Source organism: Pseudomonas sp. 3HC3 (genome assembly GCF_044904505.1).
Lineage (GTDB): Bacteria > Pseudomonadota > Gammaproteobacteria > Pseudomonadales > Pseudomonadaceae > Aquipseudomonas > Aquipseudomonas putida_Y.
Genome location: NZ_JADDRH010000010.1, coordinates 1 through 169,618 on the forward strand (window position 1 = coordinate 1; position 169,618 = coordinate 169,618).

Here is a 169,618-nt window from a genome sequence, read left to right on the forward strand (position 1 = left end):
TGTTGGCCAGAAGCAAAAAGCTTCCTCGAACAGGCCTGATACATAGATGCAACCGGGTTCCTATGTTCAAAAAAGCAGCTAGACAGTGTGGGCGAGTCCATACATAGGAGCGGGTTTACCCGCGAAAACGGGCGCGCCGGCAACGGTGAACGGCGGGTGGAGATTGGCCAGCAGGCCTGGCCCATTCGCGGGTAAACCCGCGCCTACGACGGCCTGTGCATGTGTGTAGGAGCGGGTTTACCCGCGAAAACGGGCGCGCCGGCAACGGTGAACGGCGGGTGGAGATTGGCCAGCAGGCCTGCCCATTCGCGGGTAAACCCGCGCCTACGACGGCCTGTGCATGTGTGTAGGAGCGGGTTTACCCGCGAAAACGGGCGCGCCGGCAACGGTGAACGGCGGGTGGAGATTGGCCAGCAGGCCTGCCCATTCGCGGGTAAACCCGCGCCTACGACGGCCTGTGCATGTGTGTAGGAGCGGGTTTACCCGCGAATACGGGCGCGCCGGCAACGGTGAACGGCGGGTGGAGATTGGCCAGCAGGCCTGGCCCATTCGCGGGTAAACCCGCGCCTACAGCGGCCTGTGCATGTCCAGTCAGGCCGTAGCGCTGACCATGCCACCCGCACTGCTGCCGCCCTCTTGCTGCAACAACTCCAGCAACTGCGCCGTGGCCGCCATGATCTGCCCGTTGAGGGTGGCAATGCTCGCCTGCTTGGCACCTATCGCTGCCGCCTTGGCAGACTCGTCCATCTTGCTGTTCTGCAAGGCAGCCAACTGTTTCTGCTCTTCTGCCAGTTGCTTCTGCAGGTCCTTGATCAGTTGACGCAGCTCGCTCACAGCCCCCGACTCGCCACTGCTTTCAGTGTCGGTGGATTGCGCCTGGCTACCCGCCGACACCTTCATGCTGTCACTGCTGATGCTCAGCGGCCCCACCGCCTCACCGGCCTGTTTCGCCTGTTCGCGCTCGGTGGCTGCGTTCGCGCTCAGCGTCTGCGCTGAAACGCCATTGATCATCAGGTTGCTTGCCGTGATGCCGCTCATGTCGATTCCCTGCCTGAAAGATTGGTCCTTGCCGTAACCATCACATCGGCCGCCTCGCGCTGTTCTTTAGCCCGCTTAAATTCCCCCCCGGTTGGCTCGTTCCAACTCATGTACTTGCGCAGGGGCCGGAGCCCCGGCGGGCGTCATATTCGACCATTCAGGGAATTGCAGCCATGAGCCAGTCCTCACAGCAGGAAACCATCAAAGACATGATCGGCGTGGGCTTCGGCCCTTCCAACCTGGCCTTGGCCATCGCCCTGGAAGAACTCGCCGAATCCCGGGGCCATGCGCTCGACGCACTGTTCATCGACAAGCAGCAAGACTACCGCTGGCACGGCGAAACCTTGGCTACCCAGAGCGAGTTGCAGATCTCGTTCCTCAAGGACCTGGTGTCGCTGCGCACCCCCACCAGCCCTTACAGCTTCGTCAACTACCTGCACCAGAAGCAGCGCCTGGCTGACTTCATCAACCTCGGCACCTTCTACCCCTGCCGCCTGGAGTACAACGACTACCTGCGCTGGGCCGCCGAGCATTTCGCCTCCCAGGCGGTGTATGGGCAGGAGGTGTTGCGCATCGAACCGCACGTGCATGCAGGCCGGGTCGAACACCTGCGCGTGGTCACGCGTGACACACAAGGCCGCGAATACAACCGCCGCACCCGCTCGGTGGTGGTGAGCAGCGGTGGCACACCGAAAATCCCGGAAAACTTCGGTGCCTTCAAGGACGACCCGCGGATCTTCCACCACTCGCAGTACCTGAGCAGCCTGACCAAACTGCCGTGCACGGCTGGCAAACCCATGCGCATTGCCGTGATCGGCTCAGGCCAGAGCGCCGCCGAGGCGTTCATCGACCTCAACGACAGCTACCCGTCAGTCAAGGTGGACATGATTCTGCGTGGCTCGGCACTCAAGCCCGCCGACGACAGCCCTTTCGTCAACGAGATCTTCTCGCCGGACTACACCGACCTGGTCTACAACGAACCGGCGGACCAGCGCAGCAAACTGCTGGGCGAATACCACAACACCAACTATTCGGTGGTCGACCTCAACCTGATCGAGCGCATCTACGGCATCCTCTACCGACAGAAGGTTGCTCATCAGCACCGCCACAACGTGCTGTGCCGGCGCCAGGTGGAAGCGGTGGTGGCCACCCGCGAGGGCCTGGAACTGACCCTGCGCGACCTTGCCACCGGCCAGCAGCAAACCCACCGCTACGATGCCGTTATCCTCGCCACCGGTTACGAGCGCCGCTCGCACCGTGAATTGTTGGCGCCGCTAGCCGATTACCTGGAGGACTTCAACGTCGACCGCAACTACCGCGTACTGGCCAGCCCGGACCTGCAAGCCTCGGTGTACCTGCAGGGCTTCTGCGAGAACAGCCACGGCCTGAGTGACACCCTGCTTTCAGTCCTGCCAACCCGCGCTGCGGAAATTGGCCGGGCGCTGTACAAGGACCTGGAGCAGTTGCACGAAACGCCCCAAGCAGCGGTGGCACTGACCCGCGCCTGACCCATCTGCAACCAGCCATCAAGGCCGGACTGATGCCTCGTGAGCAGTCCGGCGTTTGCGCCTTGAAACATTTGCTTTCATTTAAACCTGCAGGTTTTCAATTCTCATTCGTCCTTATCAGTACAGCACTCTTTGGTTGGCACACGCCCGCCCCCATAGCAGAAGACCGTCTGATGGCCAAATCACCGAAAAAATCCAAATCCAGGCTGTGGTTCCTGGTCCACAGCTGGCTCGCCTTGCCGATCTGGTTCTTTGTCCTGATCGTCTGCTTTACCGGCATGCTTGCCGTGGTCAGCCAGGAAATCGTCTGGCTCGCCGATCCGGCCGTGCGCGCCAACAAGCCAGACGCGGACACCGAGCGCATGAGCTTTCAGCAGGTACTGGAGGCCTTGAACAAGGCCGAGCCGGACATGGTGGTGGAGCGCCTGAGCCAGCCGGATGGTTCGCACTTTGCGGTAAAGGCCAATGTCACCCTGCCTGACGGGACCAGCCCGACGCTGTATGTAAACCCCTACACCGGGGCCATCCAGGGCAAGACCCCAGACTTCAACTTCGAAGCCTTCACCCGCGCCTTGCACGGCTGGTGGCTGGTGCCGTTCACCAATGGTTTCAGCTGGGGCTGGTACCTGGTATCGCTGCTCGGCCTGCCGATGCTGGCCTCGCTGGTCACCGGCCTGGTGGTTTACAAGAAGTTCTGGAAAGGCTTTTTCAAACCCGTGCGCACCGGCCATGGTTCGCGAATTTTCTGGGGTGACCTGCACCGTCTGTCCGGGGTGTGGTCAATCTGGTTCATTGCGGTCATTTCCATCACCGGCACCTGGTTCCTGATCCAGGCGATCCTGTCTGACAACCACATCACCCTTTCCAGCCGATCCATCGTGCCGGTGATCGCCCGTGAGGAGGTGCCGCAAACGCCAGATGGCAGCCCCGCCTCGCGCATCGACCTGGATGAAGCGGCGCGCCTTGCCGGCCTGGCGATCCCGGGGCTGGAAGTGACCTCCATCTCGCTCCCCGCCACTGCCTACAGCCACGTCACGCTGTCTGGCCCGGGCTGGTACCCGTTGATGTTCCAGAGTGCTTCGGTGAATCCGTACACACGCAATGTCGACAGCCAGTTCCTGATCAGCGACCGTTCGGCCCTGGAGTTCGTCACCGAGTCCATGCGCCCGCTGCACACTGGCGACTTCGGCGGTTTGCCGATCAAGCTGGTGTGGTTCTTCTTCGGCCTGATCCTCACCCTGATGGTGCTCAGCGGCCTGCTGATCTGGACCAAACGCACCGCCCAGGCCACCGCCGCAGCCCTCAAGCGTAGCGAGCGCGCACCGCGTGCGGCACGCAGTGAAACCACCGTGGAGGTCCACTCATGAGCCAGGCCCAGGCCCTGCCCGCCAGCCCGCTGAAGCAGCTTTGGCTGAAGTGGCGTTTTCACCTGAACATCCTGCTGATCCTGATCCCGCTGGGCTTCATGCCCAAGTACTTCGCCGACGCCAGGCTGTTCCGCGGCGACGCCGGCCTTGGCGCCAACGTGATCAGTGACATCCAGGTCGGCCCCTACAGCCTCGACCTTGCCGAACTGCGTGACGAGGCGCCACGCGCCGACGGCCCGGCCGGCTACTTCAAATCGTTCAATGCATCGTTGTGCAAGGCCTGCATAAAGGACGTCAAGGCAGCCTACCTGCGCATCGGCAAGCCGCGCAGCCTGCGCGCCGCCGGCACCATTTTCTTCGGTGCACCGTACAACATGGGCACCTCGTTGCCGATCCCGCCGCGCACCAAGCCCGACGCGCAGATCTGGATCACCCTGGAAGGCTGGGACGGCAGCATGCACCAGGCGTCGATCCCTCTGGCCAAGGCATCGCCAGCCACCGTGGCATGGCTCGAGAAACAAGGAGACAACAAATGAAACACCTGATGCGCACCCTGGCCTTGCCCGTCCTGGTACTGGCCGCCGGCCCTGCGCTGGCGCACAACCCGATGTGCGAATGCGAAGAACTGGCCAGCGGCCAGGTCAAGTGTACCGGCGGTTTTTCGGACGGCAGCGGTGCCCCCGGGGTGACCCTGGATGTGATCGGTTATGACGAAGAGGTGCTGGTCGGCGGCAAGCTTGGCGACGACTCGACGCTGACCTTCAAGCGCCCGGACGGCGAATTCTACGTACTGTTCGATGCCGGCCCCGGGCACGTGGTGGAAGTGGACTATGCCGATATCGCCCAGCCATGAGCCGCGCCCAAATCATTCGCCCGGCCGGTGCCGGGCACGAAACCCTGTATGTGCTGCTGGCAAGCCTGCTTATCGTGGTGCTCGCCGCCAGCGTGGTACTGCTGCGCGGTGAGCGCGAGGACGAACAGGCCATCGCCAGCCACCAGATCGACGCTCGCCGCGACCTCACCGCCGCCGAGCAAGGCCTGTACACCGACCTGTGGGTGGCCTTCGACGAGATCCAGCTACTGCGCGAAGAAAACGGCGCCGCCCCCGGCGTGCAGGCCCTGGCCGAAGAAGGCCTGCCGCCGTTCGTGGTCGACGCCGGCAGCCAGAGCCGTGGCGGCCACCAATGGTCATGGCTGGAGCCCGGCGCCTACCTGGGCCGCAGCCAGGCCCCGGAAATTGCCGGCAGCCTGCTGCTGATCCTGCCACCCGACAGCTCAGCCCAAGCCGATGTCTGGCTACGCCGCGACAGCGCCGCCGTGATCCCGGACGACCTCGGCCAAGCCGCCCTGATCGCCGCTGGCTGGCAGCAAGTGGTCAGCCACTACGACGCCGGGGTCACCCGCGAACACCGTCATTGAACCCAAGGACTCGCCCATGTTTCGCTCCGCCTTCGCCCTGCTCCTGGCCTTTGCCTTGCCGGCACTGGCCCTGGCCGATAACAGCAAGCCACTGCGTATCGGCATCACCCTGCACCCCTACTACAGCTACGTGAGCAATATTGTCGGCGACAAAGCCGAGGTGGTTCCCCTGATTCCGGCGGGCTTCAACCCGCACGCCTACGAGCCGCGGGCCGAGGACATCAAGCGCATCGGCACCCTGGACGTGGTGGTGCTCAACGGTGTTGGCCATGACGATTTCGCAGACCGCATGATCGCCACCAGCGAAAAGCCCGACATCGCCACTATCGAAGCCAATCAGAACGTGCCGTTGCTGGCGGCCACCGGCATTGCCGCGCGCGGTGCCGGCAAGGTGGTCAACCCGCACACCTTCCTGTCGATCAGCACCACCATCGCCCAGGTGAACAACATCGCCCGTGAACTGGGCAAACTCGACCCGGACAACGCCAGGTTCTACACGCAAAACGCCCGTGCCTACGCCAAGCGCCTGCGCGCCCTGCGTGCCGACGCCCTGGCCAAGGTCACCGAAGCCCCTGGCGCAACGTTCCGGGTCGCCACCATCCATGCTGCCTATGACTACCTGGTGCGCGACTTCGGTCTGGAGGTGACGGCCGTCGTCGAGCCTGCCCATGGCATCGAGCCCAGCCCGGCACAGCTGAAAAAGACCATCGACCAGCTCAAGGCGCTGGACGTGCGGGTGATCTTCTCGGAAATGGACTTCCCGTCGGCCTATGTCGAAACCATCCAGCGTGAGTCCGGCGTGCGCCTGTATCCGTTGACGCATATCTCCTACGGCGATTACACCAAGGACAAGTACGAGGTGGAAATGAAGCGCAACCTGGACACGGTGGTCCGCGCCATTCAGGAGAACCGCGCATGACCGCTGCCGCCAAGCTGGTGACAGCCTGCGGGCCGCGAATCGAATTCGCCGGCATCGACCTGACCTTGGGCCGCACACGCATCCTCGAACAGGTCAGTTTCAGCGTGGCAGCAGGCAGCGTGCACGCCATCGTCGGCCCCAACGGCGGCGGCAAGAGCTCATTGATCAAGACCCTGCTCGGACAGATGCCACACCAGGGCAAGCTGACCCTGCATTGGCCAGGTGTGCGCGAAGTGATTGGCTACGTGCCGCAAGCACTGGAGTTCGACCGCGGCCTGCCAATGACCGTGGACGACTTCATGGCCGCCATGTGCCAGCGCCGCCCGGCCTTCCTCGGCCTGTCGCGGCGCGTGAAGCCAGCCATTGATGCAGCCTTGGTTCAGGTTGGCATGCTCGACAAGCGCACGCGGCGCATGGGTGCTCTGTCCGGCGGTGAACGCCAGCGCGTAATGCTGGCCCAGGGCCTGATCCCCGAGCCGCAGTTGCTGGTGCTGGACGAACCGATGTCGGCCCTCGATGAAGCCGGTATCCAGGTGTTTGAACAGTTATTGCAGGGCTGGCGCCAGGCCGGCACTACCGTTCTGTGGATCGAGCATGACCTGGAAGCCGTGTTGCGCCTGGCTGACCGGGTAACGGGCCTGAGCCGTCAGGTGCTGTTCGACGCCTCGCCTGCCCAGGCCCTGACTCCAGAGCGCCTGCTCAGCCTGTTCTCCGTTCACCCGCGTAGCGAGAGCCTTGCCTGATGAGTTTTGAAATCTTTCGCCAAACGGTCCAGGACTGGGCTGCTGCCGGCTATCTGCCCGAGGCGCTGGCCTACGGTTTCGTGGTCAACGCCTTGCTGGCCGGCCTGATGATCGGCCCGGTGCTGGGCGGCCTGGGCACCTTGGTGGTGGTCAAGCGGTTTGCCTTCTTCTCCGAAGCGGTCGGCCATGCGGCGCTAACCGGCGTGGCCATCGGTATCCTGCTGGGAGAGCCCTATACCGGCCCTTACGGCAGCCTGTTCGGCTACTGCCTGCTGTTCGGCATCCTGCTCAACTTCCTGCGCAACCGCACCGGGTTGTCGCCGGACACGCTGATTGGCGTGTTCCTTTCGGTGTCGCTGGCGCTGGGCGCCAGCCTGCTGTTGATGCTGGCGGGCAAGATCAACGTGCACATTCTCGAAAACGTACTGTTCGGCTCGGTGCTGACCGTTAGCGCCCAGGATCTGGTCGTGCTGGGCATCGTCGCGGTGCTGGTGCTGGCCTTGGCCCTGCCGCTGTACAACCGCATCATGCTGGCCAGTTTCAACCCGCAGCTGGCGGCTGTGCGCGGGGTAGCAGTGAAGACCCTGGACTATCTGTTCGTGGTGCTGGTCACGTTGGTGACCGTGGCTGCGGTGAAGGTGATCGGGGCCATCCTGGTCGGTGCGCTGCTGGTCATCCCGGCCGCCGCCGCTCGCCTGGTCAGCCAGTCGCTCAAGGGCTTTTTCTTCCTGTCGGTGCTGATTGCCACCATCAGTACCCTGTTCGGCATCCTGCTGCCGATCGTTTTTGACCTGCCAGTGCCCTCAGGGGCCGCGATCATCCTGGTCGCCGGCATCTGCTTTGCCTTGGCAGCCCTGGCCCGCGCCCTCGTTCCCCGCTTGCAAGGAAACCCGGCATGAACTTCAAACACCTGACCCTGGCGCTGGCACTGGCCGGCCTGCCGTCACTGTCTTTCGCCACGCAAGTGCTGACGACCCTGCCCGTCACCCACAGCCTGGCCAGCGCCTTGCTCGACGGCACTGCGGTGCAGCTACAGCGGGCAGCACCGGCCAACCTGCCTGCCAGCCGCCAACCGTCGTATTTCAGCGGGCGCGGTGGCGCTGGCCTGCACAAGGCCGCCCAGCAGGCCGATGCGGTGATCGGCGTGCGCTCTATCTGGCGTGACGACCCGCTGTACCCGATGGCCCGACGCAGCAATATCCGCATTGTCGAGATCGATGCCGCGCGACCGGTGGATGGCGCACTGCCGGGTATCGCGGTAAGCGGTGACGATGCCTATGGCGCTTACCCCTGGCTCAACCCGAACAACCTGGGGCGTATGGCCGATGTGGTGGCCAACGATCTGGAGCGCCTGGCCCCAAGTGACAAAGCGAAGATCCAGGGCAACCTGGCGGGCCTCAAACGCCAGTTGCTGGAGCTTTCGGCCAGCAGCCAGACACGCCTGGCCAAGGTCGACAACCTGACTGTGGTGAGCCTGTCCGACCGGCTGGGTTACCTCGCCAGCGGGTTGAATCTGGACGTGGTGGAACAGCCGCTGCCGGCCGAGTGGGATGCTGCCGCGCTCAAGGCGTTGGAGGAAAATCTTAAAGCGCAGGATGTCGCGTTGGTGCTGGACCACCGCCAGCCGGACGCGGCGGTGGCCGAAGTGATCAAGGCAGCCGGAGCCAAGCTGGTGGTGGTGGAGAGTGACCCTGACGATGCGTTTGCAGGGTTGAAGGCCAGTGTCGACCAGGTGGTGGGGGCATTGGGCGAAAGCTGATGGTGCCTGCGCCGGCCTCTTCGCGGGTAAACCCGCTCCCACAGGGACCTCACTGCCTTCCGAGCCAATGGTATCCCTGCAAAGGCCTTGAGGTACTGCACTGACCTCATGGTCAGTGCTAACCCTGTGGGAGCGGGTTTACCCGCGAAGAGGCCGGCAGAGGCAACACATGACTAACGCTTCATGCACCGCTGATAACGCTCATCCACCCGCCCGGCAAACCATGCCGTGGTCAGCTTGCGGGTAATCTTCGGGCTCTTCAGCTCGATGCCCGGTAGCACCGCGCGGGGCAACGGTTTGCCGGCTTTGGCATCCGCCAGGGCAAACACCCCGCTGTACAGCTTGCTGTCTTCGAACGCCAGGCTGTCACCCTCCTCCAACTGGCTTCGGATCTGCGGGTTACGCAGCCCCAGCTTCACCCCCAGCTTGCGCGTGGCCAGTTCGGTGCTCCCCGGCATGATAGCCCCCGGCGCCACTAGGTCGCCGTCCAGTGCCAACTTCACCCCCGTGACCTTGCTCAATGCCGCCTGGAATGCCGCATTGCGGCTGGCGTACCAGCCCGCGTTGAAATCGGCAAACCGGTAAAGCTGGCGCTCGTAGTTGGCCGGGTAGCCCAACAGGTGGGCAATACCGAAATACATGCCGCCACGCCGGCTGAACACTTCCTGGCGAATCGTGCCTTCATGGCTGTAGGGGTAATCCCTTGCATGCTTTTCGGCGAAGTCGATGCTGACCTGCATCGGCCCGCCGGTGTGCACCGGATTCAGCCCACCCAGCAAGGTCTTGCCCAGCGGCACGCGAGCAACGACTTCGTCGTACAGTTCGCTCAACTGCTTTTCGCTGCGCACCGCCTGCAAACGTTGCTGATAGCTCTGGCCGTTGCCCGACGGCGTCTTCAGCGCCCCGTCGACCAGCAGCTTGGGAATATGCAAGCGCGCAGCGCGGCGGTCGATCTCCTGGCGGGCGATACGCCCAAGATTAGGCACCTGCGGGTCGGCAGTGAAGGTCGACTCCTGTTCGGTCACCGCCAGCACGGCGCACAGGTTGCTTTTACTGGGCGTTATGCGCTGGGCTACGAAGGCTGCCTGGATATCGTTGGCCCAACCCTCGCGGTCCTTGGCTTGGGCGGGCAACAGCCGCAGCAGCTGCGCGCGGATTTTGGCCGGGTCCGCTTCGGGCGCTTCTTCGCGGCGCCCGGCACAGCCTTGCAACAGCGCCAGGGCCATCACCGAAATGGCCAGTAACCGGCCGTTCAGGGCTGTTCACCGATCAGGTAGGTTTTGCTGATGTGGCGGAACTGCGGGTGCCCGGCACTGCCCATCAATTCGAACAACACCATCTCGCGGGTCACCACCTGCGCGCCGGCAGCACGCATGCGCGCCAGGCCTGCGGCCTTGCTGGCCGGGGTGCGGCTGTCGCAGGCATCCTCGACCACGAACACTTGCTTGCCCAGCGCCAGCAGGCCGAGCACGGTCTGCAGCACGCAAACATGGGTTTCCATGCCACAGACGATCACCTGCTCGCGCGCCATCAAACTGGCTGGCAAGCACTCGGCGGCCACGCAGGAAAAGTGGCTTTTCTCCACCACGTCGGCTGCCGGGGCTGCGGCCAGCAGTTCGGCCAGGGTATGGCCCAGGCCTTTGGGGTACTGCTCGGAAATCACTGTCGGCAGCGCCAGCTCGGCAGTCGCCGCCAGCAACCAGCGGGCCCGTGCCCGAGTGCCTTCGGGATCGCTCATGGCACCGATGAGTTTTTCCTGGATGTCGACGACCAGCAGCGTGGCCTTGAGTGGATCGATCAGCATTGCCTGCCTCTTGCCTGGGAAAACCCTAGCCTCCCCCAGGCAAGCGGTGACGTCAATCAGGCGGACAGCCGAAGCGCTTGCAGCGACGCGGTCAGCGCAGCGAGCACACGGTCTTCCTGCTCATGGATGAAGAAATGACCACCCGGAAACATCTGCAGCGAGAACGCGCCGTGGGTTTCATTGCGCCATGCCTGCAGTTGCTCATCGCTGGCCCGGTCATCCACGCCACCCAGCACATGCAGGGGGCACTGCAACGCCGGTCGCTGGCGGTATGCATAAGTGCCGCACAACAGAAAATCGGCGCGCAAGGTCGGCAAGGTCAGGCTCATCAGCTCAGCGTTGGCCAACACTTCCTCAGGCGTGCCCTGCAGCTCGCGCAACTCGCTGATCAGCTCGGCGTCGCTCTTGGGCTCGCGCCAGTTGTTGCCGTCGTAGTCTTCACGCCGGGTAGGTGCAGCGGTGCCGCAGGCGAACAAGGCCAGCGGCGCCGGGCAGCCCAACGCCTGCAGCTCATGGGCCAGCTCGAAGGCCAGCAGTGCACCCAGGCTGTGGCCGAGCAGCGCATAAGGAGCACTTGCCGCCAGCCGCTGTTCGCTGGCCAATTGCCGAGCCAGACCTTGCATGTCGGTGTGTAGCGACTCACCCATGCGCGCACCCCGCCCGGGCAACTCTACCGGGCGCACCTGCAACCAGGTCGGCAGCTTGCGCCGCCAGCGGCTGTAGACCATGGCGCTGGCCCCGGAATACGGCAGGCACAGCAGGTTCAGCACGGTCACTGGGCGGCAGCTTCGGCCATTTTCTGGCGCAGGCTCAGCGGGCGCATGTCGGTCCAGACTTCATCGATGTAGGCCAGGCAGTCCTTCTTCAGGCCGCTTTTGCCCACGGCACGCCAGCCGTTGGGGATGGCTTTGTAGTCGGGCCAGATCGAGTATTGCTCTTCGTGGTTGACCACTACCTGGAACTGGATATCGTCGCGGTCGAAAACGGAAGTCATTGCCTGTCTCCTTAAGTGATGATGCCGCTGCGCGCCTGGCGCAGGGTGGCTTTCAAGTAGACGTAGCAAGCGGTGTAAAAATTAACGGAATTGCCACGCTCCCATGCGGGCGCGGCCGGTGCCGGTATCAACGCTCAGGTATCACGCAACAGGTCGTGCGTATCGAGCAACCGGAACGCAACCTGCGGATTACGCTCCAGCCCCCGCCGGATTGCCGCCGGAATAGATTGCCGGGTCTTGCGGCACAGCCCGGGCTGGTTGTCCAGTTCGATGACGATGCCGCGCATGGTCCGTACCTCGTTGTAACCGGGGGTGATGTGCACGCGGATGCCGAGGTTTTCGTACAGGCGCTGCTGCAGACGTTGGAGGTCTTCCAGGTCCTTCAGGTTTTCCAGCCGTTCGAGCAGGCGTTTTTCCTCCTGCCGGGTCAGCAGGAGGATGCGCTGGGCGGCCTGCGGTTGGTCGGCCAGCTGTTCGCGGCCGCAGTCGCAGGCGCCAGGGGGGCAAGGTTGGCGTAAAGGAACGGGCGTACTCATAGGGCAAGCATAGCCTGTAGCGACGGTCAGAGCTGCGCCAACCGCGCGCGCAGGAAGCTGACAAAACCCTGCACCGGCCGCGCCACCTGCCGGTGCTGCGGATACACCGCCGACAGCTGCAGCGCGGGCGGGCGCCACTCATCCAGAACCGTCACCAGTTGCCCCTCCGCCAACGCCTGCCCAACGATAAAGGTCGGCAGGTAAGTGACCCCCATCCCGGCAATCGCAGCGCCCCGCAGCAACTCGCCATTGTTCGCCCGCATGCGCCCGGTCACCTGGATTGCCTGGGGTTTACCACCTTTGTGGAACTGCCACTGCACCTGCCGCGAATGCCCATAGGGCAGGCAGTCATGCGCGGCGAGCTCATCCGGTTTTCCCGGCACTCCCCGTGCTTGCAAATACGCCGGGCTCGCACAGTAGACCCGCTCGACACTGGCGATACGCCGGGCGATCAGGCTGGAGTCCTCCAGTGCACCAATCCGCAGCGCCAGGTCATAGCCTTCACCAATCAGGTCCACGGCACGGTCGCTCAGGTCTACCTCCACATCAACCTGGGGATGCAACTGCAGAAACTCGGTCAGCAGGCAGCCCAGGTGCGCCATGGCAAAGGACAGCGGCGCGCTGAGGCGCAAGGTGCCGCGCAAGATCTGGGCCTGGCCGCTGATGTCATGTTCGACCTGCTGCACTTCACCCAACAAGCGCAGGGCCGACTGGTAGTAGTGCTGCCCCAGTGGCGTGGCATCGAGGCGCCGGGTGGAGCGGTTGAGCAGGCGCACGCCCAGGCGCTCTTCAAGCTGCATCAGGCGGCGACTGACCGATTGCTTGGACATGCCCAGACGGTCGGCGGCAGCGGTGAAACTGCCAGCCTCCATCACCTGGGCAAAGATCCGCATGTCTTCGTAAGGGTTCATTGTCTCGCTCTTGGTGACAGTCAAACACTTTATAGCGGCTTTTTCCCACAAGTTCATCTGCCTAATCTACGCACAAGTCGCAGCGATGGCCCAACAGGCCAGGCAAGACGCCCACTACCAATACTTGCACAGAAAAGGATTCGCTCATGAACATTGTCCACAAAGCCCTCACCACCTCCCTCTTGGCCCTGTCTGTTTCCAGTGCCTTCGCCGCAGGCAGCCCAGGTGTCGAACAACACACCCAGGCCTTCCTCGAAGCCTTGGAGAAAGGGGGTGGCAAGCCGCTGGAACAGCTCACCCCGAACGACGCCCGCGCAGTACTGACCGGTGCTCAGGCTTCGGTCAAGGTCGACCTCTCAGGCATCGAAGTGAAGGAACGTACCGTTCAGGCCAACGGCCAGTCGATCAAGCTGCAAGTGGTACGCCCGACCAATGTCAAAGGTGATCTGCCGGTGTTCATGTTCTTCCACGGCGGCGGTTGGGTGCTGGGCGACTTCCCGACCCACCAGCGGCTGATCCGCGACCTGGTGGTCGGCTCGGGTGCAGTGGCGGTCTATGTGGACTACACCCCGTCACCGGAAGCGCACTACCCAACGGCGATCAACCAGGCCTACGCCGCGACCCGCTGGGTGGCCGAGCATGGCAAGGAGATCGGCGTGGATGGCAAGCGCCTGGCTGTAGCCGGCAACAGCGTTGGTGGCAACATGGCGGCGGTGGTTGCACTCAAGGCCAAAGAGGCCGGCACCCCTGCCCTGCGCTTCCAGTTGCTGCTGTGGCCGGTGACCGATGCCAGCTTCGAGACGGCATCGTACAAGCAGTTTGCCGAAGGACACTTCCTGACCACCGGGATGATGAAGTGGTTCTGGGACAATTACACCGTTGATGCAAAGGCACGGGCGCAGATCTACGCCTCGCCGCTGCGGGCGTCCGCCGAACAGCTGAAGGGCTTGCCACCGGCCCTGGTGCAAACGGCTGAGTTCGATGTGCTTCGGGATGAAGGTGAGGCGTATGCCCGCAAGTTGAATGCGGCAGGCGTGACAGTAACCTCGGTGCGCTACAACGGAATGATTCATGACTATGGGCTGCTCAACCCGTTGAGCCAAGTGCCGGCAGTAAAGGCGGCGCTGCGGCAGGCGGGCAACGAACTTAAAGTGCATCTGCAGTGAGGCGATGAGCAAAAGACCCGCCTGGGCGGGTCTTTTGCTTCTATTTGCGGAAACGGCCCGCAGGCTTCAATGAATCTGCCATCGGTGCGGCAGATCCGGCCCTTTCGCGGGTAAACCCGCTCCTACACAGGCCACCACAATCGTCAAATTCTGTGGTGGCCTGTGTAGGAGCGGGTTTACCCGCGAAAGGGCCGGCAAATCCTGCTCAGGGCTCAAACCCTTCCACAATGATCACCTCAGCCTTCGCCACCCCTTGGCGATGGCTGCATGCCTCTTGGTACAGCGCGGAGCGGTAACAGGCGACGGCCTGCTCGTAAGAATCGAACTCGATCACCACGCTACGCTGAGGGGTAGCCCTCCCTTCCATCGCCTCGCTGCGCCCGCCACGGGCCAGGAAGCGACCGCCGAATGCCTTGAAGGCTGCCGGGGCGCGCTGGGTGTACTGCTGGTATTGCTCGGGGTCGGTCACGTCCACATGGGCGATCCAGTAGGCCTTCATGTGCTGCTCTCCTGTTACGGCGATATTTGTGTATTATGGTATACCATAAAATTCACCCCACCACAGTGAGCGTGCACCATGGCTTTCAACACCATCGAAGAACTTCTCGAGGACTACCGGCAAGGCAAGATGGTCCTGCTGGTGGATGACGAGGACCGGGAAAACGAAGGCGACCTGCTGATCGCCGCCGAGCGTTGCGACGCCCAGGCTATCAACTTCATGGCCCGCGAGGCGCGCGGGCTGATCTGCCTGACCTTGACCGACGATCACTGCCAACGCCTGGGCCTGGAGCAGATGGTTCCGGCCAACGGTAGCGTGTTCAGCACCGCGTTCACCGTGTCGATCGAGTCGGCCACCGGGGTCACCACCGGCATTTCTGCCGCTGACCGGGCACGCACCGTGGCAGCGGCCATGGCCCCCAACGCCCGCCCGGAAGACCTGGTACAACCTGGCCACATCTTCCCCCTGCGCGCCCGCGAAGGCGGCGTCCTGACGCGTGCCGGCCACACCGAAGCCGGCTGCGACCTGGCGCGCCTTGCCGGCTTCAGCCCGGCCTCGGTCATCGTTGAAGTGCTGAACGACGACGGCACCATGGCCCGCCGCCCCGACCTGGAAGTATTCGCCGCCCGGCATGGCATCAAGATCGGCACGATTGCCGACCTGATCCACTACCGTCTGAGCACCGAGCAGACCATCAAACGCATCGGCGAGCGCGAACTGCCGACCGTGCATGGCACCTTCCGCCTGGTCACCTATGAAGACCGCATCGAAGGTGGCGTGCACATGGCCATGGTCATGGGCGACATTCGCCGCGAACAGCCGACCCTGGTGCGGGTGCATGTGATTGACCCGCTGCGCGACCTGGTGGGTGCCGAATACGCAGGCCCCGCCAACTGGACGTTATGGGCGGCGCTGCAGAAGGTGGCCGGTGAAGGTGCTGGCGTGGTGGTGATCCTGGCCAACCACGAATCCTCCCAGGCCCTGCTGGAGCGCGTACCACAACTGACCCACCCTGTGCGGCCCTATCAACGTGGCCAGTCCAAGGTGTATTCCGAAGTGGGCACCGGGGCGCAGATTCTGCAGGACCTTGGCGTGGGCAAGCTGCGTCACCTGGGGCCACCGCTGAAATACGCGGGCCTGGCGGGCTATGAGCTGGAGGTGGTGCAGAGCATCCCGTTCGACCCGGGGATGGATGGCTGAGAACACACAAGCAATTGATTTAGCGGGGCCCTGTAGGAGCGGGTTTACCCGCGAATGCGAGGGTGACACCACCGACGCATTCGCGGGTAAACCCGCTCCTACGGGGCCCTTGGTGCTTTTGACAGGGCGGAGTGATGGCCGGTCGCCCCATACCTCTTGCCAAAATCTTGGAATACCATAATATGATATCCCGTAGACCTTGAGTCTACAGGCCGGTACCTACAATTAAAAACGGCCACCAGAACACTTTGTTTTAGCTGCTCCCCGAACACTATTGGCGGGCGCACCAAAAGCCCCGCCTCGAATAACAAAAGCAACGAGGGCGTAACCATGCTGTTAAGCAAACGTGTAACCGCAGTGCTGTCTGCCAGCCTGCTGACCCTGGCATGTCAGGCCGCCCAGGCCGCCGACAGCCTCAATTTCGTCAGCTGGGGTGGTACAACCCAGGACGCCCAGAAAGAAGCGTGGGCCGTACCGTTCACCAAGACCACGAACATCAAGGTCGTGCAGGACGGCCCCACCGACTATGGCAAGCTCAAGGCCATGGTCGAGAGTGGCAACGTGCAGTGGGACGTAGTCGACGTCGAAGCCGACTTTGCCCTGCGTGCTGCCAGTGAAGGCCTGCTCGAACCCCTCGACTTCACCCAGATCAAGCGCGACAAGATCGACCCACGCTTCGTCTCCGATCATGGCGTCGGCTCATTCTTCTTCTCCTTCGTGCTCGGCTACAACGAAGGCAAGCTCGGCGCCAACAAGCCGGTGGACTGGACCGCGCTGTTCGACACCAAGACCTACCCCGGCAAGCGAGCCCTGTACAAATGGCCCAGCCCAGGCGTGCTGGAACTGGCCCTGCTGGCCGACGGCGTAGCCCCCGACAAGCTGTACCCGCTGGACCTGGACCGCGCCTTCAAGAAGCTCGACACCATCAAGAAAGACATCGTCTGGTGGGGCGGTGGCGCCCAGTCGCAGCAGTTGCTGGCCTCGGGTGAAGCTTCGCTCGGGCAGTTCTGGAATGGCCGCGTCTACGCCCTGCAGCAAGACGGTGCACCGGTGGGCGTGAGCTGGAAGCAGAACCTGGTCATGGCCGACTTCCTGGTCATCCCCAAAGGCGCCAAGAACAAGGACGCGGCCATGAAATTCCTGGCCAACGCCAGCAGCGCCGAAGGCCAGGCCGAATTCGCCAACAAGACCGCCTACGCGCCGGTCAACGTCGACAGCGTGGCCAAACTGGACAAAGACCTCGCGCCAAACCTGCCAACTGCCTACGCCCAGGACCAGGTCACCCTCGACTTCGCCTACTGGGCCAAGAACGGTCAAGCCATCGCGGCACGCTGGAATGAGTGGTTGGTCAAATGAAAGTCGCCATCAACGCCCTGCACAATGCGCAAGGTGCCCCCACGGGTGCCGGCGCCCCGGGCACCGCCCCGCGCCGCGCAAGCCTGAGCCAGCGCTGGAAAGGCAGCCGCAACCTGCTGCCCGCCCTGCTGTTCCTCGGCGTGTTCTTCTTCGCGCCGCTGATCGGCCTGTTGCTGCGCGGGGTGCTGGAACCCACCCCGGGGCTGGGTAATTACGAGCAGCTGTTTGCCAACTCGGCCTACGCGCGTGTGCTGTTCAACACCTTTTCGGTGGCCGGCGTGGTTACCCTGATCAGCGTGCTGCTGGGCTTCCCGCTGGCCTGGGCGATCACCCTGGTGCCCAAGGGCTGGGGCCGCTGGCTGCTGAACATCGTGCTGCTGTCGATGTGGACCAGCCTGCTGGCGCGCACCTACTCGTGGCTGGTGCTGCTGCAAGGCTCGGGGGTGATCAACAAGGCGTTGATGGCCATGGGCATCATCGATGCCCCGCTGGAAATGGTGCACAACCTCACCGGCGTGGTGATCGGCATGAGCTACATCATGATTCCGTTCATCGTGCTGCCACTGCAGGCGACCATGCACGCCATAGACCCGATGGTGCTACAGGCAGGTTCGATCTGTGGCGCCAGCCCGTGGACCAACTTCTGGAAGGTGTTTCTGCCGCTGTGCCGGTCGGGGCTGTTCTCCGGTGCACTGATGGTGTTCGTGATGTCGCTCGGTTACTACGTCACCCCGGCGCTGCTGGGGGGGGCGCAGAACATGATGCTGCCCGAATTCATCATCCAGCAGGTGCAGTCGTTCCTCAACTGGGGCCTGGCCAGCGCCGCCGCCGCACTCCTGGTAGCGATCACCCTGGTGCTCTTCTACCTGTACCTGAAGCTGCAGCCGGAATCCCCGGTTGGCAACGCGAGGTAAACCGCCATGCTCCTGTCTCCCAATGCCATGGGCCGCCCGCTGCGTACGGGCCTGTACCTGACCACCGGGGTCATCGCCGCCTTCCTGCTGCTGCCGGTGGTGTTCATCGTGTTGCTGTCATTCGGCTCGTCACAGTGGCTGGTGTTCCCGCCACCGGGCTGGACCTTCAAGTGGTACGGCCAGTTCTTTTCCAACCCGGAGTGGATGGAGGCCGCGCTGGCCAGCCTGAAGGTGGCCATGCTGACCACGGTCGCCGCCGTGCTGCTGGGCCTGCCCACCGCGTTCGCCCTCGTGCGTGGCCGCTTCCCGGGCCGCGAGCTGCTATACGGGCTCTTCACCATGCCGATGATCGTACCGCTGGTGATCATTGCCGTGGCGGTGTACGCGCTGTTCCTCAAGCTTGGCTATACCGGCACGCTGTTTGCGTTCGTGGTCAGCCACGTGATCGTCGCCCTGCCGTTCACCATCATCTCGATCATCAACTCGCTGAAACTGTTCGACCAGTCGATAGAGGATGCCGCGGTGATCTGCGGCGCCTCGCGCCTGCAGGCCATCTTCAAGGTGACCTTCCCGGCCATTCGCCCCGGCATGATCGCCGGTGGCCTGTTCGCCTTCCTGGTGTCGTGGGATGAAGTGGTGCTGAGCGTGATGATGGCCAGCCCCGACCTGCAGACCTTGCCAGTGAAGATGTGGACCACCCTGCGCCAGGACCTCAGCCCGGTGATCGCCGTGGCCTCGACCCTGCTGATCGGCCTGTCGCTGCTTGTCATGTTCATTGCCGCCGCCTTGCGCCGGCGCACCGAAACCAACGCCTGAGCGCGCGGAGATAACAACAATGAGTGCAGTGATCAAAGACAACGCGCACGGCAAAGCCCTGGTCAGCCTGCGCGGCCTGAACAAGCACTACGGCGACTTCACCGCCGTGGACAACCTCGACCTGGAGATCCAGGACGGCGAGTTCCTGACCTTCCTCGGTTCCAGCGGGTCGGGCAAGTCCACCACCCTGTCGATGCTGGCCGGCTTCGAAACACCGAGCAGCGGCGAGATCCTGGTCGACGGCCAGTCGCTGGTCAACGTGCCACCGCACAAGCGTGACATCGGCATGGTGTTCCAACGGTACTCGCTGTTCCCGCACCTGAATGTGCGTGACAACATCGCCTTCCCACTGGCCATTCGCAAACTCGGCGCTGCCGAAACCGCCAAGCGCGTCGACGCCATGCTCAAGCTGGTGCAACTGGAACAGTTCGCCCACCGCAAACCCTCGCAGATGTCGGGCGGCCAGCAGCAGCGCGTGGCGATTGCACGAGCGCTGGTGTACGAGCCGCGCATCCTGCTGATGGACGAGCCGCTCGGCGCGCTGGACAAGAAGCTGCGTGAAGACCTGCAGGACGAACTGCGCCAGTTGCATCGCCGCCTGGGCATCACCATCGTCTATGTCACCCACGACCAGGAAGAAGCCATGCGCCTGTCCCAGCGCATCGCCATTTTCAGCCACGGCAAGATCGTCGGCCTGGGCACCGGTTACGACCTGTACCAGAACCCACCGAATGCCTTTGTCGCATCATTCCTGGGCAACTCCAACTTCCTGCGGATCAAGGCCAGCAGCAACGGCGCGGGCAGCTTCGAGGGCCAGCCAGTGGCCATTCGCTTGACCCCGGGGCTGGCCGCCTCGCAGGACGCACTGATCATGGTGCGCCCGGAAAAGGCTGTGGCCCTGACCACCGAACAGGCCACGCGTGAACCGCTGCCGGCGGGTTGGAACGAGGTCAGTGCCAAGGTTGGCGAAGTGCTGTTCCTGGGTGAAAGCCAGACCTGCCATGTGATGACTGCCGGGGGTACCGAGCTGACCGTGAAGGCACTGTCGGCGGCGGGCATGCCGATGCAGCCGGGCGACAACGTGAAGGTGCGCTGGGCAGTGGCGGACGCTTGCATTTATACCGAATGGGCCGAGAGTGACCTGAGCAAGTCAGCCGGGGCGCATTAACGCTCTTGTGCGTTGCAGCGCCTGCCAGATCGAGCACCGTCCGCGCGGCGCACGACCTGGCAGGCGCTGCACGATTGGAGGCGTACACCCCGTCACATTATCATCACGCCATTGTCGTAATCTGCCGGCCAACTCTATGCCACAGGCCACCCGGCATGCTCCGCCTGCTTGTCTTGCTGCTCACCCTGCTACCACTCGCGACCTTGGCTGAGCCCCTGCACCTGCGCGTGCAAGGCTCCAACACCATCGGCGCGGCCTTGCTGCCGGCGCTGGTACAGGGGCAATTGCGCGCGCAGCAGGCCACAGCCATCGAACAACAGCCGGGCAAGGTTGCCAACGAGCGGGTGATTACCGCCCGCGACGTGCACGGCCAGCGCTTGCGCATCGACATTGCCGCCCACGGCTCGAGCACCGGCTTTGTCGCGCTGGGCCGTGGCGAAGCGGACCTGGCCGCTGCCTCGCGGCCGATCAACGACAGTGAAGTCCGCCAGTTGCAGGCGCTGGGTGACCTGCGCGCAGCTGGCGCCGAACACGTGATCGGCCTCGACGGCGTCGCAGTCTTCGTCCACCCCGACAACCCAATACCCCAACTGAACACCCGGCAACTGGCGCAAATTTTCTCCGGGCAGATCCAGCGCTGGGAACAACTGGGCATACCTGGCGGGGCCATTCACCTGTATGCCCGAGACGACCGTTCCGGGACTTTCGAGACCTTCAAGGCACTGGTGCTGGAACCTCAGCACGCCGAAATTTCGGCCAAGGCCAGGCGCTTCGAGTCCAGCGACAAACTGGCGGAACGCGTGGGTACCGACCGCCAGGCCATCGGTTTCAGCAGCCTGGCCGCCGTACACGGGGCCAAGGTGCTGGCGGTGGCCGAGGGCGACGCACCGGCTATGCTGCCGGAGCGCGCGCGGGTGGCCAGTGAGGACTACCCGCTCTCGCGGCGTCTGTATTTTTACCTGCCAGCCAACCCCAAGCCTCAGGCCAAGGCCCTGGCCGATTTCGCTCAGAGCCCGGCCGGCCAAGCGATCATCGCCCGGCAGGGTTTCGTTTCGCAGCAGATCAAGGCCCTGTCTGTCGCCCCCCAACGCGACATGCCACCGCGTTATCGCACCCTGGCCCAGCAGGCGCAGCGCCTGAGTGTGAACTTCCGTTTCCAGGAAGGAAGCGCCAGCCTGGACAACAAGGCCCTGCGCGACGTGCAGCGGGTGGCAGAGTACCTGCGCCTGGCCGGAAAGCTGCAGGGCAAGGCAGTGCTGGTGGGGTTCAGCGACCCCAAGGAAACCCCCGGGCGCGCAGCCCTGCTCTCCCGCCTGCGCGCGCAAGCGGTGCGCCGCGAACTGGCACGCGGTGGAGTGGAGGTGCTTCAGGTGATCGGGATGGGCGATGAGTTGCCAGTGGCCGGGAATGAACTGGAGCAAGGCCGGCTGCGCAACCGGCGGGTCGAGGTGTGGGTGTATTGATCCGACCCCGTACACATCCCTGTAACAGCCTTTTTGCTGCAAAGAGGCCCGAACAAGGGCCCCATCGCAGCACAAGGCTGCTTCTACAGGCTGTACAGCAGGCTCCGCGTTATCAGCGGGTGACTGTGCGCATGGTCACGAACTCTTCAGCCGCCGTCGGGTGCACGCCGATGGTTTCGTCGAACTGCTGCTTGGTCGCACCGGCTTTAAGCGCAATGCCCAGGCCCTGAATGATCTCGCCAGCGTCAGGACCGACCATGTGGCAGCCCAGCACCTTGTCGGTCTCGGCATCGACCACCAACTTCATCAGGGTCTTTTCCTGAATGTCGGTCAGGGTCAGCTTCATGGCTCGGAAGCGGCTTTCGAATACCTGCACCTTGTGCCCGGCCTCCAGCGCCTGCTCTTCGGTCAGGCCCACGGTACCGATTGGCGGCTGGCTGAACACCGCAGTGGGGATGTTCTGGTAATCCACCGGGCGATATTGCTCGGGTTTGAACAGGCGCCGCGCCACGGCCATGCCTTCAGCCAAGGCCACTGGGGTCAACTGCACACGGCCGATCACATCGCCAATGGCAAGTATCGAGGGCGCGGTGGTTTGGTACTGCTCATCAACCCGGATGTAGCCGCGCGCATCCAGCTCGACGCCGGTGTTTTCCAGGCCCAGATTGTCCAGCATCGGGCGCCGGCCAGTGGCATAGAACACACAGTCGGCTACCAGCTCGCGACCGTCCTTGAGCGTGGCCTTGAGGCGACCATCTTCAAGCTTGTCGATGCGCTGGATGTCGGCGTTGAACTGCAAGTCGAGGCCGCGCTTTTCCAGCTCTTCCTTCAGGTGGGTGCGCACCGAGCCATCGAAGCCGCGCAGGAACAGGTCGCCACGGTACAGCAGTGAGGTGTCGGCACCCAGGCCCTGGAAGATGCCGGCAAACTCGACGGCGATATAACCCCCACCCACCACCAGCACGCGGCGCGGTAGGCCCTTGAGGTAGAAGGCTTCGTTGGAGGTGATGGCCAGCTCCTTGCCGGGGATGTCCGGTACCTGCGGCCAGCCACCGGTAGCGATGAGGATGTGCTCGGCGGTGTAGCGCTGACCGTCCACTTCCACTTCATTGGCACCCGTCAGACGCGCGTGGCCCTGCAACAGGGTCACCCCGCTGTTGACCAGCAGGTTACGGTAGATACCGTTAAGGCGCTCGATTTCCCGATTCTTGTTGGCAATCAGGGTGCCCCAGTCGAAATGCCCCTCTTCCAACGTCCAGCCGTAACCTGCGGCCTGCTCCAGTTCATCGGCAACGTGCGCGCCGTACACCAGCAGCTTTTTCGGCACACAACCGACGTTGACGCAGGTCCCCCCCAGGTAGCGGCTTTCAGCCACTGCCACTTTTGCGCCAAAACCGGCAGCAAAACGCGCTGCGCGCACACCACCGGACCCGGCACCAATCACGAACAGATCAAAATCGAAGGCCATGTATTCACTCTCCTAGGCAGGCGTCCAGCATACCGCCGTTGGCCGCAGCAAACAAAAAAGCCACCCCGAAGGATGGCTTTGATGCCAGCAGGGCTTGTCAGTAAGCCTTGCCAGTCTTGTAGTAGTTCTCGAAGCAGAAGTTGGTCGCGTCGATGTAGCCTTCGGCACCACCGCAGTCGAAACGCTTGCCTTTGAACTTATAGGCAATCACGCAGCCATCTTTGGCCTGCTGCAGCAGGGCATCGGTGATCTGGATTTCACCGCCTTTGCCTGGCTTGGTATTGGCGATGATGTCGAAGATATCCGGGGTCAGGATGTAACGGCCGATGATCGCCAGGTTCGAAGGCGCGTCTTCCGGAGCCGGTTTTTCGACCATGTTGGTCACACGGAAAATGTCGTCGCGGATCATCTCACCGGCGATCACACCATACTTGTTGGTTTCCTGCGGGTCGACTTCCTGGATGGCGACGATCGAGCAGCGGTACTGTTTGTACAGCTTGACCATCTGCGTCAGCACGCCGTCACCTTCAGGGTTGACACACAGGTCGTCCGCCAGCACCACCGCGAACGGCTCGTCGCCGATCAGTGGGCGGCCAGTGAGGATGGCGTGGCCGAGGCCTTTCATTTCGGTTTGGCGCGTGTACGAGAACGAGCACTCGTCGAGCAGACGACGAATACCGACCAGGTATTTTTCCTTGTCGGTGCCCTTGATCTGGTTCTCCAGCTCGTAGCTGATGTCGAAGTGGTCTTCCAGGGCCCGCTTGCCGCGCCCGGTAACGATGGAGATCTCGTTCAGACCAGCATCCAATGCTTCTTCAACGCCGTACTGGATCAGTGGCTTGTTGACCACCGGCAGCATTTCCTTGGGCATGGCTTTGGTAGCAGGCAGGAAGCGAGTGCCGTAGCCGGCTGCCGGGAACAAGCATTTCTTGATCATATACGTCCTTACAAAAGGCTAGGCCTGTGGAATTCGGCGCAGTCTAATCAGGCGGCAGTCACCTTACAATGCCCCCGATAACGACCGATGCCATCATAGAGATATCCCAGTGTAGATAGTTCCGGGGGATCGTAAATATTGCTGTCATACATGACCGTTGGATGACAGGCAAATCAGCGTGCCTGAGGCGGCCTCGTCGAAGGGTTCATCCCCAAAGAGGCCGCCTAAGACTTACTTCAACTCCCCGTCCCTTGTCCGATCAGCACTCCATCGACCTGCTGACCATACAGGTTCACCCCATCATTGGCATGAAACTTCACCCGCGTTTTCTCGATGGATCCTTCCACCAGCCGCGGGTCCTGTGGCCGCTCGTGGCGGTTGATCCACGCCGCCACGTCCCAGGCCTGCTGGTCGCTGAGGCTGCCTGGCTTGCCCAGCGGCATGTTGTACTTGATGAACGACGCAGCGGTGTTGATGCGGTGCATGCCAGCCCCCCAGTTGTAGGAGTCCTTGCCCCATAGCGGTGGCATGACGTACTCGCCTGCGACCTTTTGCCCTTCACCGTTATCGCCATGGCAAATCGCGCATTGCTCACGGTAAACCTGCTGGCCGCGCTTGAAGTCATAACCGCCCTTGGGTTGTGCCACCTCCGGATAACCACGTCCGGCAATCTCCACACCGGTCGGAGCCTTGGTCGACAGCCAGTATGAATACACTGCCAACGCGGTCATCTGCGGGCTGTCAGCGGCCGGCGGCTTGCCGTTCATGCTGAACTGAAAACACCCCTGGATACGCTCGGCGAAGGTGTTGACCTTGTCATTTTTCTTGCGGTAAGCCGGGTACATCGGGTAGGCCCCCCACAGCGGCGCCGAATGCGCCAATCGCCCCTGATCGAGGTGGCAGTTACTGCAGTTCATGCCGTTGCCCACAGCCTCGGGCATCAATCGGCGGGTGTCGACGAACAAGGCATGGCCTTCACGCACCATCTTGCCAAAGGCATTATCGGGCAACTCACGCTCAGCGGGCGGCACGAACTGCGGTGCCGCCTGCACACCGGGAACCTTCAACTGCGACTGGTCTTCCATGGCGATCGGCGTGGCCTGGGCGCTGCCCACGGTCAGCAGCAACAAGGCTGGAATCATGGTTTTCATGGCGTGACCTCCTGGCTGGCGGGGCGAGCGAAGAACTCGGCAACGGCCTTGACCTCCTCATCGGTCATGGCCTTGGCCACGCCGACCATCAGATGATTGGGGTCATTGCTGCGGCTGCCGTCGCGCCAGGCATTGAGCTGTGCCACCAGGTAACTGGCGGGCTGGCCGGCCAAGGGCGGGAAGTGTTCGCCCACCCCGCCGCCACCCGGCCCGTGGCATTGCACGCAGCCAGGAATCTGCCGGCTCCAGTCGCCGTACAGGGCCATGCGGGTGGTAGGGTCATTGGCAATCTGCTGCCGGCGCAGGTCGCCAGCGGGCGCTGCCGGCAGGCTGGCCAGGTAGGTACTGACGGCCTTGATTTCATCGTCGCTCAAGGCGTTGGCCAAGGGCTCCATCACTGGCTGCTTGCGGCTGCCGTTGCGCCAGTCGTGCAACTGCTTGGAAAGGTAACCGGCCGGAAGCCCGGCCAAACGTGGAAAGCCGGCAGCGGCAATGCCCTTGCCGTCCGGGCCATGGCAACCTAGGCAGGCCATGGCAGCAGGGTTGGCCCCCCCTTGGGTGAACACCTTCTGACCGTCAGCGGCATGTGCCGTGGGCCAGGCCAGGACCAGCAGGCTGCCGATCATCACGCGTCTCAACGGTGTCATCACGAATCTCCTTTTCTTTTGTTATATGTTTAGGCTTAAAACATATAAGCAGAGAAAGGACGACCCGTTGCTTCAGATCAACTTCCTGAGATGCATTCGGTGGCGGCAGTGCGCACATCCCCCAGGCGCAGCGGGAAGTTATTCAGCCGCTCGTGCAGTTTGATGCTGCTGCCGCTGCCACGCTTGTCGATATCCACCAGCGCTGCCGGGCCAGCACCTGAGGTGATTTTCTGCGGTACGATCAGCCGCAGGCCGTCGCCACGCGGCTCTTCGGTCAGCGGGTCGCGCGTATCGGCCAGCTTCTCCTTTACGCAATCGGCATAGGCGCGCGGGCTCTTGCCAGAGATCACATCCAGCGTTTCGCGCGATTGCTCCAGCTCCGCGACGCTCACGCAGCCACCGAGCGCCAGCGACAACGCCGCCACCATCCACTTCATTTGCAGCACCTCTGCCTTCAAGAATTTGCTTCGACCACATTCAGGCGGATTTGCTCCCTGCTTTGGCAGAATTATCTACGCCTGGCGATCAGCGCGGCAGTGTAACGGCACATCGTGGTATCTTTTGCTTTTGCAGATCCAAACCTTGCGGAGCATCACATGAAATTCGTACACCAGCGCGAGCACCTCAACGAGGACGATATCGTCGTCATCGAGTGCTCCCAGCGCTGCAATATCCGCCTGATGAACGACGCCAACTTCCGCAGCTTCAAGAACGGCGGCCGTCATACTTACCATGGCGGCCATTTCGAGAAGTTTCCGGCGAAGATCACCGTACCCAGCACCGGCTTCTGGAACATCACCATCGATACCGTGACCACTCGCCCGATCTCGGTCACCCGCAAGCCATCCCTGACCCACAAGATCAAGATCATCCGTCGCTCGTCGTCGAAACTCAGATAAGGCCACCATGACCCAGACCATCAAGTACGTCATCAAATACAAGCTCGACGGCCAGCGTCGCTGGGATTTCGCGTTGATGCCCGATGCCTCGCAAGAGCAAGCCCTCGAGGCCCTGCGCAAGATCCACGGCGAAGACGCCGACAAAATCAGCGACATCCAGGTCAGCAAGGCCCTGTAAGACTCGCCGCACCGCTCGCCCCACGCAAGGAGAATCGCATGAGCCATTGGCCCGACCGCCGTATCCTCGACCTGCTGGGCATCGAGCTGCCCATTCTGCAGGCCCCCATGGCGGGGGCCACCGGCTCGGCCATGGCCATTGCGGTGGGCCGGGCAGGTGGCTTGGGCGCCCTGCCCTGCGCAATGCTCAGCGGCGAACAGGTGCGCGCCGAGATCGCCGCATTCCGCGCCGGCTGCCCGGGGCGCCCGCTGAACCTGAACTTCTTCTGCCACCAGCCACCAGCGCCCGATGCCGAACGCGATGCGCGCTGGAAGCAGGCACTTGAGCCCTATTACAGCGAAGTGGGCGCCGATTTCGCAGCGCCAACGCCAGTGTCCAACCGCGCGCCTTTCGACGAGCAGAGCTGCCAGTTGGTCGAAGCCTTGCGCCCTGAGGTGGTGAGCTTCCACTTCGGTCTGCCCAAGCCCGAGCTGCTGCAGCGGGTAAAAGCCAGCGGTGCCAAGGTACTGTCCAGCGCCACGACCGTGGAAGAAGCGGTCTGGCTGGAGCGCAATGGCTGCGACGCGATCATCGCCATGGGTTATGAAGCCGGTGGCCATCGTGGCATGTTCCTCAGCGATGACATCACCAGCCAGATAGGCACCTTCGCTCTGGTACCGCAGGTGGCCGATGCCGTCAGCGTGCCGGTGATTGCCGCCGGTGGTATCGGCGACCACCGCGGGCTGTTGGCGGCACTGGCCCTGGGCGCCTCGGCAGTGCAGATCGGCACGGCTTACCTGTTCTGCCCCGAGGCCAAGGTGTCGCCAGCGCATCGCCGGGCGCTGGACAGCGCGCCTGCCAGCGACACCGCGCTGACCAACCTTTTTACCGGCCTCCCGGCACGTGGCATCAACAACCGCATCATGCGCGAGCTAGGGCCGATGAGCGAACTTGCACCGCGCTTTCCGCTGGCGGGTGGGGCATTGATGCCTTTACGGGCGATCACCGATCCGCAGGGTAATAGTGACTTCAGTAATCTTTGGTCGGGGCAGGCATTGCGGCTGGGGCGGCACATGCCAGCAGGTGAGCTGACCCGGGAGATCGCCGGGAAGGCACTGGCAGTGATCGGTCACCAGGCATTCTGACAGGCAGGCCAGGCCTCTTCACGGCAACTGGTTTATCGCTATATAGTTATGGCTATAACGATAACCTCAAGGATCTGTCTTCATGCGCTTGCCCTCGCCCCAGGTGACCTTCACAGCCCTGCTCAGCCTGCTGGCCCTCAACACGGCCTGGGCCGACGAAGTCCAGGTCGCGGTCGCAGCCAACTTCACAGCCCCTGTCCAGGCCATCGCCAAGGCCTTCGAAAAAGACACTGGCCACAAACTGGTCGCGGCCTATGGCGCCACCGGGCAGTTCTATGCGCAGATCAAGAACGGTGCTCCGTTCGACATGTTCCTCGCCGCTGACGACACCACCCCCAAGAAGCTTGAAGCAGAAAAGGAAACCGTACCCGGTTCGCGCTTTACCTACGCCATCGGCACCCTGGCCCTGTGGTCTGCGAAGGAAGGCTACGTAGACTCCAAGGGTGAAGTGCTGAAGAAGAACGCATATAAACACCTGTCCATCGCCAACCCGAAAGCTGCACCTTACGGCCTGGCCGCCACCCAGGTACTGGACAGGCTGAAGCTCACCGAGGCCACCAAAGGCAAGATCGTCGAAGGCCAGAACATCACCCAGGCCTTCCAGTTCGTCTCCACCGGCAACGCCGAGCTGGGCTTCGTCGCCCTGTCGCAGATCTACAGGGATGGCAAGGTGGCCAATGGGTCGGCCTGGATCGTGCCGTCCAATCTGCACGACCCGATCCGCCAGGACGCTGTCATCCTCAACAAAGGCAAGGACAATGCGGCCGCCAAGGCTCTGGTCGAATACCTCAAAGGCCCGAAAGCCGAAGCGGTGATCAAATCCTATGGTTATGAACGCTGATGCCACTGGATGCCAGTGACCTGGGAGCCATCTGGCTGACCGTGAAACTGGCCAGCCTGACCACGCTGATCCTGCTGGTTATCGGCACACCCGTCGCCTGGTGGCTCGCGCGCACGCGCTCATGGCTGCGCGGGCCGGTGGGGGCGGTGGTGGCACTGCCGCTGGTACTGCCACCGACGGTGATCGGCTTTTATCTGTTGATCGCCCTTGGCCCGCACGGCTGGCTCGGCCAGGCCACCCAGGCGCTGGGCCTGGGCACTGTGGTGTTCAGCTTCACAGGCCTGGTGATTGGCTCGACGGTGTACTCCCTGCCGTTCGTGGTACAACCCCTGCAGAATGCCTTTGGCGCAATCGGCCAGCGACCCCTGGAAGTCGCCGCCACCCTGCGCGCCAGCCCATGGGACACCTTCGTTCATGTGGTGCTGCCGCTGGCCCGCCCTGGCTTCGTCACTGCCAGCATCCTCGGCTTTGCCCACACGGTAGGCGAGTTTGGCGTCGTACTGATGATCGGTGGCAACATCCCCGACAAGACCCGCGTGGTTTCGGTGCAAATTTTCGATCACGTCGAAGCCATGGAGTACTCGCAAGCCCACTGGCTGGCCGGTGCCATGCTGGTGTTCTCTTTCCTGGTGCTGCTTCTGCTGTACGCTGGACGCCGCGGCAAAGCTGGCTGGAGCTGAAATGACCGCATCGATTGTGGCGCGCCTGAAACTGGCGCGCGACGACTTTACCCTGGACGTCGACCTGCACTTGCCCGGGCGCGGCATCAGCGCGCTGTTCGGCCACTCCGGCTCTGGTAAAACCAGCTGCCTGCGCTGCCTGGCCGGGCTGGAACGGGCAGCCAGCGCCTATATCGAAGTCAACGGCGAAGTCTGGGAAGACAGCACCCGTGGCCACTTCCAGGCACCGCACCTGCGCCCGGTGGGCTATGTGTTCCAGGAAGCCAGCCTGTTCCCGCACCTGTCGGTGCGCGGCAACCTTGCGTTCGGCTGGCGCCGGGTAGCGCCCGCAGAACGCAAGGTCAGCCTCGACCAGGCTTGCCAACTGCTGGGTATCGGCCACTTGCTGGACCGCCGCCCGGCAACCCTGTCTGGTGGCGAGGCGCAGCGGGTGGGTATTGCCCGCGCCCTGCTCAGCAGCCCACGGCTGTTGTTGATGGACGAGCCGCTGGCAGCCCTCGACGGCCCGCGCAAGCGCGAGATACTGCCCTTTCTGGAGCGCCTGCACGACGAACTGGACATCCCGCTGATATATGTCAGCCACGCCCAGGATGAAGTCGCGCGACTGGCCGACCACCTGGTGTTGATGGAACAAGGCCGGGCAATCGCCAGCGGCCCGATCGGCGAGACCCTGGCTCGCCTCGACCTGTCGCTGGCCCAGGGCGACGATGCCGGCGTGGTGCTCGAGGGTACGGTGGCAGGGCACGACCCGCACTACGGCCTGCTTGACCTGCGCCTGCCCGGCAGCAGCGGGCCGCTGCTGCGCATCACCCACGCGGCGCAGGTGATGGGCAGTACCCTGCGCGTCAAGGTGCAGGCCCGGGACGTCAGCCTGGCACTGGCGGCGGACAGCGCATCGAGCATCCTCAACCGCCTGCCGGTGCGTGTGCGCGAGAGCCGCCCGGCGGCCAACCCGGCGCATGTACTGGTCAGCCTGGATGCCGGGGGCAATGCCCTGCTTGCACGCATCACCCGCTTCTCGGCAGACCAGCTCGGCTTGCACACAGGGCAGGTACTGTTCGCCCAGATCAAGTCGGTGGCCCTTTTGGGTTGAGCATCCTTCGCGCGCGTATTGTCCATTGAGCTGTGACCCGATCGAGGCCTGCAGCCCATGCTCGACTGCCCCCTGCCGCGCACCCTGCACTACGTTGACGACAGTCAGCCGGGCCTGACCCGTCGGCGCTGGCGCGACCGTTTCATCTATCTGGATGCCGATGGCCAACGGGTACGCGACAGCGACACCCTCTCGCGCATCGCCGCACTGGTGATTCCCCCGGCCTACACCGATGTGTGGATCTGCGCCGATCCGCAAGGCCATTTGCAAGCCACTGGCCGCGATGCCCGTGGCCGCAAGCAGTACCGCTACCACGCGCAGTGGCGCGAACTGCGCGACCAGCACAAATACGGGCGCATGCTAGCGTTCGCTCAGGCCCTGCCAACGCTGCGCACACAGTTGGAAGCCCACCTGGCGCGGCCAGGGCTGGACCGGGAAAAGGTAATGGCGCTGGTAGTGAGCCTGCTGGACCACACCCTGATTCGCATTGGCAACCAGCGCTACCTGCGCGACAACAAGTCGTATGGACTGACCACCCTGCGCAATCGCCATGTACAGGTCAAAGGCAGCAACATTCGCTTCCAGTTCCGCGGCAAGCGCGGCGTCGAACACAGCGTCACCCTCAACGACCGGCGCCTGGCCAACTTGCTCAAGCGCTGCATGGAACTGCCTGGACAGGCGCTGTTTCAGTACCTGGATGAAAACGGCCAGCGCCATAGTGTCGGCTCCAGCGAGGTCAATCAGTTTTTGCAGCAGTTGACCGGCGCCGATTTCACCGCCAAGGACTATCGCACCTGGGCCGGCAGCAGCCTGGCATTGAACCTGCTGAGGCCCTTGGCCTGGGAGCCGGAGAGTGAAGCCAAACGCCAGGTCGCCGCGATAGTCCGCCAGGTAGCCACGCGCCTGGGCAATACGCCGGCCGTGTGCAGGCGCTGCTACATCCACCCGGCAGTCCTGGAGCACTATGCCTTGGGGCGCCTGGCCAATTTGCCGAAAAAACGTGCGCGCAAAGGCCTGGACCCGGAGGAAGTGGCCTTGCTGTTGTTTCTTCAGGCTCTCGAGGAACAGGAGGACCATTAAGCTTGTCTATTCAGCCCATGATGCGAAGAAATTTCCCATTAGGCGCCAACCCCCCTATTCTTGGCAGCGAGCGCCTTGGCCGACAAACCGTTGACGGTTTGCTTTGGCACCTGCAACTGAAGACACGCAACAGAATTTGTCTGTCGGGGAATTCCTATCCGCCGAAAGCGTCTTTAATGAGAAGGAAGAGGGACAAGCTCCCGCCGCCAGGGCAACTAGCCCTACGGATTTTTATATCACCAAGGAGAACTACATGCTGATACTCACCCGTAAGGTTGGCGAAAGCATCGTCATCAACGATGACATCAAAGTCACCATTCTGGGCGTCAAAGGGATGCAGGTGAGGATTGGTATCGATGCACCGAAAGATGTTCAGGTCCATCGAGAAGAGATCTTCAAACGCATCCAGGCCGGCAGCCCGGCTCCGGAGAAGCACGAAGACTCGCACTGAGCCTCCCCTAAGGGGCATGGATGCGCTCGACCGCCAGCCTCAGGTGCCAATTAACTGATGCACCGTGGCGATCATCTCATCCATGTCGAAAGGCTTGTCGAATATTGCGGCAAACAGGGCCGGACATCCTTGGCTGGCCTGCGCGCCGCTCATGAGGATGACTGGCAACTCGCTTAACGCCGGGTCCTCACGTATGGCACGCGCCAGCTCCTCGCCGTTGAGTAGCGGCATCATGTAGTCGGTAATCACCAGTTGCACGCGTTTTTCCTTTAACGCCTCCAGTGCTTTGCAGCCATTGCTCGCCTTTTCCACCAGGAAACCTTCGTCCTCAAGGGCAAACCCGAGGATATCGGCGATCAGGTATTCGTCATCGACAATCAGGATGGTGTTCATCGGCTCGTCCGTCACCCGCTCCCCTGCGGCGTCGGCGTTCCCGAAAGCACACCGCAGGCACCTTCGAACGCCTTGCGCAAGGTAATGCCTTGCGGCCCGATCAGCAGCTCGTGCAAGGCCGGGTCATGGTGGCTGTCACGTACTTTGAGGACCGACAGCATGCGCCGTAGTTGCGAGTCCAGCTCAACAAAGCGCATCAGCATAAGGTTGTCGACGATACTCGACAGGTCCGGCGCGGGGGCGCTGATTTCCGCGCCGAAGATGTCGCGCATCTCCCAGGTCAGGATCACACTGACATCGCGCGCGCGCAACTCACCCGCCAGCGCGCGGAAAAACGCATTGAGCCGCGTCGAGTCAATTGCCAGCCGGCTGAATGCGCCAAGGCTGTCGATCACCACGCGCTTGCTGCCCTGCGCCGCCACACGCTCCAGCAGCCGCGCGCCAACCTGATCCAGCAAGCCTTCGGTGGTGGGCTGCCAGCACAGTTGCAAGCTACCGCCCTGCTCCATCGCGGCAAAATCGTAACCGAGCGAAGCGGCCTTGCTGCGCAGGCGTTCGGGCGTTTCGTAAAAACCGAAATGCAACCCCGGCGCCTGCGGGGTGCTGGCACCGAGAAAGGCCAGGCCCAATGACGTCTTGCCACTTCCCGAAGGCCCCATCAACAGGCTGACTGACCCAGTGGCCAAGCCACCGCCAAGCATTTCATCGAAGGTTGGCACACCGCTGCTGACGCGCGCCAAGGTGCCGCTGCCCAACTGGCTGGGGTGGCTGAACAGGGCTTCCAGGCGAGGATAGACCTGCATGCCGGTTTCATCGATAAGGCATTCGTGACGCCCCGACAACGCGCCACTGCCACGGGTCTTGCGCAACTGAACATGGCGCACGGCGCGGCTGCCCACCAGTTGCTCACCCAGTTCGATCACGCCATCGACCATGGTGTGTTCCGGGCTGCCTTCGTCCAGCCGGGCACTGGTCAACAGCAGAACGGTGCAGCCGGCGAAGGCTGCATGCCCTTGCAGCTCAGAGACGAACTTTTTGGTGTCCAGCGCGGTTTCCGCACGCACCCGGGCATTGAGCACACCGTCGACGATCAGCAGGCTGGCCTGTTGCCGGGCGATTTCCTGACGCAACAACCGCACCACCGCATCCAGCCCGTCCTGCTCAAGGGTGTCAAAGGCGCTGACGAACTGGATTTGGTCGCCGACCAGCGCCGGGTCGAAGAAGTCCAGCGTGGACAGGTACTGGAACAAGCGTTCATGCGACTCGCTCAGCAAGGTGGCCACCAGCACCCGACCACCACCCCGCACATGGCCGCAGGCCAACTGATTGGCGAGGATGGTCTTACCGGCCCCCGGTGGCCCCTGGATAATGTAGGAGGCGCCAGCTACCAGGCCACCCTTGAGCAACGCGTCGAGCCCGTCGATCCCCGTTACCAGCCGCTTCAGTGCCTGTGCCATGTTGTCTACCTGTCGAGTGGGCTATCCGTCTGGTCCTGATACATTGGCAAGTACAGTTGCATGCAAGTTCCCCGGCCAGGCTCACTATCGACACAAATGGCGCCGCCGCTTTGCCGGGCGAAACCATAGGCCTGGCTAAGCCCCAGGCCGGTGCCCTTGCCGAAAGGCTTGGTGGTGAAAAACGGCTCAAAGATACGCGGCAGTATCTCTGTGGGTATACCTTCGCCGCTGTCTTCCACCTTGAAGCGTACGAAGCTGCCCTTGAGCCCTTCAACTTCGCCGAGCAGCTCGACCACATCGACAGTCAGGCTGATCCGGCCATGCCCCTCGATGGCGTCACGGGCATTGAACAACAGGTTGAGCAACACCATCTGCAGTTGCCCGGCATCCACCTCGATCAGCGGCAGGTCCGGTTGCAGCAATACCTCCAAGTCAATTGAGCCTGGCAAAGCATGCTCAAGCAGGCCACGCGTAGCGGTAACCAAATCTGCAGGGGCAACGCTGGCCACATCGAGCTTGCGGTGCCGGGCAAAGCTGAGCAATTGCTGGGTCAGCTCGGTACCACGCTGGCTGGCATCGAGAATGTGCTGCAACATGCGCTGGGCGCGTGCCGGGTCCTGGGTGGCCAGCGCCAGGCGCGCCGAGCTGATGATGATGGTCAACATGTTGTTGAAGTCGTGCGCCAGACCACCGGTCAACTGGCCGAGGGCTTCAAGCTTCTGCGCCTGGAACAGCTGGGCGCGCACTGCGTCCAGCTGCAGCGCCGACTCGCGACGGTCAGTGATATCGCGTGTCACCTTGGCCAGGCCAATGATCTGGCCATTTTCATCACGGATCACATCCAGTGCAGCCAGGGCCCAGAACTGCGTGCCGTCCTTGCGCACCCGCCAGCCTTCGTCCTGCGCCACACCCTGCTCCAGCGCCTGGCGCAGCAACTGCTCGGGGCGGCCATCCGCACAATCCTGCGGGGTGAAGAACAACGAAAAGTGCTTGCCGATCACTTCATCTCCACGGTAACCCTTGATCCGTTGCGCGCCGGCGTTCCACGACACCACATGGCCGGAGGGGTCAAGCATGTAGATGGCATAATCCACCACCGACTGAACCAGCTGTTCATAACGATGGGCAGGCATGACGGGAGAGTCGAGACAGTCAGCTGGAACCATGCAAACTCCACTGGCACAGCAGGAGGGAGGAAATGAACGTAGCCCGGAGTGTCTGCCAGTAGACAGCTGAACCACTACAGGCTGTCAGCGTTCCGGCTCGGACAGCGCCGGGCTGATGCGCCGTGGCATGGCCACTTTCAGCAGCCACAGGCTAAGCAGCACGATCATACCACCGCCGGCCAGGGCCAACATACGCTGCTGCTGTGAGTGCTCTGCATCGAAGCCCAGCAACAGCAGATACCCGCCCAGGCTGATCAGGCTGATGTAAAGAAAAGCACCCAGCACGAGCACCTGCGCGAACAACAGCCGCCAGAATAATCGTGGACGCACCATGTCTTCGCCAACTCCACCCTGCGTCATTGCGGAACACCCACGGGGCCATTTACCGGGCAACAGTTGCGTGATGATGGCAAGGTGTCAATTGCCCTTTTGATCGACCCCTCTATCTGTTGATCATAGGTGCTGCAGTTGACTCAAATATAACAATGGGTTATAAAGCGCGCTTGATTGCGAAGCCCTTCTGCTTAGAAGCGAGCTGGTCGTTGCGACCCCTTCAAGCGTGCGAGTGTGGTGGAATTGGTATACACAGCAGACTTAAAATCTGTCGGCGTGAGCCTTGCGGGTTCGAGTCCCGCCACTCGCACCAAACTTCGTTGAAAAGGCGCCCTTGCGGCGCCTTTTTGCTGCCTGACGGCAATGTCTTGCGCAACTGCTAAAGTGGAGCTTGTACCCGTCCACTGGAACGCCGCCATGCGCTACTCCCTGTTCGATGGTCAACGCGACATCATTATCCTGATCGCCCGCATACTGCTGATGATCCTGTTCGTCTTGTCCGGCTGGGCCAAGCTGACCGGCTTCGATGACACGGTAGGCTATATGACCTCACTCGGCGCCCCTGCACCGATGCTGGCGGCAGGGATTGCCGTCATCATGGAGTTCGTCGTCGCAATCCTGTTGATCCTCGGTTTCTACACACGACCGCTGGCGTTCCTGTTCGCGCTGTTCGTGCTGGGCACGGCGCTGCTTGGCCACCCGTTCTGGAACATGGTCGACCCCGAGCGCAGCGCCAACATGACCCAGTTTCTGAAAAACCTCAGCATCATGGGCGGCCTGCTGTTGCTGGCGGTAAGCGGGCCCGGCCGGTTCTCGGTGGATGGTCGCTGAGTCAGTCGTCGCAATCGTCGAACCAGGCTGGGTGATCGCGCTCTTCGTCATCGAGGTCGTCCAGCGTTTCTTCGTCTTCCTCCACTTCATCCTCGGCGCCCTGGGCATCTGCCTCGGGCTCCACGTCGTCGTAGAGAAATTCGTGGTCGAGCAGGTGATCGTGCTCGGGTTCGTGCAGGTCGTCTTCGTCGCGCATGCTGGCTCCTGGGATAATGGCAGGCCTATATAGGCTGATCAGGGTGCCGGGTCAATGCGTTGTCGCTTAATCCTGGGTTAACCGGCACGGCGCAGCCTGCAGGCTCTCCCTTCAAACGTCTTTTGCCCGCCTTTCATGGCGGGCTTTTTTATGGTTCTTCACGAAATGCCGACATCCGGATGGGCACACTGACCCTGCTCCGTACGTTCTTGCAGCCCGCCGCATCATTGCCGCGGGCTTTTCTTTTTTCCGCACATGCCAGTCAGGCATACGCAGGCATTTTATGGGCGCGTCCACCACGACCATGACCTGAAGCAGTTTTGCCTGGGCAGGCAAGGTCTATGCTGTCCCGGCGATACCCCAAGCTCACATCGGATAGACACGGAGGCTCTTATGAAAGCTGCTGTCGTTGCACCAGGCCGTCGCGTGGACGTGGTAGAGAAAACCCTGCGCCCTCTCGAACACGGCGAAGCGCTGCTGAAGATGCAGTGCTGCGGTGTGTGCCACACCGACCTGCACGTGAAAAATGGCGATTTTGGTGACAAGACCGGTGTAGTACTGGGCCACGAAGGTATTGGCGTGGTCCAGGAAGTTGGCCCGGGCGTCACCTCGCTCAAGCCAGGCGACCGAGCCAGCGTTGCCTGGTTCTACCAGGGTTGCGGACATTGCGAATATTGCAACAGCGGCAACGAAACCCTGTGCCGCGACGTGAAGAATTCCGGCTACACCGTGGACGGCGGCATGGCCGAGGCCTGCATCGTCAAGGCTGACTACTCGGTTAAAGTACCCGACGGCCTCGACTCCGCTGCCGCCAGCAGCATCACCTGCGCTGGCGTCACGACCTACAAGGCAGTGAAGATCTCCAATGTCCGCCCCGGCCAATGGATCGCCATCTACGGCCTCGGCGGCCTGGGCAACCTGGCCCTGCAATATGCCAAGCATGTGTTCAACGCCAAAGTGATCGCCATCGACATCAACGAAGAGCAACTGCGCTTCGCCAGCGAGATGGGCGCGGATCTGGTCGTCAACCCGCTCAACGAAGACGCCGCGAAGGTCATCCAGGCCAAGACCGGTGGCGCACATGCTGCCGTCGTGACTGCTGTGGCCAAAGGCGCGTTCAACTCGGCCGTCGATGCCTTGCGCGCCGGCGGGCGACTGGTGGCCGTCGGGCTTCCGTCGGAGTCCATGGACCTGAATATTCCCCGCCTGGTGCTTGATGGGATCGAAGTAGTGGGCTCGCTGGTAGGTACACGCCAGGACCTGCAGGAAGCCTTCCAGTTCGCCGCTGAAGGCAAAGTGGTGCCCAAGGTGACGCTGCGACCGATCGAGGATATCAACCAGATCTTTGACGAGATGCTCGAGGGCAAGATCAAAGGCCGGATGGTGATACAGTTCGAAGGCTGACAGGCCGACCCAGATTATTTGAAACCACCGCAAAGCCCGTAGATGACCACCTACGGGCTTTTGCCTTCTCAATAGTCAAAGGAACAGACCATGACCGTCGACTGGCACGCTGGGCCGATTACCCGTACGACTCCACTGGACAAGCACTACCGTAACACGCAGAAGGTTCGTCAGTTTCTGCTCAGCGAGTGCGGGGCGGCATTTAAGTTCGACCGTGGATTCATGCTTTGGATCAAAAGTGGCACCCCATCAACCATGGGTGACGTCGCGGATGAATGGCTACGGAGGTATGGGTGACACTTTGCCTCTGACGGCTGGAGGCAGCCTTTGGCTGCAGCCGTTGCTTTCAACATCTTGTCCAACGATTCAACCATGCTGGAATAATCCATTTCCTCACTCCCTCGCTGGTGAAATTGGCTTGCGTTCAACCATAGACTACGAACATTTCAATATTTGATCAGCAAACCTGGAAATATCACTCATCCTTCATGCTAAAGACCGACGCCCGCGAGGTGAGGTTCAAGAAAAGTGCTCAGCCTGCAATGGCGAGCCTGCGCATATTGAGGAGCTAGGTATGTCCATTCGAAGCTTGGCGAAGAACCTGCCGCCGGACCCTTCGCGGGAAGGCTGGGTAATCGGATGGGGGGTCCTGAGAGACCGACATCCATGGCATTTCGTCGACGTTTATGCTGACCAGAAAACGGCCATGGCAGAGGCGGAGCGCAGAGGAGATGGCTACGTGGTGGAATTCGGCTCGCACCGCTTGGGGACGCATGAGTTTATCTGCGGTGTAACCTTACCTGAAGGCTGATGCTCGATCGAAAAGGGTCATGGACAGGACGTCAAGGAATCATCTGCCCATTGGCAATTGCACTGGCTTCAAGCTTCGCACGCTCCGCGTCCAGAAAAACATAAGCGGCTTGTAGCGTGGTGATCTTCGTTTGAATCTCGCCCATCTTGGCGGCGACCAAGGCGGCGCCTTGCGCGCAGTCGATCGTGTTACCCCGCCTGGCCGCAAGGATGCCCCCGATCTCAGCAAGTGAAAAGCCCCCGCTCTGGGCGCTCTGTATGAAGGCCAAGTCAACAACGGTCTGTTCACTGTAACTGCGGTAGTTGTTGGCTTGTCGGTGTGGCTCGATAAGCCCGAGCTGTTCGTAATAGCGCAATGCATGGCGGCTGAGCCCACTCCGGCGCTCCAACTCTCCAATATTCACGTTAAAAATCCTTGACTGTAGAGCAGGCTCTACACCTTAGCCTGCGCCCATCATCCAAACAAGGGTTCAAACATGAGTGCGGAATGCTTTGTCACCGGCGGCAGCGGCTTTGTGGGGCAACACTTGCTGGCCGGTCTTACTGCGCAAGGGCACAAGACCTGGGTGCTGATGCGCAGCCCCGGCAACATCGAGCGCCTCAAGGAGCAGGTAGGCCAACTGGGGGGTAACCCTGAGTATATCCATGCCGTTGAAGGCGATATCAGCCAGGAGGGGCTTGGCCTCAGCAAATCAGACAAAGAACGCGTCACTTCGGCCGCTGTATTTTTCCATCTCGCGGCGGAATTTTCCTGGGGGCTGACACCGGAACGCGCCCGCACAGTCAATGTCCAAGGTGCTTTGAGAGTGGCCAGGCTTGCGGCCGACCAGCGCATCCGATTGCTCATGGTAGGCGGCTTCATGCTGCAAAACCTCAACCACCTTGCTAGTATCGGGGTTGATATTCAGTGCCCTGAAAACACAAACTGGCCCGCGGTCTACGCCCGTGTAGGCGGCTACGAAGGCAGCAAACTCGAGTCCCATTTTGCAGTCATCCGCTATATGCAAGACGCGGATGCGGATTACACGATTGTTCACCCTGCTACGGTGTGCGGCCACAGCGAGAACGGGCATATCCTGGACGGACAACCGCTTGCCGAACTCATTCGCAATCTGGCACAAGGCCGGTTCAAAGCTGTTCCCGGTTCCGCCAGTCACTGGTTGCCATTGGTCAGCGTCGATTATCTGGTGAACATGATAACTTGCGTGGCGTTCGACCCCTCCATGGCCAACCGGCAAGTTCTGGCGCTGTATGAGCGAACACCGAACTTGCAGGGAATGCTTTTGCAGATCGCAGACACGCTAAAGGTCAAGGCCCCCCGCCGCCATGTACCCATAGGGTTGCTCAGGTCGATATTGACGATTCCAGGACTGGCGACCCGCTTGGCGATCAGCGCCGAGTCCTTGAACTTTATTCAGACGCAGCGCTTCGACATGGGAAACAGCAGGCAATTGGAGCGCAAGTACGCGTTTACCCATCCCGACATGACGCAGGCCTTGGAAAACACGGTGCGCTATGTCAGCGACTACTTGATGAAAAAGTCCAAAAGAGAAGGCGCTGGCCAGCGAGGATAACGGGCCAGGCCGATGAAGCCTTCCCTGCCGGCTTGCTGGAAGTCTGGAGACGCAGGGATTTCATGCACTGCGTCTTCGCTGATGACGGTAAGTCGCCGCTCGACCTCCGGCGCTGCGCGCCTGGCCGCTATTTCGAGGCCGCCAGAAAGCCTGCGGCAGGCGCACCTTCAGCGGCGACACGTCGGGCCCGGCCAACGCCCCACGCCAGCGCCCTGGTCATCGACTCGCCAGGGCGAGAATCGAAGGCCTCTTCAAGGATAGCCATGCCACCAGGGGCATACACCCCGATGAACATCTGCGTTTTGCCTGTCCGCGACAGTCGCGTCTGAACATCAATGTATGTCCCATCGTCGAGTGTCTCGTCGTGAGTTCGGTGATGAAGCGTCGGGTCAGCCCAGGCCCAGAAAACATCACCGCGTATTCTCATGAGGCGCTCCTACGACTTTAGTTGTAGTCAGGTGGTTTATTGCCACCATAGCGAACGTGCAGTTTTACGCAAATTCGTCTGACTCATCTGTGAGCGGAATCGGACAATCGGCTATTCAGCAGCCCCGCCAGAGACTCAGCGCTTGTCGTGAAGCTCCGGCGGCCATGCGCTCAAGAACCACATGATCCCTGGCGTCAATACATAGATCCAGTGCTGGCCAGGGTAGATGAAGATGCCGACAGCCCAGATGGCGAGTAAGATTCCGCCCGCTCGCCTACGCCGCCTCGGCGTGAACCATTCCTGAAACGCCTTGTGCCCCTCCCGCAGTTTCATTACCACCCTCCCTGTTTGGTAAGCGACGAAGCATATCACCGCTAATTCAACGATAACGCGTCCCCGGCAAAGGCGGCGCCTGCACGCAAGAACCACGAAGTGACCGAACAACAACACGACGAGCGCAAGCCGGACCGGGTCATCCGCCAACATCTACGGGTTCAAGCAGCTGCGCTCAGTGTTTGACTAGACATAATGGCCCCCAGCACGCCGGCCCTGATCACGCAGTACTGCGACTCAAGGTTGGCTAAGAGGTTTCGGAACTCCATGCCAAAAGTTACCGAGCTCTTGGTTTTTTCGACCCATAAAGAAAAACCCCGCAGACGTTAATCTGCGGGGCTTTCGAATGGTGGAGGCCGAGGTCGGAATCGAACCGGCGTAGACGGATTTGCAATCCGGAGCATAACCACTTTGCTACTCGGCCTCAAAGGTCGGATCTAGCTGCTTGCGCTTTGCTATCTCCTTGAAACGCTGAACCTTTTTCAAAGTTTGCTGCGTTTCGATGGGCGCCATTATGTCTTCATTCTTTTAACCTTGCAACCCCCTGAACGAAAAAAAATTTCAACGGGTTCAAGGTGTTAGCGCAGGCGGCTGAGTTTACTCCACAAGCCCACCACCGTGTTCTCCACGGTACCGCTGGCGGCCATGCCAATACGCTCCTGCAGGCTCTTGCGTTCGGCATAGTGCAGGTGGAACAGGTTGGCGTTGCGTGCGCGGTCGCTCAGGTACTCGTCACTGGTCTGCAACTCGTCAACCAGCTTGCGATTCAAGGCGGCCACGCCCAGCCAGACTTCGCCAGTGGCCACTTCGTCGATGTGCAACTGCGGCCGATAGCGGGAGACGAAATCCTTGAACAACTGGTGAGTGATGTCCAGGTCCTCCTGGAACTTCTCCCGGCCCTTCTCGGTGTTTTCGCCAAAGACGGTCAGGGTGCGCTTGTATTCACCAGCAGTCAGCACTTCGAAGTCGATGTCGTGCTTTTTCAGCAGGCGGTTGACGTTGGGCAACTGCGCCACCACGCCAATAGACCCCAGTACGGCGAATGGGGCACTGACGATCTTCTCGCCGATGCAGGCCATCATGTAGCCACCGCTGGCAGCCACCTTGTCGATGCACACGGTCAACGGGATGCCCGCCTGACGAATACGCGCCAGTTGCGATGCAGCCAAGCCGTAACTGTGCACCAGGCCACCGCCGCTTTCCAGGCGCAGTACCACTTCGTCACGCGCGGTGGCGAGCGTCAGCAGTGCGGTGATTTCGTTGCGCAGGCTTTCGGTGGCCGAGGCTTTGATGTCGCCATCGAAATCCAGCACGAATACCCGGCTCTTGTCCTCGGACTCGGCCTTGCCCTTCTTCTGCTGCTTTTCTGCCTTCGCCTGCCGCTTGCGCAGTGCTTTGAGCTGGGCCTTGTCGAGCAGGCCAGACTCCAGGCGCTCACGCAGGTCCTTGTAAAAATCGTTCAGGCGGGTGACCTGTAATTGCCCGCCCGATTTGCGCCGACCTTTGCCACGCAGCCCGGCGATGGCAGACAGCACCACCAGGATGGCGATGACCAGGGTGGCGGTTTTGGCGAGAAAGCTTGCGTATTCGGCAAGAAACTCCACGTTGACTCCTTAAATGCCTGCGCCACTACGGCGCGTCACTGTTGCAAGCATACCGTTGCGCCTGTAGAGCTGCCAGCCGGTGTAAACGCTGGCAACATCTTTCAAACAACCTTTTCAAACGCTTGTATGTTTTTTCGTTGACAGCCCGTGTGCCGCATCCTAACCTCGCAGCAACCTCCAACAGGCCGGAACCTTCCGTGGGCAATCTCTACCTGATTCGACATGGCCAAGCCTCCTTCGGTGCCGATGACTACGACGTCCTCTCGCCCGTGGGCGTGCGCCAGAGCCAGGCCTTGGGTGAACACCTGGCCCAGTTGGGCGTGCGGCTGGACCGCTGCGTGGCTGGCGACCTGCGCCGCCAGCAGGATACCGCACGGCTGGCGCTGCAGACGCTGCACGCCAACGGCTGCCCGGTGCCGGCGGTTGAGACCGACGCCGCATTCAATGAGTTCGATGCCGACGGTGTGATCCGCGCCCTGTTGCCCGACCTGCTGCCGGAAGAGCCCGATGCCCTGCATGTGCTGCGCAATGCTGCGCAGCATCGCAGTGAGTTTCAGCGTCTGTTCGCGTTGATGGTGCAGCGCTGGCACGATGGCGAGCATGCCGATAATGGCCTGGAAACCTGGCATTCGTTTACGTCACGCGTACAAGGGGGCCTGCAACGCGTGCTGGACAGCGCCGGCAGCGGCGATCATGTTGCTATCTTCACCTCGGGTGGCACCATTGCCGCCCTGCTCCACCTGGTTACCGGTATTACCCCCAGCCAGGCGTTCGCGCTGAACTGGCAGATCATCAACACGTCGCTCAGCCAGCTGAAGTTTCGCGGCCGCGACGTGGCACTAGCCTCCTTCAACAGCCAGGCCCATGTGCAGCTGTTGAGGGCGCCGGAGCTTGTCACCTACCGATAAGCCCGGCTTGTTGTGTCCCTGCGGGGACGTGTAAATCACTCTATAAGGAATGCGCCATGACCTCCGTAGCTGATGCCGTCAAAAAGATGCAAGAGAAATTCAACCCATCCGCTGCCGCCGGCCTGGACCTGGTGTTCGGCTTCAACATCACCGACGAAGACAAGCACTACGCGCTGATCGTCAAGGACGGCACCTGCGACCTGCAGGAAGGCGAAAACCCGGATGCCAACTGCACCCTGGTGATGGACGCCGAAACCCTGAAGGGTATCGTAAGCGGCGAAACCGACGGCATGCAGGCCTTCATGGGTGGCAAGCTGCGGGTTGAAGGCGACATGATGCTGTCGATGAAACTCAGCGAGCTGTTCCCGTCCTGAGGGCTGGGAATACCGGATGATCGAAAAACCGAAGCCTGACTGCTTCGGTTTTTTTTGCCCTGCATTCGGTGCAGTGATCCACCAGCAACACCCTCACCTATTTGGCACATGGCACGATTGTTCCAACCTCGGCGGACCATTAGATTACCCAATAGTACTTGCTATCGAGAATAAGGAAGACGCATGACGCTCACCGACCAGTCCACCCAGGTACGCCCCGGCGAAGAACTCGACGCGGCCGTCATCGACCCTTACTTCAAAGCCAATATCCCCGGCCTGCACGGCCTGCCGAGCATCAGCCAGTTCCCTGGCGGCGCTTCCAACCTCACTTATCTGGTCAGCTACCCGGACCGCGACTTCGTGCTGCGCCGCCCCCCCTTCGGTCAAAAGGCCAAGTCGGCCCACGACATGGGGCGCGAGTTCCGCATCCTCAACCAGCTCAACAGCGGCTTCCCCTATTGCCCCAAGGCCTACGCTCACTGCACTGACACCCGCCTGATCGGCGGCGAATTCTATGTGATGGAAAGGGTCAAGGGCATCATCCTGCGCTCGGACATCCCGGCCGAACTGAACCTGGACGCCAGCCGGACCGAAGCCCTGTGCAAAAGCTTCATCGACCGCCTGGTCGAGTTGCACCAAGTGGACTACACCGCCTGCGGCCTGGCCGACCTGGGCAAGCCGGAGGGCTACGTGCAGCGCCAGATCGAGGGCTGGACCAGCCGTTATGAAAAAGCCCTGACACCGGATGCACCACGCTGGGAAAAAGTAACCGCCTGGCTGCACGACAAAATGCCCGCCGACCACCCGCGCCCAGGCATCGTGCACAACGACTACCGTTTCGACAACGTGATCCTGGATGCTGACAACCCCATGCGCATCATCGGTGTGCTGGACTGGGAGATGGCCACCCTGGGCGACCCACTCATGGACCTGGGCAACTGCCTGGCCTACTGGATCGAAGCCGGCGACCCAGCGCCAGTGCAACTGATGCGCCGCCAGCCAAGCAACGCGCCGGGCATGCTCAGCCGCCGCCAGTTCGTCGATTACTACGCCGAGCGCGCCGGCATCCGTCTGGACAACTTCGATTACTACTATTGCTATGGCCTGTTCCGCCTGGCAGGGATCGTTCAGCAAATCTACTACCGCTACTACCACGGCCAGACCCAGGACAAGCGTTTCGCCCAGTTCATTCACATGAACCGTTTGCTGGAACAAATGACCTTGCAGGTCATCGCCAAGTCCAGCTTCTGAGCACTGCCCACGACGACGGATAACAAGGAAAACAGCATGTCCAAGACCCACCTGTTCGACCTCGACGGCAAGATTGCCTTTGTTTCCGGCGCCAGCCGAGGCATCGGCGAGGCCATCGCCCACTTGCTCGCGCAGCAAGGGGCCCATGTGATTGTTTCCAGCCGCAAGCTTGAAGGGTGCCAGCAGGTGGCCGACGCCATCATTGCCGCCGGCGGCAAGGCCACGGCTGTGGCCTGCCACATTGGTGAGCTGGAACAGATTCAGCAGGTGTTCGCCGGCATTCGCGAACAGTTCGGGCGACTGGATGTGCTGGTCAACAACGCAGCCACCAACCCGCAATTCTGTAATGTGCTGGACACTGACCCAGGGGCGTTCCAGAAGACCGTGGACGTGAACATCCGTGGTTACTTCTTCATGTCGGTGGAGGCTGGCAAGCTGATGCGCGAGAACGGCGGCGGCAGCATCATCAACGTGGCGTCGATCAACGGAGTTTCGCCCGGGCTGTTCCAAGGCATCTATTCGGTGACCAAGGCGGCGGTCATCAACATGACCAAGGTGTTCGCCAAGGAGTGTGCGCCGTTCGGTATTCGCTGCAACGCGCTACTGCCGGGGCTGACCGACACCAAGTTCGCTTCGGCACTGGTGAAGAACGAAGCCATCCTCAATGCCGCCTTGCAGCAGATCCCGCTCAAGCGCGTGGCCGACCCCAAGGAAATGGCGGGCGCGGTGCTGTACCTGGCCAGCGATGCCTCCAGTTACACCACCGGCACCACGCTCAATGTCGACGGTGGCTTCCTGTCCTGATCAGGCTTTGACGGCGACCAAGGTGTAACTCAGGGGCAGGCGCGCCGGTTGCTCGCGCAGGCGATATTCACCGTCTTCGCCCTTGACCATCTGCCCCGGCAGCGCCTCCCAAGGGATGCTCTGGTGCTCGACCAGCGCTGTCAGCTGCAGCCCGTGGGCCAGCAAGGCAGTGATCACTTCGCCCAGGCCGTGGTTCCATTCGTGGGTTTCGGTGTGGGCCAGGCGCTGCTCGGTTTCGACGTAGGTCTGGTCGGTGTGCCACACCGTCGGCGTTTCGTGCTCGAAGTACGGATATTCGAGCTGCAGGCGGTCTTGATGATCTTCGTTGACAGCCATCAGCATCGGATGCCCGTCGCGCAGGAACAGCCGCCCGCCCGGTTTCAGCAGTGCTGCGACGGTGCGTGCCCATGGCTCGATGCGAGGCAGCCAGCAGAGCGCGCCAATACCGGTGTAGACCAGGTCGAAAGTACCCGCCGGCAGCACCTTGTCTGCGGCATAGACGTCAGACTCGACATACTGGATGGGCAGCGCGCAACGCTCGGCCAATGCCCGTGCCTCGGCCAGCGAAGCCTTGGAATAGTCCAGGCCGCAAACCTTGGCGCCAAGGCGCGCCAGCGAGAGGGTGTCGGTGCCGATGTGGCACTGCAAATGGACCGTCTCAAGCCCGTCGATTTCGCCAAGCAGTGGCAGGTCGAAGCGTACGGTTTCGGACAAATGCCCGTGTTGCTGGACCAGGCGTTCGACTTCGTAGTCCTTCGAAGCAGCGTGCAACGGGGCACGTTCATCCCAGCTGATGCGGTTGAGTTGCAGTGAGCGGTCCATGGAGTCGTCCTTGTGTGGAAGCGCGTTATGCTAGCCGTCACCGCGCCCCCTGCAACACAACTGTCTTGATAAAAAGTGTAAAGCCCGCGCGCCCTCTGCTGTGGCAACAACTGCCTTGCTCATTACCCTGAATAGGCGGGCCCTTGCAGGAGTGGTGATAAAGCCAGCACAGGCGCCAGCCGTTACAGGCAGGTTGCAGCAGCCGCCCGGCGTTGCAGGGCCACGCCGTCGTTCTGCTTCGCGTAGTAATCCACACGCGTCCCGCCCGACTGCGGGTAAACGTCCACGAACGCTTCGGCCTCACGGGTATACACGGTGAACCCGCCCTGCTTGCGCTGTTCCAGGTAGCCGCTGGCGTCATCACCGAACACCTTCTCTTCCTGCCAACTGAACTGGATGCACTGGGCAACCAGCGCTGGTGCCTTGTGCGAGTCGAGCTGCGCAGTCGGCTTGCCGCCACGCGCGGTTTCCATGGTCGCAGAAGCGCAACCGGCCAGCATCAGCACCGCAGCCAACGGCAGAATCGCACGCATGTTCCATCCTCGGGGTCGCGAAAAAGAAGGCGACTCTAGCACTGGCAGGCATCCCGAGTGAATTGCCACGCACTTGCCGCTGTCGCAGATAAGACATGCCGTCAAAAGGAGCGCATCATGAAACTGCACTATCTGCTATTCGCCGTCCTGCCTTGCCTGCCTCTGAGCGTCAGCGCCGCCCCCTCCAGCGAAGAAAGCATCACCGCCCCCGAAACCCACAACCGCGAACTGAACGTCGGCGACAAGGCCCCGGACCAGTACAAACGCGATGACCAGGCCATCAAGGACTGGAAAGCCAAAGGCCTGCCCGAGCCGGAAAAGGAAAGCCACTGGGTGCGCATGGACAAGCACTACGTGCTGGTACAGATCACCAATGGCGTGGTGCTGGCGATTCAACCGGCATCCTGACTCAACACGCCTTGGTCAAGGCAAGCCATTGCAGAGCAACTTGCCGCCGGCCAGGTACGCTTGGAAAGCGTTGATACGCCAGGACTGATCGATGCCGGTCAGCGCCATAGCCCGTTTTTCAGGCGGACGCCTTGGCGCTGATCGCGTGAAGCACATTTTTTTGCCCGCCCGGGAAACCAAATCGATCGGCCCCAGTCTTAAAAGGTGCCCTGTAAACCTATGCGGATCAAGGACCTATATCGTGCTCACGCGTCTTGCAAGCCTTTCCCTGGTTGCTGTTGTCCTGCTGACCGCAGGCTGCCATAGCCATCGTTACCATGATGACGACGGCTGGCGTGACCGCGACCGTGACCATCGCCACCACCATCGCCATGACCGCGACGACGATGACGATCGGCAATACCGCGGTGACCGCTACTACCGCTGAAGCGTCCTTTCAGCCCTGACCTGCCGCCCGTTGCGCGGCGACTTATCCTGATGATTCCTTTGAGGTTCGTATCATGCGTCTGACTCTGCCTTCCCTTGCCCTCGGCCTGCTGCTGTGCCAGGGCGCTTTCGCCGGTGACGGTACTGCCGCCATTGGCGGCGGCCTGGGGGGTGTCCTGGGCAACGTTGTTGGTCAACAGCTCGGCGGCAAGACCGGCGCAGCCATCGGTGCCGGCGTTGGCGGCGCAGCCGGTAGCGCGGTCGGTGCGCGCAAGGGCAACCGTACCGAAGCCGCCATCGGCGGTGGCCTGGGCTCGGCCGGCGGCTCGCTGCTGGGCGGCGCAGTAGGCGGCAGGACCGGTTCGACCGTGGGTGCCGGCCTGGGCGGCGCGGCCGGTGGTGCCCTCGGCAACCATCTGGGCGACGACAACCGCGGCAGCAAGAAGCACCGCCGCCACCGTCACTGACCCCGTGACCAGAGGGCCGCATAGCGGCCCTTTTTGTTGCAGCACATCAACACCCCCTTCACTACAAGCCGGCACACTGACTGCTACTGTCTATCGTGTCCCCGTGTGAAGGAACACCCCCTCCCCATGAACCATGAGTTGCTCTGGGTCCTCGGCCTGCTGGCCATCGTGATTACCCTGTTCGTCATCAACCGCCCACGCATGGACGTGGTCGCGCTGCTGGTGATTCTCGCCCTGCCACTGCTCGGCATCCTTACCGTGGAACAGGCCCTGGCCGGGTTCAGCGACCCCAACGTGGTGCTGATCGCCGCCCTGTTCGTGATTGGCGAAGGCTTGGTGCGCACCGGCATTGCCTATCGCATCGGCGAATGGATGAGCGAGCGGGCCGGCAATAGCGAGGCACGCCTGCTGGTACTGCTGATGGTGGCGGTGGCCGGGTTGGGATCAATCATGAGCTCCACCGGTGTGGTGGCCATTTTCATCCCGGTGGTGCTGAGCATCGCTGCGCGCCTGCAGCTCTCACCCAGCCGCCTGATGATGCCACTGGCTTTTGCCGGCCTCATCAGTGGCATGCTCAGCCTGGTCGCCACACCGCCCAACGTGGTGGTGCACAGCGAGCTGGTCCGCCATGGCGAAGCGGGGTTCAGTTTTTTCAGCTTTACCCCGTTCGGCCTGGTGGTGCTGGTGCTGGGCATTGGCTACATGCTGCTGACCCGGCACTGGCTCAACGGTGAAGTGCGCAAGGATGGCCGGGTGGAAAGCCGCCGCACCTTGCTGGACCTGGTACTGGACTACAAGCTCAGCGGCCGTGAACGACGCCTGCGCATTCGCCCTCACTCGCCGCTGATCGGCCACAACCTCGGCGAACTGGAACTGCGCACCAGACACGGCGCCAACGTGATCGGCATCGAGCGCCAGCACAAGTTCACCACCCGCGTGATCGCTGCCGACTCGGGCACGGTGTTGCATCAGGGCGACGTGCTGCTGCTCGACCTGTTCGCCAAACATGACGACCTGCGCAGCCTGTGCCAAACCATGCAACTGGAGCCGTTGCACTTCAAGGCCGCCTACTTCATCGACCAGTCCCAGGATTTGGGAATGGCGGAGGTCTCGCTGCCGCCCGGCTCGCAGTTGATCGGCAAGAGCATCCTCGAACTGGCGTTTCGCACCCGCTATGGCCTCAACGTGGTCGGCCTGCGCCGCGATCAGGCCGCTATAGAAGAGCAACTGCTGGAAGAAAAGCTGCGCCTGGGCGACACCCTGCTGGTGGTCGGCCCGTGGAAGGCGGTACGCCAGTTGCAAAGCAAGCCCAAAGACTTCCTGGTATTGAGCCTGCCCGCCGAGATCGACCTGGTCGCACCAGCCCGCACCCGCGCGCCGCAAGCAGTACTCAGCCTGGCAGTGATGGTCGGGCTAATGGTCAGCGGCGCCGTACCCAATGTCATTGCTGCGCTGATCGGCTGCCTGCTGATGGGCGCAGGCCGCTGCATCGACATGAACAGTGCCTACCGCGCCATCCACTGGCAAAGCTTGGTGCTGATCGTCGGCATGCTGCCGTTCGCCCAGGCGCTGCAGAAAACCGGCGGCATTGACCTGGCGGTGGGTGGGCTGGTGAACGTGCTGGGTGGTGCCGGCCCCAGCGCCATTCTTGCCTGCCTGTTCGCCGTTACCGCAGTGATCGGGCTGTTCATTTCCAACACCGCCACCGCAGTACTGATGGCACCGGTGGCTGTCAGCACTGCAGCGCAGCTGGGCATGTCGCCCTACCCGTTCGCCATGACCGTAGCGCTGGCCGCGTCGGCGGCATTCATGACGCCGGTGTCATCGCCGGTCAACACGCTGGTGCTTGGGCCCGGGCAATACCGCTTCGCTGACTTCGTCAAAATTGGTGTGCCGTTCACCGTGCTGGTGATGCTGGTTACCGTCGTGATGGTGCCGTGGTTCTTTGGACTGTGAGGAAAGCGGCCAGAAATAGAGGCAATTTGACATTATCACAACCAATCGCGGCAGATTGACATCAACCACCCTGACCCAACACACTGCGGGTAATTGCCCCAGGTGCTCCATCGCGTTGTCCTGGATTTCGTTTCCGCTTGCCGGTCGAGTTCATGGTTTTTCCAGCCCAATCGCGCGTGTTGCCTTATGTCGTTGTACTTGGCGTGACCTTCGCCCTTACCCTGGGCGGTATTTTGGCACGCCCGATCGAATCGCTGTCGCTGTTCTGGCCAGTGAATGCGGTGCTGGCCGGCGTACTCCTGCGCTACCCCCGTCAAGCCACGTTTACGGGCTTCAGCCTGGTGTGGCTGGCCATGGTTGGGGCCGACCTGCTGTGCGGCAGCGCTTGGGTGCCGGCGCTGTGGCTCAACCTGTGCAATCTTGCCGTGGTGGTCACCCTCTGGCTGCTGCTGTCGCGCTTGCCACGCATGCACCGGCGCATGCGCAGCCCGCACGGCGTACTCAGTGTGTTCGCCGCCTGCGCCGCCGCCGCCATGGTCGCGGCCAGCATGGCAGCGATAATGGCCGCACCGTGGTTCGAACAATCGTTGCGCACCACCTGGCTGGCCTGGTTCAGTGAACAGTTCTCGACTGGTGTGCTGGTGCTGCCGGTGCTGCTAACAGCGCCCTCGGTGCGGGCCTTGATGCGCGGCGGCGCGCAGCCCATCCGCCTGGCGCCATTGCTGGTGCTGCTGGCCTCGCTGGCATTCAGCATCGCCTTTGGTGGCCCTGGGGCCATTGCCTTCCCGATTGCCGCGTTGCTGTGGTGTGCCTGGACCTACTCACCGTTCCTGGTTTCATTGCTGACGCTCACGGCCGGCAGTACGCTCATCGTGGCGGTGGCGCAAAACCTCATGCACTTCAGCGTGCCGCAGAGCGAGCCTGGGGTTACCACGCTGATGTCGGCGCGCCTGGGCATCGCCATGCTGGTGCTCGGGCCGCTGGTGGTGGCCTGCGTCAGCCAGGCCAACCGTAGCCTCATGGCCCGCCTGGCGCACCAGGCCACCGTCGATCACCTCACCGGCGTGCTCACCCGCAGCGCCTTCACACGCCGCGCCAACGCGCTGCTGGAGAGCCGCCAGCAGCACGCCCAGGCGCTGCCGCTGACCCTGATGATGCTGGACATCGACCACTTCAAGTCGATCAACGATGCCCACGGCCATGCCGTCGGCGACCAGGTGCTGCGCCAATTCGCCAGCACCCTGCAGGACCAACTGCACAACGATGAATTGATCGCACGCCTGGGTGGCGAAGAATTCGTTGTCATCCTGCCCGGACTTGCGCCAGATCGGGCCAACTTCACCGCGGAACGCCTGCGCCGCGCCATACAGGACCTGCACGTGACACAGGCCGACCAGCGCCTGCAGATTACCGTGAGTATCGGTGTGGCAGGCTGCGACGCAGACATGCCGGCCCCCAGCCTCGACGAACTGCTGGCCAGTGCCGACCAGGCGCTGTACCGGGCCAAGGCCCGGGGCCGCAACCGCGTCGAACAGGCCGAAGCACAGCGCCTGGTGATCTGAACTAGCCGGTCAGCAGGTCCCACGACAGCTTGGCGATCAGCACACACAACAGCACCAGGAACAGCCCGCGGACAAACCCGGCCCCCTTGCGTACCGCCAGCCAGGTACCGGTCAGCGCACCGAGAATGTTACACACCGCCATGGGCAAGGCGATGGCGTACAGCACGTTGCCGGTCGGCACGAAGAACACCAGCGCCGCCAGGTTGGTGGCAATGTTCACCACCTTGGCCGAAGCCGAAGCGTGCAGAAAGTCCAGGGCAAAGAAGCGGATGAACAGGAAGATCAGAAAGCTACCGGTGCCGGGGCCGAACAGGCCATCGTAGAAGCCGATAGCGCCGCCGATCAGCACTGCCAGGCATTGCTCCTTGCGGCCGATCTGCGCAGGTTTGTGCAAGGTGCCGAAGTCCTTCTTGCAGAAGGTGTAAATAGCCATCAGCACGATCAGCACCAGCACTGCCGGGCGCATGACACTGGGAGGTACCAGCGACACCGTGGCGGCCCCCGCGAACGACATGACAAAGGCACTGAGTGCCGCCGGTACGATCAACCCCCAATCCAGCGTCACTTTACGGATGAACGAGCGGGCCGCGAAAGCCGTGCCGAACACGGACGCCAGCTTGTTGCTGCCGAGCAATGCCGCCGGTTGCGCGGTGGGCAACACGTTGAACAAGGCAGGGATCTGGATCAGCCCGCCGCCACCCACCGCGGCGTCGATCAACCCAGCGGCGAAGGCGAACACAGAAAGCACAGCAATATCCATCATGACGCGGTTCCAGGCAGTGAAGACGCCTGCAAGGCTAATCAAAGTGGCGCACTTGTGTTGAAATGCCATATTGCGATAACTGCAACAAGGAGCAGGCAATGGCATTGGACATGCTGCGGGAAATCCAGGCGTTCGTCAGCGTCGCACACAAGCGCAGCTTCGTTGCTGCCGCCCGCGCGCTGGGGCGTTCACCCAGTGCAGTTACACGCGCGGTACAAACCCTGGAAGACAATGCGGGAAGCAAATTGCTCAACCGCAACGCCAACGCCGTAACCCTGACCGAGGCCGGCGAGCGCTTGCTACCGCATGCAGAACGCTTGCTGGATGTGCAACGCGATGCTGCCGATGAACTGGCCGCGCTCAGTGGCAGCGCCCAAGGCTGGATTCGCTTTGCCGCGCCGCAACTGCTGGGAGAGCTTGTGCTACCACAGGTGCTTGCGGAGTTTTCCCGCTGCCACCCCCAAGTGACTCTGGACGTCCAGTACAGCGACGAAGCCCTCGATCCGCTGCAAGGTAGATTCGATTTCGTGGTGCGCGGTGCCTTCCCGCAATCGAGCGAGCTGATTGGCTACCCGCTTTGGCCCTACCAGCGCCACCTGTATGCAAGCCCGGCATATCTGGCCCTGGCTGGCACACCGCAACACCCGGAAGACCTGGATGGACACACCTTGATCCTGCATACCGCGCCACGCATTCTCAAGGCCTGGCACTTCTGCCACGATGGCCAGATCACCAGCCTGCGCCCCAGGCCCAGGCTTCGCCTGGGCTCAGGAGGCGCGGTATACCACAGCACACTGGCCGGCGCCGGCATCGCCCGCCTTGCCGCCTGGGTCGGCGAAACACAGGTCAAGGCCGGCCGCCTGGTGCGGGTGTGTCCACAGTACCGCCTGACATCCAGCAGCGGCCAGGACCCACAGATGCACGCGGTATACCCTGCCGGCGAGTTGCCGGCGCGGGTACGTGACTTGCTGGCAGCCCTGCGACGAGCTGGCTCGCCTAGCTGAAACAGGCCATGAAACGACTGTTCAATTTCTGCTCAATTTAACAGAGCCCGCCGCGGGTCTGGCTTGCAGCACTTTATCCACAGACCTACCCACGTTTTTTGTGGACAGAATTCCCAGCGTAAAGAACGACTTATCGCACAAGCAGAAATGCCGAATCGGCCAACTTGAGCCACTCGATCCGCTCCTGCCTTGAGAATGACGTGCACCTACCGCTGATTCAGCAGTGCAATGAAAATGGATTACCGGCCATTTGCCAATAGATTGGGCCCGTCGCTTGAAGTGGACGGGCCGCGCAGGGGAAAACGCAGTTGAACTCAGCTTGGCGGAATGGTGCCAAGAATACCAATCAGAATGGTCAGCAGCAGAAAACCACCCAGGAACAGCGCCAGCTTGCCCATTGGAACCTCTACAGTTGTGATGCGGGAATGGGCATATTGTCGAGCTTGGGCTGATACGGTTACAGATTCAGGTTTATGGAAAAAAAGCGGATCAGATGCGATGCGCGGATGCCGCCGGGCTGGATTCAGCCGCAGTGGTTGACGCTGACCACGTGTCGCTCGCGGGCCGGCAATTGATACACGAAGTTTCTAAACACGCCTCCAGGCTTGCGCAGTACCTGCGCCGGGTACGCTGCCCCTCGAAAGCTCTTGAACCCAGCCAATACGGTAGGCTGAGCTTGCCTGGGAGGACACGATCTGAAACACGGTTTGTAGGATTGTTTACCGCAATGTGTAGGAAATGGCGTGGCAATGAGTCTTGCCTGTATGAAACATCAGTTTCTCAGGCAAATTCGAGCTGCTACGGTCCATTTTTCCTACAACGGCACGGAAGCCTACAGCGTGAGAAAAGCATGGACTCGTTCAAAACCTCTGCACTAAAGCTGCAGAAGAATCTGCTAGACCTGCGCGTTGAGTGTGATCGTCTGAGAGGTGAAGGCAAGGACAAGGAGGCGGATCAACTCGCTGGGCCGATCGCGCGGCTTGAGGCGGCTATTCGGCAATTGCCGGATAGCCTGAAGCCCGACACCTTGCAGTGACCTGAGCACGCAACTGTCCTGCTCCACGGGCTGGCTTGCCCATCACCTTGCAGAAGCAGTCTTGCGCAGCGAAGAGGCCAGTAAGGCAATCGACTGTATTAGGCAGTTATCGCTTCTTCGCAGCGCAAGATAGCTTCTTGAACCGGGCTGGCGCCGGGTCATCTACCCCCGTCAGAACAACTTGATCGTGTAACCCATGATCAAGCGGTCCTCATCTATATCTGCCCGGCAGTTGGAACGCGCCATCTGCTCGGCCAGGTGCTCCCACCACTCGGGTGCACATAGCCTCCAGAACTGCTCGCAGATCGCACAACAGTTCGATAATCGCACAAATTCAGCCAAACCCTCTCTACTGTTGCCCTATCTTGCGGCACGCTATAGCGAAAGTCAGCAAGCCAAATCACGTGCTGACAGGCCCATCGCTTCACGCGCTCCGGCCAGCCCGACAACCACAACTCCAGGAACAACCAGGAGCTCGCCTTGATCAATAAAACGTACGAGTCCATCGCCAGCGCGGTGGAAGGGATTACCGACGGTTCGACCATCATGGTCGGTGGCTTCGGCACGGCTGGCATGCCGTCCGAGCTGATCGATGGCCTCATTGCCACCGGTGCCCGCGACCTGACCATCATCAGCAACAACGCCGGCAATGGCGAGATCGGCCTGGCCGCCCTGCTCATGGCAGGTAGCGTGCGCAAAGTGGTCTGCTCGTTCCCGCGCCAGTCCGACTCCTACGTGTTCGACGAGCTGTACCGCGCCGGCAAGATCGAGCTGGAAGTGGTCCCGCAGGGCAACCTGGCCGAGCGTATCCGCGCCGCAGGCTCCGGCATTGGTGCGTTCTTCTCACCGACCGGCTACGGCACCCTGCTGGCCGAGGGCAAGGAAACCCGTGAGATCGACGGCCGCATGTACGTGCTGGAAATGCCGCTGCACGCCGACTTCGCACTGATCAAGGCGCACAAGGGTGACCGTTGGGGCAACCTGACCTACCGCAAGGCCGCCCGCAACTTCGGCCCGATCATGGCCATGGCCGCCAAGACCGCCATTGCCCAGGTCGACCAAGTCGTCGAACTTGGTGAACTGGACCCGGAACACATCATCACCCCGGGTATCTTCGTCCAGCGTGTGGTCGCCGTCACCGGTGCTGCCGTTTCTTCGATTGCCAAAGCTGTCTGAGGCCTGCCATGACCATCACCAAAAAGCTCTCCCGCACCGAGATGGCCCAACGCGTGGCCGCAGACATCCAGGAAGGCGCTTATGTAAACCTGGGCATCGGCGCACCGACCCTGGTGGCCAACTACCTGGGCGACAAGGAAGTGTTCCTGCACAGCGAGAACGGCCTGCTGGGCATGGGCCCAAGCCCTGCGCCGGGCGAGGAAGACGATGACCTGATCAACGCTGGCAAGCAGCACGTCACCCTGCTGACCGGTGGGGCCTTCTTCCACCATGCCGACTCGTTCTCGATGATGCGTGGCGGCCACCTGGACATCGCTGTACTGGGCGCCTTCCAGGTGTCGGTCAAGGGCGACCTGGCCAACTGGCACACCGGCGCCGAAGGTTCGATCCCGGCCGTAGGCGGCGCAATGGACCTGGCCACCGGCGCCCGCCAGGTGTTCGTGATGATGGACCACCTGACCAAGACCGGCGAAAGCAAGCTGGTGCCCGAGTGCACCTACCCGCTGACCGGTATCGCTTGCGTCAGCCGCATCTACACCGACCTGGCCGTACTGGAAGTGACACCTGAAGGGCTGAAAGTGATCGAGATCTGCGCGGACATCGATTTTGACGAGCTACAGAAACTCAGTGGCGTGCCGCTGATCAAGTGATCCGGGCAGCCTGCTGGCGCTGCATGTCCAGCGTGGCAATATAAATACGCAGCCTGCACTGGCTTTTGTGGGGCGGCCTTGCACGGCGCTTGGGCCGCTCCCACAGAGCCCTTGCCAGGCTCAAGGCCTGCGACTTCTGCAGGCCATCCCAAGGCAAGTCAGCCCCTGAGAATAAAACGCTCAAGACTCAGCGAGTCAGGCGGCGCTGGTGCTCAACTGAGAAATTGGCTTCTCTCTTACAGCCCAGTTAACTGCTGCAGCAATAAAGCTCAGGACAACCGCGGCCTTCCAAACCAAGTCATAGCTTCCAGTGAAATCGTAAGCCGCCCCCCCCACCCAGCCGCCCAGGAATGCGCCAACCTGATGGAAGAGGTAAACGAGCCCACCAAGCATCGAAAGATTGCGGACACCAAATACCGAGGCTACCACGCCGTTGGTCAAAGGAACGGTTGAAAGCCAAAGGAAGCCCATTGCAATGCCAAACAAGTAAGCCGTTACGTTGCTCACTGGCAAAGAGACAAAGGCGACAATGACTGCTGCGCGCATCAGGTAGAGAGCCGTCAGCAGCTTCGGCTTGGACAAGCGCCCACCGAGCCAGCCGGCTGTGTAAGTCCCAAATATGTTGAATAGCCCAATAAGTGCGAGAACAGTGGTTCCCGTTTGTGCGGTAAGCCCCTTGTCCATCAGGTAAGCAGGTAAATGGACGCCAATGAAAACGACCTGGAATCCACAAACGAAGAAGCCAAACGTCAGGAGCCAAAAGTCAGGATGGGTACTTGCCGCTCTCAACGCTTGCGCCATGGTCTGATCACTGGCCTGCCGCTCGGTTGGCGCATCTTTCAACATGGCGACCAGTGGGATGATGAGAGAGGCGAAAAGCGCCAGAACCAAAAGCGCCTTCTCCCAGCCGAGCCCTTGAATGAGGCTCAGAGAGCCTGGAAGCATCGCGAACTGGCCAAAGGATCCTGCTGCGCTCGCAAGCCCCATCCCCGCACTACGTTTTTCAGCGGGTAGTGCCCGTGCCACTACGCCCAGGATCACGGAGAAAGAGGTGCCGGAAAGACCAATGCCAATGAGTACGCCCGCACTCATCATCAATGTCGATGGTGAGTCGGAGAAACTCATGCAGACCAAACCGGTGAAGTAGAACACACCGCCTACGCCGACGACTTTACTCGCACCATATCGGTCGGCCAGAGCCCCTGCGAAAGGCTGCGCAAGCCCCCACACCAGATTCTGAATTGCAATTGCAAACGAGAAGACCTCCCGCCCCCACCCGAACTGAATGCTCATAGGCGACAGAAAAAGTCCGAAACCGTGCCGTATTCCTAGCGACAATGACAATATCACTGCGCTGCCCAACAAAACCCATCTGCTATCTCGCCAGATATGCGGCATATAAACATTTTCCCATTGAGTTTAATCTACCTGGAAACATTGCTGCACCCAAGCCACTTCTAACCGCCAACTCATCAAAAACGATGACAAACTCGCTATCAAAAACGCAAAGTAACGGTTCAAGGGAACATAGCGCACAACGCAAACAGGACAGTTGACCAGCCGCGACACAATTAATAACTTTGCGACACAAATAATATTCGAGCCGCCGGGCAAACCGAATATTATAATCAATATAAACATTACCTTGACGCAATAAAAAACACCCCAAAGGGTGTATTTTATTTATGGCTGCACAACGTTACCCGCTGCACGCACCTGCTCCTGCCAGGAAAGCAAAAGCCCAGGAAGCCTGGGCTTTTGTAAGGAAATTGCAAACAAGAATCTTAACACCTAGGCTCTGGATGAGTCGTGACCAAAGCCATTTCCCCAGTCTGCGGCGCATTGACCTCAGGCGCACTGGCAAGCGTGGCCGCATCATCTAGAACAATTTCTGTAGACCCAAGTTCACGACCCAGGTCTGCACGAATCATGCGAATCAGTGACCAGGTCAGTACGCCCAGCACAGGTATCAAAGGCAGCGCAACGACAATCGTAGAAGTTTGTACAGCTTTCAGGCCGCCTACTTTGAGAAGGCCAATGCCGATGACCGCCAGCAGCAATGCCCATACAATGCGCAGCCAGCGCTGAGGCTCTTCATAACCGCTAAGCTCGTTCGATGTAACTGATGCAAGTACATAAGCTGCCGAATCAAGCGTTGTGGCCAGAAACACAAAGCATAGGAGTACAAAAGCGCCAATGACAAAGTTTGAGAAGGGCATCGTTTTCAGGATGGCTAGCACGGCAGCCGGAATCCCGTGTTCCGTCAAGATGGCACTGACGTCCAGCTCACCTGTAAGCTGAAGATTAAGTGAGTAGCCGCCCCAGACCGCAAAGAAAACCCAGCACCCCAGGCTCCCCCACACAAGCTCTGCCAAAATGAGCTCTTTAATTGTCCGCCCTCGAGAAATACGAGCAACAAACAACCCCATCATGGGCGCATAGGCAATCCACCATGCCCAATAAAAAATCGTCCAGTCCTGAGGGAACGTACCTTTCGCAACAGGGTCAGTCCACAAACTCATGTGGATGAAATTATTGAACATTAGCCCCAGGCTGTTTGCCCAGCCGTTGATGAGCAACAAGGTTGGGCCGACAACCGCAGCGAACACCAGCAGCAGCAATGCCAGATAGACATTGATATCACTGAGAATTTTTATCCCCTTGCTCAGACCAAACCACACACTCATGCCGAACATCAGCGTCCAGAGCCCCAAGACGCACATATCAAATGCGAAGGACTGCTTGATTCCAAAAATGTCGCTCGCCAAGGTTGAAACCAGTGGCACAGCCAGGCCAAGGGAAGTCCCCACACCGCCAACAATACCGAAAACAACCACGGTATCAAGCGTAATACCCAGCCAACCATTCGACTTATTGCCCAAGACACCGCGCGCAGCCACCGACAATCTCACCCCAGGCTGTCGACGCACATACATGGAGTACGCAATTGGCAAAGCCGGCAAGCAGTAAATTGCCCACGGGGTCAGCCCCCAGTGGAACTGCCCATACGTCAACGCCCACTCCGCCGCCTCCCGGCTGTGAGCGGCTACATTCAATGGTGGTCCGTTAAAATAATAAATCGGCTCAACCCAGGCCCAATTAACAATGGCTATACCAATACCACCACAGAAAATCATTGCGACCCAGCTGAAATAGGAAAACTCTGGGGCATCACTCTTCCGGCCTAGACGAATATTACCGTAAGGTCCGAACGCCATCCACAGGAGAAATAGTACAGTCATCAAGCCGGCAATCAGATAAAGCCATCCAAACTTCCCGGTCGCAAACGAAAACATCTGGTTTATCACCGCATTCCCTGCCTCGGGAAATGCGATGAGGGGGATCGTGACACCGAGTATCACTGCAATCGACGGCCAAAACACGCGACCATCCAGCGAGACACCATCTTTGAACTTATTCATTTGGCATATCTCCTCAGAACTGTCGACTCAACATTAGAAGCCCGTTGAATACGAATAGATCAAGCGCGCATTGCCGCCACTGCTTGAACCGATCGAGTCCCTTGGATAAATGAAAGGCCGCCGGCCCCTCCCGAACATATATTGTGCTTATTATTCATATTCGCCTCACATTTTATATAATTATTATTTCAGCGGCACAGCCACACAAACTCCAAACCGCACTTGGCAAACTTGACTATCATCACCGCTACCAGCACACCTCGAAATAACAAAAGGTGCGTGCCTGTCGGCAGTCAGGCACGCACCTTGGGTCGTCGTTACTTCATAGTCGGCATGGAGAACTCGACGCCCTCACGAACGCCCGAGGACGGCCAGCGTTGGGTGATTGTCTTACGTCGGGTATAGAACCGAACGCCATCCGGTCCGTACGCATGCAGATCACCGAACAGCGAGCGCTTCCAACCGCCGAAGCTGTGATAAGCGACGGGCACTGGCAGAGGAACGTTGATGCCCACCATGCCCACTTTGATGTTGTCAGAGAAGTAACGAGCCGCTTCGCCATCACGGGTGAAGATGCATGTCCCATTGCCGTACTCGTGCTTGTCGATCAGCACCATGGCTTCCTGCATGCTTTTGACACGCACGACCTGCAGAACCGGGCCGAAGATCTCTTCTTTGTAGCTCTGCATTTCCGGGCTAACGTGATCGATCAGGGTACCACCGACGAAGAACCCTTCCTCGTAGCCAGCAACCTTTGGCTCCCGCCCGTCGACAACAACGCTAGCGCCCTGCTCTTCAGCACTGTTGATATAACCAACAACTTTTTGCTGATGCTGCCGGGTAATCACCGGGCCGAAGTCGTTCTTGCTGTCGGTATAAGCACCCACCTTCAGGTTTTTCATGGCTTCTTTCATTTTGGCGATCAGGGCATCGGCTGCCGCATCCCCCACCGCAACAGCGACCGACAGCGCCATGCAGCGCTCACCGGAAGAGCCAAATGCAGCGCCCAGAAGTTGGTTAACCGCATTGTCGATATCGGCGTCTGGCATGACGATCGCGTGGTTTTTGGCACCTCCCAGTGCCTGGCAGCGTTTGCCGTGGGCCGTGGCGGTGGCGTAGATATATTCAGCAACCGGCGTCGACCCCACAAAGCTGACAGCCTGAACGCGCGAGTCACGCAGCAGGATATCGACCGCTTCCTTGTCCCCGTTCACCACGTTCAGCACACCGTTAGGCAGGCCTGCTTCCTGCAACAGTTGGGCGATGAACAAGGTGGAACTTGGGTCACGCTCAGACGGCTTGAGAATGAAGCAGTTCCCCGCCGCGATGGCCACAGGGATCATCCACAGCGGCACCATCACAGGGAAATTGAACGGCGTGATGCCTACAACCACACCCAGCGGCTGGAACTCGCTCCAGGCATCGATGTTCGGGCCGACATTCTTACTGTGCTCACCCTTCAGAAGCTCAGCGATCCCGCAGGCGTACTCAACGTTCTCAATGCCACGTTGCAGTTCGCCTGCAGCATCATGGGAAATTTTCCCGTGCTCTTCACCAATCAGTTTGCAAATCGCATCTGCGTTCTGCTCCAGGAGCTCTTTGAAACGGAACATGATGCGGGCCCGCTTGATAGGCGGTGTATCACGCCAGGCCGGGAAAGCAGCTTCAGCGCTAGCAATGGCGTGCTCTACTGTCTGGCTGGAGGCCAGCGCAACCTGGCGAACCACTTGGCCGGTGGCCGGGTTGAAAACATCTTGGGTGCGCTTGGACTCGAGGACAACTTCGCCGTTAATCAGATGACCGACAGTATTCATGTGAAACTCCACTTTTTGTTATTCAAATATTGCGTTGGTGTTGCCTTACCAAAGGCTGCGATAAATCTCGACCATCTCGGCCTCAGTGGGCACGCGCGGATTATTGCCAGGCGAACCGGAAGCCAGCGCCTGCGCGGCCATGGTTGGCATCAGTTCAAAGAATTTTTCGCGATCAATCCCGAACTGCGCTGGCGTGGGAACATTCAACTCATCGTTGATAGCCACCAACTCTTCCAGCAGTTTTTCAACTGCAGATTGATCCGTGTCGCTCTCAGTCGCGACGCCCATTGCCCGAGCACAATCTGCGTACCGGTCACGTGCAGCCGGGATGGAAAATGCAGTCACTTCGGGCAGCAGCATGGCGTTTGACAGGCCATGGGGGACGTGGAATGCCGCCCCAATGGGACGGCTCATGCCATGCACCAGGGCAACCGACGCGGCTGAGAAAGCCAGACCTGCCAGGGTCGATCCCAACATGACGGCCTCCCGCGCGACACGGTCGGTGCCATCGTGATAAACCTTGCGAAGGTTTGGGCCGATCAGGCGCATGGCGGCCAGTGCCTGAGCATCACTGAACAGGTTTGCTTTTTTGCTGACGTAAGCCTCGATAGCATGCGTCAGCGCATCGATACCGGTATCTGCTGTCACCCGAGCTGGCAACGAGAGTGTCAGTTCATAGTCCACCAGTGCAGCAACAGGCATGAAGCCTGCGCCGACGCAGAGCATTTTCTCGTCGGTCGACTCATCGGTAATGATGGTGAACCGGGTCACTTCGGAGCCAGTGCCGGCAGTAGTTGGAATGGCAATGATCGGCAAGCCCATTTCGGTAACGTTGCGCGGGAACTTGTAATCGCGCATTACACCGCCGAACTTGGCCAGGATGCCGATCGCTTTTGCGCTGTCGATCGGGCTTCCACCGCCCAGCGCGATGATGCTGTCATAGCCGCCTTCCCTGGTGGCCGACACGCCCGCTTGAATCGAAGCGACCGTGGGCTCGGGCACGGTATCGGAGAAAACGTCAACGTCTATGCCGTGCTCTGTCAGCACCGCGCTGATACGACCTGCATAACCCAACTCGACCATCATTCGGTCAGTGATGATGAGGGGCTTGTGGCAGCCGAGGCTGGCCAATATCTGATGAATTTGCTGGCTAGCACCAGCGCCGGTTTGCAGGATGCGCGGCAGAATACTGTTGTAATTCATGGTTCTATCTCATTTTCTGGGCATGAACGCGCCCGCGAGCAGCGTTGGGCTCGTGTTCGCTTGATCGGTAAACAGAGGTGCAAGGGTGGTACTGGAAAGGCTACCCCCCTCGACATACCCTCAGCAGCTAGCTCGGCAGGTATTCCTCACTCCAGGATTCACCGATTGCACCGGCGTCCAGAAGCGACTGAATCTGCACGTTGTTATAGCCATAGCGACCCAGCACCTTGCGCGTCGAAGCACCAAACTTCTCAGCAGGTGGCAGAGCTCGAATACGCGCCACCTGCGGACGAATTGCGTAAGGATCCAGTTGGGTAACCCGGTGACCACTTGGATGGTCGCTGTAGATGCTGAAGGAGTAGCTTCCATTCGCAGTCCCAGACAGGCCATCGGCGGGTCGGCTGTATTGGGCGCGCAGGTGATCGATGTTGTCCGGCACCGCTGCAGCGATATTGACGGCCTGAAGACACGCTTGAAGGAAGGCGCTGCTCATACGGCGAATAGCGGCCTCCAGATAGGCAGCTCTATCGTGTGCAGACGCCAACCCCGTGAATTCAGGGATAGCCGCGAACTTGTGCAACTCTGGCTCGGATGCATCCAGGTAGATCCAGCCATCCGCCGTCTTGTAGAAGCGGGAAAGGTCGCTGTAGCCGACCGCGTCGCGCCCGGAAGGCTCATTGAATGGCGCTCGGCCTGCGTAGTCATAGCAGAACGGAATCTGCACCAGGTTCCCGAGTGACGCCAAAGAAGTGCGTGCTCGGTAAACTTCGCCGGAGCGGTGTTTGCGATACAGCGCTGTTGCGATGCCCAACGCGGCAGCAAATCCGCACATCACGTCGATGGTGCCGACGTGAGCATGTTCTTCCGGCGTTTCCATCCCACCACCAAAACGCAGCATGATCCCGGTTGTGGCCTGGATGAGATCGTCATACCCCAGATAATCAGTGCGAGGGCCACGGCGTGGGCCGCCGAAACAATCAAGCTGACAGAAAATCACGCCAGGATTGACCGCCTGAAGGCTTGCCTCGTCGAGGCCCAGCGGTGCCAATTGGCGATCGGGAGCGTTCATGACGATTACGTCGACCTCCCGCACAAGACGATTGAAGACATCCCGCCCTTCGGGCTTGTGCAGATCGACCAAGACACTTTCCTTGCCACGCGCCGAAGACATGCCGAAAACGACGGTATTCCAAGGATCATAGTTGGGCATGACAGGGTCGAGCTTGATGACGTCAGCCCCAAAACGACCCAGGAAGGACGTCGAGTGCGGCCCGGCAATCACGTTGGTCAGGTCGAGAATCTTGACGCCTTCCAGCCAGCCGGCGGGCTTGTCGAGCTTGGCAGGCGGCAATGCACATGCCGAACGCTCAGACAGTGTTGCCAGCGCTTCCTCGTAGCTCACATCGCGACGCGAAAGAGGCTTCAGCATTGGCTCGGAGCACCCCTCCAACCACGCGATCGGGCCAGGCTGTTTCATTACGCCGAATTCGCGATCATTTACCTCAATGATCAACCCAGCAGTATTTGAGTGCTCATCATGGAGCCACTCTTGGGTCGACCTGTGAGGGGCGCCAGGGAAACGCCCCTCACCGAAGATGACTTCCCATTCTGCCGCTGTTTTAGTCAGGAATACTTCTTTCATCCTGGTGGAGATACGCGCGGCCCAATCAGCAGGCAACGGATAAACACCCAGCGATGCATTACCTTCCCATTGCTCAATCGGCAGATAAGGGTCATCAACCTTTGGCAAGCCGGCGGCAAGCATTTCTTCGTAGATGCCCATAGCCTGAAGGCAGCGCTTGGCATGCTCACGATGCGATGGACAAACAGCGTAGAATTTACGGCCATCCGCACACTCGTAGGTCCGGTAGAACGGATCGAGAAACTCCTGCAGATCCTGGTAGCTCAGATTCATCGGCAGGTTTTCAGCGCGACGACGCTCGCTCTCTTTTTCACGCAATGTTTTATAGCGCAGTGGGTACCCATCGATCTTGATCGAGTTGTACGAGAGCCCTTCCATCACCGCTGAAGCCAATGGCACTTCGATCTGATCGCCAACGCCATTCTTTTCACGCGCCTGCAGTGCGAGCACCACAGAAGACACAGAAAGCATGGTTCCATACGCTGACGCCAAAGGAAGCGGCGAGAAACTAGGATTGATGCCCATCAATACACGGTTTTGGCCCATATCAGTGAATACACCCGAGGCCGAGGCGATCACTGCCTCTGTAGCACGCCATTGCGCGCGCAACTCGTCATCACTGGCAAATCCTGGAATCGACAACGTGATCAGCTCAGGACGCGCACGCCGAAGCTCTCCGAAATCAAGACCCAACCTGGACATGACACCCGGCCGGAAATTCTCGATCACGATATCGGCACGCGAGATCAGTTCACGCGCTTGATGCAGTCCTTCCGGCGTTTTCAGATCCAGACGCATGCACAATTTGTTGCGGTTAAGCGTGGCATTCGCCGGGCTATCCCAGAGGGGCCCACCCAGCGGGTCGACATGAACAACTGTCGCTCCCAGATCAGCGAGGATCATCGCTACTGCAGGGCCTGCGATGTATTGTCCAAAATCGATGACATTGACGCCTTGCAAAGGCAATTGGTTGGAGTGTTCCATGACGATAACCCTACGTAGCCCCGCGCCAGCGAGAATTGCCAGCGCGGTTATTGTTGTTATTGAGACCTCGTACTAACCGGTCACCTGGACAGCTGCACCATCCAGGGGCTTACGATGTGCTCGCTACTTTCAGAAATTCGAAGGCTTCGCGAAAGCAATAAAAAATGGCCCTAAGGGGCCATTTTTCTTATTGCTTGGACAATTTCCTTATTGCTAAGGGTGCTCGCCTTCTCCCGCGCCGGGCTCGACCTTGAAAGCCTGTGCCTCTTCGCACAGCCACTGGGCAAAGGCCGCTGCATCGGGGTTGACCATGCTGTGGGCTGAATAAGCCAGGTAGAAAGCTTCCTTCGTCGGAACATTACACCCCAGCGGGGCGACGAGCCGGCCCTCCTCCAAGAGATGCCTGACCAGTGAAGAGCGTGCCAACGCGACGCCCTGGCCCAACTCAGCGATCGTCAATGCCGAGATCAGGGTGTCGAACTGCATCCCTTGAGACGAATCAACGTTCTCTGCATTGTTCTTCTTGAGCCAATAGCCCCATCCCTCCTCATAGCCCAGCACGTGCAATAACGGGTGCTTCGCCAGATCCTGAGGGTATTGCAACGGACGCTCACCGGTTATCAATGCCGGTGAACACACAGGCACCAGCGTGTCCCACGTCAGGCGCTCGACCTTCATGCCAGGCCAGCGCCCTTGCCCATATCTGATTTCGAGATCAGCGTCGTACTCTGTTTCATCTACCCAGATGTTGCTTGCGACCCGAATGCTCACCTCTGGATGCCTTGCTCGAAATCGGGGTAACCGGGGAGCTATCCAATGAGTGAAGAACACCAGGCTGCTGCGGATGATGAGAGCACTCCGATGACCTTGCCCAAAGATCTCATCCGTCGAAGCAGCAAGGCGCTCCACCGACTCTCTCACCACGGGAAAATACGATTTACCCACCTCCGTAAGCTCAAGCCCTCGCGGTAGGCGCTTGAAAAGAGCCACGCCCAACTGGGACTCCAAGGCCTTTACCTGCTGACTGATCGCCGCTTGCGTGAGATTGAGCTCTTCAGCGGCATGCGTGAAATTCAGTAGCCGGGCAGAAACCTCGAAAGCTCTAAGCCAGTTCAGGGGAGGTAAACGCTTTTTCATAACGCATCCAACGCTAGGCTCATCGGGTATCGAATCGCTCAGTGATTGACATTAGAGACGAACAGTCTAAATTACAACGCATGAATAGCCCTAAACCCATGCCTCGAAGAGGCCGCCCCCCCAAAGTCGCACGTGAGCACGGCGATACGCTTGAGCTCTTGCTGCGCTGCGGCATGGAAATCCTCACCGAACAGGGCTTTGCCGCTACCGGTATCGACACTGTACTCAAACGCGTGCAGGTGCCAAAGGGCTCGTTCTACCACTACTTCGACAGCAAAGAGGCATTCGGCCAGGCTGTACTGAAGCGCTATGCAGACTACTTTGCTCGAAAGCTGGATCGCTGCTTCAGCGACCTGACCGTGCCGCCACTACGAAGGGTGTACAACTTTGTTGAAGAAGCAAAATTCGGGATGGCCAAGTACCAATTCCGGCGAGGCTGTCTTGTAGGCAACCTCGGCCAGGAGGTATTGGTGCTGCCAGACAGTTTCCGTGAACAACTGGAACTGACCCTGCTGGACTGGGAGCAGCGCTTGTCTACCTGCCTGGAAGAAGCCGTCAAGCTGGGAGAGGTGTCTGCCGAGCATGATTGCAGAGCCCTTGCGGCCTACTTCTGGGTTGGGTGGGAGGGTGCCGTTCTTCGCGCACGACTAACGCAGCATGTCCGCCCGTTGGACATTTTTTTTCAAGGTTTTCTGACTGGAATCACCAAGTGATTCCTCTCTACCAATTTAAAGACAACCGGTCTAAATGAGGATAACCAATGTTCAAAGCCATTCTGATTGAGAAGCCGGAAGACAAGTACTCGGCCAGACTCACCGAACTGGAGGACGACCAGCTACCATCCGGGACCGTGACAGTGAGGGTTGCCTACAGCACCCTGAACTACAAAGATGCGCTCGCAATCACCGGCAAGGGTCCGGTTGTTCGTAACTTCCCTATGGTGCCCGGTATCGACTTGGCGGGTACTGTCGAATCAAGTGACGATCCACGCTACAAGCCTGGTGATCGTGTACTTCTGAATGGTTGGGGCGTGGGTGAAAGCCATTGGGGCGGGCTTGCGCAAAAGGCGAGGCTGAACGGCGACTGGCTTATTCCTCACCCCGCGCGCCTGAACGAACGCCAAACCATGGCCGTTGGCACCGCGGGATACACCGCCATGCTCTGCTTGATGGCACTGGAGCGCCATGGATTGAAACCCTCCAATGGGCCGGTGTTGGTGACCGGCGCCACAGGCGGCGTCGGCAGCTTTGCTATCAGCCTTCTGGCCAGTGCCGGGTATACAGTCACTGCAGCAACAGGAAAAGCCAGCGAAGCTGCCTATCTGCAGAGCCTGGGTGCGACGACGATCATCGATCGGGCCACGCTTTCAGCGCCAGGGCGTCCATTGGCAAAAGAACAATGGGCGGCAGTCATCGACTCCGTCGGTAGCCATACACTGGCCAATGCATGCGCAAGCACGATGTCTGAAGGCTTGGTGGCTGCTTGTGGATTGGCCCAGGGGATGGACTTTCCGGCTACCGTGGCCCCCTTCATTCTCCGAGGGGTGACCCTGATTGGCATCAACAGTGTCAATCAGCCATTTGAGCGACGCGTCGAAGCCTGGGAGAGACTGGCAGATCAGCTCAATCTAGACGCCTTATCGTTGATGACCAAAGACATTAGCCTTGAGGCTGCCCTTCCCGCCGCTGCGGAGCTGATAGACGGGAAGATACGTGGCCGATTGATTGTCGACGTGAACCGCTGAGCCGGCCTTCCGGAATTTGCTTAGCTGCCCTCCTCCAGGTTGATTGTGGGCAGCTGGGCTGAAAAGCCGACGGCGAGGACTTCAAAGAAGACGCCAAGGTCCCGCTACAGATCAGCCCGATGAGCCATTGAGCAGGGGCCAGATAGCGGCGTAAAAAAATCCCTCCCACGACTTTACGCCTTTTTTACTCGACATTACCGTAAAGCAGGCAATACTGCCGGCACTGTCCCAACGAGCTCCCTCAATGCCGCTTCCTGCATTGCGTTTCATCGCCTTCATTATTGGTGTATTCCTGATCACGTTGGCCGTCAGCATGGTGATTCCGATGCTGACGCTGCTGGTGTACGACCGCAGCGACGACCTCGGTGCATTCGTCTGGTCGAGCCTGATCGTTCTGTGCGCCGGCCTGCTCATGGTAGCCCGCGGCGTCCCTGACACACCGCAACTGCGGACCAGGGATATGTATCTGCTCACGACGGCAAGCTGGGTCATCGTGTGCGCGTTTGCGGCGCTGCCGATGGTGTTCATTCGACACATCAGTTACACGGACGCGTTCTTCGAGACCATGTCGGGAATCACTACCACCGGTTCAACGGTACTGACTGGCCTGGACAGTGCATCACCGGGGCTGCTGATATGGCGTTCCCTGCTGCACTGGCTGGGAGGCATTGGATTTATCGGCATGGCCGTGGCGATCCTGCCACTGCTGCGCGTGGGCGGCATGCGCCTGTTCCAGACCGAGTCTTCGGATTGGTCTGACAAAGTGACGCCGCGCTCGCATGTGGCAGCCAAGATGATCCTGCTGGTCTACCTGGGCCTGACTGCATTGGGAACAGGGGCATTGTGGGCTGCCGGCATGACCCCGTTCGAAGCCATCAATCATTCGATGTCGCTGATTTCAACCGGCGGTTTCTCTACCTCGGATGCCTCGCTGGGCCATTGGGAGCAGCCTGCGGTGCATTGGGTAGCGGTGGTCATCATGATACTCGGCAGCCTGCCCTTCACGCTGTATGTCGCCACGCTGCGTGGCCATCGACGCATCCTGCTCAAGGACCATCAGGTTCGCGGTTTCATTGGCTTTCTCGCCTTCGTCTGGCTCACGGTCGGAACCTGGCTCTGCTGGCACAGCGATCTGGCCTGGTGGGATGCGTTTCGTATCGTTGCGGTCAACGTGACCTCGGTGGTGACCACCACGGGCGTTGCCGTGGGGGATTACACGCTCTGGGGCAGCTTCGCAATCATGCTGTTCTTTTACCTGACGTTCATCGGCGGGTGCTCGGGCTCTACCGCTGGCGGTTTGAAAATATTCCGTTTCCAGGTGGCCGCTGCCTTGCTTGTCAGCAGCCTGAAACAGTTGATCCATCCACGGGCAACGATCTCGAAGAAATACAATGGGCACCCCATCGATGAAGAGATCGTTCGCTCACTGCTGACGTTCTCGTTCTTCTTCTCCGTCACCATCGCAATCATCGCCCTTGGCCTCTCCCTGATAGGGCTCGACTGGATGACGGCACTGAGTGGGGCTGCCACTGCCGTGTGCAACGTCGGTCCAGGCCTGGGCACCCTTATCGGCCCTGCAGGGAATTTCGCCTCCTTGCCGGACGCAGCGAAATGGTTGCTGACGGTTGGCATGCTGCTTGGACGGCTCGAGATCCTCACCGTACTGGTACTGGTCTCGCCAGTCTTCTGGCGATTCTAGAGCAGAGGCCATCCAGCCAATCAGCCATAAAATTGGGCAGGGACTGCATATTCGTTCTAGGTTTACTGGCGCAGGAATAACAACAACAAGCGGAGAACGACGCCATGAACCGAGCCCTTCGCCTGGCATTGGCCAGCACCTTGTTTACTGTCTGTGCGGCTGCCCAGGCTGCACCGACCTTCATCAACATCCTCACAGGCGGTACCAGTGGTGTCTATTACCCGGTAGGCGTAGGCATTTCACAGATCTACAGCCACGGCATCGAGGGCAGCAAGACCACGGTGCAAGCCACCAAGGCCTCGGTAGAGAACCTCAACCTGTTGCAAGCCGGTCGAGGGGAGTTGGCATTCGCGCTGGGGGATTCGGTGGCAGATGCCTGGAAGGGCGATGCAGAGGCTGGATTCAAAACGCCCTTGAAGAAACTCCGCGCCATCGCCGGCACCTACCCGAACTACATCCAGATCGTCGCGAGCAAGGAGTCAGGGATCACCTCCCTGTCAGACCTCAAAGGCAAGCGTATCTCGGTTGGGGCACCCAAGTCCGGCACCGAACTGAATGCCCGCGCCATCTTCAAAGCCGCAGGGCTTACCTACCAGGACATGGGAAAAGTTGAATACCTGCCCTATGCGGAGTCCGTCGAACTGATCAAGAACCGTCAGCTTGACGCCACGCTGCAATCCTCAGGGCTCGGTCAAGCAGCTATCCGGGACCTGGCCGCGACCTTGCCGGTGGTGTTCGTGCCTATCCCTGCCGACGTGGTGACCCGCATTGGCAACAACGCCTACCAACCCGCCACCATTCCTGCCAACACCTATGATGGTCAGAATGCGGACGTATCAACGGCGGCCATCAACAATATCCTCGTCACCCGCGCCGATATCAGCGATGAACTGGCCTACCAGATGACCAAGCTGATATTCGAGAACCTTCCACGCCTGGTCACGGCCCATGCTGCAGCGAAGGATATCCAGCCGGAAAATGCCGCCAAGAACCTGCCCATTCCGCTGCATCCAGGAGCAGAGAGGTATTTCAAGGAGAAAAACCTGCTCCCCTGATGACATTCCCAAGCAATGGAGCAGCCTATGAGTGATACCGCGCAAGGTCTTCACGCCAGCACCGATCGCTGGCCTGCAGCGCTTTTTGCCGTGGCGCTGGTCTTTTCGGTTTTCCAGATCGCCACAGCGGCCTTCCCCCTGATTTCCACCCAAGTACTGCGTGCAGTACACGTGGGGTTCCTGTTGCTGGTGGTGTACCTGAGCTATTCATTCGTTGGCCACCGTCGGCCGTGGCAACCCCTTGCCTGGCTGCTGGGCCTTGCGGGAATGGCGACGGCTGCATACCAGTGGTACTTCGAAGGGGACCTGATTCAACGCTCCGGTGAGCTGACCACCAGTGACCTGATCGTGGGGCTGTTGCTTATTGGTTTGGTCTTTGAAGCCGCGCGGCGCGTGATGGGCATAGCGTTGCCCATCATTTGCGCGCTGTTTCTGGCCTATGGGTTGCTTGGCCAATACTTGCCAGGCGAACTCGCGCATCGAGGCTACGGCCTCGATCAGATCGTCAATCAGTTGGCATTCGGCACCGAAGGGCTGTATGGCACACCGACCTATGTCTCAGCCACCTACATCTACCTGTTCATCCTGTTCGGCGCATTTCTTGAGCAAGCGGGCATGATTCGTCTGTTCACCGATTTCGCCATGGGGCTGTTCGGCCATCGCAGCGGGGGGCCGGCCAAAGTGTCGGTGTTCTCCTCGGCACTGATGGGTACCATTACCGGCTCGGGGGTGGCCAACGTCGTCACCACCGGACAGTTCACCATTCCGCTGATGAAGCGCTTCGGCTACAAACCTGCATTTGCCGGTGGCGTCGAGGCGACCTCCAGCATGGGCAGCCAGCTGATGCCGCCGGTGATGGGCGCTGTGGCGTTCATCATGGCCGAGACGATCAACGTGCCCTACGCCGAGGTGGCGAAAGCCGCGCTCATCCCAGCGTTGCTGTACTTCGGCTCGGTCTACTGGATGGTCCACCTGGAGGCTCGGCGCAGCCATCTGCATGGTTTGCCGCGCGAACAGTGCCCGAGTGCCTGGGATGCGTTGCGACAACGCTGGTTCCTGCTCGTACCGCTGATGGTCTTGGTCGCGCTGTTGTTTTCCGGGCGAACACCTTTGTACTCGGGAATGGTCGGCCTGGCCCTGACCGCCATCGTCATCCTTGGCTCGGCCATCATCCTGCGCGCTCAAAAAACCTGGCTGCGCGCGGCTTTCTGGGTTGCACTCGGGATACTGTGTTCAGGTTTTTTCCGCATGGGGATCGGGGTGATCCTGATGGTCATTGCCGGCCTGGCCATTGCGTGCTGCTTCGTCCAGGGCGGCCGCGCCACCCTGCACGCATGCGTCATGGCCCTCGCGGAGGGTGCCCGTCATGCGGTACCGGTGGGTATTGCCTGTGCGCTGGTCGGTGTCATTATCGGCGTCATCTCGCTGACCGGCCTGGCCACCACCTTTGCCGGATACATTCTTGACCTGGGACGCGACAACCTGTTCCTTTCGCTGGTGTTGACCATGCTCACCTGCCTGGTACTGGGTATGGGCATTCCGACCATCCCCAACTACATCATCACCAGTTCCATTGCTGCCCCGGCCCTGTTGGAACTCGGGGTCCCGCTGATCGTCTCGCACATGTTCGTGTTCTATTTCGGCATCCTGGCCGACCTGACGCCGCCCGTGGCATTGGCGTGCTTTGCAGCGGCCCCGATTGCCAAGGAAAAAGGCCTGTTGATCAGTTTCTGGGCGGTGCGCATTGCCTTGGCCGGTTTCGTTGTGCCCTTCATGGCAGTCTATGACCCGGCGTTGATGATGCAAGGTGAAGGCATGGGCAGCACGCTGTACATGGTGATCAAGGCGGCGTTCGCGGTTGCCCTTTGGGGGTGTGCGTCGATCGGGCATTTGCGTGCCCCCATGCCTTGGTGGGAGCGCCTGCTGGCGTTCACTGCTGGCGTGTCATTGATACTCGCCCTGCCCATCAGCGATGAGGTCGGTTTTGTTTTGGGTGCGGCAGTGCTGGGTTGGCACTACTGGCGAAGCCGACCGGCTTCTGGACACCCCGCATGATCAGCCTTTGCGTTGGGCTGGCCGGTGTGGTCTGGGTCAGCCTGCCACTGAACGAGTTTACCCTCGCGTGGCAGCACAGTATCGAAAAGGTCCGCTGGGAAGAGGATTATCAAGTGACCTCGGCTGGCCTGGTACTGGTAGAGGCCCGGGTAAAAGGCAGCGGGGCCGGCATGGAGATTCCGGACGACGCTCAACTGCGCGACGGCACTTGGCACTATCGTCGTCATCTACCACCGCTGCAGCCCTTGCATGCCGGGCGAACGCCCGAGGCTGGCGACTATCAGGTCTGCACGACAACCGGGTGCCAGCCGCTGTCCCATTGGTTAGGACCGCCGAGCGAACGCATTGCTGCAGTAGACTTCTGGGCCTGCGAAAATCCGCCTTTGGACAGCAGGCGAACCGCCCTGCCCTGACTGCGCCAGGGCAGGACCGAATCCAGTTCAGCCCACCACGTGCAAGTATTGCAGGTGGCGTTCGTACTGATCCAGGATGTCACCAATCACATCGTCGCGGCTCCACCCCATGATGTCGTAGTCCTGGCCCCCTTCTCGCAGATGCACTTCCGCACGGAAATACTTGCGCGCATCGCCACCGTCTTCGGTGTCCTGCATGACGAAGCTTGGCGTATTGAAGGCCCGTGGCCGCACCTCGTAGAGGAAACGCCCTTCACCGGCATGGGAGAGCTCCAGGGATACCCGTCCATCATCGCGCTCATTCACGCTCACCTCGTAGCCTTGCTTACGCAACTCCTGGGCGACCTCTTCGCAGGCAGGCCTCACCACCTCGGCGATAAAGCGGGTGACATGAACCCGGCGCGGCATCAATGCGATGTTGCGCAGCCTCCGCTGCCAGCCGCCGTGTGGGTGGCGGGTATGGCGTGGGCCTGGCAACGCTTGATTGCGCAACCCGCGGCGAGTCGCATCAAGACTCAGCGCCTTGAACAAGCCCCAAATCGCAACCAGCAAGATGACCGCGAACGGCAGAGCGCTCGCAATGGTCGCGGTCTGCAGCGCCTTGAGGCCGTTCGCCAGCAGCAACGCGATCGCGACCGCGCCGATGCAGATTGACCAGAAGATACGTTGCCACAGGGGTGAATGACCTTTTCCGGAGGAGGCGAGCATATCCACGACCAGCGCACCAGAGTCCGCCGAGGTCACAAAGAACACGACCACCATAAGCACCGCGACCAACGAAATGATGCTGGAGAACGGGAAATGCTCCAGGAAAGCGAACAAGGCGAGGGAACTGTCTTCACTGACCACAGTAGCCAGATCCTTTACACCATCGTTGAGGATCATATGGATTGCCGAGTCACCGAACACCGTCATCCACAGCAAGGTGAAGCCCGCCGGTACGAACAGTACGCCGCAGACGAATTCCCGGATGGTCCGCCCTCGCGAAATACGTGCGATGAACAAACCCACGAAGGGCGACCAGGACAACCACCAGCCCCAGTACAGCAAGGTCCAGCCACCGATCCAGTCGGTGGGCTCGTAAGCGTAGAGGTTGAAGGTTTTATTGACGATGTCCGAAAGGTAGGCGCCGGTATTCTGTACATAGGTCTGCAGCAGGAACACCGTAGGCCCAAGCAGCAGCACGAACAGCATCAGAATCACCGCCAGGCTCAGGTTGAGCTCGGACAGGATGCGAATACCTTTGTCCAGGCCGCTGGCCACTGAAAGCGTCGCCAATGCACAGGTGGCGGTGATGAGGATGACTTGCACGGTGGTGTTTACCGGCAAACCGAACACATGATGAAACCCGCTGTTGATCTGCAATACCCCATAACCCAGCGAGGTCGCCACACCAAACACCGTACCGAGGATGGCAAACACATCCACGGCATGCCCTATAGGGCCATAGATTCGCTCACCAATCAGCGGATAGAGTGCCGAACGCAAGGTCAACGGCAGGCCGTTGCGGAAACTGAAGTAGGCAAGGATCAGCGCGACGATGGCATAGATCGCCCAGGCATGCAGGCCCCAGTGGAAAAAGGTGATTTTCATGGCTTCGCGCGCCGCGGCGACGGTGCCAGGATCGCCCACGGGCGGTGTGGAGAAATGCATGACCGGTTCGGCCACGCCGAAGAACATGAGGCCAATCCCCATACCTGCCGAGAACAGCATGGCAAACCAACTGCTCTTGCGGTAATCCGGCTCACTGTGGTCAGGGCCTAGCTTGATGTCGCCATAGCGGCTGACGGCCAGAAACACCACACTGATCAACACCAGCGCTACAACAAGAATGTAGAACCAGCTGGCATTGGTGATGATCCATCGCTGGACTTGCTCGAACAGCGTCTGGGCGTGCTCCTGAAATGCCGTGGCGTACAAGACCAGCAGAAAGATAAGTATCGCACTGGTGTAGAAAACGGGTGGATTGAGGGTGCTCCTGGGTTTGGGGGCTGCAGTCATAGCGGCAGTTCTCCTTGCAAGGCGATGAGCACAGCGTGCCTGAGCACGACGACATTTACCAAGGCTAGCAGTTGGATAAATTCCCGTTTGCCAAGCCTCGTATGCTCGGAAATAACCACAAACCCTAACGTCTGCAGGAAAAAATCTCAAACCGACATGCCTTTGGAGTGAATGGTTTGGCGCTTTTTGTTCATCTGAGAGTGGTTATTCGGTAGACTAGCGGACGGGTGCCAGCTGCACGGTGCAGTGAGGCAGGTTAAAGAACAGCGCAGGTCGGGCCGCCATGCGGGAGCACCTGCGCCTATGCATAAAAAAGAATTACCTCGCGCCCAAGACCTGGCCGAGCGAGCCTTCGCCAACCTTGAACGCTTTTTGCACATTGAAGCGGTCAGCGGCATCGTTCTGTTGATTGCCGCAGTCGCTGCATTGATCTGGGCGAATTCCCCGGCTGCCGACAGTTATGAAGCCCTTTGGCATACGCCGTTGACGTTCGGCGTGGGCTCGCATGTCTATTCGCAGTCCCTGCACTTCTGGATCAATGATGGCTTGATGACCATCTTTTTCCTGGTCGTGGGCATGGAGATCCGCCGCGAGATCCACGAGGGCGCGCTGTCCAGCCTGCGCCAAGCCACGCTCCCCATGGCAGCCGCTGTCGGCGGCGTAGCCGTGCCTGCACTCCTCTACCTGAGTTTTGGTCACGCGCCAGCAGACCAACAAGGTTGGGCAGTGCCAACGGCGACGGATATCGCCTTTGCGGTGGGCGTACTGGCACTGCTCGGCAAGTCGATCCCGTCCAACGTACGTGTGTTCCTCCTCGCCCTGGCAATCATCGATGACATCATCGCAGTCCTGATCATCGCGTTTTTCTATTCAGGCGGCCTTGATTACACCGGTTTCGGCGTTGCACTGATCGGCCTGCTCATGGTGATCGGGCTTCAGAAGATCGGTGTGGGTTCAGCCTTCGCCTATGTCATTCCTGGCGCGATCGTCTGGCTGGGCATCTTGTTGACCGGCGCCCACCCGACTCTCGCAGGTGTTGTGCTAGGCCTGATGACACCTGTCACCGCAATGCCGATGCGTGAGCGCCCGCTGGATGCCATTACCCGCTTCACCGGCGAATTGCTGGGGCGCGCCAAGGCGCCTGAGCAAGATGCCAGCGACCTCATTGATCCTTTGAAACGGCTGCGCCTGGCCCAGCGCGAACTGCTGCCGCCGGTGGTGCGTATGCAAGGCACCCTGCACCCTTGGGTAGCCTACGGCATCATGCCCGTGTTTGCCTTGGCCAATGCCGGGGTAAGCCTTTCGGGTGTCGACCTGTCCGCTGAAGGCCCCCAGTGGGTCATGATCGCCGTCGCTGTCGCCCTGGTCGCAGGAAAGCCCTTGGGCATCGTCAGCGTAAGCTGGCTGATGGTCCGCCTGGGCTGGTGCGAGCTTCCCTCCGAGGTCAACTGGCGTAGCATCATGCTGGTCGGGCTGCTGGCCGGCATCGGTTTCACCATGTCGATCTTCATCGCCAACCTCGCTTTCGTCGACCCTGGCTCACTCGGGGCTGCGAAACTCGGTGTGCTATCCGCGTCATTGATCGCGGCCGTGTTGGGTTTGACCTGGGGGATATGGAGCATGCGTAAGGCAGCGCCTGCTACCAAAGCAAGTTCGGCCACCTAGCCACATTCTGGCACTGGCGATCCGTTGCATGTGAGCAAACGGATCGCCACGCCTGGCACGACTACAACCTGTGTCGGGTAGGCCTGCCTGGGAAAACACGCCATACTCACGGCTTTCCAAGTCAGCCATGTGTGGACCATGCCCGAACCTACCCGTCCTGCACCTTCACTCTCCCGCCGTTCACGCTGGCGAGAATGGCGTCAGCGACTGGCGTTCTGGATCGGGGCGTTGCTGGTGGGGCTGGTTGCGCTGGCATTCGCCTGGCTTGCCGACGCGGCGTTCGCTTCGTTCAAGCGCTTGCTGGAATGGGCACCCTGGTCACCTCTTCTCATCACTCCGCTTGGTTTCGCGCTCCTGGCTTATCTGACGCAACGGTGGTTTGAAAATGCCAAGGGTAGCGGCATTCCCCAAGTCATAGCCGCCCTGGAAATGCCCTCTCGCCGCCTGCGCGCCCGATTACTCTCTCTCCCTGTGGCTGCAGCACGCATGAGCCTGACGTTGGGCGCCCTGCTGGTCGGCGGTTCGGTTGGCCGGGAAGGCCCGACCGTCCACATCGGCGCCGCTGTGCTCTATTCCTTTGGCCGACGTTTAGGCCTGCACGGCCGACGCACCATCGCTGGCCTGGTGCTCGCCGGAGGCGCCGCGGGTATTGCGGCAGCCTTCAATACACCCTTAGCGGGGGTAGTCTTTGCCATTGAGGAGTTGAGCCGCACGTTCGAGCAACGTTTCAGCGGCTTGGTGCTCACTGCGGTGCTGATCGGTGGGGTCGTCACGCTGGGGCTGATGGGCCATTACGCCTATTTCGGAGAAATCAGCGGTCGAATGCCGGTGGGCTGGGGCTGGAGCGTCGTGCCTGCCTGTGCTGTGCTGGGCGGGCTGCTGGGTGGTTTTTACGCCAAGCTTGTGCTGCCCACCGACAAGGGCCTGCTCGGCCGGGTCTGTACGTTACGCGGACGCTATCCGGTGCGCTTTGCTGCCATCTGTGGCTTGCTGCTGGCCACGTTGGGGCTCGTCTCTGGCAATCATGTATTCGGCACCGGGTACGAAGAAACGCGTGCGTTGCTGGAGGGGCAGCCAATCACGGACACAAGCTTTCTGCTGTGGAAGTTTCTGGCCAACGTCGCGTCCTATCTCTCCGGGATTCCTGGCGGGCTCTTTTCGCCTTCGCTGAGCATCGGCGCCGCCTTTGCGCCCCTGTTGAGCTTGCTGCCCGATGTTGATCCCCAGGCAGGCGCGCTACTCGGCATGGGCGCATACCTGGCCGGTGTGACACGCTCGCCACTGACCGCCTCGGTCATCGTGCTTGAACTGACACACAGCCCGGACCTGGCCATTCCCATGTTGGCATCGACACTGATGGCGGCGGCCATCTCTGGATGGGTGTCTCCGGTCTCGCTTTACCATGCCTTGGCCAAGCAGATTACCGACAAGCTTCATGCTGCTGCGTCTTCTTCCACAGAACCCGCCCCTAGCCAAGCGAGCGTTACTGAAAAACCTTGAGCGGCACCAAGCCTGCCCTGCCAGACGTTAACGGGTAGTCAGGTAGCGGAACTGTCCGGGGGAGATGGGGCTCCCGATGGCGTTCCCATGGTCGGCTTTTCTGTACCCCAGAAACGCAAAAAGCCCTGAATAATCAGGGCTTTGAATATGGCGGAAGCGTAGAGATTCGAACTCTAGGATAGTTGCCCATCGACGGTTTTCAAGACCGTTGCCTTAAACCACTCGGCCACGCTTCCAGCTCGTTTTGCGGCCGCCATAATACCTTAATGAAACACGCTGTCAAACTCTCTGTGTCGCGGGTTGCAGGAGCAATGGTAGACTCCTAGCATCTGAACGTCCGAAACCACAGGTTTACCAAGGAGTGTCGCCATGCGCGAACAGGATTACGCCGTCCACCACGGCCAGCAGGTCGAGCAGCAGGAGATCAGCAAGGTCCTGCGCAACACGTATAGCCTGCTGGCGCTTACCCTCGCCTTCAGCGGTGTCATGGCTTTCGTTGCCCAGCAGATGCGCGTCGGCTACCCGAACGTGTTCGTGGTGCTGATCGGCTTCTACGGGCTGTTCTTCCTTACCAACAAGCTACGTGATTCGGCCTGGGGCCTGGTGTCCACCTTCGCGCTTACCGGTTTCATGGGCTTCATCCTTGGCCCGATCCTCAACCGTTACCTCGGCATGGCCGGTGGCGCCGAGGTGGTCAGCTCCGCCTTTGCCATGACCGCGCTGGTATTTGGTGGTCTGTCGGCCTACGTGTTGATCACCCGCAAGGACATGAGCTTCCTGAGCGGCTTCATCACTGCTGGCTTCTTCGTCCTGCTGGGTGCTGTCGTTGCCAGCTTCTTCTTCCAGATCAGCGGCCTGCAACTGGCAATCAGCGCTGGCTTCGTGCTGTTCTCGTCGGTCTGCATCCTGTTCCAGACCAGCGCGATCATTCATGGTGGCGAGCGCAACTACATCATGGCGACCATCAGCCTGTATGTGTCGATCTACAACCTGTTTGTCAGCCTGCTGCAGTTGTTTGGCATCATGGGTCGTGATGACTGATTGATTGCCGTGCCGCAAGAAGCCCGCTTCGGCGGGCTTTTTTGTAGGCGTTGGAAATGGGTTGAGTTGCGGGATGTTCGCCGGAAGAGGTTCAGCGCCTGATAGATCGAGCGCCGCCCGCGCGGCGCATCGCGAGCAAGCTCGCTCCTACATTTGTTTCGGGCCAGTATCGCCTGTGCCTGCGCGCGCGACCGCCCTGTTTGTCCCGCACGATATCGAGGTGAGCGCCAAGGGGACGCGCGCGTCTGCCCCAGAAATAATTGGCCCGAAACAAATGTAGGAGCGAGCTTGCTCGCGATGCGCCGCGCGGGCGGCGCTCGATCTACGCAACACCACAAAAACCAAGGCAGGCGCCTTGCCGCCCTGACACAAACGAGCGTAGAACACCTCAGAAAAGCTTGACCGCCAACAGAGAACCTACATCAGTTTCAAGCCAATTATGCCTGCAACCGCAATAACTGACCAAAAAGTCAGATAATCAGGCAAATGGTCGCCGATCATGCCGACATCCTGCTTTTCTCTACCGCTATCCATCATCACCCCGTAGAATGCGCTCCTTTTTTCTTCCGGGGCAGCTTTCAGCAATGAGCTCACACGAACACAGCCCAGGCGCAGCGGCGCCTGCCAACGAACTGGTGCTTGGTCTGGAGGACAAGCCACGGCTGTTGATCGGCCTGTTGGCAGCCCTGCAGCACCTGCTGGCGATCATCGTACCTATCGTCACCCCTGGCCTGCTGATCTGCCAGGCGTTGGGTGTATCTGCACGTGATACCAATTTGATCGTTTCGATGTCGCTGGTGATCTCGGGTATCGCCACCTTCGTCCAGTGCAAACGCTTCGGCCCATTTGGCGCGGGGCTGCTGATCGTTCAGGGCACCAGCTTCAACTTCGTCGGCCCGCTGATTGCCGGCGGTGCGCTGATGGTCAAGCAAGGCACGCCGGTCGAGGGCGTAATGGCAGCCATTTTTGGCGTAGTAATCGCAGGCTCGTTCGTCGAGATGGGCGTGTCGCGCATCCTGCCCTTCGTCAAACGCCTGATCACCCCGCTGGTGACTGGCATCGTGGTGTTGATGATCGGCCTGACGCTGATCAAGGTTGGCCTGATCAGCATGGGCGGTGGCTTTGGGGCCATGGCCAATGGCACCTTTGCCAATGGCGAGAACCTGCTGATGTCGGGCGTGGTACTGGCGATCATCGTCGTTCTCAACCGTATCCCGGTGGTGTGGATGCGCAGCTGCGCCATCGTCATCGCCCTCGCGGTCGGCTATGCGCTGGCCGGTTTCCTGGGCCGTCTGGACTTTACCGGCATGCACGAGGCCGCGCTGTTCCAGGTGCCGACACCACTGCACTTTGGCCTGGGCTTCTCGTGGGCGCTGTTCATTCCGATGCTGGTGATCTACCTGGTCACTTCGCTGGAAGCCATCGGTGACGTTACCGCCACCAGCAAGGTGTCGCGCCAGCCGGTCGAAGGGCCGGTGTGGATGCAGCGGATCAAGGGGGGCGTGCTGGTCAACGGCGCCAACTCGCTGCTGGCCGGTCTGTTCAACACCTTCCCTAGCTCGATTTTTGCCCAGAACAATGGGGTGATTCAGCTGACCGGTATCGCCAGCCGTCATATCGGTATGTGGATTGCCGTAATGCTGGTGCTGCTGGGGTTGTTCCCGAGCGTTGCCGGGGTGATTCAGGCTGTGCCGGAGCCGGTGCTGGGTGGCGCGGCGATGGTCATGTTTGGCGCGGTTGCGGCGTCGGGGATCAATATTCTGGCCAGCACCCGGCTGGACCGTCGGGCGCTGCTGATTATTGCGGTGTCGTTGGCGCTGGGGCTGGGTGTGGCGCAGGTGCCGGAATTCCTGGCGCACATGCCGGCGGCAATTCGCAATGTGCTGGAGTCGGGTGTGGCTACCGGGGGGATTTGTGCGCTGGTGCTGAACTGGTTCTTGCCGGAGGGCAAGGAGCAGGCTTGAACCTTGAGACTGAATGAGTAGCCCGCGCCCGCTTGCACAAGCGAGCGCGGGCTTTTTTGCTTTATCATGGCACCATTCCTTTGCATGAGTTAGCCATGAAATTCGCTATCGCGGTGTTCTCCCCGGCCCACGCGCCCTCTTCGCGGCGCGCCCTGCGTTTCGCCGAGGCAGTGCTGGCCGGCGGGCATGAGATTGCCCGGCTGTTCTTCTATCAGGACGGGGTACACAGTGCCTCGGCCAACGTGGTCGCCCCCCAGGACGAACTGGACGTGGCTGGCCAGTGGCGCACGTTCATACAGGCCCACCAGCTGGACGCCGTGGTGTGTATCGCCGCTGCCCTGCGCCGTGGCGTGCTTGACGAAGCCGAGGCCAACCGCTACCAGCGCCCGGCCGTGAACCTGCCCAAGCCCTGGGAACTGTCGGGGCTGGGCCAACTGCACGAGGCCGCGCAAGTGGCCGATCGCCTTGTCTGCTTCGGAGGCGACTGATATGGCCAAGTCCCTGTTGATCATCAGCCGTCAGGCACCGTGGAATGGCCCATCTGCCCGCGAGGCGCTGGACATCGCCCTGGCCGGCGGCGCGTTCGACCTGCCGTTGGGCATGCTGTTCCTCGACGATGGTGTGTTCCAGCTCGCGCCGGACCAGCAACCCGCCGCCGTGCAACAGAAGAACCTGGCCGCCAACCTGCAGGCGCTGCCGATGTTCGGTGTCGAAGAGCTGTTCGCCTGCAACCACAGCCTGGCCCGCCGGGGCTTGGCAGCCGAGACCCTGGCGCTGCCGGTGCAAGTGCTCGATGACGCAGCGTTGGCCGCGCTGATAGCCCGCTTTGACCAGGTGGTAACGCTCTGATGAAGACCCTGCATGTAATTGCCCATTCCCCGTTTGGCGACGAGCGCCTGACCAGTTGCCTACGCCTGCTCGGTGCCGAAGATGCCCTGCTGCTGTGCGGCGATGCCGTGTATGCCCTGCGCAGCGGCAGCGAGCCGCACGGCCATCTGCAAGCCGCCGGCCTGGCCCAGCGCCTGTTCGCCCTGGACGAGGATTTACAGGCCCGCGCGGTCGGCAACGACCTGGCAAAGGCCGTGGACTACGCCGGGTTCGTCGAACTGTCGCTGCAATACGACAAGGTCAACAGCTGGCTATGAATACGCTCACCGTTGGCGATCAGGCGATCGCCCTGGACAAGGATGGCTTCCTGGTCGACCTGCAAGACTGGTCCCACGACGCCGCCGAGGCGCTGGCCATGCGCGAAGGTATCCCGTTGACGGCAGACCACTGGGAAATCCTCGAACTGCTCCGTCAGTTCTACCAGGAATACCAGCTGTCTCCGGCCACCCGCCCGCTGATCAAGTACACGGCCCTCAAGCTGGGCCCTGAAAAGGGCAACAGCCCGCACCTGAACCGCCTGTTCAACGGCACCCCCGCCAAACTTGCCGCCAAGCTGGCGGGCCTGCCCAAGCCGACCAACTGCATATGACCGAACCTCGTCCGCTCACTCTGGAAACCCCCGCCGAACACCCGTTCGCCGAATTCGTGCGCATTCTCGGCAAAGGCAAGCGCGGCGCGCGTGGACTGACCCGCGAAGAGGCCCGCGCAGCCATGACCCTGCTGCTGGAAGGCAAGGTCGAAGACACCCAGCTTGGTGCCTTCCTCATGCTGCTGCGGCACAAGGAAGAAAGCGCCGAAGAGCTGGCAGGCTTCACCGAGGCCCTGCGCGCCCACCTGCAGGCGCCGCGCATTGCCGTTGACCTGGACTGGCCTACTTACGCCGGCAAGAAGCGTCACCTGCCCTGGTACCTGCTGGCGGCCAAGTGCCTGGCCAACAATGGCGTGCGCATCCTGATGCACGGCGGCGGCGCACACACTGCCGGGCGTATGTACACAGAGCAACTGCTCGGCCTGCTGCAGATTCCGCTGTGCCGTGACTGGGCCGCCGTCGGCAAGGCGCTGGACCAGCATCAACTGGCATTCTTTCCGCTGCACGACTGGGCGCCGCAGTTGCAACGCATGATCGACCTGCGCAACACCCTGGGCCTGCGCTCGCCCATCCATTCGCTGGCGCGAGTGCTTAACCCGCTGGGCGCTCGCTGTGGATTGCAGAGTATCTTTCACCCTGGTTACCAGGCAGTGCACCGCGAGGCCAGCCGCCTGCTGGGCGACCATGCCGTGGTGATCAAGGGGGATGGCGGCGAAATCGAGGTCAACCCCGATGTCATCAGCCATCTCTACGGCACCACGGCAGGTGAAGCGTGGGATGAAGAGTGGCCAGCGCTGAGCGAACGCCGCCATGTCAAGCCGCCCAGCTTGCAGGCCCAGCACTTGCTGGCTTTCTGGCGTGGCGAAGTGGAAGACAGTTATGGCGAGAAGGCCCTGATCGCGACCATGGCCCTGGCCCTGCGCGGCTTGGGACAGCACCGCGAGCAGGCGTTCGTAACAGCGCAAGGCTACTGGGACACTCGAGATAGATCAATTTAACCGATAATAGAACCCCGATCTTTGCGCTATTTTTTCGAACGATTTTCCCTAGACTGGGCTCCAACGACAAACAACTTGTTTCAGGAGCTCACCATGGGCCTATTGATCGATGGCCGCTGGCACGACCAGTGGTATGAAAACGGCAAAGACGGCACGTTCAAGCGAGAGAACGCCCAGCGCCGCAATCAGCTGCCCGCCCCCGAGGCAGGCCGCTACCACCTGTACGTGTCGCTGGCCTGCCCATGGGCCCACCGCACCCTGATCGTTCGCGCGCTGAAAGGCCTGGAGCCATTGATCGACGTGTCGGTAGTCAGCTGGCTGATGCAGGACCATGGCTGGACCTTCGATCAGCAGCAAGGCTCCAGCGGGGACCACCTAGACGCGCTGCACTACCTGCACCAGCGCTACACCCAAGATGACCCGCACTACACGGGGCGCGTGACGGTGCCTGTGCTGTGGGACAAGAAAGAGAAGCGCATCGTCAACAATGAGTCGGCGGAAATCATCCGCATATTCAACAGCGCATTCAACGAGCTGACTGGCAATACCCTGGACCTTTACCCCGAATCGCTGCGCCCGAGCATCGAAGCATTGAACGAGCGCATCTACCCGGCGGTGAACAATGGTGTGTACCGCGCAGGCTTTGCCACCACGCAAGACGCCTACGAGGCTGCCTTTGACGATGTGTTCAACGAGCTGGATTACCTGGAAGCCTTGCTAGGCCGCAATCGCTACCTGGCGGGTGAGTACCTGACCGAGGCTGATGTACGCCTGTTCACTACACTGGTGCGCTTCGACGCGGTGTACCACGGGCACTTCAAGTGCAACCTGCGCCGCCTGAGCGACTACCATAACCTGTCGAACTGGCTGCGTGAGCTGTACCAATGGCCAGGGGTGGCAGGTACGGTGAACATGGAGCATATCCAGAAGCACTATTACATGAGCCACAAGACCATCAACCCGAACGGGATTGTGCCCAAAGGGCCTTTGCAGGACTTTGGCTTGCCGCATGATCGAGAACGGTTGGTGGGCAAAGGGATTTGGCAGGCTTGAGAAAGCCGGGGCTGCTTTGCAGCCCCAACGATTTCAGCTGTTCTGCGAACCTTCGAACCAGGCCAGCTTGTCACGCAACTGCACCACTTCCCCCACAATCACCAGGGTCGGCGCATGAACCTCATGCTGGGCCACCAGGTCTGGCAAGTCCGCCAAGGTACCGGTGAATACTCGCTGATTACGCGTGGTCCCCTGCTGCACCAACGCCGCCGGGGTACTCGCGGCACGCCCATGGCGAATCAGCTCGGCACAGATGGTCGGCAAGCCCACCAACCCCATGTAGAACACCAAGGTCTGCGCCGGCGCCACCAGGTCATTCCAAGGCAGGTTGCTGGTGCCATCCTTGAGGTGCCCGGTGACGAAGCGCACCGACTGGGCATAGTCGCGGTGAGTCAGCGGAATGCCGCCATACGCGGAGCAGCCGCTGGCCGCCGTAATGCCCGGCACCACCTGGAACGGAATGCCATGCTCGGCCAGCTCTTCGATCTCTTCGCCGCCCCGGCCGAAGATGAACGGGTCGCCACCCTTCAGGCGCAGCACCCGCTTGCCCTGCCGGGCCAGGTCGACCAACAGGCGGTTGATCTGGTCCTGCGGCACTGAATGGTCAGCGCGGCGCTTGCCTACATAGATGCGCTCGGCATCACGACGACACATATCGATGATGGCGGGCGCAACCAGGCGGTCGTATAGCACCACGTCGGCCTGCTGCATCAGGCGCAAGGCACGGAAGGTCAGCAAGTCCGGATCACCCGGGCCTGCACCAACCAAATACACCTCACCGCCCTGCTGCACCGGTGCGCCGTCTACCATCGCCTGCAACAGACGTTCGGCTTCAGCACCCTGCCCGGCCAGCTGACGCTCGGCGATCGGCCCCTGGAATACGGTCTCCCAGAAGCCTCGACGCTGGTTGACGTCCGGGTACAGGGATTTGACCTTGTGCCGGAAGCGTGCCGCCAGCCCGGCCAACTCACCATAGGCCGAAGGGATCCACGCCTCGAGCTTGGCTCGAATCAAGCGCGCCAGTACCGGGGCGTCACCGCCGCTGGAAACAGCAATAACCAGCGGCGAGCGGTCTACGATCGCCGGGAAGATCACCGTACACAGGGCCGGCGCATCCACCACGTTGACCGGCAGGCTAAGCGCCTGCGCATCAGCCGACACCTGGGCATTCAGCCCTGGGTCGTCGGTGGCCGCGATCACCAGCCGGCAACCGACCAGGTCGGCTGCCTGATAGCCACGCACCAGCACCTCACCGCTACCTTCCCGGGCCAACGCGGCCAACTGGCCGTCGACGTCCGGCGCCACCACGCGCAGCACGCCGCCGGCATCGGCCAGCAGGCGCGCCTTGCGCAAGGCAATCTCACCGCCACCGACGACCAGCACACGGCCGCCCTGCAGCTTGTGGAACAGCGGCAGGTAATCCATTTAGCGGATGACCTCGACGCCGCCCATGTACGGTTTCAGCACTTCCGGCACCAGGATCGAACCGTCGGCCTGCTGGTAGTTTTCCAGCACAGCAACCAGGGTACGGCCTACGGCCAGGCCGGAGCCGTTGAGCGTGTGTACCAGCTCTGGCTTGCCGGTTTCCGGGTTGCGCCAGCGAGCCTGCATGCGGCGCGCCTGGAAGTCACCACAGTTGGAGCACGAGCTGATTTCGCGGTACTTGTCCTGGCTTGGCACCCACACTTCCAGGTCGTAGGTTTTCACCGCACCAAAGCCCATGTCGCCAGTGCACAGGGCCAGCACGCGGTATGGCAGCTCAAGCAACTGCAGCACACGCTCGGCGTTGGCGGTCAGGCCTTCCAAGGCTTCCATCGACTTGGCCGGCTCTACCACCTGCACCATCTCGACTTTGTCGAACTGGTGCTGGCGGATCATGCCGCGGGTGTCACGGCCGGAAGCGCCGGCTTCGCTGCGGAAGCAGGGGGTGTGGGCAACCAGTTTCAGTGGCAGCTGCTTGGCATCGAGGATTTCACCCGCCACCAGGTTGGTCAGCGACACTTCAGCGGTCGGGATCAGGTAGAAGTCAGCCTCACCTTCGCGGGTGATCTTGAACAGGTCTTCCTCGAACTTCGGCAACTGGCCAGTGCCCTGCAGCGCCGGGGCCTGCACCATGTACGGGGTGTAGTGTTCCTCGTAACCATGTTCGCCGGTGTGCAGGTTGATCATGAACTGCGCCAGGGCGCGGTGCAGACGGGCAACCGGACCACGCAGCACAGCAAAACGGGCGCCGGACAGCTTGGCAGCCGCTTCGAAGTCAAGGCCACCGCTGATTTCACCAAGGGCAACATGGTCCTTGATTTCGAAGTCGAACGCCTTCGGCGTGCCCCAGCGGCGCACTTCGACGTTGTCGTCCTCGCTGGCACCGACCGGTACGCTGGCGTCCGGCAGGTTGGGAATGGTCAGCAGGATGCCATCCAGCTCGGCCTGAATGGCGTCCAGCTCGGCCTTGCCGGCAGTCAGTTCGTTGGCCATGCGCTCGACATCAGCCATCAGCGGGGCGATGTCTTCGCCCTTGGCCTTGGCCTGGCCGATGGACTTGGAACGGGCGTTACGCTCAGCCTGCAGTTGTTCGGTGCGGGTCTGCACCGCCTTGCGGCGCTCTTCCAGTGATTCGATGCGCGCGACATCCAGGCTGAAGCCACGGGAGGCCAGGCGGTCCGCCACTTCCTGAAGTTGGCCGCGTAACAGTTTGGAATCGAGCATATCGTTCTCTCGTTATATGTAGGTGTTGGTTCAGAATCGGGTCAGGGACAGGCCAGCCCAGGTTGCGAGCAGCCCGCCCACCACGCTGATACTGGTATAGCCCAAGGCAAGGGGCACTTGCCCGCTTTCCATCAGGCGCACGGTATCGAGCGAGAAGGAGGAAAAGGTCGTCAGGCCACCGAGAAAGCCGACAATGAGGCCGGCGCGCAATTCGACCGGCGCCAACGGCTTGTGCAAGAACAAACCATAGAGCAAGCCGATCAGCAGGCAGCCAACCAGGTTGACCGCCAGCGTACCGACATAGAAGTGCCGTGGCCAGTGTGCCGCTACCCAGTTGGTGGTAGCAAAGCGCAACAAGGTGCCGGCGATACCTCCCGCGCTGACCGCGGCGATGAGTGCAATCACGGTTTTCTCCGCTGACGAGGGCTGTTGCGGTCAAGGTCGGCCAGGTGGCGCAGCTTCTCGCCAATTTTCAGTTCCAGGCCTCGGGGCACCGGCTGATAGTACTGGCGTGGCTCCAGTTCGTCGGGGAAGTAATCCTCACCAGCAGCGTAGGCGTCGGGCTCATCGTGGGCATAGCGGTACTCGTCGCCATAGCCCAACTGCTTCATCAGCTTGGTCGGGGCATTGCGCAGGTGCAACGGCACCTCCAGCGAACCGTGCTCGGCCGCTTCGCGCAGGGCAGTCTTGAAGCCCACGTAAACCGCGTTGCTCTTGGGCGCACAGGCCAGGTAGGTGATGGCCTGGGCCACCGCCAACTCGCCCTCGGGGCTGCCAAGGCGCTCCTGCACATCCCAGGCTGCCAGGCACAGGCTAAGCGCACGGGGGTCGGCATTGCCGATGTCCTCGCTGGCCATGCGCACCACACGGCGGGCGATGTACAGCGGATCACAGCCGCCGTCGAGCATGCGGGCAAACCAGTACAGGGCGCCATCGGGGTTGGAGCCGCGCACCGACTTGTGCAGCGCGGATATCTGGTCGTAGAACGCCTCGCCGCCCTTGTCGAACCGGCGGCGACTGTCACCCAGCAGGCTCTGCAGCATCTCGACGTCGATCTCGCTGCCGTCTTCAGCCAGGTCCGAGGCGTTCTCGAGGAAGTTGAGCATGCGCCGGCCATCGCCGTCGGCGGCGGCCATCAGCATCTTGAAGGCGTCGTCGCCCACCCGCAGGTTACGCTTGCCCAGGCCACGCTCTTCTGTCAGCGCACGGTTGACCAGCTTACGCAGGGCCGCTTCGTCCAGGCTCTTGAGCACATACACCCGCGCCCGCGACAGCAGCGCATTGTTCAGCTCGAACGACGGGTTCTCGGTGGTGGCGCCGATGAACAGCAGGGTGCCGTCTTCCACATAGGGCAAAAAGGCGTCCTGCTGCGACTTGTTGAAGCGGTGCACTTCGTCAACGAACAGGATGGTACGACGGCCATACTGGCCAGCCTGCTGTTTGGCCACCTCCACCGCCTGGCGGATCTCTTTCACCCCAGCCAGCACTGCCGACACCGTTTCGAAGTGCGCATCACAGAACTGCGCCAGCAACCGCGCCAGCGTGGTCTTGCCGACCCCGGGCGGCCCCCAGAAGATCATCGAGTGCAGCGCGCCTTGTTCCAGGGCCTCGCGCAGCGGTTTGCCGCGCGCCAGCAGGTGCTCCTGGCCGACGTACTCATCCAGGCTGGACGGGCGCAGGCGGGCGGCCAGAGGCTGGGCGACGGGTTCGCTTCGAAACAGGTCCATGGCGAGCTCTGGTTACTCCTTGATCACGTCCGCGCCCTTGGGGATGTCGAACTTGAACTTGCTGTCCGGCACCGCCTGGTTGGCCTTGACGCCATTGAACAGGATGTTGGTGCGCTGGCCGACGCTGTCGATCAGTTGCATGTCATTGATCAGGCCTTTGCGGAACGACACGCGCAGCGAGTCGAACAGGGTGTCCTTGGTCTTTGGCTTGAGGGTGAAGTCCATCACTTCGCCCTGCTCCTTGGACGCGATGTCAAAGCTCTGGCTGATCTTCGACACGTCACCGGACAACAGCAGGGCTGGGGTCTGGTTCAGGCGCACGTCGAGCTTCTTGATGGTGGCCTGCTCCAGGTCCGGGTCCCACAGGGTGACGTTCTTGCCATCCGACACCACCACTTGCTCCTGCGGCGCATCGGTATGCCAGTAGAACAGGCCTGGGCGCTTGACTGTCATCTTGCCCGAGGTTTCCTGCAGGCTGACGCCATCGGCGCCCAGGGTCAGTTGGGAGAAGTTGGCCTCGATGGTCTGCGACTTTTCCAGCAACTGGGTCAGGCGTTGTACGTCTTGCTCACCGGCATAAGCAGTAACCGAGCCCAGGGTCAGGGCAGAAACCAACAGCATGCGAATCGCGCGCATGGGAATCCTCATTGAGCGTTGAAAAGGCCGGGCGCCACCGTTGGCGCCCGGCAGGGTGTTCATCAGTCGCGCGGGCCGCCCGGGGCTATCACTTCCCGCGAGCCGTTGCTGTTCATCGGGGTGACAACACCGGCCATCTCCATCGACTCGATCATGCGCGCGGCACGGTTGTAGCCGATTTTCAGCTTGCGTTGCACGGCAGAAATGGAGGCACGACGGCTCTCAAGCACGAATTGCACCGCTTCATCATACAGGGCATCGGTTTCGGCATCGTCACCGTCGCCACCACCGCCGCCGCCATCAAAGCCGCTACCGGCTTCTTCGACGCCGTTGAGAATGTCGTCGTTGTAGTCCGGGGCACCACGCAGCTTCCACGCCTCGACCGTGCGGTGCACTTCGTCGTCGGACACGAATGCGCCGTGTACCCGGATTGGCAGGCTGGTGCCCGGCGGCATGTACAGCATGTCGCCATGGCCCAGCAGCTGTTCGGCACCGCCCTGATCGATGATGGTACGCGAGTCGATCTTGCTCGACACCTGGAACGCCATACGGGTCGGGATGTTGGCCTTGATCAGGCCGGTGATCACGTCCACCGACGGGCGCTGGGTGGCGAGGATCAGGTGGATACCCGCCGCTCGCGCCTTCTGCGCGATACGGGCGATCAGCTCTTCGACCTTCTTGCCGACGATCATCATCATGTCGGCGAATTCGTCCACCACCACCACGATGGTCGGCAGGGTTTTCAACGCAGGCGGCTCATCATCCATGCTCTCACGGCGATACAGCGGGTCGTGGATGATCTCGCCTGCTTCCTGGGCGTCCTTGATCTTGCGGTTGAAACCGGCCAGGTTACGCACGCCCATGGCCGCCATCAGTTTGTAGCGCCGCTCCATCTCCGCCACGCTCCAGCGCAGGGCGTTGGCGGCGTCCTTCATGTCGGTGACCACCGGGCACAGCAGGTGCGGGATGCCTTCGTAGATCGACAGCTCAAGCATTTTCGGGTCGATCATGATCAGCCGCGCGTCTTCCGGGCTGGACTTGAACAGGATCGACAAAATCATCGCGTTCACACCCACCGACTTACCGGAGCCGGTAGTACCGGCCACCAACAGGTGAGGCATCTTGGCCAGGTCGGTGATCACCGGCTTGCCGCCAATGTCGTGGCCCAGCGCCAGCGTGACGGGCGATTTCTGCTCGTCGTACTGCGACGTGGCCAGCACTTCGGAGAAGCGCACCATCTGGCGGTTTTCGTTGGGTATCTCGATACCCACCGTGGTCTTGCCAGGGATGACCTCGACCACTCGCACACTGGTCACGGCCAGCGAGCGCGCCAGGTCCTTGGCCAGGTTGGCGATGCGGCTGACCTTCACGCCGGCGGCCGGCTGAATTTCGTAACGGGTAATCACCGGGCCGGGGTGGATCGAATCCACCGTTACTTCAACACCGAACTCCTTGAGCTTGATTTCCAGCAACTGGCCGACGCCGGCCAGGGATTCTGGCGAATACTCGATCTTCTTCTGCTCGGCCGGGTCGAGAATGGAAATCGAAGGCAAGGTGCCCTCCACGGCGCTGTCGACGAACAGCGGCGCCTGCTTTTCCTTCATCGCCCGCTTGCTCGGCTCCGGCGCCCTGGCGGCTGACGGCGGCACAATGGTGGGCGCCGGATGCTGCTGGCGGGGCACCACGGTTTCACGCGGCGTCAATGCCTCAGGCGCCGTTTCACGCGGCGGTACAATCGGTTCGCGTGCAAGGGTCGGCTCAACCGGCTGGGCGGGTTTTTCTTCACGCTTGAGGATGCGCTCGCGCAGCGACGGCTTGGCCGGCTCGCGCGTCTCGGCAGCCATTGGCGCAGCCTTGAACACCGGCTCGTCCTCGCGCAGCTGTGCCTCAAGGCGCTTGCGCTCGTTGCGCGCATCCCACCAGCGGGTGGCCGCGCCCTGCACCAGCTCAAGCAGGTCGAGGGTGATCTTGCCTGTCAGGTCCATCACCTTGAACCACGACAGGTCGGTGAAGACGGTCAGGCCGAACAGGAACAGGGCAATGAACATCAGCGTGCTGCCCTGCACGTTCAGCAGGTTGCGCGCCAGGTCACCCAGGCTTTCGCCCAACGCACCACCGGCGGAGAACGGCAGGCCGGCTGACGGGTGGAAGTGGATATGCGCCAGCGCCGCCCCCGACAGCACCAGGAACACCAGGCCAATCAGCCGCCAGGAGAACAGCCAGCCGCTCCAGTCCCACGGTTGGTGGCGTTCGCGGAAAATCTGCCAGGTCTTGACCGCCAGCAGCAGCGGGAAAATATAGGCGAAGTAACCCAGCACCATGAACAGGATGTCGGCAAAGTAGGCACCGGCACGCCCGGCAGCATTCTGCACCTGGTCGACGTTGCTGGTGTGGCTGAAGCCCGGGTCCGAGGTGTCGTAGGTCAGCAGCGCCATCCACAGGTACAGGCACAGGGCGCCGACAGCGATCAACGCACCTTCCTTGAGGCGATAATGCAGCTGCTGCCGCCACAGTGGCACAGGCAATGGAGCTGGAGTTGCGGTGGATTTCTTCAAAACGCGTCTATTCCTGCGCGTGGTGCGCGTCCAATAGTGATCGGCCGCTGCGCGACCAACGAACCACTACTTTTAACATTACTGCCCGCCAGCCGCCATGGCGGCACGCCGCATGGGGGTTTGGCCGGAGGCGAATTCGTATAGCTGCAATTTGAGCACGCATTTTCTTTTGTGACAAAGGCTTATGCTGTGTTTTTGCACAGGTGTGACAGCAAATGTAGCGGATGGTGCCTGCGGTTTGATGAATGTGTAGGAAATTGCCTAAATTGCTGTGCCCCTCTGTAGGGGTAGCCTTGTGCAGGGTACCGCGCCGGCGTTGAGACCCCCAAAGAGATTGACCCCGCTTTTGACCCAAGCCATGCTGCCCTCTCCCCTCCCCCACCGCACGATAGACCATGCTCACCTGGCTGACCCGCGACTCGCTGACCTTCCCCCCCCTGGAAAAGGCGCTGCACGACCCCAACGGCCTACTGGCCGCCGGCGGAGACCTGAGCCCCGAGCGCCTGGTGCAGGCGTATCGCCACGGCTGCTTCCCGTGGTACCAGGACGGCCAACCGATCCTGTGGTGGTCACCTGACCCGCGCACGGTGTTGTTGCCTGACCAGTTGCATGTGTCGCGCTCGCTGGCCAAGCTGATGCGCCAAGGCCGCTACCAGGTCAGCTTCGACACCGACTTCCCGGGCGTGATCGCCGCCTGCGCCGCACCACGCGACTACGCTGACGGCACCTGGATCACCGACACCATGCGCAACGCCTACTGCGAACTGCACCGCCGTGGCATCGCTCATTCGGTTGAAGTTCGCCAGGACGGCGAACTGGTCGGAGGCCTGTACGGCCTGGCAATGGGCCAGCTGTTCTTTGGCGAATCGATGTTCAGCCGCGCCGACAACGCCTCCAAAGTCGGTTTCGTGACCTTGGTCAACCACCTGCGAGACGCCGGCTTCGTGCTTATCGACTGCCAGATGCCCACCAACCACCTGCACAGCCTGGGCGCCCACGCCATCAGCCGTGCCGAGTTCGCCAACTACCTGGCACGCCACCTTGACCAGCCCAACAGCGCTTCATGGGTTGCCTAGGCGAGTTCCCGTAGCTGGCTTACACTTAAAACAAAGTCTCACCGAAGGGGTTGATCATGACAGAGTTGGCGCGGTTGAAGTTCTATGCCACTCAGCCCCACTCCTGCAGCTATCTGCCGGAAGAGCAGGCAACCACACTGTTCCTCGACCCCAGCCAGCCGATGGACGTGCATGTGTACGCCGACTTGTCGGAAATGGGCTTTCGTCGCAGTGGCGACCACCTGTACCGCCCGCACTGCCAGAACTGCAACGCCTGCGTGCCGGCGCGCATTCCGGCGGCGCGCTTCATCCCCAACCGCCAGCAGCGGCGCATTCTCAAGCGTAACGCCGACCTGACCGTAACCGCGGCACGCCCGGCGTTCAGGGAAGAGTATTTCGAGCTGTACCGGCGCTATATCGAAACGCGCCACGCCGATGGCGACATGTACCCGCCCAGCCGCGATCAGTTCTCCACCTTCCTGGTGCGCGACCTGCCGTTCTGCTGGTTCTACGAGTTTCGCCTGGAAGGCCGGTTGATGGCGGTGGCAGTGTGCGACCTGCTGCCCAATGGCCTGTCGGCGGTGTACACCTTCTACGAGCCGGACGAGGAGCGCCGCAGCCTTGGCCGTTTCGCCATTCTCTGGCAGATCACCGAAGCGCTGCGACAGGACCTGGAGGCGGTTTACCTGGGCTACTGGATCAAGAACTGCAAGAAGATGAACTACAAGACGCAGTACCGCCCCATCGAGTTGCTGATAAACCAGCGCTGGGTCACCCTCAACTGAAAGCATTGGCTTGACACGCAGTTTTCCGGCATAATCCACGCCACTTTTTTGCCCGGTGCGGATATGCGTCGGGCTAACACTGGATCCGAGGGCTCAACTGCATGTCGAAAGAAGACAGCTTCGAAATGGAAGGTACTGTCGTCGACACCCTGCCCAACACCATGTTCCGCGTGGAGTTGGAAAACGGGCACGTCGTAACCGCGCACATCTCCGGAAAGATGCGCAAGAACTACATCCGTATTCTCACTGGCGACAAGGTCCGCGTCGAGCTGACGCCGTACGACCTGAGCAAGGGCCGCATCACCTACCGTGCGCGCTAAGCTCAAGCCATGAAAAAGCCCGGCCAGGTGCCGGGCTTTTTTGTGCCTCAAGAAATTGCAGGGGCTGCAAGGCAGCCCCTGCACATCACGCGACCTCAGCCGTGGTCTCGAAGTCGAACACCAGTTCGCCATCGCGCAGGTCGACGTGCACCACGCCACCGTGCTCGGCCAGCTCGCCAAACAGGATCTCCTCGGCCAAAGGCCGCTTGATCTTGTCCTGGATCAGCCGCGCCATTGGCCGCGCACCCATCTGCACGTCATAGCCCGACACTGCCAGCCAACCGCGCGCTTCATCGCTGACTTCCAGCAGCACACGCTTGTCTTCCAGCTGCGCCTGCAGTTCGATAAGGAACTTGTCGACGATGCTTTTGATCGTCTCCGTGCTCAGGCGGCCAAACTGGATGATGGTATCCAGACGGTTGCGGAACTCTGGCGTGAAGCTTTTGCGGATCACTTCCATGGCATCGGACGCGTGGTCCTGATGAGTGAAGCCGATCGACGCCCGCGCCGCGGTTTCTGCACCGGCGTTGGTGGTCATGATCAGGATCACGTTACGGAAGTCGGCCTTGCGCCCGTTGTTGTCGGTCAGGGTCCCGTGATCCATCACCTGCAGCAGCAGATTGAAGACTTCCGGGTGGGCCTTCTCGATTTCGTCGAGCAACAATACGCAGTGCGGCTGTTTGGTGATTGCCTCGGTCAACAAGCCACCCTGGTCAAAACCGACATAACCCGGCGGCGCACCAATCAAACGCGACACGGTGTGGCGCTCCATGTACTCAGACATGTCGAAACGCACCAATTCCACACCCAGCGCCTTGGCCAGCTGCCGCGCCGCTTCGGTCTTGCCGACGCCGGTAGGGCCGGCGAACAGGAACGAACCCACCGGCTTGTCTGGCGACTTGAGGCCGGCACGGGACAGCTTGATCGCGGTGGCCAGCGAGTCGATTGCCTGGTCCTGGCCAAACACGGTCAGTTTCAGGTCGCGCTCAAGGTTACGCAGCAATTCCTTGTCGGAACTGGTGACATGCTTCGGCGGTATACGCGCAATCTTGGCGACGATGTCCTCCACTTGCGGCACATCGATGCGCTTGACGCGATTGGCCTCCGGCTGCAGGCGCTGGTAAGCACCAGCCTCGTCGATCACATCAATGGCCTTGTCAGGCATGTGCCGGTCATTGATGTAGCGCGAGGCCAGTTCGGCGGCTGCGCGCAGGGCTTCGTCGCTGTACTCGATGTTGTGGTGGCTTTCGAAACGGCCTTTCAGGCCGCGCAGAATGCCCACAGTGTCTTCGACCGATGGCTCGCTGACATCCACCTTCTGGAAGCGACGCGCCAGGGCACGATCCTTCTCGAAGATGCCGCGAAACTCCTGGAACGTGGTCGAACCGATGCAGCGGATTTCACCCGACGACAGCAGCGGCTTGAGCAGATTGGAGGCGTCCATCACCCCGCCCGACGCCGCACCGGCACCGATGATGGTGTGAATTTCGTCGATGAACAGGATGGCCTGCGGACGCTTGCGCAGCTCACCGAGCAGCGCCTTGAAGCGCTTCTCGAAGTCACCACGGTATTTGGTACCGGCCAGCAAGGCGCCCAGATCGAGGGAGTACACCACGCTCTGCGCCAGCAGGTCGGGCACCTGACCATCGACGATGCGCTTGGCCAGGCCTTCGGCGATGGCCGTCTTGCCCACGCCTGCCTCACCCACCAGCAGCGGGTTGTTCTTGCGCCGGCGGGCCAGGATTTGCGCCACGCGCTCCACTTCCTGCTCGCGACCTACCAGCGGGTCGATGCGGCCGGCACGGGCCAGCTCGTTCAGGTTGCTGGCGTAGGCGTCCAGCGGGTTGCTCGAAGAGGAGGTTTCACCGCCCTCTTCGTCCTGCATGTCCTGGTCGCTTTCAGATTGCGCACCATGCCCTGGCACCTTGGAGATGCCATGGGCGATGTAGTTGACCACGTCGATACGGGCCACGCTCTGCTGCTTGAGCAGGAACACGGCCTGGCTTTCCTGTTCGCTGAAGATCGCCACCAGCACGTTGGCGCCGGTCACTTCGCGCTTGCCAGAGCTTTGCACGTGGAACACGGCACGCTGCAGCACGCGCTGGAAGCCCAGGGTCGGCTGGGTTTCACGGTCTTCGTCGTTCACAGGGATCAACGGCGTGGTGGAATCGATGAACTCTTGCAGGTCGTGCTTGAGCTTGTCGAGATTGGCGCCACAGGCGCGCAGAACGGTCGCGGCAGCCTCATTGTCAAGGAGTGCCAGCAGCAGATGTTCGACGGTCATGAACTCATGACGCTTCGAACGGGCCTCCTTGAAGGCAAGATTGAGGGTGACTTCGAGCTCGCGGTTTAACATAGCTTCACCTCATACCCAAGTGGTCGGCGATTAACCGTCCTTCTCGATTTCACAGAGTAGCGGATGCTGGCTTTCCCTGGCGTATTGGTTGACCTGCATAGCCTTTGTTTCGGCGATGTCACGGGTAAACAATCCGCACACTGCCCGCCCTTCGGTATGGACGGTCAGCATGATCTTGGTCGCCAGCTCGCGGTTCAGACTGAAGAACGTCTCGAGCACTTCGACGACGAAATCCATTGGCGTGTAGTCATCGTTGAACAAAACCACCTTGTACATCGGTGGCGCCTGCAGGATCGGCTTGGCTTCCTGGACTGCAAGACCTGAGCCGTCGTCCTCATTCGATTGCGGGCGATCCTGATTGAATGTTAGTCGAATCTCACTAGGTGCATGCATGGAAAGAATTTCATCATGAGCGTCAGGTTAAGGTTGCGGGTTGACTGCACAGGCCACCGCCAGCGCAGGCGCCGCGTGACCTTGACTATCGGCAAAACGGTGTTACAACCAATAAGAACCCACCGTGGGCGATAAAGATCCGCGCAGTCAACCAGATTTTTCGCAAGGTTCGTATGCGGATGAAGTGGATGATACTCCAGTGATGGAGTCCTTTGCAGAGGGACATAGGGATGGCAAGCGGTAAAGTCAAGTGGTTCAACAATGCCAAGGGCTATGGATTCATCAATGAGGAAGGTAAATCCGATGACCTGTTCGCCCATTATTCCGCCATCCGAATGGACGGATACAAGACCCTGAAGGCTGGCCAGGCCGTGGTATTTGACATCGTCCAGGGCCCCAAAGGCTTGCACGCCGTCGAAATCAAGGATGCCGCGGCCGCCGCAGCAGAGGCTGCCAGACCCTTGGGCGAGCCGCAAAGCGAAACCGCAAAAGCCTGACTGCCTGCGCTGTGCCGGTATACGAAACAACCGGCCGCTTCTTTACAGGAGGCGGCCGGTTTTCTGTTGTTTTACATGTGTTTGATCATTTCGTCGCCAAAGCCTGAGCTGCTTACCAGCTTGGCGCCGTCCATCAGCCGCTCGAAATCGTAGGTCACGGTCTTGGCCGCAATGGCGCCATTGGTGCCCTTGATGATCAGGTCCGCAGCCTCGATCCACCCCATGTGGCGCAGCATCATCTCTGCCGAGAGGATCACCGAGCCCGGGTTGACCTTGTCCTGCCCGGCATACTTGGGCGCAGTGCCGTGAGTGGCCTCGAACATTGCCACGGTGTCGGACAGGTTAGCGCCCGGCGCAATGCCTATACCGCCCACTTCCGCCGCCAGGGCATCGGACAGGTAGTCACCGTTGAGGTTGAGGGTGGCGATCACGTCGTACTCGGCCGGGCGTAGCAGGATCTGCTGCAGCATGGCGTCGGCAATGGCGTCCTTGACGATGACCTCGCGGCCGGTCTTGGGGTTCTTGAACTTCATCCACGGGCCGCCATCGAGCAGTTCAGCGCCGAACTCGTCACGCGCCACCTCGTACCCCCAGTCCTTGAAGGCACCCTCGGTGAACTTCATGATGTTGCCCTTGTGCACCAGGGTCAGCGATTCGCGGTCGTTATCCACCACGTATTGCAGAGCCTTGCGCACCAGTCGTTTGGTGCCCTCCTTCGACACCGGTTTGACACCAATGCCGCAGTCCTGGTCGAAGCGGATCTTGGTGACACCCATTTCCTCTTTAAGAAACTTGATCACCTTGTCCGCCTCGGGCGATCCGGCCTTCCACTCGATGCCGGCATAGATGTCTTCGGAGTTCTCGCGGAAAATCACCATGTCGACGTCGCCAGGCTTTTTCACCGGGCTCGGTACACCCTGGAACCACAACACCGGCCGCAGGCACACATACAGGTCCAGTTGCTGGCGCAGGGCCACGTTGAGTGAGCGGATGCCGCCACCGACCGGGGTGGTCAGCGGGCCCTTGATCGATACCACGTAATCACGCACGGCATCGAGGGTTTCCTGTGGCAGCCAGGTGTCCTGGTCATACACCTGGGTGGCTTTCTCGCCAGCGTACACCTCCATCCAGGCAATCTTGCGCTTGCCACCGTAGGCCTTCTCAACGGCGGCATCGACCACCTTGATCATTACCGGCGAGACATCGACGCCGATCCCGTCGCCTTCAATGTAAGGAATGATCGGATGATCAGGCACGTTAAGCGAATGATCTGCATTGACGGTGATCTTGGTGCCGTCGGTCGGAACCTTGATTTTCTGGTATCCCATGCTTGCACTACTCCGCTGTCGGGTGTGGTTTGGACATCGTGCGATCCACTGAGCCTAAACCACATCTGCCGACCTGCAAGGCATGCGACAACCCGCCACATTGCCGCTTAGTCTTTGGTCTTATAAATGGGCCGATATCACTTGGCCTTGCTGATTAGCCCAAATGGTTTGGTATACTCCGCCGCGACCGAAGGGTCATCGGGGCGAATCCCAGGAAAATGCGGACCGCCCTAGGCCATGAATGGCCACTAAGCCTGGGTTGTTACCGCACCCCAGCACTTGACGCTCGACTGATGCATCCACCATCACCGCTCGCAGCCTCTCGACTTTCCGCTCATGGCGCTGCCAGGGCGATGCGCCTACCCTGCGCACCACGAGACTCGAGCACGCTCAGCACACAGAGAGTTAACCCGCATGCCCACCCGTTCCAAGATCATCTATACCTTCACCGACGAAGCCCCCGCCCTCGCCACTTACTCGCTGCTGCCGATCATCGAAGCGTTCACCGCTTCGGCTGACATCGCTGTCGAAACTCGCGACATTTCCCTGGCTGGCCGTATCCTTGCCGCCTTCCCGGAGCAACTGGGCGCAGAGAAGCAAGTAGGCGATCACCTGGCGGAACTGGGCCAGCTGGCTACCACCCCTGAAGCCAACATCATCAAGCTGCCGAACATCAGCGCCTCGGTACCGCAGCTCAAAGCCGCGATCAAGGAACTGCAAGGCAAGGGCTTCAACATCCCTGACTACGCCGACGAGCCGGCCACCGCGGAAGAAAAAGAATCCCGTGCCCGCTACGACCGCATCAAGGGTTCCGCCGTGAACCCGGTGCTGCGCGAAGGCAACTCCGACCGCCGCGCGCCGCTGTCGGTCAAGAACTACGCCCGCAAGCACCCGCACAAGATGGGCGCCTGGGCCGCCGACTCCAAGTCGCACGTTGCCCACATGACCCAGGGCGACTTCTACGGCAGCGAAAAAGCCGCACTGATCGAAGCTGACGACAGCCTGCGCATCGAGCTGGTCGGCAAAGACGGCAGCACCACCGTGCTGAAAGAAAAGACCGCCGTCAAAGCCGCCGAAGTCATCGACTGCGCCACCATGAGCCGCAAGGCCCTGAAAGCCTTCATCGCCGAGCAGATCGCCGATGCCAAGGCCGCCGGCGTGCTGCTGTCCGTGCACCTGAAAGCCACCATGATGAAGGTCTCCGACCCGATCATGTTCGGCGTCATCGTCGAAGAATTCTACAACGACGTGCTGACCAAGCACGCTGCTGCCCTGGCCGAAGTAGGCTTCAACGCCAACAACGGTATCGGCGACCTGTACGCCCGTATCAAGGACCTGCCAGCCGACAAGCAGGCCGAGATCGAAGCCGACATCCAGGCCCTGTACGCCGAGCGCCCGGCCCTGGCCATGGTCAACTCCGACAAAGGCATCACCAACCTGCACGTGCCGAGCGACGTGATCGTCGACGCCTCGATGCCGGCCATGATCCGTGACTCGGGCAAGATGTGGAACACCGCAGGCGAACTGCAAGACGCCAAGGCCGTGATCCCGGACCGCTGCTATGCCGGCATCTACCAGGCCACCATCGAAGACTGCAAGGCCAACGGCGCCTTCGACCCGACCACCATGGGCAGCGTGCCGAACGTTGGCCTGATGGCGCAAAAGGCCGAAGAGTACGGTTCTCACGACAAGACCTTCCAGATCAACACCGACGGCGTCGTGCGCGTGGTCGATGGCAAGGGCAACGTGGTACTGGAGCAGAGCGTTGAAGCCGGTGACATCTTCCGCATGTGCCAGACCAAGGACGCACCGATCCAGGACTGGGTCAAGCTGGCCGTCAACCGTGCCCGCCTGAGCAACACCCCGGCGGTGTTCTGGCTGGACCCGGCCCGCGCCCACGACGGCGTCATGATCGAGAAGGTGCAGCAGTACCTGAAAGATCACGACACCACCGGCCTGGACATCCGCATCCTGGCACCGGTCGATGCCATCAAGTTCTCCCTGGCCCGCATCCGCGAAGGCAAGGACACCATCTCGGTGACCGGCAACGTGCTGCGCGACTACCTGACCGACCTGTTCCCGATCATGGAACTGGGCACCAGCGCCAAGATGCTGTCGATCGTGCCGCTGATGAGCGGCGGCGGCCTGTTCGAAACCGGCGCCGGCGGTTCGGCTCCGAAGCACGTACAGCAGCTGGTTGAAGAGAACTTCCTGCGTTGGGACTCGCTGGGTGAATTCCTGGCCCTGGCCGCTTCCCTGGAGCACCTGGGCAACACCTACGACAACCCGCGCGCCAAGGTTCTGGCCAACACCCTGGACCAGGCTACCGGCAAGTTCCTCGACACCAACAAGTCGCCGTCGCGCAAAGTCGGTGGCATCGACAACCGCGGCAGCCACTTCTACCTGACCCTGTACTGGGCCGAGGCCTTGGCTGCTCAGTCGGACGACGCTGCCCTGCAGGCACGCTTCGCACCGCTGGCCAAAACCCTGGCCGAGAACGAAGCGACCATCGTCGCCGAGCTCAACGCCGTTCAGGGCAAGCCAGCCGACATCGGCGGCTACTACGCCCCGGATGCCGAGCTGACCGCCAAGGTGATGCGTCCGAGCCAGACCCTGAACAGCGCCATTGCTGCCCTGTAAGGTTCGTTTGAAGTAACAGCACAAACCCCGGCCACGCACCGGGGTTTGTGCTTTCTGGGAAATGGGGCCGCTCTGCGGCCCTTCGCGGGCAAGCCCGCTCCCACAGGAGAGGTGCAGTTTGTGAGACCTGCGCCGCACCTTGTGGGAGCGGGCTTGCCCGCGAAGGGCTGCAAAGCAGCCCCAGCCATCCAAAAGGACAGCGCAAATGACTTGGCAACCCCACATCACCGTCGCCACCCTCGTCGAACACGAAGGCAGGTTCCTCTTCGTCGAAGAACTCAAAGCCGGCCAGCACGTTTTCAACCAGCCCGCCGGGCACCTCGAGCCCAATGAAACCCTGCCCCAGGCCGCCCTGCGCGAAACCCTGGAAGAAACCGCCTGGGAAGTCGAGCTGACCGGTGTGGTCGGCATCTACCTGTACACCGCCCCCAGCAACGGCGTGACCTACCAGCGCGTCTGCTTCGCCGCCCGCCCCGTGCGCCATCATGCCGACCTGGCACTGGACAGCGACATCGTCCGCGCCGTTTGGCTGACCCGCGACGAACTGCTGGCCGACCCAACCCGCTGGCGCAGCGAACTGGTGCCACGCTGCCTGGATGACTACCTCAACGGCCCGCTGCACAGCCTCGACCTGCTACGCGACTGACGCGGCGCCACGGGTTTGATAGAATCGGCGTTTTTCCCCCTTGATACACACCGGTACCCATGACCAGCCCAGCACTTAAAGACCCCGCCAAGACCCGCGTCATCGTCGGCATGTCCGGCGGCGTGGACTCTTCCGTCTCAGCCCTTCTGCTCATCGAGCAGGGCTACCAGGTGGAAGGGCTGTTCATGAAGAACTGGGAAGAGGACGACGGCACCGAATACTGCACCGCCCGTGAAGACCTGGCCGACGCCCAGGCCGTGTGCGACCGTATCGGCATCAAGCTGCACACCGCCAACTTCGCCGCCGAATACTGGGACAACGTGTTCGAGCACTTCCTTGAGGAATACAAGGCTGGCCGCACACCCAACCCCGACATCCTCTGCAACCGCGAAATCAAGTTCAAGGCGTTTCTCGACTACGCCCTGTCGCTGGGTGCCGACCTGATCGCCACCGGCCACTACGTGCGCCGCCGCGATACTGGCGCGCTCACCGAACTACTCAAGGGCCTGGACCCGAACAAGGACCAGAGCTACTTCCTGCACGCCGTCGGCGGCCAGGAAATTGCCCGCACCCTGTTCCCGGTCGGCGAACTGGAAAAACCCGAAGTACGCGCCATTGCCGAAAAACACGGCCTGGCCACCGCCAAGAAGAAAGACTCCACCGGCATCTGCTTCATTGGCGAGCGCCGCTTCAGCGACTTCCTCAAGCAGTACCTGCCGGCCCAGCCGGGCGACATTGAAACCACCGAAGGTGAAGTGATCGGCCGCCACCATGGCCTGATGTACCACACCATCGGCCAGCGTCAGGGCCTGGGCATTGGCGGCCTGAAGGATGCCAGTGACGAGCCGTGGTACGTGCTGCACAAGGACCTGGCTCGCAACGTGCTGGTGGTCGGCCAGGGTAACGAGCACCCATGGCTGTTCTCCCGCGCCCTGCTGGCTTCGGAAATTTTCTGGGTCAACCCGGTTGACCTCGGCAGCCCGCGCCAGCTGACTGCCAAGGTGCGCTACCGCCAGAGCGACCAGCGATGCACCCTGGAACGTACCACCAGCGGCTACCGCGCCGTGTTCGACGAGCCTCAGCGCGCCGTTACGCCTGGCCAGTCCGTGGTGTTCTACGATGGCGAAGTGTGCCTGGGCGGCGGCGTGATCGAGGCTGCCGAGCCGTGGAGCCCGCGCGCATGAGCAACCTGCAGGAGCAGCTGATTGCGTTGGGTGGCGTGTTCCAGGCCGCCGTGCTGGTCGACCGCATCGCCCGCACCGGCCAGGCCAGTGAAGCCAATATCGGCTGCATGCTGGGCAGCCTGCTGGTGCGCGACCCCAAGGACACCCTGGAGGTGTTCGGCGGTGACGACCTGAACCTGCGCGACGGCTATCGAGCGCTGATTGGCGCCCTTGAGCGCGACCCCAACAGCCTGCAACGTGAGCCGCTGCGCTACGCCCTGTCAATGCTCGGCCTGGAGCGCCAGCTGAACAAGCGTGGCGACCTGCTGGACACCATCGGCAACCGCCTGCCGCAAATCCAGTCGCAGGCCGATCATTTCGGCCTGGTTCACGAAAACGTCATCGCTTCCAGTGGAGCTTTGTACCAGGACACCCTGAGCACCTTGCGCCAGCGCATCCAGGTGCACGGCGACATGCGCTTCCTGCAGCAGCCCAACAACGCCTCGAAGATCCGCGCCCTGCTGCTGGCCGGCATCCGCGCCGCGCGACTGTGGCGGCAGCTGGGCGGGCACCGTTGGCAGCTGGTGTTCAGCCGGCGCAAGTTGCTGAACGAACTGTACGACATGATGCGCAGCCCCAGCTGACGGGCTGAATTGCCCGTTGTGGGAGCGGGCTTGCCCGCGAAGCAGGCGACGCGGTGTATGGCACCGGCTACGCCGGTGTTCGCGGGCATGTCCGCTCCCACAGGGTCTGCCACCCGATCCAAATTTGGGCCGACCTTTGGTCAGCCACCCGACCTGGGCGCATTTTTCATGTATGATATGCGCCCTTCCAAAAGCCTGACTGTCCGAGAACACCCCATGCAGCTTTCTTCGCTCACTGCGGTTTCCCCTGTAGACGGCCGTTATGCCGGCAAAACCCAGGCCTTGCGCCCCATTTTCAGCGAATTCGGCCTGATCCGTTTCCGCGCCCTGGTCGAAGTGCGCTGGCTGCAGCGCCTGGCCGCCCACCCGCAAATCGGCGAAGTGCCGGCGTTCTCCGCCGAAGCCAACGCCCTGCTGGACAGCCTGGCCAACGATTTCAAGCTGGAGCACGCCGAGCGCGTCAAGGAAATCGAGCGCACCACCAACCACGACGTCAAGGCCATTGAATACCTCCTCAAGGAGCAGGCCGCCAAGCTGCCTGAGCTGGCCAAGGTCAGCGAGTTCATCCACTTCGCCTGCACCAGCGAGGACATCAACAACCTGTCCCACGCCCTGATGCTGCGCGCCGGCCGTGACGAAGTGCTGCTGCCGCTGATGCGCCAGGTCGCCGACGCCATCCGCGCCCTGGCCCACGCCCACGCCGAAGTGCCAATGCTGTCGCGCACCCACGGCCAGCCGGCTTCGCCGACCACCCTGGGTAAAGAACTGGCCAACGTCGTGTATCGCCTGGAGCGCCAGATCGCCCAGGTTGCCGCCGTACCGCTGCTGGGCAAGATCAACGGCGCCGTGGGCAACTACAACGCCCACCTGTCGGCCTACTCGCAGATCGACTGGGAAGAAAACGCCCGCGCCTTCATCGAAGACGAACTGGGCCTGCAGTTCAACCCATACACCACCCAGATCGAGCCGCACGACTATATCGCCGAGCTGTTCGACGCCATCGCCCGCTTCAACACCATCCTGATCGACTTCGACCGTGATGTGTGGGGCTACATTTCGCTGGGTTACTTCAAGCAGAAGACCGTCGCCGGCGAAATCGGCTCGTCGACCATGCCGCACAAGGTCAACCCGATCGACTTCGAAAACTCCGAAGGCAACCTGGGTATCGCCAACGCGCTGTTCCAGCACCTGGCCAGCAAGCTGCCGATCTCGCGCTGGCAGCGTGACCTGACCGACTCCACCGTGCTGCGCAACCTGGGCGTGGGCTTTGCCCACAGCGTGATCGCCTTCGAGGCCAGCCTGAAAGGCATCGGCAAGCTGGAAGTCAACGAAGCTCGCATCGCCGCCGACCTGGACGCCTGCTGGGAAGTGCTGGCCGAGCCGATCCAGACCGTGATGCGCCGCTTCAACATCGAAAACCCCTACGAGAAGCTCAAAGAGCTGACCCGTGGCAAGGGCATCACCCCAGAAGCGCTGCTGACCTTCATCGACGGCCTGGACATGCCAGCCGAAGCCAAGGCCGAGCTCAAGCAGCTGACCCCCGCTACCTACATCGGTAACGCGGCAGCCCAGGCCAAACGCATCTAAGCTGAGCGTCGCGTACAACGCCCGGCCTGGCCGGGCGTTTTTATTCCCGTACGAAAATTACGTTTTTTCAATAGGTTGAACATGAATCCTGATACTCCACTGCAGCTGCTCGGCGGCATCTCGGCCCGCGAATTCATGCGCGACTACTGGCAGAAGAAGCCGCTGCTGGTGCGCCAGGCCTTCCCGGACTTCATCAGCCCGATCGACCCCGATGAACTCGCCGGCCTGGCCCTGGAAGACGAAGTCGAGTCGCGTATCGTGCTGGAACACGGCGCGCACCCGTGGGAGCTGCGCCGCGGCCCGTTCAGCGAAGACACCTTCGCCGAACTGCCGGAAAAAGACTGGACACTGCTGGTACAGGCCGTTGACCAGTTCGTTCCGGAAGTGGCCGAACTGCTGGAAAACTTCCGCTTCCTGCCCAGCTGGCGTATCGATGACGTGATGATCAGCTTCGCCACCCCGGGTGGCAGCGTCGGCCCGCACTTCGACAACTACGATGTGTTCCTGCTGCAAGGCCACGGCCAGCGCAACTGGAAGATCGGCCAGATGTGCAGCAGTGACAGCCCGCTGCTGGAGCACGCCGACCTGCGTATCCTGGCCGAGTTCGAGCAGAGTGAAGAGTGGACCCTGGAGCCCGGCGACATGCTCTACCTGCCACCGCGCCTGGCCCACTACGGCGTAGCCGTGGATGACTGCCTGACCTACTCGGTCGGCTTCCGCGCACCGAGCGCTGCCGAAGTGCTGACCCACTTCACCGACTTCCTCGGCCAGTTCCTGCCCGACGAAGAGCGCTACAGCGACGCTGACGCCCAGCCGGTCAGCGACCCGCACCAGATCCAGCACGATGCCCTCGACCGCCTCAAGGCGCTGCTCGACAAGCACATGGGCGACAAGGACCTGCTGCTGACCTGGTTCGGCCAGTTCATGACCGAGCCGCGCTACCCCGAGCAGATCGTTGGCGAAGAGCTGAGCGAGGAAGAACTGATCGACGCTCTTGAGCAGGGCGCCATCCTGATCCGCAACCCCAGCGCACGCCTGGCCTGGTCCGAATTCGAAAATGACCTGCTGCTGTTCGCCAGCGGCCGTAGTTGCCCACTGCCCGGCAAACTGCGCGAGCTGCTGAAACTGGTATGCGCGGCCGACGCCTTGCACATCGACAACCTGGCCGAGTGGCTGCAGGACGAAGATGGCCTTATGCTGGTACAGCAGCTGGTCAAACAAGGGAGCCTGGGATTCGCCAATGAATAAGATCAGCGTTCGCCTCGCCGATTGGCACAAAGACAACGCCGACATCCGCCGTATCCGTGAAGCCGTGTTCGTCGCCGAGCAGCACATTCCGCCAGAGCTGGAGTTCGATTCGGAAGATCAGGACGCCCTGCACTTCCTGGCCCTGGAAGGCGACTACCCGATCGGTACTGCGCGCCTGCTGGCCGACGGCACCATCGGGCGCATCTCGGTGCTCAAGGACTGGCGTGGCCTGAAGGTGGGCGATGCGTTGGTCAATGCGGTCATCGTCGAAGCGCAGAACCGCGACCTGAAACAACAGATGCTCAGCGCCCAGGTACACGCCACGCCGTTCTATGAGCGGCTGGGCTTTCGCGTAGTCAGCGAGGAATTCCTCGAAGCTGGCATCCCGCATGTGGACATGGTGCGCGACTCGCGCGCCTGATCCATCACCTGCACTGGCCGCTTCGCGGGTAAACCCGCTCCTACAAGCACCGCGCTTTCCTGTAGGAGCGGGTTTACCCGCGAAGAGGCCGGCACAGGCGATATACATCCCCGCTGACAAAAAACCTGTACATCCATCCAGATAAAACTTGCCTCTGCGCCCCCGCTTGCGCATCCTATGGCCCACCACCCCGATGAAGCGTCCCGGCCATGCGCCTGTTCCTCTGTGAAAAACCCTCCCAGGCAAAAGACATCGCCAAAGTGCTCGGCGCCAACCGCAAAGGCGACGGCTGCTGGCAAGGCACCGACATCTGCGTCACCTGGTGCATTGGCCACCTGCTGGAAACCGCCCCGCCCGACAGCTACGACGAACGTTACAAGCGCTGGAACCTGGCCGACCTGCCGATCATTCCAGACAAATGGAAGATGCTGGTAAAGCCCAAGACCGCCAGCCAGTTCAAGGCGGTCAAGCGCCTGCTCGGTGAAGCGCGGGAGCTGATAATTGCCACCGACGCGGACCGCGAAGGCGAAATGATTGCCCGCGAGCTGGTCGAGCATTGCCGCTACCGAGGCCCGGTGCAGCGCCTGTGGCTGTCGGCGCTGGACGACGCCTCCATCCGCAAGGCCCTGGCACGCCTGCTGCCAGGCCACGAGACGTTCAACCTGTACCACTCGGCGCTGGGCCGCTCCCGCGCCGACTGGCTGATCGGCATGAACATGAGCCGGCTGTTCACCCTGCTGGGCCGCCAATCCGGCTACCAGGGTGTGCTGCCGGTAGGCCGCGTGCAAACGCCCACCTTACGCCTGGTGGTCGACCGCGACCGCAGCATCGCCGACTTCGTGCCGGTGCCGTTCTGGGTCATCGATGTACAGCTGGAACACGCCGGCCAACGCTTCAATGCCCAATGGCGCGCGCCCGAAGACGCCTGCGATGACCAGGGCCGCTGCCTGAAGCAAGGCCTGGCACAGCAGGCCGCCACCGACATCGGCCATGCCGGCACTGCCCGAGCGGTAAAGGTAGCGACCGAGCGTATGCGCGAAGTTGCACCACTGCCCTTCGACCTTGGCACCCTGCAGGAGCTGTGCTCGAAAAAGTTCGGCCTCGGCGCCCAGGAAACCCTCGACATTGCCCAGGCACTGTACGAAACACACAAGCTGATCACCTACCCGCGCAGCGATTGCGGCTATTTGCCACAAAGCCAGCACGCCGAGGCATCTGCCATCCTCGCTGCCCTGCAACGGGCCGATGCCAGCCTGGCGCCGCTGCAGCCCTACCTGGAGCCGCAACGCCGCTCGCGGGCGTGGAACGACGCCAAAGTCAGCGCTCACCATGGCATCATCCCCACCGCCGCTGCCAGCGACCCCTCGCGCCTGCCGGCCAAGCACAAGGCCGTGTATACCCTGATCCGCGCCCGCTATCTTGCGCAGTTCCTGCCCAACCATGAGTACGACCGCACCCAGGCCGACTTCGACTGCGCCGGTCATGCGCTGCGTGCTGTGGGCAAACAGATCGTCGAGCTAGGCTGGCGCCGCGCCTTGCCCGAGGCGCTGACCCCAGCCAAAGGCCGCGAGGCACCCCCGGCCCAGGTGTTGCCAGCGCTGCGCGAAGGCCAGGACTGCAACGTACACGGCCTGCAGCTGAAAGACCTGTGGACCCAGCCGCCCAAGCCGTTTACCGAAGGCGACCTGATCAAGGCGATGAAAAACGTGGCCAAGCTGGTGGATGACCCTCGGCTGAAGCAGAAGCTCAAGGAAACCACCGGCATCGGCACCGAAGCCACCCGCGCCAGCATTATCCAGGGTCTGCTCGACCGCGGTTACCTGGTAAAGAACGGCAAGGCGCTGTCGGCCACCCCTGCGGCCTTCAGCCTGATCGACGCCGTTCCCCGGGCCATTGCCGACCCCGGCACCACGGCAATCTGGGAGCAGGCGCTGGACATGGTGCAGAGCGGCGAGATGACCCTGGAAGAGTTCGTCGCCCGGCAGTCGGCGTGGATGGGCAAGCTGGTAGAGCGTTGCAGCGGCATGCGCATGACCATCAGCGGGCCAGCGGCCGGGGCGGCGCCGCCCTGGAAGAAGAAACGTCGCGGTGGAGGTGGCAAAAGCAAAGCGGCCGGAAACAAGGCAACTCCGAGCAAGCCACGGCAGCCGCGGAAAAAGGCAACGTCCTGAAATTTCCGCCTTCTCACGTCCGGTCTCTCTGCGCGTGCCCCCTGTAGGAGCGGGTTCACCCGCGAAGAGGCCAGCCCAGGCAACACATTAACCACAGGCAAACCACAAAACCCGACCAACACATTGGCAGCGTGAAATTTAACTGCTAACTTTTCATGAAAATAAACACAATAATTTTCACGGAAACCCGGCATGTTCAAACAATCCGCCCAGCACGTCGCCAGTTACTACGCCCAGACCTACCCCGCCAACATCCCATTACGCCCTACCCTGCAAGGCCCCCAGGACACCGACGTGCTGATCATCGGCGCCGGTTTCAGCGGCCTGCACACTGCCCTGCGCCTGACCCTGGCCGGCAAACGCGTAACGCTGCTGGAAGCCAGCCGGGTTGCCTGGGCGGCCTCCGGTCGCAACGGTGGCCAGGCGCTGTTGGGCTGGTCGTGCGACATGCCGCCGCTGGAGCAGGCCCTTGGCCTCGAACGTACCCAACGGCTATGGGCCAGCATGTGCTGGGCCGCCGACGAGATGCGCGAACTGCCCCAACGCCACGGCTTCGACATCGACTACCGGCAGGGCAGCCTGTGGACTGCGGTATTGCCGCGCCGGGTGAAAATGCTCGAAGAGGCCCTGCATGATGCCGAGCATAAATGGGGTTACGACGCCCTGCGCCTGATCGGCCGTGACGAGTTGCCGCAATGGATCGACAGCCCGCGCTACCAGGCCGCGCTGTACGACGCCAAAGGTGCCCACCTCAACCCGCTGAAACTGGCGCAGGGCCTGGCCAGTACCATCGAGGCTGCTGGCGGGCGAATCTACGAACAGAGCCAGGTGCTCAGCTACCAGCAGGCTCGCGACGGCTATGTCGCCCGCACCGACCGTGGCGAAGTTCGCTGCCAGGTGTTGGTGCTGGCCTGCAACGCCTACATCGACCGCCTTGACCGGGGCCTGTCGCGCCGCCTGTTGCCCGTCGGTTCCTACCAGGTAGCCACTGCGCCTCTGGATGCCGACTTTGCCCATTCGCTATTACCTCGCAACAGTTGCGTGATCGACAACCAGTTCGTACCCGACTACTTCCGCCTCACTCCGGACCACCGCCTGCTGTTCGGCGGTGGCTGCACCTACCTGGGCGGCATTCCCAAGGACGTCGCCAGTGCCACCCGCCCGTACCTGGAGCGGGTGTTCCCGCAACTGGCCGGGGTGGCCATCGACTATGCCTGGGGCGGCCACATCGATTGCAGCATCAAGCGCACCCCGGACGTCGGTCGCGAGGGCCAGCGCTACTGGCTGCAGGGCTTCTCCGGTCATGGCGTACTGCCGACCCTGGCGGCGGCGCGTGCGGCCAGCGATGCCATTCTCGGCGATGAAGACCTGTTGGCGCTGTACCAAGGCATCGACAACGGCCGCTTCCCCGGCGGCGACCTGCTGGCTGCGCCTTTGGAAGCTGCGGCAAAAGCCTGGTACCGCATGCGCGACCGTGTCTGAAGGGCATCAGGATTGCCTGTGCGGGCCTCTTCGCGGGTGAAAGGGACCTCACAGTGTAGGAGCGGGCTCACCCGCGAAGAGGCCCACACAGGCAACACAACTTCCTGATACCCGCCAAAATCCCTCCTATTCTCAATAGCTCCCTTCGCTTCCTGCACCCAGGAGACACGACCATGAGCTATGTAACCACGAAGGACGGCGTACAGATCTTCTACAAGGACTGGGGCCCGCGCGATGCGCCGGTGATCCACTTCCACCACGGCTGGCCGCTCAGTGCCGATGACTGGGACGCGCAGATGCTGTTCTTCCTCGCCCAGGGTTACCGCGTGGTCGCCCACGACCGGCGGGGCCATGGCCGCTCCAGCCAGGTATGGGACGGCCACGACATGGACCACTATGCCGACGACGTAGCCGCCGTGGTCGCCCACCTGGGCACCCAGGGCGCCGTGCATGTCGGCCACTCGACCGGCGGCGGCGAAGTGGTGCGCTACATGGCACGGCACCCTGAAGACAAGGTGGCCAAGGCCGTGCTGATCGCGGCCGTACCCCCTTTGATGGTGCAAACCCCCGGCAACCCCGGTGGCCTGCCCAAGTCGGTATTCGACGGTTTCCAGGCCCAGGTTGCCAGCAACCGGGCGCAATTCTACCGGGACGTGCCAGCAGGGCCGTTCTACGGCTACAACCGCCCTGGGGCCGAAGCCAGCGAAGGCATCATTGGCAACTGGTGGCGCCAAGGCATGATCGGCAGTGCAAAGGCCCATTACGATGGCATCGTGGCGTTTTCCCAGACCGATTTCACCGAGGACCTCAAGGGCATCAAGCAGCCCGTGCTGGTGATGCACGGCGACGACGACCAGATCGTGCCGTATGAGAATTCCGGGGTGCTGTCGGCCAAGCTGCTGCCCAATGGCACGCTGAAAACCTACAAAGGCTACCCACATGGCATGCCGACCACCCATGCCGATGTGATCAATGCGGATTTGCTGGCGTTTATTCGTAGTTGATGTTTTCGCCAGTACCGGCCCTTTCGCGGGTGACCCCGCTCCTACGGGAATATGCGGGTTTACCCGCGAAAGGGCCGGTACTGGCAACACACCTTCCCCAGGATTACCATGCTTCCCTTCTAGTGCGGCACTTTGCCGCCTCCTTGCCTCCCTGCCTGCCAGAACCCCATGCCCTTCGAACTTACCGTAGAACCCCTCACCCTGCTGATCCTGGCCCTGGTCGCCTTCGTCGCCGGTTTCATCGATGCCATCGCCGGTGGTGGCGGTTTGCTCACCACCCCGGCCCTGCTCACTGCTGGCATGCCGCCGCACCTGGTGCTGGGCACCAACAAGCTTAGTTCCACCTTCGGCTCGGCCACCGCAAGTTTCACTTACTACAAACGCAAACTGTTCCATCCGGCGCAGTGGCGCCCGGCATTGTTCGCCACCCTGACCGGGGCGTTGCTCGGCGCCGTCATCGCCCACTACATGCCAGCCGAATGGCTGAACAAGATGCTGCCGGTGATCGTCTTCGCCTGTGGCATCTACCTGTTGTTCGGCGGCACGCCCAAGGCACCGCTGGATGCCGATGCACCGATCAGGAAAAAGTGGCAAGTGCCGCAAGGCTTCACCCTGGGCTTCTACGACGGCGTGGCCGGCCCGGGTACCGGGGCGTTCTGGACCGTCAGTACCCTGCTGCTCTACCCCATCGACCTGGTACGCGCCAGCGGCGTGGCGCGCAGCATGAACTTCGTCAGCAACATCGCGGCGCTGACGGTGTTCATCATTTCCGGGCAGGTGGACTACATCGTTGGCCTGTGCATGGGCCTGTCGGTGATGGTCGGCGCCTTTTTCGGCGCGCGCACGGCAATCAGCGGCGGCAGCAAGTTCATCCGCCCGGTGTTCATCACCGTGGTGCTGGCGTTGACCGTGCGCTTAGCGTGGCAACACTGGTTCGGGCAGGCCTGATGGGCGCTGATACCCCTGCTTCTCCGCCCTGGCTGCGCGAGAAATATCCTCCGCCGTCGTTGCAGGACTTGGCACATGGAATGAGCATTGCCTGCGCCTAGTCGGAGAACATTTCTCACTGCAGCTAGGATGGGAAAGCAGGGATATCAAGGCCCAGGCGCCGCGCAACATACAGATCGATCAGGTACCGGGCAATCGACCGCCCAGCCGGCAGCGGCGGCAGGTCGTGGACGCTGAACCACTTGGCGTCCTCGATCTCGTCCGGCTGCATGACAATCTCGCCACCGGCGTACTCGGCATGGAAACCGAGCATCATCGAATGCGGAAACGGCCAGCACTGGCTGCCGATGTACTGGATGTTCTGCACCTCCACCGCCACTTCTTCGCGCACTTCGCGCACCAGGCAGTCTTCGGCCGATTCACCCGGTTCGGCAAAACCTGCCAAGGTGCTGTAAACCCCGGTGACGAAGCGCGGCGAACGCGCCAGCAGGATTTCATCACCGCGGGTCACCAGCACGATCATGCTGGGTGAAATGCGCGGATAGCTGCGCAGGTCGCAGGGCTGGCAGTACATCGCCCGCTCCCAGCGAATTTGCGTCATCGCCTGGCCGCAACTGCCGCAGAAGCGATGCTCGCGGGCCCAGGTGCCGATCTGTGCGGCATAGCCCAGCACCTTGTAGGTGTCGAAGTCGCCTTCGAGCATGAACGCACGCAGGCCGCGCCAGCTGCAGCCGGGCACATCTGTGGCGCCGCGCAGTTCCAGCAGAAATACCGGCTGGCCGTCAAAGTGGCCGATGCCGTGTTCGCACAACACGTCGAGGTCCTGGCGCTTGAGCCAGTCGCGGGGGAACAGCGCGCCGTTGGCGTCCACCAGAAACCCTTCAGGGCTGCGGGCCACGGCCAGCCCCCCGATCATCTGTGGGTCGAGTACTGCGGTAGTCCAGCGTGCTGACATGTCGGGGGTTCCTTTACTGCGCGTCCCCCGGCCCGATCAGTCGGCGAACGTCGGTTTCTGTTTGCTCATGTGCGCCGCCACAGCCACGCGCAGGTCTTCGGACTGCAGCATTGCGGCGTTCCAGGTGGCAATGTAGTCCAGGCCATCGTCGATGCGATGGTCACGCATGTAGCTGAGCATTTCCTTGGTGCCGGCCACAGCGATCGGCGATTTTGCGGCAATTTCGCGGGCGATGGCAAAGACGCCGTCCATCAGTGCGGCCTGATCATCATAGACTCGGTTGACCAGGCCGATACGCAGCGCCTCGTCAGCTTCGACATTACGCCCGGTAAACGCCAGCTCACGCATGATGCCGTCGCCGATGATGCGTGGCAAACGTTGCAATGTGCCGACATCGGCAGCCATGCCCATGTCGATTTCCTTGATCGAGAATTGCGCATCAACGCTGCAGTAGCGCATGTCGCAGGCGGCGATCAGGTCAATGGCCCCGCCAATGCAATAACCCTGAACCGCCGCCAGCACCGGCTTGCGGCACGTGTCCACGGCGGTGAACGAGGCCTGCAGCCGCTGGATGGTCTTGCGCAGGAAGCGTGCATTGCGGCCCACGTCCTTGCCCATCTGCCCGGCCAGCGAAGCCAGCATCATCAGGTCGATACCAGCGGAGAAATGCTTGCCGGCACCGCTGATCACCACAGCACGCACGGCATCGGTGTCATCGATCCACTGGAAGATCTCGAGGATCTCTTCCCAGAAAGCCGCGTTCATCGCGTTGACCTTCTCCGGGCGGTTGATCTGAACGTGGGCGATGCTATCGGTCAGTTCGACCTTGAATGCACTGTACTCGGTCACGGGCGGCACTCCTGTGGGTAAAAGGTTCATGCCACCGATGGTAACCCAGCCCAATGGCCGTACTTGTGCCAAAAACGGGACTGCACACCTTGCCTAAGACGCGCAGATCCGGCACCGTGCGCCATCGCTGAATTATAAGGATACATATTTATGTCACGCCCCCTGACCGGCGCTCTCGCCCACGGTTTTCTGGGCAAGTCGCCAATTTGGTACAAGGTGGTCATCTGCCTGTTTCTGGTGCTCAACCCGCTGTTGTTGGTAACCATTGGCCCGGTTGCGACCGGCTGGGCGCTGGTGCTCGAGTTCATCTTCACCCTGGCCATGGCCCTGAAATGCTACCCGTTGATGCCCGGTGGCTTGTTGCTGATCGAAGCCATGCTGCTGCAAATGACCACGCCGCAGGCGCTGTACGAGGAACTGCAGCACAACTTCCCGGTACTCCTGCTGCTGATGTTCATGGTCGCCGGCATCCACTTCATGAAGGAACTGCTGCTGTTCCTGTTCTCACGCATTTTGCTTGGGGTGCGCTCAAAGGCCATTCTGTCGTTGCTGTTTTGCGTGCTGTCGGCGTTTCTTTCCGCGTTTCTCGATGCACTGACAGTCACTGCGGTGATCATCAGCGCCGCAGTCGGCTTCTACGCGGTGTACCACCGCGTCGCGTCCGGGGCCAACCCGCGCGAGGAGAGCGCACTGGACAGCGACCACCACGTTGCGCAACTGCACCGTGAAGACCTCGACCAGTTTCGCGCCTTCCTGCGCAGCCTGCTGATGCATGGCGCTGTAGGCACCGCCCTGGGCGGCGTCTGCACGTTGGTGGGCGAGCCGCAGAACCTGCTGATCGGCCACGAGATGAGTTGGCACTTCGTCGACTTCTTCTTCAAGGTGGCGCCCGTATCGCTACCAGTGCTGGGTGCTGGCCTGGTGACCTGCGTACTGCTGGAAAAGGTGCGCCTGTTCGGCTACGGCACGCTGATGCCCGAACCGGTGCGCCAGGTGCTGACCGCCTATGCGGCCGAAGATGATGCCGCACGTACCCAGGCCCAGCGCATCGCGCTGTGGGTACAAGGGCTCGCTGCACTGGTCCTGATCATCTGCCTGGGGCTGCATGTGGCCGAGGTCGGCCTGATCGGCCTGATGGTGATCGTGCTGATCACGGCCTTCACCGGCATCACCGACGAGCACCGCCTGGGCCGTGCCTTCCAGGACGCCATGCCGTTCACGTCGCTGTTGGTGGTGTTCTTCGCTGTGGTCGCGGTGATTCATCAGCAGCAGCTGTTCAGCCCTTTGATCAGCTGGGTGCTGACGCTGCCGGCCGAACAGCAACCGGGCATGCTGTATCTGGCCAACGGCTTGCTGTCGGCGATCAGCGACAATGTGTTCGTTGCCACCATCTACATCACCGAAGTGAAGCAGGCATTTCTCGATGGCAGCATGAGCCGCGAGCATTTCGAAACACTGGCAGTGGCGATCAACACCGGCACCAACCTGCCAAGCGTGGCGACGCCGAACGGCCAGGCGGCGTTCCTGTTCCTGCTGACCTCGGCCATTGCGCCGCTGATCCGGCTGTCGTACGGGCGGATGGTTTGGATGGCGCTGCCCTATACCGTGGTGATGGGCGGGTTGGGGTGGTGGGCGGTGACGTACTGGCTGTGAGGTGCTCTGTTTGGCGCGAGGGTGCATGCCTTTAGGGGGATGTTGTTTGTGAGATCGAGCGCCGCCCGCGCGGCGCATCGCGAGCTGCGCTCGCTCCTACGTTTGTTTCGGGCCAGTATTGCCTGCACCAGCGCGCGCGACCGCCTTGTTTGTTCCACACAATATCGAGGCGGACACCAAGGCGGGCGCGCGCCTCTGCCCCAGGAATAATTGGCCCGAAACGAACGTAGGAGCGAGCGCAGCTCGCGATGCGCCGCGCGGGCGGCGCTCGATCTCACGGTCGAAATGACTCTTGAGACATGCCCCCGCAGCCACAATGCAATTTAATGACATGCCCCACTCCCATACAACTTTTGCCCCGCGAACGCATCAAACCCCAAGTAAGCCCCATCCACTCCAAGGAGGTCACCCATGGCGCTGCGCACGACACTGCTGCTTTCCTGCATGACCCTGGCCCTGCTCGGCTGCGCCGGCAACGATCACCCGGCACCGCCGCGTACGCAGCAGGTGGACCTGCAGCGCTATCAGGGTACCTGGTACGAACTGGCGCGGCTGCCGATGTTCTTCCAACGCAACTGCGTGAAGTCCGAGGCGCGCTACGGCTTGCGCGAGGACGGCCGTATCGACGTCACCAACCGCTGCCAGGAAAAGGACGGCCAGTGGAATGAAGCCAAGGGTATTGCCGAGCTCCAGCAGCCAGGCAGCACCGACAAGCTGTGGGTGCGCTTCGACAACTGGTTCAGCCGCCTGGCGCCAGGCCTGACCAAGGGCGAGTACTGGGTGCTGTACCACGATAAGGACTACCGCGTGGCACTGGTCGGCCACCCCAACCGCGAGTACCTGTGGCTGCTTTCGCGCACGCCAGCAGTCACCGACCAGCAGCGCGAGCAACTGCTGACGATCGCCCGGGAGCAAGGTTATGACACCAGCAAGCTCATCTGGCGACAGGGTAACTAGCAGGCCGTCGACGGCGGGCGGTAATCCGGCTAAGGTGTGCGCCCCGTATCACCTTGGCCGCTTCTGGCCTGAAACAGGAGCCTGAGCATGGACCTGCTGTTCCTCGGCACCTCCGCCGGGGTGCCCACCAAGGCACGCAATGTCAGCGCCACAGCCGTGATCGAAGCCAGTGGCAGCCACTGGTATCTGGTCGATTGTGGCGAAGGCACCCAGCACCGGCTGCTACACACCCCGCTTTCGATCCGTGACCTGCGCGCGATCTTCATCACCCACGTGCATGGTGACCACTGCTTCGGCCTGCCCGGCCTGTTGGCCAGCGCGGGCATGAGCGGGCGCACCCAGCCGCTGGAAGTGATCCTGCCCACCGCACTGCACGACTGGGTACGCCAGGGCCTGCTTGCCAGCGACACCTTCCTGCCGTTCGAGCTGCGCCTGTTGCCCGTGGAAGCGTTGAGCGAATGGCGCAGCGAGAACCTGCAGGTGACCACCGTGCAACTGTCGCACCGGGTGCCCAGCGTGGGTTTCGTATTCACCGAAACCAACCCTGAGCCACGCCTGGACATCCAGCGCCTGGACGCCGAGGGCATACCGCGTGGTCCGCTGTGGGGTGAGCTGGCCAAGGGGTTGACCGTGACGTGCAACGGGCAATTGCTGAACGGCAACGACTACCTGCGGCCTTCGCGCCCGCCACGGCGGGTGATCGTGTGCGGGGACAACGACAAACCAGAACTGCTGGCAGCCGTTGCCAAGGGTGCGGATGTACTGGTGCACGAAGCCACCTTCACCCAGGCGGTGGCCGAACGCACCGGGGGCACGTTCGGCCACAGCACCGCCGCTGAAGTGGCACGCCTTGCCGAGGCCGCTGGCGTGCGCAACCTGGTACTGACGCATTTCAGCGCCCGCTACCAGAACGACCCACGGCGCAGCCCGCACATCGACAACGTGCGCGACGAGGCCCTCGCCCATTACAGCGGGCAGTTGACCTTGGCGCAGGACCTGCAGCGCTATCACCTTGGCCGTAACGGCTGTCTTGAGGCCAGTGGTTAGGCCGCCAGCCGCCCGCTGGCAATTGCCTCCGACGCCGCCAGCATCGCCCGTAACAACACCGCGCAGCCTGCCGCCAGGTCATCAGGCGTGGCGTTCTCGATTTCGTTATGGCTGATGCCGTTTTCGCACGGCACGAAAATCATCCCCGCCGGCCCCAGTTCGGCCAGGAAGATGGCGTCATGCCCCGCTCCACTGACGATGTCCATGTGCGGCAGGCCCAACGCCTTGGCCGATTCGCGCACGGCGTCGACACAGCCTTTGTCGAAGTAAAGTGCCGGGAAGTCGGCCGTGGGCACCAGCTCATGGCTCAGGCCATGCTTGGTACAGATCGCCTCGATCACCTCGCGCACATCGGCAATCATCGCATTCAACTGCTCGCCCTCGAGGTGGCGGAAGTCCAGGGTCATGCGCACTTCGCCCGGGATCACGTTACGCGAGCCCGGGTACGCCTGAAGGCAACCCACCGTGCCGCAGGCGTGGGGCTGGTGGGCAAGCGCCGTGCGGTTGACCGCCTCCACCACAGCGGCTGCGCCCACCAGGGCGTCCTTGCGCAGGTGCATGGGCGTAGGGCCGGCATGGGCTTCAACACCGCGCAGGGTCAGGTCGAACCACTTCTGGCCCAGGGCGCCGAGAACCACGCCGATGGTCTTGGCCTGGTCCTCAAGGATAGGCCCCTGCTCGATATGCGCTTCGAAATACGCCCCCACCGGGTGCCCCGACACCGCGCGCGAACCGGCGTAACCAATGGTGTTCAACGCTTCGCCAACGCTGACTCCCTGGGCATCGCGCTTGGCCAGGGTTTCTTCCAGGGTGAACTTGCTGGCGAACACCCCTGAACCCATCATGCACGGCGCAAAACGTGAACCTTCTTCGTTGGTCCACACCACCACTTCGAGCGGCGCTTCGGTTTCCACGCCCAGGTCGTTGAGGGTGCGGATCACCTCCAACCCGGCCATCACCCCGAAGCAGCCATCAAACTTGCCGCCGGTGGGCTGGGTGTCGATATGGCTGCCGGTCATCACCGGCGGCAGCTTGGGGTTACGGCCCGGGCGGCGGGCGAATATGTTGCCGACGGCGTCGATGCTGACCGAGCAACCGGCCGCCTCGCACCACTGCACGAACAGATCGCGGGCCTGGCGGTCGAGGTCGGTCAAGGCCAGGCGGCAGACACCGCCCTTGGCGGTGGCGCCGAGCCGGGCCAGGTCCATCAGCGATTGCCACAGGCGGGTACTGTCGACGTGATGGGCGTTGGTCTTCAGGATCTCTTTGACGGGGGTCACGGGTTTCTCCTTCAGGCTTTTTTTGTTGTCTGTTCAGGGCGCTTGGCGGGCACGCCCGCTACCACAGGACTGCGTACCGCCATACCGCCAAGCACGTAGTACAGTGCACCGCCCAGCAACGAGCCGGTGAACCAGCCGTAGTCGTAGAACCAGCTGAAACTGCTGTTGCCAATCGCCATTACCGTCAGCCCTACTGGCAAGGCGAACGCGGCAAAACCGGCCCAGTTCCACGCGGGATACACGTCGTCGCGGTACAGCCCGGCCAGGTCCAGCTTCTGCCGGCGGATCAGGAAGTAGTCCACCGCCATGATGCCGGCAATGGGCCCCAACAAGCTGGAATAGCCCAGCAGCCAGTTGGAGTACACACTCTCCAGGCTAAGGTCGGAGACAATCAGGCCCAGCTTCTTCAGCAGCTCATGACCCATCAGCGCCAGGCCGATAAAGCCGGTCAGCCATATCGCGCGGCTTCGCCCGATCAGGCGTGGGGCAATGTTCTGGAAGTCATTGGTCGGCGACACGATGTTCGCTGCAGTGTTGGTCGACAGCGTGGCGATCACGATCAGCGCCATGGCCAGGGCCACCCAGAACGGGCTTTGAATCTTGCCGATCAAGCTGACCGGGTCGGACACCGTCTCGCCCACCAGTGATGCCGACGCGGCGGTCAGTACCACTCCCAGCGCAGCGAACAGGAACATGGTCAGCGGCAGGCCGAAGATCTGCCCGAGAATCTGGTCCTTCTGGCTGCGGGCGTAGCGGCTGAAGTCGGGAATGTTCAGTGACAATGTGGCCCAGAAGCCGACCATGGCCGTGAGCCCTGCGCAGAAGTAACTGACCACGCTCGCCCCTTCCGGGCGCTTGGGCGGCTGGGCCAGCAGTTCGGTCATCGACATGTGTGGCAAGGCCCAGAACAGCAGACCGATGCCCACCGCCACCAGCAGCGGTGCCGACAGCGTTTCCAGCCACTTGATCGACTCGGCGCCGCGCAGTACCACCCACAGGTTCAGGCACCAGAAGATCATGAAGCCAATCACCTCGCCCGTCCCGCCCAGCGCCTTCCAGCCGTCGAACACCGAACCCAGGAACAGGTGAATGGCCAGCCCGCCAAACATGGTCTGGATACCGAACCAACCACAGGCCACCACCGCGCGGATCAGGCACGGTACGTTGGAGCCGAGAATGCCGAACGACGAACGCAGCAGCACCGGAAACGGGATGCCGTACTTGGTACCGGGAAAGGCATTGAGGGTAAGCGGTATCAGCACGATAACGTTGGCCAGCAGAATCGCCAGCAGCGCTTCGCCAACGCTGAGGCCGAAGTAGGCGGTGAGCACGCCGCCGAGAGTGTAGGTGGGTACGCAGATGGACATGCCCACCCACAGGGCGGTGATGTGCCATTTGTTCCAGGTGCGCTGGTGCACCTTGGTCGGTGCTATGTCGGGGTTGTAGCGCGGGCTGTCAAGGACATCGCTGCCCTCGGACAGCTCGAACAGGCCATCTTGCTCGACCACTTCCGATCTGCTCTGTTGCATAGGCCCTTCTCCAGTTTTTTCTTCTATTTTTCGCTCATCAGGCTGATTCGATGACCGGAGTTCGCACGCTGAATGTGCATAGAAATCTCGACCAGATTTTCATCTTGTCAAGCCAGTCAAATACCCTGAAACCCCCTGCCTCCGCATGCACACTTAATTTAACCCTTTAATATCAATTAGTTAAAAACCACAAAATTAATGGGAAAATTTTCTTGCTGAATCCAGAATCAGCATCTAGCCTCGAATCTTGTCAGGCCTGACAGGATTGACCGCCCTGCCCGCCCTGGCATCCATGACAATGCAAAGAACCGGCCAAGACCGGTCAGCCTGCGAGGAAAACGGCATGTCCCTGTTGATCCGTGGCGCCACCGTGGTTACCCACGAAGAGAGTTACCCCGCCGATGTCCTGTGTGCCGATGGCCTGATCCGTGCCATCGGGCAAAACCTCGAACCACCCACCGACTGCGAGATCCTCGACGGCAGCGGCCAGTACCTGATGCCCGGCGGCATCGACCCGCACACCCACATGCAGTTGCCGTTCATGGGCACTGTAGCCAGCGAGGACTTCTTCAGCGGCACCGCTGCGGGTCTGGCAGGCGGCACCACTTCGATCATCGACTTCGTCATACCCAACCCGCAGCAGTCGTTGCTGGAGGCCTTCCACACCTGGCGTGGCTGGGCGCAGAAAAGCGCCAGCGACTATGGCTTCCACGTCGCCATCACCTGGTGGAGCGAGCAGGTGGCCGAAGAGATGGGCGAGCTGGTGGCCAAGCACGGGGTGAACAGCTTCAAGCATTTCATGGCCTACAAGAATGCGATCATGGCCGCCGACGATACCTTGGTGGCCAGCTTCGAGCGTTGCCTGCAACTGGGCGCGGTGCCCACCGTGCATGCCGAGAACGGCGAACTGGTGTACCACCTGCAGAAAAAACTGCTCGCCCAGGGCATGACCGGGCCGGAAGCCCACCCGCTGTCACGCCCCTCGCAGGTTGAAGGCGAAGCAGCCAGCCGCGCCATCCGCATTGCCGAAACCCTCGGCACGCCGTTGTACCTGGTGCACATTTCCAGCCGCGAGGCACTGGATGAAATCGCCTATGCCCGAGGCAAGGGCCAGCCGGTGTATGGCGAGGTGCTGCCTGGCCACCTGCTGCTGGATGATAGCGTCTACCGTGACCCGGACTGGGCCACCGCAGCCGGTTATGTAATGAGCCCGCCGTTCCGCCCACGCGAGCACCAGGAAGCGCTGTGGCGCGGCTTGCAGTCGGGCAACCTGCACACCACCGCCACCGACCACTGCTGCTTCTGCGCCGAGCAGAAAGCCATGGGCCGCGACGACTTCAGCCGCATCCCCAACGGCACCGCCGGCATCGAAGACCGCATGGCGGTACTGTGGGATGCCGGGGTCAACAGCGGGCGCCTGTCGATGCACGAATTCGTCGCGCTGACCTCTACCAATACGGCGAAAATCTTCAACCTGTTCCCGCGCAAGGGCGCTATCCGCGTGGGTGCCGATGCCGACCTGGTGCTGTGGGACCCGCAGGGCACCCGCACCATCTCCGCCCAAACCCACCACCAGCAGGTGGACTTCAACATTTTCGAAGGCCGCACCGTGCGCGGCATCCCAAGCCACACCATCAGCCAGGGCAAGGTGCTCTGGGCCGATGGCGACCTGCGTGCCGAACCGGGCGCGGGGCGCTATGTGAAACGGCCGGCGTACCCGTCAGTGTATGAGGTGCTGGGGCGCCGGGCCGAGCATCAGCGGCCGATGCCAGTTCAGCGCTGAAGCCATTGGGGCTGCTGTGCAGCCCATCGCGACGCAAGGCCGCTCCCACAAGGACGCGGTCGCCTGTGGGAGGCCTTGCGTCGCGATGGGCCGCGCAGCGCCCCCAGAATCCACCGCAATACCTGTCGCCTGCACCATAAAAATAGAGAGGCTACAACCGTGATCGACGCCCTGAACCATTTGCCGCGCCCCCGGGCCGGCGCCGACCAGTTGGCCGAGCGCTTCAGCGATCTGGCCCCACCCCTCACCGCGCGCCAGGCCGCCCTGGAAAGTGCACGCTGCCTGTACTGCTACGACGCCCCTTGCGTCAACGCTTGCCCTAGCGAGATTGACATCCCCTCGTTCATACACCGCATCAGTGACGAAAACCTGCAAGGCGCCGCCGAGCGCATTCTTTCGGCCAACATCCTTGGCGGTAGTTGCGCCCGCGTGTGCCCCACCGAAATCCTCTGCCAGCAAGCCTGCGTGCGCAACAACGCCCAGGAATGCGCACCGGTGCTGATCGGCCAACTGCAGCGTTACGCCCTGGACAACGCCCAGTTCAGCGCACACCCGTTCAAGCGCTCGGCAGCCACCGGCAAGCGTATCGCCGTGGTCGGCGCCGGCCCGGCAGGGCTGTCCTGCGCCCACCGCCTGGCCATGCACGGGCATGACGTGGTGGTGTTCGAGGCCTGCGACAAAGCCGGCGGCCTCAACGAGTACGGCATCGCCCGCTACAAGCTGGTAGACGACTATGCCCAGCGTGAAGTGGATTTCTTGTTGGGCATTGGCGGTATCGAAGTCCGCCATGGCCAGCGCCTGGGTAGCAACCTCAGCCTGGGCGAACTGCGCGATCAGTACGACGCGGTGTTCCTGGGCCTCGGCCTGAATGCCGTGCGCCAGCTAGGCCTGCCCGACGAGGAAGCCCCCGGCGTGCTCGCCGCCACCGAATACATCCGTGAGCTACGCCAGGCCGATGACCTGAGCCAGCTACCGCTGGCCGACCGCTGCCTGGTGATCGGTGCTGGCAACACGGCCATCGACATGGCCGTGCAGATGAGCCGTCTGGGTGCCCGTGACGTCAACCTGGTTTACCGCCGTGGTCAGGCAGACATGGGCGCTACCGGCCACGAGCAGGACATCGCCAAGGCCAACCAGGTACGCCTGTACACCTGGGCCCGCCCAGATGCCGTGCTGCTGGATGACGCCGGTAAGGTCCGCGGCATGCGTTTTGCCCGCACCGAACTGGCGGAAGGCCGCCTGTGCGATACCGGCGAAACCTTTGAGCTGGCTGCGGATGCCATCTTCAAGGCCATTGGCCAGCGCTTCGACGACGCCAGCCTCCACGACCCTGTGGCTGCGCAACTGGCCCGCGAGGGTGAGCGCATCCGCGTTGACGAAAACCTGCAGACCAGCCTGCCGGGCGTATACGCAGGCGGCGACTGCACCGCGCTGGGCCAGGACCTTACCGTGCAGGCCGTGCAACACGGCAAGCTGGCCGCCGAAGCCATCCATGCCCAACTCATGCTCAACGTGGAGGCAGCGTAAATGGCCGACTTGTCTATCGTATTTGCCGGCATCAAGGCACCCAACCCCTTCTGGCTGGCCTCCGCACCGCCAACCGACAAGGCCTACAACGTTGTCCGCGCCTTCGAGGCCGGCTGGGGCGGCGTGGTCTGGAAGACACTGGGCGAAGACCCTGCGGCAGTCAACGTATCGTCGCGCTACTCGGCGCACTATGGTGCCAACCGTCAGGTACAGGGGATCAACAATATCGAGTTGATCACCGACCGCTCCCTGGACATCAACCTGCGCGAAATCACCCAGGTGAAGAAGGACTGGCCCGACCGCGCATTGATCGTTTCGCTGATGGTGCCGTGCATAGAGGAATCGTGGAAGTTCATCCTGCCGCTGGTGGAAGCCACCGGGGCCGATGGCATCGAGCTGAACTTCGGTTGCCCGCACGGTATGCCGGAACGCGGCATGGGGGCGGCCGTCGGCCAGGTGCCGGAATATGTGGAAATGGTCACCCGCTGGTGCAAGACGTACTGCGCGCTGCCGGTGATCGTGAAGCTTACGCCAAACATCACCGATATCCGCCAGTCGGCCCGCGCCGCGCACCGGGGCGGGGCCGATGCCGTGTCGTTGATCAATACCATCAACTCCATCACCAGCGTCGACCTGGACCGCATGGTGGCCCACCCGATTGTCGGAGACCAGAGCACCCATGGCGGTTACTGCGGTTCGGCAGTGAAGCCGATTGCCTTGAACATGGTAGCGGAAATCGCCCGCGACCCGGAAACGCGTGGCTTGCCGATTTGTGGCATTGGCGGCATCGGCAACTGGCGTGACGCAGCCGAGTTCATGGCCTTGGGCAGTGGCGCCGTGCAGGTGTGCACGGCGGCGATGCTGCATGGCTTCCGTATTGTCGAGGACATGCAGGACGGCCTGGCGCGCTGGATGGACCAGCATGGGCACCCCAACATCGAGGCGTTCCGCGGGCAGGCGGTGGGGCATACCACCGACTGGAAATACCTGGACATCAACTACAAGTCGGTGGCGCACATTGACCAGGAGGCGTGCATCGGCTGCGGGCGCTGCCACATTGCGTGTGAGGACACCTCGCACCAGGCGATTGCCAGCACGCTGAAGGCTGACGGCACGCATGCCTACAGTGTGATCGAGGAGGAATGCGTGGGCTGCAACCTGTGCCAGATCACCTGCCCGGTGGAAAACTGCATCGAAATGGAGGCACAGGATACCGGCAAGCCGTACCTGAACTGGACGCAGGATCCGCGTAACCCCTACCGTGAGGCCAGTTGAAGCAATAGGGGCTGCCATGCAGCCCTTCGCGGGCTTGCCCGCTCCCACAGGACTGCGCCGTTTCTGAGGACAGCGCAGAACCTGTGGGAGCGGGCAAGCCCGCGAAGGCCGTGCAGCGGCCTCCATCGCCGGTTCACGGCTCCAGCCCGATCCCCCGCAAGATCACGCTGGTCACCGTCTGCACCGCACTCTCGAACGCCATGTCCGACAGCATCTCGCCGCCGTTCAGCAACTGCACCTGGTAGCCGAAGTCAGCGTAATGCTGGGTCGAGGCCCAGATCATGTACAGCAGCGCCGACGGCTCCACCGGCAGGATGCGCCCCTCTTCCACCCAGCAGCGGATCTTGGCTTCTTTCATCTTCGCCCAGGGCACCAGGCTTTCGTCGAGGTTAACCCCCAGCACCGGCGCCCCATGCAGCATCTCTTCGGCCCAGATTTTCGAGCCCAGCGGCCGCGAGCGCGAATGGCCCATCTTCGCCCGGATGTAGCTGGTCAGCACCACACGCGGGTCGTCGAAGTTCTCGAAGCACAGGGCGTCCTGCTTCCACACATCCAGCAGGTCCTGCAGTACCGCGCGGAACAGCTCGTCCTTGGTGCTGAAGTAATAATGCAGGTTGGAGCGTGGCAACTCAGCCTGCTCGGCGATATCCCCCATGGAGGTGGCGCCATAGCCCTTCTCGGCAAACACCTTTTCCGCCGCTTGCAGGATTTTTTCGATATTGCGTCGGCGGATTTCGATCTTGTGATTGGCCATCAGGCCTGGGCCGTCCACACCGCCAGCTCATAACCGTCCGGGTCGATGAAATGAAAGCGCCGCCCGCCGGGAAAGGCAAAGATCGCCCGGCTGATTTTCGCCCCGGCGGCTTCGATCCGCTGCTGCGTGGCCTCCAGGTCGTCAGCGTACAAGATGACCAGCGGCCCACCCGGACGCACCGGCTCACCCGTGGTGAAGCCACCCGTCAACCGGCCATCACTGAACTCGGTGTAGGTAGGCCCGTAGTCGGTGAAGGCCCAACCAAACACGCTGCCATAGAAGGTCTTGCTCCGTGAAATGTCGCTGACATTGAACTCGATGTTGTCGATTTGCCGGTCAGTACCGCGAATGCCCATATGTGCTCCGTGCCGAAAGGGTGTTTGGCCTAGTCTACTCCGGTCGTTTCACAGTTTCACAGCTTCATATCAGGCGGCCTGAATCAACCGGCTTTGCCGGCGTTCGCGGGGAGTCCACACGTTTCAAGAATGTGAGCAAGGCACTGGTTGCACTCATTCGCTACCCACAACGCGCCCGGTCGCGTGCCGGGCACTGTGCGCGGTGCAGATTCAGCGCGGTGTTGATGATGCCTATCTGGCTGAAGGCCTGGGGGAAGTTGCCGAGCATGCGGCGGCCGGCCGGGTCGTACTGTTCGGCCAGCAGGCCGAGGTCGTTGCACAGCCCGGTCAGGTGTTGGTACAGCGCTTCGGCTTTGGCCTGGCGCCCCAGCAATACATAGACGTCAGCCAGCCAGAACGAACACACCAGGAACGTACCCTCGCCCGGCGTCAGGCCGTCGCTGCAGCTGTCACTGTCATAGCGCAGCAGCAGGCCGTTCTTCAGCAGGCGCTGTTCGATCTGCTCGAGCGTGCGCATGAAGCGTGGGTCATCCGCCGGCAGGAAGCCGGTCAGGGCGATCTGCAACAGGCTGGCGTCCATTTCGGTCGAACCATAGGCCTGGACAAAGAACCGGCCGCTGGCGTCCAGGCCGTGCTCGCACACGTCGCGGTGAATCTCGTCAGCCACCTGGCGATAATGCTGCCCGCGCTCGCGGCCTTCTTCCGTGGTGTCGGCCAGCCCTGCGGCGCGGTCGAAGGCGACCCAGGCCATCACCTTGGAGTGCACGAACTGCTGCCGGCCGCCACGCACTTCCCAGATGCCTTCGTCCGGCTCGCGCCAGATACCCTCGACATAAGGCAAGATCAAGCGCGAAATGGCGGCGCTGCGCGGGTGGCGGGGCAACCCGCCCTTGATCGCCTGGGTCATCGCATCGGCCAGTTCGCCATAGATGTCCAGCTGCGTCTGCGCCGAGGCCGCGTTGCCCACCCGCACCGGCTGTGAATGCTCATAACCGGCCAGCCACGGCAAGGTGTACTCCTGCAGGTCACGCTCGCCGGCCAGGCCATACATGATCTGCATCTGCTCGGGGTTGCCGGCCACCGAGCGCAGCAGCCACTCGCGCCAGGCCTGAGCCTCGTCGAAGTAGCCAAGGTTCATGAAGGCCAGCAGGGTCATGGTCGCGTCGCGCAGCCAACAGAAGCGGTAGTCCCAGTTGCGCTCGCCACCCACACGCTCGGGCAGCGAAGTGGTGACGGCAGCGACCATACCGCCGGTGGGGACGTAAGTCATGGCCTTGAGGGTGAGCAGCGAGCGGCGCACCAGGGCGGAATATGGCCCGACCTGCGGACAGCGGTCGGCGAAGGCCTGCCATTGCTCGCAGGTGTTTGCCAGGGCTTGGTCGATGTCACAGTCTGGCTGCACCGGCAAGTGCGAGGGCTGGTGACGCAGGCTGAAGACCTGGCGCTGGCCCGTGCTGACGCGAAAGCGGCAGCCGGTATGGTGGTCGCGGGCTTGCGGAGGCACGGTGCTGCACAGGATCAGCCGGTCAGGGCCGGCGACGGCGCTGAGGGTCAGTGGGTCGAGTCGTTCCACCCAGGGCACGCTGCGGCCGTAATCGAAGCGCATGACCAGGTCCATTTCGAAATGGGTTTCGCCAGACAAGCCTTCGACGATGCGCACCACCGAGTTGACCTCGCCCAAGGGCATGAAATCGAGCACCCGGGCACGACCGCTTGCGGTCACCCAGGTGGTTTCCAGCACCAGGGTGTCGCCCAGGTATTGGCGGCTGCTGTGCGCTACCGGGTCGCAAGGGGCAAGGCGCCAGCGGCCGTTTTCTTCGTTGCCCAGCAGGGCCGCGAACACGGCGGGGGCGTCGAAGCGTGGCAGGCACAGCCAGTCCAGCGAGCCATCGCGGCTGACCAGCGCCGCACTGCGGCAGTTGCCCAGCAGGGCGTAGTCTTCGATGTGGGCAGGCATTGGGTCTCCTTTGTGTGGTTGCCTGTGCTGGCCCGCGACAGGGCCGGCACAGGCTTGCAAACCTCTCACCCCAACCGGTGCCACTCCCGCTTGTCGCGGGACAGCAATTCATTGCCAGCCTCCGGCCCGTCTTCGCCAGCCGAATACTCATGCACTTCGCCGCCCTGGGCCCAGGCATCGAGAAACGGCTGCACCGCCCGCCAGCCGTTCTCGATGTTGTCTGCCCGCTGGAACAGGGTCTGGTCACCGGTCAGGCAGTCATAGATCAGCGTCTCGTAGCCAGTGGCCGGGGTCATCTTGAAGAAGTCCTTGTAGGCAAAGCCCAACTCGACATTCTCCATCACCAGTTCCGGCCCGGGCCGTTTGGCTTGCAGGTCGAACCACATGCCTTCATTGGGCTGGATCTGGATTTTCAGGTAATTGGGCTTGGGCCGCTCCAGCTCCGACTCGCGGAACTGCGCATACGGTGCGGGCTTGAAGCAGATGGCAATCTCGGTGTCACGCACACTCATGCGCTTGCCGGTGCGCAGGTAGAACGGCACGCCGGCCCAGCGCCAGTTGTCAATCATCACCTTCAGCGCCACGTAAGTCTCGGTCTGGCTGTCCGGCGCGACGTTGGGCTCCTGGCGGTAGCCTGGCAACGACTTGCGCCCCTGCTTGCCGGCGCTGTACTGGCCTCGCACGGAGTTTTTCAGGGCCATTTTTGTCGACCATGGGCGGATAGCGCCGACCACCTTGGCCTTTTCACCGCGCACCGCATCGGCGCCGAACGCGGCCGGCGGCTCCATCGCCACCATCGCCAGCAACTGGAACAGGTGGTTGGGCACCATGTCGCGCAGAGCGCCGGTGCTGTCATAGAACGCACCCCGAGTCTCGACACCGACAGTTTCCGCTGCGGTGATCTGCACGTGATCGATGTAGTGATTGTTCCAGAACGATTCGAACAGGCCGTTGGAAAAGCGGCTGACCAGAATGTTCTGCACCGTTTCCTTGCCCAGGTAATGGTCGATGCGATAGATCTGCCGCTCGCCCATCACCTTCAGCAGGCAGGCGTTGAGTGCCTCGGCGCTAGCCAGGTCGGTGCCGAACGGTTTTTCAACCACCACCCGACGAAAGCCGCCGGCCGACTCGTCCAACAGGCCTGCCTGCCCCAGGCGCTGCGCCACCTCGGGGAAGAAGCGCGGCGACGTGGCAAGATAGAAAATGGCATTTCCGTGGCTGGTCTTGTCGATGCGCCTGGCCAGGGCCTGGTAGGTGGCCGGATCGAGAAAGTCGCCCGTCTGGTAATCCAGACGCTTGGCCAAGCGGGCCCATAGCTTCTCGTCCAGGCACTTGGAGCTGCCCTCGCCGCCTTTGTCACGCTCGACCATGAAAGCGTGCAGCCGCGCGGCGAACGCTTCGGCGCTGGCCGGGTTATGGTCGACGCCGACGATGCGCAGGTTACGGTCCAATAAACCGTCGCGGCTAAGGTTGTACAGCGCTGGCATCAGCAGGCGCTTGACCAGGTCGCCATTGGCGCCGAACAGGAACAGGGTACAAGGGGGGGCGGCCGCAATGGTCTGTTTAGTCATTCGCCTTTCTTCTCGATGTGGCCACCGAAGCCCAGGCGCATGGCCGAGAGGATCTTGTCACCATAGGTGCCCTGTTGCTGGCGCGAACGGAAGCGCGCGAACAGGGCGCTGGACAACACTGGCACCGGCACCGCCTGCTCGACGGCGGCGTCGATGGTCCAACGGCCTTCGCCACTGTCGGACACCGAGCCACTGAATTGCGACAGCTGCGGGTCAGCCACCAGCGCATCGGCGGTGAGGTCGAGCAACCACGAGGTCACCACGCTGCCGCGTCGCCACACTTCGGCAATTTCGGCCACGTTCAGGTCGAAGCGCTGGTCTTCCGGCAGCTCGTTGCCGCCTTTGCTGCGCAGCAGGTCGAAGCCTTCGGCATAGGCCTGCATCAGGCCGTACTCGATGCCGTTATGCACCATTTTCACGTAGTGCCCGGCGCCGGGTGGGCCGGCGTGGATGTAGCCGTGCTCAGAGCGCTGGTGCTCGCCGTTGCGGCCATGGGTACGCGGGATGTCGCCCACGCCCGGCGCCAGCGCCTTGAACAGCGGTTCCAGGCGCTCGAACACGTCCTTTTCGCCGCCGATCATCATGCAGTAGCCGCGGTCAAGGCCCCACACGCCGCCGGAAGTCCCGACGTCCAGATAATGCAGGCCGCGCTTGGCCAGCTCTGCAGCGCGGCGCATGTCGTCCTTGTAGAAGGTGTTGCCGCCGTCGATGATCGCATCGCCCGGCTCCAGCAATTCGGCCAGCTGGGCGATGGTCTGCTCGGTGGGGTCGCCAGCCGGCAGCATCACCCATACCGCGCGCGGCGCTTTCAGCTTTTGCACCAGTGCTCCGAGGTCGTGCGCGCCCTGGGCGCCTTCGCCCTCAAGGACAGTGATGGCTTCACGGTTGCGGTCGTGCACCACGGTGCGGTGACCGGCGCGCATCAGGCGCCTTGCGATATTGCCGCCCATACGGCCCAGCCCGATGATTCCCAGTTGCATGAGCCAATGCTCCCTTTTCGAAATGGATGACGACAGTCCAGCTTTTCAGATTAGTCCAGCATGCCGCCCGAGGGTTCAGCGACGAACGGCAAGACCACGATAAACAAAAAAGTTCCCAAGGCCTGCGAAAGAATTCAAAATGCGCCCCGCGTGAAGCGTCTACGCTTTGACTTGTCACCAGCCAAAACCGCGAGGTGTGCTCATGGGTACTTTGATGCCAGCAACCCCACCCCAGACCCTCTATGTCTCCGTGCGCCGTGATGAGCTGCGTAAACTTAAAGACGAACGTGACCAGCTGCGTCAGCAGGTCGCCCAGTTGAACCTGCTGTTGGCGCAAGCGCGCACCGATGGCAAGGCCGTCAGCCTCTGATCTTGCCCATTCCCTGTGGGGGCTGAACCGCTCCCACTTCGCTTAATCGAGCAACCAACTTTTATCGCCATTTTCCAGGACGCCGCCATGACTGGTAGCATCGCCTACCCTAGCAAGCGGCTGTCCTTCATCCATCATCAGCGCCGAGCCGCTGGTGATCGCCGCCCCACAGCCGAGCCTGTCGCCAACCCTGGCGGCCGCTCTGCCGTTGACGAAGAACAGGCTGGAGCCGCTGCTGACGCTGGTGGGGCCGCACAATGGGCAATGGTGAGGGTGACCAAGCAGAACGATGGCAGGCATTGTCGCCACTCCTGAATCATGTAAAGCGCCACGCACTCATGCCGGCAGCGCCAATCAGAATGTCCTCGACAGCCGCCAGTGAACCACCTGGCCATCGATCTTGGGGAAGGGTGTCTGGTGCATGAACACCTGTTCACCCACACTGCGCTCGACGCAGGTGTAATGACCGGGCCATGGGCAAGGGGTGCCAGAAGGCCAGCCAGGAGCGTCCTCGCGCCTGGCGGTTTCCGGGTCGCGGAACTGTTTGCCCAGTCGTCGGTAATGCGCCCTTGCGATGAGTGCCTTTGGAAAAAAATGTGGGGCGCTCTCCAGAGCATCCCCTGGCACAGACCATAAAAACGCTACCAGCGCCGCTTCGAATGCCCAGTAGCCCAGGTGGTCACCCCGTGCCCGGGCATGGCGATCGTGCCAATAGCAGCCATGCGCCTTGGCATACCACTGTTCGAGATAGCGCAAGAGCGCTTCATGCTGCGCTTGGCCACGCAGGTCGAGGCTCTCCAGCAAGGCGGCGTAGGTCTCGGGGTGAAGCAGCGAGGTCCCCGGGTATGCCTTGCCCAGCCGCAGGAACAGGCGATGCAGCAGCAGGTCGGGGCTGCGCTCGTCGTCCTGGTTCAGCCAGCCCAGCACCTGGCCGACACGATCGGGGTAACCGCACAGCACGGCCAACGACAGCAGCCACAAAGCAACCCGGTATTCGTCCGCCACCCAGGGGCGCAGTTGCTCGCAGGTTGTCGGGTACGCCGTAAAATGCCGGGTGAACTGGGCGAACGCGTAATCAACATAGGCCTCCACCAGTTCCATCGGCTCGCCACCCGAGTAGCGCTGGATGACCAGCTCCAGTGCCATGTGCGCCCAGTCGCGACTGAGGCCACGGTAATGATGCTTGCGCTCGGCGGACTCGGCCAGCAATGCCTGGGTATCAGGGTCGGCAAACTCCTGCTCTTTTTCACGGGTCGAGGCGTGGTAATGCTGCTCGACCATCCACGGGTCGCGCTTGATGCTGTCGAACGGGTCCATAGGCCCTCCCGCACGCTATAAGCCTTTCACCAAGCGCCAAACCACGGAGCGCCCATTTTCGCTCGGCATTTCTACGCCTTGCATGAATGTCTGAGGCCCTACAGCCCATTCATCACACACCCACACTCCCGTGCGCGGGCAAATTTCACCCGACTTGGCAAGTGCATCCGAATACGGCGCACTTTGCAGGTGTTCTGGGAAGCTTTTGATCACTTGACGCTTGCGAGCATCGTCTACCAAATCCTTCGGGTAAAAAGGAAGGTCTCTGTAGGGTGCATCGTCGACGCCCCACAGCACAGTGACCAATCCTGCCTCAAATGCCCAGTAGCCAAAGAAACCCGCATCGCTTCGTGCTTTGTGCCGATCATGCCAATAACAGTTGCGCATGCCTCGATACCACTGCTTCAGGTAACTACGCATTGACTGTTGCTGCTCATCCTTCTCAGTATTTAAAGCATTGAGCAATTCATGATAAGGGCGCTCATGAATCAATGTGCTCCCAGGGATAGTCACCCCAACACGAGAAAACAGTTGTCGCAACAAGATGTCTTCACCGTCATCAGGATCTTTACTTAAATAGCCTAAAATTTGCGTGATGCGCCCGGGCATATTCAACAGCACTGCCAAAGACAAAAGCCAAAGAGCAAACTGGTATGCGTCGGGCTCCCATAGTTTCAGCGAGAAGCTCGGATAGGCCTGTTTATGACGCTGAAACTGAGAAAACACGTGCTCAGCATAGGGCCGGAGGGTCTCTAATGGCTCGCCTCCTGAATACAACTCAATCAATAGCTCAAGTGATTGATAGCACCACCCCCAACTTAATCCCTCCACATTAACATAATCTGGCCAAGACTTAGCCCAAAACTCTTCAGCGCTCCGCTCAAAATATTTCTCCTTCAGATAAGACACATCATCCACATAAAACTTCTCTTGCAGGAGCGGCTCTCTTTTAACCCGATCAAAATGCACCTGACACCTCCTATCGAACAGTATCAACAATGGCTCTAGCATTACCGTCGAGCTTAGTCACACTCGATACGACCCCGTTTTCGTTTACAACTATTAGCCACCGCTCGTACCCCGCCTCTCGAATCGCATCTCCCTCCTTACGCCCCAACGCGCTTTGTAATCTGGGGCCAATCCACGCATCACTCATCTGCCTGGCACTCGGATACCCCTCACTCCCCTTCGTAACCGGCAAACTACCCGGCGAAAACACGCCCCCCGTTCGATACTTGGTCTCGGTAATAATGAACGGCGGTGGCGGATGGGCATTACGATAGACGCCATCCAGCCCACGCCCGGTGGGTTTCATTTCCAGGCTGCGAGGCCCACGCGCGGCGGACAACAGGTTTTCATGACCCTTGCCGAGCATGTACTGATCACTAACCACCTCCCCATAAATACCCTTCTGCGCCCGGGTCGCCGTCGCGTGATCGAACACGTGCACATTGGCACCCTGCGCAGCGACTGTCGGCGACGTGGGCACGGGCGGGCCGAGCACATCTTCGGGGCGCTCAAGGTAACGCGGGCGCATGCCGATGCCAGAGGTCACCCGCCCACCACTCATGGCCATGGGCACCGGCTTTTGCGCATGCACCCCGGCTTGCGCAACCTGCGCGGGCAGGTCGCTGGCCTGCTCCAGCACCTTGGCCAGCCTGGCATCGAGCTGCATCAGCGCATGCGGGATTTCCCGCAAGGCATGCACCTGCACGGCGTAGAACTGCGCTTCCATGGCCTGCAACCGCACCAACAGGTGCGAGGCCGCCTGGTTGAACGGCCAGTTGCCCAGGTAGCTGCGAAGCTTTGCCGTTGCCGCGAGAACCTTGGTCAAAAACAGGTTCAGGTAGGCCAGCAAGTCCTTTTCATAGCTCGCGAACCTGACCTGGTGCAGCCAGAACTCCACGCTGCCGCGGGTGAACTTGCCGAGAAACGCAACCACTGTCTGCAGGATGACCTGATTTTCACGTATCAACAGCAAGCACAAACCACGCAAGAACGCTGCTGCTTCCTGCCCAACCAGTGCTCCTGCCACCGAGCCCACGGGCGTGCCCACAGCCCCCGCCACAGCACCGATGATCGGCGCGATCAAGGTCATCAGGCAGGCCACCAGCAACACCCACTCTTGCCATTCTGGCGGCTGCGGCGTTGCCTGGCTGCCGTCCGCCGCGTAGCGCTTGCCCAGGCGCAGGCACACCGCAGCCAGGTCGCGGGCACTGAGCACGATCACGACCCCAGGCACCAACGACAGCAGCATGTCGGCGATGACCACGCTCAGTGGCCGCTCCTCGGCAAACTCGCCAAGCACCAGGTCACGCAGCCAGCCAAAGCCGTCGGCCACTTTTTCCACTGCTTCATCCAGCCAGTCAGCTGTCGAACTCATGGCTGGCCACCTGCCGAGGTGCAGCCGGCAAGCAATGCCTGCAAGGCAGTATCCAGCTCGGTTGCGGTCGTCAGCTGCAGCGGGCCTGGGCCAACTTCGTAGCGCACCTGGGCGCTGCAACCGGGGGTAACGCCAGCCAGGCGGGCATAGCCGTTCTGGTCGACCACACCCTGGCGCTGGGTGCCATCGGACAACGTTGCCACGTAGGCCGTGCCCGCAATCGGCGTACCGTCGGCATGCACCAGGCGAAACTCGATTTCGTCCTGCTCAGGTGCAGGCGGTACTCCGTAACGTGCAGGCGCCTTGACCTGGGCGATGGCGTGTAACAGCAGTGGTTCGGGGCAACCGATTTCGATGCGGCCATCGCTCAGCTTGATAAAGGCCCCGCCGCAGCTCAGGGTCAGCGACGTTCGGCTGTCGATATGCACGTGGCCGTGATGACTGGTGATCGACACATCCTCATCGGCGTCGACCCGCAGTTGCCCGCCGACCTGCACGCGCTTGTCCAGCGCGACCTGCTCGGTGGCCTCAAGGCCGACCATTACACTTAGCCCCCCGCCAACGGCCAGCGACTTGCCCAGGCCAATGCTTTCGACTTTGCCAAGGGCGACCGTTTCGCGCTTGCTGGCGCCAACCGTGACGCTGCGGTTGCCACCTATGTCCACCACTTCGTCATGCTCGACGCGTTCGCTACGGTCATTGCCAATGAGCGTGGTTTCGTTGTGTTTCACAACATTGTTCTGGTCGCGCTCGGCATGAATGAACACTTCCTGCCGCCCGAGCTCGTCTTCGAAGCGCAACTCGTTGAAGCCATCGCCTTTATGGGTCTGGCTCTTGATGGTCATGCGGGTCTTGTGATCCGGAAGGTCGTACGGCGGCAGCTGGTCACCGCAATAGGTGCGCCCGGTGATCATCGGCTGGTCGGGGTCGCCATTGACGTACTGGACAATCACATCCTGGCCGATACGCGGGATGGCCATCGAACCCCAGCTGCCACCGGCCCAGCCTTGCGACACCCGTACCCAGCAGGAACTGAACTCGTTGCTCTTGCTCTCCCGGTCCCACGGGAAGCTGACCTTGACCCGCCCCCATTCGTCGCAATAGATCTCCTCACCAGGCGGGCCGACCACGGTAGCCATGTGTGGGCCATCAATGCGCGGCTTGGCCATGGGGGCCGGGCGCCACTCGGCCATGCCCTGCACCAGCAGCGCATCGTTCACGTAGCGGGTGCTTTGTTCAGCGCCAGCAGCTTCTTCCTGCAGGCTGGTGAGCTGGGTACCTTCGTGACTCAGGCTGATCACGCGCCAGTGAACATTGAGGTCTTCCCGCGGGTGTCCGATGAGGGTGAAGCTCAGACCTGTCTGCAGGCGCACGTCGTCGCCCTGCACTTCGGCCAGGCATGCGTCGTGGCGCAGCGCCGTCAGCCGTGTTTCAGTGAAGGGCTTGCCCACCGCATCGCGCTTGTAGCGCCCCGGGTAATCAAAGCGCTCGTAGTCCAGTGACTGGTGCGTGACGCCACTGGTCTGGGCCTTGTGCTCCTGCCGGTAGGCCGGGTTGGTGAAGGTGTAGTCGCGCTGCACTTGCCGCGCAGTACGTACCTGCTCGCAATAGCGCAAGCGCCGCAGGCAGGCGCGGGCCTGGTCGCCACCACTGCTGGCGTGGTACAGCACCTTGTCGGGGCCGACATCATCCTCATCCAGCCAAAGCGCCTCGTCTTCCCCTACCTTGAGCGCGCCCCGGCTGAGCAGCCCAAACGACAGCAAACGGTCGGTAACGATCAGCGTGTGCTGCCGGGCGCAGTGTTCGAAGCGGTAGACGAACCCCTCTTCAGCGGCAAGGCGATGGATGAAGTCGAGGTCGGTTTCACCCGCCTGGACACAGAACTCCCGCACCTGGTGCTGCGCGCTGCTTTCAGCTCAAAGCGGGTGATGCCCTGACGCTTGAACATGAGTTCAAGAATCTGCGGCACGGTTTTGTGCTGAAAGATCCGCCAGTTCGAACGCAACCGCGCGCGGGCCAGCTGCGGCTCGACCACGGCGTGGTAGCGCGTGCGACAAAAGCCGGTTTCGCCCTGGCTGAAGGCACTGACCAAGCCATGCACATGACGCAGTGGCCGGTCTGCGCAATAAAGGGTGAATAGCGCAGGCTTGTCGAGGACGTGACCGAAGTCGATATCACTTTCGTAGCTGACAAGTTCCAGGTTCAGCACAAATGGCTGGTTGAGGGCTTCATTTAGCTTGAATGAAACCACTTCGAATTCCGTGCGCCCGGCGAGTGCCTGAAAACTGAAGCGAAAGTCAGACTGTTTCATGAGTTGCTCTACCCGCCATCATGTTTATCGGCGAAAAAACAACCACACCCTGGTTTTCTTCAAGATGAGAATGTCGAACGAAATTGGCCTGCCACCAAGGTGCAAGCCCGCTAAATGCTTGGCATTGCGGGCTTCACTCCATGATGGCGATCAGGATGAGGCAGTGGATTGAGGAGCAACCTAAACCGTATCACCACGATAAGACAGGAACGGTGGGTTTAATATAAATGGAGATTCCGCAGGCAATTTCCTACAGCATAAACTTACAACTTTTTATCATGCGGTCCGTTTGCCTGACTGCCGACCCTGTAACTCAGATAATTATTCGAGCCAAACTTTTTTAACCGCTTGGATACTCGCCCCTGTGCAGGGCGTCGCACCGATATAGGACTGGGCACATCCGAACATGCACCCGCAGCCCCATTTGGCGGTACAAGCACGCACCAAAATAGTGCGCAACCGTCATGAATGGGGCATACCGTTCGCCCCTCACTCTCTTCGCCAGCCATGCGTTCACATCCGCTTCCATACGCCAACGTTTGCGTCTATTCCGCAGCATCTCAATGGTGACCAGTGGGTCACCTTTTTATCTATTTCTCTCCTACACTCAGGTTTCGGCCCGCCATTTGCTCAATGGAAGAGTGACGAAAAAAGTCGAACTTTACGGAAAGCGGGCAGGTCAGGAACTAAGTGGGCCAAACGCAAAGGGACTTCCCAGCCACGGCCACCAACCCAACAGCCCAATCGCTTTCGGCCGGAACGCCGATCGCGCCGTGCGTGCGCGCACGACACTGGGGCATGGAACGCACTACGCAGCATTCAGCAAGCAGAGAGAACCAGCACGAAACATCGCCACGGGTGCCAGCACCCGACCAAGCATAGGGACGGAGAGAAGTATGATCAGTGCCGCTGTCGAGCCTCACGTAGACGCTTTCAAACCGGATAACCGCGAGCCGCTCACCCCGGATTTCGCCACGACAGGCAAGGCACCGGGCGCCCAGCGCCAGCACAACCCGAACATGCGCAAGATTCTGTTCGTGACTTCGGAAATCGCCGACCTGGTGAAAACCGGCGGCCTGGGTGACGTGTCCGCTGCCCTGCCCCGTGCCCTGGCGCACCTGCACGATGTGCGGGTACTTATCCCCGGCTACCGCCAGGTAATGGAAAGCGACAACCCGATACATATCGTGGGTGAGCTGGGCGGCCATGCGGCCCTGCCGCCATGCAAGATCGGCCGCATGGACATGGCCGACGGCCTGGTCATCTATGTGTTGATCTGCCCCGAACTGTACCAGCGCGACGGCACACCCTATGGTGCCAACAATGGCCGCGACTGGCCCGACAACCACATCCGCTTTGCCCGCCTGGGCCTGGCTGCTGCCGAAATCGCTGCTGGCGAAGGCAAGATCCACTGGACGCCGGAAGTGGTGCACGCGCATGACTGGCCCGCCGGCCTGGCCCCGGCCTACATGCACTGGCGCGGCCTGAATACGCCCACGTTGTTCACCATCCACAACCTGGCGTACCAAGGTGTGTACAGCCGCGGCTGCAGCCCGGAGCTGGCGATACCCGAACATGCCATGCAGCAGGAAGGCATGGAGTTCTACGGCAAGCTGTCGTTCCTCAAGGCCGGGCTGGCCTACTCCAGCCACATCACCACAGTCAGCGCCACCTACGCCCGGGAAATCACCACCCCGGAATTCGGTTGCGGCCTGGACGGCTTCCTCGCCAGCAAGGCCCAGCAAGGCCTGCTCGGTGGCATCCCCAACGGCATCGACGAAAGCTGGGACTCGGCCACCGACAAGCACCTGCAGCACAACTTCAGCATCAACGACTGGGAGGGCAAAGCGCGCAACACCCAGGAGGTACGTGAGCTGTTCGGCCTGGAGGATTCCGAAGGCCCGTTATTCGCCGTGGTGTCGCGGCTGGTCTATCAAAAGGGCCTGGACCTGACCCTGGGCGTGGCCGACTACATCGTCGAGCAGGGCGGGCAGATTGCGATCATCGGCCGCGGCGAACCGGAAGAGGAACAGGCCATGCGCGAGCTGGCGCTGCGTCACCCGGGCCGCATCGGTGTGCGTATCGGCTTCAATGAAACCGATGCCCGGCGCATGTTCGCCGGCAGCGATTTCCTGCTGATGCCGTCGCGCTACGAGCCGTGCGGCCTCAGCCAGATGTACGCGCAACGCTTCGGCTCGCTGCCGGTGGCACGCAATACCGGCGGCCTGGCCGACACCATCGAGTGCGGCGTAACAGGCTTCCTGTTCAACGAGTCTACCGTCGAGAGCTACCGCCAGGCACTCAGCCGCGCCTTTTATGTATATGGCAAGAAGGACCTGCTGAACGCCATGCGCTGCCTGTCGATGACCCAGCCGTTCAACTGGTGCCAGGCGGTTGAACCCTACGCCCGCCTGTACGAGGACCTGGTCAAGCAGGCACAGCTGAGCCACTACTGAGCGGGGGTCAGAAGATGCACAGACATGGCGCACACTTGCTGGACGCCACGTCGGCGCGCTTCGCCCTCTGGGCGCCGGATGCGCGCAGCGTGAGCGTGGAACTGGAGCGGCAGCCGGCCATCGAATTGCTGCCGGATGATGAGGGCTGGTACAGCGGCGTGGCGCCATGCCAGGCCGGTGACCGTTACCACTACCGTATCGACGGTGAGCTGCAGGTGGCCGACCCGGCCTCGCGCTACCAACCCGACGGCGTACACGGGCCGAGCCAGGTCGTGGATGTGGCCGGTTATGCCTGGCAGCACCCGTGGCAAGGCCGGCCTTGGCATGAGGCCGTGATCCAGGAGGTGCATGTTGGCCTGCTCGGGGGTTACGCCGGGGTTGCCAGGCAATTGCCGCGCCTGGCCGAACTGGGCATCAGCGCGATCGAATTGATGCCGCTGGGGCAGTTCCCTGGCGAACGCAACTGGGGCTACGACGGCGTACTGCCTTACGCCCCACAGAACACCTACGGCAGCCCCGAGCAACTGTGCGCACTGGTCGACCAGGCCCACAGCCACGGGCTGATGGTGCTGGTCGATGTGGTGTACAACCACTTCGGCCCCGACGGCAATTACCTGCACCAGTACGCTAGCCCGTTCTTCCGTGAAGACCGGCAGACACCCTGGGGCGCGGCCATCGACTTTCGCCGCCCGCAGGTGCGCGAGTACTTTATCCAGAACGCCCTGATGTGGCTGTGCGACTACCGCTGCGACGGCCTGCGCCTGGATGCCGTGCATGCCATCGACCAGCCCGATTTTTTGATCGAGCTGGCCCAACGGGTGCGCGCCGCCATAGAACCGGGCCGGCACGTGTGGCTGGTGCTGGAGAACGAGCACAACCAGGCGGAGCTGCTGGAACAGGGTTACGACGCCCAGTGGAACGATGACGGCCACAATGCCCTGCACGTGCTGCTGACTGGTGAAACCGAAGGCTACTATGCCGACTACCGGCATCGCCCCATCGACCAACTGGCACGGTGCCTTGGCGAAGGTTTCGTGTTCCAGGGCCAGGCCAACCGGCATGGCAAACCACGCGGTGAACCCAGCGGGCATTTACCGCCCAGCGCCTTCGTGTTGTTCCTGCAGAACCACGACCAGATCGGCAACCGCGCCCTGGGTGAGCGCCTGACCCGCCTGTGCCCCGCGCCAGCCTTGCGTGCAGCCACCGGCCTGTTGCTGCTGGCACCGATGATCCCGCTGTTGTTCATGGGCGACGAAGCCGGCAGTTGCCAGCCGTTCCTGTTTTTTACCGACTTCCATGACGCGCTGGCCGACGCGGTACGCGAAGGCCGTCGTGGCGAATTCGCCCACTTCAGCGCGTTCGCCGACCCCAAGCAGCGTGAGCACATTCCCGACCCCAACGCCGAACAGACGTTCGCCTCTTCACGCCCGCAGAACAAGGCGGTGATCGCCGGCTGGCATGGCCTTTACCAGCAACTGCTCGACCTGCGCCGCCGCCATGTCATCCCGCACTTGCCCGGCAGCCGTGCCCTCGGCGCCGAGGTGCACGCTGACAAAGCGCTGACCGCGCGCTGGCGGCTGGGCAATGGCAACACGCTGCGCATCGACCTGAACCTGGCCGGCACCCCGCAGGCGGTCGAACTGCCCGCGCCATCCACTCGGCTGTTCGACAGCAGCGACACCCGCCATCCGGATACCCACCTGGCTGCGTACAGCTGCGTGGTCAGCCTGCTTCCCCCTGCCCAGGAGCGCCCATGAGCGAAACTGCCCTGCATCGTCTGGCAACCAGCGTCGGGCTGAACCGCGACTGGATTGACGCCAATGCCAGGCCCCAGCGTGTCAGCGACGACGTGCTGCGCAACATCCTTGAAGGCCTTGGCCATCCGGCCGGCGATGACGCGGCCGTTGCCGCCAGCCTGCGTGCGGTGGAAACCGCCGAAGACAGCGAACACCTGCCGCCCTTGCTGACCGCCGACCTAGGCCAGCCGCTAGCGCTGTCGCGCTACTTCAGTGCCGCCAGCGTGGCCCACTGCACCCTGGAAGATCACACCTCGGTCACCCTCAGCCTCGATGACCAGGCGCGCCTGCCCGGCGAGCTGCCCATCGGCTATCACCAGGTGGAAATCGACAGCCGCCGCTTCACCGTAGCGGTGGCGCCAACACGCTGCCACAGCCTGGAAGACAAGGTGCAACAGCCGCCACCACGCTGCTGGGGCCTGGCAGTGCAGCTGTACAGCCTGCGCCGCCCCGGCGACGGTGGCTTCGGCGACTGCCTGGCGCTGGAGCAGTTGGCCCGCTCGGCCGCCGAGCGCGGCGCCGATGCCTTGGCTATCAGCCCGATTCACGCCCTGTCGGCCATCGACCAGGAACACTACAGCCCCTACTCACCTTCCAGTCGCCTGCTGCTCAACACCCTGTACACCAGCCCTGCGGCCCTGCTGGGTGAACGGGAGGTGCGCATGGCGATCGAAGCGTGCGGGCTGGAGCAACAGCTCGAAGAGCTCGAGCAACGCCCTCTGGTCGACTGGCCACGCGCCGCCAGCGCCCGGCTGCGTTTGCTTGAAGCGCTTTACCAGGGTTTCAGCCAAGGCGACCACCCGCTACGCACAGACTTTGACAGCTTCCGCGAAGCCGGCGGCCAGACGCTGGAGCACCACTGCCGCTTCGAGGTGCTGCAGGCCCAGGCGGTGGAGCACGGCCTCGGTGCCGACTGGCGCAACTGGCCCAAAGCCTGGCACGACCCCTACCACCCGGAAGTGGAGGCTTTAGCCAACGCCTACCCGGCCAAGGTCGAGTTCCACGCCTTCTGCCAGTGGCTGACCGAACGTGGCCTGCAACGTGCCCAGGAAGCGGCCCGCAGCAATGGCATGGTCGTGGGCCTGATCGCCGACCTGGCGGTGGGTGCCGACGGTGCCGGCAGCCAGGCCTGGAGCCGCCAGGACGAACTGCTGGCCGGCCTGAGCGTGGGTGCGCCGCCCGACATCCTCAACCACATCGGCCAGGATTGGGGTATTTGCGCCTTCTCGCCCGAGGGCCTCAAGCGCAATGGCTATCGCGCCTTCATCGAAATGCTGCGGGCCAACCTCGCCCACGCTGGCGGCCTGCGCATCGACCATGTGATGGGCCTGCGCCGGCTATGGCTGATCCCGCAAGGGGCCAAACCCAGCGAAGGCGCCTACCTCGACTACCCGCTAGACGACCTGCTGCGCCTGCTGGCGCTGGAGTCGGTGCGTCACCAGGCGATCATCCTTGGCGAAGACCTGGGCACCGTGCCCGACAGCCTGCGCGAAAAGCTGGCCGAAAAGGCCGTGCTGGGCATGCGCGTGCTGCCGTTCGAGCAAACCCAGCCGGGCCAGTTCAAGCCGATTCTCGACTGGCCCGACAATGCCTTGGCCACAACCGGCACCCACGACCTGGCGCCACTGGCCGGCTGGCTGGCAAACCGCGACATCGACTGGAGACACCGTTTGCAACTGATCGACGCCGCTACCGAGTTGCACTGGCGACACGAGCGTCAGAAAGAACGCGACGGCCTGCGCCGCATCCTGGAAGCCAACTACGGCGAACTGAAGGACAATGACGCGCTGATCGATGCGGCCATCCGCTTCGTTGGCCATACCCGTGCGCCGCTGGTGCTGGTGCCGTTGGAAGACCTGCTGGGCTGCGACGAGCAACCCAATTTGCCGGGCACCACCAACGGCCATCCCAACTGGCGGCGGCGGTTTGCCCGTCCGGTTCGCGAACTGCTCGACGACGAGGACGCCGCACGGCGCCTGGAGCTGCTGGCCCAGGCCCGCGAACAGGCGTGGGAGCGTGACCGATGAAGCCACTGACCGCTACCCTGCGCCTGCAATTTCACAGCGACTTCACCCTCGACCACGCTGTGCCGCTGGTGCCGTATTTCGCCCAGCTGGGCATCAGCCACCTGTATGCCTCGCCCATCCTCAAGGCCCGCGCAGGCTCGCGCCATGGCTACGACGTGGTCGATCCTACCTGCGTCAACCCGGAGCTGGGCGGCGAGGCCGCGCTGGAGCGCCTGGTCGCCGCCCTGCGCCAGCATGGCATGGGGCTGATCCTCGACACGGTGTCCAACCACATGGCCGTGGGCGGTGCCGACAACCCCTGGTGGCAAAGCCTGCTGGCCTGGGGACGGCGCAGCCCGTATGCAGAGTTCTTCGACATCCAGTGGCACTCCAGCGACCCACTGCTGGCCGGGCAACTGCTGTTGCCGTTCCTCGGCAGCGACTACGGCGTGGCGCTCAGGAATGGCGAGATACCGCTGCAGTTCGACAATCAGCAGGGGCAGCTGCAAGTGGCCCATTACGCGCATCGTTTCCCGATCTGTCCGGTCGATTACGGCTGGATTCTCGCGCTCAGCCCGGAGCCTGCGCTAAAGGTTCTGGCCGAACGCTTCACCGCATTGGGCGACTCAGCCACCCCGCTGGCCGACAGCCTGCCGCTGCAAGCCGAACTGGCACGCCTGGTGCGCGAAGGTGCCGACCTCGAATCGGCCCTGGTGGCCTTCGACAGCCGCAGCGAGGCCGGTTTCAAGCGCCTGCACCTGTTGCTGGAGCGCCAGACCTACCGCCTGGCCAGCTGGCGCACCGCCGCCGACGACATCAACTGGCGGCGCTTCTTCGACATCAACGAGCTGGGCGGCCTGCGGGTGGAGCGCGCCGCGGTGTTCGAAGCCACCCATGCCAAACTGTTCGAACTGATCGAACGCGGTTTGGTGGACGGCCTGCGCATCGACCATATCGACGGCCTTGCCGACCCGCGTGGCTACTGCCGCAAACTGCGCCGGCGGGTTGATGGCCTGCTGGCGCGGCGGCCGCTGAATGCAGGGCTGGAGCACTTCCCCCTGTACGTGGAAAAGATCCTGGGTGCCGACGAGCACCTGCACCGCGACTGGCTTACCGACGGCACCACCGGCTACGAGTTCATGAACCAGGTGTCGCTGCTGCAGCATGATCCGGCCGGCGAAGCGCCGCTGAGCGAACTGTGGAGCAACGTCAGCGAGCGCCCGGACTTCCCCGAAGAAGTGCGCCAGGCCCGCCACCTGGTGCTTAACGCCAGCCTGGCCGGTGACTGCGAATCGGTGGCCCAGGCACTGTTGCAGGTGGCGCGCAACGACCTGATGACCCGTGACCTGACCTTGGGCGCGATTCGCCGGGCCTTGCAGGCATTGGTAGCGCATTACCCGGTGTACCGCACCTACTTCAATGCCTGCGGGCGCCCGGCGCAGGACGAAGGGTTCTTCCAGCGGGCGCTGACCAACGCCCGCCAAGACCTTGCCGAAGCTGACTGGCCGCTACTGGACCAACTTGAGCGGTGGCTGGGCGGGCAAGCCTGGCGGCACCTGCCACCGGGGCGTGCCCGCAAGCAACTGCGCCACGCCTGCGTGCGCTTCCAGCAGTTGACTGCGCCCAGCGCCGCCAAAGCCGTGGAAGACACCGCCTTCTACCGCAGCGCCAGGCTGCTGTCGCGTAACGACGTGGGCTTCGAGGCCGAGCGCTTCAGTGCACCGCCCATGCATTTCCACAACGAGGCCCAGCGGCGCCTGCGCGATTTCCCCGACAACCTGCTGACCACCGCCACCCACGACCACAAACGCGGCGAAGACACACGTGCACGCCTGGCCGTACTCAGCGAGCGCGGCACGTGGCTGGCCAGCCGGGTGGAGCATTGGCGGGAGTTGGCCGCCCCCCTGCGCGCGCAGTTGGACGACGGGCCCGCGCCCAGCCCCGGCGACGAGTTGATGCTGCTACAAACCCTGCTCGGCAGTTGGCCCTTGGACCTCGACCTGCACGACGACAACGCCCTGCGTCACTACGCCGAGCGCATTCGCCAGTGGCAGCAGAAGGCCCTGCGCGAGGCCAAGTTGCGCAGTAGCTGGAGCGTGCCGAACGAGGCCTACGAGGGCGCCTGTGCCCGTTACCTCGACGGCCTGCTGCTGGACAGCGAAAACCAGCAACTGCGCAAGTCACTGGCCGACGCGGCGCAGCTGCTGGCCTGCCCCGGCGCACTCAATGGTCTGGTCCAGGCCTTGTTGCGCATGACCACACCCGGTGTGCCCGACCTGTACCAGGGTAACGAATACTGGGACTTCAGCCTGGTCGACCCGGACAACCGCCGCGCCGTGGACTACGCTTTGAGGCGTCGCACGCTGGACGACGCCACGCCGGCCGCCGAGCTGTTGGCCCACTGGCAAGACGGCCGCGTCAAACAGGCCTTGATCGCGCGGCTGCTGGACTGCCGCCAGGCCCATGCCGAGCTGTTCCGCCGCGGTGCCTACCTGCCACTGACCGTACAGGGCCGCCATGCTGACAAGGTCATTGCCTTTGCTCGCCAGGGGGAAGGCGAGCACGCCATCGTCGTCGCCCCGCGCCTGGCCAGCAGCCTGCTCGGAGGAGCCACTACACCGTTGATCCCGGCACAGAACTGGGACGACACCCGGCTGGTATTGCCGTTTGCCTTGTCACCTGCCAACTCGACGGGACTTTTCTCCAGTGCGGCGGTCAGCTCTTCAAAGGAGTTGCTGTTGAGCGCCGTGCTGGCGGAGTTTCCGGTCAACGTGTTGATACAACAATCTTGAGCATCAGGAGCGTCATGATGAGTGTCGATGAGAAGCGTATTCGCGAATTTGCCTACCAGATCTGGGAATCCGAAGGTAAGCCCGTAGGGGAGGAAGAACGCCACTGGGAAATGGCCCGCAAGCTGGCCGAGGCCGAAGCGCTGGCGCCCAAGGCAGCTCCGCGCAAGAAAGCAGCAGCCAAGCCGAAGGCGCCTGCAGAACCCAAAGCGGCGGCCCTGCCGGGGGTCAAACCTGCTGCGGCGAAAAAGCCCCGGGCGGCGAAAAAGCCTACTGCCGGTTGAGCCTGTCCCGGCCTCTTCGCGGGTAAACCCGCTCCTACATGCACCTGTGATGGACCTGTAGGAGCGGGTTTACCCGCGAAGAGGCCAATGCAGAACAGCACAATTCCCCTTCCATCACGGCCACTCGAGGATCGTCATGAGCCCCCGCACCACAAAGAAAACCCGCTCGGTCGCACCATCTCGCATCCGCGAAGGCCTACCCTTCCCCCTCGGCGCCACCTGGGATGGCCTAGGGGTCAACTTCGCCCTGTTCTCGGCGAACGCCACCAAGGTCGAGCTGTGCCTGTTCGACTCCACAGGCGAGCAGGAAATCGAGCGCATCGAACTCCCCGAGTACACTGATGAGATCTACCACGGCTACCTCCCCGACGCTCACCCCGGCCTGGTCTATGGCTACCGGGTGTACGGCCCCTACGAGCCGGAAAACGGCCACCGCTTCAACCCCAACAAACTGCTGATCGACCCGTATGCCAAGCAACTGGTCGGTAGCCTGAAATGGTCCGAGGCCCTGTTCGGCTACACCATCGGCCACCCCGACGACGATCTGTCGTTCGACGAGCGCGACAGCGCGCCTTTCGTGCCCAAATGCAAGGTCATCGACCCTGCGTTCACCTGGGGCCGCGACCAGCGTGTGCAGATCCCGTGGGAGCGCACGATCATCTATGAAGCGCATGCCCGCGGCATCAGCATGCGCCACCCGGGTGTGCCTGAAGAACTGCGTGGCACCTTCGCCGGCCTGGCCAACGACGAGCTGCTCAAGCACATCAAGGACCTTGGCGTGTCGAGCATCGAGCTGCTGCCGATTCACGCCTTTGTCAACGACCAGCACCTGCTGGACAAGGGCCTGAACAACTACTGGGGCTACAACAGCATCGCCTTTTTCGCCCCGCACCCGCGCTACCTGGCCAGCGGCAAGATCGCCGAGTTCAAGGAGATGGTTGCGCACCTGCACGACGCCGGGCTGGAGGTGATCCTGGACGTGGTCTACAACCACACCGCCGAAGGCAACGAGCGCGGCCCGACCCTGTCGATGCGCGGTATCGACAATGCCTCGTACTACCGCCTGATGCCGGACGACAAGCGCTACTACATCAACGACTCGGGCACCGGCAACACCCTGGACCTGAGCCATCCCTGCGTGCTGCAGTTGGTCACCGATTCGCTTCGCTACTGGGCCGGCGAAATGCACGTGGACGGTTTTCGCTTCGACCTGGCGACCATCCTTGGCCGTTACCACGATGGCTACAGCGAGCGTCATGGCTTCCTTGTCGCCTGCCGTCAGGACCCGATGCTGAGCCAGGTCAAGCTGATTGCCGAACCGTGGGACTGCGGCCCCGGCGGCTACCAGGTGGGCAACTTCGCCCCGGGCTGGGCGGAATGGAACGACCGCTTTCGCGATACCGCACGCGCCTTCTGGAAAGGCGACGAAGGCCAGTTGGCCGATTTTGCCGCGCGCTTGACCGCCTCGGGCGACATGTTCAACAACCGCGGGCGCCGGCCCTATTCCTCGGTCAACTTCATCACCGCCCACGATGGTTTCACCCTGCGCGACCTGGTGTCCTACAACCACAAGCACAACGAAGACAACGACGAAAACAACCAGGACGGCACCGACAACAACCTGTCGTGGAACTGCGGCGTCGAAGGGCCGACCGACGACCCGGCGATCAATGCCCTGCGCATGCGCCAGATGCGCAACTACTTCGCCACCCTGCTGCTGGCCCAGGGCACGCCAATGATCGTTGCCGGCGACGAGTTCAGCCGCACCCAGCACGGCAACAACAACGCCTACTGCCAAGACAGCGAGATCGGTTGGGTGAACTGGGACCTGGACCAGGAAGGCGAAGAGCTGCTGGCCTTCGTCAAGCGTCTGACGCGTCTGCGCCTGGCCTACCCGGTGCTGCGCCGCTCACGCTTTCTGGTGGGGGACTACAATGAAGCAATTGGGGTCAAGGACGTGACCTGGCTGGCACCCGATGGCAGCGAGATGAGCGTTGAGCAATGGGAAGACCCGCACGGGCGCTGCCTGGGCATGCTGATAGATGGCCGCGCGCAGGTCAGCGGTATCGCCCGGCCAGGTGCCGAAGCCACCGTGCTGCTGATCGTCAATGCCCACCATGACATCGTGCCATTCAAGCTGCCGGCCGTGCCTGAAGGCGATTACTGGAGCTGCCTGGTCGATACCGACCGGCCGGAGTTGCGCAAGGGGCAGCACCTGCAGTTCGACAGTACCTTCGAGGTGAAGGGTCGGTCGATGCTGCTGATGGTGTTGCAGTACGACGAGGAGTGAACAGTGATAGCCCAGGAAGGTCCTACGTTGTAATCGCCACGCCAAACCCGGTGGGAACGGTGTACCGGCCCCCACAAGGTCTGGCGGCGACAGTGAGGCAGGGTTAACTTCAGGAGGAATTGTGAGCCTCGAAGCCGGCAGTAATGGTTTCGCCAGTGTCAGCCAGGCCCCGGCCGTGAAACGCCTGCGGGTACTGACGGTGAACACCCACAAGGGCTTCACCGCCTTCAACCGGCGCTTTATCTTGCCAGAGCTGCGCGAGGCCGTGCGCAGCACACAGGCCGACATTGTCTTCCTTCAGGAAGTGCTGGGTAGCCACGACCGCCACGCTGCGCGCTACCCCGGCTGGCCGCAGACCTCGCAGTACGAATTCCTCGCCGACAGCATGTGGAGCGACTTCGCCTATGGTCGCAACGCGGTCTACCCTGACGGCCACCACGGCAATGCGTTGCTGTCCAAATACCCGATCATCGAGCACCGCAACCTTGACGTGTCGATCACCGGCCCCGAACGCCGCGGCCTGCTGCACTGTGTGCTGGAGGTGCCGGGGCAAGGCCAGGTGCATGCGGTCTGCGTGCACCTGTCGTTGCTGGAAAGCCACCGGCAGAAGCAGCTGCAGTTGCTGCGTAAACTGCTGGACTCCCTGCCGGGCAACGCCCCGGTGATCATCGCCGGCGACTTCAACGACTGGAAAAGCCACGGCAACCGCACCCTTGGCCTGCAACGTGACTTGCACGAAGCCTTCGAGCGCCACCATGGCCACCTCGCCCGCACCTACCCTGCCCGCCTGCCACTGTTGCGCCTGGACCGCATCTACCTGCGTAACGCCGAAAGCCATGGGCCGAGGATTCTGGGGCACAAACCTTGGTCGCACCTGTCAGACCACCTGCCACTGGCCGTTGAAGTGCGGCTTTAGCAATCATTCTTCATAGCCACGGCACGGCAAATAGCGAACCCCGCTATACCCTGCATCTTAGTTCGAAAAAACAATGAGTTAATCGTTAAGACGCGCCTTGAACACTTCGTTCACGTTTTCTTGACGCAAGCGGTGACCTCTCCTTAGCTGAACAATACCAAGCTGTAAAAATCTTGCGCCGGGCCTCTAGCTCGCGCCTTCGTGCGCGTTTGCGCTAACTGGCGCGCTGGTTTGGGTCGCCCACTGTTTTTGCCGTACAGCTCGTGACAACAGGCCAGGTTCTCGGGCTGCACCACAAAAAAAGGAGATCCGCCATGAAAAGCACCTCGAACCCCTTGCGCTTCGACAGCATTTTCTACGCGGTTTCCACGTCGCTGCTTCTGGCAACCCCGGTGGAAACGATCGCGTACGAACTGCAGGGTGACCCCACCTCCCCCGGCTTTCTGCAGCAACCCGTGGCGATGCAACTGTCGCTCGACCCGGTCAGTGCCAGTGGGTTGAGTCTCGGCACCCTCAATACGTTTTCGCAGCAGATGAGCGAACGACACCGGCAGGCGGCACCCGACCTGATCGCCAGTCAGTGGGCGCAATTCTTCCCCACCAGTGCCCGCAGCCGCGCGCTGCCCCCGGCACAGTTGGAGGCGCCCAGCCAGCAACTGATGATCGGCCCGGACCTGTTCGTGCGTGAAACGGCCGCGGGCAATGTGCACCGGGCGGGGATATTCGTGGGGCACAACAACCTGCAAAGCAGCTTCAAGGGCACGCGCCCTCTGCTGGGCGACAAGCAGCGCAAAGCGGTGAACCTGAGCGGGGAAAGCCTGGGGGTGTACTGGAGCATGACCCATGAACAGGGCTGGCACCTGAATGCCGTGGCCATGGGTTCGCGGATCGACGTAATGGGCCGTGGCGAAAACGGCCAGCGCCTGGACGACAGTGGCCACGCAATGACCTTCTCGGTAGAGGGCGGGTACCCGATCCGCCTGAGTGGCAACTGGGTGATCGAGCCCCAGGCACAGTTGATCAACCAGCAGTTCTTCCCTGGCAACCAGGTACAGGAGGAGACCTTGCGGGCGTTCGACAGCCAGCCGAGCTGGAGCGGCCGGGTTGGCGCCAAGCTGTCCGGACGCTACGAAGTGCGCGGCATGCCGATCGAGCCCTATGTGCGGACCAACGTGTGGTATGACTTCAGCAATGCCGATGAGGTGAAGCTGGACCAGGTCGACAAGATTTCCAGCTCGCGCTATTCGACCACGGTGGAGTTGGGCTTGGGGCTGGTTGCGCGGGTGACGCCTTCGGTGGCTTTGTTCGTCAGCGCCGATTACAGCAATGATGTGGACGACAATGACCTGAACGGGCTGATCGGCAGCCTTGGGGTGCGGATGCGGTGGTAGGCAGGGCCGGCCCCTTCGCGGGTAAACCCGCTCCTACACACTGATCGGGGCCACACGCATCGGTGGCTCGGCACAGGCCGTTGTAGGAGCGGGTTCACCCGCGAAAGGGCCGGGCCTGCCGGCCAATTTCCAAAGGCCATTCACGGTTGCCGCCGCTACCGGATTCGCGGGTAAACCCGCTCCTACAGGCGAAAAGGCCAGTGCGGTCAACCGGTCAGGCGGGCTTCATGATCAACACCCCCAGCGGCGGCAGGTTCAGGGCCAGCGATAATGGCTGCCCGTGGCTGGCCACTGCTTCACTGGCCACCGCCCCCAGATTACCCACGTTCGACCCGGCATACAGCTCGGCATCACTGTTCAGCAGCTCCTGCCAACGCTCGCCGAACGGCACGCCAATGCGATAGCCCTCACGGGGTACCGGGGTGAAGTTGGCCACCACCAGCACCGGCTCGCCGCTGCTGCTCCAGCGCAGCCAGGCGTACACGCTGTTCTGCGCGTCGTCACCGATCAGCCACTGGAAGCCCTGCGGCTGGCAATCCTGCTCGTGCACCGCCGGCTCTTCGCGGTACAGGCGGTTGAGGTCGCCCACCAACCGCTGCACACCCTGGTGCTCGGGGTATTGCAGCAGGTACCAGTCCAGTTCGCTGTCGTGGTTCCACTCACGCCACTGGCCGAACTCGCAGCCCATGAACAGCAGCTTCTTGCCCGGGTGTGCCCACATGAAGGTGAGGTAGGCACGCAGGTTGGCGAACTTCTGCCAGCGGTCGCCGGGCATCTTGTCGATCAGCGAGTGCTTGCCGTGCACCACTTCATCATGGGAGATGGGCAGGATGAAGTGCTCGGAATAGGCATAGATCAGCCCGAAGCTCATCTCGTTGTGGTGGTAGGTGCGGTGCACCGGGTCGTTCTGGATGTAGTGCAGGGTGTCGTGCATCCAGCCCATGTTCCACTTGTAGGCAAAACCCAGGCCGCCCTGTTGGGTAGGCTGGCTGACCCCGGGCCAGGCGGTGGACTCTTCGGCGATGATCAACGCACCCGGGGCCTCATGGGCAGCCACGCCGTTAAGGTGGCGGATGAAGTCGATGGCTTCCAGGTTCTCGCGCCCGCCGTGGCGGTTGGGGACCCATTCGCCGGCCTTGCGCGAGTAGTCGCGGTACAGCATCGAGGCCACCGCATCGACGCGCAGGCCGTCGATGTGGAAGTGCTTAAGCCAGTGCAGCGCCGAGGCCATCATGAAGCCGCGTACTTCATTGCGGCCGAGGTTGTAGATCAGCGTGTTCCAGTCCTGGTGGTAACCTTCCAGTGGGTTGTCGTATTCATACAGCGCGGTGCCGTCAAAGCGAGCCAGACCGTGTTCATCGGTGGGGAAATGCGCCGGCACCCAGTCCAGCAGCACACCAATGCCTCCCTGGTGGCAGGCGTCGATGAACGCGGCGAAATCCTCAGCACTGCCGTAGCGCGAGGTGGGCGCGAACATCGACAGTGGTTGATAGCCCCAGGAGCCGCCGAACGGGTGCTCCATGATCGGCAGCAGCTCGATGTGGGTAAAGCCCAGTTCCTGCACATAGGGCACCAGCCGCTCGGCCAGTTCGCGCCAATTGTAGAAACGCCCGACTTCGCCCGCTTCGTCCAGCTCGCAGCGCCATGACCCTGGGTGCAGTTCGTAGATCGACAACGGCGCGTTGTAGGCATGGCGCTGGGCGCGTTGCGCCATCCAGTCATGGTCCTGCCAGGCGTGGCTGAGTTCACCGGCAACCTTGGACGCCGTGCTCGGCGGCAGCTCGGTGGCACGGGCCAGCGGGTCGGCCTTCAGCGGCAGTATGCCGTCCTTGCCGAGCACTTCGAACTTGTAGGTTTCGCCCACGCCCAGACGCGGAATGAACAGCTCCCACACCCCGGCGCTGTGGCGCAGGCGCATGGGGTGACGGCGGCCATCCCAGTTGTTGAAATCACCCACCACCGACACCCGCCGGGCATTCGGCGCCCAGACCGAGAAACACACGCCGTCGATGCCATCGACCTGAGTCGGCTGGGCACCGAAGCGCCCGGACAAATCGCGGTGATTGCCTTCAGCGAACAGGTGAAGGTCCATGTCACCCAGTTGCGGGCCGAAGCTGTAGGGGTCTTCGGTAACCTGTTCGCCACCGGCCCAGACGATATGAAGCTGGTAGGGCTGTGCCTCATCGAGGTGCGCGCTGAACAACCCGGGCAGGCTGCCCTGCTCCATTTCGGCAAGTACCCGCCCGTCATCCCGGGCCTGGACGCGCACTTTCAGGGCATTGGGCAAAAAGGCGCGGACCACCTGCCCACCTGCACCATCGCCGTGGGGGCCGAGTACCGCAAAGGGATCGGCGTGCTCGGCGCGGGCCAGGGCGTCGAGGTCCCGTTGCCGAAGGCCACCGTTTTCACGCGTTGTAACGTTCATTCTGACTCTCCCCAGGTACTGATCAGTCCATGCAGACCATGCAAAGGCACGGCCAGCCAGCTCGGACGGTTTTCGGCTTCGTATGTGATCTCGTAGGCGGCTTTTTCCAGGCAGAACAGCTCCAGTGCCGCGCGCTCGCCCTCGGCGTACTGCCAGGCGTGAGGCATGGCGGCGGTGGCCAGGCCATAGGCTTCGACAAAGGCATGCCGGGACTGGTGCAGGTACTGCCGGGCAACCCGCTGTCGGGCTTGCCGCGCCGGCTCGGAAAGGTCCACCGCAGACGCGCTGCGCAAGATCATCGCAGCAGCATAGTCGAAGGATCGCAGCACGCCGCTGACATCCTTGTAGGGGCTGTGTTTTGCCCGGCGCTCTTCAAGTGGCCGGGCAGGCTCGCCTTCAAAATCGATGAGGTAGGCATCACCCTGCACCACCAGCACCTGGCCCAGGTGCAGGTCGCCGTGCACACGCATCAGCAGGCCACCCTGGGCCTGCGCGGTCAGCTTGTCGATATGCTGGGCCAGGCCCTCGCGCTGTTGCTGCAGGTCGTCGACCAAGGCCTGGCTGTCGCTGTCCAGCGTGTCACGGTGCTGGGCCAGCAGGTCGAGGGCGTGGATCAGTTCGGTACTGATCTGTGCACGCCAGCGCTCGCTGTCCTGTGCATCGCTGGGGCGCGGCTGGAAGGCCGGGTCTTCGGTGGGTGCAGCCAGCAGCAGGTGCATCTCGCCCAGGCGCTGGCCAAGCAAGGCCGCAAAGCCGCTGAGCTCGGCCAATGCATCAGTGTGCGCTTCGCCGTCGTTGCGGGTAGGCTCCATCTGGTCGCGGATGGCCCGTTCAAGGGTGTTCTGGGTCCAGCCCCAGGCATCGCCCTGGTTACTCAGGTAACCCTGGGCAATCATCAGCAGGTGCGGCGCGTGTTGCTCGTCCACCCGGCTGACCCAGGCCAGCAGCGGCGAGATATTGGCAAAGCCGGCGGCGGTCAGGTAGGCGCTCATTTCCAGCTCTGGATGGATACCCGGGTTGACCCGGCGGATCAGTTTAAGCACCACGCGATCGCCGATGACCACCGAACTGTTGGACTGCTCGGCGCTGAGGTAGCGCACTTCGCTCTCCTCGTCGAGCGCCAGGCCGGCCAGCGGCTCTGTGCATTCGAAGCGCAATTCACCCTCAGCGTCGCCACACGGCAAGCGCAGCCCATCCTGGCAGGCTTGCATCACGGCGTGAATGAACGGCTCCAGGACGAAGGCGTCGGTGATCAAGCCAACCTGGTGGGTACGGCGCACCCGCGACAACGCCAGTTGCTGCGGCAGCGCGGTATGGATCTGTTCCTCACGCAGCAGGCCGAACGGCAGCTGGTAGCGGGTGGCGGTGCCGTCGCTGAGTACTTCGATTTCGCTGAGCAGCACCGGCGTGGTGGCGGTGCCGAACCGCACGCCGTAACACAGGCGCACGGCGTCGATCGGCCCTTCCTTGCCAGCGAACCAGCGGCGTTTGGGCAGGTACTGCGGCAGAATGGTGCTTTGCAGCGTATCGCTTGCGGGGGCTTGCAGCAGTTCTTCCATGCGCTTGCGCAGTACCAATGTGGTCAATTCGGGTAACCCCTCGGTGGCCTGAATGTGCCAGCTGGGCATCCGATCGCGGCTGGCCAGCAGGAACCAGTAGAAGGCATAAGGTGGCAATGTCAGCAGAAACGGCAGTTGGCCGATTGGCGGAAACGCGCTGCCGCCAAGCATCTCCACCGGTACTTTGTCGGCGTATTGTGACAATTCGAGTTCGGCAGCCTGGGCGGCGCGGGACACGTTCGCCACACAGAGAATGACTTCGGTATTGCCGTCGGCATCGGTGTATTCGCGGATATAGGCAAGGATGCGCCGGTTGCTGGGCGTGAGGGTGCGCAGGCTGCCGCGGCCAAAGGCCTTCTGCTGCTTGCGCACCGCCAGCATGCGCCGGGTCCAGTTCAGCAGCGAATGCGGATCGTGGCTTTGTGCCTCGACGTTGACGGTCTGGTAACCGTAGAGCGGGTCCATGATCGGCGGCAGCACCAGGCGCTGCGGGTCGGCGCGGGAAAAACCGCCGTTGCGGTCTGGCGACCACTGCATGGGTGTGCGAACGCCATCGCGGTCACCCAGATAGATATTGTCGCCCATGCCCAGTTCGTCGCCGTAATACAGGGTTGGCGTGCCGGGCATCGACAATAGCAGGCTGGTCAACAGCTCTATGCGCCGCCGGTCACGCTGCAGCAGGGGCGCCAGGCGCCGGCGAATGCCCAGGTTGATGCGCGCGCGGCGGTCTTCGGCATAGTAGTTCCACAGGTAGTCGCGCTCGCGGTCGGTGACCATTTCCAGGGTCAGTTCATCATGGTTGCGCAAAAAGATTGCCCACTGGCAGTTGGCCGGAATTTCCGGGGTCTGGCGCAGGATGTCGGTGATCGGGAAGCGGTCTTCCATGGCCAGGGCCATGTACATGCGCGGCATCAACGGAAAGTGGAAAGCCATATGGCATTCGTCGCCGTCGCCTTCACCGAAGTACGGGCGCGTGTCTTCCGGCCACTGGTTGGCTTCGGCCAGCAGCATGCGATCGGGGTAGTTGGCGTCGATCTCGGCGCGGATCGCCTTGAGCACGTCGTGGGTTTCGGCGAGGTTTTCGTTGTTGGTGCCGTCGCGTTCGATCAGGTAAGGGATCGCGTCCAGCCGCAGGCCATCTACACCCAGGTCGAGCCAGAAGCGCATGACGCCGATCACCGCCTTGAGCACCTGCGGGTTGTCGAAATTGAGGTCCGGCTGGTGGGAATAGAACCGGTGCCAGAAGTACTGGCCGGCGACCGGGTCCCAGGTCCAGTTGGACTTCTCGGTGTCGAGGAAGATGATGCGCGTGCCGTCGTACTTCTGGTCGTCGTCCGACCACACGTAGAACTCGCGCGCCTTGCTGCCGCGCTTGGCGTGGCGGGCACGCTGGAACCACGGGTGCTGGTCGCTGGTGTGGTTGATGACCAGCTCAGTGATCACCCGCAGGCCGCGCTTGTGGGCCTCGGCGATGAAACGGCGGGCGTCGGCCATGCTGCCGTAGTCGGGGTGCACGCCCTTGTATTCGGCGATGTCGTAGCCGTCGTCACGGCGTGGCGAGGGATAGAACGGCAGCAGCCACAGGGTGTTGACGCCCAGTTCGGCGATGTAGTCGAGCTTGCTGATCAGGCCGGCGAAGTCGCCGATGCCGTCATTGTTCGAGTCGAAGAACGACTTGATGTGCAGCTGGTAGATGACGGCGTCCTTGTACCACAGCGGGTCGTCGATGAAGGCTGCCGGGCGGGAACGCTTGGCCATGTGCGACTCCTTTCAATTGCATGCACAGACATCCGAGCTTGCTCGATCCCCCGTAGGAGCGGGTTTACCCGCGAAGATGACACCGCGGTGCCGAGGTGCATGGCACCGCCTTCGCCGGTGTTCGCGGGTAAACCCGCTCCTACGGGGGGCACAGTCTGAGCCTTGTTAACGGGCTTTCTCGATGCGCCAGATGCCGAACGGCAGGTGCCAGGGCTCTATGCGCATCCATTGGGTCTTGCCGTACCACGACCAGCGGTGGCCGTTCATCAGGTCTTCACCCTGGGTTTCGGCATTGTCGTCCAGCCCCAACTCCCACAGTGGCAACTCAAAGTGCGCCTCCTGGGCGTTGTGAGGGTCGAGGCTGATGGCCACCAGGATGTAGTTGTCACGCTCAGGCGTACGCTTGGCGAAATACAGAATGTTGTCGTTCCAGCAATTGAAGAAGGCCACGCCCAGGTGGGTTTGCAAGGCGCGGTTCTGCCGGCGGATGCGGTTGAGCTGGGCGATCTCGGCAACGATGTTGCCGGGCTGGGTAAAATCGCGTGGGCGGATTTCGTACTTCTCCGAATCCAGGTACTCCTCCTTGCCCGGCAACGGCGTGCCCTCGCACAGCTCGAAGCCCGAATACATGCCCCACAAGCCTGAGCCCATGGTCGCGAGCGCCGCACGGATAAGGAACCCTGCGCGGCCTGAGGTGTGCAGGAAAAACGGGTTGATATCCGGTGTATTGACGAAGAAGTTGGGCCGGTAGCACTGGCTCCACGGCGGCTGGTTGAGCTGCTCGAAATATTCGCGCAGCTCCTGCTTGTGGTTGCGCCAGGTGAAATAGGTATAGCTCTGTGCGTAACCGACCTTGCCCAGGCGCGCCATCATCGCCGGCTTGGTAAAGGCTTCGGCGAGGAAGATGACGTCGGGGTGCTGGCTACGCACATTGCCGATCAGCCATTGCCAGAACGGCAACGGCTTGGTGTGCGGGTTGTCGACGCGGAAGGTCTTCACGCCCTCCTCGACCCAGCCGACCACCACGTCGCGCAGGGCCAGCCACAGCGAGGGCACGGCCTCTGGCGCATAGAAATCGACGTTGACGATGTCCTGGTACTTTTTCGGCGGGTTTTCGGCGTAGCGGATAGTGCCGTCCGGGCGCCAGCTGAACCAGCCCGGGTGCTCTTTGAGCCAAGGGTGGTCCTGGGAGCACTGGATGGCGAAATCGAGGGCGATTTCCAGGCCGTGTTCCGCCGCCGCCGCCACCAGACGGCGGAAGTCGTCGCGGCTGCCCAGTTGCGGGTGAATGGCCTCGTGGCCGCCTTCCGGGCTACCGATGGCATAAGGGCTGCCCGGGTCGCCCGGCTCGGCCTTGAGGGCGTTGTTGCGGCCCTTGCGATGCTGCATGCCGATGGGGTGGATGGGCGGGAAGTACAGTACGTCGAAGCCCATGTCGCGGATCATCGGCAGCCGTTCGTGCACGTCGTTGAAGGTGCCGTGACGCTGCGGGTCGTCGGTAATCGAGCGCGGGAACAGCTCGTACCAGCTGGCGAACAGTGCGGCCGGGCGGTCGACATCAAGGGGGAAATCAGGGCTGCGGGTCAGGTAGCTGCGGTGTTCGGCCTCGCCCATCAGGCGGGCGGTGGTCGGGTCGAGAAACAAGGCCACCTGGTCATCGGTGCTGAGCGTGGGCAGGCGCTGCTGCAAGGCCTCTAGCGCCTCGCGCAGGGCACCGCTGCACAGCTCGATGCCTGTGCCCAACATCAAACGGCCTTCCTCCAATTCCAGTTTTACCTCGACGCCGGCGTGGTACTTCTTCTCCAGGTCATGGCAATAGGTGGCAAACGGGTCGATCCAGGCCTCGATACTGAACCGGTGCGGGCCCAGCTCGGTGGGGGTGAATTCGGCCTGCCACAGGTCGTTGCCCGCCGACTGCATCGGCACGCAATGCCAGCGCCGGCTGTGCGCCTGGCGCCAGTTGAGCATCACCGCCAGGCGGTCGTGGCCGTCGCTGTAGGCCTTGGTGCTGACTGCCACTGGCTGGCCGCTGACGGCCTTGGCGGCGAAGCTGCCGGCGTCGAGCACGGGTTGGGTGTCTTCGATCACGATACGCGGCGCCAGCAGCGCCTGGGACAGGCTGATGGCCTGGTCCGGGTGATCGTTCGCCATGGGCACGCTTTCAAAGGGCTCGTTTCGTGACATCGACCTTGCTCCCTCAGGCTGGTGGCGGTAAGGGTTCAGAGCCGGGCACAGGCGGGGGGTTCAAAATAATTGAGCGAACGGCAGCTGCCAGCGGTCAGAGCCTACAGCACCTCTTCACCCACCCACGCGAGGTCAGGCCATGAACATTCCCATTCCACCGGAGACACCCGATCCCAATATCGACGACCCGAGCTTGCCGCCACCCGTACCGGAAGAAGAGCCGGACGAGCTGCCGATCAAGCCGACCGTGCCGCCGACAGTGGGCGACCCGCCGAGCCAGGAGCCACCGGTGAAGGCTTAAGGGTAGACCACGGCACCGGCATGAACAGCTGATCTCCGCTGCTCCATTGAAAGGTTGAGGATGACCGGGTGCTTGGCAAGGTGAAGATCTTGCATTGATCGGGCCGGCCTCTTCGCGGGTAAACCCGCTCCTACCGGCGACCGTGCCGGCCTTGAATGCGGCGCTGTCCCTGGTAGGAGCGGGTTTACCCGCGAAGAGGCCGGCCGCGCCCGCACATCAACCCGCAGATGCAGCCGCAATCTCCGCCACACTGATCTCGCGCATGCGGAACTTCTGCACCTTGCCGGTCACGGTCATCGGGTACTCGTCGACAAAGCGGATATACCGCGGCACCTTGAAGTGTGCGATGCGTGCCTTGCACCAGCCCTGCAGCTCCTCGACCGTGGCGCTATGCCCCGGGTGTAGCTTGATCCAGGCGACGATCTCTTCGCCATAGCGGCTACACGGAATGCCGATCACCTGCGCATCGGCCACCGCCGGGTGGGTGTAGAAAAACTCTTCCAGCTCACGCGGGTAAATGTTCTCGCCGCCGCGAATGATCATGTCCTTGTTGCGCCCGACGATGCGCACATAGCCCTGCTCGTCCATCACCGCCAGGTCACCCGAATGCATCCACCCGGCCGGGTCGATGGCATCCGCCGTGGCCTGGGGGTTGTCCCAGTAGCCAAGCATCACGCTGTAGCCACGGGTGCACAGTTCGCCAATCTCGCCGCGCGCGACGATGCAGCCGTCCGCGTCCACCAGTTTGTTTTCCAACTGCGGCTGGGTGCGGCCGACAGTGGTCACGCGCAGCTCCAGGTCGTCGTCCGGGCCGGTCTGCAGCGACACCGGGCTGGTTTCGGTCATGCCGTAGGCGATCTGCACTTGTGCCATGTGCATCTGGTCGATGACCCGGCGCATCACCTCGATCGGGCAGGTGGCACCGGCCATGATGCCGCTGCGCAGGGTCGACAGGTCCATGTGGGCGCGCGATGGGTGATCGAGCATGGCGATGAACATGGTCGGCACGCCATAGAGGATGCTGGCGCGCTCTTCGGCCACGGCGCGCAAGGTAAGTTCGGCGTCGAAAGCATCGTTGGGGTAGATCATGGTGCTGCCGTGGGTGATGCAGCCAAGGTTGGCCATGACCATGCCGAAGCAATGATACAGCGGCACCGGAATCACCATACGGTCGCAGGCCGTCAGGCCCAGGCTTTCACCCACCATGAAACCGTTGTTGAGGATGTTGTAGTGACTGAGCGTGGCACCTTTGGGCGCACCGGTGGTGCCGGAGGTGTACTGGATGTTCACCGGCTGGTCGAATTGCAGGCTTTGCTGACGGGCTGTGCAGGCCTCGACAGACGTCTGCCCTGCCCGCTCGGCCAAGGCGTGCCAGGGCAGGAAGCCGGCAGGCGGGTTGGCGGCCAGACTGATGACACCACGCAACTCGGGCAGGCATTCACTGGCCAGCTCACCAGGCCGGGCGCTGGCCAGTTCAGGCACCAGCTCCTGCAGCATGGCGTGGTAATCAGACGTCTTGAAGGCTTCAGCGCAGACCAGCCAGCGGCAGCCTGACTGGCGCAACACGTATTCCAGTTCACCCACACGGTAGGCCGGGTTGATGTTGACCAGGATGGCGCCGACCTTGGCACTGGCCAGCTGCAAGATGCACCACTGGGCGCAGTTGGGCGACCAAATGCCAACACGGTCGCCGGTGTTCACGCCCAGTGCGATCAGCGCGCGGGCGTGTATTTCGACCTGTTCGGCCAACTGCCGCCAGCTGTAACGCAGGCCCTGGTGGCGGGACACCAAGGCCTCGCTGTCGGAACAGCGGGCTACGGTGGCATCGAAGGCCTGGCCGATGGTCTGGGTCAGCAAGGGTCGGTCCTGGCGGCCGCGGGTATAGCTCGGTTGACTCATGGGTGTCCCTTCTTGTGGTTGTTCTGGGCACGACTGAAGCAAGCGGGAATACTCTGGCGCAGATTTACGTTTACGTAAAGGTGACGATCGGATTGACAGTGCCTGCTTGCAGGTTTACGTTAACGTAAAGGTGATGAACGATACCGGGATCTCCGGCATGACGCAGACCCTTGTAGGAGCGGGCTTGCCCGCGAATGCGATCACCCAGGCAATGACGGTGGTCCTGCTGACGCATTCGCGGGCAAGCCCGCTCCTACAGGGGTCAGCGGTTAGCCTTTGAGCTACGGTTTACCCAATTTTCAAGAACAAGAAGGTGCCCCAGCATGCATTACCCCTCCCTGAACTTCGCCCTGGGCGAAACCATCGACATGCTCCGTGACCAGGTGCGCACCTTCGTCGCCGCCGAACTGGCCCCGCGCGCCGCGCAGATCGACCACGACAACCTGTTCCCCGCCGACATGTGGCGCAAGTTTGGTGACATGGGCCTGCTGGGCATCACCGTACCGGAAGAGTACGGCGGCGCTGGCCTGGGCTACCTGGCCCATGTGGTGTCGATGGAAGAAATCAGCCGTGGCTCCGCCTCGGTGGCGCTGTCCTACGGCGCCCATTCCAACCTGTGCGTCAACCAGATCAACCGCAACGGCACACACGAGCAGAAGCTCAAGTACCTGCCCAAACTGATCAGCGGCGAACACATCGGCGCCTTGGCCATGAGCGAGCCCAATGCCGGCTCCGACGTGGTGTCGATGAAGCTGCGCGCAGAAAAACGCGGCGATCACTACGTGCTCAACGGCAGCAAGACCTGGATCACCAACGGTCCCGACGCCAACACCTACGTGATTTACGCCAAGACCGACCTGGACAAGGGTGCGCACGGCATCACCGCGTTCATCGTCGAGCGTGACTGGAAGGGCTTCAGCCGCAGCAACAAGTTCGACAAGCTGGGCATGCGCGGGTCCAACACCTGCGAGTTGTTCTTCGATGGCGTGGAAGTACCGGCAGAGAACATTCTGGGCCAGCTCAACGGCGGCGTGCGCGTCCTTATGAGCGGCCTGGACTACGAACGTGTGGTGCTGTCCGGCGGCCCGACCGGCATCATGCAAAGCTGCATGGACCTGGTGGTGCCGTATATCCATGACCGCAAGCAATTCGGCCAGAGCATCGGCGAGTTCCAACTGATCCAGGGCAAGATTGCCGACATGTACACCCAGCTCAATGCCAGCCGCGCCTACCTGTACGCCGTGGCCCAGGCCTGCGACCGTGGCGAGACCACCCGCAAGGACGCTGCCGGCGTGATCCTGTACACCGCCGAGCGTGCTACGCAAATGGCCCTGGAGGCGATCCAGATTCTTGGTGGCAACGGCTATATCAACGAATTCCCGGCTGGCCGCCTGTTGCGCGACGCCAAGCTGTACGAGATCGGTGCCGGCACCAGCGAAATCCGCCGGATGCTGATTGGCCGCGAACTGTTCAACGAAACCCGCTGAACATAAGGGACGGGCGCACATGGCTACCTTGCACACCCAGATCAACCCGCGTTCGGCAGAATTTGCCGTCAACAGCGCGGCCATGCTCGAACAGGTCCAGGCCCTGCGCGGCCTGCTCGCCCAGGTTGCCCTGGGCGGCGGGCCCAAGGCTCAGGAACGTCATACCTCACGTGGCAAGCTGCTGCCGCGCGAGCGTATCGACCGCCTGCTGGACCCAGGCTCGCCGTTCCTCGAGATCGGCCAGTTGGCCGCCCATGAGGTATACGGCGAGGACGTGCCGGCTGCGGGCGTGATTGCCGGCATCGGCCGTGTCGAGGGCGTCGAATGCATGATCGTGGCCAACGACGCCACGGTAAAAGGCGGCTCGTACTACCCGCTGACGGTCAAGAAGCACCTGCGTGCGCAAACCATCGCCCAGCAGAACCGCTTGCCATGCATTTACCTGGTGGATTCGGGCGGCGCCAACCTGCCGCGCCAGGACGAAGTGTTCCCCGACCGCGAGCACTTCGGGCGCATTTTCTTCAACCAGGCCAACATGAGCGCGCAAGGCATCCCGCAGATCGCCGTGGTGATGGGCTCGTGCACCGCTGGCGGCGCGTACGTGCCGGCCATGGCCGACGAAGCGATCATGGTCCGCCAGCAGGCGACCATCTTCCTCGCCGGGCCGCCGCTGGTAAAAGCCGCCACCGGTGAAGTGGTCAGCGCCGAAGACCTCGGCGGCGCCGATGTGCACTGCCGCACCAGTGGCGTCGCCGACCATTATGCCGACAACGACGAACACGCCCTGGCCATCGCGCGACGCAGTGTGGCCAACCTCAATTGGCACAAGCTCGGCAAGCTGCAGCGGCTGGTCCCAGTGGCGCCGCTGTATGCCGCCGACGAGCTGTACGGCGTGGTGCCGGCCGATGCCAAGCAACCATTCGACGTGCGCGAAGTGATCGCCCGCCTGGTCGATGGCTCGGTGTTCGATGAATTCAAGGCGCTGTTCGGTACCACCCTGGTGTGCGGCTTCGCCCATCTGCACGGCTACCCGGTGGCGATCTTGGCCAACAACGGCATCCTGTTCGCCGAGGCCGCGCAAAAAGGTGCGCATTTCATCGAACTGGCCTGCCAGCGCGGCATCCCGCTGCTGTTCCTGCAGAACATCACCGGCTTCATGGTGGGCAAGAAGTACGAAGAAGGCGGCATCGCCAAGCACGGCGCCAAACTGGTCACCGCTGTGGCCTGCGCCCAGGTGCCGAAGTTCACGGTGATCATCGGCGGCAGCTTTGGTGCCGGCAACTACGGCATGTGCGGCCGCGCCTACGACCCGCGCTTCCTGTGGATGTGGCCCAACGCGCGGATTGGCGTAATGGGCGCCGAACAGGCCGCCGGCGTGCTGGCCCAGGTCAAGCGTGAGCAAAGCGAACGCAGCGGCCAGCCATTCAGTGCCGAGGATGAGGCCAGGCTCAAGCAACCGATCCTCGACCAGTACGAGCATCAGGGCCACCCCTATTATTCCAGCGCCCGCCTGTGGGACGACGGTGTCATCGACCCGGCACAGACCCGCGACGTCCTCGGCCTGGCGTTGTCTGCCGCGCTGAACGCGCCGATCGAACAGAGCCGCTTCGGCATTTTCCGGATGTGACCCATGAGCGATTTCAGCACCCTCGAAGTGATCCGCGACCCGCGCGGCTTCGCCACCCTGTGGCTAAGCCGCGAGGACAAGAACAACGCCTTCAACGCGCAGATGATCCGCGAGCTGATCGTGGCCATCGACCAGTTGGCCGAAGACACCACCCTGCGCTTCGTGCTGCTGCGCGGCCGTGGCCGGCACTTCAGCGCCGGTGCCGACCTGGCCTGGATGCAGCAGTCGGCGCAACTGGACTTCAACACCAACCTGGATGATGCCCACGAACTGGGCGAGCTGATGTACGCCCTGCACCGCCTCAAGGCCCCGACCCTGGCCGTGGTTCAAGGCGCAGCCTTCGGTGGCGCGCTGGGCCTGATCAGCTGCTGCGACATGGCTATCGGCGCCGAAGACGCCCAGCTGTGCCTGTCGGAAGTACGCATCGGCCTGGCCCCGGCGGTCATCAGCCCGTTCGTGGTCAAGGCCATTGGCGAGCGAGCCGCGCGCCGCTACGCCCTCACCGCCGAGCGCTTCAGCGGCGTACGGGGCCGCGAACTGGGCCTGCTGGCCGAGGTATACCCGGCCAGCGAACTGGACGACCACGTCGAAGCCTGGGTAGGCAACCTGCTGCAGAACAGCCCACAAGCATTGCGCGCCACCAAGGACTTGCTGCGCGAAGTGGACGACGGCGAACTCAGCCCGGCCCTGCGCCGTTACTGCGAAAACACCATCGCCCGCATCCGCGTCAGCGCCGAAGGCCAGGAGGGGTTGCGTGCTTTCCTGGAAAAACGCCGCCCTGCCTGGCAAACCGTTGAAAAGAAGGAGCCGCGCCCATGAGCCGCCCCGCTTTGACCACCCTGCTGGTCGCCAACCGCGGCGAAATCGCCTGCCGGGTAATGCGCACCGCCAAGGCCATGGGCCTGACCACTGTTGCCGTGCACAGCGCCACCGACCGTGACGCCCGTCATAGCCGCGAAGCCGACATCCGCGTCGACCTGGGCGGCAGCAAGGCTGCCGAAAGCTACCTGCAGGTCGACAAGCTGCTGGCCGCCGCCAAGGCCAGCGGCGCCCAGGCTATCCATCCAGGTTATGGCTTTCTGTCCGAGAACGCAGGTTTCGCCCGCGCCATCGAGCAGGCCGGGCTGATATTCCTTGGCCCACCGGCCAGCGCCATCGACGCCATGGGCAGCAAATCGGCAGCCAAGGCACTGATGGAAGCGGCCGGCGTGCCGTTGGTGCCGGGCTACCACGGCGAGGCTCAGGACCTGGACACCTTCCGCGCCGCGGCCGAACGCATCGGCTACCCGGTGCTGCTCAAGGCCAGCGCTGGCGGCGGTGGCAAGGGCATGAAAGTGGTCGAGGAAGAAAGCCAACTGGCCGACGCCCTGGCCTCGGCCCAGCGTGAGGCACAGTCGTCGTTCGGCGATGCGCGCATGCTGGTGGAAAAGTACGTGCTCAAGCCGCGTCATGTCGAAATCCAGGTGTTTGCCGACCAGCACGGCAACTGCCTGTACCTTAATGAACGCGACTGTTCCATTCAGCGCCGCCATCAGAAGGTGGTGGAAGAGGCCCCTGCCCCCGGCCTGTCGCCCGAACTGCGCCAGGCCATGGGCGAAGCGGCGGTGCGTGCCGCCCAGGCTATCGGTTACGTGGGTGCTGGCACCGTGGAGTTTCTGCTTGATGCACGTGGCGAGTTCTTCTTCATGGAGATGAACACCCGCCTGCAGGTGGAACACCCGGTCACCGAGGCCATTACCGGCCTGGACCTTGTTGCCTGGCAAATTCGCGTGGCCTGTGGCGAAGCCCTGCCGATCACACAGGAACAGGTGCCGCTGATCGGCCATGCCATCGAAGTGCGCCTGTATGCCGAAGACCCGGCCAACGATTTTTTACCCGCGACCGGCAAATTGGCGCTGTACCGTGAATCGGCGCCTGGCGAAGGCCGCCGGGTGGACAGCGGGGTTAGCGAAGGCGATGTGGTGTCGCCGTTCTACGACCCGATGCTGGGCAAGCTGATTGCCTGGGGTGAAAACCGCGAACAGGCACGCCTGCGCTTGCTGACCATGCTCGACGAGTTTGCCATTGGTGGGCTGAAGACCAACATTGCCTTCCTGCGCCGCATTCTCGCGCACCCTGCGTTCGCGGCGGCAGAGCTGGACACCGGCTTCATTCCCCGCCACCAGGATGTGCTGCTACCGGCGCCACGTGCGCTGCCTGCTGGCTTTTGGGAGGCGGCAGCCGAAGCCTGGCTGCAGGGCCAGGCGGGGCATCAGCGCGATGACGACCGCCATTCGCCTTGGAGCGGGCGTAACGGCCTGCGCTTGGGCCTGCCGGCACGCAGCAGCTTGCATCTGGTAAGCGCCGGACAAGATCAGGCAGTGGCCCTGGAACGCAGCGCTGCTTCTACCTGGCAGCTGCAAGGTGAGCAGTTGGTGCATGACCAGAACGGCGTGCGTCGCCAGCATCTGGCAACCCGTCGGGGTGGCACGCTGTACCTGCACTGGGATGGCGAAATGCATGCTATCGAAGCCTTCGACCCAATTGCCGAGGCCGAAGCCAGCCACAGCCATCAGGGTGGGCTGGGTGCGCCCATGAACGGCAGTATCGTGCGGGTGCTGGTCGAACCTGGGCAGGTGGTGGAAGCCGGTACTGCGCTGGTGGTACTGGAGGCCATGAAGATGGAGCACAGCATTCGTGCGCCGCATGCCGGCACGGTGAAGGCGCTGTTCTGCCTGGAGGGGGACATGGTCAGCGAAGGGACTGTGCTGGTCGAACTGGTGGAATAACGGTGCCGGAGGGCCGCTTTGCGGCCCTAACGCAACACAAGGCCACCCCTGCAAAAGCCCGTAGGAGCGTGTTTACCCGCGAAAGGGCCGGCCCTGCTGGCCAATTTCCACCAACCGTTCACCGTTGCCGCCGCTACCGTATTCGCGGGTAAACCCGCTCCTACACCTATCGGGGGTGGACACACATTGGTGATTGGGCGTAGGCCGCGTGTAGGAGCGGGTTCACCCGCGAAAGGGCCGGCCCTGCTGGCCAACTTCCACCCGCCGTTCACCGTTGCCGCCGCTACCGTATTCGCGGGTAAACCCGCTCCTACACAGATTGGTGGTGGACACACACCGGAGGTCGGACACAGGCCGTCGTAGGAGCGGGTTTACCCGCGAAAGGGCCGGCCCTGCTGGCCAATTTCCACCAACCGTTCACCGCTGCCGCCGCTACCGTATTCGCGGGTAAACCCGCTCCTACACCTATCGGGGGTGGACACACATCGGTGATTGGGCACAGGCCGTCGTAGGAGCGGGTTTACCCGCGAAAGGGCCGGGCCTGCTGGCCAATCTGCACCCGCCGTTCACCGCTGCCGCCGCTACCGTATTCGCGGGTAAACCCGCTCCTACACAGATTGGTGGTGGACACACACCGGAGGTCGGACACAGGCCGTCGTAGGAGCGGGTTTACCCGCGAAGGGGCCGGCCCTGCTGGCCAATTTCCACCAACCGTTCACCGCTGCCGCCGCTACCGTATTCGCGGGTAAACCCGCTCCTATGTATGGACTCGCCCACACTGTCTAGCTGCTTTTTTGAACATAGGAACCCGGTTGCATCTATGTATCAGGCCTGTTCGAGGAAGCTTTTTGC

Annotated in this window: 152 protein-coding genes, 3 tRNA genes and 1 pseudogene; 94 read left to right on the plus strand and 62 right to left on the minus strand. The window is 62.0% G+C overall.

Annotated elements, in window-relative coordinates:
• Window positions 1-591: 591 nt before the first annotated feature.
• On the minus strand, window positions 592-1,038 hold the full coding sequence (locus INQ47_RS15140; RefSeq protein WP_404702010.1) for a hypothetical protein: 447 nt from the start codon (window positions 1,036-1,038) through the stop codon (window positions 592-594).
• A gap of 173 nt (window positions 1,039-1,211) precedes the next feature.
• Here INQ47_RS15140 and INQ47_RS15145 point away from each other — a divergent pair, with 173 nt between their 5' ends.
• From INQ47_RS15145 to INQ47_RS15185, 9 genes are all read left to right on the plus strand, one after another.
• Complete coding sequence (locus INQ47_RS15145; protein ID WP_404702011.1) at window positions 1,212-2,546, plus strand: lysine N(6)-hydroxylase/L-ornithine N(5)-oxygenase family protein; 1,335 nt, start codon at window positions 1,212-1,214, stop codon at window positions 2,544-2,546.
• A 173-nt stretch (window positions 2,547-2,719) separates the two neighbouring features.
• Window positions 2,720-3,913: a PepSY domain-containing protein gene (locus INQ47_RS15150; RefSeq protein WP_209966930.1), complete on the plus strand. Its 1,194-nt coding sequence runs from the start codon at window positions 2,720-2,722 to the stop codon at window positions 3,911-3,913.
• Window positions 3,910-4,449, plus strand: a complete 540-nt coding sequence (locus INQ47_RS15155) for a thiamine pyrophosphate-binding protein (protein ID WP_404702012.1) — start codon at window positions 3,910-3,912, stop codon at window positions 4,447-4,449. The genes INQ47_RS15150 and INQ47_RS15155 overlap by 4 nt, the downstream gene beginning before the upstream one ends.
• On the plus strand, window positions 4,446-4,766 hold the full coding sequence (locus INQ47_RS15160; protein ID WP_252458557.1) for a hypothetical protein: 321 nt from the start codon (window positions 4,446-4,448) through the stop codon (window positions 4,764-4,766). The genes INQ47_RS15155 and INQ47_RS15160 overlap by 4 nt, the downstream gene beginning before the upstream one ends.
• Window positions 4,763-5,332 (plus strand): DUF6162 family protein, encoded by a 570-nt coding sequence (locus tag INQ47_RS15165; RefSeq protein ID WP_404702013.1) that lies wholly within the window; start codon window positions 4,763-4,765, stop codon window positions 5,330-5,332. The genes INQ47_RS15160 and INQ47_RS15165 overlap by 4 nt, the downstream gene beginning before the upstream one ends.
• 16 nt (window positions 5,333-5,348) lie before the next feature.
• Window positions 5,349-6,251 (plus strand): metal ABC transporter substrate-binding protein, encoded by a 903-nt coding sequence (locus INQ47_RS15170; RefSeq protein WP_404702014.1) that lies wholly within the window; start codon window positions 5,349-5,351, stop codon window positions 6,249-6,251.
• Complete coding sequence (locus INQ47_RS15175) at window positions 6,248-6,994, plus strand: metal ABC transporter ATP-binding protein (RefSeq protein ID WP_404702015.1); 747 nt, start codon at window positions 6,248-6,250, stop codon at window positions 6,992-6,994. The genes INQ47_RS15170 and INQ47_RS15175 overlap by 4 nt, the downstream gene beginning before the upstream one ends.
• Entirely contained in the window at window positions 6,994-7,893 is a 900-nt protein-coding gene (locus INQ47_RS15180; protein ID WP_404702016.1) for a metal ABC transporter permease, read from the plus strand. Before INQ47_RS15175 ends, INQ47_RS15180 begins: the two co-directional genes overlap by 1 nt.
• Window positions 7,890-8,753 carry a metal ABC transporter substrate-binding protein gene (locus INQ47_RS15185; protein WP_404702017.1) on the plus strand — a complete coding sequence of 288 codons (864 nt, stop codon included), beginning with the start codon at window positions 7,890-7,892 and terminating at the stop codon, window positions 8,751-8,753. The genes INQ47_RS15180 and INQ47_RS15185 overlap by 4 nt, the downstream gene beginning before the upstream one ends.
• A 173-nt stretch (window positions 8,754-8,926) precedes the next feature.
• Here INQ47_RS15185 and INQ47_RS15190 read toward each other — a convergent pair whose 3' ends face one another.
• From INQ47_RS15190 to INQ47_RS15215, 6 genes are all read right to left on the minus strand, one after another.
• Window positions 8,927-9,979, minus strand: coding sequence for a DUF1615 domain-containing protein (locus INQ47_RS15190; RefSeq protein WP_404702018.1), 1,053 nt, complete (start codon window positions 9,977-9,979; stop codon window positions 8,927-8,929).
• 26 nt (window positions 9,980-10,005) lie between these two features.
• Window positions 10,006-10,557, minus strand: a complete 552-nt coding sequence (locus INQ47_RS15195) for a hydrolase (RefSeq protein WP_404702019.1) — start codon at window positions 10,555-10,557, stop codon at window positions 10,006-10,008.
• 56 nt (window positions 10,558-10,613) lie between these two features.
• On the minus strand, window positions 10,614-11,333 hold the full coding sequence (locus INQ47_RS15200) for a thioesterase II family protein (protein ID WP_404702020.1): 720 nt from the start codon (window positions 11,331-11,333) through the stop codon (window positions 10,614-10,616).
• Window positions 11,330-11,551, minus strand: a complete 222-nt coding sequence (locus INQ47_RS15205) for an MbtH family protein (RefSeq protein WP_003256222.1) — start codon at window positions 11,549-11,551, stop codon at window positions 11,330-11,332. Before INQ47_RS15205 ends, INQ47_RS15200 begins: the two co-directional genes overlap by 4 nt.
• Window positions 11,552-11,685: 134 nt before the next feature.
• Window positions 11,686-12,087 (minus strand): hypothetical protein, encoded by a 402-nt coding sequence (locus INQ47_RS15210; protein WP_404702021.1) that lies wholly within the window; start codon window positions 12,085-12,087, stop codon window positions 11,686-11,688.
• Window positions 12,088-12,113: 26 nt separating this feature from the next.
• Window positions 12,114-12,998, minus strand: a complete 885-nt coding sequence (locus INQ47_RS15215) for a LysR family transcriptional regulator (protein ID WP_404702022.1) — start codon at window positions 12,996-12,998, stop codon at window positions 12,114-12,116.
• A 146-nt stretch (window positions 12,999-13,144) separates the two neighbouring features.
• Between INQ47_RS15215 and INQ47_RS15220 the strand changes: the two genes are divergently transcribed.
• Window positions 13,145-14,164, plus strand: a complete 1,020-nt coding sequence (locus INQ47_RS15220) for an alpha/beta hydrolase (protein ID WP_404702023.1) — start codon at window positions 13,145-13,147, stop codon at window positions 14,162-14,164.
• A 205-nt stretch (window positions 14,165-14,369) separates the two neighbouring features.
• Here the strand turns inward: INQ47_RS15220 and INQ47_RS15225 are convergent, their stop codons facing one another.
• On the minus strand, window positions 14,370-14,663 hold the full coding sequence (locus tag INQ47_RS15225; RefSeq protein WP_104886215.1) for a DUF1330 domain-containing protein: 294 nt from the start codon (window positions 14,661-14,663) through the stop codon (window positions 14,370-14,372).
• A 78-nt stretch (window positions 14,664-14,741) separates the two neighbouring features.
• Between INQ47_RS15225 and ribBA the strand changes: the two genes are divergently transcribed.
• The 6 genes from ribBA to INQ47_RS15255 all read left to right on the plus strand — a co-directional run bounded on the left by ribBA (window position 14,742) and on the right by INQ47_RS15255 (window position 21,580).
• Window positions 14,742-15,863 (plus strand): bifunctional 3,4-dihydroxy-2-butanone-4-phosphate synthase/GTP cyclohydrolase II, encoded by a 1,122-nt coding sequence (gene ribBA / locus INQ47_RS15230; protein WP_404702024.1) that lies wholly within the window; start codon window positions 14,742-14,744, stop codon window positions 15,861-15,863.
• A gap of 330 nt (window positions 15,864-16,193) precedes the next feature.
• Window positions 16,194-17,219 carry an ABC transporter substrate-binding protein gene (locus INQ47_RS15235; RefSeq protein WP_209966956.1) on the plus strand — a complete coding sequence of 342 codons (1,026 nt, stop codon included), beginning with the start codon at window positions 16,194-16,196 and terminating at the stop codon, window positions 17,217-17,219.
• Window positions 17,216-18,133 carry an ABC transporter permease gene (locus INQ47_RS15240; protein ID WP_404702025.1) on the plus strand — a complete coding sequence of 306 codons (918 nt, stop codon included), beginning with the start codon at window positions 17,216-17,218 and terminating at the stop codon, window positions 18,131-18,133. Before INQ47_RS15235 ends, INQ47_RS15240 begins: the two co-directional genes overlap by 4 nt.
• Window positions 18,134-18,139: 6 nt before the next feature.
• Window positions 18,140-18,949, plus strand: a complete 810-nt coding sequence (locus tag INQ47_RS15245; protein ID WP_021784244.1) for an ABC transporter permease — start codon at window positions 18,140-18,142, stop codon at window positions 18,947-18,949.
• Between the two features lie 19 nt (window positions 18,950-18,968).
• Window positions 18,969-20,117 (plus strand): ABC transporter ATP-binding protein, encoded by a 1,149-nt coding sequence (locus INQ47_RS15250; protein WP_404702026.1) that lies wholly within the window; start codon window positions 18,969-18,971, stop codon window positions 20,115-20,117.
• Between the two features lie 155 nt (window positions 20,118-20,272).
• On the plus strand, window positions 20,273-21,580 hold the full coding sequence (locus tag INQ47_RS15255) for a substrate-binding domain-containing protein (RefSeq protein ID WP_404702027.1): 1,308 nt from the start codon (window positions 20,273-20,275) through the stop codon (window positions 21,578-21,580).
• Window positions 21,581-21,692: 112 nt separating this feature from the next.
• Here the strand turns inward: INQ47_RS15255 and gorA are convergent, their stop codons facing one another.
• The 5 genes from gorA to INQ47_RS15280 all read right to left on the minus strand — a co-directional run bounded on the left by gorA (window position 21,693) and on the right by INQ47_RS15280 (window position 26,220).
• Window positions 21,693-23,048: a glutathione-disulfide reductase gene (gene gorA, locus INQ47_RS15260; RefSeq protein WP_252458388.1), complete on the minus strand. Its 1,356-nt coding sequence runs from the start codon at window positions 23,046-23,048 to the stop codon at window positions 21,693-21,695.
• A 97-nt stretch (window positions 23,049-23,145) separates the two neighbouring features.
• Window positions 23,146-23,985 (minus strand): UTP--glucose-1-phosphate uridylyltransferase GalU, encoded by an 840-nt coding sequence (gene galU / locus INQ47_RS15265; protein ID WP_014590484.1) that lies wholly within the window; start codon window positions 23,983-23,985, stop codon window positions 23,146-23,148.
• Window positions 23,986-24,221: 236 nt separating this feature from the next.
• Window positions 24,222-25,136, minus strand: a complete 915-nt coding sequence (locus INQ47_RS15270) for a c-type cytochrome (RefSeq protein WP_252458389.1) — start codon at window positions 25,134-25,136, stop codon at window positions 24,222-24,224.
• Window positions 25,133-25,783: a c-type cytochrome gene (locus INQ47_RS15275; RefSeq protein ID WP_404702028.1), complete on the minus strand. Its 651-nt coding sequence runs from the start codon at window positions 25,781-25,783 to the stop codon at window positions 25,133-25,135. The genes INQ47_RS15270 and INQ47_RS15275 overlap by 4 nt, the downstream gene beginning before the upstream one ends.
• 77 nt (window positions 25,784-25,860) lie before the next feature.
• Window positions 25,861-26,220, minus strand: coding sequence for a hypothetical protein (locus INQ47_RS15280; protein WP_252458391.1), 360 nt, complete (start codon window positions 26,218-26,220; stop codon window positions 25,861-25,863).
• 159 nt (window positions 26,221-26,379) lie between these two features.
• Here INQ47_RS15280 and INQ47_RS15285 point away from each other — a divergent pair, with 159 nt between their 5' ends.
• The 8 genes from INQ47_RS15285 to csrA all read left to right on the plus strand — a co-directional run bounded on the left by INQ47_RS15285 (window position 26,380) and on the right by csrA (window position 32,129).
• Window positions 26,380-26,682, plus strand: coding sequence for a DUF1883 domain-containing protein (locus INQ47_RS15285; protein WP_201207347.1), 303 nt, complete (start codon window positions 26,380-26,382; stop codon window positions 26,680-26,682).
• Window positions 26,683-26,689: 7 nt separating this feature from the next.
• Window positions 26,690-26,860 (plus strand): hypothetical protein, encoded by a 171-nt coding sequence (locus INQ47_RS15290; protein WP_021784251.1) that lies wholly within the window; start codon window positions 26,690-26,692, stop codon window positions 26,858-26,860.
• A gap of 38 nt (window positions 26,861-26,898) precedes the next feature.
• Window positions 26,899-27,984, plus strand: a complete 1,086-nt coding sequence (locus INQ47_RS15295) for an NAD(P)H-dependent flavin oxidoreductase (RefSeq protein ID WP_404702029.1) — start codon at window positions 26,899-26,901, stop codon at window positions 27,982-27,984.
• Window positions 27,985-28,066: 82 nt separating this feature from the next.
• Window positions 28,067-28,825, plus strand: a complete 759-nt coding sequence (gene modA, locus INQ47_RS15300) for a molybdate ABC transporter substrate-binding protein (RefSeq protein WP_404702030.1) — start codon at window positions 28,067-28,069, stop codon at window positions 28,823-28,825.
• Window positions 28,825-29,505, plus strand: coding sequence for a molybdate ABC transporter permease subunit (gene modB / locus INQ47_RS15305; RefSeq protein WP_103462322.1), 681 nt, complete (start codon window positions 28,825-28,827; stop codon window positions 29,503-29,505). The genes modA and modB overlap by 1 nt, the downstream gene beginning before the upstream one ends.
• A gap of 1 nt (window position 29,506) precedes the next feature.
• Complete coding sequence (gene modC, locus INQ47_RS15310; protein WP_404702031.1) at window positions 29,507-30,598, plus strand: molybdenum ABC transporter ATP-binding protein; 1,092 nt, start codon at window positions 29,507-29,509, stop codon at window positions 30,596-30,598.
• A 57-nt stretch (window positions 30,599-30,655) separates the two neighbouring features.
• Complete coding sequence (locus tag INQ47_RS15315; protein WP_176682376.1) at window positions 30,656-31,678, plus strand: DNA topoisomerase IB; 1,023 nt, start codon at window positions 30,656-30,658, stop codon at window positions 31,676-31,678.
• Window positions 31,679-31,931: 253 nt separating this feature from the next.
• A complete protein-coding gene (gene csrA / locus INQ47_RS15320) occupies window positions 31,932-32,129 on the plus strand; it encodes a carbon storage regulator CsrA (RefSeq protein WP_012051904.1) in 198 nt (65 codons plus the stop codon).
• A 39-nt stretch (window positions 32,130-32,168) separates the two neighbouring features.
• On the opposite strand, the gene INQ47_RS15325 is transcribed toward csrA, so the two are convergent.
• The 4 genes from INQ47_RS15325 to INQ47_RS15340 form a co-directional block, all read right to left on the minus strand.
• Entirely contained in the window at window positions 32,169-32,522 is a 354-nt protein-coding gene (locus tag INQ47_RS15325; RefSeq protein WP_010954660.1) for a response regulator, read from the minus strand.
• 11 nt (window positions 32,523-32,533) lie between these two features.
• A complete protein-coding gene (locus INQ47_RS15330; RefSeq protein ID WP_404702032.1) occupies window positions 32,534-33,979 on the minus strand; it encodes an ATPase domain-containing protein in 1,446 nt (481 codons plus the stop codon).
• 5 nt (window positions 33,980-33,984) lie between these two features.
• A complete protein-coding gene (locus tag INQ47_RS15335; RefSeq protein ID WP_404702033.1) occupies window positions 33,985-35,145 on the minus strand; it encodes a nitrogen regulation protein NR(II) in 1,161 nt (386 codons plus the stop codon).
• 84 nt (window positions 35,146-35,229) lie between these two features.
• Entirely contained in the window at window positions 35,230-35,505 is a 276-nt protein-coding gene (locus INQ47_RS15340; protein ID WP_404702034.1) for a hypothetical protein, read from the minus strand.
• A gap of 201 nt (window positions 35,506-35,706) precedes the next feature.
• On the opposite strand from INQ47_RS15340, the gene INQ47_RS15345 reads away from it, so the two are divergent.
• Together INQ47_RS15345 and INQ47_RS15350 are read left to right on the plus strand one after the other, a co-directional pair.
• A tRNA-Leu gene (locus tag INQ47_RS15345) sits at window positions 35,707-35,791 on the plus strand.
• Window positions 35,792-35,895: 104 nt separating this feature from the next.
• Window positions 35,896-36,309, plus strand: a complete 414-nt coding sequence (locus INQ47_RS15350; RefSeq protein ID WP_404702035.1) for a DoxX family protein — start codon at window positions 35,896-35,898, stop codon at window positions 36,307-36,309.
• A gap of 1 nt (window position 36,310) precedes the next feature.
• Here the strand turns inward: INQ47_RS15350 and INQ47_RS15355 are convergent, their stop codons facing one another.
• A complete protein-coding gene (locus INQ47_RS15355) occupies window positions 36,311-36,505 on the minus strand; it encodes a hypothetical protein (RefSeq protein WP_003250932.1) in 195 nt (64 codons plus the stop codon).
• A gap of 393 nt (window positions 36,506-36,898) precedes the next feature.
• On the opposite strand from INQ47_RS15355, the gene adhP reads away from it, so the two are divergent.
• From adhP to INQ47_RS15370, 3 genes are all read left to right on the plus strand, one after another.
• Entirely contained in the window at window positions 36,899-37,909 is a 1,011-nt protein-coding gene (gene adhP, locus INQ47_RS15360; protein WP_404702036.1) for an alcohol dehydrogenase AdhP, read from the plus strand.
• Between the two features lie 90 nt (window positions 37,910-37,999).
• Window positions 38,000-38,206 carry a DUF6434 domain-containing protein gene (locus INQ47_RS15365; RefSeq protein ID WP_019438758.1) on the plus strand — a complete coding sequence of 69 codons (207 nt, stop codon included), beginning with the start codon at window positions 38,000-38,002 and terminating at the stop codon, window positions 38,204-38,206.
• Between the two features lie 277 nt (window positions 38,207-38,483).
• Entirely contained in the window at window positions 38,484-38,720 is a 237-nt protein-coding gene (locus INQ47_RS15370; RefSeq protein WP_404702037.1) for a hypothetical protein, read from the plus strand.
• Between the two features lie 31 nt (window positions 38,721-38,751).
• Here INQ47_RS15370 and INQ47_RS15375 read toward each other — a convergent pair whose 3' ends face one another.
• On the minus strand, window positions 38,752-39,123 hold the full coding sequence (locus INQ47_RS15375) for a MerR family transcriptional regulator (protein ID WP_404702038.1): 372 nt from the start codon (window positions 39,121-39,123) through the stop codon (window positions 38,752-38,754).
• A 72-nt stretch (window positions 39,124-39,195) separates the two neighbouring features.
• Here INQ47_RS15375 and INQ47_RS15380 point away from each other — a divergent pair, with 72 nt between their 5' ends.
• Window positions 39,196-40,293, plus strand: coding sequence for an SDR family oxidoreductase (locus INQ47_RS15380; RefSeq protein WP_404702039.1), 1,098 nt, complete (start codon window positions 39,196-39,198; stop codon window positions 40,291-40,293).
• 127 nt (window positions 40,294-40,420) lie between these two features.
• On the opposite strand, the gene INQ47_RS15385 is transcribed toward INQ47_RS15380, so the two are convergent.
• The 4 genes from INQ47_RS15385 to sohB all read right to left on the minus strand — a co-directional run bounded on the left by INQ47_RS15385 (window position 40,421) and on the right by sohB (window position 42,657).
• Window positions 40,421-40,720 carry a hypothetical protein gene (locus INQ47_RS15385; RefSeq protein ID WP_010954670.1) on the minus strand — a complete coding sequence of 100 codons (300 nt, stop codon included), beginning with the start codon at window positions 40,718-40,720 and terminating at the stop codon, window positions 40,421-40,423.
• A 135-nt stretch (window positions 40,721-40,855) separates the two neighbouring features.
• A complete protein-coding gene (locus INQ47_RS15390) occupies window positions 40,856-41,053 on the minus strand; it encodes a hypothetical protein (RefSeq protein ID WP_176682367.1) in 198 nt (65 codons plus the stop codon).
• Between the two features lie 350 nt (window positions 41,054-41,403).
• Window positions 41,404-41,477, minus strand: a tRNA-Cys gene (locus INQ47_RS15395).
• Window positions 41,478-41,631: 154 nt separating this feature from the next.
• Window positions 41,632-42,657, minus strand: a complete 1,026-nt coding sequence (gene sohB, locus INQ47_RS15400; protein ID WP_404702040.1) for a protease SohB — start codon at window positions 42,655-42,657, stop codon at window positions 41,632-41,634.
• 197 nt (window positions 42,658-42,854) lie between these two features.
• Here sohB and INQ47_RS15405 point away from each other — a divergent pair, with 197 nt between their 5' ends.
• The 4 genes from INQ47_RS15405 (at window position 42,855) to INQ47_RS15420 (ending at window position 45,994) form a co-directional block, all read left to right on the plus strand.
• Complete coding sequence (locus INQ47_RS15405) at window positions 42,855-43,565, plus strand: histidine phosphatase family protein (protein WP_404702041.1); 711 nt, start codon at window positions 42,855-42,857, stop codon at window positions 43,563-43,565.
• A 56-nt stretch (window positions 43,566-43,621) separates the two neighbouring features.
• Complete coding sequence (locus tag INQ47_RS15410) at window positions 43,622-43,939, plus strand: SCP2 sterol-binding domain-containing protein (RefSeq protein ID WP_003251077.1); 318 nt, start codon at window positions 43,622-43,624, stop codon at window positions 43,937-43,939.
• 183 nt (window positions 43,940-44,122) lie between these two features.
• Window positions 44,123-45,190 carry a phosphotransferase family protein gene (locus INQ47_RS15415; protein ID WP_404702042.1) on the plus strand — a complete coding sequence of 356 codons (1,068 nt, stop codon included), beginning with the start codon at window positions 44,123-44,125 and terminating at the stop codon, window positions 45,188-45,190.
• 36 nt (window positions 45,191-45,226) lie between these two features.
• Window positions 45,227-45,994 (plus strand): SDR family oxidoreductase, encoded by a 768-nt coding sequence (locus INQ47_RS15420; protein WP_021782185.1) that lies wholly within the window; start codon window positions 45,227-45,229, stop codon window positions 45,992-45,994.
• Here INQ47_RS15420 and INQ47_RS15425 read toward each other — a convergent pair whose 3' ends face one another.
• The gene (locus INQ47_RS15425) at window positions 45,995-46,816 is read right to left on the minus strand and encodes a class I SAM-dependent methyltransferase (RefSeq protein ID WP_404702043.1); all 822 of its coding nucleotides are present in this window, start codon (window positions 46,814-46,816) and stop codon (window positions 45,995-45,997) included. It abuts the gene before it with no gap.
• Between the two features lie 182 nt (window positions 46,817-46,998).
• Window positions 46,999-47,349, minus strand: coding sequence for a hypothetical protein (locus INQ47_RS15430; protein WP_021782183.1), 351 nt, complete (start codon window positions 47,347-47,349; stop codon window positions 46,999-47,001).
• A 117-nt stretch (window positions 47,350-47,466) separates the two neighbouring features.
• Here INQ47_RS15430 and INQ47_RS15435 point away from each other — a divergent pair, with 117 nt between their 5' ends.
• The 5 genes from INQ47_RS15435 to INQ47_RS15455 all read left to right on the plus strand — a co-directional run bounded on the left by INQ47_RS15435 (window position 47,467) and on the right by INQ47_RS15455 (window position 52,168).
• The gene (locus tag INQ47_RS15435; protein ID WP_252458731.1) at window positions 47,467-47,757 is read left to right on the plus strand and encodes an RcnB family protein; all 291 of its coding nucleotides are present in this window, start codon (window positions 47,467-47,469) and stop codon (window positions 47,755-47,757) included.
• A gap of 241 nt (window positions 47,758-47,998) precedes the next feature.
• Complete coding sequence (locus INQ47_RS15440) at window positions 47,999-48,184, plus strand: hypothetical protein (RefSeq protein ID WP_004577263.1); 186 nt, start codon at window positions 47,999-48,001, stop codon at window positions 48,182-48,184.
• 73 nt (window positions 48,185-48,257) lie between these two features.
• Entirely contained in the window at window positions 48,258-48,650 is a 393-nt protein-coding gene (locus INQ47_RS15445) for a glycine zipper domain-containing protein (RefSeq protein WP_103462316.1), read from the plus strand.
• A 126-nt stretch (window positions 48,651-48,776) separates the two neighbouring features.
• Window positions 48,777-50,606: an SLC13 family permease gene (locus INQ47_RS15450; protein ID WP_404702044.1), complete on the plus strand. Its 1,830-nt coding sequence runs from the start codon at window positions 48,777-48,779 to the stop codon at window positions 50,604-50,606.
• Window positions 50,607-50,743: 137 nt separating this feature from the next.
• Complete coding sequence (locus INQ47_RS15455) at window positions 50,744-52,168, plus strand: diguanylate cyclase (RefSeq protein WP_404702045.1); 1,425 nt, start codon at window positions 50,744-50,746, stop codon at window positions 52,166-52,168.
• 1 nt (window position 52,169) lies between these two features.
• Here INQ47_RS15455 and INQ47_RS15460 read toward each other — a convergent pair whose 3' ends face one another.
• Complete coding sequence (locus INQ47_RS15460; RefSeq protein ID WP_404702046.1) at window positions 52,170-52,931, minus strand: sulfite exporter TauE/SafE family protein; 762 nt, start codon at window positions 52,929-52,931, stop codon at window positions 52,170-52,172.
• Between the two features lie 98 nt (window positions 52,932-53,029).
• Between INQ47_RS15460 and INQ47_RS15465 the strand changes: the two genes are divergently transcribed.
• From INQ47_RS15465 to INQ47_RS15480, 4 genes are all read left to right on the plus strand, one after another.
• Entirely contained in the window at window positions 53,030-53,935 is a 906-nt protein-coding gene (locus INQ47_RS15465; protein WP_367250774.1) for a LysR substrate-binding domain-containing protein, read from the plus strand.
• A gap of 850 nt (window positions 53,936-54,785) precedes the next feature.
• Entirely contained in the window at window positions 54,786-54,971 is a 186-nt protein-coding gene (locus tag INQ47_RS15470) for a hypothetical protein (RefSeq protein ID WP_103469814.1), read from the plus strand.
• 480 nt (window positions 54,972-55,451) lie between these two features.
• Window positions 55,452-56,147, plus strand: a complete 696-nt coding sequence (locus tag INQ47_RS15475) for a 3-oxoacid CoA-transferase subunit A (protein ID WP_103469815.1) — start codon at window positions 55,452-55,454, stop codon at window positions 56,145-56,147.
• A gap of 8 nt (window positions 56,148-56,155) precedes the next feature.
• Complete coding sequence (locus tag INQ47_RS15480; protein ID WP_252458713.1) at window positions 56,156-56,797, plus strand: 3-oxoacid CoA-transferase subunit B; 642 nt, start codon at window positions 56,156-56,158, stop codon at window positions 56,795-56,797.
• A gap of 195 nt (window positions 56,798-56,992) precedes the next feature.
• Here INQ47_RS15480 and INQ47_RS15485 read toward each other — a convergent pair whose 3' ends face one another.
• From INQ47_RS15485 to gcvA, 6 genes are all read right to left on the minus strand, one after another.
• Window positions 56,993-58,195, minus strand: coding sequence for an MFS transporter (locus INQ47_RS15485; RefSeq protein WP_404702047.1), 1,203 nt, complete (start codon window positions 58,193-58,195; stop codon window positions 56,993-56,995).
• A 386-nt stretch (window positions 58,196-58,581) separates the two neighbouring features.
• Window positions 58,582-60,219 (minus strand): BCCT family transporter, encoded by a 1,638-nt coding sequence (locus INQ47_RS15490; protein WP_404702048.1) that lies wholly within the window; start codon window positions 60,217-60,219, stop codon window positions 58,582-58,584.
• 317 nt (window positions 60,220-60,536) lie between these two features.
• Entirely contained in the window at window positions 60,537-62,033 is a 1,497-nt protein-coding gene (locus tag INQ47_RS15495; RefSeq protein WP_252458716.1) for a CoA-acylating methylmalonate-semialdehyde dehydrogenase, read from the minus strand.
• A gap of 45 nt (window positions 62,034-62,078) precedes the next feature.
• Window positions 62,079-63,236 (minus strand): iron-containing alcohol dehydrogenase, encoded by a 1,158-nt coding sequence (locus INQ47_RS15500; RefSeq protein WP_252458717.1) that lies wholly within the window; start codon window positions 63,234-63,236, stop codon window positions 62,079-62,081.
• A 127-nt stretch (window positions 63,237-63,363) separates the two neighbouring features.
• Window positions 63,364-65,862: a CoA transferase gene (locus INQ47_RS15505; RefSeq protein WP_404702049.1), complete on the minus strand. Its 2,499-nt coding sequence runs from the start codon at window positions 65,860-65,862 to the stop codon at window positions 63,364-63,366.
• Window positions 65,863-66,075: 213 nt separating this feature from the next.
• Window positions 66,076-66,999, minus strand: coding sequence for a transcriptional regulator GcvA (gcvA, locus tag INQ47_RS15510; RefSeq protein ID WP_252458719.1), 924 nt, complete (start codon window positions 66,997-66,999; stop codon window positions 66,076-66,078).
• A gap of 80 nt (window positions 67,000-67,079) precedes the next feature.
• On the opposite strand from gcvA, the gene INQ47_RS15515 reads away from it, so the two are divergent.
• From INQ47_RS15515 to INQ47_RS15540, 6 genes are all read left to right on the plus strand, one after another.
• On the plus strand, window positions 67,080-67,712 hold the full coding sequence (locus INQ47_RS15515; protein ID WP_252458729.1) for a TetR/AcrR family transcriptional regulator: 633 nt from the start codon (window positions 67,080-67,082) through the stop codon (window positions 67,710-67,712).
• A 47-nt stretch (window positions 67,713-67,759) separates the two neighbouring features.
• Complete coding sequence (locus tag INQ47_RS15520) at window positions 67,760-68,743, plus strand: MDR family oxidoreductase (RefSeq protein ID WP_252458720.1); 984 nt, start codon at window positions 67,760-67,762, stop codon at window positions 68,741-68,743.
• Between the two features lie 244 nt (window positions 68,744-68,987).
• On the plus strand, window positions 68,988-70,442 hold the full coding sequence (locus tag INQ47_RS15525) for a TrkH family potassium uptake protein (protein WP_404702050.1): 1,455 nt from the start codon (window positions 68,988-68,990) through the stop codon (window positions 70,440-70,442).
• Window positions 70,443-70,546: 104 nt separating this feature from the next.
• On the plus strand, window positions 70,547-71,497 hold the full coding sequence (locus tag INQ47_RS15530) for a TAXI family TRAP transporter solute-binding subunit (protein WP_325950703.1): 951 nt from the start codon (window positions 70,547-70,549) through the stop codon (window positions 71,495-71,497).
• A gap of 27 nt (window positions 71,498-71,524) precedes the next feature.
• Entirely contained in the window at window positions 71,525-73,552 is a 2,028-nt protein-coding gene (locus tag INQ47_RS15535) for a TRAP transporter permease (protein WP_274101810.1), read from the plus strand.
• Window positions 73,549-73,965: a DUF1850 domain-containing protein gene (locus tag INQ47_RS15540; RefSeq protein ID WP_252458724.1), complete on the plus strand. Its 417-nt coding sequence runs from the start codon at window positions 73,549-73,551 to the stop codon at window positions 73,963-73,965. The genes INQ47_RS15535 and INQ47_RS15540 overlap by 4 nt, the downstream gene beginning before the upstream one ends.
• Before the next feature lie 27 nt (window positions 73,966-73,992).
• Here INQ47_RS15540 and INQ47_RS15545 read toward each other — a convergent pair whose 3' ends face one another.
• On the minus strand, window positions 73,993-75,966 hold the full coding sequence (locus INQ47_RS15545; protein WP_021782170.1) for a choline BCCT transporter BetT: 1,974 nt from the start codon (window positions 75,964-75,966) through the stop codon (window positions 73,993-73,995).
• Window positions 75,967-76,269: 303 nt separating this feature from the next.
• Here INQ47_RS15545 and nhaA point away from each other — a divergent pair, with 303 nt between their 5' ends.
• Complete coding sequence (nhaA, locus tag INQ47_RS15550) at window positions 76,270-77,631, plus strand: Na+/H+ antiporter NhaA (RefSeq protein WP_404702051.1); 1,362 nt, start codon at window positions 76,270-76,272, stop codon at window positions 77,629-77,631.
• A gap of 138 nt (window positions 77,632-77,769) precedes the next feature.
• Entirely contained in the window at window positions 77,770-79,131 is a 1,362-nt protein-coding gene (locus INQ47_RS15555) for a chloride channel protein (RefSeq protein WP_404702052.1), read from the plus strand.
• 148 nt (window positions 79,132-79,279) lie between these two features.
• Here INQ47_RS15555 and INQ47_RS15560 read toward each other — a convergent pair.
• Window positions 79,280-79,367, minus strand: a tRNA-Ser gene (locus INQ47_RS15560).
• 133 nt (window positions 79,368-79,500) lie between these two features.
• Between INQ47_RS15560 and INQ47_RS15565 the strand changes: the two genes are divergently transcribed.
• A complete protein-coding gene (locus INQ47_RS15565) occupies window positions 79,501-80,172 on the plus strand; it encodes a Bax inhibitor-1/YccA family protein (RefSeq protein ID WP_003251184.1) in 672 nt (223 codons plus the stop codon).
• Between the two features lie 417 nt (window positions 80,173-80,589).
• Here INQ47_RS15565 and INQ47_RS15570 read toward each other — a convergent pair whose 3' ends face one another.
• Window positions 80,590-80,766: a hypothetical protein gene (locus INQ47_RS15570; RefSeq protein ID WP_252458286.1), complete on the minus strand. Its 177-nt coding sequence runs from the start codon at window positions 80,764-80,766 to the stop codon at window positions 80,590-80,592.
• Between INQ47_RS15570 and INQ47_RS15575 the strand changes: the two genes are divergently transcribed.
• From INQ47_RS15575 to INQ47_RS15605, 7 genes are all read left to right on the plus strand, one after another.
• A complete protein-coding gene (locus INQ47_RS15575; protein ID WP_003251186.1) occupies window positions 80,757-82,136 on the plus strand; it encodes a nucleobase:cation symporter-2 family protein in 1,380 nt (459 codons plus the stop codon). The genes INQ47_RS15570 and INQ47_RS15575 overlap by 10 nt on opposite strands.
• Window positions 82,137-82,231: 95 nt before the next feature.
• Complete coding sequence (gene tusD, locus INQ47_RS15580; protein WP_021782165.1) at window positions 82,232-82,624, plus strand: sulfurtransferase complex subunit TusD; 393 nt, start codon at window positions 82,232-82,234, stop codon at window positions 82,622-82,624.
• Window position 82,625: 1 nt separating this feature from the next.
• A complete protein-coding gene (tusC, locus tag INQ47_RS15585) occupies window positions 82,626-82,985 on the plus strand; it encodes a sulfurtransferase complex subunit TusC (RefSeq protein WP_021782164.1) in 360 nt (119 codons plus the stop codon).
• The gene (gene tusB, locus INQ47_RS15590) at window positions 82,985-83,281 is read left to right on the plus strand and encodes a sulfurtransferase complex subunit TusB (RefSeq protein WP_404702053.1); all 297 of its coding nucleotides are present in this window, start codon (window positions 82,985-82,987) and stop codon (window positions 83,279-83,281) included. Before tusC ends, tusB begins: the two co-directional genes overlap by 1 nt.
• Window positions 83,278-83,613, plus strand: coding sequence for a TusE/DsrC/DsvC family sulfur relay protein (locus tag INQ47_RS15595; protein ID WP_252458283.1), 336 nt, complete (start codon window positions 83,278-83,280; stop codon window positions 83,611-83,613). The genes tusB and INQ47_RS15595 overlap by 4 nt, the downstream gene beginning before the upstream one ends.
• Complete coding sequence (locus INQ47_RS15600; RefSeq protein WP_252458282.1) at window positions 83,610-84,611, plus strand: glycosyl transferase family protein; 1,002 nt, start codon at window positions 83,610-83,612, stop codon at window positions 84,609-84,611. Before INQ47_RS15595 ends, INQ47_RS15600 begins: the two co-directional genes overlap by 4 nt.
• A gap of 93 nt (window positions 84,612-84,704) precedes the next feature.
• On the plus strand, window positions 84,705-85,664 hold the full coding sequence (locus INQ47_RS15605) for a glutathione S-transferase family protein (RefSeq protein WP_404702054.1): 960 nt from the start codon (window positions 84,705-84,707) through the stop codon (window positions 85,662-85,664).
• A 33-nt stretch (window positions 85,665-85,697) separates the two neighbouring features.
• Here INQ47_RS15605 and cysG read toward each other — a convergent pair whose 3' ends face one another.
• From cysG to INQ47_RS15635, 6 genes are all read right to left on the minus strand, one after another.
• Complete coding sequence (gene cysG, locus INQ47_RS15610; protein ID WP_404702055.1) at window positions 85,698-87,089, minus strand: siroheme synthase CysG; 1,392 nt, start codon at window positions 87,087-87,089, stop codon at window positions 85,698-85,700.
• A complete protein-coding gene (gene serS / locus INQ47_RS15615; protein WP_101196159.1) occupies window positions 87,090-88,370 on the minus strand; it encodes a serine--tRNA ligase in 1,281 nt (426 codons plus the stop codon).
• A gap of 30 nt (window positions 88,371-88,400) precedes the next feature.
• Complete coding sequence (crcB, locus tag INQ47_RS15620) at window positions 88,401-88,775, minus strand: fluoride efflux transporter CrcB (protein WP_021782157.1); 375 nt, start codon at window positions 88,773-88,775, stop codon at window positions 88,401-88,403.
• Complete coding sequence (locus INQ47_RS15625) at window positions 88,772-90,097, minus strand: replication-associated recombination protein A (RefSeq protein ID WP_010954809.1); 1,326 nt, start codon at window positions 90,095-90,097, stop codon at window positions 88,772-88,774. The genes crcB and INQ47_RS15625 overlap by 4 nt, the downstream gene beginning before the upstream one ends.
• A gap of 12 nt (window positions 90,098-90,109) precedes the next feature.
• The gene (gene lolA / locus INQ47_RS15630) at window positions 90,110-90,733 is read right to left on the minus strand and encodes an outer membrane lipoprotein chaperone LolA (protein WP_021782156.1); all 624 of its coding nucleotides are present in this window, start codon (window positions 90,731-90,733) and stop codon (window positions 90,110-90,112) included.
• Between the two features lie 62 nt (window positions 90,734-90,795).
• The gene (locus INQ47_RS15635) at window positions 90,796-93,288 is read right to left on the minus strand and encodes a DNA translocase FtsK (protein ID WP_162149586.1); all 2,493 of its coding nucleotides are present in this window, start codon (window positions 93,286-93,288) and stop codon (window positions 90,796-90,798) included.
• 395 nt (window positions 93,289-93,683) lie between these two features.
• Between INQ47_RS15635 and aat the strand changes: the two genes are divergently transcribed.
• The 3 genes from aat to infA all read left to right on the plus strand — a co-directional run bounded on the left by aat (window position 93,684) and on the right by infA (window position 95,448).
• Complete coding sequence (aat, locus tag INQ47_RS15640; RefSeq protein WP_021782154.1) at window positions 93,684-94,364, plus strand: leucyl/phenylalanyl-tRNA--protein transferase; 681 nt, start codon at window positions 93,684-93,686, stop codon at window positions 94,362-94,364.
• 56 nt (window positions 94,365-94,420) lie between these two features.
• A complete protein-coding gene (locus tag INQ47_RS15645; protein WP_176682277.1) occupies window positions 94,421-95,128 on the plus strand; it encodes an arginyltransferase in 708 nt (235 codons plus the stop codon).
• 101 nt (window positions 95,129-95,229) lie between these two features.
• Window positions 95,230-95,448: a translation initiation factor IF-1 gene (infA, locus tag INQ47_RS15650; RefSeq protein ID WP_002553999.1), complete on the plus strand. Its 219-nt coding sequence runs from the start codon at window positions 95,230-95,232 to the stop codon at window positions 95,446-95,448.
• 85 nt (window positions 95,449-95,533) lie between these two features.
• Here infA and clpA read toward each other — a convergent pair whose 3' ends face one another.
• Entirely contained in the window at window positions 95,534-97,804 is a 2,271-nt protein-coding gene (gene clpA, locus INQ47_RS15655; protein WP_012051826.1) for an ATP-dependent Clp protease ATP-binding subunit ClpA, read from the minus strand.
• 30 nt (window positions 97,805-97,834) lie between these two features.
• Window positions 97,835-98,197, minus strand: a complete 363-nt coding sequence (clpS, locus tag INQ47_RS15660) for an ATP-dependent Clp protease adapter ClpS (RefSeq protein ID WP_003251220.1) — start codon at window positions 98,195-98,197, stop codon at window positions 97,835-97,837.
• A 230-nt stretch (window positions 98,198-98,427) separates the two neighbouring features.
• Between clpS and cspD the strand changes: the two genes are divergently transcribed.
• Window positions 98,428-98,694 (plus strand): cold shock domain-containing protein CspD, encoded by a 267-nt coding sequence (cspD, locus tag INQ47_RS15665; protein WP_003251222.1) that lies wholly within the window; start codon window positions 98,428-98,430, stop codon window positions 98,692-98,694.
• A gap of 71 nt (window positions 98,695-98,765) precedes the next feature.
• On the opposite strand, the gene icd is transcribed toward cspD, so the two are convergent.
• The gene (icd, locus tag INQ47_RS15670) at window positions 98,766-100,022 is read right to left on the minus strand and encodes an NADP-dependent isocitrate dehydrogenase (RefSeq protein WP_252458705.1); all 1,257 of its coding nucleotides are present in this window, start codon (window positions 100,020-100,022) and stop codon (window positions 98,766-98,768) included.
• Between the two features lie 414 nt (window positions 100,023-100,436).
• On the opposite strand from icd, the gene INQ47_RS15675 reads away from it, so the two are divergent.
• The 11 genes from INQ47_RS15675 (at window position 100,437) to INQ47_RS15725 (ending at window position 113,976) form a co-directional block, all read left to right on the plus strand.
• Window positions 100,437-102,662 carry an NADP-dependent isocitrate dehydrogenase gene (locus INQ47_RS15675; protein ID WP_404702056.1) on the plus strand — a complete coding sequence of 742 codons (2,226 nt, stop codon included), beginning with the start codon at window positions 100,437-100,439 and terminating at the stop codon, window positions 102,660-102,662.
• Window positions 102,663-102,867: 205 nt separating this feature from the next.
• Window positions 102,868-103,308, plus strand: coding sequence for an NUDIX hydrolase (locus INQ47_RS15680; protein WP_404702057.1), 441 nt, complete (start codon window positions 102,868-102,870; stop codon window positions 103,306-103,308).
• A gap of 59 nt (window positions 103,309-103,367) precedes the next feature.
• Window positions 103,368-104,492 carry a tRNA 2-thiouridine(34) synthase MnmA gene (gene mnmA, locus INQ47_RS15685; protein ID WP_404702058.1) on the plus strand — a complete coding sequence of 375 codons (1,125 nt, stop codon included), beginning with the start codon at window positions 103,368-103,370 and terminating at the stop codon, window positions 104,490-104,492.
• Window positions 104,489-105,115, plus strand: coding sequence for a high frequency lysogenization protein HflD (gene hflD / locus INQ47_RS15690; protein ID WP_086978344.1), 627 nt, complete (start codon window positions 104,489-104,491; stop codon window positions 105,113-105,115). The genes mnmA and hflD overlap by 4 nt, the downstream gene beginning before the upstream one ends.
• A 216-nt stretch (window positions 105,116-105,331) precedes the next feature.
• A complete protein-coding gene (gene purB, locus INQ47_RS15695; protein WP_003251234.1) occupies window positions 105,332-106,702 on the plus strand; it encodes an adenylosuccinate lyase in 1,371 nt (456 codons plus the stop codon).
• An 81-nt stretch (window positions 106,703-106,783) separates the two neighbouring features.
• Window positions 106,784-107,950, plus strand: coding sequence for a cupin domain-containing protein (locus tag INQ47_RS15700; protein WP_021782145.1), 1,167 nt, complete (start codon window positions 106,784-106,786; stop codon window positions 107,948-107,950).
• Window positions 107,943-108,371, plus strand: coding sequence for a GNAT family N-acetyltransferase (locus INQ47_RS15705; protein WP_003251237.1), 429 nt, complete (start codon window positions 107,943-107,945; stop codon window positions 108,369-108,371). Before INQ47_RS15700 ends, INQ47_RS15705 begins: the two co-directional genes overlap by 8 nt.
• Before the next feature lie 209 nt (window positions 108,372-108,580).
• Entirely contained in the window at window positions 108,581-110,542 is a 1,962-nt protein-coding gene (locus INQ47_RS15710; protein ID WP_404702059.1) for a DNA topoisomerase III, read from the plus strand.
• Between the two features lie 192 nt (window positions 110,543-110,734).
• A complete protein-coding gene (locus INQ47_RS15715) occupies window positions 110,735-112,024 on the plus strand; it encodes an NAD(P)/FAD-dependent oxidoreductase (RefSeq protein WP_404702060.1) in 1,290 nt (429 codons plus the stop codon).
• Between the two features lie 173 nt (window positions 112,025-112,197).
• Window positions 112,198-113,028 carry an alpha/beta fold hydrolase gene (locus tag INQ47_RS15720; RefSeq protein WP_028697667.1) on the plus strand — a complete coding sequence of 277 codons (831 nt, stop codon included), beginning with the start codon at window positions 112,198-112,200 and terminating at the stop codon, window positions 113,026-113,028.
• Between the two features lie 168 nt (window positions 113,029-113,196).
• On the plus strand, window positions 113,197-113,976 hold the full coding sequence (locus tag INQ47_RS15725; protein ID WP_021782141.1) for a TSUP family transporter: 780 nt from the start codon (window positions 113,197-113,199) through the stop codon (window positions 113,974-113,976).
• Window positions 113,977-114,100: 124 nt separating this feature from the next.
• On the opposite strand, the gene nudC is transcribed toward INQ47_RS15725, so the two are convergent.
• A complete protein-coding gene (nudC, locus tag INQ47_RS15730; RefSeq protein WP_252458697.1) occupies window positions 114,101-114,931 on the minus strand; it encodes an NAD(+) diphosphatase in 831 nt (276 codons plus the stop codon).
• A 36-nt stretch (window positions 114,932-114,967) separates the two neighbouring features.
• The gene (locus INQ47_RS15735; RefSeq protein ID WP_252458696.1) at window positions 114,968-115,780 is read right to left on the minus strand and encodes a crotonase/enoyl-CoA hydratase family protein; all 813 of its coding nucleotides are present in this window, start codon (window positions 115,778-115,780) and stop codon (window positions 114,968-114,970) included.
• Between the two features lie 150 nt (window positions 115,781-115,930).
• Between INQ47_RS15735 and nhaB the strand changes: the two genes are divergently transcribed.
• The 3 genes from nhaB (at window position 115,931) to INQ47_RS15750 (ending at window position 119,437) form a co-directional block, all read left to right on the plus strand.
• Window positions 115,931-117,433 (plus strand): sodium/proton antiporter NhaB, encoded by a 1,503-nt coding sequence (nhaB, locus tag INQ47_RS15740; RefSeq protein ID WP_404702061.1) that lies wholly within the window; start codon window positions 115,931-115,933, stop codon window positions 117,431-117,433.
• A 411-nt stretch (window positions 117,434-117,844) separates the two neighbouring features.
• The gene (locus INQ47_RS15745) at window positions 117,845-118,390 is read left to right on the plus strand and encodes a lipocalin family protein (protein WP_252458694.1); all 546 of its coding nucleotides are present in this window, start codon (window positions 117,845-117,847) and stop codon (window positions 118,388-118,390) included.
• A gap of 87 nt (window positions 118,391-118,477) precedes the next feature.
• Window positions 118,478-119,437 carry a ribonuclease Z gene (locus tag INQ47_RS15750; RefSeq protein WP_252458693.1) on the plus strand — a complete coding sequence of 320 codons (960 nt, stop codon included), beginning with the start codon at window positions 118,478-118,480 and terminating at the stop codon, window positions 119,435-119,437.
• Here the strand turns inward: INQ47_RS15750 and INQ47_RS15755 are convergent.
• Both INQ47_RS15755 and INQ47_RS15760 read right to left on the minus strand, forming a co-directional pair.
• Window positions 119,434-120,717 (minus strand): Zn-dependent hydrolase, encoded by a 1,284-nt coding sequence (locus INQ47_RS15755; protein ID WP_252458692.1) that lies wholly within the window; start codon window positions 120,715-120,717, stop codon window positions 119,434-119,436. The two genes, INQ47_RS15750 and INQ47_RS15755, sit on opposite strands and share 4 nt — an antisense overlap.
• 11 nt (window positions 120,718-120,728) lie before the next feature.
• Window positions 120,729-122,246, minus strand: a complete 1,518-nt coding sequence (locus INQ47_RS15760) for an NCS1 family nucleobase:cation symporter-1 (RefSeq protein WP_028697670.1) — start codon at window positions 122,244-122,246, stop codon at window positions 120,729-120,731.
• Between the two features lie 343 nt (window positions 122,247-122,589).
• Between INQ47_RS15760 and hydA the strand changes: the two genes are divergently transcribed.
• From hydA to preA, 3 genes are all read left to right on the plus strand, one after another.
• Entirely contained in the window at window positions 122,590-124,029 is a 1,440-nt protein-coding gene (hydA, locus tag INQ47_RS15765) for a dihydropyrimidinase (protein WP_404702062.1), read from the plus strand.
• A 159-nt stretch (window positions 124,030-124,188) separates the two neighbouring features.
• Window positions 124,189-125,556: an NAD(P)-dependent oxidoreductase gene (locus INQ47_RS15770; protein ID WP_404702063.1), complete on the plus strand. Its 1,368-nt coding sequence runs from the start codon at window positions 124,189-124,191 to the stop codon at window positions 125,554-125,556.
• Window positions 125,557-126,831 carry an NAD-dependent dihydropyrimidine dehydrogenase subunit PreA gene (gene preA, locus INQ47_RS15775; RefSeq protein ID WP_176682255.1) on the plus strand — a complete coding sequence of 425 codons (1,275 nt, stop codon included), beginning with the start codon at window positions 125,557-125,559 and terminating at the stop codon, window positions 126,829-126,831.
• Window positions 126,832-126,964: 133 nt separating this feature from the next.
• On the opposite strand, the gene INQ47_RS15780 is transcribed toward preA, so the two are convergent.
• From INQ47_RS15780 to gnd, 5 genes are all read right to left on the minus strand, one after another.
• A complete protein-coding gene (locus INQ47_RS15780; protein WP_028697673.1) occupies window positions 126,965-127,585 on the minus strand; it encodes a TetR/AcrR family transcriptional regulator in 621 nt (206 codons plus the stop codon).
• Complete coding sequence (locus tag INQ47_RS15785; protein WP_404702064.1) at window positions 127,585-127,941, minus strand: VOC family protein; 357 nt, start codon at window positions 127,939-127,941, stop codon at window positions 127,585-127,587. The genes INQ47_RS15780 and INQ47_RS15785 overlap by 1 nt, the downstream gene beginning before the upstream one ends.
• Before the next feature lie 160 nt (window positions 127,942-128,101).
• A complete protein-coding gene (locus INQ47_RS15790) occupies window positions 128,102-129,898 on the minus strand; it encodes a glycoside hydrolase family 15 protein (protein WP_404702065.1) in 1,797 nt (598 codons plus the stop codon).
• Window positions 129,899-129,963: 65 nt separating this feature from the next.
• Window positions 129,964-131,469 carry a glucose-6-phosphate dehydrogenase gene (gene zwf / locus INQ47_RS15795; protein ID WP_404702066.1) on the minus strand — a complete coding sequence of 502 codons (1,506 nt, stop codon included), beginning with the start codon at window positions 131,467-131,469 and terminating at the stop codon, window positions 129,964-129,966.
• Window positions 131,466-132,449 (minus strand): phosphogluconate dehydrogenase (NAD(+)-dependent, decarboxylating), encoded by a 984-nt coding sequence (gene gnd, locus INQ47_RS15800; protein ID WP_404702067.1) that lies wholly within the window; start codon window positions 132,447-132,449, stop codon window positions 131,466-131,468. Before gnd ends, zwf begins: the two co-directional genes overlap by 4 nt.
• A 202-nt stretch (window positions 132,450-132,651) precedes the next feature.
• On the opposite strand from gnd, the gene INQ47_RS15805 reads away from it, so the two are divergent.
• Window positions 132,652-132,819 (plus strand): DUF6026 family protein, encoded by a 168-nt coding sequence (locus tag INQ47_RS15805; RefSeq protein ID WP_014860810.1) that lies wholly within the window; start codon window positions 132,652-132,654, stop codon window positions 132,817-132,819.
• A gap of 42 nt (window positions 132,820-132,861) precedes the next feature.
• On the opposite strand, the gene INQ47_RS15810 is transcribed toward INQ47_RS15805, so the two are convergent.
• The 5 genes and pseudogenes from INQ47_RS15810 to INQ47_RS15830 form a co-directional block, all read right to left on the minus strand.
• Complete coding sequence (locus INQ47_RS15810) at window positions 132,862-133,119, minus strand: PAAR domain-containing protein (protein ID WP_104961296.1); 258 nt, start codon at window positions 133,117-133,119, stop codon at window positions 132,862-132,864.
• Between the two features lie 54 nt (window positions 133,120-133,173).
• A complete protein-coding gene (locus tag INQ47_RS15815; protein WP_404702068.1) occupies window positions 133,174-134,136 on the minus strand; it encodes a PoNi-like cognate immunity protein in 963 nt (320 codons plus the stop codon).
• Window positions 134,137-134,151: 15 nt separating this feature from the next.
• On the minus strand, window positions 134,152-135,105 hold the full coding sequence (locus INQ47_RS15820; protein ID WP_404702069.1) for a PoNe immunity protein domain-containing protein: 954 nt from the start codon (window positions 135,103-135,105) through the stop codon (window positions 134,152-134,154).
• 10 nt (window positions 135,106-135,115) lie between these two features.
• On the minus strand, window positions 135,116-136,519 hold the full coding sequence (locus tag INQ47_RS15825) for a hypothetical protein (RefSeq protein ID WP_404702070.1): 1,404 nt from the start codon (window positions 136,517-136,519) through the stop codon (window positions 135,116-135,118).
• Window positions 136,516-138,830, minus strand: a pseudogene (locus INQ47_RS15830) (type VI secretion system Vgr family protein). Before INQ47_RS15830 ends, INQ47_RS15825 begins: the two are co-directional and overlap by 4 nt.
• Window positions 138,831-139,726: 896 nt before the next feature.
• Here INQ47_RS15830 and glgA point away from each other — a divergent pair.
• The 8 genes from glgA (at window position 139,727) to INQ47_RS15870 (ending at window position 152,758) form a co-directional block, all read left to right on the plus strand.
• Complete coding sequence (gene glgA, locus INQ47_RS15835; protein WP_209967069.1) at window positions 139,727-141,286, plus strand: glycogen synthase GlgA; 1,560 nt, start codon at window positions 139,727-139,729, stop codon at window positions 141,284-141,286.
• A 14-nt stretch (window positions 141,287-141,300) separates the two neighbouring features.
• A complete protein-coding gene (treZ, locus tag INQ47_RS15840; RefSeq protein ID WP_404702071.1) occupies window positions 141,301-143,043 on the plus strand; it encodes a malto-oligosyltrehalose trehalohydrolase in 1,743 nt (580 codons plus the stop codon).
• Window positions 143,040-145,109 carry a 4-alpha-glucanotransferase gene (malQ, locus tag INQ47_RS15845; protein WP_404702072.1) on the plus strand — a complete coding sequence of 690 codons (2,070 nt, stop codon included), beginning with the start codon at window positions 143,040-143,042 and terminating at the stop codon, window positions 145,107-145,109. The genes treZ and malQ overlap by 4 nt, the downstream gene beginning before the upstream one ends.
• Window positions 145,106-147,880: a malto-oligosyltrehalose synthase gene (locus INQ47_RS15850; protein WP_404702073.1), complete on the plus strand. Its 2,775-nt coding sequence runs from the start codon at window positions 145,106-145,108 to the stop codon at window positions 147,878-147,880. Before malQ ends, INQ47_RS15850 begins: the two co-directional genes overlap by 4 nt.
• A 14-nt stretch (window positions 147,881-147,894) precedes the next feature.
• The gene (locus INQ47_RS15855; protein WP_103462310.1) at window positions 147,895-148,161 is read left to right on the plus strand and encodes a DUF2934 domain-containing protein; all 267 of its coding nucleotides are present in this window, start codon (window positions 147,895-147,897) and stop codon (window positions 148,159-148,161) included.
• 136 nt (window positions 148,162-148,297) lie between these two features.
• The gene (glgX, locus tag INQ47_RS15860) at window positions 148,298-150,451 is read left to right on the plus strand and encodes a glycogen debranching protein GlgX (protein WP_404702074.1); all 2,154 of its coding nucleotides are present in this window, start codon (window positions 148,298-148,300) and stop codon (window positions 150,449-150,451) included.
• A 121-nt stretch (window positions 150,452-150,572) separates the two neighbouring features.
• A complete protein-coding gene (locus INQ47_RS15865; RefSeq protein ID WP_252458682.1) occupies window positions 150,573-151,367 on the plus strand; it encodes an endonuclease/exonuclease/phosphatase family protein in 795 nt (264 codons plus the stop codon).
• A gap of 314 nt (window positions 151,368-151,681) precedes the next feature.
• Entirely contained in the window at window positions 151,682-152,758 is a 1,077-nt protein-coding gene (locus INQ47_RS15870; RefSeq protein WP_252458681.1) for an autotransporter outer membrane beta-barrel domain-containing protein, read from the plus strand.
• A gap of 214 nt (window positions 152,759-152,972) precedes the next feature.
• Here INQ47_RS15870 and glgB read toward each other — a convergent pair whose 3' ends face one another.
• From glgB to INQ47_RS15885, 3 genes are all read right to left on the minus strand, one after another.
• Window positions 152,973-155,183, minus strand: a complete 2,211-nt coding sequence (gene glgB, locus INQ47_RS15875; RefSeq protein WP_404702075.1) for a 1,4-alpha-glucan branching protein GlgB — start codon at window positions 155,181-155,183, stop codon at window positions 152,973-152,975.
• On the minus strand, window positions 155,180-158,500 hold the full coding sequence (gene treS, locus INQ47_RS15880; RefSeq protein WP_404702076.1) for a maltose alpha-D-glucosyltransferase: 3,321 nt from the start codon (window positions 158,498-158,500) through the stop codon (window positions 155,180-155,182). Before treS ends, glgB begins: the two co-directional genes overlap by 4 nt.
• 165 nt (window positions 158,501-158,665) lie before the next feature.
• Window positions 158,666-160,684, minus strand: a complete 2,019-nt coding sequence (locus tag INQ47_RS15885) for an alpha-1,4-glucan--maltose-1-phosphate maltosyltransferase (RefSeq protein WP_252458679.1) — start codon at window positions 160,682-160,684, stop codon at window positions 158,666-158,668.
• A 139-nt stretch (window positions 160,685-160,823) separates the two neighbouring features.
• Here INQ47_RS15885 and INQ47_RS15890 point away from each other — a divergent pair, with 139 nt between their 5' ends.
• Window positions 160,824-160,985, plus strand: coding sequence for a hypothetical protein (locus INQ47_RS15890; protein ID WP_015271006.1), 162 nt, complete (start codon window positions 160,824-160,826; stop codon window positions 160,983-160,985).
• Window positions 160,986-161,201: 216 nt separating this feature from the next.
• Here INQ47_RS15890 and INQ47_RS15895 read toward each other — a convergent pair whose 3' ends face one another.
• A complete protein-coding gene (locus tag INQ47_RS15895) occupies window positions 161,202-162,884 on the minus strand; it encodes an AMP-binding protein (protein WP_404702077.1) in 1,683 nt (560 codons plus the stop codon).
• 323 nt (window positions 162,885-163,207) lie between these two features.
• Between INQ47_RS15895 and INQ47_RS15900 the strand changes: the two genes are divergently transcribed.
• Genes INQ47_RS15900 through INQ47_RS15915 form a run of 4 tightly spaced genes read left to right on the plus strand, consistent with a single transcriptional unit; the run spans window position 163,208 to window position 168,766 of the window.
• On the plus strand, window positions 163,208-164,371 hold the full coding sequence (locus INQ47_RS15900; protein ID WP_003251317.1) for an isovaleryl-CoA dehydrogenase: 1,164 nt from the start codon (window positions 163,208-163,210) through the stop codon (window positions 164,369-164,371).
• 19 nt (window positions 164,372-164,390) lie between these two features.
• Window positions 164,391-165,998, plus strand: a complete 1,608-nt coding sequence (locus INQ47_RS15905; protein WP_404702078.1) for a carboxyl transferase domain-containing protein — start codon at window positions 164,391-164,393, stop codon at window positions 165,996-165,998.
• A 3-nt stretch (window positions 165,999-166,001) separates the two neighbouring features.
• Window positions 166,002-166,817: a gamma-carboxygeranoyl-CoA hydratase gene (locus tag INQ47_RS15910; protein WP_404702079.1), complete on the plus strand. Its 816-nt coding sequence runs from the start codon at window positions 166,002-166,004 to the stop codon at window positions 166,815-166,817.
• Complete coding sequence (locus INQ47_RS15915; RefSeq protein WP_404702080.1) at window positions 166,814-168,766, plus strand: acetyl/propionyl/methylcrotonyl-CoA carboxylase subunit alpha; 1,953 nt, start codon at window positions 166,814-166,816, stop codon at window positions 168,764-168,766. The genes INQ47_RS15910 and INQ47_RS15915 overlap by 4 nt, the downstream gene beginning before the upstream one ends.
• Window positions 168,767-169,618 lie beyond the last annotated feature (852 nt).

Excerpts from the sequence above, each read along its gene's own strand:
- INQ47_RS15140 (WP_404702010.1), bottom strand. The coding sequence starts at position 1,038 with ATGAGCGGCATCACGGCAAGCAACCTGATGATCAATGGCGTTTCAGCG.
- INQ47_RS15145 (WP_404702011.1), top strand. The coding sequence starts at position 1,212 with ATGAGCCAGTCCTCACAGCAGGAAACCATCAAAGACATGATCGGCGTG.
- INQ47_RS15150 (WP_209966930.1), top strand. The coding sequence starts at position 2,720 with ATGGCCAAATCACCGAAAAAATCCAAATCCAGGCTGTGGTTCCTGGTC.
- INQ47_RS15155 (WP_404702012.1), top strand. The coding sequence starts at position 3,910 with ATGAGCCAGGCCCAGGCCCTGCCCGCCAGCCCGCTGAAGCAGCTTTGG.
- INQ47_RS15160 (WP_252458557.1), top strand. The coding sequence starts at position 4,446 with ATGAAACACCTGATGCGCACCCTGGCCTTGCCCGTCCTGGTACTGGCC.
- INQ47_RS15165 (WP_404702013.1), top strand. The coding sequence starts at position 4,763 with ATGAGCCGCGCCCAAATCATTCGCCCGGCCGGTGCCGGGCACGAAACC.
- INQ47_RS15170 (WP_404702014.1), top strand. The coding sequence starts at position 5,349 with ATGTTTCGCTCCGCCTTCGCCCTGCTCCTGGCCTTTGCCTTGCCGGCA.
- INQ47_RS15175 (WP_404702015.1), top strand. The coding sequence starts at position 6,248 with ATGACCGCTGCCGCCAAGCTGGTGACAGCCTGCGGGCCGCGAATCGAA.
- INQ47_RS15180 (WP_404702016.1), top strand. The coding sequence starts at position 6,994 with ATGAGTTTTGAAATCTTTCGCCAAACGGTCCAGGACTGGGCTGCTGCC.
- INQ47_RS15185 (WP_404702017.1), top strand. The coding sequence starts at position 7,890 with ATGAACTTCAAACACCTGACCCTGGCGCTGGCACTGGCCGGCCTGCCG.
- INQ47_RS15190 (WP_404702018.1), bottom strand. The coding sequence starts at position 9,979 with ATGGCCCTGGCGCTGTTGCAAGGCTGTGCCGGGCGCCGCGAAGAAGCG.
- INQ47_RS15195 (WP_404702019.1), bottom strand. The coding sequence starts at position 10,557 with ATGCTGATCGATCCACTCAAGGCCACGCTGCTGGTCGTCGACATCCAG.
- INQ47_RS15205 (WP_003256222.1), bottom strand. The coding sequence starts at position 11,551 with ATGACTTCCGTTTTCGACCGCGACGATATCCAGTTCCAGGTAGTGGTC.
- INQ47_RS15210 (WP_404702021.1), bottom strand. The coding sequence starts at position 12,087 with ATGAGTACGCCCGTTCCTTTACGCCAACCTTGCCCCCCTGGCGCCTGC.
- INQ47_RS15215 (WP_404702022.1), bottom strand. The coding sequence starts at position 12,998 with ATGAACCCTTACGAAGACATGCGGATCTTTGCCCAGGTGATGGAGGCT.
- INQ47_RS15220 (WP_404702023.1), top strand. The coding sequence starts at position 13,145 with ATGAACATTGTCCACAAAGCCCTCACCACCTCCCTCTTGGCCCTGTCT.
- INQ47_RS15225 (WP_104886215.1), bottom strand. The coding sequence starts at position 14,663 with ATGAAGGCCTACTGGATCGCCCATGTGGACGTGACCGACCCCGAGCAA.
- ribBA (WP_404702024.1), top strand. The coding sequence starts at position 14,742 with ATGGCTTTCAACACCATCGAAGAACTTCTCGAGGACTACCGGCAAGGC.
- INQ47_RS15235 (WP_209966956.1), top strand. The coding sequence starts at position 16,194 with ATGCTGTTAAGCAAACGTGTAACCGCAGTGCTGTCTGCCAGCCTGCTG.
- INQ47_RS15240 (WP_404702025.1), top strand. The coding sequence starts at position 17,216 with ATGAAAGTCGCCATCAACGCCCTGCACAATGCGCAAGGTGCCCCCACG.
- INQ47_RS15245 (WP_021784244.1), top strand. The coding sequence starts at position 18,140 with ATGCTCCTGTCTCCCAATGCCATGGGCCGCCCGCTGCGTACGGGCCTG.
- INQ47_RS15250 (WP_404702026.1), top strand. The coding sequence starts at position 18,969 with ATGAGTGCAGTGATCAAAGACAACGCGCACGGCAAAGCCCTGGTCAGC.
- INQ47_RS15255 (WP_404702027.1), top strand. The coding sequence starts at position 20,273 with ATGCTCCGCCTGCTTGTCTTGCTGCTCACCCTGCTACCACTCGCGACC.
- gorA (WP_252458388.1), bottom strand. The coding sequence starts at position 23,048 with ATGGCCTTCGATTTTGATCTGTTCGTGATTGGTGCCGGGTCCGGTGGT.
- galU (WP_014590484.1), bottom strand. The coding sequence starts at position 23,985 with ATGATCAAGAAATGCTTGTTCCCGGCAGCCGGCTACGGCACTCGCTTC.
- INQ47_RS15270 (WP_252458389.1), bottom strand. The coding sequence starts at position 25,136 with ATGAAAACCATGATTCCAGCCTTGTTGCTGCTGACCGTGGGCAGCGCC.
- INQ47_RS15275 (WP_404702028.1), bottom strand. The coding sequence starts at position 25,783 with ATGACACCGTTGAGACGCGTGATGATCGGCAGCCTGCTGGTCCTGGCC.
- INQ47_RS15280 (WP_252458391.1), bottom strand. The coding sequence starts at position 26,220 with ATGAAGTGGATGGTGGCGGCGTTGTCGCTGGCGCTCGGTGGCTGCGTG.
- INQ47_RS15285 (WP_201207347.1), top strand. The coding sequence starts at position 26,380 with ATGAAATTCGTACACCAGCGCGAGCACCTCAACGAGGACGATATCGTC.
- INQ47_RS15290 (WP_021784251.1), top strand. The coding sequence starts at position 26,690 with ATGACCCAGACCATCAAGTACGTCATCAAATACAAGCTCGACGGCCAG.
- INQ47_RS15295 (WP_404702029.1), top strand. The coding sequence starts at position 26,899 with ATGAGCCATTGGCCCGACCGCCGTATCCTCGACCTGCTGGGCATCGAG.
- modA (WP_404702030.1), top strand. The coding sequence starts at position 28,067 with ATGCGCTTGCCCTCGCCCCAGGTGACCTTCACAGCCCTGCTCAGCCTG.
- modB (WP_103462322.1), top strand. The coding sequence starts at position 28,825 with ATGCCACTGGATGCCAGTGACCTGGGAGCCATCTGGCTGACCGTGAAA.
- modC (WP_404702031.1), top strand. The coding sequence starts at position 29,507 with ATGACCGCATCGATTGTGGCGCGCCTGAAACTGGCGCGCGACGACTTT.
- INQ47_RS15315 (WP_176682376.1), top strand. The coding sequence starts at position 30,656 with ATGCTCGACTGCCCCCTGCCGCGCACCCTGCACTACGTTGACGACAGT.
- csrA (WP_012051904.1), top strand. The coding sequence starts at position 31,932 with ATGCTGATACTCACCCGTAAGGTTGGCGAAAGCATCGTCATCAACGAT.
- INQ47_RS15325 (WP_010954660.1), bottom strand. The coding sequence starts at position 32,522 with ATGAACACCATCCTGATTGTCGATGACGAATACCTGATCGCCGATATC.
- INQ47_RS15330 (WP_404702032.1), bottom strand. The coding sequence starts at position 33,979 with ATGGCACAGGCACTGAAGCGGCTGGTAACGGGGATCGACGGGCTCGAC.
- INQ47_RS15335 (WP_404702033.1), bottom strand. The coding sequence starts at position 35,145 with ATGGTTCCAGCTGACTGTCTCGACTCTCCCGTCATGCCTGCCCATCGT.
- INQ47_RS15340 (WP_404702034.1), bottom strand. The coding sequence starts at position 35,505 with ATGACGCAGGGTGGAGTTGGCGAAGACATGGTGCGTCCACGATTATTC.
- INQ47_RS15350 (WP_404702035.1), top strand. The coding sequence starts at position 35,896 with ATGCGCTACTCCCTGTTCGATGGTCAACGCGACATCATTATCCTGATC.
- INQ47_RS15355 (WP_003250932.1), bottom strand. The coding sequence starts at position 36,505 with ATGCGCGACGAAGACGACCTGCACGAACCCGAGCACGATCACCTGCTC.
- adhP (WP_404702036.1), top strand. The coding sequence starts at position 36,899 with ATGAAAGCTGCTGTCGTTGCACCAGGCCGTCGCGTGGACGTGGTAGAG.
- INQ47_RS15365 (WP_019438758.1), top strand. The coding sequence starts at position 38,000 with ATGACCGTCGACTGGCACGCTGGGCCGATTACCCGTACGACTCCACTG.
- INQ47_RS15370 (WP_404702037.1), top strand. The coding sequence starts at position 38,484 with ATGTCCATTCGAAGCTTGGCGAAGAACCTGCCGCCGGACCCTTCGCGG.
- INQ47_RS15380 (WP_404702039.1), top strand. The coding sequence starts at position 39,196 with ATGAGTGCGGAATGCTTTGTCACCGGCGGCAGCGGCTTTGTGGGGCAA.
- INQ47_RS15385 (WP_010954670.1), bottom strand. The coding sequence starts at position 40,720 with ATGAGAATACGCGGTGATGTTTTCTGGGCCTGGGCTGACCCGACGCTT.
- INQ47_RS15390 (WP_176682367.1), bottom strand. The coding sequence starts at position 41,053 with ATGAAACTGCGGGAGGGGCACAAGGCGTTTCAGGAATGGTTCACGCCG.
- INQ47_RS15410 (WP_003251077.1), top strand. The coding sequence starts at position 43,622 with ATGACCTCCGTAGCTGATGCCGTCAAAAAGATGCAAGAGAAATTCAAC.
- INQ47_RS15415 (WP_404702042.1), top strand. The coding sequence starts at position 44,123 with ATGACGCTCACCGACCAGTCCACCCAGGTACGCCCCGGCGAAGAACTC.
- INQ47_RS15420 (WP_021782185.1), top strand. The coding sequence starts at position 45,227 with ATGTCCAAGACCCACCTGTTCGACCTCGACGGCAAGATTGCCTTTGTT.
- INQ47_RS15425 (WP_404702043.1), bottom strand. The coding sequence starts at position 46,816 with ATGGACCGCTCACTGCAACTCAACCGCATCAGCTGGGATGAACGTGCC.
- INQ47_RS15430 (WP_021782183.1), bottom strand. The coding sequence starts at position 47,349 with ATGCGTGCGATTCTGCCGTTGGCTGCGGTGCTGATGCTGGCCGGTTGC.
- INQ47_RS15435 (WP_252458731.1), top strand. The coding sequence starts at position 47,467 with ATGAAACTGCACTATCTGCTATTCGCCGTCCTGCCTTGCCTGCCTCTG.
- INQ47_RS15445 (WP_103462316.1), top strand. The coding sequence starts at position 48,258 with ATGCGTCTGACTCTGCCTTCCCTTGCCCTCGGCCTGCTGCTGTGCCAG.
- INQ47_RS15450 (WP_404702044.1), top strand. The coding sequence starts at position 48,777 with ATGAACCATGAGTTGCTCTGGGTCCTCGGCCTGCTGGCCATCGTGATT.
- INQ47_RS15460 (WP_404702046.1), bottom strand. The coding sequence starts at position 52,931 with ATGATGGATATTGCTGTGCTTTCTGTGTTCGCCTTCGCCGCTGGGTTG.
- INQ47_RS15465 (WP_367250774.1), top strand. The coding sequence starts at position 53,030 with ATGGCATTGGACATGCTGCGGGAAATCCAGGCGTTCGTCAGCGTCGCA.
- INQ47_RS15470 (WP_103469814.1), top strand. The coding sequence starts at position 54,786 with ATGGACTCGTTCAAAACCTCTGCACTAAAGCTGCAGAAGAATCTGCTA.
- INQ47_RS15480 (WP_252458713.1), top strand. The coding sequence starts at position 56,156 with ATGACCATCACCAAAAAGCTCTCCCGCACCGAGATGGCCCAACGCGTG.
- INQ47_RS15485 (WP_404702047.1), bottom strand. The coding sequence starts at position 58,195 with ATGCCGCATATCTGGCGAGATAGCAGATGGGTTTTGTTGGGCAGCGCA.
- INQ47_RS15490 (WP_404702048.1), bottom strand. The coding sequence starts at position 60,219 with ATGAATAAGTTCAAAGATGGTGTCTCGCTGGATGGTCGCGTGTTTTGG.
- INQ47_RS15495 (WP_252458716.1), bottom strand. The coding sequence starts at position 62,033 with ATGAATACTGTCGGTCATCTGATTAACGGCGAAGTTGTCCTCGAGTCC.
- INQ47_RS15500 (WP_252458717.1), bottom strand. The coding sequence starts at position 63,236 with ATGAATTACAACAGTATTCTGCCGCGCATCCTGCAAACCGGCGCTGGT.
- INQ47_RS15505 (WP_404702049.1), bottom strand. The coding sequence starts at position 65,862 with ATGGAACACTCCAACCAATTGCCTTTGCAAGGCGTCAATGTCATCGAT.
- gcvA (WP_252458719.1), bottom strand. The coding sequence starts at position 66,999 with ATGAAAAAGCGTTTACCTCCCCTGAACTGGCTTAGAGCTTTCGAGGTT.
- INQ47_RS15515 (WP_252458729.1), top strand. The coding sequence starts at position 67,080 with ATGAATAGCCCTAAACCCATGCCTCGAAGAGGCCGCCCCCCCAAAGTC.
- INQ47_RS15520 (WP_252458720.1), top strand. The coding sequence starts at position 67,760 with ATGTTCAAAGCCATTCTGATTGAGAAGCCGGAAGACAAGTACTCGGCC.
- INQ47_RS15525 (WP_404702050.1), top strand. The coding sequence starts at position 68,988 with ATGCCGCTTCCTGCATTGCGTTTCATCGCCTTCATTATTGGTGTATTC.
- INQ47_RS15530 (WP_325950703.1), top strand. The coding sequence starts at position 70,547 with ATGAACCGAGCCCTTCGCCTGGCATTGGCCAGCACCTTGTTTACTGTC.
- INQ47_RS15535 (WP_274101810.1), top strand. The coding sequence starts at position 71,525 with ATGAGTGATACCGCGCAAGGTCTTCACGCCAGCACCGATCGCTGGCCT.
- INQ47_RS15540 (WP_252458724.1), top strand. The coding sequence starts at position 73,549 with ATGATCAGCCTTTGCGTTGGGCTGGCCGGTGTGGTCTGGGTCAGCCTG.
- INQ47_RS15545 (WP_021782170.1), bottom strand. The coding sequence starts at position 75,966 with ATGACTGCAGCCCCCAAACCCAGGAGCACCCTCAATCCACCCGTTTTC.
- nhaA (WP_404702051.1), top strand. The coding sequence starts at position 76,270 with ATGCATAAAAAAGAATTACCTCGCGCCCAAGACCTGGCCGAGCGAGCC.
- INQ47_RS15555 (WP_404702052.1), top strand. The coding sequence starts at position 77,770 with ATGCCCGAACCTACCCGTCCTGCACCTTCACTCTCCCGCCGTTCACGC.
- INQ47_RS15565 (WP_003251184.1), top strand. The coding sequence starts at position 79,501 with ATGCGCGAACAGGATTACGCCGTCCACCACGGCCAGCAGGTCGAGCAG.
- INQ47_RS15575 (WP_003251186.1), top strand. The coding sequence starts at position 80,757 with ATGAGCTCACACGAACACAGCCCAGGCGCAGCGGCGCCTGCCAACGAA.
- tusD (WP_021782165.1), top strand. The coding sequence starts at position 82,232 with ATGAAATTCGCTATCGCGGTGTTCTCCCCGGCCCACGCGCCCTCTTCG.
- tusC (WP_021782164.1), top strand. The coding sequence starts at position 82,626 with ATGGCCAAGTCCCTGTTGATCATCAGCCGTCAGGCACCGTGGAATGGC.
- tusB (WP_404702053.1), top strand. The coding sequence starts at position 82,985 with ATGAAGACCCTGCATGTAATTGCCCATTCCCCGTTTGGCGACGAGCGC.
- INQ47_RS15595 (WP_252458283.1), top strand. The coding sequence starts at position 83,278 with ATGAATACGCTCACCGTTGGCGATCAGGCGATCGCCCTGGACAAGGAT.
- INQ47_RS15600 (WP_252458282.1), top strand. The coding sequence starts at position 83,610 with ATGACCGAACCTCGTCCGCTCACTCTGGAAACCCCCGCCGAACACCCG.
- INQ47_RS15605 (WP_404702054.1), top strand. The coding sequence starts at position 84,705 with ATGGGCCTATTGATCGATGGCCGCTGGCACGACCAGTGGTATGAAAAC.
- cysG (WP_404702055.1), bottom strand. The coding sequence starts at position 87,089 with ATGGATTACCTGCCGCTGTTCCACAAGCTGCAGGGCGGCCGTGTGCTG.
- serS (WP_101196159.1), bottom strand. The coding sequence starts at position 88,370 with ATGCTCGATTCCAAACTGTTACGCGGCCAACTTCAGGAAGTGGCGGAC.
- INQ47_RS15625 (WP_010954809.1), bottom strand. The coding sequence starts at position 90,097 with ATGGACCTGTTTCGAAGCGAACCCGTCGCCCAGCCTCTGGCCGCCCGC.
- lolA (WP_021782156.1), bottom strand. The coding sequence starts at position 90,733 with ATGCGCGCGATTCGCATGCTGTTGGTTTCTGCCCTGACCCTGGGCTCG.
- aat (WP_021782154.1), top strand. The coding sequence starts at position 93,684 with ATGCTCACCTGGCTGACCCGCGACTCGCTGACCTTCCCCCCCCTGGAA.
- INQ47_RS15645 (WP_176682277.1), top strand. The coding sequence starts at position 94,421 with ATGACAGAGTTGGCGCGGTTGAAGTTCTATGCCACTCAGCCCCACTCC.
- infA (WP_002553999.1), top strand. The coding sequence starts at position 95,230 with ATGTCGAAAGAAGACAGCTTCGAAATGGAAGGTACTGTCGTCGACACC.
- clpA (WP_012051826.1), bottom strand. The coding sequence starts at position 97,804 with ATGTTAAACCGCGAGCTCGAAGTCACCCTCAATCTTGCCTTCAAGGAG.
- clpS (WP_003251220.1), bottom strand. The coding sequence starts at position 98,197 with ATGCATGCACCTAGTGAGATTCGACTAACATTCAATCAGGATCGCCCG.
- cspD (WP_003251222.1), top strand. The coding sequence starts at position 98,428 with ATGGCAAGCGGTAAAGTCAAGTGGTTCAACAATGCCAAGGGCTATGGA.
- icd (WP_252458705.1), bottom strand. The coding sequence starts at position 100,022 with ATGGGATACCAGAAAATCAAGGTTCCGACCGACGGCACCAAGATCACC.
- INQ47_RS15675 (WP_404702056.1), top strand. The coding sequence starts at position 100,437 with ATGCCCACCCGTTCCAAGATCATCTATACCTTCACCGACGAAGCCCCC.
- INQ47_RS15680 (WP_404702057.1), top strand. The coding sequence starts at position 102,868 with ATGACTTGGCAACCCCACATCACCGTCGCCACCCTCGTCGAACACGAA.
- mnmA (WP_404702058.1), top strand. The coding sequence starts at position 103,368 with ATGACCAGCCCAGCACTTAAAGACCCCGCCAAGACCCGCGTCATCGTC.
- hflD (WP_086978344.1), top strand. The coding sequence starts at position 104,489 with ATGAGCAACCTGCAGGAGCAGCTGATTGCGTTGGGTGGCGTGTTCCAG.
- purB (WP_003251234.1), top strand. The coding sequence starts at position 105,332 with ATGCAGCTTTCTTCGCTCACTGCGGTTTCCCCTGTAGACGGCCGTTAT.
- INQ47_RS15700 (WP_021782145.1), top strand. The coding sequence starts at position 106,784 with ATGAATCCTGATACTCCACTGCAGCTGCTCGGCGGCATCTCGGCCCGC.
- INQ47_RS15705 (WP_003251237.1), top strand. The coding sequence starts at position 107,943 with ATGAATAAGATCAGCGTTCGCCTCGCCGATTGGCACAAAGACAACGCC.
- INQ47_RS15710 (WP_404702059.1), top strand. The coding sequence starts at position 108,581 with ATGCGCCTGTTCCTCTGTGAAAAACCCTCCCAGGCAAAAGACATCGCC.
- INQ47_RS15715 (WP_404702060.1), top strand. The coding sequence starts at position 110,735 with ATGTTCAAACAATCCGCCCAGCACGTCGCCAGTTACTACGCCCAGACC.
- INQ47_RS15720 (WP_028697667.1), top strand. The coding sequence starts at position 112,198 with ATGAGCTATGTAACCACGAAGGACGGCGTACAGATCTTCTACAAGGAC.
- INQ47_RS15725 (WP_021782141.1), top strand. The coding sequence starts at position 113,197 with ATGCCCTTCGAACTTACCGTAGAACCCCTCACCCTGCTGATCCTGGCC.
- nudC (WP_252458697.1), bottom strand. The coding sequence starts at position 114,931 with ATGTCAGCACGCTGGACTACCGCAGTACTCGACCCACAGATGATCGGG.
- nhaB (WP_404702061.1), top strand. The coding sequence starts at position 115,931 with ATGTCACGCCCCCTGACCGGCGCTCTCGCCCACGGTTTTCTGGGCAAG.
- INQ47_RS15745 (WP_252458694.1), top strand. The coding sequence starts at position 117,845 with ATGGCGCTGCGCACGACACTGCTGCTTTCCTGCATGACCCTGGCCCTG.
- INQ47_RS15750 (WP_252458693.1), top strand. The coding sequence starts at position 118,478 with ATGGACCTGCTGTTCCTCGGCACCTCCGCCGGGGTGCCCACCAAGGCA.
- INQ47_RS15760 (WP_028697670.1), bottom strand. The coding sequence starts at position 122,246 with ATGCAACAGAGCAGATCGGAAGTGGTCGAGCAAGATGGCCTGTTCGAG.
- hydA (WP_404702062.1), top strand. The coding sequence starts at position 122,590 with ATGTCCCTGTTGATCCGTGGCGCCACCGTGGTTACCCACGAAGAGAGT.
- preA (WP_176682255.1), top strand. The coding sequence starts at position 125,557 with ATGGCCGACTTGTCTATCGTATTTGCCGGCATCAAGGCACCCAACCCC.
- INQ47_RS15780 (WP_028697673.1), bottom strand. The coding sequence starts at position 127,585 with ATGGCCAATCACAAGATCGAAATCCGCCGACGCAATATCGAAAAAATC.
- INQ47_RS15785 (WP_404702064.1), bottom strand. The coding sequence starts at position 127,941 with ATGGGCATTCGCGGTACTGACCGGCAAATCGACAACATCGAGTTCAAT.
- INQ47_RS15790 (WP_404702065.1), bottom strand. The coding sequence starts at position 129,898 with ATGCCTGCCCACATCGAAGACTACGCCCTGCTGGGCAACTGCCGCAGT.
- zwf (WP_404702066.1), bottom strand. The coding sequence starts at position 131,469 with ATGACTAAACAGACCATTGCGGCCGCCCCCCCTTGTACCCTGTTCCTG.
- gnd (WP_404702067.1), bottom strand. The coding sequence starts at position 132,449 with ATGCAACTGGGAATCATCGGGCTGGGCCGTATGGGCGGCAATATCGCA.
- INQ47_RS15805 (WP_014860810.1), top strand. The coding sequence starts at position 132,652 with ATGGGTACTTTGATGCCAGCAACCCCACCCCAGACCCTCTATGTCTCC.
- INQ47_RS15810 (WP_104961296.1), bottom strand. The coding sequence starts at position 133,119 with ATGCCTGCCATCGTTCTGCTTGGTCACCCTCACCATTGCCCATTGTGC.
- INQ47_RS15815 (WP_404702068.1), bottom strand. The coding sequence starts at position 134,136 with ATGGACCCGTTCGACAGCATCAAGCGCGACCCGTGGATGGTCGAGCAG.
- INQ47_RS15825 (WP_404702070.1), bottom strand. The coding sequence starts at position 136,519 with ATGAGTTCGACAGCTGACTGGCTGGATGAAGCAGTGGAAAAAGTGGCC.
- glgA (WP_209967069.1), top strand. The coding sequence starts at position 139,727 with ATGATCAGTGCCGCTGTCGAGCCTCACGTAGACGCTTTCAAACCGGAT.
- treZ (WP_404702071.1), top strand. The coding sequence starts at position 141,301 with ATGCACAGACATGGCGCACACTTGCTGGACGCCACGTCGGCGCGCTTC.
- malQ (WP_404702072.1), top strand. The coding sequence starts at position 143,040 with ATGAGCGAAACTGCCCTGCATCGTCTGGCAACCAGCGTCGGGCTGAAC.
- INQ47_RS15850 (WP_404702073.1), top strand. The coding sequence starts at position 145,106 with ATGAAGCCACTGACCGCTACCCTGCGCCTGCAATTTCACAGCGACTTC.
- INQ47_RS15855 (WP_103462310.1), top strand. The coding sequence starts at position 147,895 with ATGATGAGTGTCGATGAGAAGCGTATTCGCGAATTTGCCTACCAGATC.
- glgX (WP_404702074.1), top strand. The coding sequence starts at position 148,298 with ATGAGCCCCCGCACCACAAAGAAAACCCGCTCGGTCGCACCATCTCGC.
- INQ47_RS15870 (WP_252458681.1), top strand. The coding sequence starts at position 151,682 with ATGAAAAGCACCTCGAACCCCTTGCGCTTCGACAGCATTTTCTACGCG.
- glgB (WP_404702075.1), bottom strand. The coding sequence starts at position 155,183 with ATGAACGTTACAACGCGTGAAAACGGTGGCCTTCGGCAACGGGACCTC.
- treS (WP_404702076.1), bottom strand. The coding sequence starts at position 158,500 with ATGGCCAAGCGTTCCCGCCCGGCAGCCTTCATCGACGACCCGCTGTGG.
- INQ47_RS15885 (WP_252458679.1), bottom strand. The coding sequence starts at position 160,684 with ATGTCACGAAACGAGCCCTTTGAAAGCGTGCCCATGGCGAACGATCAC.
- INQ47_RS15890 (WP_015271006.1), top strand. The coding sequence starts at position 160,824 with ATGAACATTCCCATTCCACCGGAGACACCCGATCCCAATATCGACGAC.
- INQ47_RS15895 (WP_404702077.1), bottom strand. The coding sequence starts at position 162,884 with ATGAGTCAACCGAGCTATACCCGCGGCCGCCAGGACCGACCCTTGCTG.
- INQ47_RS15900 (WP_003251317.1), top strand. The coding sequence starts at position 163,208 with ATGCATTACCCCTCCCTGAACTTCGCCCTGGGCGAAACCATCGACATG.
- INQ47_RS15905 (WP_404702078.1), top strand. The coding sequence starts at position 164,391 with ATGGCTACCTTGCACACCCAGATCAACCCGCGTTCGGCAGAATTTGCC.
- INQ47_RS15910 (WP_404702079.1), top strand. The coding sequence starts at position 166,002 with ATGAGCGATTTCAGCACCCTCGAAGTGATCCGCGACCCGCGCGGCTTC.
- INQ47_RS15915 (WP_404702080.1), top strand. The coding sequence starts at position 166,814 with ATGAGCCGCCCCGCTTTGACCACCCTGCTGGTCGCCAACCGCGGCGAA.